This is a genomic window from Echinicola strongylocentroti (assembly GCF_003260975.1).
Taxonomy (GTDB): Bacteria; Bacteroidota; Bacteroidia; order Cytophagales; family Cyclobacteriaceae; genus Echinicola; species Echinicola strongylocentroti.
Map to the genome: position 1 here is coordinate 2,537,059 of NZ_CP030041.1, position 230,686 is coordinate 2,767,744.

Here is a 230,686-nt window from a genome sequence, read left to right on the forward strand (position 1 = left end):
CCTGGACAAGGCTTTTGCTGAAGATAATCAAGTGCTGATCGAGGAATTTGTCTCAGGAAGGGAATTCTCCATCGGCATGTACAAGGTGGATGATGATGTCATTGTCCTTCCCGCCACGGAAATAGTCAGCTCCAAGGAGTTTTTTGACTTTGAAGCCAAATATACCGCTGGGGTCACTGAAGAGATCACTCCTGGACGAATGAGCGAGGAGGAGGTAAACAGGGTAAAAGTCGTCGCCGAAAAAGTCTATCTAAAGCTCAACTGCAAAGGAGCCGTGAGAATGGATTATTTCTTAGAGCAAAATACCGGAAAAATCTTCTTTATCGAAATCAACACCGTACCCGGCCAAACTGAAACCAGCCTTATTTCGCAGCAGGTAAAGGCCATTGGCAAAACAGTCAAGGAATTCTATACCGAGATCATCGAGGAAATGTGGAAGTAGTAAGGGTGATGTAAAAAAAATCGGCACAAAAAAAGAAGTCTCTTGACTTCAATCTAAGCCGACAACTTCCGCAAAAGGAATGATGGCGGTCATCTTTTTCAACAACTTAATTTTTAAGTTAAAAACGTCATTGCGCGAACACAGCGCAATGACGTTTTTTATATGCATAAACCGGGTCAAATACCAAACTTCTTCTTCAAGGTATCGACATAATCCAGCTTCTCCCAAGTGAACAGCTCTACATCCAAGTTGATGGATGTGCCATCTGGGGAAATGAATGTTTTGTTTTTCACCTCATTGGTTCTGCCCATGTGGCCATAGGCGGCCGTTTCTTCATAGATAGGATTGCGAAGCTTCAGCCTTTGTTCGATAGCGTAAGGGCGCATATCGAAGATCTTTTGGATATTTTCGGCAATCTCCCCATCCTTCATGTCCACCTTGCCAGTGCCGTAAGTATTGATATAAATACCCATTGGCTCGGCTACACCGATGGCGTAGGAGACTTGTACCAGCACTTCATCGGCAATTCCTGCCGCAACCATATTTTTGGCGATATGTCGTGTGGCGTAAGCAGCAGAACGATCCACTTTTGAGGGATCTTTCCCGGAAAATGCCCCTCCGCCGTGGGCTCCTTTGCCACCGTAGGTATCCACGATGATCTTACGACCCGTCAGCCCAGCATCTCCATGCGGCCCACCAATCACAAACTTCCCTGTAGGATTGATATGATAGGTAATGTCATCGGTAAAGAGCGACTGTATTTCCGGGATCAGCTGAGCTTTTACCCTTGGAATCAAAATGCTGATCAAGTCCTCCTTGATTTTTTTCAGCATGGTAGGCTCATCGGCAAACTCATCATGCTGCGTCGAAATCACAATGGTCTTGATCCGCTGGGGGACGTTATCGTCACTGTATTCGATCGTTACCTGTGCTTTGGCATCTGGGCGGAGGTAAGAGATCTCCTCATTCTCCCTTCTCAGCTCGGCAAGCTCCTTCAGCAGCCTATGCGAAAGGTCCAGTGCCAAAGGCATATAATTCTGGGTCTCATTGGTGGCATAGCCGAACATCATCCCTTGGTCACCCGCACCTTGTTCTTCGGGACTTGTACGGTCCACGCCTTGGTTGATGTCCGGCGACTGGTCATGGATGGCCGAAAGCACCCCGCAAGAGCTTCCGTCAAACATGTACTCTCCCTTCACGTAGCCGATCCTGTTGATCACATCACGGGCGATTTTCTGGACGTCAAGGTAAGTATTGGACTTCACCTCTCCTGCCAAGACCACTTGCCCAGTGGTCACCAGCGTTTCACAAGCCACCTTGGACTGGGGATCAAACGCCAAAAAATTATCAATAAGCGCATCTGATATCTGATCAGCGATTTTGTCAGGATGTCCCTCAGAAACAGACTCTGAGGTAAATAAATAAGGCATATATCGAATTTTTAATTACAAGTAGTAATGGCGTGTAAAATTAAAGCATAAGCAGGAAATAAAAAACTTTTACTTTGGGATAAATGATATCAGGCCTATACGCTTGTTTAGCGGGTGTTTTTACAGATGCTCTTTTGCCACAAAGTCACGAAGCAACAATACCAACAGTTGTTCCGACAGCTGTGCAGCAGAACTATGAACAGTGGGTTTTTAAACTCAATACCACTTGCCCCGTTGGCCACAAAGGCTCAAAGGCACCAAGTTTCAAATATGACCCTTAGCCCCCATGACCTACTTAGAGGCTAAATTACAGACGGGTATTGCTTAAGGGAGTTGACATTATATAGATAAAAGGGGTTGCAAATCCCCAGTTGTTCCGACAGCTGGGCTGCGGAACTATCAACAGTGAGTTTTTAAACTCAATACCACATAACCCGTCGGCCACAAAGGCTCAAAGGCACCAAGTTTCCAGACTGCACTATTATCATGCTCCCTAAAAAAGGAAAGCCGAAAGGTGAGCACCCTTCCGGCTTTGTCTATTTTCAATCTTCTTCAATGACCTCCGCATTTTGATAATCTTCCTCTAGAAAGGAATATCTAGTGATTAAAACATCTCCAATTTTTTTATTATCATAACTCTGCAGATGAAGTAAGTTCCTATAAGACTCATCTGATGGTAAATATTTAATTTCCTTCAGGTCATCAAATTCAATTTTAATTGAATCAGCATATAAAATCAACCCCTCAGAACTACCAAACACCAGTTCAATTTCCTGAACCAAACTATCCCTTTTTGGAAGCTCAAAATTGTATACATCATTACCTTGATACATTTCAATTGAGATCAAGTGTTCAGTTAGATTATTAAAAATATACTGCTGAACTTGTCTTTTATCAACATCCTGCTTTATACAAGATAAAAACAGGTTACTTACTAACCCAATAATCAAAACTCGAATCCAAATAAATCTCCGTCTCATTTGTGTAATTGTTTTTAAGATTTTTTTTCCAAACTCCCCATGTAGAAGTGTTTTCCATGACATCTTCTATTTCTTTAATACTATATCCAGTCACTTGATCTCTGTACTCTTTGTAAGACTCATTCCATGAGGTCTTACTTGTCCAATAACAGTACGAAACACTCCACTTTTCTCCATCAATTAAATCAGGAACTAAACCTGTATATTGAAGTCTGCTGTATATAGGTTCGTAGTTTTTATATCTCAACCTAGCCAATTCCCGTTGCACACCTCGTGCCCAGCTTTCTTGTACCTTGTCTTCTGTAGCCAACCAATCGTTCTTTCTCAATTCCCAATGCGAAGCATGGGCAAGTTCGTGTAAGGTGGTCGCATATATACCTGAGCTTTCATTGGTGTTTTCCCATATCTTGATCCGGGAGCCTATTCCCAAAAATCGGCAATCCTTACAGTGCCGCCCATTGGCCTCATCGTTTCTATAATTATAAGCAGAAATCTTTACCTTGGGCTTCCAGAAGGAATTGGTCGGAGGGCTTTTTAGTCCTAAGCGATTTCCATAATAGTAATCATGGCTTGCCTGAAATATTAACGCATACAACCAATGATTTGATGTAGATGAAATATTTAAGTTCCACCCTCCTGTAATCTTGGGACCATTAACTTCGGCCAAATCACTGCCTGGCCCATTGTCACCATTTCTTATTTCAAAATCATATCGGTCCCACTTGAAGCTGTAATTGGCGTCACGTTTGAAGGTACCGTCACAGCTAAAGTATCCATTGCTGGCTGTATAGCCTTTATGGGTAGTAAACCATCTTCTTGCTCGGACTTCCACCCCGTGCACCCCAACATATCCTCCCAAATCTCCATCAAAAATGGCTATTCTGCCAGCAGGGTGCCACTTTTTTCGTTGTACTTCAGGATTACCAAACTTATCTTCCACTTCTAAATTACCTGTAAGCCGCAATGCCTCGTCGACTAGAGCATCTAGATATACATCAGGCAGCATTCTCTCGTTAGGCACATCATCGAGTTCCTCCGGAATAAACAACTCCTCGAGTACTTCAAACGCTACTCCCTTAGGAAGCGGTTTGTCCTTGGGAATGGCACAGTACTGATAGGTAGGCTGCCCTTCGGGAACCTCTGGATCATGGTAGTGGTCTCCGCCTTCGGGAATCTCATGATCCAGTGGATAGCTGTACAGGACCAGAGTAGAGTCACTGTTCAGGATATCCAGTTCGGTTTCGTCCTGAGGCCTGAACCTGATGTAAATATGGCTGGCATCGATGGTGACATCTTCTAGTTTACTGTTTGGGTTTGCAGCCCTCAGGCTTTGATAGGCCTTTTGCATATTGGTCACCGAATAAGGGTTTTCCAATTGTTCTCCCAGCTGGATCATCCCCTCACCACTGACTTCCTGGGTAGTCTGGTCTATGTGATGGGGGGGTAATTTCTTCCTGGCAGGAACTGAATGCCGCCAAGCTAATGGCCATGGCTGCGAGGAGGTTTTTGTTTTTCATCATTGTAAAAGTGCTTATGGTAAATATTTGGAATAAAAAGATGCATCTTTTACAAAAATAGCCTCCTCCGCTCATTTAACACAGTCCAATAAACACCTAAATACCAGTACTTTACCACTAAATAACTGAAATAATTACCTTTAGCCCTATTTTGCTTTAAGTACCCAAAAGCCTTCGGGTCCCAGTTGTTCCGACAGCTGGGCTGCGGAACTATCAACAGTGAGTTTTTAAACTCAATACCACTTGACCCGTTTGCCACAAAGGCTCGAAGGCACCAAGTTTCAAATATGACCCTTAGCCCCCATGGCCTACTTAGGCGCTATATTACAGACGGGTATTGTCTGAGGGATTGCAAATCCCTTTTATTTCCCCACTTTATAATGCTCTTTTGGCTGGTTTCTTAGGATTTTTACAGCTGATTCTGCGGTGATGTCCCGTTGTGGATTGGCCAGCATCTCGTAGCCTACCATAAATTTCTTCACGGTAGCAGAACGTAGCAGTGGCGGATAGAACACCATATGCAGGTCCCATTCTGGATGGTTTTGGCCGTCCGTCGGAGCTTGGTGGATTCCCGCCGAATAGGGAAAGGACACCTTAAACATATTGTCATACATAATCGCCAGCTGGCGATAAGCATCCGCCAAGGCTACCATCTGACCTTCATCCATGTCTGCCAGACTCGCGATATGCGTCTTAGGCGCAATCATCGCCTCAAAAGGCCATACCGCCCAAAATGGCACCAAGCCCACGAAATAATCGTTCTCAAATAGCATACGCTCGCCTTTCTTGAGTTCCTCGTGCACGTAATCGAGCACCATGCTACGTCCGTATTTTTGGTAATATTCACCAAACTTCACCTGCTTTTTGGCGGGCTCGACGGGAATGGATTCCTGCGCCCAGATCTGTCCATGGGGGTGGGGATTGGAGCAGCCCATCACAGATCCTTTGTTTTCGAAGACCTGGACATGGTTAATAAAGTCCTTGCTGCCCAGCCCCTCATACTCTGCCTTCCAGAGCTCCACCACCTTGGTGATGGCCTCCACATCCAGCTCGGGAATGGTCAGGTCATGTCGGGGCGAAAAGCAAATAACTTTGCAAATTCCCCGTTCACTTTTGGCCTTGAAAAATTCTCCTTCGGACAGCTCACCATTGGGAATGTCTTCTGTCAAAGCTCCAAAATCATTTTGGAACACAAATGCACCAGCATAATCAGGATTTTTCTCCCCATTTATACGGGTATTGCCGGGGCAGAGGTAACATGTTTCATCATAGGCGGGCTTTTGGGCCTCTGAAGTGTCTTCCTCCTGTCCCTGCCAAGGCCGCTTGCCGCGGTGTGGGGACACTTGGAGCCAATCACCGGTAAATGGATTATATCTTCTATGACTGTGGTCTTCAAAATTAAAATCAGACATAAGGGTTGAGTGTTGTAATGTTATGAGGTTTTGAATGTAAATGGGACACAATGATCACTTTGCTGAGTCAGCGGCTCAATTTTCAGGAGTGCTGGGACAGAGACACTGCACAAGGAGTAACTACACGGCATTCATCTTGATACTAGCGCCTTGCTACCTGACACTTTTCTTTCTGGCACTACCCAACGACTCTCGTACCATCCGTAACGTCCACTTCATAGATTTGGAGGGATTTGCCGAAGGCTTCTTCGTAGGCAGCGGCCACTTCTTTTTCGAACGTCTCCTTGGCACTCTTTTCCACCAAGTTAATGGTACAGCCACCAAAGCCACCGCCCATCATCCGGGCACCAGCCACCGCTTCACGGGATTTGGCAAAGTCCGCCAAAAAGTCCAACTCCTTACAGCTCACCTCGTACATCTGCGAAAGTCCGTCATGGGAGCCGTACATTTGCTGGCCAAAACCTTTGATATCACCTTTTTCCAGCAATTCACAGCCCTTGAGCAACCGCGCATTTTCTTCTATGACAAATTTACAGCGCCTATACACGACTTCACTGATTGTAGATTTGGTTTCTTCCAGCAGTTCCAAGGACACATCACGGAGGCTTTTTACCGTTTGGTTGGTTCGCTGCACGGCTGCCACACCTTCTTGGCATTCCTTCCTGCGGTCATTATAGGCAGAGTCGGCCAGGGAGTGCTTTACCTGTGTATCGCACAGAATGATCTGGTAATCGCCCAACTCGATTGGGAAATAGCTGTATTCGAGGGATCGGCAGTCCAATCGGATGGCATGGTCATCCTTGCCCATCATGGAAGCAAATTGGTCCATAATGCCGCATTGTACGCCTGCAAATTCGTGCTCCGCCTTTTGGGCATACTTCAGCATGTCCAAGCGCTCCAGTCCAAGATCGAACAATTCGGACAAAGCCAGACAAACACCGTTTTCCACGGCAGCGGAAGACGATAATCCCGCTCCTACGGGCACATCACCGCCAAAAACCAAGTCAAACCCTTCGATGGAGTAGCCGGCCTTCTGCAATTGGGCGACTACGCCCATGACATAATTGCCCCAGCCACCTTCCATCGGCTCAAAATCGTTGAGTCCAAAGGTCAGGGATTCCTGAAAATCGTTGGAAAACAAACGGCATTCTTCGCTGTCATTCTTTTGGACAGCGATGACGATTTCTTTGTTGATCGCTGCAGGAAGTACGAAGCCTTCATTATAATCGGTATGCTCTCCGATCAGGTTAATCCTCCCTGGAGACTTTACGACAATAGGCTTTTTGTCAAACAGTTCGACGAACGCTGACGTGATGATTTCTGGGTTCATGATAGTATGGTTACTTTACTTAATGACTGAAAATTTAAAAGAGGTATAGCTCTGAAACCGCTCTTCTGGACGAAGCACTACAGAAGGGAAATGGGGGTGGTTTGGCGAATCCGGGAAATGCTGTGTCTCAAGCGCTATCCCGCCATGCGTTGGATACGTCTTTCCCTTTCCCTGAAGTGTGCCGTCAAAATAATTGGCAGAATACAGCTGAACACCTGGTTCTGAGGTAGCTACTTCCATGCGAATTCCTGATGCTTCAGAAGTAAGCACGGCCGCAGGTTGATTTTTGTCAAAGACCAACGTTTGATCCAGTCCATTGGCGATCACTGTCTGCGGATGATCGGCTTCCACACCTTCCTTCACCTTTTTGGTTTGGAGAAAATCCAGCGGTGTGCCTTTGACAGATAGTATTTCGCCAGTAGGAATGCTGCCCTCTTTGACTGCTACATAAAATGGGGCATTAACTTGCAGGTCATGTTCCAAAATAGTGGACGAAAGGTCACCGGAGAGGTTAAAATAAGAGTGGTTGGTAAGGTTGACCACGGTGGTTTTGTCAGTCTTGGCACCATAGGTAAGCGTCAGTTCGTTTTCTTCCGAAAGCGTAAAGGCTACCGTTACGGTCAGCGTCCCAGGGTAATTTTCCTCCCCGTCGGGGCTGGTGTAGGTAAATTCCACTCCTCCTTCGATGGTGTTGGCCTCCCAGATTTTCTTATCAAATCCTTCTTGGCCGCCATGCAGGTGGTGTGCACCATTGGTGACAGCCACTTGGTACTGCTTTCCTTCCAGCTCAAATTGCCCATGATCGATGCGATTGCAGACTCTGCCGACCGTACAGCCCATAAAGGCTCCCGCCTTCTGGCTAGCTTCGCTCACATAATCCTCAAAACGGTCAAAGCCAAGCACTACATCGGTCATTTCCCCCTCCCTATCGGGAACGACCAAATGGGTGAGCGTAGCACCATAATTGGTCACACAGGCTTTTGCTCCATTGGAATTTTTCAGGGTAAACAAATGAATATCCCTGCCGGCGGTGGTTTGACCAAAAACGGTCTTTTCGACAGTAACGTTAGTGCGGTTGATGCTTTTTGTAGACAAGGGTAAAAGGTTTATTGACTGACAATTTTCATAAATGCAACAGCCAATTTAAGGGATTAAAAAATGTTATTCAGGGCATTTGGGGCTAAATTTTGAAAAAAACGTTCCCGAAAACGTTTCCAAACCCCTACTACTTTTCTGAGGACTTTCTAATGACCAATTCCGTATCCAAGACGATGTTCTGTGGCGCAAAACTATCTGGATCCATCAGCTGGTCCAAGAGATTATTGGCTGCCAGTCGCCCCATCTCATAGGCCGGTTGGTCCACGGTGGACAGTGCTGGCTCCAAGGCGTCTGACAGGGGCATATTGGTAAAACCCACCAGCGCAATGTCCTGTGGAATACGAATACCTCTTCCTTTTAAGAATTTCATCACATCTATGGCCACCGGGTCATTGATCGCAAAAATGGCATCCGGCGGTTCTGGCTGGTTGAGCAGCTCGCCCACCAGTGCCTGATTACTTGCTGTCGTCAGCGAGCTATTCTTAACCAAACTTGGCTCCGGGGCAAAGCCTTCTTCCTTCAATGCTTTTTCATACCCGGCCATGCGCTTTTGGCTGATGTACATGCCTTCTGGGCCTGAGATGAAAGCAATACGCTTACAGCCCTGCTCGATCAAGTGGCGCGTCACCTTGTACGCTCCCAAGGTATCATCCACCGTCACCGTGGACACTGGCAATCCTTCCAAAATGCGGTCAAAGAGCACAAAGGGTATTTCCCTGTCAATGAGGTTTTGCAGGTGTTCGTAGGAAACCGTCTCTCGGCTCAGGGAAATCAAAAGCCCATCTACCCGACTGGATACCAAGGTACGGATATCGGATTTTTCCTGCTCAAAATTCTCATTGGACTGACAGATCATTACATTGTAACCTCTGCGGTAGGCGGTGTCCTGCATACCGCTGATGTTGGAAGCAAAAAAATGAGAGGCCAGCTCAGGGACGACGATCCCCAAGGTCTTGGTTTTATTGACCCGTAAACTCTGGGCGACCACATTGGGCGAATAATTCAGCTTATCGGCCATGGCCAAGACCTTCTTTCGTGTCTCCAGTTTGATTTCCGGTGAATCCCGTAATGCCCTGGAAACAGTAGAAATGCTGATATTCAGCTTCAACGCAATGTCCCTGATCGTAACTTGTCCTTTTTTCATTTTATTCCCATTCACTTAAAAAATGAATATACAGTTTTTTGGGGAAAGAGTCTTAATCCAATGCCACAGTTAGCATTTTGGAGGCAGGAAGCCACCAAGTGGCCAAGGCACTAAGATGACCGTTAAACCCGGATTCTAAGACATCGAAAAAAGTAACTTAAAACAGCTAACTTATTTGGTAACCACATTAGGAACATTGGGCACAATTGGGGGGGTAAGCATCTAATCAGTCTGCTGTACCTTCAGTGCTTTTATTGGATCAATAGGATGCCACCAAGTCGCCAAGACGCTAGGTGTTTTCAGGAAATAATAGACCAAGTACACGACAATCCCAATTCATCCCTCTTTAATTCATCCCCCTTGGAGACTTCGAGACGTTGTGGCAAAAAAGTAAGCCCCCAAGGTCAATAACGATTACTTGAGCTTGGGGCATGCGGGTTGTAATCCTAGCTGGGCATAGTCTTACGCTGTCGGCTCGCCAATTGTCATTTTTCTTTCTTCTTGGCTCTTTGCTCCAAAACAATCCTACATAACCTCCTCTCCTAATGGAGGAAATCTCACGTCTCATATCTCACGTCTAGACACTTACGCTTATTCTTGGTATATCGTAAACAGTACAGTTTCCCCTACTGCTTTCAGAGTCCGGGGGTCGATGACATCCATATTGTCAGCATGCTTATGGTGGTAACGACCAAAGCCAAAGTCAGGGGAATAATCAATAATATCGATCATCGGGATTTTGGCCACCTCATTTACAGGAATGTGGTCATCCGTGATGGGATGGGATTTACGCATCTGGAAAAAGTCGCTATGTCCGATCGAATGGGCGTAGTTCCATACTTTATTGACGATGCCTTTGGCATATTGCATGGACACCCCTTCCTTGTAAAAGCGAGCTCCCTTGGCTCCCACCATGTCCAACAGAATGCCGTAATAGGCTGCATAGCCGGGTTCATGCGGTGTTTTGGCCCAATGCTGTGAACCTAGGCACCACCATTTGGCATCATTGGCACCGGCTTTGACCGATTCTGGCTTGCCATCGTCTTCGCCATCAAAAAGGATAAAGTCTATCCCTACTTCCGGCTGCTTGGAAGCTGAAGTGATCACACGGGCCATCTCCAGCAACACCCCTACGCCACTGGCACCGTCATTGGCCCCATCGATGGGCTCATTGATGCGCTCAGTATCCTTATCGGCCACCCTTCGCGTATCCCAATGGGCTCCCAAAAGGATCCTTTTCTTGGCATTCGGATTATAGGAGGCAATGATATTGGTCAGTTCCAGCTGCTTGCCATCATAGGCTTCTGCTGTAAATTCCTGCGTCTGCACGCTGAGACCAAAGGAAGCAAACTTCTCCTGCAGCCATTGGGAGGTGGCTATGTGGCCTTCTGTATTGGGCACTCGTGGACCAAAACCCACTTGCTTTTGGATAAAATGGTAAGCAGAATCAGCGTTAAAATCCGGAACCTCTGCCACAGGAACCGTAACGACAGGCTCCTGAACCGTTTCCTTTTTTGCTTCACCACAAGCTAACAGCAATAACCCGATAGCTAATGCCCATATTAAATTATTCTTCATAAGCCCAATCTACTTTTTCTTTCATGTCCTTGACCACTATGCCAATGGATTTGAGTGCGGCACGAATCTCATCGACTTTATCATAATCCTTGGCCAGCTTGGCCTCTTTGTACAGCTTCAGCAACAGCTCCAATAGCGCTTGCTGCTTGTCTGATTTTTCTTCCACCAGACCTAAAATATCCTCTACAAAAACGATGAAGGTCTGAATTAATTTCTCAAAAACTTCTTTTCCCAAGGCGGCTGCCTCAAGTTGTCCTGTAAAGATGCTGTTGATCTTTTTTAGCAAATTGAACAGCTGGCCTATGGCCTGGGCGGTGTTAAAGTCATCGTTCATGGCGCGATACGCATTTTCGATGCTTTTCTCCACTTGCTGCACTTGTTTCTCATCCAGCTCCATACCATCTGCTTCTTTGTACTGCAAGTCTTTGGCAATACGAAGGCCATTGATGATCTTTTTGTAACCTTTCTGGGCTGCTTTCAGGGCCTCGTTAGAAAAGTCAAGCGTGGACCTATAATGTGCCGTCAGGATAAAATAACGAATGGTCATAGGGCTGTAGGCCTGCTCTAGCAGGTCGTGCTTACCCTTGAAAAGCTCCTGTAGGGTAATAAAATTCCCCAAGGATTTACCCATCTTTTGGCCATTGATGGTGATCATGTTATTGTGCATCCAGTACTTCGCCGGATCATGGCCATGGCCGGCATTGCCCTGGGCGATCTCACACTCATGGTGGGGAAACATCAGGTCCATGCCACCGCCGTGGATATCAAACTGGTCACCGAGGTACTTCGAACTCATCGCTGTACACTCCAGGTGCCAGCCGGGAAAACCCACGCCCCAAGGAGAGTCCCACTTCATCAAGTGCTCGGGAGCGGCATTTTTCCAAAGTGCAAAATCAATCGGGTTGCGCTTTTCATCCTGCCCGTCCAGTTCTCGGCTTCCGCTCATCAGCTCTTCCACAACCCTTCCTGAAAGCTTCCCGTAAGGCTTTTCCTCGTTATATTTTACTACATCAAAGTACACCGAGCCATTCACCTCATAGCCAAATCCAGCATCGAGGATATCCTGTACCAACTTGATCTGCTCAGGAATGTGTCCTGTAGCCCTAGGCTCAATATTGGGCTTGAAGGTATTGAGCAGATCCATATCGCGATGGTAGGAATCGGTATAATGCTGGGCCACCTCCATGGGTTCCAGCTGCTCCAATTTGGCCTTTTTGGCAATCTTATCCTCGCCATCATCGGCATCACCCTGCAGGTGCCCCACATCAGTGATATTCCGCACATACCGCACCTTATATCCCTGATGCTTCAAGTACCTGTACACGGTGTCAAAGGTAATGGCCGGTCGGGCATGACCCAGGTGGGCATCCCCATACACCGTGGGGCCGCATACATACATCCCGACGAAGGGCGGTTTAAAAGGCTCAAAAAGTTCTTTGTCACGACTCAGCGTGTTATAAATCTTCAAATCTTTGGAAATCATAAAACAAATTTAATTAAACCGATAGGAAATCTGCAGGTATTTGGGCTACAAAACTATTCTTTAAAATTCAAAATCCATTTTATCAGAAGATAAAACTCCAGTACGTTTATAAAAATTCCATATATAGGTCCAAATATAATGTTTCTTCACAAAAGAATTAACGATATCAGACCTTCTGAAATGGCAAGACCATGGAGCATCCTACAAGAAACTATTAATTTCCTCTTTTAAGCATTTTACTACTGACGATAATTAACATCAATGCTTGACTTTTTATTTTTTCTTGGATGAAACGAAACAAAGAAAAATCAAGACGCAGCAATGCTTAATCTCACCACCCACACACCTGCTGTGTCAGGTCTATTCGTTTTAGGTTCCTCTAAAGTAGCACAAAAAGTAGTACTAATTTTAAATCAGGCAATTCGTAACAACGATCAGTTTAAGAGCTATTTAATCTAGCTATCCAGACCTTTTCTACTTGACCCTTACTATTTAAATTACGTAAAAATGGTAATTATCATATAATTCAGTCATATTATAACCTTATTTTATATAAAAATTATTGTTAAATTTATATTAAATAAATTTTCAATGTAATTTTTTTTAAAATGAGAAACTTAAATATTATAACGGCCCTGTTACTTTTATTCCTTGTCGGTTCATGTATCAGTGACTTAGACAACTCGAAAAGCAGGAGATTAATAGACACCCAATCCCAGGAACTCCTAAATTCCCAAAGGTGGTTTGAAAGCAATCGTCCCATGCTTGACCAACAATCGCAGGAAAACTCCAGGGTAATCCGACTATCAAAGACTCCGGATTGGGAATATGCTGTGGAGCATCAGCTTAATGATGGCAGGAATGTAATTGAAGTTTACCTGAATCAAGACCATGAAATACTGGCTTCGATGGAAGACAAAGAAGATGTCAATGCCTTCAACACCCTGCTGTTTTTCCCTGTTGGGGAAATGGAGTACGAGGTCTATATTTCCCGGCTGTATGAGTATGGAGGGGATAAGGTTTTTTCAGCGGAGGATCTTACGCGATATAACTTCATGTCGGTACCAGAAGCATTCTCTGGAACCAGAATGTTGTTTGACTGGGACGAAAAGCCTATTGGTGGATGGGAATATGCAAAAGGGAACACATCAAAAATCATCAAAAGGGTCGCAAAGAAACAACAGGATCACAAGAAGGCGAATGACTACCAACAATCGAGGTATGACAATCAAGATTCTGCTGAGGACTCAGGAACAAGCAGTGGCGGCGGGTCTATTAACTATAACTGCCAATACGAGATCATCCGCTGGTATCAGGTAAATCCTTATGGGGACGATTATTACCTAGGCTCAGACATGTATTTGGAATGCCGATTTACTGAAGAAAGCTCTGCGCCAGAAAAAACAAGTTCTAACGGAGGAGGATATGCGCTCCCCAGTAATGGCCATGGCCCTAACCCTCCACAGACCGATGAGGCATGTTATGATCCGCATCCGACGATCCCTGGAATGGTGGTGCCTTGTGTTCCTTATGAAGAAGACGATTATAAAATCATAAATAATCTTACGGGAAAGGCAGCCTGCATATACGATAAGCTAATAAATTTAAGAGGGGGCTTCAGAAATGCCATTCAAAAATTTGACGGGGATTTTCCTGTTGCTCATTTGAAATTTCAACTTGGAGATTTAGAAAAAGGTTTCGGAGTTACCATACCTCCACAAACTAGCGAGAAAGACCCTGTTTTTCATTCTGAAGATTATGTGATTACCATAAAACTAGACTCTGGTTCTGATAAAGAAGGGGTAAACCAACGCCCAAATTTAATGGTTGCTAAAACAATTGTACATGAAGTGATACATGCTGAAATGGTTCGGAAATTAATGTCATTGGCAGGAAAGCCAAATTTCAACTCTTTAACAAGAGAAAAGTTGGAAAACCTATTAAGACAGGGTGATTTCCCCTCAATGTATGAATATTATAAGAAATCCAGAAATTGGCAACATAATTTAATGGCAGACTATTTTCGAGGAACTATAGCTAATATTTTACAAGAATTTGATACAGGCATTGCTGTACCTAAAGGAGATAAACCAGACCAATTATATTTAGACCTAGCATGGGAAGGTCTACGGTATAATTCCGCTAAATCTTGGAATGAATTAGGAACCGTAGAGCAAAATAGAATTAAAAAAGTAATTTCTGATTATTTAAGTAACCATAAGGATGAAAAATGTAAATAGAGTAATTTTATCTTTTATTTTAATATTGTTAACTACTTCATTTAGAACAGAAAACCAAGATAGGGAGACAGTATATTTATTATTTGATGACTCTAGCTTGGATAGCTGTATCGCTGAAAATTATGAATTGGCTCCTAAAGTAAAGAAGTTCCGAAAAGTATTGGTCAAGGATCATTGGTATTTTTTTATTTGTGATGCTCAATTTGTTACAGACTCAAAAACTGATACGCTTTCATCAGCTGATTTCTCTAAATTAGAGTTAGTGAATTATGAATATTTGCTTTCGCAAAATGAGAGGCTAGATCAATTTACCTATCATACATTTGCCCATATTTACTTCATTGAAGAAGTTTGTGAGGGAAAATACCTAAGATATGAGATGCATTGGCCTGATCCTCGAATATCATCTATTTATGAATATTACTAGTGATTAAACAAACAACTCTTCGAATATCTTCCTCGGGATAGATTAATTGACTAAATATCCATCAGGTTTAGCTTTCCTACATCTGGTGGGTTTTATTTCACTGATATAAAAAACCACCTACTGCCATTATCGCTATTCCTCTCAGATCTACTCCTTCAATTTTTACCCGACCACTCCCAAAAGCCATTCATGACACCGCTTGGATGAAGTTTACATTGAAAATCTACAAGGTAAGATTGTCGATATTGAATGGATTAAGAACAACGAACGCACCAAAACCAGTAACCGGATAGTCTTGAATAACTTTGAAGACCTCTACTTTGTGCTAAAAAATGAAAATGGCTATGTATTAATAAAAGGTAGTAGGATACATAGCGCTCATTAACCGAGGTTTCTTATGGACAGAACCAAAAGGAAACTCCTAATTCAAGTGGCCATCTTTATCAAGTAGAAAATGTGACAAACGACCCATGAAAAACCTAAAACACCTAATTGCTATCAGCCTGACAGTCTCATTAATTTGCTCCCCTATCGTTCTGGCAGATGCCCAGAAAAATGAAGACGCTTGGTTTATATTGGATGACAGCTCCTCAGAATATATCATTATGACGAGTAAAGGCGAATTCAATATTGATGATTCATCAATAGACTTTGACCTATTATCCCTTTTGGATAAAAAAACCTATGTAGATTACCAAAATAAAGTCAAATCTAAAAAAAGCAAAGGAACCTATTTTTATGATCGTGAAAGTGGAAAAGACAATACTCAAATAGAAGTGCCCAGGATGGAATTCATGATCAAAGACTGTCAAATTGTATCATTACCTCCCGATAGTCTTAACCAGCTAGCACTAAAAGGTTACCAATGGATAAAAAGAAATGCATGGAAACAACAATCACCAAATGAAATATCACCATTCAGGAAATTGTTTTTCTTGTACAAATTACCAAGCGATGAGTATTTGAAATTAGAGGTAAAAATCTCCATATCAGGGCATTAGATAATAATCAGAGAAGTACTCCCATCCTGGAAGGCTCCTTTCCTCATGGAAAAACAGAGAAGGTTTTAATTTGGTTTATGGATAATCACTTTCTGACAAAAATCCCACCATCACATCCTCCCTCGAATTGACAAGGCAAGATATCAATGCTTATGGGGTAAATTGCTTTATTCAGGCCCTCCGAAAAATTTATTCTCAACAATCCTACTTTTTTTCCGAAAAAAAAATCATTACATTTGTATCGTATTTAGTCGTTTATAAGAGGGGACACATCGTCCCCTCTTTCATTATAGGTAAATGTAATATGAGTTTGAAACAGACTATCGAAGAGATCGTCACCAAGCATTTGCCCGATGATGCCCATTTTGTAGTGGATGTCCTTCTGAATGAAAAAGGTCCCAAACAAAAAATCAGTATCCTCATCGATGCTGATGAGGGCTTAAACATCGATACCTGTGCCACAGTCAGTCGGGCTGTGGGTGAAGAGCTTGAAGCCAAGGACATCATAGACAATGCCTATGTGCTGGAAGTTTCTTCACCAGGGCTGGATCATCCTCTGACAGGGAAAAGGCAGTATCAAAAGAACATTGGCCGGAACCTAAAAGTCACCATGGAAAGTGGAGACACACTGGAAGGCAAGCTTACCGCAATGGACCAATCGGAGATTACCTTGCTGGTAAAGCACAAAGAAAAAGGCAAGAAAGCTGTCGAGAAAGAAGAAAAGATCGCTTTTGAGCAAATAAAAAAATCAATTGTATTAGTCTCTTTTAAATAAAAAAAATGGATGCTAAAGTTCTTATAGATTCGTTTGCAGAATTTGCAAGATCTAAAAATGTGGATCGCCCTACCATGATCCGCATTCTGGAAGATGTGTTTAGAGCGATGATTCGTAAAAAATACGAAACGGACGAGAATTTTGATGTGATCATCAATGCCGACAAAGGAGACCTCGAAATCTGGAGAATCCGTGAGATCGTCGATGATAACTCTGAAGACATCTGGGACCATGATAAAATCAGCCATTCCGAGGCAAAGAAAATCGAGCCTGACTTCGAAATCGGCGAAGAGACATATGAGCGAATCGAGCTGGAAGACTTTGGCAGGAGAGCTGTCATGATGGCCAGACAGACATTGATTCAGAAAATCAAGGATTTGGAGAAAGATTTGCTGTTTCAGCAATATGAAGAGCTGGTCGGTGAGATCATCACTGCGGAAGTTTACCAGATCCTTGGCCGTGAAATGCTGCTAATGGACGGTGAAGGCAATGAACTGATCCTCCCCAAAGGCGAGCAAATCCCAAAAGACCGCTTCCGCAAAGGAGACACCATCCGCTCCATCGTCCACAAAGTGGAAATGGTCAATGGCAATCCACGGATCATTCTTTCAAGAACTTCTCCTATATTCTTGGAAAGATTATTCGAAAATGAAGTACCTGAAGTCTACGATGGACTGATCACGATCAAGAAAATCGTCCGCGAACCAGGTGAGCGTGCCAAAGTGGCTGTAGAATCCTATGATGACCGCATCGACCCTGTAGGTGCCTGTGTGGGCATGAAAGGAAGCCGTATCCACGCCGTAGTACGAGAATTACAAAATGAAAACATCGATGTAATCAATTACACCGACAACTTGGAACTATATGTATCCCGGGCACTTAGCCCAGCCAAAGTAAGTTCTATCCAGGCCAACGAAGAAGAAAAGCGACTTTCTGTCTTTTTAAAGCCTGATCAAGTATCTTTGGCAATTGGAAAAGGAGGATATAACATCCGACTTGCCAGCCGTCTGGTAGGATACGAAATCGATGTGTTCCGTGAACTATCGGATTATGAAGAGGAGGAAGATGTTGATTTGTCTGAATTTTCCGATGAAATTGAGGGTTGGATAATTGAGGAGTTGAAAAAGACGGGTCTGGACACCGCCAAGAGCGTATTGGCACTGACCAAAGAAGATCTGACCCGACGAACAGAACTTGAAGAAGAGACGATTGACGAAATCTTCAGAATTTTAAAACAAGAATTTGAACAGTAAAATATTTGCCGATATACAATTATAGTAAGCGGCAGTATATATTTACATCAAAAAAATAAGCAAGAGGTTTTAGCGTATGTCAGAAGAAAAAATGATGCGATTAGGCCAGGTAGCCAGAAAACTCAACGTGGGCATATCCACGATTGTTGAGTCGATGGCTAAGAAAGGCTTTGATGTAGAGAGCAACCCGAACTCCAAAATAAGCCAGGAGCAGTTCAGCATGCTGGCGAAGGAGTTTAAGTCCTCTGCACAAGACAAGGAGGAAGCATCCCACTTGTCCATAGGTAAGCGCCACAATGAGACGTTTACCATCAAGGCCGAATCTGAGTCTGTGCCTGAAGAAGCAAAAAAAGAAGAGCCGGCAAAGCCCGCTCCCAAAGAAGAAGCAGAACAACCAGAAGCACCTGAAAAGGAGGAAAAGATCACCTCTGAAGCAGAAAAGCTTCCGGGCATAAAAGTATTGGGCAAAATAGACCTTTCCAAAAAGGAACAGGACAAGAAAGAAGCGCCCAAAAAGGAGGAGGAGCCCAAGCCAAAAGAAGCAGCTCCCAAACAAGAAGAGAAAAAGCCTACTGAAGCTCCTAAGGCTGAGAAACCAGCTGAAAAGGCACCAGAAAAGCCTGTTGAAAAACCAAAAGATGAATCACCTAAGGCTGAGAAGCCTGAGCAGAAAGAAAACGCTAAACCTTCAAAGCCTGAAGCTGGGAAGCCACAGGAGAATGACGATGCATCTAAAGGACAAAAGCAACAAGCCAAAAAACCTGCCGCACCTTCTTCTGACAAGAAACCCCAACAAGCTCAAAAACCTGCTGAACAAAAAGAAATCCAAGACAAAAAAGTGGAAAAGGACGTTTCAGGATCTTTAATTTCTGCCAAAGCAGATGCCCTGAAAGGACTTACCGTGCTTGGAAAAATAGATCTTCCCAAGGACAGGCCAAAGAAAAAGGCCAAGCCAGTGGCTTCCTCGGATGAACGCAACAAAGACAAAAAGAAAAGACCGCGCAAGCGTATAGACAATAAGCCAGGTACAGGCGGACCACAAGGCAATAGAGGCGGTGGCCCACAAGGAGGACGAGGCGACAACCGAAACCAAGGCGGAAGAAAAAGACCTGGAGGCAATAACAGGCCAGGAGCCAAAGGAGGCAGCCGATTCCAAAAAGCGGAGCCTACCCAGAAGGAAATCCAAGACCAGATCAAACAAACTCTGGCCCGTCTACAGGGTGGTGGTAAATCAGGAGGCAAGAAAACCAGAAGAGACAAGCAGCGGGAGCGTGCCAAAGACCAACACTCAGAAGGTACAGAAGAAAGCAAAATACTTAAAGTAACTGAGTTTATCTCTGCCAATGACTTAGCTTCCTTGCTGGATGTCTCGGTCAATGAGATCATCTCTGTATGTATGTCACTGGGCATGTTCGTTTCGATCAACCAGCGTCTGGACGCAGAAGCCATCACCATTATTGCAGACGAATTTGGCTATGAGGTGGAGTTTACGAAAGCTGATGAAGAAGAGGAAGAGGTAGAAGTAGTGGACAGCCCAGAAGACCTCGAAGACAGGGCCCCGATCGTCACCATCATGGGACACGTCGATCATGGTAAAACGTCCTTGCTGGATTATATCAGAAGCTCAAAAGTAACCAGTGGAGAAGCTGGGGGCATCACCCAGCACATCGGCGCCTATGACGTAATGACGGATAATGGTGAAAAAATAGCCTTCTTGGATACACCAGGACACGAAGCCTTTACGGCCATGAGAGCACGTGGAGCCAAAATCACCGACGTGGCCATTATAGTCATTGCTGCAGATGACAACATCATGCCGCAGACCAAAGAAGCCATCAACCACGCCCAAGTAGCGGGCGTACCGATGATCTTTGCGATCAACAAAATCGATAAGCCTAACGCTAATCCTAACAAGATCAAGGAGGAGCTGGCCAATATGAACCTATTGGTAGAAGACTGGGGAGGTAAATACCAATCCCAAGAGATCTCTGCCAAGACAGGTCAAGGGGTAGATGAACTTCTGGAAAAAGTATTGCTAGAAGCTGAAATCCTAGAACTCAAAGCAAATCCGGCCCGTCATGCCACAGGCACGGTAGTGGAAGCTTCCTTGGACAAAGGCCGAGGATATGTCTCCACCGTAATGATCCAAAATGGCACCCTTAAGATCGGTGATATTATGCTTGCCGGCCAACATTATGGCAGGGTGAAAGCCATGTTTGACCACCTTGGTAAGAAGGTTCAAGAAGCCGAGCCTTCCACTCCCGTTCAAGTATTGGGACTCAGTGGGGCTCCCCAAGCAGGGGACATCCTCAAAGTTTACGAGACAGAACGTGAGGCCAGGGAAATCGCCAACTCCAGGGAGCAAATCAACCGTGAACAAAGTATGCGTACCAAAAAACACATTACTTTGGATGAAATCGGTAGACGTCTTGCCATTGGAAGCTTTAAAGAACTCAACATCATCATCAAAGGTGATGTGGACGGTTCCGTAGAAGCGCTTTCCGACTCATTACTGAAACTTTCCAAGGATGAAGTCAGTGTAAACATCATCCATAAAGGTGTCGGCCAGATCTCAGAATCTGATGTGCTATTGGCCTCTGCATCCGATGCGATCATTGTTGGTTTCCAGGTAAGACCTTCCACCAGTGCAAAACGTATCGCTGAGCAAGAGGAAATTGAAATCAGGCATTATTCCATCATCTATGATGCCATCAATCAAATCAAAGATGCCATCGAAGGTATGCTTGAGCCGGAATTTGAAGAAGTCATCACTGGTAATATCCAAGTAAGAGAAGTCTTCAAAATCTCCAAAGTAGGCACCGTAGCAGGTAGTTACGTGACCGATGGTTATGTTACCAGAAAAAACAAAATCAGGGTCATCAGGGACGGTATCGTTATCCATGACGGAGAAATCGATCAGCTCAAACGCTACAAAGACGATGTATCTGAGGTGAAAGCAGGTTATGAATGTGGTATATCCATCAAAGGATATAACGACATCAAACTTGACGATACCATCGAAGGATATGAAATGCAGGAAGTGAAGCGTAAAAAATAATTCAACTAATACACACACTTTAAGTCAAAGGACAGTTTTTTTAAACTGTCCTTTTTACATTTTCCCTCACCTGAATAGAACCAAATAGTTGAGGGAAGAGGCTAATGCATGTAAGTTGCTGAAAAACTATATACTTGTTGAAATCTGTATCAAAATCACCCAATAACCGTACAGTATGCTGAAGTCCTGAAGGCTATGCCAGGAAAAGATTCATATCCGCCTACGGGGATTTATCCAGCCAAAACAAGGAAGGGATTACCTAAACCAAAACATATGTTAATCGCACTGGTTTTACTCTTGAAAACGTTCTTTTATGCTTCCCTGGTGAGCATTGCTGTGGGATTCATAAGACCAGTTTTTGTACTTTGGTTCATGGATAAATGTAACCGAATGCGAGTTTTATCGTTCTATGGAATATTAGCACTCGTATTTTACGTTTTATACGAACTAGTCAATCACCTACTTCTCTAAAAATTAAAATTTATGGAATATAACCCTGTTAACTCCAGCTACCATGATAGACTAGAAGCATGGTCTATAATGGGTACCGAATGCGACATCACCTATATCAAAAATGGTAAAGAGACTTCCGTCCACTCCAAAGTGATCGGGGTCCTGAATGTAAAAGACGGAGAATATATTTTCGGTGAAAATGGTCTGGCCATTAGAATGGACAGTCTAGTAGCAATCAATGGCGTCTCTGCCAAAAAAGAAGCTGTAGGGAAGTGACCTTTTTGCTGACCAATCTACAAAACAGCACCTGCATCGCTCCTGAGATGGAGGACTACCTGCTAAAGCGCTTACACCAAAAAGCCTTCGGACTACCATCCTGAACCGTGCATGCTACTAAATAGTCTTCCCCTCCATCCTTTAGCCTGAATTTCTTCTTGATGATATCAGGTTTCATAGTATAGTTGCGGGTGATTACATTGACCTGACCAGAAGGAAAGAGCTTTCTGAGGGTCTTCTTGTCCATCTTTACTTCTTCTTGGATCTCAAAGATCCTCCCCAAAATACCTGTAGATTCTGCTAATTCGCTTGTAGTATATAGATGGGTATGTGGGTGGAGTTTTTTAAGCTGATAATGATTGCCAAATGATTTAAAAGCACCTGCCTTCAGGATAGCGGCAGAAGGAAGAACCAAGTAATTATCGGGCAAGCTGAAACTTGACTTCTCTACTTCTTCCTTTTCCAAACTGAAGGCAAAGGAAGCTTTCGCAGGCAAATCCCAAGCGGTAATATCTCTTGACCCCTTCTCACCACTTCTCCATATTAACAACAACTCCTTCACCTCGTTTTTAACCGCCACCACATGCACCTCACTTAGCGCAGGCAACTCACGTAATGCTTCCTTGATGTCCAACATAGGAGACGCCTTGACCATGATATTTTGGGCTTTTCGGGTCAATAGTTCCCAGTTTTCCACAATATCCGGTTCGCAATCGCTCAACTTATAGAGTTTTTGATTCCCTTCTCCACGCCGGGCAGGATCTAGATAGGCCCAATCCACTTGGCCATTGACAGAGGTCAAAAAATCAATTGCGTCCCCACAAACCACCTTATATTGACTGGAATGTTTGCCAAGTGCAGAAAAATTATGCCTAGCGATGCCCGCCAATTTTTCTTGCCTCTCCACATAGGTCACCTCTGCAAAACCCTCTCCGAGATAATAACTGTCCACTCCAAATCCACCAGTGAGATCAAGCAGTCTTTCTCCATCGACAAATCTTCGCTTGAAGATAGCTGTCTCCTCTGACGAGCATTGCTCCAAGGAAACGGTAGGGGGAAATATAACAGACGGGTTAGCTATCCACTGAGGGAGTTTTCGACGGGACTTCTGCCTGGCTGCTATCTGCACTGCAGCTTCTTTCACATCCAATGCCCCGGACACCTTATGCCTTAAAAGCAATTGTGCAGGATCTTCAGAAAGATGATCCTGCACAAATTGAAATAATTCGGGTGTATATAATTTGGATGCCTCCAAGTTTATACCAAGTTATTTTCCACCAAATATTTTGCGATCTGAACAGCATTGGTAGCGGCGCCCTTTCTCAGGTTATCCGCCACGATCCACATGTTTAGCGTATTTGGCTGGGACTCGTCCCTTCTCAGTCTACCGACAAACACCTCGTCTTTTTTATGGGCATTCATTGGCATCGGATACACGTTATTGGCTACATCATCTTGCACGACTACGCCAGGAGTAGCTGCCAGAAGCTCCTTCACTTCATCCAGCTCAAAATCTTCTTTAAACTCCACGTTCACCGCTTCGGAGTGGCCACCCATCACAGGGATCCTTACCGTAGTGGCGGTCACTTGGATGGAAGGATCTTCGAAAATTTTCTTGGTCTCATTGATCATTTTCATTTCCTCTTTGGTGTAGCCATTATCTTGAAACACATCGATATGCGGCAACACATTAAGGTCAATCTTATGAGGATATGCTTTTTCGCCTTCCTTTCCTGCACGTTCGTCTTGGAGTTGGTTCACTGCCTTGAGGCCACTACCCGTCACAGACTGGTAAGTGGAGACTACCACCCTCTTGATCCCGTAGCGATCCCGTAGCTTGGTCAGCGCCAAGACCATTTGAATAGTCGAGCAGTTCGGATTAGCGATGATCCTGTCGTCAATCTTCAGCGATTTAGCGTTGATCTCAGGAACCACCAGTTTCTTGGTAGGATCCATTCTCCAAGCAGAAGAATTATCCACCACGATAGTGCCTGCCTCAGCAAATTGCGGCGCCCACTCTTTGGACGTATCCCCACCTGCTGAGAAAATGGCAATGTCTGGCTTTTCGGAAACCGCTTGAGCCAAACCTATCACTGTGTATTCCTTATCCTTGAAGGTAATCTTTTTTCCTGCAGACCTCTCACTGGCCACCAACAGCAGTTCATCAAAAGGAAAATTGTGCTCTGCAAGCACTTCAAGAATCTCGGTGCCTACTAATCCTGTGGCTCCTACAACAGCTAATTTCATTGTTGAAAACTTTCTATTTATTGATTTTTATATTACTTTATTCTGTACATCAACCTTAAAATTTTGTAAACAAGGCTGTATTTGAAGGTTGTTTTCAGTAATCACATAAATTTTGCCAAAAACACTACTTTCAACGAATTCATTTTTGACAACCGCTCACAGTTTTCATTAGTTCCAATGCTTTTTTCTGTGCGCAGTCATTAACTACTTAACATCATGAAAACCTCTACTGTTTATTTGAGTTGCCTGTTGGCAATAGTCCTGCTTTTTGCAATAGCAGTCCCTTCCAACTCCAAGCATTTGCCCCGTTCCAAAACCCTAAGTGATGCATTGTTCAAGCACCAGTTTATTTTTGGTGCCGCAAGTTACGGAAAATCATTTACTAACGAAGTAGAAAATCCCAAAATATACCTTGACCACCCTACAAAACAACCAAACAGAGGGAAAATTCAGTCAAACAGAGCATTCTCGCCTTCTTTTTACCAAAAAAACAGTCGTTTGCGTTCACGAATCGAAAGCGAACTGACCACAACTGAAAGCCTAATCGAAAAAGCAAAGAATGACTCGATACCATTACAAATAGTCCGAGCAGCGTTACGATCCGAGTCTACTGTTGAAATCACTTTTTCAGAACCTGTAGACCCTGCCTATGCCATTGTCAGCTCACTTTATACTATCAACGGCGTTGCTCCGGAAGCAGTGGACTGGGGAAATGATGCCAGCAAAATCACCTTACACCTCCGAGCTCCTCTCACCAGTACCTCAATAGACATCAACTTCACTGACCTTCCTACGGCCAAAAAAGGGATCCCCTATTCCAATCATCAAACACTAAAACTACTACGAATGGCCGACATTGACTTCAAAGACCTGGTCATCAATGAGGTGATGGCCGCGCCAAAAAAAGACAATCCCCTTCCTTATGCTGAGTACGTTGAAATCATAAATGTATCCGACAATCCCGTGGAACTGGGAGGTTTTTATCTGAAAGATGCCAAAAAGGCCGTCAAGCTTCCCCCTTACACCATCCAGCCTGAAGAATACTTGGTTTTGGTGGATGAAGATGATGCTGCAGATTTTATGGGCTACGGAAAAGTACTGCCGCTATCGAGCTGGCCAGGATACACTAACAGCAGTGGAAAAGTCCTGATTTGCGATGAAAACAAAGTGGTCATTGACAGCCTATCTTACAGCAACGATAGCTACGGCAGCTCGTCCAAAGCCAACGAAGGATACAGCCTTGAAGTGACCAATCCCTTTCTTAGCTGCGACCAGTCGCTCTTCCTCCAAGCTTCCTCTTCACCAAAAAAGGGAACACCCGGCACCGAAAACGCTGTTTTCAACATCACCCCGGACATGATGGGGCCTAGGTTAACCGCCGTTACCGTACAAGACCCTACTAGCATTTTGGCTATTTTTAACGAACCACTGTCCCCCTCCGCGCTTTCTGCTGGATGGATCCTCAACAACAACCTGAATGTCCTTAACGTGAGTTTTGCACAGGGCTCTTCCAATGAAATACTTCTCACCCTTAACCAGGAACTAAAAGAGAAAACAGCTTACCAAATTGCGGTAAAAGACCTTTACGACTGCACAGGAAACACTGTTGACCGAGAATACAATTCGGCTTCTTTCCAACTTCCCTCCTCGGCTGCCAAGGGTGAGCTCATCCTGAACGAATTGTTATCCAATCCCCGCAGCGGCACCCCGAAATTCGTGGAGATCTACAACCACTCCAGCAAGTACATTGACCTGTCAGGTTGGAAACTGGCCAATATAGACGATGGCGTAATTGACAACCGAAAAGTTATTGCATCAACCCCAAAGATCATTGCTCCTTTTGACTATCTGGTGGTCACCACGGATATTGCCGAGCTGAATCAGCAGTATCCAAAAGGCATCACCGAAAAATGGGCAGAAATAAGTGCTCTCCCCAGCTACCCGATTAGTGGAGGGGCGGTCATTCTCCTGAGTCCAGATGAAGAGCTCGTCGAAAGACTGGACTATACAGATGATATGCAGCATCCATTGATCCAAAATCCTAAAGGAATCTCACTGGAACGGTCATCACCAGAACATGAGGGCAATGATCCGGAAAACTGGCACTCAGCAGCCGCCTCAGCCGGGTATGCGACCCCAGGGTATAAAAATTCCCAGCACTTAACCTTAGAGCAAAGTGGATTTGGCATTAACGTCCAACCCAAAGTATTCCTCCCTGAGGCAGCGGGAGAACAGCCTTTCACCACTATTTCGTACGAACTGGCAGACGCTGGATACTTGGGGACACTCAGGATCTTTGGGACAGACGGCCGTCTAGTGATGACCATTTGCCAAAATGAATTATGGGGCACCAAAGGCTTCTACACCTGGAACGGAACCAATACCACAGGCAGGAAAGTTCGACCGGGGTATTATATACTTCTTTCGGAGATCATCCATCCGGATGGCCAGGTTATGCACCAAAAACAGACCATTGTGGTAGGAAGTAAGCTAAGGTGATTTGAGAATAGGTGTACCCGCTATCTTGCACGTAAGCAAATATAATATAGGCTCATATTGTTTACTTTTCACCCGAAATTCTTCAAGACAGGCATATTTGATGATAAAGCAGGTAAAAAAACTATGTAAATAGCACCTCGGCCAAAGGTCAGCCAAGGCGCCAGTTTTGTTTAAACCCGGAATATGCATTAGCCTATCTGTTGCGACCTTAAACTGCTTCAAAATCAGCCGTTTCACTTTAGTTTTCGGCATAACCGTAGCGGTGCTACGCTAATGCCTCCAAACTAACTGATTTTCTTGCAATTTCAGCTCTCACTACGATTCCTAATGCATAATCCGGGTTAAATTCCTTCATCTTCATCGTCATAAATAAAGGTGTTGGGGTTTCCTTCTTCCTTGATATAGCCACGGTACATCCCTGCGGAATTAAAGGGCATAGCGATATTCCCCTTGCTGTCCACAGCGATCACTCCTCCACTGCCTTCCATTTCTACCAACTGCTGCATCACCACTTCATCTGCTGCATCCGATATGGATTTCCCGGCATAGCGCATAATAGAGGCAATTTCATGAGCCACCACATTTCGGATAAAAAATTCTCCATGACCGGTAGCAGAGACCGCACAAGTAGCATTATCGGCGTAAGTACCTGCCCCGATCACGGGAACGTCGCCCACTCTACCATACCGCTTATTGGTCATGCCTCCAGTGGAAGTCGCGGCAGCTACATTGCCATCTTTATCCACGGCCACAGCGCCAACGGTACCGTATTTTCTGTCATTGAAGTAGGGATCTTCGAGTTCCATCTGCCTAAGGGAAGAATGGTCCAGCTGTGTCTTTTCAGCATCGATGATGCGCATCAATTGCTTGTACCTTCGTTCGTCACGGAAGTATTCGGGATCTACTATTTCTAAACTTTGCTCTGTGGCAAATTGCTCAGCACCTTCTCCTACCATAAACACATGCGGGCTGTTCACCATGACCTCATAAGCTGCGGTAATGGGGTTTTTGACCGTCGTAATGCCTGCAACAGCCCCAGCGTTCCGTGTCGCCCCATCCATAATGGCAGCATCCATTTCATTTCGTCCATCGTGTGTAAAGACCGCTCCTTTCCCTGCATTGAACAGGGGGGAATCCTCCATTACCTTAATGGCTGCCATCACCGCCTGTAATGCAGGTTTGCCTGCATCCAGTTCTGCATAGCCTGCATTAAGTGCTTCACTCAGCTTCTCCCTGTAAGCCTTCTCACGTTCCGCAGACATATTTTCTCTTTTGATTGTCCCGGCACCACCATGGATCACCAAGGCTATTGGCTGCTCGCCAGTCTCCGCTGATGTGGATTTTATTGTTTGCTCGACCTTTTTCTCAGAACATGCAGACCACAACAAAAGAATTATTCCTAATAAACCGTAAATTTTTAACCTCTTCATAAAATTTTATTAAACCATTTTGATACAATTAATCGTATTAAGATAATAAAGATAGCGGTATTTCCTTATTAGGAATTTGAGCTGGAATTGAAATATGCTGGCGAATTTTTGATTTTAAAAAGTGCACCTTATTTTAGGGAACTTTTTGAAACCAAAAAAAGATATTTAGCTATCATCACTTAATGCCTGAAAACTATGAGTCAAGGAGAGAAAACATCATATTCCAAAGAAGAACTGAAAGAGTTTGAGGAATTGATCAACAACAAACTTGCTGCGGCAAGGAAAGAGCTAAACTCGTTAAAAGAGACGCTTAGCAAGAAAAATGACAGTGGGACGGACTTTACGGCCTCCACGTCAAAGCTACTAGAAGATGGTGCTGATACGCTAGAAAGAGAAAGTCTCAGTCAGCTTGCTGCTCGTCAGCAAAAATTCATTATTAACTTGGAAAAGGCATTGATCCGAATCAAAAACGGCACTTACGGTGTTTGCGTGGACACAGGAAAACTTATCGCCAAAGAAAGGTTAAAGGCGGTACCGCATACCATGCACTCAATCGAAGCCAAACTTTCCAAAAAATAACGCAAAGCATCGATAGAATCAGTGGAATTTCTACACAGACATATTGAAGCATTGATATTCTGTTCTCCATCTCCGTTGGGCATAGACGAGATTCGTAAATGCCTTTCGGAGATGTTTGAATCAGATGTGCCCAAAGAACACATCGAGCAAGCCATAGGTGATCTACAGGAAAAATACGACCAAGATGATTCTTCCTTTGCCTTGGAACACTTGGGCAATGGCTATCAATTCTTGACCAAACCAGCCTATCAAACCAGCATCTCGATCCTCCTCAAGCAGCAATCCACCAAGAGGCTGTCCACAGCCCAAATGGAAACGCTCTCCATCATTGCCTACAAGCAACCTGTCACCAAATCCGAAATGGAGCAAATCCGTGGCGTTAACTGTGATTATTCAGTCCAAAAACTCCTCGAAAAGGAACTAGTCACCATCAAAGGCAAATCCGACAGTATCGGAAGGCCGCTCCTATATGGAACAAGCGATAAGTTTATGGAGTACTTTGGTATCAACGGCATCAAAGACCTCCCCCAGCCAAAAGACTTCGGACAAGAAGAAAACCAGATCGGAAACGAACAGGAATAGGAATAAGCAACTTGGCATTAGGCAGATCCGCCACAGAGGGATCCTTCTCTTATGAGAGGCTCCATCTGACCATTGAACCCGGAATATGCATTAGCCTATCTACGCCACGGCGCACAGGTGTTGCGACCTTAAACTGCTTCAAAATCAGCCGTTTCACTTTAGTTTTCGGCATAACCGTAGCGGTGCTACGCTAATGCCTCCAAACTAACTGATTTTCTTGCAATTTCAGCTCTCACTACGATTCCTAACGCATATTCCGGGTTGAAAACATAAACAGGTGAAATATTTCGTTACTTCACCAATAATCCACCAATAAGTCCTTATCTTTGCAGCCCAATTCAGAAAGCGTGCAAATCGCTCATATTAAAGGATTTAGAAACTCTTATACAGCAGAGATGCTGCAATACTATGAAAAAGCACAACAGGAACAATAGGGACGACAAAAAGAAAACTGGAGACAGGCCCCACAAGTCCGAAAGATCATCAAGCCCACGCTCACAAGGCAAACCTAGAGGCTCAGAAAACAGGTTTAGAAATACCGAAAAAGGGAAAAAATTCGACCCGGATTTTTCTCCATTACAAAAGTACCGCCAAGACAAGCCCAGTGCCCATCAAGATAACGATGAAAGCACTCCGCAATATAAAACAGTATACAAAGGAAGAGGAAGAGACCAAAAACCGGTTTTTGGTAGCGAGAAAGTACACGATCAAGGGCATCGATCCAAGACAAATAAATTCAAACAAAACCGATTCATAAAAGGCAATAGGTTCGAAAAGGAAGAGAAACCCGAATACAACCTTAAAAAGGTAAAACCACAGCTTACCAAATCTGGGTCTAGCGAAATAAGACTGAACAAGTTCATTGCCAATGCAGGTATTTGCTCACGAAGGGACGCTGACAAACTCATCGAAAAAGGAGAAATAAAGGTCAATGGAGAAGTAGTTACCGAATTAGGGTATCGAGTACTTCTATCAGATAAAGTGGTGTACAAAGGCAAAAACATCAGCCCGGAAAAGCCTGTTTATGTGCTATTAAACAAGCCCAAGGACTTTATCACTACCACAGACGACCCCATGAACCGGAAAACCGTCATGCACTTGGTAGCATCTGCCTGTGAGGAAAGGATTTTCCCTGTGGGAAGACTTGACCGAAATACCACTGGGCTATTGCTATTTACCAATGATGGTGAATTGGCTGCCAAGCTTTCCCACCCATCCGAAAAGATCAAAAAGATATATCAAGTCACTTTGGACAGCCCTATCACCAAAGCGCATTTCGAAGAAATCATAGAAGGACTTACCCTGGAAGATGGTCCTGTCCATGTAGATGATATCCAAATCCTGTCCAAAGACCAAACCATCCTCGGACTGGAAATCCATTTAGGCAAAAACCGAATTGTGCGAAGAATTTTCGCCCATCTAGGCTATGATGTGGTAGCTTTGGACCGAGTAACTTATGCAGGCCTGACCAAAAAGGATCTTTCCAGAGGAAAGTGGAGGTTCTTAACAGAAAAAGAAGTAATCAACCTCAAGTTTTTGAAAAAATAAGGCATCGCATTTTCTGACAACTGGGAACTGTATCAATAAAAGGGCACCTTTCATTGATACAGTTTTTTTTGCCTTCAAAATAAGCTTAGGGAAATTTAGGATCACATTTTACTGCTGTTCCATTACATCAAAATTTTTCGTCTGATCGGGCTATGCCCCACGCTACTTTTTAAAAAACATTTTTGGCCAATTGAATAACAATTAAATTTTCTCAAAACAATTCATGTAACTATTCTAATGATAAACATAACTTTTAGAGCCTTTAAATAAGACAATATTACTTATTACCTTCACATCAGAACATTTAGCGATGTTCATTATTTATAGATGGGGAAGCCGAAAACCATTATTTTTAGAGTAGGCAATAATCTTTTAACCATAAAGAACCATGGATCTTATCACAAACTTACTTGATGTTGTTCTTGGCCTATTGTCTAGCCTTCTAGGAGGACTTTAATAGGACTCGCCACTTTGGACTTAGCTGAAAACCACTTCAGCATGAGTACATTGTGAGAACAAAGCTGTCTTCATTAAGGAGACAGCTTTATTTTTTTAGGAAAGTTTTTGTTAAATTATAGAACATTAACTTCAGCACTTATGAGAGCCATCTGGAATGACCAAGTAATCGCCGACTCGGACACCACCATCATGATCGAAAACAACCATTATTTCCCTCCTGCATCCATCAAAAAATCTTTTTTCACCCCATCAGAAACCACCTCTTCCTGCCCTTGGAAAGGGGAAGCGAGCTACTTTGATATCTCTGTAAATGGCGAAACCAACAAGGACGCCGCTTGGCACTATTACCAACCCAAAGAAGCAGCCATCCAAATCAAGGGTTACCTTGCCTTCTGGAAAGGCGTAAAGATAACGAGATAATCAAGATGAAGAACTACGACGCTGTCATCCTAGGAGCAGGACAATCAGGAATGCCCTTGGCAAAAAAAATCAGCAATATAGGCCTTTCTGTAGCCCTGATTGAGAAAAGGGTCATTGGCGGCACCTGCATCAACGACGGATGCTCCCCTACCAAAACCATGGTCAGCTCAGCGCGTGTAGCCCACCTCGTCTCCCGAGCTGCAGACTTTGGTGTCATCCTTCCCAGCTATCAAGTCGATCAGGAAATCGTCAAAAAACGAAAAGACCATATCGTGACGCTTTTCCGGGGCGGTGCTGAAAAAAGCCTCAGCAAAAATGAAAATATCGACATCCTCATGGGAACCGCCGCTTTTAAGGACAGCCACACCATCGAAATCACCTCCTCCACAGGAAGTACCGAAACAGTAAAAGGAAAAAAAATCTTCATCAACACTGGCTCTGAACCAAGAATTCCGGAAATCGATGGCTTGACCGGCACGCCATATCTCACCAGTACCACAGTCATGGAACTGGAAGAAACACCGGAACACCTCTTGATCATGGGAGGAGGCTATATAGGATTGGAGTTTGCCCAGATGTTTCGCAGGTTTGGCAGTAACGTCACCATCATCGATAGGGCTGGAAGGCTGGTCAGTAAGGAAGACGAAGATGTATGCAAAGAGATTTCTCAAATCTTTTCTGATGAAGGCATTGACACCCTCTTCAATTCTGAGGTAAGGAAGGTCACCTATCAGGACGGTTTTACCATTATCACCAAGACCCCAGAAGGAGAAAAATCCCTGAAAGGCTCACACCTGCTGGTGGCTACTGGAAGAATCCCTTCCTCTGCCCGTCTAGGCTTGGAAAACACCCAGATAAAGACGACCGACAAAGGATTCATCCGCACGGATGATTTTCTTAAAACAGCCGAAAACCACATCTATGCGTTAGGCGATGTAGCCGGAAGTGCCCCCTTTACTCATATCGCTTATCATGATGCGCATATTGCGTTTCAGCATGCTTACAAAGGAAATGGGATTTCGAAAAAGGAAAGGCTTGTCCCTTACTGTGTATTTATCGACCCGCAGCTTGCCCGAATAGGCCTTAACGAACAAGAAGCCAAGGACAAAGGCATCCCCTACAAAACAGGGAAATTCCTAATGAAACATGCCGGCCGGACACTTGAAGTGGATGAGACACGTGGCTTTTTTAAAGTGCTGGTGGATCCCAAGTCCAAAAAAATCCTTGGAGCCACCATCTTGAGTCTGGACGGAGGTGAGATCATGGCCATATTACAGATGGCCATGGTAGGAGGCGTCACCTATGACACGATTGCCACGCTGCCCATTGCGCATCCTACGCTGGCAGAGAGCTTGAACAATCTAATGGGGCAAATTGAATAAAAAAGGTCCTTGCCGGGAATATCTCCCCAGCAAGGACCTTTATCCAAATCAACCAAAAATCGCTTAAGGCATCGCTTGTGCCAGAGCTTGGCTTTCAAATTCACCTTCCAGCTCAATAACCATAAAATCGTCATCACCATCACCGGCAATCATCAGCACTACGTCACTCAAAATATCGTCCCCTTTGCTATAGATGATCACTTGACTGTCCTTCTCTGACATTTCCATCATGAGGTCATATTTTTCCTTCCGGAGGCCTTTTTGGAGGGCCTTAAAATCTGTCTTGGCAATTTGCTTTCCCACCGGAAGCTTGAAGAACTTCATCCTATCCACTGACTTGGCGATGGTAGCCATCCCATCTTCACCAAAGTCGAAATCAAGCCCATCAGCAAAATCCATAAAACTTCCCGCCAAATCCAAATGGAAAAACTCCTCGTCATCCTGGTATTTTTCCATGAGCGCATCCACACTTTTGCTCTGGGCACAAGCCATGCTGCCAATCCCCATAAACGCCATCACTATTAAAATCCGTTTCATTGTAGAGTTGTTTTAATGTTAGGTAATCTTCTATTTATCTTTTTTCTTTCCTGAATTATATTCATTCATCCCTGGCAAATCAGTGTTTTCTGCCAGCATATTGAGGTCCTGGTAAGTAAAATTACCCAGCATGCTCAATAACGTAAACTCACTTTTCGATCCAGAAATCATCAGCAGTTCCACCACCTTTCCGTTTTCCTCCCGAACCATAAATTTCAAACTACTTTCCTTGTCCTGAACATCCATGAGATCTTCGTATTTGTTTTGTGTCAGCGTCCCCATGGCTTCTTCGTACAGTCGTTTACCGTCCACTTTCTCTCCGCTCAAGATTCGGATCCCCTTGACTTTGCTGATCAGGTTGCCCATCTCTTGCGCATCTCCGTCCTCACCTTCGTCAGCAGCAGATTTCAGAAAACCGCCTGCCATCTGCATCATCTTTGGACTGATATAAACCCGGCTAAATTCATCGTTCTCCATGTACTTCGAGAAGAACTTCATAATGGCATCATCCTGCGCCTGTGCGACAGAAGCCATCATTACCAACACGAGTATGCTTATCCATTTTTTCATTTCTCCTCCTTGATTTCCTTGATATTAAATAATTCATCCGTAGCCCCTAGGTACCTGATGTCTTCTAATGGCTTCATCGAAGACGTCCCCTTTTCCATATTTTGCTGGATCAGGGACAGTGCCTCCACGACCTGGCGATAAGCCTCTTCCTCCTGCATCCTCTTTTGCTGCTCAAAGAAAAGCCATCCGAGCGCCAGAAAAACAGCAACGATCGCCGCCATCTTTTGCCAAGCCCACATACCTTTTCCTGCTCCTGGGGAGGCCTTGTGGGAAGGCTCATTTTGGGCCATTTCTTCTAATCCCAACACAAACATCCGCTCCTCCTCAAACGCTGTTGATTGCTTCAGCAGCTCCTTGAGGCGACCCTCCTCTTCCAAGGACGTCTCACCTTCGTAGTACTTGGCCAGCAATGCCCTGATTTCTTCTTCCATCATTTCGGTTGATTTGTTAAAAACGATTGCAGCTTTTTCCGCGCCCTGAACATATTCACCTTCACTTGCTCCATGGAGATTTCCATGTATTCGGCGATTTCTTCGTATGTCAGCCCTTCTACTTCCCTAAGCTGAAAAACTTCCTGCTGCTTTTCGGGAAGCTCCTTCAGAAACTTAAAGACGAGCCTTACCGTTGGAGAAACCTCTTCCACCTCATCGACTGCTATTTCCGGCAAGGAGTCTTCTGACTCCATCACTACCCACTTTTTCTTTTCCCTGAGCTTCTGCAAGCTTTGGTTCTTCACCACTCGCACCATCCACCCGGTGGGGTTGTCCATTTTTTGAAGCAGCTCTCGTTGTTGCCAAGCTTTCTCCAAAGCTTCTTGCACCGCATCCTCGGCCTCATCCCGGTTCTTTAGCCAGAGATAGGCCATGCGGTAAAGCTTGCTTCGCAAGGACCAGATATATGCTTCAAAAAAAGTCTTCATTTATGTAGGTAATGATCCCAAATAGTAAATGTTACAGGGATGAATGAAAATATTTTAAAAATTACCTAAAAAACCCTCAAACAGAAAACCACCAACTACTAGACAAAAGAATATTTTTTTACCACAAGCTCCCAAGGTCCCAGGGCAAACGCGTTTAGTGTTTTGAAGGAAAACAATTTTCGTATAGGCATAGCTATCATCCGTGCCGATGGAACTCCTTCGGGAGGTTGAGGAGAGCTTAAGCTCCTACGGATGAATCCGCAGGTTACTAAATTTATCGTGCCGCTGGCACTTTGCCCCGAGTTGTACATTGGAAACCGCAGTAGCCAATCTTGCCGAATGGCGGGATAGGCTGAAAGAATGATTAGTTGATTTGGATCGTACAAGCCGGCAGCTATCTGCTCATGTATAGTGGTTGGCTTGGTTGAGGTTAAACCCTGAATCAATGCCGTTTAGTTAAGGGCATTTCCTTCTTTTCATATACCTAAAAGTCCTTTTTTGATTGACTTTGGCTGGGGAAACCTGATCATCTTGGGGGATTTTATCCTTTTCCTTTTTTCCCCCGAAAGCCTTCGGGGCAGGCTATTGATGAAAAAAGAAAGAAAAAAATCTAGGCCGGTGGTATGCCTTTTAAAATGGAACATGGATTTACCCTGCGACCGAGATCCGTCACCCATTTTAATTTCCACCCGATGGCTACGACCTAAAAGTGAGTGGGTCTCGCTGTTCCACGACGCGAGCCAACTCCCTTTCTTAACGGCCTCCACCATCGGCTGGAAAACAGGCTTACCAAGGACCGTAATAAGGAAGCGATACCTTTTTTGGCTCAGGGGGGCTTATAGTTCTCGCTCAACTTGGTTATTTAAGAAATTATACCACTACATGGAATAATGATGATAATTTATCCATAAGAAACTTATTAATCGGATCCGCCTTGCAGGTATTGGGCGTTAAGAAATTAAAAAGCGGGTGGGCAAAAAGGCAGGCTTGTTTGACGAAATGCTGCCCAAGGAAAAAATATAGAACCCATATTTTCCAGATACACACTAATTAAACGGCATTAAACCCAGAATATGCGTTAGCAACTGAGCATCCTGTCTAATCCGCCTTTGGAGGAGGGTCATATAGAAGGTGCTGGTGACAACAAAAAAGATTACACACAAAAGCGTAAGTTCCGTAGGAACGGCAGATATAAATGCAAATAGGAACATTTTTTTTTAAAGGCGTTTGCCCTGCCCAAGCCCCTAAGCCTTTTATGAAATAGGTCCTCACAGAAGCCACGGGAATCTCAGAAAAGCGTTGTTTCATTCTGGGTTTTCTGTGCGTTCCGCGAGAAATAAAAACTACTGGCAAGAAGCGTATAATCAAAATGAAATAATAAGTACCAAGCGAACAACTCACGCCGACCAATCTTCCTTGTACCTTTGAGCCTTAGTGGCTAAACAAAAGAGCAGTCATATCAGCATGCTAAACCTTACATAAAAAAGAATCAGTGCAAACCTTATTACCTGTCGCGCCGTGGCGAATCTGCGCCATCAGCGTTCTATCTGAATCATCTCTCAGTCTTCTTGCCTCCATCCAGATAGGAGCATTTCCAAATTCAACCGCCTAAGATAGGCTGCATTCAAACAAAATAGATTAATTTTAAATTATGATTACAAATGGTATGCATGCGTACTTATTGGTTAATTTGTATAAAAGATGAACAAAACCGGCAATAGACCTATGAAGACAAACATAAAAACACTCGAAAAGGTAATCTCAGCAGAGGGCATAAAAAAAGCCTTGAATTGCTTCAAGGCTTGTGGTGATGAGTGGGCTCGAACCACCGACTCACGGATTTTCAGTCCGATGCTCTACCAACTGAGCTACATCACCGTTGTAAAGTGATGCAAAGGTAGGTAAATGTTCTTTTGATGCAAACCTATAGAACAAAAAAATTACAACAATTTTAAAGAAACAACTTTAATTTATTCACTATGAGTATTTTACCTCAGGTAATTTTTCTCGTGATTTTTGCCGCTGCAGGATATGTACTTTACAGGAGGATTTCCTTTCTGAAAAGAAATATCATGTTGGGCAAAAAGGAAGAAAGAAATGATCAGCCAGGAGAACGATGGAAGACCATGCTATTGGTCGCTTTTGGCCAGCAGAAGATGTTTAAACGATGGTTGCCCGCATTCCTGCACTTTCTCGTATATGCAGGGTTTATCATTATCAATTTGGAAGTAGCCGAATTTATCATAGATGGATTCACAGGCCAGCACCGCATTTTTGCTCCTTTCTTAGGTGGCTTTTACACGTTTGCCATGAATGCATTTGAGTTCTTGGCGGTCGGTGTCCTAGTAGCATGTGTGGTCTTTTTGATCAGGAGAAATATCACGAAAGTTCCTCGTCTGACCATGAAAGAACTTAAGGGATGGCCGGCCATGGACGCCAACCTGATCCTGATCATTGAAATCTGCCTGATGATGGCCATTCTTAAAATGAATGCGGCCGATCAGCTCTTGGCATCAAGAGGAGTGGGACATTACACCCAGTTGGGCACCCTCTTTTTCAGCAGCTTGCTGAAGCCGTTTTTTGAAGGATTCAGCACCTCCTTTCTTATTTTCACCGAAAGGGCAGCCTGGTGGTTCCACATTGTGGGAATATTGAGCTTTGCGATTTACGTCACCTATTCCAAGCACCTGCATATTTTCCTAGCATTCCCCAACACTTGGTACTCCAAGCTCCAGCCCAAAGGTGAAATGACCAATATGCCCGAGGTCACCAATGAAGTCAACATGATGCTGGGCATCCCCACAGAAGGCGCCCAGGAACCACCTGCAGAAATTGGCCGTTTTGGTGCCAAAGATGTAAATGACCTCAGTTGGATCAACGTTATGAACGCCTACTCCTGTACAGAGTGTGGCCGGTGTACTGCCGAATGCCCTGCCAATATCACAGGCAAAAAGCTCTCGCCACGTAAAATCATGATGGATGTCAGGGATAGGGCAGAAGAAGTCGGAAAAAGCCTAGACGCCGGTGGCAAAGGCCTGGAAGATGGCAAAAGTCTCTTGGGCGACTACACCACTGCGGAAGAGATCAATGCCTGCACCAGCTGCAATGCCTGTGTGGAAGCTTGCCCGGTAAACATCGACCCATTATCGATCATTCTGCAAATGCGACGCTACGTGGCGATGGAAGAAAGTGGCTCTCCTGCCCAATGGAATGCCATGTTCCAAAACATGGAAACCAGCTTCTCACCATGGAAATTTGCCCCTACCGACCGCTTCAACTGGGCGGAGTCTGTCAAGGATGAAGAAATAAAGTAAAAAGAACGAACCAAACGATATGTCAAATTACAAAGTACCCACCATGGCCGAAATGGCAGCCTCCGGAGAATCACCGGAAATCCTCTTTTGGGTGGGCTGCGCTGGGTCATTTGATGATCGGTACAAAGCCGTTACCCAGGCTTTCGTTAAGATCCTCAACAAAGTCGGTGTCAGTTTTGCCGTCTTGGGACCTGAAGAAACATGCACCGGAGACCCAGCAAGAAGAGCTGGAAATGAGTTCCTTTTCCAAATGCAGGCCGTGGCCAATATCCAAGTACTGAACGGCTACAATATCAAAAAAATGGTAACGGCCTGCCCACACTGCTTTAACACCATCAAAAACGAATACCCGGCACTCGGAGGAAAATACGAAGTCATCCACCACAGCCAATTCCTCCAATCACTTATCAACGACGGCAAAATCGTTATGAAAGGCGGCGGGGAATTCAAAGGTAAAAAAATCACTTTCCACGACTCCTGTTACCTCGGTAGGGCCAACAATGTCTATGAAGCCCCCAGGGAAATCATTAAGGCCTTGGACGTGGAATTGGTGGAGATGAAGCGGTGTCGCACCAAGGGACTTTGCTGCGGTGCCGGTGGTGCACAGATGTTCAAAGAACCCGAACCCGGCAAAAAAGACGTCAATGTGGAGCGCACCGAAGAAGCACTCGGGACTGGCGCATCTACCATCGCCGTAGGCTGTCCATTCTGCTTGACCATGATGGCCGATGGTGTCAAAAACAAAGAAAAAGAAAACGAGGTGAAGGTCGTTGACTTGGCCGAACTCATCGCAAAAGACCAGGGGCTGGAATAGAGAAGGGTCTTTGGTAGGTGGCAACTGGCATTTGGTATTTGATAGGTGGTATATTGAACCAAACCATCGGCGTCAAAACGAAGCATCATAGGATCGGGTGTGAAAAAAAACCGGGATTGTCAGCATCCTTCCCAGCCATTTTACGTTCTAGTTAAAGGACACTTTGCATCCAAGATGCTTTGTTTTATATTTAATAATTGAATAAAAAAGACTAAAAGCGATTATGTATTTGCCATTCGAAACAATGCCTGACACCGCTCGGGTATGGATATATCAAGCCAATAGGAAATTTTCCAATGAAGAAAAAGACCTTATCACTTCGCGAATGACGGCATTCTGCGATCAATGGAATACCCATGGCAACCGGATGCCCACTTCTTTTGATATAAAATACGACCAGTTTATCATCCTGTCCGTGGACGAATCCCAGCTCGGTGCCAGTGGATGCTCGATCGACAGTTCCGTTCGGACACTACGGGAGCTCGATGAAGTTTTGCAGGTAAACCTTCTGGACCAAGGCAAGGTTTCTTTTATAAACCAGGATGAAATCACCATTAGCAGCTTAGGCCAAATCAAAGAATACATCCAAGATGGCCAGCTCACCTCTAGCACTAAGGTCTTTAACACTACGGTGCAGCGTAAAGAAGATCTCAAAGACAAGTGGCTCATTCCCGCAAGTGACAGCTGGTTAAACAGATATTTCAATAACTAATTATTATAAAAGTTATATATTAGAGGATACACTTTCTGATGACAGCCTGACTTTATGATGAAAAATTGTTTTCTGAGTTCTCTTTTTATCTTCCTTTTTTTGGTAGGATGCACCAGTTTACAACAAAAAGGAGAAAACCAATTTGCTGCTGGTGAATACCAATTAGCGATTGGCACTTTTTCGAAGGTACTTACTGATAACCCAGATGACAGTGATGCCAACTACTTTGTTGCCGAAAGTTATCGGCTGTCCAACCGCATCGAAGACGCCCTTCCTTACTATGATAAGCTATTGGAAGAGGAAGGCTCTTTCGAAAATTACATGAAAAAAGCCAAGAGCTTACATGATCAGGGAGAATACGAAGAGGCCGCAGCAGCTTATCAGCAGGCCAAAGAACACACCACCAGTGACTCCCTGCTGGCTCTCGCCGATATGGGAGCTGAAAATATGGCCAAAATCGAAGAAATCACGGATTATTGGCCCTATCATGAGCTCCAGAACTATGAATTGCTCAACACATCAGGAATAGATTATGCCCCTGTGGTCAGCGAAGATTTCTTGTATTTCACCAGTTCGCGACGTGCCAGCGGAATGTATCCCGCCACTGGCCAAGGCTATACCAAGCTCTTTCGGGCAAGGGCCAACGGAGTAAAAGTGGATGTCCAAAACGTGCAGCCACTTCCAGAATTCCAGAACGAAGAAAACCTCAACCAAGGGGCCATCACCATCAGCCCAGACGGCAACACCATCATCTACGCACGTGGCAATAGCCTAAGCAAAAAAGACCTTCCCGAGGTCAATTTGTTCATCAGCTATTTCAGGGGAGCGGGCTTTACTGACCCGATCTGGATGCCTGTAAATGAAGATGAAACCTACTGGAACTCCACACCTGCCTTCAGTATCGATGGCGAAGAACTTTATTTTGCCTCAAACAGGCCTGGAGGCTACGGGGGCATCGATCTCTATAAAGCCACCAAGCTGGCCAATGGGGATTTTGGCAATGCCAAAAACCTAGGTCCCGAGATCAACACACCGGGCAATGAGATGTTCCCACGTCCGATGGGGGAGCAACTTTATTTTGCTTCGGATGGGCATCCGGGATTTGGCAAGCTGGATCTTTTTGTGGCTGAGGCCAAAGATGGAAATACCAATATCACCAACCTTGGCAAGAACATCAATTCTATCAGTGATGACTTCGGTATTTTCTTTACCAATTTTCCCAAAGAGGGATTTCTCACCTCCAACCGAGAAGGAGGAGTAGGTGACGATGACATTTACTATTTCCAAGACAACACACCCAAGCCAAAAGTGGTCAATGTTTTCTTGAATGTAAACACCCTGCAAAAAACAGCACAAGGCGAAACAGTGCTTCCTAGTGCCAGAGTAGCCCTCTATGACAGCACCAAACAGACAGTAGGTGGAGACTTCTCCAATGAACAAGGCAGGCTAAGGTTTAAACTAGAGCCGAATGCGGATTTCACTTTGATCGCCTCCAAAAACGGGTATTTCACCAAAAGCATTCCCTACAGCACTGTCGGCAAAACTCCCGCTCAAGAAGACCTCATCCAAGATGTCACCAATGTCACCCTGGACACCACCATTGTGCTGGATAAGCTGGAACTGGAGAAAGCCATCGTATTGGAAAATATCTACTACGACTTGGACAAAGCCGACATCCGTCCAGACGCTGCTGTGGAGCTGGACAAACTGGTCAAAATACTTCAGGACAATCCTGAAATCAAAATCGAGCTCAGCTCTCATACAGACAGCCGTGCCAGTGACGAATACAACCGGGATCTTTCCCAACGCAGGGCGCAGTCTGCCGTAGACTATATCATTTCACAGGGCATTGCTGAAGACAGGCTAGTGGCCAAAGGCTATGGTGAAGACCAACCTGTCATCGAAAACGCCCAAACAGAAGAGGAGCACCAGCGCAACCGACGCACCGAATTTAAGGTCATCGAGATCGAGGAATAAGAAGGGCGAAGTTTGAAAGTTAAGATATTGGAAGGTTTTTCGGTTTTGTAAGAAAACACGCCTACCTAAGTTCCCCTCCGTGACGGAGAGGAATATGTACTTCCCTGATTAGTGTTGACCGGATTAATATTAGTTTTCATTATCAAATATGGTAATCGCTAGTCATTTACTAAAATCCTATTGTGTTTCTCTTTGCTCCAAAATAACTCCACCTAACCTCCCCGCCGTGGCGGGGAGGACTGTCTCAATACAATGTACATTTGTCTCAAGTCTCAAGTCTCACTTCTCATATCTCAAGTTCAAGACTCAAGTCTCACTACTCAAGACTTAATACTTTCAAACATATATTTTCCCAATCCTTGCCAAAATCCTTAACTTTACGGCAACATTAACCAAGTCACTATTCTGATGGACGAAAGATACATGCAACGGGGCGTATCCGCCTCAAAGGAGGATGTGCATAACGCCATATCCAATTTGGATAAAGGACTGTACCCTAAGGCATTCTGCAAAATCGTAGAAGACACCCTCGGCAATGACCCCAATTTCTGCAATGTCATGCATGCTGATGGTGCCGGCACCAAATCTTCCCTGGCGTATCTTTATTGGAAAGAAACCGGTGACTTGAGCGTCTGGAAGGGCATTGCCCAAGATGCCATCATCATGAATACTGACGACCTGCTCTGTGTGGGTGCGGTCAATAATATCCTCGTCTCCTCCACCATCGGAAGGAACAAAAACCTGATCCCGGGAGAAGTGATTTCTGCCATCATCAACGGCACCGAAGAAGTCCTCCAAATGCTCCGTGACAATGGCGTAAATGCAGTCCTCACCGGTGGTGAAACAGCCGATGTGGGCGACTTGGTGAGGACAGTCATCGTGGACAGTACAGTCACCTGTCGCATGCGCAGGGATGAAGTCATCTCCAATGACAATATCAAACCAGGAGATGTCGTCGTCGGATTAGCATCCTATGGGCAGGCCAAATACGAAAACAGCTATAATGGAGGTATGGGCAGCAACGGCCTCACCTCAGCCCGTCATGATGTCTTCAATAAAGTCCTAAAGACCAAATACCCCGAGAGTTTTGATCCATCTGTACCGGATGATTTGATTTATACAGGAAAGTATAATCTGACCGATCCAGCACCTGGAACTCCCGTAAATATGGGCAAGCTGGTACTTTCCCCTACACGGACCTATGCCCCGATCATGGTAGAGGCCCTCAAATACCTCCGGCCACAAATCCACGGCCTGGTACACTGCAGCGGAGGAGCGCAGACCAAAGTACTCCACTTCGTGGACAACGTACATGTGGTGAAGGACAACCTCTTCGAAACACCGCCATTGTTCAAGGTCATCCAAGAAGAAAGTGGTACGGACTGGAAAGAAATGTACAAGGTCTTCAACATGGGGCACCGCATGGAAGTTTATTTGGAAGAAAAATATGCCGAAGAAATCATTGATATCGCGGAATTCCACGGTGTGGATGCACAGATCATTGGTCGCGTAGAGCCTTATGATGGCAAAAAAGTCACCATCAAAAGTGAACATGGTACATTTGAGTATTGATTTACAATATTTTTTTTCCTTGCTCAAATCCTTAAATTAGTACAACTTATCATTTAAAAAGTTGATCATGAGTCTTTCAGAAGAAAAAGAATGGATAAAAAAAGAGGTGGATAATATTCAAGACGAAAGCATCATTGCAGCTATCAGAAACATTATTGACGTGACCTTAAAGAAAGAAGATCTATTTTCTACCCTACCAGAGGAAGAAATAATTGCAAGGGCAAAAAAATCAGAGGAAGAAATAAATAATAATGAAACCATTGCTCTGGAAACGCTGACAAAGGCCAGTAAAAAATGGTAAAGTGAAAGTAGTATTTACAAAATCTGCCAGTGAAAGGCTAAGGAAAATCCATTCCTACTACAAACACAGGGTAAATCAAAGAACAGCCAATAAGATTATAACCCAAATATTAAAATCGGCAAAAAGTTTACATTCAAATCCGGGGAAAGGTTCGATCGAAGAAATATTGGAACCCTTAGGACAGGGACATAGAAAAATCATCGAAGGAAATTATAAAATAATTTATCGAGTAGTCACTTCAGCGGTAGTCATAACCGATATTTTTGATATAAGACGAAATCCAGGTAAGATGAAGCCTTAAATGATGAAAAAAACAATTATGATACTGGCCTGGATAACAGGCCTTTTACTTTTATTGGCAGTGGCTCTGCTCACTACGGTAAACTGGGATGAGCCAAAGGATCAAGATTATTACGAAAGCTCATTAAAAGCTGTTCAAAACCTCCAACCAACCGAGTCATCTGGCCAAGCATGGATGGCCGGATGGGCACAGGTCAATGTAACCCCAAAAGAGCCTGTAGACCTGGTAGGCTATAAGCCTCGTGGTGCCTACGAATTTGTCCAAGACAGCAGCTTTGTCAAAGCATTGGTCGTAGGAAGCGGAAACCAGCAAGTAGCCTTCTTAAATTATGAGCTGCTGATTGTTCATCCTGCTTTGGCCAAGGCGGTGGAAACCGCAATCAGCAAAGCCAATATCCCTGTCGATTTGGTGTACTTTACAGGCACTCACACCCACAGTGGCATGGGAGGATATATGCCAGGAATTATGGGCAAGGTTGCCTTTGGGGGTTATGACGAAAACGTGGTCAGTATGTTGGCAGAAAAATCTGCCCAAGCGATAAAAAAAGCCCTGTCAACGCAGGAATCAGTTACGGTTGCTTACCAAAAATACAGCGCCCCGCAGTTTGTGGGTAATCGGTTTATCCCCGACGGCCCCATTGATCCATTTATCCGTCAGCTGGTCTTCACCAAAATAGATGGCACCAAAGGCACCTTCTTTACTTACACGGCCCACGCCACCTGCCTCAACAGCAAATTCATGGGGCTTTCTGGCGATTACCCCTATTACCTGACCCAAGACATGCTGAACGATTATGCGTTTTCGATGTTTGCAGCCGGGACAGTAGGTAGTCACCAGCCTTTGGCACCTGGAAGGGCTCCCGAGGACATCAAAGTCTATGCCCAGCAATTGGACAGTCTGATGGAACAGCCTGCGGTCTTCAAAGATACTGTCAAAGGCAACACCCTTCGGCTGGGCACACTGAAACCCCAGCTCCCAGAAGCTACCTATCGAATAGCGGACAATATCCGCCTCCGCCCATGGGTATTCAATGGCCTCTTCGGGGATACCAATGCGCACTTTGATGCAGTGCAGATAGGAAACACCTTGATGATATCCTCAAGTGGAGAAATCTCCGGAATGTTTTATAAAAAATGGGAAGCGCTCGCCAAACAAAAAGACCTAAACCTTATCATCACGTCCTTTAACGGCGGCTACATGGGCTATATCGTCCCCGATCAATACTATGATCGCGGCTATTTTGAGGCCAGGGATATGAATTGGTTTGGACCGTATAGTGGCTCATATTATGACATGATCATCACGAACCTTATTCTTGCTGCGGAATGATTTCGAGCACTCCTTCTGGTTTTTTAAACTTAAATGTAGGCATCTTGGCAGGATAGTCCTCTGGAAGCACTTTTCTTTTCAGCTTATAGTCCTTATCCATAGGAAGCTGATAGATCGGGAAGTTATGGCCAAAATCGTCCACATGATCATGCAGGTTAAAGTCTTTAGCAGGATATGAGATGCTACCAAAGCCCATATCTTCAATTGCAGCCCTCAAACTGTCCGCATTAAGTGGCTTTACATGTAAGCTAAAACGATCGAAAATAGACTTACCAGTGTCAAATTCTTCCTGAGCGTACAAATTTCCCCCAACGATAAACAGTACACTAGCGATAACAATACATTTAATATTCATCATGTAAAAGTTTAGTATGCTGTAATTTACAAATCATTACGGCATTTGTAAATGGATAAGATGGGGTGACAGGGCGAACGCATTTAAAAAGTATCCCAGTTTGAATATATCTGCCGTTCCTATGGAATTTAGCTTCATATGCTTACCTAACTTTTCCTAAAACAAACGGCCTTTATCCAGCCACCTTTATACTTTTCTTCCTCTCGAAGTGTCCAACCATGTTTTTTAAAAAACTGATAATACGCTGGCAGATCATTCCGAGGATTATCAGTAATTAACCTAAAAAAATGGATCATCAGCCATTGAAGCCACTGCATAGAGGATTGGTCAAAGAAATCTACCAAAATCCAATGGGCTGACGACTTCGTCCGCTGGTTGATCGCCAAAAACAAGCCATCAATCTCCTCATCAGACAGGATGTCCAGCAGGTATTGGGTGATCACCCAATCAAAATGTTGGGTCGGTAACCGACTAAAATCTGTTTGATGCAAAAAGACCACACGATCCACTTGATTTGGTGTCAGCTGGTTTTTGGCCTTCTGCATCATTTTTTGGGAAGCTTCCACAAAAAAGATTTTCCCTTGGTGGCCGACCCTATTGGCCAGCATCGGGAGATTATCACCAGTACCACCTCCAATGTACAGTACCTGCTCCCCCGTCTCCACCATGTCCAAAAACGCATATTTACTTTCCCTGTGGGCTTTTCCCAGTACAGCCATCGCCAGTCGGTCATAAAAAAACGCCACCTTGTCGTACAGGTTCTTTTTCATGCCTAAAGTTAAGGGAAAGGGTGGGAAAGTTAGAAGGTTTGAATGTTGAAAGGTTATTCCTCCATCTAGATAATCATGAAAGAAATAGAACCTGTCTTACGAAGGCTCCTTTCACAAGTGCCCACCATACTACATTCTGTCAACCTTGATAGTTGACCATTCTGGATCGGCCGTAAGGGATATTCGAGAATTATTTCATGAAAATCAGTATAATCCGTGGACAACTCTCTAATAGTTAGTATAATTGGTACGATAGTGGATGTAACATCCAATCCTATTCACTTTTAACCCAAATACCGTATGAAAAATTTACTCCAGTCCTTTTCGAGCATCAAGTCACTGATCAAGAACATAGATTTTGCCAAGCTCAACCAGCTTTCCCAGAAGGTAGACCTTAATGAAATGGTAGGTATCGTTTCGCAAATGAGCGAGTCGGACCTTGCCAAGATGATGAAAATGATGAAAGGTGGTGGCAAAAAAAGGGAGCTTCCGCCGGTAAATGGAGATTTTTATGAATTGGAAAAAACCTTGGCACCCCACGAGCAAGAGATCGTGGCCAAGGTCCGTGACTTTATGGAAAAAGAGGTTCGGCCGATCGCCAATGAATACTGGAACAAGGGCCATTTCCCCATGCACATCATCCCTAAGATGGCCGAACTGGGCATTGCAGGATTAACGTATAAGGGCTACGGCTGTCCGGGGCATTCCGCTTTACTTGAAGGGTTCCTTGCCATGGAGATGGCACGAGTGGACACCTCCATCTCCACCTTCTTTGGCGTACAATCCGGCCTGGCCATGGGTTCTATCTACGTCTGTGGCTCAGAAGAGCAAAAGCAGGAATGGCTCCCAAAAATGCAAAAAATGGACGTTATCGGTGCCTTTGGATTGACGGAGCCAAAAGTAGGCTCAGGAGTGGCCGGTGGCTTGACCACCACCTGCAAGCGAGAAGGGGACGAATGGGTCATCAATGGCCAGAAAAAATGGATCGGCAATGCCACCTTCTCGGATATCACCGTCATCTGGGCCAGGGACTTGGACGATCAACAGGTCAAGGGCTTCATTGTCCGAAAGGACAACCCGGGTTTTCACCCAGAGAAAATCGAAAATAAAATGGCGCTGAGAACAGTCCAAAATGCCCTCATCACCATGAAAGACTGCCGCGTTCCGGAAAGTGACCGTCTCCAAAACGCCAATTCCTTCAAAGACACTTCCGAAATTCTCCGCCTTACCAGAGCGGGTGTCGCATGGCAAGCCGTGGGCTGTGGACGAGGGGCTTACGAGGCAGCTCTTCGCTATACCAACGAACGAAAGCAGTTTGGAAGGCCCATTGCCGGGTTTCAGCTGGTGCAGGACTTACTGGTAACCATGCTGGGGGACCTTACCGCCATGCAGACCATGGTCTACCGCCTATCCAAAATGCAGGACGCCGGAGAGCTCAAAGACGAACATGCCTCACTGGCAAAGGTGTTCTGCACCCTTCGCATGCGAACTATCGTGGACCACTCCCGTGAGCTGTTTGGCGGCAATGGCATCCTCTTGGAATACGACATCGCCCGCTTTGTAGCTGATGCTGAAGCCATCTATTCCTACGAAGGCACCAAAGAGATCAATTCCCTCATCGTAGGCCGTGCGATTACAGGGCACAGTGCATTTGTATAGTGATCAATGGACCGTGAAGGGGCCAAGGAAAAATGCAAAGTTTGGGAATGTCAGTCAGTTGCTAGGCAACCAAAAAGAGCACAAAAGGAAGCAAATAGGAGGCATCGATCTGACGCCGAACGGCTTCTTTACTGCGTTTACCTCTGAGAAACGCACTTACGTGGATCAAAAACATGATCGCCAGAATGATCAGGTAGATATAGTAAAAGGAACCTAGCACAAAAAACATTCCCACTAAATATACCAGTTCTACCCACATCAGACCTGTCAAAAGGCTATGGGTCATGGGAACTCCCAAAACGCTGACAATGGACCCCATTTCATCCCTGCTATCGCTGTCATAATCCATGTAAGCCAGCAAAAGTAGGTTGAACCAAGCCATTAAAAAATACCCAAAGGCAAAATACCAAAACACCCTCGGTATGCCCTCGTTGGTAAAACGGATCATCGGCACTAGGGTAATGCCGGCCGTGTAGAAGGCTGCCGTGGTAATCTCTTTCAGGATGGACACCTTCTTGCCGAAGAATTTCATGAAAACGATATTTCCGATGATCACCGTCCCCAGCAGCATCCCAAAAGTCATTAAATGTGAGAACTTGATAAAGTCAAAGGCCAATATCACCGCAGTGATCACCACCAATACCAACCAAATCAACAGGGTATTAAAATTCACCTGGTGAAACAAGTGCCTGGCAGAACTGGCTCTTCCTTGGATATTACGTGCATCCATCAGATGGTCAAAGGTATAAATGCCCCAGACAGCCAGCGCCATCAACACATACACCACTGGTGTAAAACTAAGCTCCAGCAAGTGCTGAAAAAAATAGAGTCCTGCACAGGCTCCGAGTACCACGTCCAGCGAAAGCCATTGTATATAATTGTAATATTTCTTGAGTCCCTGTGTCTTCACAAACATAAATATACAACTCAAGGAATAGTTTTCGAATGATTCCCTATATTTAACACCATTGATTTTAAATTAACACCAAAAAAACCACTAAAATGAAAAAAATCCTTCTTAGCTCCCTATTGCTTTTCAGTATGTTGATCAGTGCCTCGGCCCAATCCCCGGTTAAGGTCGCCTGTGTCGGCAATAGCATCACGCAAGGCCCCGGTAGGGACCACCCCGATAGCTGGCCGCTGCTGATGCAAAATGTGCTGGGAGATGAATACCTCGTGAAAAATTTTGGTGTGAGTGGCAGAACACTCCTTAAAAACGGTGATCACCCCTACTGGGACGAACCGCAGTTTCAAGAAGTCCTTGATTTTGGTGCTGACATCTTGGTCATCAAACTGGGCACCAACGATTCCAAGCCCCAAAACTGGAAGCACAAAGAGGAGTTTGTCCAGGATTATATTGATATGATCACTATTTTCAGGGAAACCATGCCGGATGATGGTGAAGTGTATGTCTGCATTCCTGTGCCGGTATTCAAAGATAATTTTGGCATTACCGAAAGTGTGATGGTAGATGAAATGCGCCCCATGCTAAAGGAAATCGCCAAAGCTACCAACTCCAAAATGATCAACCTCTACAAACCGCTCAAAAAACACGGTGACCTCTTTGCCGACGGCGTCCACCCCAACAAAGAAGGCAACCAGCTGATGGCCGAAGCTGTCGCCAAAAAGATCAAGTAATTGGAGATTGGAAGTTTTTATCTCTCTCAGGGTCGCTAGTGTACATCTTCATACTCTAGCGATCCTGAGAGAAATTCACCAAAAAATAGCTGCTTTTACATATTCTTTTGCCCCAGTTTTTCAACCTTACCCAACCATCTTTCTCTAAACTTATCCTTTGAAAGTCTTATGGGGCCAATGCAGGTGATCCTTACCTTCTTCACTCCTATGAACTTCAATGTCCCCCGTTTCATGGCAATATGGCTGGGACTTCCGTTGATCAACCGGTAATACCAAGGTGGTTGGTCCACTGTACAAATGATTCTTGCTGTTTTGCCCGTAAGGCACTTGTCCCACAGTAAGGAACCCTTTCTTTTCTCAAAGGCAAAACCCGGCAACAGGACACGGTCCAAGAACCCTTTCATCATAGCAGGCACAGATCCCCACCATACAGGATACACCCAAACCAAGTGTTCGGCCCATTTCAACTTCTCCTGCGCATCCAATAAGTCTGGTTCAAGTTCCGTCCGCTTTCGATATCCAAATTGCAAGATGGGATTGAAATCCAAATCCCTGATGTGGATTTCCTTTACGTCGGCACCTGATTTTTCAGCACCTATCTTATAGGCCTCTGACAATCCAAAACTGTAACTCTCCCTGTCAGGATGTCCGTTGATGATCAGTATTTTTTTCATAGGGTTTAAAAAATAGTTTTCAATTTCCTTTCCATTTTCACTTCTTTTTTTTTCAAAAGTCGTTTAAATGGAAGTCCCATCATTTGATATAGATCAAATTCGGACTTTTGGGCTCCGTATTCTGCTCAAAGTCTCCAAGGTAATTCCCAGGTAAGAAGCGATATGGGTTAGGGGAATTCTATTGGTGATGTCAGGATGAATGGCCAAAAGGTGCCGATACCTTTCTTCCGCTCTGCTAAACTGAATGGTATCCAATCGCTCACAGAGCCCCAGCATGGTCTCCGTGACCACTTTACCGATCAACCGCTCAAAATCATGGTACTTTTCAGAAAGACTGTCCACAGTATCTTTTGAAAACTCCAATACGGTGGAATCTTCGACAAACTCCACGTAATGAGGGCTTGGTTTATCGCTAAAAAAACTGACCACGGAGGCCATAAATTGATTTTCAAAGGTGAACCAGTCAGATATGTCCTTCCCGTTTTTCAGATAATAGGCCCTCGAACACCCTTTTACGATCAGGTAACCCTTTTTGGAATATTGCCCTTCACGCACGACCACCTCTCCTTTTTTGAAGAACTTGACCTCTGTCCTCGCAATAAATTCCCGCTGACAATCAAGGGATAAGGGAGAATAGACTGCTCCCACCTTGTTCAAAATGCTTTCTACGTTCATTTTAAATATGCTTATGCCTACTTATCAATAACTTTGTGCACCCGAGAAGCCGTGTCTTTACTAGACAGCGTCAATCGAACAATACTATCTGTTAGTGCGGTCAAATCATGAGGGATATTACTATCCAAGGTTAGAATATCGCCTTTCTTCAGGGAATTGGTTTCTCCTTCAACTCCAAAGTCGATTTCCCCTTCTATTATATGAACAATTATTGGAAATGGAGCTTTGTGTTCTTTCATACTCTGCCCACGTTTTAAAACAATCCTAATCTCCTTAGAAAAAGAAGTTTCTAAGATGACCTTAGTGACAATTTTATCGTCATTATATTCTATCTGATCACTAAACGATGATTTTTTCATTATTGTTTTTTACGTGGAGCTAACACCCAAATTCAACTACCAAGTGTTTGATAGGTTAGTTGTAAATGTATCATTTTTTTGGATGACTAGGCAAAAATGTAGCTATAGAACTGTCAAACTTCATTTGACATGAAACAATCCCGGCTTGTGTATTTCCCAAAAAATGAAAAAGGCTCCATTTACTGTGGAGCCTTTTCTATATAACCTTTTTAGCTACATGACACTAAATACTAGCTTCCTCATAATCTTCTGTAGGAATGCAACTGCAGACCAAGTTTCTGTCACCGTAAGCAGAATCGATCCTTCTGACGGTTGGCCAGAACTTGCTGTTTTTTACGTAGTCCAGTGGATATACTGCTTTCTCTCTGCTGTAAGGCAGGTCCCAGTCATCACTCATCACCATACCGGCCGTATGTGGTGCATTTTTCAGTACATTGTTTTCAGGGTCAGCTTTACCTTCCTCGATCTCGCGGATTTCGCCACGGATGGAGATCAGTGCGTCACAGAACCTATCCAGTTCGGCCTTACTTTCTGATTCGGTCGGCTCGATCATCATGGTACCCGCCACAGGGAAAGAAACGGTCGGTGAATGGAAGCCATAGTCGATCAATCGCTTGGCAATGTCTTCTACCTCTACACCTACTGCTTTAAACTCCCTAAAATCCACTATCATCTCGTGAGCCGCTCTTCCTTGGGCACCTGTGTAAAGTGTCGGGAAAAATTCACCAAGTCGCGCTTTGATATAGTTGGCGTTAAGGATGGCCGTTTGGGTGGCATGCTTCAGGCCTTCCCTGCCCATCATGGCGATGTAAGCATAGGAAATTGGCAAGATGCTGGCACTACCGAAAGGCGCAGCCGAAATCGCAGAAATAGGCTGTTGGCCTCCTGTCTTCACCAACGGGCTACTCGGCAAAAACTCCTCCAAGTGCTTGGCCACACAGATCGGCCCCATACCTGGACCACCGCCACCGTGAGGGATGCAGAAGGTTTTGTGGAGATTGAGGTGGCACACATCGGCACCGATGACACCTGGGCTGGTGAGCCCTACCTGCGCATTCATATTGGCTCCGTCCATATACACCTGACCGCCATTCTCATGAACGATCTGGCACATTTCGCGAATGGCCTCTTCAAATACCCCGTGGGTGGATGGATAGGTCACTAGGAAGGACGACAGGTTATCTTTATGCTTTTCCGCTTTTTCTTTCAGGTCGCCAAGGTCTATATTTCCCTTGTCATCACACTTGACGATCACCACTTTCATCCCGGCCATTACGGCAGAGGCGGGGTTGGTACCGTGGGCAGATGAAGGGATCAAAGCAATATTCCGGTGGCTTTCGCCCCTGCTTTCGTGATAAGCGCGTATCACCATCAATCCGGCAAATTCCCCCTGTGCTCCTGAGTTGGGCTGAAGGGAAGTTTCGGCAAAACCGGTAATCTCTGACAGCCAATTTCTCAGATCCTGGAACAACGCATAGTAGCCTGCTGCCTGGTCTTGTGGCACAAATGGATGCAGCTGACCAAACTCTGGCCAAGTAACCGGAATCATCTCAGCGGTCGCATTTAGCTTCATTGTACATGAGCCCAGCGAGATCATGGAATGCACCAGTGACAGGTCCCTGTTTTCCAACCGCTTGATATAACGCAACATCTCGTGCTCTGAGTGGAACGCATTGAAGATCATATGGCCCATATAGTCGGAGGTCCTTTTCAGGCCATCGGCTACCTCAAAACTGAGGTGGGCTACCATGGACCCCAAGTCCACCACATCGGCACTTGAGTGTGTCGTCCGGGCAAATACCTCAATGATCTCCTGAACATCCTCTACCGTCTTGGCTTCATCAAATGCCAAATAAACATACCCTGGCTCGTAGCGGAAGTTCATTTCATGCGACAGCGCAAAAGCCTTGATCTTGGACTGCTTCACATCGTCCACTTTGATCTTAAGGGTGTCGAAGTAGTTTTCATTTTCTTGCTCAAAACCCAACTTGGCCAACCCCTGAGCGGTCAGCTTGGCCAATCCGTGAATTTTTAAGGCAATGTCTTTTAGTCCTTTTGGTCCGTGATACACGGCGTACATTCCTGCCATCACGGCCAGTAGCACCTGTGCGGTACAGATATTGGAGGTGGCTCTTTCACGCTTGATGTGTTGTTCCCTTGTCTGCAGGGCCATTCTGTACGCCTTGTTGCCATCCCTATCAACCGAAATACCGATGATTCGGCCAGGCACCTGACGTTTATAAGTATCTTTGGTGGCAAAATAAGCGGCATGAGGCCCTCCATATCCCATAGGCACACCAAATCGCTGGGTGGTACCGACGACCACGTCAGCTCCCATTTCCCCCGGAGGGGTAAGCAGCGTAAGGGCAAGTAAGTCGGCCGAGAAAGCAGTCGTAACACTGTTTTCCTTGGCTGTTTCTATCAAAGCTTTATAATTGATGGCTTCCCCGTCAGCATTTGGGTACTGAAGCAGTACACCGTAAAGCTCCGGGTCTTCCAAGTTCAGTTTATGCAATGGCCCCTCCACCAAGGTCACGCCAATCGGAAGTGCCCTGGTTTTAAGGATTTCTTTGGTTTGGATAAACACCTTCTCGTCCACAAAAAATTTCGTGGCTTTTTTCTTGTCCCTCGGCCGGGTAGCAAACAGCATGTTCATCGCTTCGGCAGCTGCTGTGCCCTCATCCAGTAGGGAGGCATTGGCCAGCTCCATGCCGGTAAGGTCCATCACCATGGTCTGGAAATTCACCAGTGCTTCCAATCTTCCCTGGGCGATTTCTGCCTGATAGGGCGTATAAGCCGTGTACCACCCTGGGTTTTCGAGTACATTTCTCAATATCACCCCGGGCGTAATGGTATCGTAATAGCCCAAACCGATAAATGACTTATAAATTTTGTTCTTGGCAGCCATCTTGCGGAAATCCTTCAGAAACGTCGCTTCTGACTTTGCCTCAGGCAGGTTGAGGGGATGATCCAGTTGAATGGCTTTGGGGATGGTTTGATCGATCAGCTCATCAATGCTGGCAGCACCGATTTTCGTGAGCATCTCCGACACGTCGTTGGTGGAGGGGCCGTTATGGCGATCTTCAAACTTCACGGTGGGGGTCAAATCAATTTTCATAGTCCAGATAATGCGTAATATACTTGGGTAATATTCCTCTTTTCTTATAGATGTGCAAAGGTATAAATTATTGACCGATAATGATTTTCTTTTCCAAATTTTCTACGGTCTGGAACTGGGGATTTTAACCAGCTCTAACCCGGTTTATGCATTAGGAATCGTAGTGAGAGCTGAAATTGCAAGAAAATCAGTTAGTTTGGAGGCATTAGCGTAGCACCGCTACGGTTATGCCGAAAACTAAAGTGAAATGGCTGATTTTGAAGCAGTTTAAGGTCGAAACAGATAGGCTAATGCATATTCCGGTTTAATACCATTTAGTTAGTGTTTATGTAGAATCACTGGTTCTTTTTGACTTACAGTGGATAGTAGTTTCAGCAGGGATGTTCGGGGTAGGTACTGGACAGGAGCAAAGCAAGTAGGCATGATCTCATCTGATTTTGAGAAGTTAGATGATCAAGTGTGATGCACCTACGGCACATTAAAGAGGACTGATGGCCGTATCTGTTACCAAGCTTTCATACCTATGGCATGATGTTCTTAAGCCAAGGCACATCAATAGGCAAACAGGTCTATCATCCCCTATTTCCTAGCCAAATGGATCAGCGGCTTGACACATTTAGAAAATAATAGCTAGCTTTAGGGGCAAATTTTACTTACAACTCAAATATAGGCATGAAGAGAAATTATATCTTGGCCACTGCCATGGGCCTAATGCTTTCCTGGCAAGCCACTGCCCAAGAGCAGTCACTGGCTGAAAAATACGCCGGTACCATCAGTGATGTAGATCTAGAGGAATACCTTTCCTACTTGGCATCAGATGAAATGGAAGGCAGGGAAACAGGTGAAAAAGGCCAGAAAATGGCTGCAGAATACCTGAGCGGATTTTATAATGAAATCGGTCTGGAAGGCCCTGTAGATGGCAAATACACCCAACCATTTTCCTTGGCCAGCGTTTCCTACGGAGACATCGAGCTCAAAGTGGGCAAGCAAAAACTGGTCAACAACGAAGACTTTGTGTTCATCGGTGACGGTGATATCAAAAAAGAAAAAACAGAACTGGTTTTCCTAGGCCTGGCCAATGAAGAAAACCTCGAAAAGGTGAACGTAGAAGGTAAATTCGTCGGGCTATGGGCCATCGGCCAACGTGCTGGTGGACTGATGGACCAAATCTGGGAAGCGGGCGCCACGGGCATCATCGTGGTCACCATGGAAGGCCAGTCCAACTTTGACCGCTTGGCCAACCGCTACAAATCTCTCAGCGGAAAAGGCCGACTGGGTTTTGAAAAACCTACAGAGCAAAAACCGGTGTTCTTGGTAAGCTCCGATAAAATGGCCAGCTTGTTCGAAAAGTCCGTTGAGGAACTTAAGCAAGCTGCCAAGGACGATCCTGCCAGCGTTTCTTCCCAAAAAGTACGCTACAAGATCGAAAAGAACAAAAAAATGGTAGGCACCGAAAATGTAATGGGCTACCTTGAAGGCACGGACAAAAAAGACGAAGTCCTCGTGATCTCTTCCCACTATGATCACATAGGCATCAATAGCAAAGGGGAAATCAACAATGGCGCAGATGATGATGGCTCCGGCACCGTTTCTGTCATGGAAATCGCCCAGGCATTTGCTACCGCCGCCAAGGAAGGCAACCGGCCAAGAAGATCGGTACTTTTCCTCAATGTCTCTGGTGAAGAAAAAGGGCTATTGGGTTCGGAGTATTATACCGACAACCCTGTATTCCCACTTGAAAACACCGTCAACGACCTGAACATCGACATGGTGGGTCGCGTGGACTACGAATATCAAGATGCCGAAAACCAAGATTACGTGTACGTGATCGGTTCTGATATGCTGGCCTCACAGCTGAAGACCATCATCGAATACAATAACATTACCCACACTGATTTGATCCTGGATTACCGTTATGATGCGGAAGATGATCCGAACAGGTTCTACTACCGTTCTGACCATTATAACTTCGCCAAGCACAACATCCCCGTTGCATTCTTCTTTAACGGTGTGCATGACGACTACCATCAGCCTACTGACACCGTGGACAAGATCGAATTTGGTCTCATGGAAAAAAGGGCCAAGCTGATCTTCTACGCCGCTTGGGACCTGGCCAACAGGGACAAAAGAACGCCCGTGGACGGCAGCAACGACCGAGGAGAACGATAATATAACCCAAGGATGAAAGCCAAAAACTAAAAGGCCTGATGCCAAAAGCAAAAATCCGCAGCACCTTAAATGCTGCGGATTTTCTTTTTTTTCCCCCATCACATAGCCCTCGTTTAGACCATACATAGTCCTCGTTTATAACGAGGCGCTGAGGAGCATGGCATTTGTAATGCCGGTAACGTATTGCATATATCTTCTGATCTGTAAATGATTCAGGGTATTTGGTGAAGAGGATTATAAATCCTCACCATTTGGGTTCGGGATTACAAATCCCGAACAGCAATGTTCTGCGGTTTTTTTTTGGGTTTTACTGCCCATCGTTTTACAACAGGCGACTGATGCGCAGGGTATTTGTAATGCCCGTAAAGAGTTTGCCCCATATTTTTTTTAAAGCCTCTCCATTCCCTCTAGGAGCTTCATGGAATCAGTAATTCAATGCTTACCAGTGCTGGTGCAGAGCCCCAGCACAATCCAAGAAATTATCCCTTAGCCCTAAGGAGGGAAATTATCAAACACTGGTCGACAAATCTCAAGACTCAAGACTCAAGTCTCACATCTCAAGACTCCTATCTCACACCTACCGTTTGCCGCCTTTTTTCTTCATCTGGTTACGGTTTTTCTTGGCTTTGCTGTTCTTGTTACCACGGACTTTTTTCTTGTCGGGATTATAGTGGGGATTACTGGTGGCGCGGGCTTTTTTCTCATGAAAGGCCCCTTTGAAGGTGGGGTCTGCTTTTTGTTTTTGCTTGTCGATCTCACGGTCATAGGCCTGTTTTTCTGCAAAAGGCGTCTCGGCGATCCGCACCTCCTTGGGTATCGGCTCTTCGGGAACGTCCATGCGGATGATTTCCTCGATCCGTCCAAAATGGTACTCTTCTGCCGGGTTGATAAAAGTAAACGCAGCACCTTCCTGTTCTGCTCGCCCGGTACGTCCCACGCGATGGACATAGTCCTCATAAATCAGCGGCACATCAAAATTCACCACATGGCTGACCATACTGATATCCAGTCCCCTGGCCGCTACATCCGTCGCCACGAGAATCCGTACATTTCCCGACTTAAAATCATCCACCGAATTGATCCGGGTGTTTTGGCCTTTGTTGGCGTGGATCACGCGGATTTCACCGTGTTTTCTACGCTCGAGGTATTGGTAGACGGCTTCAGCATTTTTGCGGGATTTGGTGAAGACAATCACCCGATTAATTTCCTGATTCTGAAGGAGGTGGTCCAGCAGGGTGATCTTGGTCTTCAGGTTGGGCACAAAATACTTGGTCTGCGACACCGTATCTGCCGTAGTGGCTTGCAGTGCTATTTCAATTCGCTCCGGAAACTCCAAAAACTCATGAGAAATATGCTCCACCCTTTCGGAGAAGGTCGCCGAAAAAAGCATGTTTTGCCGCTTTACCGGAATAACCTCCAAAATCGACCGGAGCTGCGGCATAAAACCCATGTCCATCATTTTATCCGCTTCGTCCATTATCATGGTCTTGATATTGCGGACAAAGATCTCTCCTTTACTATAGATATCCATAAACCGACCGGGAGTGGCGATGATAATGTCCACGCCCTCGCGGATTTTTTCGATCTGGGGTGTAGGCCCGATCCCCCCATAGAGGCAGACGTACCGCAGGTCCGTGTATTTCCCAAGCTCCAGGATAGCCTGTTCTATCTGAATCACCAGTTCTCGCGTCGGCGCCAATATTAATGCTCTTGCATGTTCACCTTGGGCGTATTTGGCTTTCATGAGTAGCGGAAGCACATAGGCAGCCGTCTTTCCGGTGCCTGTCTGGGCGATGCCCAAAATGTCCTGACCACCAAGTGCCAGCGGAATGGTCTTTTCCTGAATCGGCGTAGGCTTGGTATAGCCGGCTTCTTTCACTGCTTCCAAAAGCTGCTTATTCAGTTTAAAATTCTCGAAAGACTGCGGGCTATCAGACATGATTTATTAATTTTAGCTTCAAATTGATTTGGGATATTTTCTACTCCTGCAAACTCGAATAAAATAGTGTTATGAAGAAGCGTATTTTGATCACTGATGCAAATATAGTAAATGAAGGTAAGATAATCCGTGGAGATGTCTATATACAGGACGGATTGATCTTCTCTGCAGGTGGAAACCTAAAGGATTTTGAGAAAGAAGCAGATGTTACCATAGACGCAAAAGGAAAATATTTGCTTCCCGGGCTGATCGATGACCAAGTCCACTTCCGTGAGCCGGGCCTTACACACAAAGCCGAAATCTACACCGAAGCGAAAGCCGCCGTGGCAGGAGGGGTCACCACTTTTATGGAAATGCCCAACACCGTCCCACAAGCTACTACATTGGAGCTCTTGGAGGAAAAATACAACATCGCGGCTGAAAAGTCACTGGCCAATTACTCTTTCTACCTTGGCGCCACCAATGACAACTTGGATGAGCTGCTCAAAGCTGACCCAAGCACCATCTGCGGCATCAAGGTATTCCAAGGCTCTTCTACGGGCAATATGCTGGTGGACAATCAAGAGACGCTGGAAGGCATCTTCGAAAAATGCGAAATGCTCATCGCTACGCACAGTGAAAATGACGATATCATCAAAGCCAACCTTGAAAAATACAAAGCAGAATACGGCGATGACATCCCCGTAAAGTACCATCCTAAGATCCGCTCGGCAGAAGCCTGCTACGATGCCTCGAAGCGCGTCGTAGACCTGGCCAGAAAACATGGTACCAAACTCCACATCCTCCACATCAGCACCGCCAAGGAGGTAAGGCTCTTTGACAATACCCTCCCGCTAGAGGAAAAGCGGATCACCGCAGAAGCCTGTATTCACCATATGTGGTTCTCTGAGGAAGATTATGATAAAAAAGGCACCTTGATCAAATGGAACCCTGCCGTAAAAACAGCCGAAGACCGTGACGAGATCCTAAAAGGTGTGCTGGATGATCACATAGACGTTATTGCTACAGACCATGCTCCTCACACCTTGGAAGAAAAGGACAACCCTTATACCAAAGCTCCTTCAGGAGGCCCTTTGGTGCAGCACAGCTTGGTGGCACTACTGGAAATGTACCATCAGGGCAAAATCACCCTAGAGCAAATCGTCCAAAAAACCTGTCATAATGTCGCGATTTTGTTTGAAATTGACAAAAGAGGCTATATCCGCCCCGGATATCATGCCGATTTGGTACTAGTGGACTTGGATAACCCTTGGGAAGTTAAAAAAGAGAACATCCTTTCGAAATGCGGCTGGTCGCCGTTTGAAGGGCAGACTTTTCAGTCAAAAATCACACACACAATAGTTTCCGGACATATTGCGTACGAAAATGAGACATTCCACGAGGAGCAAAAAGGGCAACGGCTTAAATTTTCCAGAAAATAATCCCCATTAGCTATTGTTTGAAAAAAAACCGTGTATTACCTTTGCAGTCCGTTCAGGGAAAAGACCTGAATTGAACTTACTAATATGGTGGTTGTAGCTCAGCTGGTTAGAGCGCTGGTTTGTGGCACCAGAGGTCGCCGGTTCGAACCCGGTCTTCCACCCAAAACCCCTCATAATGAGGGGTTTTTCTTTTTATATAAGGAGCAAGGAACTAGTTCGGCATGCTATTTGTCGGAAGAATGTATCATCAAAAAATTGCAGTAATGTTCACATTATTCAAACAACGACCTACCTTCCCTAAGGTAAAACCAGTAAATTTGAAGGATATTCAAATGTATATGGCAAAATTCGAAGAGTCTTTGAAGAACTTCGATGAGGTACAAAAAGAAAACGTTAAATCAATTACCAGATAATAGTAAAAAGGTCATAATTTAGTGACCTTTATTTTTTCGCATTTTATTTTTCTTTTCGCAGTATTAAGGTATTTTTAGTAATTACACAAAAACCACTTTTAACTGCGTTAAATCAATGAGCTACATCCATTTTGATAAGACAGAATTAATTAACTTAAATTATTCTCTCGAAAAAGAAACCATCAGGTCCAACCGATCGGGATGCTATACCAGCACCACTATCATCGGATGTAACACAAGGAAATACCACGGGCTGCTAGTGGCACCACAACCACAAATAGATTCGCAGCTCCATGTCCTGCTATCCACCATTCACGAAACAGTCATCCAGCGAGGAGCCAGTTTTAACCTCGGCATCTGCAAATACCCCGGCAACTATTCGCCCAGAGGGCATAAATACTTGGAAGACTATAGCACTGAGCCCATCCCCAACCTAATATACAGGGTAGGCGGTGTAGTCCTACAAAAAGAAATGATCCTCGACACCACCGCAGACCGAATGATGATAAAATACACCCTATTGGATGCTCACTCGCCCACCACACTCCGGCTGAGTCCTTTTTTGGCCTTCAGGGGTTATCATGGTCTATCCAAGGCCAACACCTATGTCAATAAAAAATACAACAAAGTAAAAAACGGCCTTGAATTCAAACTGTACGAAGCCTACTCTCCATTATCCCTCCAAACCTCCAAAAAGAATGACTTTATAGCGGTTCCAGACTGGTACTACGACATCGAGTACATTAGGGAAAAAGAACGCGGTTACGACTTTCTGGAAGACCTTTACGTACCCGGCTATTTTGAATTCCCCATCGAAAAAGGGGAGTCCGTCATATTTGCCGCTGGCTTAGAGGAAGCAGATCCCGATTCTTTGGCAGAAGCCTTTGAACGAGAACTCAAGAGAAGGACACCAAGAGACAATTTCGAAAACTGCCTTAAAAATGCCGCTGGCCAATTCATCAGTCGGCGCGGTGATGAGACCAGGGTCATTGCCGGTTACCCTTGGTTTGGCTGGTGGGGAAGGGACACGTTGATCGCCGTTCCAGGCCTCACCCTTACACAAGGTGACGACACCACTTTTAAAGAGGTCATGCACACCATGTCAAAAGACATCAAAGGTGCCATGTTTCCCAATATTGGCAGCGGAGGACAGTTTAACATGAACACGCTGGATGCCCCACTCTGGTATTTTTGGGCGTGGCAGCAATACGAAAACTACACAGGAGATCGTAAAACTATCACCGACCAATACCTCCCCAAGCTGAAAGGCATTATCGACGGGCTCTTGGCCGGGAGTGATTTCAATATCAAGGTACTGGAAAACGGCCTGCTCTATGGCGGACAAGAAGGTATCGCCCTTACCTGGATGGATGCAGTCACCTCCGATGGCCCTGTTACTCCGCGGATCGGCTGCCCAGTTGAGATCAATGCACTTTGGTACAACGCACTTTGTTATTACCACGAACTTACAGGCGAAGATTTTGCAAGAGAGTTGGCAGAAAAGGTTAAAGCCGCCTTCGTTACCAATTTTTGGGACAAAGAGAAAGGCTACCTCGCTGATGTTGTCGACGGCAACCATAAAGATTGGTCCATCCGACCCAATATGGTATTCAGCACTTCACTTCCTTACAGCCCACTGGACGATCCCCAGAAAGCTGACGTACTGGAAGCCATCAAGCTCTACCTCCTCACTCCTAGAGGACTCAGGACACTGGCTCCCCGTAACCCCGCCTACAAAGGCTACTACCAAGGAAACCAGTACCAAAGAGACAATGCATATCACCAAGGGACGGTATGGCCATGGCTACTTGGGCATTTTGCAGAAGGCTACTTAAAAATACACGGCAAAGCGGGCAAAAACATGATCGAAAAGCTCCTTGAAGGCTTTGACGACACCATGACACAATATGGCATTGGCTCCATTGCGGAGATTTACGATGGCGACCCTCCACACAGGCCAAAAGGAGCTATTTCACAAGCTTGGAGTGTCGGAGAGCTTCTCCGGATCATGCATTTAGTTAATCAATATTAAACGTAATTTTTTATGAAGGTATTAATGTTTGGATGGGAATTTCCGCCGCACATCTCCGGTGGGTTGGGCACTGCCTGCTATGGACTTCTTAAAGGAATGGCACATTTTGACCACGAAGTGGTTTTTGTCGTGCCAAAGCTCTATGGAGATGAAGATCCACTGGCAGACTTTGTCAATGCCAGCGATGTCGAGATCGATTACAGGGAAAAGCGGTTTAAAGAAATTTGGAAAAACCTCACTTATTTAGAGGTCAGTTCCTTCTTAATACCATACCTAGGACCGGAAGAGTACGCCCGATTCACCGATAAGGCCCTCCATGACAGAACGGACGTGGATGAAAGCATTTTTGCCAATAAGTTCTCTTTTAGCGGTAAATACACCAAGGACCTGATCATGGAAGTATCGCGTTATGCGTTAGTGGGTGCCCAAATCGCCAAAAGCAAGGAGCATGACATCATCCATGCCCATGACTGGCTCTCTTTTCCTGCAGGTGTAGCCGCCAAAAAAATCAGCGGAAAGCCACTTGTTGTCCATGTACACGCCACAGAATTTGACCGATCAGGTGAGCATGTCAACCAGCGCGTATATGACATCGAGCGATCTGGCATGGAAATAGCAGACAAGATCATCGCTGTAAGCCATCTCACCAAGAAAACGATCATTACCCGCTATGGCATTCCTGAAGAAAAGGTCACCGTCATCCATAATGCTGTTCTGGACACCAGTATCATCACCAGCACAGCCACTAAGAAAGTCCCTGAAAAAATAGTTACTTTTCTAGGAAGAATAACCTTCCAAAAAGGCCCTGAATACTTTATAGAAGCAGCCAATAAGGTACTCAAAAAAGACGAAAATGTCCGCTTCGTAATGGCAGGATCAGGCGACCTGATGAACAGGATGATCGACCGCGTGGCTGAATTGCGGATAGCCACCAAATTCCATTTTACCGGTTTTCTAAAAGGCGGAGATGTAGATCAGATGTTTGCCATCAGCGATGTCTATGTGATGCCTTCCGTGTCGGAGCCGTTTGGCATCTCTCCCCTTGAAGCTGTCCGCTACAACACTCCCGTGATTATTTCCAAGCAATCGGGAGTAGCAGAAGTCCTTACCAATGCACTAAAAATAGATTTTTGGGACATTGACGCAATGGCAGATGCCATCTTTGCCCTGCTTCACTATGGAGGGATATCTACGATGTTCCAACAATGCGGAAGTGAAGAACTCAAAAAAATGAAGTGGGAGCACGTCGCTGAAAAGATCTTCGCCCTTTATGATAAAACTCTAACCGTAACACATTCATGAGAACCATTTGTTTTTATTTTCAGGTACACCAGCCGTATCGGCTAAAACCTTACCGATTCTTTGATATTGGCGAAGATCATCACTACTGGGATGACTTTGCCAATAAAAGCATCATGCGAAAAGTAGCCGAAAAATGCTATCTGCCCATGAATGCTTTACTGCTCGAATTGATCGAAAAGTACCAGGGTAAGTTCAAAGTCAGCTTCTCTCTTTCGGGAGTATTCATGGACCAAATGGAGGAATATGCTCCTGACGTCCTGGAGAGCTTCCAGAAACTCGTGGCCACTGGCCATGCAGAATTGCTGAACGAAACCTACGCCCATGCCCTTTCTGCCTTAAAAAGCAAAGAGGAATTTCATGACATGGTGCGCGCACAACAAGAGAAAGTCAAAAAACTCTTTAATGGCTATACCCCGAAAGTATTCCGTAACACCGAATTGATCTATTCGGACATCATCGGTGAAATGGTCGCAGAACTTGGCTATGAGGCGATTCTCACAGAAGGCGCCAAGCATATCCTAGGCTGGAAAAGCCCCAATTATGTCTACTGCAATGCCATCGAGCCAAAGTTAAAAGTGCTCCTCAAAAACTTCCGCTTAAGCGATGATATCGCCTTCCGTTTTGGGGAAAAAGCCTGGGCGGACTGGCCACTCACCACGGACAAATTCGTCAATTGGATCAATCAAATTCCCCAAGAAGAGGAGGTCATCAACCTGTTCATGGACTACGAGACCTTTGGTGAGCACCAATGGGCAGAAAGCGGCATTTTTGAGTTTATGCGCCATCTCCCTGACGCGGTATTGAACCAATCGAACTTCTCCTTCTCCACCCCATCAATGGTAGTGGAAGAAGCCTCACCTGTCGGCAAGATCCATGTGCCTGTCCCTATTTCTTGGGCGGATGAAGAACGGGATCTCACCGCTTGGCTGGGCAATGACCTTCAGGACGAAGCATTTGACCGCCTGTATGAGCTGGAACCGCTGGTCCGACAGTCGAAGGATCCACAAATCCAAAAAGACTGGAAATACCTCCAGACCAGTGACCACTTCTATTACATGTGTACCAAATTTTTCTCCGATGGAGATATTCACGCTTATTTCAGCCCTTACGATAGCCCCTATGAGGCATTCATCAACTTCATGAATGTCCTTAGCGATTTTATGCTGAGGCTGAAAAAAGAGCAGAACACACCCATTACAGAAAAATAAAAAAATCCCCGGCTCACTACCGGGGATTTTTATTAGCTTCAACTGCAACTGACTGCTTGATCAACATCAGCAGCGCCTTGTCCTAGATCATACTTCCACATCTTCTACATTCTTAAAGTAAACCTGTTTATCTGCATCCAAGTCTACCAAGACCGCTGCATCGTTTTTGATGTATCCGCTTAGGATCTGTTTGGACAATTCATTCAAAACCAATCGCTGCATGGTTCTCTTCAGTGGCCGTGCTCCGAATTGCGGGTCGAAACCTACCTCTCCAAGATAATCAAGCACCTCCTTGGTCGCATCGATTTCTATTCCCGAATCAGCCAATCGCTGCTGGATCTCCTTCCATTGAATATCCACGATCTTGCGGGTAACTTCCCTGTTCAATGGCTCAAACATAACGGTCTCATCGATCCTGTTCAAGAATTCTGGCCTAACTGACTTTTTCAACAACTCAAACACTTCCTTCTTGGTATCCTCCATCACCTGCTCTTTGTTCCAGTCATCGATGGAAGCAAACCGCTCTTGAATCAACTGCGAGCCGATGTTGGTCGTCAGGATAATAATCGTGTTTTTGAAATTGGCCACTCGACCTTTATTATCCGTCAACCTACCATCATCCAATACCTGCAAGAGGATGTTGAACACATCAGGGTGGGCTTTCTCTATCTCATCCAAGAGAATAACAGAATAAGGCTTCCTTCTCACCGCTTCTGTCAGCTGGCCACCTTCGTCATAGCCCACATAGCCTGGAGGTGCTCCCACCAGTCTACTTACCGCATGCCGCTCCTGATATTCGGACATATCGATCCGAACCATGGCATTATCGTCATTGAAAAGGTACTCTGCCAATGCCTTGGCCAATTCCGTCTTCCCCACACCGGTGGTTCCCATAAAGATGAAGGAACCTATGGGTCGCTTGGGATCCTGCAGGCCAGCCCGGCTCCTGCGTACCGCATCGGACAAAGCAGCAATCGCTTCTTCCTGACCAGCCACGCGCTTGCCAAGCTCATCTTCCAAGTGAAGCAACTTCTCTCGCTCACTCTCCAACATCCTGGAAACAGGAATCCCTGTCCACTTGGCCACTACGGCCGCAACATCTTCAGCATCCACTTCCTCTTTCAGCAAAGGCGAACCTTCCTGCATCTCCTGAAGTTGCTCCTTGAACGATTCCAGTTTCTGCTCACTTTCGCTGATCTTGCCGTAACGGATCTCCGCTACTTTTCCAAAATCCCCAGTGCGCTCGGCTTGCTCGGCTTCCAATTTAAACTTGTCGATATTTTCTTTCTCGCGCTGAATGCCCATAATGACCGCCTTTTCACTTTCCCATTTGGCCTTCACTGACTGGCGCGTCTCTGACAACTCGGCTATTTCCTTGCTCAACACCGACTCTTTGTCCTTGTTCTTCTCACGACGGATGGCTTCCCGCTCGATTTCCAACTGCATGATCCGCCTGTTCAGCTCGTCCAGCTCCTGAGGAAGGGAATCTATCTCCATCCTCAACTTGGCCGCAGCTTCGTCCATCAAGTCGATGGCTTTGTCAGGCAAGAAGCGATCTGAGATATACCGCTGGGACAATTCCACCGCTGAAATAACGGCATCATCCTTCACCCTCACCCCATGGTGCAACTCGTACTTGTCCTTGATACCACGTAAGATGGAAATGGCATCGGCAGCATCCGGCTCATCCACGATCACCGACTGGAACCTTCGTTCTAAGGCCTTGTCCTTCTCCACGTATTTTTGGTATTCCTTCAGCGTAGTGGCTCCTATGGCATGTAACTCACCCCTCGCAAGGGCCGGCTTCAGCAAGTTGGCCGCATCCATGGCTCCTTCGCCACCGCCACCTGCACCGATCAAGGTATGGATTTCATCGATGAACAGAATGATCTCTCCATCGGAATCAGTCACCTCTTTGATGACTGCTTTCAGCCTTTCTTCGAACTCACCTTTGTACTTGGCACCAGCTACCAGTAAGCCCATATCCAGGGAAATCAGGGTTTTGGACTTTAGGTTTTCTGGCACATCGCCGCTAACGATCCGCTGCGCCAAGCCTTCCACTATCGCAGTCTTACCAACACCTGGCTCACCCAGTAGGATGGGGTTGTTTTTGGTCCTTCGTGCCAAAATCTGTAGCACCCTCCTGATCTCTTCATCACGACCAATAACTGGATCAATTTTACCCTTCTTGGCCAATTCATTCAAGTTTTTGGAGTACTTTTCCAGAGACCTGTATTTTGCTTCTGCGTTTTGGTCAGTCACTTTACTGCCCTGTCTTAATTCTTTGATGGCTTCGATCAGCCCTTTTTCGGTTACACCTTGGTCTTTGAGCAACTGGGCCGACTTATCACCGCCAGAAAGAATTCCCAGTAGCAAATGCTCTACCGCCACAAACTCATCCCCAAATGTTTTCAGGTAACCTTTTGCTTTGGTCAATACTTGATTTCCTGCATTGGACAGGTACGGTTGCTGCCCACTGACTTTAGGGAATGACTGGATGATCTCGTCCAATTTCTGCGAAATCAACTTCCTGTTCACCCCAAGTTTTTTGAAAACAAAATCAACCACGCTCTCATCTTCCGCAAGGATCCCCTTTAGCACATGTGCCGGCTCAATGGCCTGCTGCTGCTCGGCCATACAAAGCTCTGCCGCTTTTTGAATGGCTTCCTGCGATTTGATCGTAAATTGTTTAAAATCCATTTTTATCTATTGCTTATTTTTTTCAAGATTATCTTTTGAGCTTCGTGCTCAGCATACATTTATCAAATCCAGCACCAATCCGTAAAAATCGAATTATTCGGAAAAAATGTCTGATAAAGCACAAAAAACACGTCTATTTAGGACTTTTTGACAGTAAAATTGCATCATCAAAAGATTCCTATCCCATCTTTTGTCACTCACTAAATTTACTTGCCCGCAACTTTCTCTTTTTTTTTGGCATTAAACCTGGAATATGCATTCGCCTACCTATTACGGTTTCTAATGCATAATTAAGGTTAAAAACGGAAGCCACTAAGCCACCAAGACACTAAGGTATATGTTGAAAAAACTGTTGTTCAGACAGCTGCGCAGCGGAACTAGGGGCCAATAGATTTTAACTCAACAGGACCCGCATGGCTTATTCCTTTGGAAGACAAATCGGCTCGCAGTGTTTATTTGTAAATCGAACTCGGGCTAATAAATGCCTTTGGCCTAACTTGAGTGCAGGTTGTCACCTGCACCTTCTATATGACCCTCCGTCAAAGGCGGATGAGGCAGGATACTCAGTTGCTAACGCATATTCGGGGTTCAATGCCGTTTAGTTAAGGCTATTTCCCTGTTTTCACATGCTAGGAGTTTCTTTTCTATTTGACTTTAACTGTATGGCTTTGGCCATTTTGGTGGATTGTATCCTTTTCCTTTTTTCCATTGATGAAAAAAGAAAGAAAAAAATCTAGGCCGGTGGTCTGCCCTTTAAAATGGGATATAGATTTCCCATGCGACGTGGATCAGTCACCCATTTTAATTTTCACCCAGTGGCTCCGGGCTAAAAGAGAGTGGATCTCGCTGTTCCACGACGCGAGCTAACTCCCTTTCTTAACAGCCTGCACCACCGGATGAAAAACAGGCATACCAAGGGCCGTCATATGGAAGCAACACCTTTTTGGGACTTATTAACTGAATCCGCCTTGCAGGTATTGGGCGTTAAGAAATTAAAAAGCGGGCGGGCAAAAAGGCAGGCTTGTTTGACGAAATTCTGGCCAAAAAGAATGTAGGCAGCTAAAAAGGAGGAGTTTGCCTGCATGAGGGAAGATTTTAATTTTAGGCCAATAGATGCACAGCGGCGGGGTTTTTTGGTTACTTTTTTGACCTGAAGCAAAAAAGTGACAAAGGTAAAGAGATGAAAACCATCTTGGAATTTAGCAAGAAAAATAACTGCCCAAGGAAAAAATATAGAACACATATTTCCAGATACACACTAAACTAAACGGCATTAATTCGGGGTTTAAACTCAACCAAATCAACTCATCATTCTTTCAGCCCATCCCGCCATTCGGTAAGATAGGCTACTGCGGTTTCCAATGTATAAATCGAGGCAAAGTGCCAGCGGCACGATAAATTTTGTAACCTGTGGATTCATCCGCAGAAGGTTAAGATCCTCTCATTTTCCAGAACGAGTGCCATCGGCACGGATGATAGCTATCCCTACACGAAAATTGTTCCCCTTCAAAACACTTAATGCGTTTGCCCTGACTTGACACATCGCCACTGTTTTACAATCCCATAAATTCCCTACCTTTGCATTATGAAAACGGGTGAGAAAAAAGATATCAGGAAATTGAGCTTGGAAGAACTCCAAGACTTCTTCCTATCTGAAGGGGACAAAAAGTTCAGGGCCAACCAAGTATACGATTGGCTGTGGAACAAGTCATTGAAGAATTTTGATGACATGACCAATATTTCCCTGTCCACCCGTGAAATGCTGAAGGCCCACTTCACCATCAACCACGTCAAGGTGGACCTGATGCAGCATTCCAATGATGGTACCATCAAAAATGCCGTCAAACTCTACGACAACAAAATCGTGGAGTCTGTGCTGATCCCTACTTCCAAGCGGATCACCGCCTGCGTTTCGTCACAGGTGGGCTGTAGCCTAGACTGTAATTTCTGTGCAACTGCCCGGCTAAAAAGAATGCGAAACCTGAACCCAGATGAAATCTATGATCAGGTCGTCGCCATCAAGGAAGAGGCAGAGAAATACTTCCAGCGTCCCCTGACCAATATTGTCTTTATGGGAATGGGAGAGCCTTTGCTAAACTACGCCAATGTCATCGACGCCATTGACAAGATCACCGCCCCAGAAGGACTTGGCATGGCTCCGAGAAGGATCACGCTTTCCACGGTAGGGATTCCTAAGATCATCAAAAAAATGGCCGACGATGAAGTAAAATTCAACCTCGCTCTCTCTCTCCACTCCGCTATCAACAGGACCAGAAGCCGCCTGATGCCCATCAATGACAAAAGTCCGGTCGAGGACCTGGCAGAAGCGTTAAAATACTGGTACCAGAAAACCCAACGCAAGGTCACTTATGAATACGTGATATGGGACGGCATCAACGACGATGAGGAACACGCCTTAGCTTTGGCAAAATTCTGCAAGCACATTCCTTCCAAGGTCAACATCATCCAGTACAATCCCATCGATGAAGGAGGGTTTCGGCAAGCTTCTCAAGAAGCGGTGGACATGTACGTACGCATCCTCGAAAGCCGAGGTATAGTCGCCAAAGTCAGAAAATCCCGGGGCCAGGACATCGATGCAGCATGCGGCCAACTCGCGAACAAAAACGAAGTCGCTGAAATATAATGTTTTAAATATTTAATTGTTAAAAAGTACAACTAAACTTTACCTTTCGTCGTTTGTCAAGGGTAAATAGCAATAAGGCTTTTCGGATATTTTGAGATCAGTGGTCGTTTGGCCTTATTTTTGGATGTCACAAATTAAACTTTTATATAACTATGAAAAAACTATTATTATTAGGACTGTTTGCGATGACAGTTACTTTCGCACAAGCCCAAAGTGAGGGAGACATCAGACTACAAATTGGTGGTGATTATGCATTTGACTTGGAGTCCTTTGGCCTCAACTTCGGGGGAGAATACCTTATAACCGACCAAATTTCAGCTGCTCCGAACTTTACGATTTACTTTCCAGAAGGAGGAAATGCCAGTACCCTGAACATCGACGCTCGGTATTATTTTACCAGGGACATCCTCCAATGGTATGGCCTTTTAGGTTTTACCAATAACTGGTACTCAGCAGAATTCATGGGGGTAAAGGCAACAAGCAGTACTGCTGGTGCCAATATCGGTGCCGGTGGTGTCCTGAAATTTACGGATAACCTGGCATTTAATCCTGAGTTAAAATACCAAGCCATGAACGGCGGCCAAGCGGTATTCCGTTTTGGCCTGGTTTATTTCTTGCCATAAACCAACTCAGCCCAAATGGTAAAATCAACGAGTTTATAAGTAAAAGGCTCCGGTCCTACAATCGGAGCCTTTTTTTTTCTTTATTCCTGTTTCCAATCATCAAGGGCGCCCTTTACGGAGCCGAACTTCAGCAACCTTTCCTTGGCCTGCTCTTCTTCCAATCCGGTGGCATCCATGATCATCCGCGTACCGCGCTCCACCAGTTTTTGGTTGGACAATTGCATATTGACCATTTTATTGCCCTTCACTTTTCCGAGCTTGATCATTACGGATGTAGAGATCATGTTAAGCACTAACTTCTGTGCCGTACCTGATTTCATACGAGTACTGCCCGTCACAAACTCCGGCCCCACTACCACTTCTATTGGACATTCTGCCTCTGCGGCCAAAGAAGAGCCTTCGTTACAGGTGATACAGCCGGTAAGCAGCCCTTGTTCCCTTGCGGTTTTTACACCACCAATGACATAAGGTGTCGTTCCAGATGCTGCTATGCCAATCACCGTATCCAATTCATGGATGCCATTGGCTTTTAAATCCTGCCAGGCTTGGTCAGGGTCATCCTCTGCCTTCTCCACAGATTTCCTAATCGCACTATCACCACCGGCTATCAACCCGATGACCATGTCATGTGACACCCCATAAGTGGGAGGACACTCGGAAGCATCCAAGATCCCCAGCCTACCGCTGGTACCGGCACCAATATAAAACAGTCGCCCGCCCTTGGCCATGCGCTCCACGATTTTTTCTATCAACACCTCTATTGCCGGTAAGGCCTTGTTCACTGCCAAAGGAACAGTTTGGTCTTCTTTGTTCATACTGGAAATGAGCTCGGCTACGCTCATTTCTTCCAAGTTATCGTAATGCGAGCTGCTTTCTGTTGTTTTCATAGGTTGTCTTTATGATATAGTGTCAATCCCGCAATGGGGCTTTCCAAAATTAAATGAACATGGATCTGCATATCAGCAGCGGCTTTTCTTAGTATGTCACTATTATAAAACGCCACCGACCCTACAAAACTTACCTTTTTCTGATCATAATTACTGTATCTGGTCACGTGCTTCTTAAAGAAGTCCTGAAACGCATTATAATATAGCAGGTAACAGTACGGATTGGATGTATGTTCTGTGATAAACCGGCAAAAACTGGCCATGTACCTCCCTGGAAAAGGTTTTCTATAAACATTGTCCTGTATCACCTGTGCGGTAAGCTGAAATCGATCAGCGGCTTCCTCTTTTAGCACAGCGGGCATTTCATCATGAATAAAATCTTGAAGGAATTTTTTACCGATAGAGGTGCCGCCTCCTTCATCTCCCAGGATAAACCCCGGTGAAGGCCTGGAGTCCGTGATCTTGTCACCATTATAATCGCAACTATTGGAGCCGGTACCGAGAATACAGGCGATACCTTCCTCATGGCCGCAGGTAGCTCTCGCGGCAGCCAATAGATCATGTTCTATTTTGATTTTGGCATTTCCAAAAAGGTTTCCCAAAGCTGTGGCCACTCCTTTTTTATTTTCGGGAGTGGAACAGCCTGCACCATAATAATAAATGGCCACTACCTCTTCCTTGAGCTTCAACAAAAATTCATCATTCAGCTCTGTGGCCATTTCTTCAGGTGTCTGGTAATAAGGATTAAAGCCCACACCCCTGAATTGGCTGACATTGCCGTCCTTGTCGATTCCTCGCCAGTCCGTTTTGCTCGATCCACTGTCTGCTATTAATATCATTGATCTATCAATTGCCCAATAGGCTCAAATTTGTCAAATACATTGGCTGTATGGGGAGCATCTACTAGTTCATCTGTCAGATCCTGTCCTGCCCAATGTTCATAATGTTTGCCATTTTTCCACAGCCGAGAACGGGATACATCGTAGATTTTCCCTTCAAATGCCACCCAAATCTCAGGTTTATCCTGACCATTTCTCAAAGCCAGCTGTTGTCTGGTGTAAGTCTTCATGCTCAGTATAACTTTAGCTGGGCATTGACCCACCTGTCAGGTACTTCACCTCTTTGGGCGGTTTGGTAATCCTGGTAGCTACAGGGAATGATGGTATCGCGCTCAAATTTCTCTTTACCCGTCTGGGGCACCTCCATCCACCATTTTGCACTCAGTTTACTTTTGTAGAAAACAATGGTAGATGGCTTGGAGTCGAGCGAAACGGTGTATTTTGTATAATCATTGCTCTTGAAGGACAGGCTGTCCTTACGATGATAAAACCCTTCAATAAAATACCACACCATGGTCGCCATCACGGAAGCCGTCTTAAACCTGCGATCATCATAAGAAGGCTGATACCCATAAAGTCCCAAAGAGCTGAGTTTCTCGTTCATTCCTGCAAACCAGCAAATCTGACAGGCCTCTTCCGCAGTAAGTCCAAAAGGCTGTGCATCACAAGCCCCTGGAGCATCAGCTGATTGTACAGCACAGATGTCAAAGCTCAGCAGGTCCGCATTACGGATGAGCGGCTCCACCTCTTTGAAATTACCCCTTAACTGCCCCAGCCTTACATGATCAAAATACAATTTTTCCATGACATTAACTAGGTCACGATCGGTCAAAAAACTCTGATAGGCCAGCTGGGTATAATTAAACAAGAAATTGGGCTGGTGAAGGATTATATCCTGGGAATGCACCTCAAATGGCTTACCCTCATCATCCATATCGATTTTGGCATCCACGGTAAGCATACTGACCAGTTTTTTCATTCCCTCATAAGAAAGGTATTGGCCCACATCCAAGTCATGTGTCCCCCCTACATAAATAGGAAGTACCTGTTGTTCCATCAATTCTTCTCCCACTGTCTTGATCCGGATATAGGTCTCCTTCAAGTCCACTCCATTTCGGAGATTGCCCAAATCGACTATTTTATAATGGGCCAAGCCACGCTTAAGCTGATAAAGCCGCTTTCGCACTTCATGAGCTGCTTGGTCAACAGACTCGCCATCATCAGTGCCACGTACTTCTTCCAGTCCAATAATAGCGATCTGTATTCCCTTTAAATCAGGAAAAAGCTCGCCATGGTAATTGATGTGTTTAAAGAAGGAATTGTGCGCATATTTTTGTTGCGTGATTGATTCTGGAACAGGGTCAAAGAATAGCTTAAAATCCATAAATGATAGTTTAATGCAACTGAGCAGTAAAATGATGATTGCCCAACAAAACGGATAGCGTCCAAATTTGGAAAAGCGGACTTCCCTTCAAAATTAAACAAAAAAGTCAAGGGGGGAATTAAAAAAGGCCCTGCATTTGCAGAGCCTTTTACTATTTAACCACCGAAGTCGTCAAATCTAATGTTTTCCTTGGGAACTCCCATGTCGTCCAACAGCTTCAATACTGCAGAGTTCATCAAAGGGGGACCACAAAGGTAATATTCTACCTCATCTGGCTCTGGATGTTCTTTCAGGTAGTTATCATATAATACTTGGTGGATAAAGCCCACATAACCGTCACCTTCCCTGTCTTCCAAATCCTTCTTGATCTTCCAGTTATCTTCAGGAAGTGGTTCAGAAAGGCCTATATGAAACCTGAAATTATCAAAATCTTTTTCGATATCCCTGAAATGAGGAACATAGAACAATTCTTTCTTGGATCTACCACCATACCAGTAAGACACCTTTCGACTGGTTTTCTCCGTATGGAAGAGATGGAATATATGTGACCTCAAAGGCGCCATACCTGCACCACCACCAATATAGATCATTTCTCTTTCGGTAGGGTTGATGTGGAATTCACCATAAGGTCCAGAAATTGTCACTTTGTCACCTGGCTTACGAGAGAATACGTAAGAAGAGCACACTCCTGGGTTAACATCCATCCATTTGTTATTGGCCCTGTCCCAAGGTGGGGTGGCAATACGAATGGTCAGCATGATGATGTTTCCTTCGGCAGGGTGATTGGCCATAGAGTAAGCACGGAAGAGCTCTTCATCGTTCTTCATCACCAAATCCCACAGGCCAAATTTATCCCAATCACTCTGGTAAACATCTTCAGGGTGCTCCAACTCAGGGTGAGGAGCAATATCAATGTCCTTAAAGTTAACAGTAATCTCGGGAACGTCGATCTGAATGTATCCGCCGGATTCGAAATCCAGGTTTTCTCCTTCTGGCAGTTTCACTTTAAATTCCTTGATAAAGGTAGAAACATTGTAGTTCGAGACCACTTCACATTCCCACTTCTTGATACCGAAGATCTCTTCAGGAATACGAATTCTCATATCCTCTTTCACCTTCACCTGACAGGAAAGTCTTACATTGCTTTGCTGCTCAGCTCTACTAAGGTGACCTACTTCGGTAGGTAATACCTCTCCTCCACCTTCTTCGACCGTACATTTGCACATGGCACATGTACCACCGCCACCGCAGGCCGAGGGAAGAAATATCTTCTGACCACCTAAGGTAGAAAGCAGCGTAGAACCCGCAGAAGCTACCACAGGGTTAGACTCATCTCCATTGATGATAATGTTTACATCTCCTGATGCGACCAGCTTAGACTGTGCAAACAGCAGAATAAAAACAAGTAGCAATATGATCAAAGTAAATGCTACAATTGACGTAATAATTACTGAACTCATTTAATAAGGCTTTTTCTAGTTCTCTTTCAGTATAAAATGCGCCTTTTTACGGGCACACAAATATATTTATTATTCCCTAAAATTGCCGACTGATTGCGTAAATTTTAAAGATAATAATCCACGTCCTATTATTTTTTCAACAATCTTAGCAAGGTAGACAACCTGGACTTCAGCTGTCTTCTATCCACAATAAAATCCAAAAAGCCATGCTCAAGCACAAATTCGGCACTCTGAAAGCCTTTTGGAAGGTCTTTTCCGATCGTCTCCCGGATTACACGTGGCCCAGCAAAGCCAATCAAAGCCCCAGGCTCGGCAATGTTAAAATCACCCAACATCGCATAAGATGCCGTCACTCCGCCTGTCGTCGGATCCGTAAGCATGGAGATGTAAGGGATCTTGGCCTCTGCCAATAGCGCCAACTTCGCTGAAGTCTTGGCCATTTGCATCAAGCTGAAGCCCGCCTCCATCATTCTGGCACCTCCTGACTTAGATATCATTAAAAACGGGATGTTGTTTTTCAGGGAATGGTCTATGGCCCGGGCGATTTTCTCACCTACCACAGAGCCCATTGACCCACCAATAAACCCAAAATCCATACAAGCCACGACGATATCCTGACCGTCCAGCTTTCCTACTGCTGACCTTACGGCATCTTTAAGGCCGGTTTTGCTAATGGTGGCCTCGATACGGGAAGTATATGGCTTGCTGTCCACAAAATCCAAGGGGTCGCCTGAGATCATATTTTCATCAAGCTCTTGAAATTGATTGTTGTCAAACAATATTTCAAAATACTCCTTTGAGCCTATTTTTACATGATAATCATCATCCGGACAAACATAAGCGTTGCTTTTCAACTCTCGGGTGTGAATGATATTTCCTTTTGGAGTTTTAAACCAGAGTCCATCTGGTGTATCTTTTTTCTCCTTTGTTGAGGTCTTTATACCTGCGTCTTTTCTCTTAAACCAAGCCATATGTTGAAGTTTTAAGGCTGAAAATATCTTTTCAGGACTACAAATTTATAGGTAATATCCGGTAAATAAAATGAAATGTAGCTTTCTCCTTAGTACGACCTGAATTAGGTACTTTTTACCTCATCTGTTTGGTGCAATAAAACACGTGCTTTTGGCAGGGAATCTGGGTATTTTTCCTGAATATAAGTAATCATTTGCTCCCTCACCATACAGCGCAAATCAAAAGCCGATGGGCTGTCCTTGGCACTCATCAGGCAGCGTAATTCTACTGTGGCTTCTTTCACATCAGTCACTTGGAGCACCTGTACTTTCCCGTCCCACAAGTCCGTACTACCCAAGATTTCCTTGAGTTTTGCCTTGAGATCAGCTACTGGTATCGTGTGGTCCACATACAGAAATACTGTTCCCCAAATGTCAGCAGTATTTCGCGTCCAATTCTGAAAGGGCTTCTCCAAGAAATAATTGATCGGCAACACCAACCTGCGCTGGTCCCAGATACAAACCACCACGTAAGTAAAATTAATCTCTTCGATTTTTCCCCATTCACCTTCCACAACGACCACATCATCTATCCGAATGGGCTGGGTAAAGGCAATCTGAAATCCTGCCAGAAAGTTGGCTATGGACTTTTGGGCTGCCAAACCAATGATGATACCGGCTACTCCGGCGGAAGTCAATAATCCTTGCCCTAACTTCTTGGCTTCATCAAAGTTCATCATAATGGCAGAAAATGCGATCAGCACGATAATGGCCACTAGAATTTTCTGTATAAAAGAAACTTGTGTATACAAACTCCTTTCGCGGAGGTTATCCAATTTGGCGTAAGAGTGGCTTTCCAAAAAAACATATTTAAGCAGCTTGGCAAAGGAAATCAAGATCCAGGCAAGGTTCACTATAAAAAGTATCTGGAACACCTTAAACTTACTGATGTAAGACCAGTCTTCTGGAGAAATATAGGGTTCCAAAATGGGAAACAGTACAAAAAACAACCCCCATTTAAGGGAATTACTGGTTTGGCTCATTGCTTTCTCTCCTGCCTTTGAAGTAGGCTTATAAAATAGCCTTACCAATGACTTAAACAACGTCCAAAACAACAGGTGGGTCCCCACTAATAGCCCTATACCAATCAATATAAAATATAGCTTGTCATTCATTGTTGATAGAGGTTTTGATCTGAAATGAATAGGCAAGGTTACTGGGCTTGGCATTAGCTGGCAGACTGGCCATACTGTTAATCAACCGTTTTCGACTTGTAGAAACTTCACAAGTCAAAATAGTTTAATTACATTTGTCAGTTAAAGGATATATCAAAAAGATAGACCGCAAACCGACACTGTCACGACATAATATACAGACTACCAACCATAAATCCAAAGTCTCTCATGACCTTAGCCTCACTATTGCTCATTGCCGCAGCCATCCTCATCGCAGCTTATTTCATTTACGGGAAGTTTGTTTTCAAGAAATTTGACATCCGGAACGACCGTGTCACTCCTTCTCATAAATACCAGGACGGTGTGGATTATGAACCAAGTCGGCCCATTGTAGTACTGGGGCATCATTTTGCTTCCATTGCTGGAGCAGGTCCTATCGTGGGGCCGATCATTGCAGTGACTTTTGGGTGGGTTCCTGCGGTAATTTGGATTTTGGTAGGGGGGATTTTCTTTGGAGCGGTACATGACTTGGGCAGCATGGTGGCTTCCTTAAGAACGGAAGGCAAGTCCATAGGGACCATCATTGACAACACCATTGGGCATAGAGGAAAGCAGCTTTTTATGCTATTCAGTTTTTCTACGCTTATCCTTGTTATTGCTGTTTTTGCGGACATTATTGCCAAAACATTCATCAATAATCCCGGTGTGGCCTCTGCATCCATTCTTTTTATTGCATTGGCGATAGTTTTTGGATTGGTCAATAAAATGGTTGCCCACAGAAAGAGTTTGTTCCTCATCACCTCCATTATTGGAGTGGCACTGATGTACTACTTCGTTTATTTAGGAATGCAACTCCCTTTTAAACTGGACTACCAGTTATGGTTGTATATTTTACTTGCCTATGCTTTCATCGCTTCGGTGACGCCAGTATCACTTCTATTGCAGCCAAGAGACTACCTTAACAGCTTTCTGCTCTATGGGCTGATCATTTTTGCAGTAGCCGGAGTGCTTTTTGCCAATCCTGACATCAAAATGGACAGCCAAGTACATGTTACTTCTGAAAACCTTGGCTATCTATTTCCTGTATTATTTGTCACTATTGCCTGCGGAGCTATCAGCGGTTTTCACTCGCTGGTGGCTTCAGGCACTACATCCAAACAAATAGATAAAGAAACGGATGCAAAGGTCGTTGGATTTGGCGGAATGCTCATCGAATCATTTTTGGCCATCATCGCAGTAGGTGCGGTAATCGTGCTCAGTCGGGATGAATATGCCAGCACTCTCGTCGCAAAAGGCCCCGTCACGATGTTCTCTGATGGACTGGGCGCCATGATAGGATCCCTAGGAATCCCCGAAGGATTGGCGGTTAGTTTTGTTGCTCTTACGGTATCAGCTTTTGCCTTGACTACCTTGGATACCTGTACCCGCCTAGCGCGGTTCACCTTTCAGGAATACTTTGAAGGAGTGGAAGGGCCTATCGGAAAAACGCTGTCTACCAATAGATACCTAAGCACCGGTATCGTAGTGATCTTATCGATATTGCTGATCAGCTCTGGCGGTTTCACTACACTTTGGCCTATCTTCGGCTCTGCCAACCAGCTTTTGGCAGCCCTAGCCTTGCTGGCTGTGGCCGTCTGGTTAATCAAAAAAAGGGTGAATGCTACCTTTGTCGTCATTCCCATGTTTTTCATGTTTACGGTAACCTTGACCTCTTTGGGAATTTTCGCTTGGAAAAACTTTATGGATCAGGCTTACGTTCTCTCTATCATAGCCGGAGGCTTGTTTGTACTCTCTATTGTACTGATCATTTTGGCCAAAAAAAGCTTGGCTACTTACTCCGCTCTCCCCCAAACCCAAAACTAGCCTATTTAGCATCAATCAGTTTGGCCTAGACTTTGCATTGCTAAATTATTGTTATTATTTTAAACGAAATAATATACATTTAAAATGCATTTTATTAGAGTTAAAGAGCAGCGTCAGCCAAAATACACATGGGTATTTATGTTGGCAATGGCGCTAATGGTCACATCCTGCTTTAAGGACAGTGAGGTAGATGAACGGGTACAAAGCATCAAAGCTGCCAAACGTGCCCCAGGCATTTCCGCACACGAGATCCTGTCTGCTGACACCTACAAGAGCATTAAGCTTGAAGTCCATTATATGGAGGGATACCCCCTCAGTTCGTCCACTGCTACCACACTGATGGACTGGCTAGGCAGCTTGGCCAATAAGCCCATGGGCATCCAACTTGTCACCAAGGCCATTCCTGCAATGGGCCAAGAAAAATACAGCGTACAGGATGTAAGGGACATCGAAGATGAAAACCGGACAGCCTATAATACGGGTGATGAACTGGGACTATATATTTTGGTCGTAGACGGGTATTTCGAAAAAGACACCGAAACGGAGGCAAGCTTAGGATTTGCTCACCGTAACACTTCCCTAGTACTGCTAGGCAAACGAATGGTCGAAAATTCCAACCGTTTTGGCAAACCAGACAAAGATAGGCTAGAAACCACTGTACTTGAACATGAGCTGGGGCATTTGCTAGGCTTGGTCAATCTCGGCACAGCTATGACCGAAGACCATGAAGACCACGAAAACTCCGGGCACTGCGACAATGAGGATTGTCTAATGTACTGGGCAGTAGAAACCAACAACATCTTTAACACGCTCAACCAACCTATCCCTACCCTCGATCAAAACTGCCTAAATGACCTCAAGGCTAATGGAGGTAAGTAATCCTGAAACTGCTTCAAATTCAGCGACTAGGCTGATGTTTTCGATGTTCTCCATGGGCATTGCTTATGGTGAAGGATGTTACGCCCTTTCGGCATTTTTATACTACTTGGCCTTTCCATTTTAGGAAAAATAAATCAGCGTCACTCTTAATCATCTGCGCCATCAGCGTTCTATCCAAACCTTCCCAAATCCCCCAACCTTTCCGCTTGACCCCGTTTTTCTTTATCTTGGTCATTTGCGCACATCAAAAAAGGAGCCCATTATGAGCTCCTTTTGATTATTTACTTTAGAAGTAAGACAAAGTCTTGACCAATCAATCTTTGACCTCTTCATAATCTACGTATTCACCGCCTTTGATATCCTTACTTCTTCTTTCATCGTAGGATTTTGGGACATAATCTACATGAATATCGCCATCATCATTCGCTCGCCTTTGAGCTTGCTCTTGTTCTTTCGTTGCCCTATTGACCTGCTGCGCAAAGCGTGCCAGTTTTGACCTTAGAAAATAACGAACCAGCTGCCCAAGCAACCATCCAACGCCAAGAATTATTAAAAGAAATTTAATCAAAACGATGAGTTTTTTTGTTGTCTATTATCTACTTAGATAAAGGTTTCTCTCTGAGTATATCTTCAGGAAGTAATCATCCATCAAATCATCAATGAAGTAAATCGCCTCCCCGGTAGATTTCATCTCAGGTCCCAACTCTTTATTCACGTTAGGGAATTTATGGAAAGAGAAAACCGGTTCCTTGATAGCATAACCTTTTTTGTATGGTTTAAATTCAAAGTCGGTCACTTTATTTTCACCCAACATCACTTTTACGGCATAATTCACATAAGGTTCTCTATAGGCCTTACAAATAAACGGCACCGTTCTGGAAGCCCTAGGATTAGCCTCGATGACATATACTTTATCATCTTTCACCGCAAACTGGATATTGATCAGTCCCTTGGTCTTCAGTGCCAATGCGATCTTCTCCGTAAACGTTTCGATCTGTCTCACCACCAAGTCACCCAGGTTATATGGAGGCAATACTGCATAGGAATCACCAGAGTGAATACCCGCCGGCTCTATGTGCTGCATGATACCGATGATATAGACATTCTCTCCATCACAGATGGCATCTGCTTCTGCTTCTATCGCCCCTTCGAGGAAGTGGTCAAGCAAAATTTCATTGTCAGGAATATCTTTCAACACCTCTACCACATGCTGCTCCAACTCTTTTTCATTGATCACGATCTTCATACCTTGACCACCCAAGACATAGGAAGGTCTTACCAAAAGTGGGAAACCGATCGTCTTACAGAGTTCCAGTGCCTCGTCCGTGTTATGGATAGTTCCAAACTCAGGGTAAGGGACATCATTCTCCTTCAGCAAGCTCGAAAATTCACCACGATCTTCTGCCAAGTCAAGTGCTTCGTAGCTTGTGCCCAAAATTTTGATTCCATATTTGTCGAGCTTCTCGGCCAGCTTAAGTGCCGTCTGCCCACCAAGCTGCACAATCACGCCTTCCGGTTTTTCGTGCAGGATGATTTCATAAATATGCTCCCAGAATACAGGCTCAAAATACAGCTTATCAGCAATATCAAAATCCGTAGAAACCGTCTCCGGGTTACAGTTGATCATGATGGTCTCGTAGCCGCATTCCTTGGCAGCCAACACACCATGGACACAAGAGTAATCAAATTCAATTCCCTGTCCTACGCGGTTTGGTCCAGAGCCCAGCACGATGATTTTCTTCCGATCAGAAACCTCGGATTCATTCTCTTCGCCAAACGAAGAATAGTAGTACGGCGTCTGCGCCTCAAATTCGGCAGCACAAGTATCTACCAGCTTGTACACCCGCTTGATGCCCATCTCTTCCCGTCTCTTATTGAAGACCTCACTTTCAAGGCACCCCAGCAAGTGCGCTATCTGGCGGTCCGCATAGCCTTTGTGTTTGGCCACCATCATTAAGTCTTTAGAAATGGTGTCCAGCGTGTATTTGGCAAGGGTGATGTCCAGATGAACAAGCTCCTCAATTTGTTTCAGGAACCATTTATCGATTTTGGACAGGTCTTGGATCGTCCTGAACGAAATGCCCAGCTTGAAGGCATCATAAATATGGAACAGTCTGTTCCAGCTGGGATGCTCCAGGCTATCAAGAATCTGCTCTTGGTTTTTCAGCTCTTTGCCATCCGCTCCAAGGCCGTTACGCTTGATTTCTAGGGATTGACAGGCTTTTTGGAGCGCCTCCTGGAAGTTTCGGCCAATACCCATTACTTCACCTACAGCTTTCATGGAAAGTCCAAGACGGCGGTCAGATCCTTTGAATTTATCGAAATTCCAACGAGGGATTTTTACAATTACATAGTCAATAGCCGGCTCAAAGAAGGCTGAAGTACTGCCTGTAATGGAGTTTTTCAGCTCATCCAGGTTATAGCCAATGGCAAGTTTGGCAGCCACTTTGGCGATCGGATATCCTGTTGCTTTAGAAGCCAATGCGGAGGAACGTGATACCCGAGGGTTGATCTCAATACCAATGATGGTCTGATTGTCAGGGCTCACAGAAAACTGCACGTTACAACCACCCGCAAAGTTCCCAATGCCATTCATCATCTTGATGGCCTGATTTCTCATTTCTTGGTACACCGTATCAGGCAGTGTCATGGCCGGTGCCACGGTGATGGAATCCCCCGTATGGACACCCATTGGATCAAAGTTCTCGATAGAACAGATCACCACCATATTTCCCTTACTGTCCCTCAAGACTTCCAGTTCGTATTCTTTCCATCCAAGGATACTCTGTTCGATCAGTACTTCGTGGGTCGGTGAAGCCTTAAGGCCACTCATCAGTGCATTTTCGAACTCATCTTCTTTTTCTACAAAGCCTCCACCGGTACCACCAAGGGTATAGGAAGGTCGGATCACCAATGGAAAACCAATATCTTGGGCAATTTCTTTGCCCTGAAGGAAGGAAGTAGCTGTTTTCCCTATACAAACGCCCACATTGAGCTTTTCCAGAAGTACTTTGAATTTTTCGCGGTTTTCGGCCGTCTCGATGGCATCGATATCCACACCGATCATCCTGACTTTGTACTTATCCCAGATGCCTGCTTTATCTGCTTCTATGGCCAAGTTCAGTGCTGTCTGCCCCCCCATAGTAGGAAGTACACAATCAATATCAGGATGCTCTTCTAGAATTTTTATAAGAGACTTTTTCTCCAATGGAAGCAGGTAAACATTGTCTGCAGTAACCGGGTCGGTCATGATTGTCGCCGGATTGGAATTGATCAGCGTGACGGTAATCCCTTCTTCTCGAAGAGACCTTGCCGCCTGAGAACCGGCATAATCGAACTCACAGGCTTGGCCAATTACAATCGGACCACTTCCAATAATCAGTACATGTTTAATGCTATTGTCTTTAGGCATGCTTAGAGAGGTTTGGAATAAGAATTTTACTTATGGCTAAATTGGTGCAAAATTAAGTAAATTATTCAAAGTAGCAGGAATTATATAGAAAAACATTCCTCTTATTGGTGATATTTTATAGTCATAGCCTCGCTCTACTCAAAATCAGTCAAATAACGGACTGCTCACCCTTCTACTAAATTGCCATTTCAGCACCCAGCAATGAAAACGTTAGTAATTAAACCCGGAATATGCATTAGCCTATCTGTTGCGACCTGAAACTGCTTCAAAATCAGCCGTTTCACTTTAGTTTTCGGCATAAACGTAGCGGTGCTACGCTAATGCCTCCAAACTAACTGATTTTCTTGCAATTTCAGCTCTCACTACGATTCCTAACGCATAATCCGGGTTAAACCCGAATTCCAAGACATCGAAAAAAGCACCTAACTTATTGGACAACCACATTTGGCACAGAGGTTAAAAAAAAGGCTGCCATTAAAAAAAATGACAGCCTTTTGAATTGACGCTAGGTGAATGTTTATTTCAACTTACCTTCTGTATCAATGTAATCACCGGTGATGCTGTGCCCACTGTTTTTGTACACATTGCCATATACCGTTACAGAAGAGTTCTCACCCAAAAACTCAAGCTTAGCGCCACTGTTTAGTGTCAGGTTTCCATAGATTACCAAACTGCCCTCTATGGTCATGGTATTGTTGATCTGCAGACCAGTGTCTTGACCGAATTGTCCTACCACCATAGACCCTCTCATGTTAAATGTTCCACCTGAATTGACGTTGGCCCATCCTTTTACAGAAAGAGAGCCGCAGAAGGTAAACTCATCGTTAACGTTCAGTCCGTCAGCTACTACCGATCCAGAATAGCCCTGTGGCTGTCCAGAATTGATGTTCATCCAAGTACTTCCTGTATAAGACGGTAAGTCTGTACATACATTATCGACGATATCTTCAGCAAGGTTAATCTTTACTATTTGAAGACCCTGGAGGCCAGAAGCTACAAATAGGTATTCATCGTTAGCTCTTACGTAGTTGGAAGAACCAAAGAGGTCCAACACACCGAGGGTGGAGATTTCCGCTCCAAATGCTGCAGCGCTTACTCCAGCTGAGCCATTGGCCATAAACAAGTGCTTCTCGTTAGTAGTTACAGCATTGGTAACGATCTCTTCAGTAACCAAGCCATCAGCTACAATAGGGATCTGGATTCTATTTTGCTCAGCACCATCTTCAAGACGGTAAATACCCGCTCCGTTAGCCCCTTCAGAGACTACGAGGTTTTCGCCGTGTACATCCATGGTTCTTTTAGCACCAGAATAGTCAGTCCCAAGGGAAATGGAATACCCCTTGGTCAGTGAGACTGGGTCAAGGGAGTTTACACCTTCTTCACCATCCAGCACAAAGAGCTTTCCTCCACCATATGCCACTGATCTCAAGTCGGGGAATGCCAGCTGGCTTACCACTGATGAGTTGGCCTTGTCAAATAACGTTACCATACCGTCTGTACCACTCACACTTACGACATTGGCATCAGTATGAGCTACATCGGTACTTACATATCCTTCTACAGAAGAAAACCGAAAATCTGAAGTAAAGCTACCGTTTGACGTAGAGACCGTAACCAAGTTGGCCGGACCATCTACACCATAATCGGCGTCTACATCCACAGCGGCAGCAATGTATAGCTGACCTTCTACAAAATCGACCGCATTCAAATCAGCATCGGTAAATATCGCTTGGCTCTTGATCACAGGGTTGTGCACGTCACTGATATCAAAAATATCAATGGCACCCAGATATTTTGCCCCTTTGGTATTGTAGGTCACATAGGCATAATCACCGTCAATGTCTACATGAGTAGCTTGCAAAATATTCCCATCATAGGTAGGAGCCTCCACTTTGGCTATCAGTTCCAACGGAAGCGAACCAGCAGGTATTTCTTCCGCGTTGATCCGGGCATTTACCGCCGCTTCAGAGGTAATCCCAACGACCCCAGTTTTATCTTTGCTGAACCGCTTGCTTAAGGATTCAGCATCATTGCTCACGAGGATGGAGTCATTTCCTGTTCCCGGAACATCATCTTCCCTGTCACAGGATGAAAACATCACAACGGTCAATAATACCATTGAAAGTAATCTAGTTCTCATATTAATGGCTTGTTTTTGTGTATAAATAGGTACTTTAAGCATATGATCGCAAAGATAATACTAAACTTAATTCCCTTGTACTATTTTTCAATTTTCACAATTACCTGAACAGCAGCCCGCTAGGCCACCCGTCCCAATAAGCAGCTAAAATCTACTCAATGACAAGATTAACGTCATATTTCATAAAGAGTTCATAAAAAATATTTTTTTACAAAAAAATCAATCACCCAATAATCAAACGGAAAAAGCTCCCTTGATTCATCCATAAAATAGAAAATTTTCCAAAATATGGAATACAAGCATATTAATACGCTACAAAAAATAGTGGATACCCAAAAAGAGACTGCCTCATAAACCGTCACTTTACCATAGGTACCGATGGGACAGCAGCCATACGACAATAAAGCGAACTTTTGAGACAGTCTCTTTATTTTACTTATTATAGAACTGAAGCGCTACCTATATTCATTATTACTTGGATCGGAATCCAACAACGCTGGATTGAGCACAAATTCCTCCGTAGGTATAGGCAATAATACATGGTGGGGTTGAATATTAGCCGCGGGATCCCAGACGCGATAAGCCGTATTTTTTACCACTTCTTCGAGCATGCCCCAACGAATCAAATCCATCCGTCTATGTCCTTCTCCGCCAAGCTCCCATCTTCTTTCGTCATAGATCGCCTGCCTAAAATCCTCTTTGGTCAGGCCTGACAATGGCATATCCGGTTCATAAGCTCTCTCCCTCACCTGATTGATCCATTGATATGCCAAGGCTGTCGGGCCGTTCAGCTCATTTTCTGCTTCTGCTGCCATCAGGTAAACATCCGCAATCCTAAAAATGATCTTATTGTCTCCATGGTTACCCTTGGTGAATTGACCTGATCGAGGTTCCACATTTTGGGCATATAGGGAAAGTTAAGCTCAAACCCCAAATACTCAGTAATGATATTGGAAGACCTTCTAAGGTCATTTTCTGGGAAGTCATTGACAAAACCGGGCAGTGGAATGGCAAGACCGTAGCCGGTAAATCCTTCTGCCCGCTCACCCAAGGCAGCACTCAGCTCACCTTGCTTCGTAGGATCTTTAGGCTCGTCCCTTATCCTTGGGGTGAAATGATCCACCCAATCATTGGATCGGACATCTTTGACAAAATCAATCTCCCAGATATTTTCGGCGTTATACTCATTATCAGGGGCAAAGATGGCAGCATAATCGTCCAATAAAACATGTGGCGAATTATTTATAATCTCTACGGCTTTGTCCCTGGCTTCTTGCCATTTCTGCTGGATCAAACAAATCTTCACCATCACAGTAGCTGCTGTCCATTTACTCGCCTTTCCCAAATCGTTGTCAGTATAGCTATCAGGAAGTAAATCCTGAGCAGTCTGTAGGTCACTGATGATTTCATCTCTGATCATATCGGCATCGGATCGTGGAAGGACCTGAATCTCGGCAATAGGGAGATTTTCCCGATAATAAGGCACATCACCCCATAGGTTTGTCAAGTGATAATAGGCATAGGCCCTTAAAAACAAGGTTTGCCCCTGAAAATAACCTCTTTCCTCTGCTGTCAGGGTTTCATTCATGTCCAGTTGTTCCAAAATGGTATTTGAATTGAGGATGACCGCATATAGGTCTTGCCAGGTCAATGGCGCTCCAGCCCCTTGGGATATAGCACTAATGTTACTTTCGCTCAACGTATAATGCTGAATCGGCTCCACCTGATCAAACACCCTATTGGGCCCTATCACATCGGCACCGTTTTCATAATACCTGTCCAAGCCAATCTTTCCGTGAAGGGAATTCTGCTTATAGATATTGTACAAACCCACTATCGCTAGGTCAAATTCAGCAGGTGTATTGAAGAAATTACCAGGCGAAACAATGTCCTTGGGTTTCTCCTCCAGAAAGCTATCACAGCCAGAGAGCACTCCTCCGGCCAATAGTACAATGATTAATAATCTGATTATATTTTTCATTTTCTTTAGATTAAATAGCTCCACATTTAATTAAAAATCGATTTTCGCACCTATGGCCACCGTTCTGGAAGTGGGATACTGTCCTTGGGAAAAACCCATGGACAGGTTATCACTACCCCTTCCGTACTGACTCGTTTCCGGGTCCTTTAATCGGAAGCTCGACAGTACGAACAGGTTGTTTCCATTAATGTACACTGTAAGCCCATTAAGTTTGCTTTGCTCAAGAGGCAGATTATAGGCTAGCCGAAAACTCTTCAGCCTAATATGCGACCCATCTTCTATCATCGCTGAGTTATTATAAACTTCAGAAAGCGAAGCAACAGACCCTGCCCTAGGAATATCCGAGGTAGGATTATCAGGGGTCCACCGATTAAGCGTCTCGGCGTATTTGGTGGTTTCGGACCTACCAAACAGTGCCGTCTGTGTCAAACTGTTAAACACTTCATTACCATAGGTTCCTTGGAAGAAAAAATCAAGATCAAACCGACCAATGGAAAATGTGTTACCAAAACCAAAGTAAAAATCAGGTTGAGGACTGCCCAACACCACAAAGTCTTCCTCTGTAATTTGATTATCTCCATTGGTATCCTCAAACCGAGGCCCACCTACATCATGATCACCTCCGAGTCCAGCGGCATCGATTTCTTCTTGGGATTTCCAAGTACCCAAGTACCGTACACCTGTATATACGGGGGTAGTTTCTCCTACAATTAACCTGGCACCTGTTCCTCCTTGCTGCGCTGGTGTGGCCAGATTAATAAAATCAACTCCCCCAAGATCTACCACTTGGTTGTTATTATGCGAAATGGAAAGATTGGTGGACCAAGTGAAGTTTTCTTTGCTGATATTGACACTATTGGCCATAATCTCAAAGCCCGTGTTCTTTACCTTTCCTATATTCTGTAGCTTACTCACAAAGCCTGTTTGACGAGGTAACTGAGCATTTAAAAGTAAATCTTTGGTATTCTTCTGATAAAAATCCAACTCAAAGGACAAGCGGCCATTTAAGAATCCCATCTCCAGCCCCACGTCCAGCTGCCGGGTCGTTTCCCATTTTAACGCTGGGTTTTCAGGCCTTCCCAAGACTACGCCTGGTTGCTCGATGCCATTAAAGGTAGTATTGGCAGCATTTAACACGGCCAAGGTACGATAAGAAGGAATCGCCTGGCTACCAGAGAGGCCATAACTGGTTCGGATTTTCAGATCGCTGAAGAGGTCTAGGTTCTGAATGAAAGGTTCTTCTGACACTCTCCAGGCAAAGGCCCCTGAAGGGAAAAACGCGTATTTGTTTTCTGGAGCAAACCGGGAAGACCCGTCCACCCTTCCCACAACAGTGAAGAGGTATTTGTCTTTAAAAGAATAATTGACTCGTCCTAGCCAAGAGACCAACTGAAAGGCATCATATCCTGAAGTCACCTCATTTCTGGTGGGGTCAGAGCCAAACCCAATGTTATTAAACCCTGTCACATCATTGGATAGACGGAATGCCCTGGACGTACTGGTTTCAATTGTTGTTTTTTGGATGGTAAAACCGGCTAGGGCCGTAAGCCTGTCCCCGTTAGCAAAGTCCTTGTAATAATTAACCGTATTTTCATTGATATACCCCATCCTCAGGCTGGTGTTTATCGCTGCATCTCCACCATTCTGTATGATAAGGTTATTGGGTAAAGCTCCTGGGTTGAATATGTTTTGTTTATAGTTATTGATCTCCGGACTCAAGGTAGTCTTAAAAATCAGGTTCTCCATTGGCCGCAATTCCAAGTAGATATTCCCAAGGATATTGGTGACAAAATCATGGTTCTGTCGCATTTGGATATCTGCTTCATAATTCCTGCTGATCCCATCCGTAATAGGATCAAGAGCGGTAAAATCCCCGTTTTCATCATAAATCGCCCGAGTAGGTGTAGTGGTCAGATAGAGTCCGGAGAAGTTGATCTTACTGTTCTCATTTTTTAGTCGGGAGATGTTCACCCGGAAACCCGCTTTTACCAACTCCGAAATTTCCTTGTCCATATTTACCCGGAAAATGTATTTTTTTATTCCTGTCGATCGGATCAACCCTTCCTGGTCAAAATAATTGGCAGAGATATAATAGTTCGTCTTTTGGTCATCAGCAGTTCCGGAGATCGACAGGTCTACATTTTGTACTGCTCCATTTTGGCTGACTTGATCTATCCAGTCCACGTTAGGGACAGATGACATATCGGGAAATGGAAGGGCAGACTGCCTGAATGCTGCATCCTCATTGGCGTAGGCCGCATGCTGAGGGCCATCCAGAAAATCTACTTGTGTCACCATAGACTGGACTCCGTAGTAGGCATTTACGGAGACCTTGGTTTTGGCGCCTGCACCGCTCTTTGTCGTGACCAAAATGACGCCATTGGCACCTCTAGTTCCGTAGATGGACACTGCCACAGCATCTTTAAGCACATCGATTGACTGGATATCATTAGTATTGATATTGCTCAGATTAAAATCCGTACCAACGATTACTCCATCAATCACCCATAGCGGTTCATTGTTTCCTTGGATAGAGTTTCCTCCTCTAATCCTGATAGTAGGCGCAGCGCCAGGATCTCCACTTATCTGAGAAACCTGCACGCCAGCAGCCCTGCCTTGTAATGTCTGATCCACCCGTGCAGCAGGCAGGTTTTCCAACTGGGCGCCCTCGACATTACTTACCGATCCCGTGAGGTCCTTTTTCCTGACCTGACCATAGCCAATCACCACCACCTCTTCTAAATGGGACATATCTTGACCCAAGGCTACTTCTAAAGTAGTCTGGCCATTGACAGGAATATTTTGGGTGGTATATCCCAAATAGCTAAAGCTTAGCGTGGCATCCGCAGGAACGGAGAGCTCAAACCGTCCGTCAATGTCGGTGGCGGTACCGTTTACATTGGAAGTGTTTTTTGTGGCCAACTCTACCACATTTACCCCAGGAACAGTTTCCTTGGATTCGACATCTATTACCGTGCCCGTGACGGTAATATTTTGTGCAAATGATGATGCTGCATAGAAAAGCAACAACACCGCAAAAAGGTACTTTTTGGTAAAATTACTCATAATGGTTATATAGTTTAGGTTAATTTTAATTGACTACAATTGGTAATTTCCCGATCCTCCAGCTGTCATATTTCAGCTTGAGTAAAGCTAACTTGCCGTCAAGGCAGCGTGAATATCCTCGCTATGTCCTTCGATTTTTTATGTACTGAAATGGTCGAAGAACGTAATTGAGCCTAATTTTATACCTCCATCAAAAAGTAGTTTTACCGATAGGAGGGACATGGCCTTTTTGCTCCTAATTAATGCTGCCATTATCATTTGCCCCCCTCTACATTTCAACCCGAAATATGCATCAGCCAGGTTCAAAACGAATCAATGGGCAACAGGAAACAATAGTAAAGAGGTAGTCAATGTTTCTTGGCTTTATAGTTATCTTTCAAAAAGGTAGTTAAACCCGGAATATTGGTCAGTCAACAAATCCACAAGGGTGTAAAACAAATATACCTATCTAGAAATCAACACTCTGCAAAAAACCAGATAGTATTAGGATGAGCCATAGGGTAATTACATGCGCTTAACAACAGGCCGATAATCCCCTCAGGCAAAAGCCAGCATTCTTACAATAAGTTAAAAAAAACTTTTATCAAGATCAATGGATTGGATTAATAAAAAAATAAAACTATGAAAGGGTTAGAAAGATTATTGAAAGAAATCTAAAACCAGTGAAAAAAAATAAAAAGTAGCCTTTCGGGCTACTTTTTATATAATTTAAAACTATATTCTTTAACTAAACGTGCAAAGCTCTATTTTCAGTTGCTGCCAAACAAGCCTCCTTAAAGGCTTCTGTGTATGTGGGATGCGCATGGGACATTCGGGCGATATCCTCTGCAGAAGCCCGGTATTCCATGGCCACTACCGCTTCAGCAATCATATCTGCAGTTCTTGGCCCTATCATGTGCACACCGAGTATTTCATCCGTTTCTGCGTCAGCCAATACCTTCACCAAACCATCCGTGTCCATGGATGCCCTAGCACGACCAGAGGCCATAAATGGAAACTTACCGGTTTTGTATTTGATACCTTTTTCTTTTAATTCCTCTTCAGAATATCCCACCGCAGCTACTTCCGGCCACGTATAGACGACGCCAGGAATTAGGTTGTAATTGATATGCGGCTTTTGTCCAGCGAGTTGCTCCACCACCAGCATCCCCTCTTCTTCAGCCTTATGGGCCAACATAGCGCCTTTTACGACATCACCGATGGCGTAGATATTATCAGCGGATGTTTTCAGGTGTTCATCTACTTCTACTTGACCCCGGTCATTCAGCTTCACGCCGGCAGCTTCAGTATTTAGCCCCTCAGTGTACGGCTTCCTACCAATGGATACCAATACGTAATCACCCTTCACTTCTACTTCTTCGCCCTTGCTGTTCTCTGCCGTGACGGTCACCTGCTTCGCAGTGCTTTTTACAGCAGTCACCTTGTGCTTCAGGTAAAACTCAAAGCCCAGTTTTTTAAGGGACTTTTGCAGCTCTTTGCCCATGGTCTTGTCCATGGAAGGAATCAGGGAGTCCATGAATTCCACTACGGATACTTTGGCTCCCATTCGGGCATATACAGATCCCAGTTCCATTCCGATCACCCCTCCACCAATCACGATCATGTGCTTCGGTATTTCTTTCATCTTCAAGGCCTCTGTAGAGGTAATGACACGCTTCTTATCAATCTCGATAAACGGCAACGAAGCGGGCTTTGAACCTGTGGCTATGATGACATTCTTTCCTGTAATCTCCTCGGATTTGCCATCGTCTTTGGTCACTTTCACGGTATTCTTATCCACAAAAGAACCTACTCCTTGATGTACATCGATTTTATTCTTTTTCATCAAGTACTGGATACCGTCCACGTTCTGCTTCACCACATCATCCTTGCGTGAAATCATCTGCTTCAGGTTTACCTTCAGGTCCTTCAGGTCAATACCATGGGTCTGAAAAGTATGGGCCGCATTGTGATAATGCTCCGTAGAGTCCAGCAATGCCTTGGAAGGAATACAGCCCACATTCAGGCAAGTACCTCCAAGAGTGGGGTATTTTTCGATAATGGCAGTTTTCATGCCGAGTTGCGCCCCTCTGATAGCGGCCACATAGCCTCCCGGCCCAGATCCGATTACGATTAAGTCGTATGTCATGTTTGTTGGTTTTGAACAAAGTACGAGGTACAATGTACCAAGTACGAAGAATGTGTTATTTTTTTAAACTCCGCTTAAGTCCAAAGATCATATTATGAATGGTCTCTAAATCCTTTGACACTTTCATAAAATCACTTTCCTCTATATAATTTAGTTTATTGGAAATTACTAATTGCGTGTCCAACTCAAAGGCTGAGCCCAGTGCAATACCCAGAAACTGATCAAATTCCTTATCGGAATTTCTACCAGCTCCTTCTGCTATATTTGAAGGAATAGAAACAACAGCTCTATTAATTTGACTTATCAACCCAAATTTTTCTTGTTTTGGCAGTCCCTCTGTTATTTTATAAACTTCAACAGCTAAATCAATCGCTTTTTTCCAAACCTGAAGTTCTTTGTACCTGTGCATAATAATTACGTTAAATTAATGATGATGAAATAAGGAAGTTAGCAAACCTATCTTATAATTTAACAATTATTTTCCACACGAAACATAGAACAAAATAGCAGTAAGTACTTCGTACACCGTACATAGTACTTTGTACTTATTTTAGACCCCAAGCAGCAATCTCGCTGGGTCTTCCAGCAATTGCTTCAGTCTCACTAGGAAGCTGACGGATTCACGGCCATCGATGATTCTGTGGTCGTAGGACAGGGCGATGTACATCATTGGAAGTATTTTTACCTCACCATTTACCGCCATTGGTCGTTCCACGATATTGTGCATCCCAAGGATGGCAGACTGTGGTTGGTTGATGATCGGTGTGGACATCATGGAGCCAAAGATACCGCCATTGGTGATGGTAAAGGTGCCACCTGTCATCTCTTCAATGGTCAGCTTACCGTCCCGGGCCTTGGTAGCCAATCGAACCACTTCTTTCTCCACTTGGTCAAAAGACAGGGACTCTGCATTCCTAATGACAGGAACTACCAAGCCTTTTGGTGCTGACACGGCGATGGAAACATCACAGAAATCATGATAGATGATCTCATTGCCATCGATCTGTGCATTGACTGCAGGCCATTCCTGAAGGGCCACACAAACGGCCTTGGTGAAGAACGACATAAACCCAAGGTTTACATTGTGCTTCTCCTTGAACATTTCCTTGTATTGTTTCCTTAGGTCCATGATCGGTTTCATGTTGACCTCATTGAAAGTGGTGAGCATGGCCGTTTCGTTTTTGGCCGCTACCAATCTCTTGGAAATGGTTTTTCGGAGAGAAGACATTTTCTCTCGCTTCATATTTCGTTCTCCCGCCACCTTAGGTGCTTCAGGAGCCGTTTCTTTTTTCTCGGATTTGGAAGGCTTGGAAGCCGCAGGCTTAGCAGCTTGCTTCTGGGCTTTTTCGGCATCTTCTTTGGTGATCCTGCCGTCTTTGCCTGTACCTTTTACCTCTTTGGCGTCGATACCTTTTTCTGCCAGGATTTTAGCCGCAGCTGGAGAAGCATGACCTTCTGCATAGCTGCCTGATCCACCGGAAGAGGTAGCTGACGTACTTTCTTCTTCTTTGGAGGAGTCATCAGCTTCAGGAGCATCGCCTTCCACTACTTCGATCTTACAGATCAGCCCACCTATCTCTAGGGTATCGCCTTCTTCTGCCACACGCTTCAAGATCCCTTGTGCCTCAGCTGGCAGTTCAAAGGTCGCTTTGTCGGAATCCACTTCGGCAATGATCTCATCCATCTCCACAAAATCGCCGTCTTCCTTTAACCAAGAAGCCAAGGTCACTTCCGTAATGGATTCTCCTACTGTGGGAACGACCATCTCCTTCACTTCACCTGTTTTGCCGGATTTATTTTCAGCAGGTTTTTTGGTTTCTTTACTGTCAGAAGATGTCTCTTTTTCTTCTTTTGCAGGAGCAGCATCGCCTTCAGAAGCGTTGGTGTCGATCTCACAGATCACCGCACCAATTTCAAGGGTATCGCCGGCCTCTGCCTTTACGGTCAGCACCCCGTCTGCCTCTGCTGTCAGTTCAAAAGTGGCCTTGTCAGATTCCAATTCGCAGATTACCTCGTCCATTTCGACGTACTCTCCGGTATTTTTAAACCACTGACCAATAGTTACCTCAGTAATGGATTCGCCCACAGCGGGGACTTTGATTTCTAAACTCATGGCTTTTTATTTTTCCCCCAAACTCGCTGGTTTAAGGTTAATTTCTAATTATCGATTTAAAATAATAAAATTAAACCCAAAAGCGGCACCATGCTTTCTAAAACATAGTGCCCTGGGGGATTATTTAATTCTTAAAGCTTGGTTGATAATATGCGTTTGTTCTTCTTGGTGCACTTTGAAGTAGCCTGTAGCAGGTGAAGCACTGGCTTTTCGTGCGATCACGTCCATTGGGAAGTCCCTGAACAGTGCACGCATCATATACGTCCAGTAGCCCATGTTTTCGGGCTCTTCCTGAACCCAGACCACTTCCTTGTTCTTGCTGTACGACTTGACCACATCGACGATTTGCTTCTCAGGAAGTGGGTGAAGCTGCTCCACACGAACGATGGCGACATCCTTCACTTTTTCTTTTTCCCTAGCTTCGATCAGGTCATAATAGATCTTTCCTGAACACAGCACCACTCTCGTCACGTCAGTTTTCTTGACCGTGGTATCATTCAGCACTTCCCTGAACCCACCTTTGGTAAATTCATCTACCGGAGAGACTACCTTAGGGTGCCTCAAAAGTGACTTAGGCGACATGACGATGCAAGGCTTTCTGAATTCCCAAGCTAGCTGCCTCCTCAAGAGATGGAAGAAGTTGGAAGGCTCGGTAATATTGGCCACGACCATGTTATATTCAGCAGAAAGCTGCAGGAATCGCTCTGGACGGGCATTGGAGTGCTCTGGCCCTTGGCCTTCATAGCCATGGGGCAACAGCATTACCAAACCGTTCATTTTTTGCCACTTGGACTCACCGGAACTGATAAACTGGTCGATCATGGTCTGTGCACCATTGCCAAAGTCCCCAAACTGAGCTTCCCAAATGGTCAATGCATCAGGATTGGCCATGGCGTAACCATACTCAAATCCAAGTACCGCATATTCCGACAACAGGGAATTATAAATGTGAAATTGTCCTTTATTGTCCTTCATCTCCTTGAGGGAATTGTAGGATTTATTGGTATTGGCATCATGAAGGACGGCATGACGATGGGAGAAAGTCCCCCTTCTACTATCCTGTCCGGTCAATCTTACCGTCTTGCCTTCCAGCAACAAAGAGCCATAAGCCAACAATTCCGCTGCCGCCCAGTTAAGCGACTTGGAGTTATAGAACATGTCCTTACGCTGCTTCATCTGTGCTTCGATCTGCTTGATCGGTTTGAAGCCTTTTGGCAATGAAGTAAGCGCCTCGGCCACCTTCTCAATGGAATCTTCCGAAATGAAGGTCTCAGGCGACTTGTCAAAATCAGCCGGCTCGGACTTTCTCAGCTCCTTCCACGCCTGCTCAAATGGAGACGACTTATAGGGCAAGGGCTTTTCCTTCACCATATTCAACCTGTCCTGGAGCAGCTGGCGAAACTCCTTGTCCATTTGCTTAGCAAGCTTGGCATCAACATCTCCTCTTTCCAGCAAATCTTTATTATATATTTCACGTGGATTAGGGTGTTTCGAAATAGTATTGTAGAGATTAGGCTGCGTAAACTTCGGCTCGTCGGACTCGTTATGGCCATGACGACGGTAACACACCATATCGATAAAGATATCTTGATTATATTTTTGTCTGAAATCCGCCGCCAAATTGGCCGCAAACACCACCGCTTCAGGATCGTCACCATTCACATGGATCACTGGCGCATCGATGATCTTGGCCACATCCGTACAGTAGATGGAGCTACGTGCATCGTCAAAGTCTGTGGTGAAGCCTACTTGGTTATTGATCACAAAGTGGATGGTACCGCCGGTATTATAGCCTTTCAGGTTGGCCATCTGCGTCACCTCATAGACAATCCCTTGCCCAGCCACCGCAGCATCACCGTGGATCAATATGGGCACGACTTTGTCCTTATTTCCTTCGTATTGATGGTCGATCTTGGCCCTTACGAAGCCTTCCACCACAGGATTTACTGCTTCAAGGTGAGAAGGGTTAGGCGCCAATTTCAAGTTGATTTTTTTCTCACTTGGCGTGGTGATCTCACTGGAGAAGCCCATGTGGTATTTCACATCACCATCCCCCATGGTAAGGTCAGGTTTGGCTGTCCCTTCAAATTCGGAGAAAATCTGCTCGTAAGTTTTGCCCATGACATTGGCCAGGACATTCAAGCGGCCACGGTGGGCCATGCCGATCATCACTTCTTCAGCACCCAAGTCTGCAGATTTATTGATCACTGCATCCAAAAATGGGATGGTACTTTCCCCTCCTTCAAGCGAAAAGCGCTTTTGTCCCAAATATTTGGTATGAAGAAAGTTTTCAAATACTACTGCTTCATTCAGTTTATATAGAATCCTCTTTTTCTCCTCATCTGGTGGGTCAAAAGCGAGGGCTTCCTTCTCGATCTTCTGCCTGAACCAATCCAACATTTCCGGATCCCGGATATACAGGTACTCAAAGCCCATCGTCCCTTCATATATTTTCTTTAGGGACTCCATAATCTTGCTTAGCTTGGCATCACCGATACCTATTTCGTTTCCAGCTTGAAACTCCGTATTTAGGTCCGCTTCGCTCAATCCGAAATCCTCAAGGTCAATCAGCGCTTTCCTGTCTCGTCTTTCTCTTACGGGATTGGTCTTGGAGCGAAGGTGTGCCCTAGAGCGATAGGCGTGGATCAATGCCCTCACTTTGATTTCCTTTGGCAATTGCTCCATGTCCATGATGGTGCCCTTTGTGGCCAGCGCCCCGTTTTTGGCTGCGCCATTGGATCCGCTCGAGCTTACTGCCCCTCCATTTTCGTCTTCTCCAAACTTGGTGATGGCAAAGTCAAATCCATCAAAAAATGTCTTCCAACTTGGGTCGATTGATTCTGGGTCTTTTTTGTAGTCCTCATATAGCTCATCGATATAGGCTACATGGGCATTGGAAATGTATGAATATTTGTCCATGATTTGTTTTGTTCGCTTTGCAAATATATATCATTATGCATTTTTAATAAAACTGCTTATTCGCATATACAAATAAGACTGATTTACAGCTATTTGAGTTTATTCGTGCAAAATTATAATTGCAAAACATGGATGTATTATAAATATAAATTTGGTTTTTGATCAATTTTAGAAGGAGGTTTGGAATTTGGCTTTTTAGCGTCCCTCATTTTCTGGGCAAAACTTTCGATTTTATAAAATTTACGCTCACTATTTAGTGTTATAGTAAAATTCAAGGGGATCTTCCACCCTAAACACAAAACCAGTTTCCCTGATTTTCTGAGAGCTTACCACTTTGTAATCTGGCAAGTCTTTATTGCGATAGCTTTTGGGAGGCTCAAAACCCATCTCTTGGGCATTCTTTTCATAAACACTCCGCTTTTCAGGATGCAATGGACAAACACCATTATAGGTCTCCTCCCAAAGCTCCTTATCGATCACATGAGCAATCAGCCTCACAGCATCTTCCTGATGGATATAATTCACCGGAATGTTACCAGCAACCTGCTCCTTTCCAGAAAAGTAGTGGCCCGGTATCCGGTCCATTCCCAACAAACCTCCAAAGCGAATCACCGTCAGCTCATAGTGTCTTTCTGCCCACAATACTTTCTCCGCTTCATACACGGCCGAATGCGCCGTACTATTAGGACACAATTTTGTCGATTCGGTCACTTCTCCATTGGTATTGGGATAGACAGAAGTAGAACTGGTATAGATCACTTTACCTATTCCTGCCTGCTGGATAAGTGTCTTGAGGTATTTTAGTTGCTCGGGATGAAAAGTATCCGGCATGGACCTGCGTTTGGGTGGAATATTAACCACCACCAGGTCAGCCTCAAAAAGTCGGTTAAAGCCTTCTCCAGATGGATGGGGATCAAGTCTAAACAGTACATTATCGATACCTTCTGCCATTAATTGCCGATGCTTTTCCGGCGAAGTAGTACTTCCCAAAATGTGGTGACCTTGCTGTGCCAAGGATCTTGCCAATGGCAGTCCCAGCCACCCAAGGCCGATGATGCTTATTTTCATGTCAAAATTGAAGGATATATAAATAGTTAAAGGCTATTCCATGTCAGGCATAGCTTCCTTTCGTAAATATAACGCATATCATACGCTAAAAGTTAAACCCTAATTCTAAGACACTGAAACAGAGCAACGTAATGTAGCTAACTTATTTGACAACCACATCTGGGACATAGGGCACAATAGGGGAAATCAATCATTCTCCACTAACTTTTTCAAAAATTCCGGTGTGCCGTATTCCTTTTGTCCATGGAGAGGCCAAGATGTATAAACCCGAGAAACATCAAGTCCCTTTTCTGTGATGAGCTTATACACTCCTTCTGCTCGCTTACTCCCTGAATACACGCGGCCATTTTCGTAGAAAAAAAGTAAATCGCCTGTCCATAGAAATTTCTTGTCTGGAAAATAAAACACCAAATGCTGATCCGTATGTCCGGTGTCCTCACCAATCTCATAGGCAGTCACAATTCCCGCATAACTCTTCTGACCAAGCAAAGGCACATAATCAAATAATAGATCGACCTTGTCGTCTACTCCTTCATCGAGTGAATAATGCGAAGTGTGAGCAAGTTTTTTAAAATAATCCGTATTTCCCGATGTGGTTATTACTGTAGCCCCTGATCCAGCATACGCTTTTAACCCACCAGCGTGATCGGGATGATGGTGTGTAAGGAACAAATACGTTATGTCCTGATCAGGGTACCTCTCTTTTATTTTACTTACCAACTGCTTGTTCAAAGCAATTCCTTGCGGGGCTTCAAATAGCCCCAAGCCATTGGGAAATTTAACCAAGAGCGATTTATTGTTTTGGGACTCATACTTGATCAGGTCAATTTGGTCGGATAATTTCTCAAAGACAATGACCTCTTCGTTAGTGGTAACGTCGGCCAAGGAATTGATAAAAGGTGCAGGCAGCCATTTAAGGGAAGCCGCACTAGTATCCGGTATGGAAATAAAAGCCAGCGAATCATATGTCACCTCTCTTTCTACCGATCCAAATTCATAGTCCACTCTTCTCTGAGGAATGTAAAATCCTCTTTGCTTCGTATATCCCTCATAAGAAGAAGTAAACAACGCGTCTCCATAAATAGGGCTATAAACCATTCGCTCAACTCGTTTTAATAAAAATGTTTCCGAATCTATTATCAAATTATAAACAAGACCGTCCTTCATCGTTACTGCGATTACATTATAAGCACCCGAAGCTTCAATCATTCTGAGTGACAATGCCTCCTTCTTTGCCAAATACAGGAACCAACTAGGATTGGATTTGGCCACTTCCACCAAACCACCAGAAGTCTTTGACTTGGTAAAAGTCTCGTCATAGTAGTCCCATGAATAGGCCGAATCCATTTTCGAAACCAAATCACGGTAATAGTTGTTGTCCCCTTTCGTCATTTTGGTATGCGAATAAGCAAGGTCAAGACTAGGGAAAAAACCAATCTTCTCCTGTATGGCATAATCAATCGTTTGTTCCGGGACAGCATAATGTCCCAAGTTATGAATCACTCCTGAAGTACTAATCTCCAACCCCTCTGGGCACTTTCCCAGTGAGTTTATGGCCCTATTAATAATTTGCACCGCTCTTTCATTGTTTGTCAAACTCTGCGCCATAAGCACCTGTGCCAGTACCAGGTGAATCAATAAAAATATAGTGAATTTCATCTTAATGGATTTTTTTGTGAAAATTGATCATATTGAAAAACATAAGGTTGATTGGTATAAATAAATTTCTCCGTCTCTTCTCCTCTCTTATTTTTTGAGCACAAAAAGCAGCTTCGAAACTCATGAAAAAACGCCCATCCAGCCTCCGTAAAAACACTTAAACCTCCCATTAATTCCAAGTCATGCTCAAACTTACGAAGGTAAAAACCTATCCTACCTATAGCCTCGTGTTTTAACCTATTGTCTAAAAGCTGAAATCGATCTAAAAAGACATCAAGGGATTTCAATTCTTCAATTGCTACCGCTTTTCCTGTTTTTTATTGTTAAAAAAACAATGATTTACAAACTCAATATATGGATACACACCTCCCACAGCAACTAATTTATTTTAAAAAAATACCAAAATATTAAAAACAACAAAACTTAATATATTTACTACTTGAAAAACGCAATAATCACCTGCGACTAAAAAAGCATCACATAGAACTGTTTATTCGTAATTACCTGAGCTCAACTTATTTTTAGTATAAAAAACGTCATTGTGGTCTGCCCAAGCAGGCCCTTTTTAGGAGAATGTGCATTGGAAAGGGTGTGGCAACCCCATCATACGGAGATTCCCACGCTTCCTCCTCCAAATCTCCCCTCTAAGCCCTGTTTGGTGTTGGCTCCAGACAAGCCTGCCCTTGACTTCAGACAGGCCTGCCTTGGCTCCAGATAGGCTCACAGTGCATGTTCCTACTGTACGGAAACGGCTTCGAAATCGAACTGAGTTTACCAAAAAAAATCGGGTCTATTAAAGTGAGTCAGGAATAAACATACCATTGAAGGCAATCTGCTGCAATAGGTCCCGCGTCAGCGACTACGGGACAACGACATAAAAAACCTTCTCTCCGAGGAAAGAAGGTCCTAAAATCATTTATCCTTTTTTGGCATGGTTCCTAAGATCACGTCCCAAAGCGGGGAGCTTACGCCAAAGGCCACATCGGGATCCTTGTAATGGTGGATGGCGTGATTTACCCAAAGTATTTTCAAGGCATTTTTAGGCGGCTGAAAGGCGTGCACAATATAATGCACTCCCAAATACGAAGCATACCCCATCAAGAAACCCGGAAGAAAAAACAAAGCATAATCTCCCATCAGGAATGTAAATACAAAGTAAAAGATGCAGGCATACAGTCCACTGATAAATGGCGGCATCGCCAAACGATCCTTGTCCTTCGGATAATCATGGTGGACACCATGGACCGAATATTGCAACTTATCCTTCATTGGGGTATCGGGCACCATATGAAAGAAATACTTATGCATCAAATACTCCACTAGTGTAAATACCAACAAACCTATCAAGGTTACCAATAGCCCTATTCCTACAGGAATTGTAGTGGTGGTAAGTCCATAAAATAAAGAAACTACACCAATCACAAGAAACATGACAATAGGAATACTAATATGTGTCCTGGACATTTTTTCCAGCACCGGATTCTGGAACATTTGTGCCGACCCATTATTATCCGGCTTCTCCAGTCTTCCAATTTTTTTCATCCTAACAATATATTTTATTTTCGCAAACTCACTCAAGAGGGTGATTTGCAATTATTTATCTACAACTACAAATAACACCTCAATAATTTCACCACAAATTTAACGGATTGAATCCAAAAGGAGTTATTCTTTTTGGGAAATAATGACCAAAATCACCTATTTTGAAAGTGAAAGGGTTTTATCGATGGTTTTTTTATAAAATTCCTCGTACCGGGGAAGAATATTGGACACATCGAATTCCTTGGCCCTGGCCAGTGCCCTTTTCTTAAAAGCGGGTAAATTTTCGTCTGAAAGTATATGCAACGCTTTTTCGGTCATTCCCTCAATATCTCCCACCTTGCATGCAAATCCCGTCACTCCATCAATATTCAGCTCAGGAATCCCACCAGCATCAGAGGACAACACGGGCACCTCGCAGGCCATGGCCTCCAAAGCTGCCAGCCCAAAACTTTCTTTCTCAGACGGAATCAGGAACAGGTCTGCTACCGAAAGAACTTCTTCCACGGCATCCAGTTTACCTAAAAACCGCGTATCCTCACAGGTGCCGAGTTCCCGACAGAGCCGTTCCATCTTGTCCCTTTCGGGACCGTCCCCCACCAACAACAATTTGGCAGGAACCACTTTCCGTACTTCGTAAAACACCCTAATGACGTCCTCTACCCGTTTTACCTTCCTGAAATTTGAAGTATGCACGAGCAACTTCTCGTCGTCAGGACAGATGGCTTTTTTGAAATGCTCCTTTCGTTGCTTTTTGAACCGGTCCAGATCGATAAAGTTCGGGATCACCTGGATGCCATTCTGGATATCAAAATGATCATAGGTCGCCCGCTTCAAATCTTCGGACACAGCAGTCACACCATCGGATTGGTTGATGCTGAAGGTCACGACGGGCTCATAGCTGGGGTCTTTGCCCACCAGTGTGATGTCCGTACCATGGAGTGTCGTCACCACAGGAATCTCAATTCTTTGGGTTTTCAGTATCTGCTTGGCCATATACGCTGCCGAAGCATGCGGAATGGCATAATGTACATGCAGTACGTCCAACTCCTCAAACTTCACCACATTAACCATTTTACTGGCCAAGGCCAGCTCGTATGGCGCATGCTCAAATAACGGATAACTCTTTATGTCTACTTCATGATAAAAAAGGTTTTCGCTCAAAAAATCCAACCGGGTAGGCTGCTTATAGGTAATAAAGTGAACTTCATGACCTTCCTTGGCAAGGGCTTTCCCTAGTTCCGTGGCCACAACGCCACTCCCACCAAACGTGGGATAACAGACAATTCCGATTTTCATGTTTTCAGGGTTAAAAAAACTATATTTTTTTAGAATTTAGAAGCTATAACCTTTCCAAGGGATTTTTTGTTCACCAGAAAGCACTTTTTATTCGCGAATAGCCTGATAAATAATATCGTGGATTTCCGTTCGCACATGCTCTCTCAACAGCGAATTATTACTGGCATTGGGATACACCCTATTGGACAGAAAGACGTAGATCAACTCCTCATCGGGATCTGCCCACACGGCTGTCCCCGTAAAACCTGTGTGCCCAAAGCTACTTTTGGAGGCCAATTTGCCTGCTGGCCCGCCTTCTCCCGGCTCGGGATCAGGCTTATCCCAGCCCCATCCTCTACGGCTTTGATTGGACTGTCTCTTGGTAAACTCTTTAACGGTTTTGGCATCCAATAGGTTTATCCCTCCATACTGTCCTTCCTGCAACATCATCTGCATCATCACCGCAAGGTCATGTGCTGTCCCAAACAGCCCCGCATGACCAGCCACACCACCGTACATGGCCGCTCCAGGATCATGAACAAACCCCCGAATAAGCTCATGCCTAAAGACCACGTCATTCTCCGTAGGAGCGATCCTGTCCACCTCGTACTTTTCCAAAGGCTGGTAGGTAAGTGTATAAAGCCCCAATGGATGGTAAAAATTCTGATCCAAAAAATCATTTATGGGCTGGTTAAGGATTCGCTCCACTACGCGCTGCATGATATACATGGTCAGGTCCGAATACTTATAGCCATATCCCTTGGAGGATTTTCTCCGGAGGGGAGATTCGACCGTCCATTTCCACACACTGTCGGGCAAGGCATCCATTGCATACATCTTGTCGGTCACCTGTATAGTATATCCGGCATTTTTTTGTGAATGATAAAACGAGGGATCCCACCTTCCTGATGAAATGGTCTTGGTGTAGTGTGGTATCCATGGCGTCAAGCCTGCCTCGTGCGCCATAATGTCCTTGAGCTTAAGATTGGCCTTGTTGGTACCTTTCAGTTCGGGAAGATAGCGTACTACTGGGTCATTCATGTCGAGCATCCCCCGGCTTGCTAAAAACATCACCGTCTGAGTAGTGGCCATCACCTTGGTGATCGATGCCAAGTCGTACACTGTCTCAGGAGTGACTGTCGCCGTCTTACTATAATCCAAATAGCCATAACCTCTCTCAAAGACCACTTTGCCATTCTTGGCCACTAGCACACTAGCTCCAGGAGTGGATTTACCCCGAATGGCCTGTCCGACCACATCATCGATGGCATTCAGCGTACGACTGTCCATTCCTTCATTTTCGGGCTGGCTATATCCTAAGCGGTCTTTGGACTGGGCGGGCACTGAAATCCCCGCAGGCAGGGCTGGGCTTACGGTCGCAGGCAAAGCTCCATCCACACCCCGGGCGCCAAAGATCACTTGTGGCGCCAGCTTTTCGGTATATTCATTTTCTTCATAGGCCACCAACACATTGGGCAGGCCGTCGAGGTATTTTGCCGCATAGGCATTTCCGAACAGAACGGTGATGACGTTGTACTTTTCGCTCAGGTTTTTGATAAAGTACATGTCCTCTTGCTTGATGCCAAAATTTCGTCTCGGGCTATTGCTTACGTCAGTAACGCCCACTACTATGGTATTGTACTCCTTGAGGTTTTGCTCGAGGGCACGGTAAGACTGGTTATTGCTATTTCTGGCGAGCCTGTAATGTTTAAACTTCCCAAATTTATCGAGGTATTGCTGGAAAGTCCCTCCACCGTCCCCCAGTGTGATAGAGGCCATCTTCAGCAGGTCTTGGTTGCGGATAGGCAAAAACCCTCCTTTGTTAGCTGTCATGGTCATCGCCCCGGCATAGAGTCGCTCCACCAGTGCGGAAGTTTCGTAGGTACTGAGTCGCTCCACGAGTTTTTCGGTATCGACATGCTGCGGCTTGTTCAAGCCTGCCCAATATTTGGCCTTAAGGATTTTTTTGACGCGGGTGTCTATTTGTTCCTTGGATATCCGGCCATCGGCTACCGCTTGTAGGATCAGCCGCTTGGACTTGGGGACATCCTCTGCATAGAGCAGCACGTCATTCCCGGCCAGGAGTGCGAGAAGGTCCACCTCTCCCGGCGCATGCAAATTACTCACTCCTCTCATGTTCAAGGCATCGGTAAACACCAATCCTTCAAAACCCATGTCCTTTTTGAGCAAGTCATTGACCACGGCAGGTGTTAGGGTAGTCGGTTTACCGGAAGTAGTGCCCAAGCTGGGAATATGCAGGTGGGCCACCATCACACTCATCAGGTTTTCTTTGATCAGCTGACGGTAAGGGTATAAGTCAACGTCTTGAATTTGCTCCTTTGAATTATTGATGACCGGCGTGGTATAGTGGGAGTCCGAATCGGTATCGCCATGGCCCGGAAAATGCTTGGCATTGGCCATCACCCCGTGGTCTTGGAGTCCCTTCATATAGGCAACGGCCTTTTTGGCCACCTTTTCCTTTTGCTCTCCAAATGCCCGGTAACCGATTACGGGGTTATTGGGATTGGAGTTGACGTCCACGACGGGGGCAAAATTGATGTGCATTCCCAGTTCCTTAAACTGACGGGCGATCTCCGTGCCCATATCATATATCAACTCATCATCTCTGATGGCCCCCAAGGTCATTTGTTTGGGAAACTTCAGCACACTGTCCAGCCGCATGCTGACGCCCCATTCGGCATCCATGGCGATCATCAGCGGTGTTTTGGCGATGGATTGGTAATAATTGGTCAAATGGGCTTGTCTTACAGGACCGCCCTGAAAGAAAATCAAACCTCCGAGCTGCTCCTCACGGATGAGCTTCGCTATTTTTTTCTTATGTGCCTCACCTTGATTGGAGTATGCTGCCACCATGAACAGCTGCCCCAAGCGCTCTTCGAATGTCAGCCTGTTAAAAACACTATCCACCCACTTTTTCTGCGCCACATAATCCCTGGTCCTAAGGGGATCACCATAATTATCGATCTCTTTGTTGTCAAACCCAAAAGATAGTTGAAAAAAGACCATCCCCCAATGAGCAGCAGGACGAACAGCACTCGCCAAACTTTTTGATTCATCCGATTGTTTAATTTTTATTGCTTAAAATTTAAAATAACTTTGTATAGATTACTGTAGACAGTTTCTTGCAAGTAATCTCTAAATTTACGAATATTCAAGCTTTTCCCTACCATAAATAGTGACAAGCAAAACCAACGTTACCATATTTAACGTTATGATAGTGTAAACGAATTCAATTATCAGCATGAAATTTCCATCCATATTTAGAACGGCCCATCCTATGCGCTTTGACATCAAGCCAAGGCACTATGATCCTGTGAAAGAAGAAATCGAACAACGCACTTCCAGGATCAAGCGACAGCTGGAGGCTGAAGGATTGCTTTCTAATGGAAAAGACCAAGATATTGAAGAAGCCTATCGAAGGGCCGAAGGTTCTTCTATTCGAGGAGCCTTTACCCAGGGAAGTCCTATCCGTAACAAGCCATCTGAACTCTTTTCCAGCGCAGGAATGCTGCGAATGATCATCCTGCTGGTCTTAGTGGGTACGATCACCGGTTACTTGTACTGGGGAATGGACGCACTGTACACACTCCTATACGTTGGAATCGGAATAGCCGTCGTGCTGTTCTTGTTTAGATTGAAAGGCAAAACAAATGAGTGATATTATCCAACTTCTGCCGGATGCTATCGCTAACCAGATTGCCGCCGGAGAAGTAGTACAGCGTCCCTCATCTGCACTAAAGGAACTCTTGGAAAATGCTATTGATGCAGGGGCGACAGATATACAAGTGGTCATCAAGGAGGCCGGCAAAATACTCATCCAGGTCATAGACAATGGCAAAGGGATGAGCCTTACCGATGCCCGAATGTGCTTTGAACGACATGCCACTTCCAAAATCAGAAGTTCAGAAGACCTCTTTGCCATCAGGACATTTGGCTTTCGGGGCGAAGCCATGGCTTCCATCGCTGCAGTCGCTCAGGTAGAGCTCAAGACCAGGGCAATGGGAGAGGAACTTGGTACCCTGATCTGCATCGAGGGCTCGGAAGTCAAAAAACAGGAGCCTGTCGTATGTCCAGAAGGCACCTCCATTTCCGTAAAAAATCTCTTCTTCAACGTACCTGCACGGAGAAATTTTCTCAAGTCCAATCCCGTGGAGATGAAACACATCGTAGAGGAGTTTCAGCGGGTAGCCTTGGCCAATCCTGAAGTGAGCTTTAGCTTAATGCACAATGACATGGAGCTGTTCAAGCTCAGTTCGGGCAAACTCAGCCAACGGATCGTGGGAATCTTTGGAAAAAACTACCAAAGTCAGCTGGTGGCTTGTGAAGAGGACACTCCCCATGTTACCATCAAGGGCTATGTAGGCAAACCCGAAAACGCCAAAAAATCACGCGGAGAGCAGTATTTCTTCGTAAACAACCGCTATATCAAAAGCAATTACCTCAATCATGCCGTAACCAATGCCTTCGATGGACTGATGGCATCCGATCAGCATCCTTTCTATGTACTGTTCTTGGAACTGGACCCTTCCCACATCGATATCAATGTCCACCCGACCAAAACAGAAATAAAGTTTGATGATGAGCGCACCATCTACTCGGTAGTCAGGGCTGGCGTAAAGCAAGCTTTGGGAGCACACAATGTCGTTCCCACGCTGGACTTTAGCTTGGATGTGAATTTTACCGAAAACTGGAAAAACGACGAGGTAAGAAAGGACGAAGTCAGCAGGGAAAACAGCTATAAAACCTACAGCACCCCTTCCTTCAAAAAACAGGATACTTCTGGCTGGGAACGCTTGTTTGAGGGAGAAAAAAACAGTGATGTTAGGGAATCAGCCATAAAAGAAACCTCCGATGATTCATCGGAGCTGCTTACCTTCTCCAGCCGTGCCAATGAAGAAGATGAGGGGAGTAGTTTTACTCCCGAACCACTCCCTTCTGCACACCCTGCCGAGGAGCGAAATACTGGCACGACATTTCAAGTAGAGCTGAATTATATCGTAGCGCAGCTGGGCACTGGACTATTGCTGATAGACCAGCAAGCCAGCCATGAACGCATCCTGTACGAGCGCTATATCAAGCAGCTGAAAAACACCGGTGGTGCCTCACAGCAATGCCTCTTTCCTCAAAGCCTGAGCCTGAGTCTGGCCGATTATACCTTGGCCATGGACCTTCACGAGGAGCTTAATAGCTTGGGATTTGTCATAGAGGAATTTGGAAAAAACACGCTATTGATCAAGGGTGTCCCTGCAGATGTACAGGTCAACAATGAAAAAGCCTTGTTTGAAGGGCTTTTAGAACAATTCAATCACTTTAAATCCGAACTGTCCTTGGACAACAAGGAAAACTTGGCGCGGTCTTTGGCAAAGAAATCGTCGATCAAGAAGGGCACCAAGCTCAAAAGCCAAGAAATGGAGACCTTGGTCGGGCAGTTATTTGCTTGCCAAAACCCAAATTATGGGCTTTCGGGGAACAAAACCTTTGTAAAACTTGATTTAAGTAAAATACGCAGTTTTTTTGAAAAATAATATATGTTTAGATCACTAACCCCCGTCGTCAAAAACCTATTGCTGATCAATGTGGGCATCTACGTAGTGGCCAGCTTTCTCATGCCGCAGCTGCAGGCATGGTTTGCACTATACTACATAGAGAGCAAATTTTTCATGCCATTTCAGTTTTTGACGTACATGTTTATGCATGCTGGTATATGGCACCTGATCAGCAATATGTTTGGACTATTTATCTTCGGTCCCTTGCTGGAGCAATTCCTTGGCCCCAAAAAGCTGCTCACCCTATGGATGGTCTGCGGCGTAGGTGCTGGTGTATTGTATTCAGGCTATACCGCCTTCCAGATGAACCAGCTGAACCAGAAAATCGAAACATTCTACAACAACCCCGACCCAGAGGTCTTTAACCAGTTTGTTTCAGACAACAGCTACATGTTCAAATCAAGCATTTATGATTTGATCGACAGATTTAGCCGTGATCCGAGCAATGAGTCTTATGTTCAGCAGGCAAAGGCCAACATGAACCAAGTAAGGGAGTATAAGTCAAATATCCCCATGGTAGGGGCTTCTGGTGCGCTGTTTGGTATCTTAGTGGCTTTTGGGATGCTGTTTCCCAATACGCAGCTGTTTTTGCTCTTCCCGCCCATGCCGATCAAGGCCAAGTACTTGGTGCTCTTTTATGGGCTCTACACCGTCTATAACATCATCGTCAATAACCCCACGGATAACGTGGCTCACTTTGCGCATTTTAGTGGTTTAATTATCGGCGCGATTTTGGTAACTTTCTGGAAAAAGAATAGAACTAGCTTTTACTGATCATGTACGGAGGATTCTGGTATTATTTAAAAAACGCTTTTAATCACAAGGACAACAGCCTTTACAAGTTATTGGCCATTAACATCCTTGTCTTTTTGGTATTCATGGTACTCAGGGTTTTTCTCACCATCAGTGGTGAAGAGGCACTCTACCAACACATCATAAGCTACTTTATGATGCCCGCTGAAGTGGGCAGGATCATCACACAGCCTTGGTCCATTCTCACGTACATGTTTATGCATGAAGGGATTTTCCATATCCTTTTCAATATGCTTTTCCTGTACTGGTTTGGGCTTCTGGTGCAAGAATACCTGGGCAGCAGGAAATTGGCCAACCTCTACATATTAGGTGGACTGGCGGGTGCTGTTCTCTACGTCATCATGTACAATGTAGCACCCTTCTTTATCGAACAAAGAGATGTCGCCCTGATGCTGGGAGCCAGTGCAGGAGTCTATGCCATTGTCGTAGGCGCGGCGACGCTTACCCCTGATACTACGTTTCACCTGATCCTTTTGGGACCTGTCAAGATAAAATACATTGCTATTTTCTATGTGGTCATTGCCTTTGCCAACAGTACTGGCGCCAATGCCGGTGGTGAATTGGCCCACTTGGGCGGTGCGGCCTTGGGTTATTTTTATATCACGATGCTCCGCAAAGGAACCGATTTGGGTGCTCCCGTGCAGGGAGTAGGTAAATTCTTCGAAAATATCCTCTCCGGACGACCCAATGTCAAGGTGTCCTACCGGAAGAAAAATGCACCCTACAAAAGTGAACCACTGCGTGACACTGAGACCAAAAACTCCAAGAAAGAAGGAACCACACAAGAGGAAATTGACAAAATCCTCGACAAAATAGCCGATAAAGGCTATGATAGTCTCAGCAAGGAAGAAAAAAGAAAGCTCTTTGAATACAGCAATAAGTAAAAAAGAGATGATAGCGCAAAGACAATCATGACTTCTCGATAGCGAACACAATTCAACGTAATGCAAGGGAGTGAAGCAATATTCGTTTCTTGATGCGAGACTGCTTTTGAAAACAATTTACACCTGAATAAAAGGACGTAAAAACTTGTTTATAAAGTTTGGCTACGTGCAAAACCCAAGAGACTACCCCTTTATAATATACAAGAATTTGAATTTAATAAAATAAAAAAACACTTATGAAATAAACTTTAAATCACTACATTATAGTCATAAATACCATTTTTAGATTATAATGAAAGGTCGAGCCCTCCATTTACTCCTAGTGATGTTTATAGTGGTTTTGTCCATGCACCGTACCGCTATCGCCCAACAATACACCTTTGTCCCGGACAATCCTGGGTGCAATGGCCAGTGGAATAATGGAAACTGCTGGGACATTACCATTATCGAGCCTTCTTGTGCCTCCCCTAATACCACCCCTCCTGGAGCAAGTACTTGCCAAACCGAAATCATCATCAATGACGACTTGTCACGCCCCAATTCACTCAACTTCCCCGGCAATACGGACATTTATATCAATAATGGTGCATCGCTCACTTTTGGTAATAATGTCACCATAAATGATGACAAAACAATGAACGTGATTTTTGAAGAGCCTTTATCCACAATAAATATCAATGGGACACTAACGGTCAATGACCAAGCCATTTTCTCCCTGACCGGAGATACCGACCGGCTACCTTCCGACCCCATTACCAACTTTGCCAATATTGGCGATGTGGAGATTGACGGGATAGGCATGATCGCCATTGATGCCAATGCCGGTATGGATATCGAAGGCAGCTTGGAAATTCATAATCCTTCCAATAATCCTGCAGTGTTTGGCTTGATTGATGTCGATGGTTTTTTCAGCACCACTTCCATCACCGTACGCGGCAACTCGCATTTGGTCTTTGAAGTAGCAGAAAACAGTACCGTCTATGCCTCAGAACCTGAAGGGACGCTGGAAATGAATGGCAATTCAAGCATGACATTTATCGGTGATTATAATGAACCTGGAGGCGATGAGGATGGAGAGAGCATCGTAGAAGTAGGTGGTAACATCGACACCAATGGCAGTGGTGCCCTGATCACTGCTGATGATGCCACCATATATACCTGTTATGAATTTCCAACTGGAATTTCCACAGAAGAGCTCCATGAAGGGCAGTTTTTTGAGGAAGAATGCTCGATCGTGCCCGTGATCTGGTTGGATTTCTATGCTGAATTTGATCCCATTACTGGCTATACAAAACTCGATTGGTCCACTGCCAAGGAATGGGAAAGCAGTCATTTTGAAATAGAGCGCATGCATGCTCCATCGGACTCTTTTCAGACAGTTGGGCAGCTTCCCGCCAAAGGATGGGCCGACCAGCCTTCCTCTTACACTTACTATGACAAAGTGGGTAGTTTTCCGACCAATAGGTTATACTATCGTATCAGACAGGTGGATTTTGATGAAACGCACACATTTACTAAAGTCATCTCACTTACTGTTCCCATCACTTCAAAAAACGAATGGACTGCCTACCCTAACCCCAGCACTGGCCAGCTTTTTCTTCTACGGCCAAAGCACCTTGCCGCTAGCAGCCATGAAATCAGCGTTCGGCTCTATTCCCCTACCACTTCCAATGAAATCGCCCACCTGAAACTGCCCTCCCAACAGATCATTCCCATCCATTCCTTATTGAGCAATGCACCACGGGGATTGCTGATTCTGGAGATCATTTGGGAGGATAAAATTGAGCATATCAAAATTCTCCATCAATGAATAGCGCTAGGATATAAATATCGGTTCTAGATGATTTACTGTGGATAACTTTTACATCTTCAGGCTCTACTGTTAATTATTGCCAATTTTAAGTTTAGTCTGCACGAGATTGGTTTTTTGAAAATTCTTTTCCCCTGAAAAGTTGATTAACTTTAGCTCGGTTTAAGGATTGTAGAACGAGTAAAGCAGCGCATGATTACCCCAAAGGAAGTACTGAAGAATTTTTATGGATACGATAATTTTCGCGGTCAGCAAGAGGCCATTATCCAGAGCATTTTAAAGAAGCAGGACACCATCGTCCTTATGCCCACTGGTGGTGGCAAATCCGTCTGCTATCAAATCCCAGCCATGGTCAATGAGGGCCTTACGCTGGTCATTTCACCACTGATTGCCTTGATGAAAGATCAAGTCGATGCGCTCAATGGCATAGGCATCGCTGCCGCCTATCTCAATTCTTCCCAGAGTGCCAGTGAACAACGTTTTGTCTCCGAAGAAATCAAGTCAGGCAAGTTGAAGCTACTCTATGTAGCGCCAGAAAGGCTCTTTGGTGGTGCTTTTCCGCTTACTGAAACCCTCAAAGCCACCCCAATGTCCCTAGTGGCCATTGATGAAGCACACTGTGTGTCCCAGTGGGGACATGATTTCAGACCTGACTACTTGATGATTGGCCGGCTGAGACAGGAACTGCCTGCTGTGCCCTTTATAGCACTTACTGCTACAGCAGACAAGCAGACCCGGGCAGACATCGCTGATAAACTGGGGCTAAAAAAACCAAAGTGGTTTATCTCCAGCTTTGACAGACCCAATATTACCTACCGCATTGTCCCCAAAAGAAATTCGTTTGACAAGCTATTGGAGTTTTTGGAATACCACCAGAAGAATTCGGGCATCATCTACTGCCTGTCCCGTAAAAACGTCGAAGACATGGCTGATCGGCTGCAAGCTGCCGGGCTTTCTGCCTTACCTTACCATGCGGGCCTTGACAGACAGACGCGCGCCAGCCACCAAGAAAAATTCATCAAAGATGAGGTCAAAATCATGGTGGCCACCATCGCCTTTGGTATGGGGATCGACAAGTCCAATGTGCGTTTTGTGGTCCACATGAACATGCCTCAAAATGTCGAGAGCTACTATCAGGAAACTGGGCGTGCAGGTCGTGACGGACTGCCCAGTGATGCCTTGCTCTTTTACAGCTATGCGGATGTGATGACCCTCCAGCGTATGATCGACACTCCTGACAATCCGGAATATTCGGAAGTCATGCTGGGCAAGCTGGACAAAATGAAAAACTTCTGCCAATCCAACACCTGTAGGAGAAAGTACCTCTTAGGCTACTTTGGTGAGGAGGAGCAAAAGGACTGCGGCAACTGTGACCGCTGCCTGAGCAAAGGCAACAAACAAGACATGACCATGCCATCCCAGATGCTACTGTCCGCCATCGTCCGGCTCAAAGAAAATTATGGACTTGGCTATTGCGTCCTGGTACTGCGAGGATCTAAATCTGCCAAGATCCAAGAAGAGCACAAATCGCTGTCAGTATATGGCGTCGGCAAGGACAAAACCGAAGATTTTTGGAAAAAACTTGGACAACACCTCCAACAAGAAGGGTACTTGGCAGAAGCTGGCACGCAGTTTCCTACGTTAAAGCTCACTACCACAGCTTGGGAAAAACTGAAAAACAGGGAAAAATTCCTTCTCAACATGGAGGAAGGTGCGCTGGAGCATCAAAAGAAAAGTACGCCTTATGAAGAAGAACTTTTTGAAGAGCTCAAACGCATCCGTTTCGGTCTTGCCCAGAAGGAAAATGTACCACCCTATGTGATTTTTTCTGATAATACCTTGGTAGAAATGGCCACTTATCTTCCGCAAGACCATGAGGCCTTTTTACAAATGTCAGGCGTAGGGCAACTTAAGGCTGAAAATTATGAAGGCCACTTTGTCCCCATAATCAACGCTTATGCTGAAGAACACCAGCTCAAATCCAAAAAGAAACTTACTGTCAATAAAAGCCCAACAAGCAACCGCTCTGGGGTTTCCAAAACGGAACTGGTCACGCTACAACACCTTAGGGATGGCTTGGATCTATTTGAAATAGCAAAAGAACGAGAGATGAGCCTGACCACCATCGAGGGGCATATTGCCAAATTGGTTAGGCTGAAAAAAATCAGCGCAGAAGCTTTTGTATCCAAGGACGACCTGCTAAACATACGGCTATTTTACAGAAGGCAAGAAGGACGGTTCCTAAAACCCATCAAAGAACATTTTGGTGATCGCTATTCTTACTTTCAGATAAAAGTCGCCATCGCTGAAGAGCAATAAGCATTATTGAGGTGCTTAACGCCTGGAACCAAATACGTTTAGTGAGTATGTATTTGGTTTCACTGGTTCTACATATTTTCATTGGTCAATTATTTTTCTTGCTGTACTTAGTTGGATCATTAAATCGATTACCCATCCGCCATTGGAGCGTAGAAACAGTGGAGAGAACCGTCGTTCCGACAGCTATGCTGCGGAACCATTAGTACCAAACCTTTTTTATTGGCTTTAGGGCATCATGCCGTAGGCATCGAAGCTTGGTAACAACCACGACCATCAGTCCTCAGTAATGTGCCGTAGGTACATCACATTTGAGCGATTAATTCTTAGCTGTTCTTAGCTGTTCGAGATTTGTAATCCCGAACCGAGATAATGGGGATTTGAAATCCCCTTAGCCAGTTATGAATAACGCAGACATCAATAAGAATATAGGTTTTCAGCAACTTACAGATGTTAGCCTAGCGGCTATGGTCTAGCTGCCAGACAGAACCGAAAACTAAAGTGAAGCGGCTGATTTTGTCAGCCGCGGCGGATCAGATCGCAATACCTCTGCGCCATGACGTAGATAGGCTAATGCATATTCCGGGTTTAAACCGGGTTTTTTAATACAACTTTGTTATCCTTGAACCTTTTTATTTGATCCCAAATTGAATGATCCTCAAAAGCAATAATTTGTCAAGTTATAACATTCCTTATCACCATAAGGTATCCCCAAAGCACCTAACAAACTATAGAACAACTTCTTATACACAAAAACCCTCCGTTCTTACCAACATCTCGAAACAATAAACAAAGGGCATAAAAACCAAAAAATACCCCAAACTGGGTATTTTTTGGGAAATCTTTATGGCCTACCTTTGGAGTAGGGTGATTAAGCAACTTTTTCCACTTTGTTTTAAGTGAATAACGAAATATCAAGAGGCCATTTTAATTCTTACTTTTTACGGCCTCTTATTTTTTTCCTCAAGCATAAAAAAAGCCGGCAAATTGCCGGCCATATATAAGTTTCTCTCAGTTCTTTTTAACCTGGTTTAAGGTTACTTTAGCCAAGCAAGGCTGATTTCATCTGGGGTTTTCATCCTGTCAGCTAGCCTCATATAGCGTCCAGCCAATCCAGAGAGGTACTCCTGCGCTTTTGCAGCTGGTCCTTCTAAGCCAGTCAAGGTTTCGATCTTCCATAATTTCACCAGATGATCGATAATTCTTGCATAATCCCATCCGGTATATACACCAATTTTTTGTGTAATAGCTGAAAACTGATCGAAAAGTGTGGGGTTGCTCCCTCCTTTGCCCATCAAAACCGCAGGCATGACAATCTGCTTCCTCATCATTTTTTCGAAAGCCAGCACTGCTCCATTTGGATCTATCTCAAAGATCCTGGACATAAAAGATTTATAGGCCTTTTCATGTCTCGCTTCATCGCCAGCGATCGTCTTACAGATTCTGGCCAAGGAGTCGTCTCCTGCCTTATGAGCTAACTTACCTGTATTGACGTGGCTCACCTTGGTGGCACGCTCTTGAAAAGAGGTATAGATGATGGCTTGGAAAGGATCCTTGTCAGATTTGGGATCGAAACCATTGTAAATGAGTCTATGGATAGTCTGTTCTACCTTTTTCATATCTGCCCTTCCAGACAGGTAAAGGTACTTGTTCAGCAGGTCACCATGACGGTTTTCTTCTGCCGTCCAGGCTTTGGACCATCTTACCCAACCACGCTCACTCAACAAGCTGCCTTCAGGATTAATGCCTTCCAGTAGGTTGAAATAAGTCTGGTAACTTGGCAGTGCCTCTTCGGTAATCATGTTCCCAATGAGGGATGTGATAATGGTATCAGGGATTCCTGCAGCGCGTTCCTGGAGTTTTTTAACCTCATCAAGCGCATCAGGCAAGGTCATATCCGGAAGAAAATCCGTTGGCTGCCAGCAATCGTCAGGGTCTAGCAATACAGTATCCACAGTTTCTCCCACCAACTCATCAAGCTGATTGATCACCTCGAGATTCTTCTCCAATTCGTAATTAATGGTTTCCGTACCTTTCATACTATGTTTCTTCTATTTGGGCGTTTGAAGAGTTGACCTGTTTCCTCGACGCATTTTCATTTATATTCACCACATTCAGGTCAATAATATTGAGCGTGGTATTAATGAAAACGTTTTTAAGGTTAAGATGTTTTCTTAAACGCCACAAGTTAGCTATTTAATAACAAGACGCATAAAAAAGAGAAAAAATTCTGTTTGCCGAGGGGAGTAAACTGCTTGGATGCACTGAAGAACTGGCTTGAAAAAAAAAATGCTACCCGCAATAGCAGGTAGCATTTTATCAACTTCTAAAGTATATAAAGGTATTAATTCACGTCCCAGAAAAGGGCTGTCTTGCCTTCATCACCTCCTATAGCTTCGGCAGCTTCAGCTCTATTTGCTCCGTTCAATGTCTGCTCGTTCACAGGATAGATCAGCCTCAAAGGAATGACAAGAGCACTGGCACCCTCTACTTGAGGAGGCTGCAAATTAGGCGCATCGAGTCTTCTCCACTCAAGCCACGCATCATAGCCTCTATTGTAAAGTGCGATCCACTTTTGCGTACCAATAACTTCTTTCCAATCACCGGAAGCGGAGCTATAGTCTACAGAAGACTGAGCCAAGTAAGCATTTGCATCAGCAGCAGTTCCTCCCCAGTAAGTGATGGAAGCAGTTACTGCATTGGTATAATGCTCTTCCGCAGTTCCGCTTACATTATAGCCTCTCTCGGCAGCTTCAGCCAACAAGAAACTGGTTTCGGCATAGTCCAACAATACTCCTTCTTGAGTAGGGTTCGCTATTTTTTCACTGACAGTAGAAAAATCAGAATAACTGTTGGCAAAGCCATATTCACCACCAATGAACTCTCCATCTACTTGACTGAAATACTGGATTCTCCTAGGATCATTACGATCGTTCATAGCATCTACAAGAGTACTTGCTGCTACGTAATCTTCCCTAGTGGAATACTGTCCTTTCACATTTGAGGATACTGGGTTATTGTTTGGCTCTGCTCCCATGTAAGGAAAAGCTGCATTATCTTCGTTACTTGTAAAGACATTTGTAGCAGCTTCCTCTACTAATGTCTGCGCTTGGGCAGCGTCAGAATCAGCAATGACCATTGCTAACTTAAGCTTCAAGGAATTACCAAATTTAAGCCATTTTGCCATATCTCCCTCGTAAAAGAGATCACCGTCATCAAAACCATCAGCATCTACGGTAATCATATCCAATGATTGATCCAAGCGGGAAAGAATGTCATTATAAATGGTCTGCGCATCATCGTACTTCGGCAAGGTAATATCAGGATTCAAGGCTTCAGTATAAGGTGCATTTCCGAAGGTATTCACTACTACAGACCAAGCGTAAACTTCCATGATACCAATCTGGGCCATTTGGTTGTTTTTGATGTCCTCAGCAAGAAGGTTGTCAGCTGACAGTACTCTTTTGGATTCCTGCAGATCCATCAAGGTATTTCTGTATAGCCTATCCCACATATTTTGGGGGATCAGCCTAGAAGTCATATTGTAACGAGGTTCGTCCAAGTATTGGGTTGATGTCCAATGCTGAGCATAAAACCTATAGTTATTGACATTCACATTCGGAGTCATTAACGCGTCCGAAAGTTCCTTAACGGCATTCGTGAATAATGTTACGGCCGGCACTGCTGTTGCATTTTTCTGATCCACATTGTAATCATCCAAACTATTGACGCAGGATGACACCAAAATCAGAAAACAAAATATCAATGTTATATTTATCTTTTTCATGTCCGTCGATTTAAAAATTTAATTTGATGTTGAAACCATAGTTTCTCATGGCAGGATAGGCTCCACTTTGATAGCCTCTGGCATTTCCTGAACCCAATCCCTCTTCAGGATCAGAGTACTCCATGTTTTTATGGATAATCCATAGGTTACGTCCTACCAACTGCAGGTCTATACCCTTGATCGCTCCCATTCTAGCAATAAGGGTTTGAGGCAATGAGTAAGACAATACCAGTTCACGAAGTTTTACATAACTACCATCATATACGTACATGGCGCGGGGAGCACCTGCATAGTTATTGGCAGCATAGCCAAACGGTGTCAAGCCATTGCCATCTTGGTTCTCCGCATAGATGTCATTCGGACTGCCATCTTCTTTTACACCGGGAAGCAAAACACCACCGCCGTCAGCTACTGGATCCCTTGAAGGATTACCTTGTGCATTTAGGCCTGCAGTTTCTGGATACAATCCGGTACCTTCACCATACCACTGATCCAAGGAGAAGATGTCTCCACCTTTTCTGATATCAATAAGGAAGGCAAGGGATACGCCCTTATAGGTAAGGGTATTATTGATACCACCCAACCAATCCGGATTGGGATCCCCTATGATTCTATCCGCCGCTCCTGTGGCCATGTAGTAACCATTTTCGTCTACGGTCCTTTGCTCGTTGGTATAGATAAAGTCCGTGCCTCTGATCACACCATATGGTTGGTCCACTGCTGCATTCACCGACACCCCACCTTGGAATGATTCGATCGGTATATTATCCACCTTGTTTTCGCCTTCACCATACAGGCTAATGACCTTGTTGCGGTTCAAGGTGAAGTTCAGGCTCATGTTCCACATAAAGTCATTGGTCTGGATAGGAGTGACATAAGCCGCTATTTCTATCCCTTTGTTCTCCATTTCACCAGCGTTTACATACCTTTCGGAGTACCCGGTTGCGGTAGTAGTAGCTACTGGAAGGATTTGATTAATCGTGCTGGACTTATACATCGTAAAGTCAAATCCAAACAAGCTGTTAAAGAAGTCCATTTCTACACCCGCCTCCCAGCTTCGCTGTCTTTCCGGCACCAGCTGATCGTTATTTCTCGTACTTGGAATAGAGAAAAGCGGTGTAGAGCCAAATGAGGTTGGCTTGGTATAAACATCATAAACACTCAAGGGAGGAGCATCGTTACCTACCTCTGCGTAGTTGATCCTTGCTTTGGCATGGGTCAACCATGGAGCGTTTTCGATCACTTCTGAAAACACGAAGTTAGCTCCAGCTGCAGGATAGAAATAAGAGTTATCGCCTTCCGGCAATGTAGTTGATTTATCCTGACGGGCAGAAAGCTCCAAGAAGAGCATATCTTTGTAGCCTAAGTTAGCATTGGCATATACACCATCCACACCTCTTCTTGTATATCGTTCCACTGGTGGCTCGATAGGGCTAGCAGAATTGGACAGTGAATACAGCCTTGGCACTACCAATCCACCATTAGTTTCGGCCCTGATATCACTTGTTTCTTCCCTACGGATATTACCACCCAAAAGGCCGTTCAATTTGAAGTCCTCGGAAAGTTGCTTGTTGAAATTCAAGATCAGGTCATAGTTGGATTCCCTATATGACCTATTATATCTAGCATATTCAGCCACCCCAGCACTACCTACAGCAATACGCTCTTCTTGCATATCAAAGGTAGTGTTCAGTGTGGCCCGGCCCATGATGCTCAACCAATCCGTCAACTCATAGTTGATCATGGCAAAACCGTAGAGGTTATCCCTGCTGTCATTAGAGTAATTTTCATAGGCCGACCAATAAGGGTTATCAGAATAGATCGGGCCAGTATTGGAAGAGTTCCAATTCCACGTCTCGTTTTGTTTATTTCTAAAGTATGCGGATTCTTGCTCTTTTAGGTCCACGTTGGTTTGCCACCACTGTCTGAACTGCTGGTTAGGATTTCGTCCATTATAGCCAGTACCATATCTACCAATACCATCAATTTTGGTATAGTTGGCAGACGCACTTACGGTGAGCTTTTCAGTGGCATCATAAGAACCTGAAAAATTCAGCATATTTTTGTCAATGCTACTATTGGGCAAGTTACCTTTAATATCGTTTCGGGTGTATCCCAAATTAAAGGTACTCTGCTCCCCACCACCACTTACAGCAATGCTTTGGTTTGAGTTTAGTCCCGTTTCATAGTACGTACTAGGGTCGTTTTGGGCGATAACCCAAGGCCTAGTCTGTCCGAAAAATGGAGAAGTTGGGTCTATTGCGTCCCATTGATAAACCTGTAGGTTTGGATCATAAGCAGGACCATAAGAGGCATCATCCTGAAACCTTACCACTGGCGCCACACCGTCACCAAAATCTTGGGAGTCACGGAATTCCTGAGCATAACCACCACCATATTGGTCTTGGTATCTAATAAAAGTGCTCTTATCCATAGAACTCCATATCACACCACTGTTGATAGAGATGTTCATGCTGTTCTTCTTCCCTTTTTTGGTAGTAATCATGACCACCCCGTTGGCAGCCCGTGATCCGTAAAGTGCGGTAGCAGCAGCACCTTTAAGCACGTTCACGGAAGCAATATTGTCAGGATTGATATCCGAAGCGGCATTACCATAATCGGTAGCCACCCCACCACCTGCTTGGGCATCGGCGTTATTGTTGGCGTTACTTACAGGGACGCCATCAATGACAAATAAGGCTTGGTTATTGCCGGAGATAGAAGAATATCCCCTGATCACCACGTTGGTGGCTCCACCCATGGTGTTGTTGGTCCGGACATCCAAACCAGCTACTTTACCAGAAAGAGTACTTACAAAATCCGCAGACCGGGCACGTGACACTTGGTCACCTTTAACCTCTTGGGCTGCGTAAGCTAGCTCGTTTCTGTTTCTTTCTACACCCAACGCTGTCACGACCACTTCCGATAATTCCTTGGCATCGGATGCCATCGCCACATCTATGACTGTTCTGTTATCAATGGGCACTTCCTGAGTGGTCATGCCAATAAAAGAGAAGATCAATACTTCTCCACCTGCAGGTACTTCTAATGAGTACTTACCATCCAAATCCGTGACGGCACCACGCGAGGTACCTTTCACTAGAATGCTTACGCCTGGGACTGGCTCTTCACTATCAGCTGAAGTAACCGTCCCCGTTACTGATGTAGTCTGTGCAAAAGAATATTGCAAAAACATACATAGCAAGAGGGCTAACTGTACACTTTTCTTCATATGCGGTTGATTTGATTTTGGCACAAAGTAGAAATCTCCATGCTAAAAAAAAACTTTATGATTTTTTAACATTTTGATAACGAACCCTTACACCATGTCAAACAATTGGTTTCCAGTAATTTAACATTTTTTAAATTAATTTAAAAAAATTGTCCTTTTCTAATAGGCTATATCATTAAATCAACCAATGGATAATTGTATGGAAATCGATTTCTTCAAAAATAAATACGCACATTTCCGATCCTTTACGCAAGAAAATTTTACCAAATTAATAAAAACCGATTTTATATTTTTAGGTTTCCAAATTATATTTTATCAAGCAACTTAATTCTTTTCGATGCTTTTTATTACACCTTACACAACTATATAATCAAAATAAAATACTGTTATAACAATTAATACGAAATCGTTGAATTTAGAAAGGGCTTGTTAATCCTTTTATGAAATCTTGGTATTTCCTGGTTCTCTATGGACCCAAAAACTTTATAAACGATACTAAAAACAAGAAAATCAACTCTCAAAATAGGTGTGTCCAGTAAAATCCAGTCGAATCAGGTTAAAGTTTTTGTAGCAATAATCCTAAAAACAGCCTTATAAAAGCGTCCCAAACCCTTCACTGACCTACATGCTTTCACTACCACTTTTCCGAGTATTTCTCACTGAAGAATAAAACGCGAAGCCTTAAGGTTGTAAAAAACGTAGACCCCGTTAATGGAATAAAAATTTAATAGAATGAAAAAGGCCGCCCGAAAAACGGACGGCCCCCAACTTCAACTCTCACTAGTTATATAAAGGTAATATTAATCTCAATTCACATCCCACCATAATTTGGTATCTAGGCCATCTTCCCCTTGCCTGGCAACAGCCTCGGAATAATTGGCCTCATTCAAATCGCGCTCCGTTGTCGGATAGGCTTGTCGAACGGGAATCTGCTCACTTTCATTCAGGGCATCAGGCGCTGGAGTCAATGCCGGATAATCCAACCTTCTCCATTCTGCCCATGATTCAAATCCTTGCAAAAACAAGGCTGCCCACTTTTGATTACCAATAGACATATAAGGGTTCGTACTATCATACATCACTTCTGGCTGGGCGATATATGCATCATAAGTAGCCTGATCAAATACGCCCCATTGTTCAAAGGAAGCCTGGATGGCCTCATAGTAAAGATCTTCGGCAGACTCGCCGATCCATCCACGCTCTGCTCCTTCTGCCAAAGAAAACAATAACTGGGCCCTGGTAATGATCGGCAAAGCAGCATCCTGCTGTCTTGTCACGCTCCCCAGGTAAGACACCTCATCATTGGTAACTTCACCGGCCACCGCATTACTGATTCCATAAGGCATCCCCTCGATAGTACCTGTTGCTGCGGCAGGATCCGCATACACTGATAACCTTGGATCTCCCAATGGCTTCATAAAGTCTACCATGGTACTGCTGATCACATGATCCACCCGAGTAAGGAATCTCGCATACCAAGGGTTTTGATTATTGGTAGCATTCAAATACGGATACATCAGATCTGCTTCCAACACACCAGCCTCGTAGGCGGCCACGAATTCGGCCTCCGCTTTGGCAGGATCCACATCACTGATACGCAATGCCAAAATCAAACGAAGGGAATTGGCAAATTGCTGCCAACGATCCATATCTCCTCCAAAAATAAAATCCCCTTCCACAGGCGTACCTCCGTCCATTTGGCCGACCGCCTCTGTCAATTCAGTAAACAGCGAATAATAGATTGCTTCTTGTGTGTCATAGGCAGGGGACAAGTCATCATCCCCTTGAAGTGCTTCTGAATAAGGAAGCTCTCCCCACCTGTCGGTCACAACTGCATAGAAGTATGCTTTCATGATTCTCGCCACAGCGATCTGGTTGGCATTGCTTCCTGCTGCCGTCATGTCTCCCTTGGTCGCCTCATCAGTATTCAGATCGATGATGCGTTGCAAGTCAAATAACGGCCCGGAATAGTATCCATTAAAATCAAAGTAGATCGTCTGGTACCTAGACCCTTCCGTATATTGTTTTTGCGAAATATGCTGAACATACAGCACGCTGGTCTCGTTTCCAATCACATCGGAAACGGAGCGTTCTGCATCTGTCAACAAACTAGAGGTCAATGGCGAAGACGGCCGATTAGGATCCACATTAATATCCCCAAAGTCCCCACAACCAGTTGAAACCATCATCAAGCCAACTGCCAATCCTGTATTTATCTTATTTATTAATCTTCTCATAGTTTCTGCAAATTAAAGTACGACACGAATGTTAAACCCATAAGACCTTACCCCTGGCAATAGGCCTGCCTCGAAATATGAATAACCATTGCCACCGGCAGCAAACTCAGACGGATCCAGTCCATCCACGTTGGAATGGATTAACCATAGGTTTTTGGCGATAAAAGCCACATTGGCAGAATGGATGGGCCACTTTGCCAGCAGTTTACTTGGCAAAGTGTAGCCCAACCTCACCTCTCTCAACTTCACATATGAAGCATCGTAAATGTACTCCTCGTGAACGCCGAACAGTCCTTTGTAGTGCTCTGATGGATCTACATAAATGGTCTGAACCCCTTCTCCTTCTACTACTCCTGTCACTGGAATACCTCCTCCTTGATCTACCGGATCACGTTTTGGATTACCCAAATCGTTCAGACCGGCAGTTTCTGCAGCTAGACCAGAATAAGGCAGGAACATTTTGGTCACCGAATAAAATTGTCCCCCTTTCTGAAAGTCCAAGAATGCCGTCAAGTCAAAGTTCTTGTAAGTAAATGTATTTCTGAATCCACCGGTAAAATCAGGCAATACCGTTCCCAGTTCCTGGTTTTGATTCTTCACGTAGCTGCCGTCATCATTGATCACAGGCAGGCCTGTCTCCTCATCATAGGTATATCCTGTACCGATCAGCGTACCCCAGGGCTCACCCACTTTGGCGTTTAGGGTCATCCCCCAATATGCGGACTGTAGCTGACGGTTTTCCTGATCCTGATATAGCTCGATGACCTCATTGGTATTTCTCGCAAAATTCAGGTTCATATCCCAAGTAAAATCTTGGTTGGTAACAGGTGTAGCCGTTAACATCACTTCTACCCCTTCACTACGGATATTTCCCGCATTTACCTTGGCCTCTGTAATCCCACTAGAACCAGGTACGGTCAAATCTATAATTTGATCTTTGTTGTCATTTCTATAATAGGTCACATCCAGTCCCAGTCTTCTCTGAAGAAACCTCAGGTCCACTCCCGCTTCGTAAGATGATGAAAGTGCCGGACGTAAGTTAGGGTTTGGATAGGTGTTTGGCACAGTCAATGCTGGCAATGACCCATATGGCGTACCCACATTATATACTTGGGCAATATCATAAGCTGATACATCAGAGCCCACCTGCGCATAACTCAACCTCAGCTTACCGAAGTTCAGGAAATTCGTGTTGCCCATCAGCTCAGTAAAGACAAAACTGGTAGAGATCGACGGATAGAAATAACTGTTATTGTTTTCCGGAAGTGCTGATGACCAATCATTCCTAGCTGTCAAATCAAGGAAAATGGTACTCATATAGCCTAGCGACAAGCTGCCGTATACACTTCGAACGGTTTTTTCACTATAGAAATTGGATACATCAGGACGGTCGATAGAAGCATCTATATTATAGAAGCCGGGTACCGACAGCCCTCCTTCGGTTTGCTCACCCATGGTGTCATAGAAGTTTCTTCTGATATTACCACCGGCATTGGCCACGACAGAGAAGCCGCCAAAATTCTTGTCATACTGAGCAAGGACCTCATAATTATCCTCTCTTCCGATTCGGGTACTCACATAGTATTCATCCAAATCCAAACCACCCGATGCCACTCGCTCTTCGATTTTTTGGTTAAAGAAATCTGTCCTGGCAAAACCAGACACGCTAAAGTTCTCTGTAAAGTCATACGTCAAACCAAAGTTACCGTATACACGGTCCCTCTTATCGTTTGGTGCATTTTCATAGGCTTCATAATATGGATTGTCCCAGTAGAGTGGACGGGTATTGCTCGGAGAGCGAATATTCCAAGTCCGGTAAGTACCATCTGGGTTTTTGTAATTTTCAAGCCTGTCCATATCCAGTTGCCGTTGAAACCACTGGTTAAAGGAGTTCACCGGATTTCTGCCCGTATAACCTGAAGCAGGCCGCCCCTGCCCTTGGGTACTGGTGAAGTTAAAGTTCAAGCTAGCTTTAAGCTTGTCTGTCAGCATCGTACTTCCGTTAAAGGAAACATTGTTTTTAAGCAATTCAGACCCAGGCATTACCCCTTTCTGATCGATATGGTTCAGCGACAGCCTGAACAACGTTTCCTCATCACCTCCTGACAGCGCAACGCCCGTATTCATGGTCACACCTGTCTCGAAAAAGTCCCTTACATTATTTTCATTTGGTAAAAGCGGACGTAACTCGCCAAAGCTCTCTCCCTCATACCAGCTGTCCCAATGTCTTACCATCTGACCTTCCATGCGCGGCCCCCAGCTTTCATCAGCGGCATAGTTTATCACTGGTTGACCATCAAATTCTGCCCAAGAAGCTGGATGGGTATCAGGGTTATACTCGAAAGAAGCCAACTCCTGGCTATAGCCCCCGGCATATTCATTTTGGTAATCCGGAAGGATATACACTTTTTCGAAAGTAGTACTGTGGTTGATCTCTACGCCGATACCTTTCCGTTCAGTACCTTTTTTGGTAGTAATGATGATCACTCCATTGGCAGCCCTATTCCCATAAAGTGCCGCTGCCGAAGGTCCTTTTAGGACAGAAATGGATTCGATATCATCTGGATTGATATCTGCGGCCAAGTTTCCGTAGTCCCTTCCCGAATAATCTTCATCGGGGGAAAAACTCCTATTCGAGATAGGGGTACCGTCCACCACAAAAAGCGGCGAACCACCGCTAAGGGAATTAATCCCTCTGAGACGGATGTTTTGAGAACCTCCAAGCGCAGCTCCGGAAGAACCGATCACCTGCACGCCGGCCACTTTACCGGCAAGAGAGCCTACCACGTTGGCCTCCCGAACACTGGACAGCTTATCTCCATCCACACTCTGAATAGCATATCCCAGTGAGCTCTCATCTCGTGACACGTTCAATGCCGTCACTACCACTTCATTCAGTGCTTTTACATCCGAAGTCATGACAACATCCACGACGCTGCGACCATCGATAGGCTCCTCTTCTGTAGCCATCCCAATAAATGAAAACACCAACACCTCCCCATCATCAGGAAGCTCCAAGGAATACTGACCATCCAAATTGGTCACCGCTCCTTTGGTGGTTCCTTTTACCAACACACTTACACCGGGTACTGGCTCCCCGTTTTCGGCCGAGGTAACCGTCCCTTTTACCGAAGATATCTGCGCAAAAGAAAATTGCGAAAATACCAACAGTAACGCGAACAATAGTACATTTTTTTTCATATGCGATACGTTTGATTTTGGAGTAAAGTAGATGCAGCATCCCAAAAAACAAACAGCAGCATTTTTCAACTAAAATTTTTATTGAAAAAAAATAGACTTAATAAACTGTATTTCAAGTAATTATTACCTAGAAAAATATTTTCAATTTTTTTAACTTTTTTTATACATCATATAATTATAGATACAGTAGTTAAATACTTAGTTTTTATAAAAAACAATAGCAGAACCTCTAACCAAGTTATATTTACAGAATTATAAATCCCTATTACACTTTTATACATTATATATTACTAAACAATGTATCGATACCGTACAGTTTAACTATAAAATTAGGAATACTTAAAAATGACTAAAATCATAAAATTTGATTTGAAATTTTATTTGTTATATTTATCATTATTCAAAATATTATCAATTTTTTTTAATAGGTATTTACAAAGACTTTATTTTTATTTATTTACATACTTTTGAAATTTTCAACTCTATTTTAAAACCTTATTTAAGGGTAAAAACATATATACTTAATATTTGATATAGTTTTTAAACCTATTTTTACAGTTTATACATTATTGAAATATTATTTACAAAGTATTTTATAGTATTATTAACTCAATAAATGGCCATTGATTATAAACTCGATAAAAAACAATAGATACTTTTTTATTACATTTAATATTTATATTATTTTATTTAACAACGTAAAAAATTAATTTTTACTATAAAAACACAGTATCAACCATTTATAGACAAAACAGAAAAGAAAAATTAGAATGTAACAATAGAAACCCTAAGCTATTCATGACCAAACCCATCTAAGGCATTAGAAAATCTATTCTATACGGCGGGTAAAAAATACAATAATCGATAACTAAGATTGAAGACATAAAAAAACCTCATCAAAACACACCTGATAGCGCGCTCCAATGAGGTTCTAGTATAAAATATGTGTTAAATTATATCAACTATATAATTATTTATAAAAATAAAAACTCAACATAGAAAATACAAAAATGCATCAACCACCTCAACATCATTAATACTCCAATCTATATGCCGCCACCTTATCCTTCATAAAGGTAGGTACAAACACTAGGTTCTCTTCTTCCAAGTATCCAATATCTGCGGTATTTGACTTGTCATTTTTGGTATCAAGGAGCTTGGTTTCATTGTCACCTTGGATGATCCATATTTCTCCCGCCCATCGGCTAGCCAAATAATTCCCATTGCCCAAAATAATAAGGCCGTCACCACCTGTCACTGTGCTGTTCAATACTTCATGCGTTCCATCAGCAGCATATTTTTTCAGTCCTGCGCCATCCAACCCATGCAACACACCGTCTTCATCTACGCGCAGACCATTGATATTTTCCTGCCCCTCTGCCAAAGTACTGATCTCACCATCTTCAAGCACATGGATCAATCCCTTTTCCATATCGGAGAAGTAAACCTTGTTACCATGTACATCTATGTCATTTAGGAAGCTTGCTCCCTCTACGACATAGGTATTTATTATTTCACCTTTTTCAATATCGATTTCTACAATATCATCGATATCTGTCACATAGAGCTTTCCATCCAAGATTCCCATGCCTTTTGGCCCGTCCATACCAGTCACCCATTCACGTTCCAATATTTCACCATCTTTCGAAATGATAGATATAAAACCTTCGCCGTCATGGTCGCGGGCATCACCATCAATATTTGCGACATAAATGGTTCCTGTCGAAGGATCCACCAAAACGGACTCACAGGTCGTCAACTCAGCAGGAGTTTCCCATACAAGGGTCAGGGAAGGCTCCACCACCTCCTCTTCCACCACGACCACCTCTTCCTGAGCCTGCTCTTTATTTTCACTACCTCCACATTGCCAATAAAGCATGGGAGCAACGGTCATAAGCAATAATACTCGATTGTGTTTTTTCATATCCAGTGTTTTTATGGTTAGTGTAAATACAAGAATCTTTTACTAAAATTAGTAAATTTTCATACCTTTTAATAAGTTTTGCCTTCTCCTATTATAAACAGATAGACGAATATTTGTTTAAACCCATTTTATACCGCTAATCATTATCTTTTCGGAACCTAACGGGTTTTGCTATACCTTATCTATAAAAATCATTTGTATGAAAAAATTATTTCTACCAAAAGTCAGCTCTTTACTGCTATTAGCAGCACTGAGCTGTAACGAAAAACCCACCCAAGTAGATTACACCACGCTTTCTGACGAAGCTAGACTGGAAGCAGCCAAAGAAATCGCCCATGAGACCATCATGGTGGATGGGCATGTCGACCTGCCCTACCGTATGAAAGTAGGAGGCTTCACGCTCCAACGTGAAATCCTGGATGTTTCTGAAAGAACAGACGGTGGAAACTTTGATTTCCCAAGGGCCAAGGAAGGCGGATTGGACGCTCCCTTTATGTCCATCTACCTGCCTGCCCGTTACCAACAAACCGGTGGTGCAAAAACCTTGGCCGATTCGCTCATCCTGATGACCAAGCGCCTGGCAGAGACATGGCCTGAGAAATTTGCCATGGCCAACAGCCCTGATGATATCGAAGCCAATTTCAAAGCGGGAAAAATCTCTCTCCCCATGGGCATGGAGAACGGCGCAGGTATCGAAGACGACATCAACAATGTAGCCTACTTTCATGAAAAAGGCATTCGCTACATCACGCTTACCCATGGTAAGGACAACCTCATAGGCGATTCCTCCTACGATACCAGCAGGACTCACGGCGGACTCACCACATTTGGTGAGCAGGTAGTGAAAGAAATGAACCGTGTCGGCATCATGGTGGACATCTCGCATGTCTCTGACGACACATTTTATGACGTCATGAAACTAACGGATGTACCCGTCATTGCCTCCCACAGCTCATGTAGAAAATACACCCCGGGATTTGAGCGGAACATGGATGATGAAATGATCAAGCTGCTCGGAAAGAAAAAAGGCGTCATCATGATCAACTTTGGCGGAAGCTTCATTGACGGAGACTATAATGAAAGAACTGCTGAAGTGCGCGAGCACATCGTCAACTGGCTGGCAAAAAACGAACTTAGCCGCTCGGACTCCGCAGCTCAAGTATACATCAAAAAGTACGTTGCTGAGCATAACGTCTTTCCGGACGTAACCCTCGTCGCAGATCATATTGATCATGTCGTAAAGATCGCAGGCATTGACCATGTAGGTCTGGGATCGGATTTTGATGGAGTAGGTGACTCCCTGCCCAATGGCCTTAAAGATGTCTCGATGTACCCTAACTTGATTGCTGAATTGCTCAAGAGGGGTTACAGCAAAGACGATGTCGAAAAAATCTGCTACAAAAATGTTTTCCGCGTGTGGCGAGCTGTAGAAACGGCTGCGGAAAACTCTTGATCCTTCTTGATCTTTTTAGTCAGTCGATGGTCCACAGACGACCGTCGACTGACTACTGATTATTACTGATTACCGCATCACCTACTATTCATCAAAAAGATACCAGCCATTGGGATCCACTACTATCTTTTCATCACTTTTAATCCTCACGGCATCTGAAGATAGCTCTACCACCTCTATACCATCGGAAGTTTTGATTTCTACGGGCAGGCTAAAATCGACATTGCTCAAACGAACATCATAGCGTCGTTTACGCTTCCGCTTCACCTTCAGCTTGGGCAACTTGGTAGAGTAAAGGTATATATCAAAAAAGCCCTCTAAGTCCTTCCCTGAATATTGCTCCGCAAAGTCCACAAAGTCTTTGGTGGTGACCTGATGAGTGTAGGTAAACCTATCTTCCTGTAAGAAGGCCTTCAGCATAGGAAAGAACACCTCGTCCCCCATCACAAACCGAAGCGAGTGCATTACAAAAGCACCCTTCGTATAAATATCAGGATGATAGGCCTCGGCACTGTTGATATTGTCCCCCTTTACCAATGGAGCCTCATTCTCAATTTGTTTTTTGGTGGCGGCAGCACGTTCAAGGTAGGCCTCCATGCCAGCATTTTTTTCATAATAGAGCAGGTCCCCGTAAGAGCAGATCCCTTCATGGATCCAAAAATCCTTCCAATCGCCCACAGACACCTTATTACCCCACCACTCATGCCCCAATTCATGGTGCAGCAGCCTGTCAAAGGCAGTATCCCCTACTTTGGTATATTGAAAGTTATTGCCGTAGGCATTGATGGTCTGATGCTCCATCCCTAGATAGGGCGTCTCTACCACGGCTATTTTGTCCTTCGGAAAAGGATAGGGACCAAAGTACTTCTCTTGGGTCTGGACGCTATTTTCCAATACTCTTAGCAAGCCTGGTGCATTTTCCTTATGTTCGGTGAGGACATAAACCTCCATCGGAACCTTACTTCCATCTGTGGAAGTATATGCTTTTGTCAATTCATGAAAACGCCCCATCGTAAAATTCACATTATAATTACTGATGGGATAGGATGTCGCCCATTGGTAATAGCTATACCCAGAGCTAGTGGCCTGATTCAATAAACGACCATTCGCTGCCACGAAATAAGGAAAAGGAACTTTAATATAAAGATCCACCCCATTGGATGCCTTGCTGGAGGGATGGTCCAGGCAGGGCATGAAAATCTTACCTCCCTCTCGCTGACAGGAAAGCCCCACCCAGTGATCACCATTGCTGTCTTCACTCCAGGTAAAACCTCCTGACCACGGTGGATTTTCAGCCACCGGTGGCCGACCTCTGTAGTAAATCTTCACCTGCTGCGAAAGGCTATCGGGATAAATATCCAAAATGTCATCATGATGTTCAAATCGCTGCACCCTCCCGTTGCTTTCCACCTTGACCACTTCATAATTGGAGATGAGATCTAGACGAAGCGTATCCAAAGTCCCTAGTGGACGATAAGTCATTTCCATCACGGCATTGATCCCCTTGATCTTAGGCAGGATCTCCAAGTCCAATGAATAATGGACTACTTCAAACTGTTCTTGCAGCGGATCCATCTCTCCTCCCCACGTCCAATCATCTTGTGCCAATGCATCACCTGCCAGGAGCAAAGAAACAACTGCTCCGGCCAGAAAACATTTTACACACTTTTCCCACCATTTGATTCCGAATAACTCTCTTTTCATTGTCGCTGAAGTCGCCTTAAAGTAAAACTTAAAAGTAGAACGTTATTTACACATTACAAAACACTTTTGTCATGGCTGACAACACCAATTTTCAGCACTACCCACCTATATTCCCTAATATATTACTTTTACGGATTTATTTTAAAGGAAACGCAATAATTAAACCAACATTAATCCAATTATCATTGGGAATACTGCTTATAAAGCTTATATTTATTGCGCTTGCAAGTCACAAAATTGCTTTTTGGCTTCTTTTTTTTTAATGGATAAAACATACTTAAGCATGTCTTTTTGTAAATCATTTCTCTTCTTTTTACTGACTTTTTGTACTTGGCTACTTATGGCTCATCCCCAGCTGAGCCATGCTGCGCCATTTAGACAGGACACTACGATTGAAAACCAACCTCGTTTTGGAATATTCAAAAAAGATCATGGGAAGCACAAGGCCACCATAGAAAACACCGTCGAATCCCACAAAGAAATGAACCGCGACACTTCGTGGGTAAAAGTAGGGGGAGCACTACGACTCAACACCATCTATGCCATCTACGAAGGACAGACATTCCCGTTAGGCACCAATTCCAGGAATGAATGGACCTGGGACACCTGGAGGATCAATGTCGATTCTTATTCGGATGGTTTGCAGTTTGCTTTCGAGTACCGTTTTTACCCGACTTTCAACACCCATTTTATAAAATACGGGTGGATCGGCTATCGTTTTTCAGAAAAATACAATCTCCAACTGGGCATTACCCAAGTCCCCTTTGGCTTGCTGACCTATGCCTCACATAGCTGGTGGTTTCAGATCCCTTATTATCTAGGCTTGGAAGATGACCACCAGATGGGGTTTAATCTGACCCATAACCGAGCAAACTGGACATTTAACCTCGCCTATTTCCCATTGTCCGAACCAAGGGGCACCAATGATCCTGCTTTTGGGGAGTATAGCACTGCGCGCTATTCTTACGACGTGGTCCCCATTGACGGCAACAGCAACATCGAACGCAACCAACTGAACCTAAGGGCCAATTACCACTTGGATGACTGGAAACTAGGAGGGTCATTCCAGGTGATGGAGATTTATAACCAACAAACCACCCACAGTGGTAACCAGCTGGCGGCTGCACTCCATGCCGAATGGTCAAATGTACCATGGAATTTTAAAACTGAAATCATCTATTATGGTTATAACAATGTCCAAGATGATGACGGCAGGTTGCTGAACAGCGTCCAGATGGGGGCTTATGGATTTGGCACCTATGATGTGGCAAGCGAGGCAATGGTATATGTCATTGGTTTGGCGCATGACTTCCCTGTGGACTGGGGGCCTATTTCGAATGTCCAAGTATATAACGACTACAGCTTGATCCAAAAATTTGGGGAGATGCCCATCAACGGTGTGCTCACTCCCTTCCAAAAAACACAACAAAATGTCTTGGGAGCCTTGATTACCGCTGGCAAGATCTATACTTACGTGGACGCCGCCATGGGCTATAATCACTCCTGGATCAGTGATGCATTTGGCGGAAACTCCATGGGACCGGGCCGAGGCATTGATTATCAGGCACCTGTATCGGACGACAACCCGATCGACCCTGACCCTGGCTGGAACACCCGAATCAACATTAATATAGGTTACTATTTCTAAACACCTTTTCTATGCTAAAAAAATATTTTGATGTACACGCGCCTGTTTTTTGGCCCGCCTCTATACTGATCATTGTCTTCATTACCGTGACATTGGTCGTAGGAGAGCCAATGGAAAAAGCATTTGATGCGGTGAAGTTTTTTATCACGGACAAAACGGGGTGGCTATTTATCATCGCCATCAATATTTTCATTGTGTTCTGCTTCTACCTGGCCTTTAGTAAATACGGCAACATACGACTTGGCGGCAAAGATGCAGAAACGGAGTTTTCCACCTCCGCTTGGTTCGCTATGCTCTTCAGTGCCGGGATGGGTATTGGCTTATTGTTTTGGGGGGTGGCAGAGCCAGTTTCCCATTACGCCAAGCCTCCTTATGGGGAGCCCTTTAGCATTGCCTCAGCCCAACGGGGCATGAACCTTACTTTTCTGCACTGGGGATTTCACGCTTGGGCCATCTATGCGGTCGTGGCCCTTTCACTGGCCTTCTTTACCTTTAACAGAAAACTTCCATTGACCATCCGCTCGATCTTTTACCCCATTTTGGGTGATCGCATCCACGGGTGGATCGGAGATGTCATCGATGTCATGGCGGTACTGGCGACTTTATTTGGCTTGGCCACTTCCTTGGGCTTTGGGGTGAGACAGATTAATGGTGGTCTAAATTATCTCTTCGGAATAGATATTTCAGTGACCGTTCAGGTCTTGCTGATCTGTGGTATCACACTCATGGCTACGGCCTCGGTATTTTCAGGCTTGGACAAAGGTGTGCGCTTCCTTAGTGAGTGGAACGTCCGAATTGCCGCCGCCCTGTTGATTTTCGTACTCATAGCCGGGCCCACCGTGTATATTATGAGAGGTTTTGTCCAGAATCTTGGAAATTACCTAAACCAATTTATCGCTGTATCCACTTGGACGGAAGCCTATCGTGACAATGAATGGCAAGGAACCTGGACCATATTTTACTGGGCTTGGTGGGTTTCCTGGTCCCCTTTTGTGGGCATGTTTATCGCCCGTATCTCCAAAGGAAGGACCATCAGGGAGTTTATTTTAGGCGTACTTTTGGTGCCTGCCTTATTGACGTTCTTCTGGCTTACCGCCATGGGAGGAAGTGCCATCTTTATGGACATGCAAAATGAAACACACGACTTTGCCAGTGCCATCATCAAGGATGAATCCACCGCCTTATTTGTATTTCTACATGAATTTCCGTTCAGCACACTTGGTTCTGGCATCGGAGTGTTATTGGTCATGAGCTTCTTTGTCACTTCTTCTGATTCCGGTTCATTAGTGATCGATAGCATCACGGCGGGAGGAAAACTAGATGCTCCGGTAGGACAGCGCATCTTTTGGGCACTTACAGAAGGGGCTGTGGCAGCCGTTTTGCTGATCGGCGGCGGGCTGACAGCGCTCCAGACGGCCACTATTACTACGGGGCTGCCGTTTTTGATCGTTCTTCTTATTATGTGCTATAGCCTCTTTAGGGGATTACAGAAAGAACACGCTCGAAAAGAAGCCCTCAAACAGGATATCAACAGGAAAAATTACGAGAAGAACCTCACCGAAATCATCAAAAAGAACCTCCCTAAAGACACGCCAAAATGAAAAACTTAAAAAACATAGCACTATGTGTCGACCTGACCGATATGGACAGCTTACTATTGAACTACATCAAAAAGCTGGATGATGCCTTTGAGTTCAATAGCCTGACTGTCCTCCACCTTATCGAACTGGAGGAGTTTTCGGATAACATCCAGTCGCTCCTGCCAAACTTGGGAAAAAGCATCATTCAAGTGCTCGAATCTGAAATCCAGGAAAAGGTAGACAGTGTATTTGACAGCAACCCAAATATCAACATTCATGTACACAGTGGTGGCAATGTAGAGGATTTTGCAAATTATATTGACAGCCAAAAATTCGACCTGCTGCTAATGGGCAAAAAAAGCAGCCACTTCGGCGCCGGTATCCTTAGCGGCAGGGTGGCCCGATTGACGTCATGTGACACCTTATTCCTTCCAGAGATCGCTGTCCCCTCTTTTGACAACATCTCCTTGGCATTGGACTTTAGTTCGTATTCTGAAAAACTTCTTCAGCTAGGGACCAATTTATCCAAAAAAGTCCATGGCAAACTTCACCCAATTCATGTCATTAAGGTTGGGATTCAATATTTTCCCTACATCAAAAATTACAATAAGATCAGTGAGGAGCTGGAGAAAGAAGCCTTAAAATCCTATAAAAAACTACAAAAACAGTATGGACTGTCCAGTCCCCTGACCATTATCAAGGACAATGAACAACACATCAGCCGGCTAATTTATAATAATGCCGTGCTTACTTCAGCAAACCTGATCCTTGTGGGAAACAAAGGAAAAAAAGATGAAGGAGACCTTCTGATCGGCAGTGTAGCAGAACAACTGATCGCCTATGACAAAAATCTCCCTGTATGGATAGTCAAATAAAAAAGCCCCTTAATCGGGGCTTTTCTTAATCTTCTTCAAGGGTATTATAGCTATCTACTTGCTCCATCACCCAGTCCTTGTATTTTTGGACGCGATAATCCAACCATTTCTGCTTGTAATTATTGGACTCTTCAATCAGGAAAGTAAACCTTTCCATGGCCTTGCTCTTGGTCAGTGCATCATATAAGTCCTCCTGAAAGGATCTATTATCCACAAACCGTTCGGTAAATTGCTCCATAATCAATGACTCCTGAGCAGGCTCCATTTTAATGAACTCCGCGTAATTCATTGGGTCCGCATCAACCTCATCCAACAAGTCCTCTTCCTCAGTGGTCAAATTCTCATTAAAATTCTCTTCTTCATCAGGGAGATGGTGAATGATTTTTTTATCTTCCTGATAATAGCAAACCTTGCCTTTCAATAAATAATTGGCAATCGTGTCAATCTCTTTTTCTGTTAGTTTAAGCATTGGTTTATGTATGTGAAACTAAATTTGTTAGAAAAATAATTAATGGTGCATAAAAATCAAATTAGGATCAGCTTCATTTAGGATTAATTTTGACCCTCGCTCCTAACATTCACAACAAAGTTTGGAGAAAATCGCCTGACAACAGCCCTGAAGGCACAAAAAAGAATATTTTAGCTGCTTTTTTTACTTTAAAAAAAGATTTCTTTTTCTCGCTTAATTTACCCAGTGCTTACCTTGCCCACGCGGTCCACGATCTTGTGGACAATCTGGTCCAACTCAACACATGAAGCCTCTATTTCTTCCAAAAACTTGGCGTCCACCTCTTCATCCACCCCAAATCCTTTGACACATTCCACCAAGCCCATCAACCGTGACAACGGCGCCCTAAACTCATGGGACTGCATCCATGTGATCGCGCTCAGCTCTTGGTTTTGACGCTCTATTTTCTCGATATAGGACTTGATTTTAGTCAGGTCCTGCATGGTACCTACCATTCTTGTGGCTACGCCCTTTTCATTATAGATCACAAAGCCTTTGTCAAAAACATGGGCATAACTTCCATCATTTTTTTGGTACCTGTATTCCACTTCCCACCGGCTCTTCTTTTTGGACAGGACATGTTGCTCCATTCCTTTCAGCACACGCTCCCGGTCATCTGAATGGATACGGTCTACCCAATGCTCTATTGAACTGGTTCCACTGGCCAACTTATACCCAAACAACCCTTCATAATTTTCATTCCAATAGATACTTTTGCTTTCAAAAGACCATTCCCAAACAGCTTCATCCGAGGCTTTTGCCACAAAATCATACCGCATATCTATCATTTTTATCACATGATTGGCCTGTTGGAGCGCCGTAATATCATTAAAAATAATCAAGGTGCCACGCTTCCCCCTACTATAATAAAATGTACTCGCCCTAAACAACACCTGCAATTGCTTTCCGTCTTTGGCCATCAATTGGGCACTACCACTTTCCCTGTCTTTATTAGCGAGTTGGCTATTTACATTCTTCAGGAAATTTTGGTACTTGGCTTCAGAGTCAAAAAAAACAGGCAAACTACCAAAATCTCCTTTATGCTTGTCCACATCAAAGAGCTCACATGCGCTCGGGTTAAGATAGATGATCTTATTTTCAGGAGAAAGCACCATCATACCATTCTCGATTTGCTTCACGATCTTCCCTGCCGCAATGTACGAGGAGACATCAAACAGCTTGTATTTTCTCAATGCAATCACCGCAGCCACCGAAAAACTGGTCAGTGTAGTGGAAGTCACAGGAATATCCGTTAGTCCCTGTGAAGAAAAGTAAAATTGCGTCACCACTCCCTGTATCACTGGCAATACAGCCCCCAAAAACAATACTAATATCTGCCTCTTCATGATCGGAGAATGACGTTTGTCAAAAGCAGAATAGAGCAGCACTGCCAAGCCCATCATCGCCAGTAAAGCCACCCAACCACGGCTGTGTAAATCATAAGACCCCGGACGTACTCCAGTAATGTACCCCCAGTTTTCGTCATAACTAAGGATCACTTCGTCCAAATTAGCCAAATAAACCACATACAACACTGCCGAGATGCCATAGATAGCAATGAGAAAAAAACGGCTCTTGATAAAAGGTTGATCAGTATAATAGCTCACAAAATGCAGGATTACCGCTCCAATAAACATCCATCCGAAATCCAACGAGCGAGAGATGTGACATGCCATATCATAATCGATATTAAGCCGCATCAAAGTATCCTGTAGTTGCCACACAACCAATGACACTACAAACAGCAGAAAAATATTGGTTTCTCTATTACTGGGATAGATCCAAAATATATAACCAAAGATCGCCACATTGAACAATGCGGGGATCAGTGAAATGGCAATATAAAACAGGTTTATATCTTCAAACATACAAAGTAGGGCAAGTGAGTAGTTAAGTGTGTCGTTAATCTTGCCGGGCAAATCCCCTACAACAAATCAAACGCACAATCATACCTTAAATATACTTTTTTGCGTATTACATACACAATTATTCCTCACAAACGTTCAAAAAATCAAGAAATATTTCAGTAAAATAGATGAATAAACCTATAACCTAATCACAGTACGTATTATATGCTTGTTTTACCAGCAGATTAGGTGTCAAGCTGTATATCCGGGGAATTTTCGACACCCTTCCTTAAACCCGGTTTAAATGCCGTTTAGTTAAGGGCATTTCCTCCTTTTCATATACCTAAAAGTCTTTTTTTTGATTGACTTTGGCTGGGGAAACCTGATCATCTTGGTGGATTTTATCCTTTTCCTTTTTTCCATTGATGAAAAAAGAAAGAAAAAAATCTAGGCCGGTGGTATGCCTTTTAAAATGGAACATGGATTTACCCTGCGACCGAGATCCGTCACCCATTTTAATTTCCACCCGATGGCTACGACCTAAAAGTGAGTGGGTCTCGCTGTTCCACGACGCGAGCCAACTCACTTTCTTAACGGCCTCCACCATCGGCTGGAAAACAGGCATACCAAGGGCCGTAATTAAGGAAGCGATACCTTTTTTGGCTCAGGAGGACTTATAGTTCTCGCTCAACTTGGTTACTTAAGAAAATATACCACTACATGGAATAATGATGATAATTTATCCATAAGAAACTTATTAATCGGATCCGCCTTGCAGGTATTGGGCGTTAAGAAATTAAAAAGCGGGTGGGCAAAAAGGCAGGCTTGTTTGACGAAATACTAGCCAAAAAGAATGTTGGCTGCTAGAAAAGGAGGAGTTTGCCTGCATGAGGGAAGGTTTTAATTTTAGGCCAATAGATGCACAGCGGCGGGGTTTTTTGGTTACTTTTTTGACCTGAAGCAAAAAAGTAACAAAGGTAAAGGGATGAAAAACACCTAGGAATTTAGCTAGAAAAATAACTGCCCAAGGAAAAAATATAGAACCCATATTTTCCAGATACACACTAACTAAACGGCATTGAACCCGGTTTATGCATTAGGAATCGTGATGAGGTTTGAAACTACAAGAAAATCAGGCTGTTTGGAGATTGAGGCATAGCACCGCTATGGTGAAATCGAAAACAGCAGCGAAGCGACTGATTTTGAAGTAGGTTCATACCGCAATAGATAGGCTAATGCATATTCCGGGTTTAAGAAAAAAATCAGCGCAAATCATACTCATCTGCGCCAGCAGTGTTTTATTAGTGCTCCCCCTACTTTTCAGCTTGATTCCACATTGGGTATGACAAAAAAACCATCCGCTATAAAACGGATGGTTTTTTGATTAATAAACCCCTAATTAAAATTATAATTATAGCCTAAAACTAATAGAATTTTCTGATAATACCGTCCTGTACCATCTTGTATATTAGTTTTTTGGAGTATAACGACTATTTCTCTAAGCTGACCTGCCAGTTCCAGGCATCCCTCAATGCTTCCTCCAATCCAAACTGCGGTGTCCAACCAAGGACTTTGGAAACCTTATCGGTATTTGCCCACACTTTTTCTATGTCTCCCGATCTTCTTGGGCCTATTTCATAATTCAGTGTTTTTCCACTTACTTTTTCAAACACCTTGACCACTTCCATGACCGAGTTACCGTTTCCTGTGCCCACATTGAACAAGTCGAAAAAGGTATCCTGCTGGTTTTCCAAGTATTGAATAGATTTCACATGGGCATCAGCCAGATCCATCACATGGATATAATCCCTGATACAAGTTCCGTCAGGAGTGTCATAATCATCTCCAAAGACGGTGATTTTTTCACGGATGCCGGCCCCTGTCTGAGTGACAAAAGGCACCAAATTAGCAGGGACCCCCAAAGGCAGCTCGCCGATAAGCGAAGAAGGATGGGCTCCAATAGGATTAAAGTAGCGAAGCGCCACTACTCTGGCTGCAGCCCCACTTTTTACATGATCCGTTAAAATGTCCTCGCATATCTTCTTGGTATTTCCGTATGGGCTCTCAGCGTCTTTTCTGGGAGTGGACTCCTTGACAGGAAGCTCGTCAGGCTGACCGTACACGGTACAGGAAGAAGAAAAAACAATGTCCTTGACACCAAATGTCTTCATGGTCTCCAACAGGACAATCAATGAATTGATGTTATTGCTGTAATAGGTCAGTGGAATTTGGGTGCTTTCTCCTACTGCCTTGGAAGCTGCAAAGTGAATGACCCCTTTAAGACTGTTTTCCTTGAAGACACCATGCATAAACTCACGGTCATTGCAGTCCCCTTCATAGTGCTTAACTTTTTTTCCTAAGATTTTTTCAAGTCCAGCAAGCACATCTTGGTTGGAGTTTGAAAAATTGTCAACGATAATAGGTTCATAACCGGCGTTAACGAGCGCTACTGCGGTGTGCGAACCGATGTACCCCGCTCCACCTGTAATTAAGATTTGCTGCATGAAATTATAGTTATTTTACTAGGGTTAATAGCATATCAAGTGATGTGAAGACAAATATAAATTAATCCATTCAGGCATGAAATTTTTGGCCCTTTTTAATGGGTAAAAACTAAATTTTACACAGGAAGTTAATATCTTACAAAAGGTAAAGACAGCCGGATACTACCAATGTTGATTTTTTCGGCTTCGCCAATGTGAAGAATACAACCCAAATAACAAAAGTAACTACATGATGAATTTTGAAATGAATGAGAACCAATCCATGATCGCTCAAATGATCAGGGATTTTGGCGCAAAGGAGATTACTCCACACCGAAAAAAATGGGATGATGAGCAAATCTTTCCCCTGCCACTTTTCAAGCAACTTGGAGAATTAGGGCTAATGGGAGTACTGATTCCTTCACAATATGGAGGCAGTGGTTTTGGCTATTTTGAGTACGTGACAGCAATTCTGGAGCTGTCCAAGCTCGATCCGGGCATCGGACTATCCATGGCCGCCCACAATTCCCTATGCTCAGGACACATTCTGCTATTTGGCAGTGAGGAGCAAAAACAAAAATACCTGCCCAAATTAGCCACTTGTGAACACTTGGGTGCCTGGGGCCTTACCGAGCCCAATACGGGGTCTGATGCAGCCAATATGAAAACAACCGCTGTAGAAGAAGGGGATCACTTTATCCTGAACGGCGCCAAAAACTTCATCACCCACGGGGTATCAGGAGATATAGCAGTGGTAATCGCCAGAACAGGGGATGTAGGGGACAAGCACGGCATGACGGCATTTATTCTGGAAAAAGGCATGGAGGGTTTTCGGGGTGGCCGTAAGGAGGACAAGCTGGGCATGAGGAGTTCAGAGACGACGGAACTGATTTTTGAAGATTGCCGGGTCCACAAAAGCCAAGTTCTAGGCAAGGTAGGAGGGGGATTTGTCCAATCCATGAAAGTCCTGGATGGGGGAAGAATCTCTATTGCCGCTCTTTCACTGGGCATTGCCGAAGGCGCATTAGAGGCATCCATCAACTACTCCAAGGAGAGACACCAGTTCAACAAACCCATTAGCTCCTATCAGGGCATTTCTTTCAAATTAGCTGACATGGCCACTAAGCTAGAGGCCGCCAAGTTACTTACATTCAAAGCCGCAGACTTAAAAAACCGAGGTGAACGCGTCACTTTAGCCAGTGCAAAAGCTAAATACTATGCATCGGAAATAGCCGTAGAGCTATCCAATGAAGCGGTGCAGATCTTTGGAGGATATGGATTTACCAAAGATTATCCTGTAGAAAAATATTACCGTGACGCCAAACTATGCACCATAGGGGAAGGCACCTCGGAAATACAGAAACTGGTGATCTCAAGGGAAATATTAAAATAACCACACAGCCATCAGCATCCTCAAAGATCGGCAACAACAAAAAGTCCCTACCGTCCCCAAGGCATAGACACCACATCGAAAAGCACTTCTATTCATCAATTCTCTAAATGCCGTTTTCCCAAAAGTCAGGCTGCTGGACAGTGTAGGCTTAGTTTGATAAAGTTTAGGAGAAGGTAGGTTTTGCCAAAACATCTTTCTACATTTGCAGCCGAAAGGAGGTGTTATATATGATCGTAGTAAACGTAAAAGAGAACGAATCTATCGAAAAAGCGCTGAAGCGTTTTAAGAAGAAATTTGACAGAACCGGAGCAATCCGTGAACTGAGATCTCGTCAGCATTTTGAGAAGCCTTCTGTGAAGAGAAGAACTGAAGTGATCAAAGCTGCTTATAAGCAACATCTGAGAGACGAAGAAGGTAAGTAATTTATTTTCCTTCCTAAAAATAATTGAGCATATTGGTGTATAATTACGCCGATATGCTCTTTTCTTTTATAAACTATCTCGAACATGAAAAACGGGCCAGCGCCCATACCGTGCTAGCCTACGAGAAGGACCTTGAACAATTCAAGGAATTTTTAAACCTGTCCTTCAGCACCGAAGACATCGCCCTTGTCGGGCATGCCGAAATACGGGCTTGGATCGTAGACTTGGTGGAGCAAGGCCTCTCCGCCACCACTGTCAACAGAAAAATGGCCACATTACGCTCATTCTATAAGTTTCTGCTCCGATCAGGCGAAATCACCAAGGACCCCACCTATAAGCTACGGGCATTAAAAACCCCGAAAAAGCTCCCCGAATTTGTCCAAGAGTCCACCATGGACCAATTGCTGAACGACATCGAATACGAACCGGACTTCGAAGGACAGCGGGACAAGATGGTAATGGAATTTTTGTATTTGACTGGCGTCCGTCTGTCCGAATTGATTGGTTTGACCTGGCAAGACATCAACCTACACGACCAAACCGTCAAAGTATCCGGAAAGAGGAAGAAACAACGAATAATACCGCTAACAAACACCTTATCAAAGAATATTATTTCATATAAAAAAGTATTTGAAGAAACATTTTCAAATGTAAACGAGAGTGATTATTTTATCGTTACAATAAGTAGAAAGCAAGCATACCCTATGAAAATTTACCGGATAGTGAGGAAATATTTAGACCTTTTTGCGCAGACGTCCAAGCGTAGCCCTCACCTTCTGAGACACACTTTTGCGACGCACTTGCTCAACAAAGGAGCTGACCTCAATGCGGTAAAAGATCTGTTGGGTCATGCCAATCTCGCTGCCACACAGGTATACACACACAATTCGATGGAGAAACTTAAGGCTGTGTTTGACCAAGCACATCCTAAAGCTTAAATAAAAGTTTAACTTTTAAAATGTTAATACTATGAAATTACAAATGCATTCAATCCATTTCGACGCTGATCAAAAGCTGATTGATTTTATCCAGAAAAAAGCTGACAAACTGGATACGTTTTATGATCACATTATAGATGGTGAGGTATTTATGAGGCTCGACAAAAATGAGAACAATAAGAACAAGATAGTTGAAATCAAATTGAATGTACCAAGCAAGCAACTGTTTGCAAAACATCAAACGGATAGTTTTGAAGGAGCTGCTGATGAGGCCATCGAAGGTCTCCGGAGACAAATCAAAAAATTCAAAGAGAAGTTAGTACTCGCACGACAATGACAATATAACCCAATTCCAAATAATGCAATGACAAACCCGCTCAAGTGAGCGGGTTTTGTTTTTTTAACGTAGCCATCATGTTCACTTAACGCATTTGTTATGAGAAGCTTTTACCTTTGGAACAGTAACATAAAGCAATGAAAAAGAAATCAATACCAGAAGTTTACCTGTTCTTTTATTTTTTGACTTTTATTATTGGCGGGATTGTTTTATTAAATGTGCCCAAAGGGGATTACGAACTTTTTATTAATCGGCATCACTTTTTGTTAGCCGATTTATTTTTTTCTTTTATCACCCATATTGGCGATGGCTTAGTGTTCTTAGTGATATTTCCGGTACTATTGATGTATCGCTATGCTCACGCACTTTTATGTGTTTTTAATGCCGCCATCCACATGCTACTTAGTGTGATCTTAAAGAGGCTCGTCTTCGTACACTCCCCAAGGCCAGCAGAATACTTCAAGGAGATTGACCTGGTCCAAGTGGCAGGGGTACAGATGCACCATTGGCATGCTTTCCCCTCTGGCCATACGGCCACAGCATTTGCGGTGACTGCCATGTTGGCGATGCTATACCCTAAGAGACACCGGCTACAATTCACTTTTTTGCTTATTGCGGTATTGATAGCCTTTAGCAGGGTATATCTTATGCAGCATTTTATCGCAGATGTATTGGCGGGCTCTGTCTTGGGTGTAGGTTCTGCTATGACCTCTAGAGCCATTGTCCGCCATTACTTCCGTGGCAAAACTTACAAAAGAGGCCTCTTACGCAAGAAAAAAGTACCCCTTGCAGATCTCAAACCCGGCTATCAGCCTGTCCGAATCAAAATAAAACCATGGAAATGGCCTTTTTGACCCAGACTCCATGAGCCCGAAAAAAAGCAGCTAACTTATTTGACTGGCACATTAGGCCCATGGGGCAGAAAAATGGCAAAGCATATATTGCTTACCATCATGAAATGTCAACAACGCCAACACGCCCAGTAATCTCAGCAAAAATCCATAGCGCCAAATTTTAAAGATAAATACTATTTTTTTAGCAGGTTTTTGGCAGATTTGTAATCTTAATGGGTCCCGCTGCCTTTTTTTGGCTTAGACCGACAAACCGATCACCAAATGAAAGACTCCAAACAGCTCAGAATATATTTGCTCATCATTTTGGCAATTGTTTCATTTTTTAAAATCCTCTTCACGGCCACCACCCCCCTAAGCCTTTTCTCTGAGGAAACGCAATATTGGTTATGGTCTCAAAATCTCGACTGGAACTATTACTCCAAGCCACTAATGATCGCCGTGTACAATTTTATCGTTACGGGTATCCTTGGCAATACAGATGTGGCCGTACGGCTCAGTGCAGTATTGTTTTCTGCGGGCACAGCTTGGGTGATTTTTGAGCTTGGCCAACGCATGTACCGTGATCCACGAATTGGTTTTGGGGCAGCATTAATGCTTGTGGTGATGCCTTATTTTCATTTGGCTTCATTTTTCCATACCACCGACTCCTCCTTATTGTTTTTCTGGGCATTGAGTTTTTATTGGCTCTATCGGGCCACTACCTCACAGAAAAATAGCCATTGGGTGTATGCAGGACTGGCCAGCGCCATGGGCATGCTCTCCAAAAACACCATGGTACTGGCAATCCCACTGATATTTGTCTACCTGCTCCTAGTCGATCCCAAACAGCTCAAGCAAAAAGGCTTCTATATTTATTGTCTGGTATTTTCTCTTTCTTTTCTCCCTATTCTAATTTGGAACTTTCAGCATGACTTTGTCACCTTCCGGCATGTAGGCACGTTGGGGGGAGTAGAAGGGGAAAGTAAGCCTTTTGATTTTGGCGAATCCCTCAAATATATTTCCGAATATGTCGGGGGACAATTGGCCATTATTTCGGCATTTTTTATTCCGTTCTTGATCATGGCCTTTCGTAGGCTTATAAAGTACAAAGAAAAAAAGATGCTTTTTAACCTTCTTCCTGCCACCTTGGTATGGATACTGTTCTTCCTGATTTCTATCACCAAAAGAGTGGAGGTCAACTGGCCGGCATTTGCCTATGTCACTTTGCCCTTGGCCATGGCTTATGCACTGACCGTCGTAAGCCAAAATTGGAGAAAGTACGCAGTATATGCCACTGCGATTTCCGGCATTCTACTGGTACTGATCATGAAACCGGAACCATTGGATGCCATTGGATTCAGGAAAGTCCTTCGTCCCGACAAGGATCCACTGGCTCGCTTGGCAGGCTATCGTGAAATGGGCCAACGAGTGGATGAACTAGTGGACTCCCTTCAGCTACAGAAGCATTTTATCTTCAGTGATAGCTACCATTTGGCTTCAGAAATGGCCTTTTATGTCTCCGGAAACCCTCAGACCTACACCATCAACCTAGGAAGAAGAAAAAACCAGTTTGACCTGTGGCCGGGTATTGGACAATTTGAAAACAAAGGCTATGACGGCATTTTCGTACAGTGGAATACAGCCGATCGACCGGAGGTGATAGATGGTTTTGATGAACGAATCCTGAAAGAAACCCATTATGGAATCCACAGAGGTGACACCGTCCGGGTTTTTAGCATCGAAATCTATAAAAACCTACGACACATTGATGAAGTAAAAACGGATAGTTATTAGACCTGTGCAAATATCGACTTTATCGAACATTCACCTCCGCCACCTCCTCATTAGGGTTTTCGACTTTCTGTCGCTCTGCGACACTGAGCTGAAGGTCAGCGACCGCCTTGCCCATGGAAGGACGATCAAGGATAAAAACGATCAGAACCACTACAGCCGTTCCTAAAAACAGGTAATTGGCAGTGATAAAATATGCCACAATGGACAGCATCGCGGGCATTTCCAATAGGGCATACTTGATCACCAAGCTGCTCAGGTAGCCGCCAAGCTTGGCTTTTAGTTCAGCAGTTCCCATGAGCTTGGCCAGCTGCTTCCTGAACAGGAGATTACTTCCAGCAATTCCCGCAAAGACCAAAACCGGAGCAAGATAAGTAAACAGGGAATTCAACTCCTCATTGCTTACGGTGCTTCTGTCCGTAAAAAAGAATGCAGCAGTAAAAAAAGCAATCTGAGCCACCAAAAGCACCCCATGAAGCATCGTCAGGTTCTTAAAATAAGCTTTTGAGGTTTGTGGCTGGGTCTTCATGGGGGCAGTTTTTTAAAGGTTATTGTTTCGTAATGAATCGCTGAGGAAATTTCTATATGGACCAAGGTCAAAATACAAACCTTCGAGCCCAATGTCATTTGCCGCTAACTCCAAATAATCATAGTGCCCAATGGACCGACGCTCTTCACCTGACCGGAGCCCTAATGCGTGTAGCAACACGGTAATGTGATTGGGGTGGATAACATAGAAAGCATTCTCACTTGAAGATCCATCTCCAGAACTCATCAATGTCTCACAAACCATTTCTATTTTGAAGAGTACTTTTGCGTACCGTGCCGAGTCCTGAAGGATTTCCAAGGCATAGAGCTGGTAATTCATAACATTGAGCTCAAATGGATCTTGCCGGAGGACTTCATTTCCATAAGCAATGATATTTCTCAGGTCACTCTTATCATGATCCTGTTTTTGAAGAATGAGCTCTAGACTGTCCATTTTGGCAAAACCACTATCCAAAGAATAAGAAGGATGAAACACAAAACCGTAATAAAGATGGCGTGTTTCGGCAATGGTAAGGGTGGTGTCACCATCTTCAAATCTACCCAATAACCGTGGATAGTACATTGGCGAACTGCTGTCCTTGACCGCAACTTCTATGGTTTCGTAGTTTGGCTTTTCGAATTCCCAATACTGGGCATTAGCAACCTGTGAGCAGAGGAAAGCAAGGCAAAAAATCGTTAACTTTTTCATACCAACCTCATTTGATTTTTGTAATTAAGCCCTTGAATACTAACCCCTATTACTTGAGAATTCAATAAACTAATCAATCAGCACAAAGTCAATATATTTCGCTTATGAAATCGTTAATAATGAATTTTAAGCAGGTGATTTCTCAGGGAAATTGCTTTTAACCCAATGAAGTTATTTAATTCAGGCAAAAAGAGTCAGACCGAGCGGAGTCGAGGCCCAACGTCTAGCCTTCGACTCCACTCAGGCTGACATCTCTTTACTAATACTTTAATAGCGATTTCCTTGGGTGATTTCTATCAAGCAACTTCCCTACAAAAAGGTCTTTGTCTATCGATGCATCTTTATTAAACCCGAATTCTAAGACTTTGAAGAAATATCATAAAGCAGCTAACTTATTTGACAGGCACATAGGGCACATAGGACACAACAGGGAAAATTCCGTAATCAATTTACCCGAAGCAAGGCCTTGGGGAATATGTCCAAAATCATTTTCCTCACCCAAACTAAAACCCTAATTCAACTCAGTTTATGCATTAGAAACCCGACTACCAATCCACCTCAGGAGGAGCGTGTAGATGGGCTAAAGGACAATGTAAAGTATACTACATACACCCAGTACTATGGCCACCAAACCCATGAGTCGGCGCTGAACAATCACTGCCGCTATACAAATCGCTGCGGCCAAAAAAAACAACGCCATCAACTGCCCCACTTTTGCCCGATATGCTTGGCTGGAAACCTCATCCCCATACGCATAAAACGAGGCATCATGGGGAATCCCAGAACTTACCAGCCACTCGGAGCAAAAATAAAGTGCCACCACCAGCGTAATGGAAGCCAGTCCCAATAGCACTGGGATAATAGCGTGTTGGTATAATCGATCAACCTCCTTTTTCATACCACAGAGTCAGATGTATTAGAGAATTTACGATGGGGCTTCAAACACTTCCACAATGCCCTGACCACTAAATATAGGAAAAACCCATAAACTCCTGTACTTACCAATAAGGAAGGAACCGCAATTCCAAAATTGGTACTCAGAATAGCCACAACAACGATAAACGCAGCCATTCCTCCTCCCCAGCGTATCAGCAGAGGTTTCAGTGGTACGTAGTCGGGCTTCCGAGACCGTTTTTTCTTGGTTCTTTCCAGATAAATTATAAACCCACTTAGGGAAAGAAAGGCAGAGCTCAATGCCAATATGCAATAAAGCAGCTTTAACGGTAATCCTCCAAAATCCCCAAAGTGAAATGATTCTTGGACATAATAGAGCTTTTCCCCAAAACCCTGCTCACTTATATTGTATTTACGCTGGACATTAAAGTCCCTTTTATCCAAAAAAAGCTTGTTGGATCTTCTTTCATAGGCTTGACCTTGGACGTTTCCAAGAACCTGTATTATGCCTTCGCCGTTAGTGGTCGGCCGGATATTCCAAACCTTCAGTGCCGGAAATTCCCGCATTGTAGTTGCTAATACGGCCTCATAATCCAGTGCATAGTTGGTATCTTCTTCAGGAGTAAATGGCTTCTCACTACGTACAAACCCATTGGGCTGATCCATGTCAATAGCTTGCATCAGATACACCTGCAGCCCCAGCCAAGCTCCAGTAATGGCAATCACCAGATTAAAGGCCAAAGCTCCAATACCGATAAATTTATGTAGATCAGCCTGAGTAATTCGAAGGTTTTTTCTCCTGATCTTCCCAAAGGATTGCTTCTTGGTAAATTTTCCGTAGATGAGCAGCCCCGTAATGGTAGATATGACCAGTGCAATCCCTGCTAATCCCACCAACTGTCTCCCGTATTGGGCCTCATAAAGCCGCACGTGTACATTCCTAAGGAAATAGCTGAAACTTTTAAAATAATTCCGCTCTCCCAGCACTTCGCCCGTATACGGATTGACAAAGACCTCCCAAAACGTCGGTTGCATGGGGTCTGGGTCTCTTGGTCTCAGGCGAATATTCCACGTGTCAAGGTAAGCCTTGGGAAGTTCGATCTCAAACAGCTCATGGTCAGGATGGCTAGCGAGGACTTCCTCCACCGCTGTGGTGAGTGAAACCTGAGCTGACTGAGGTGTTACCTTGGTCAAGTGGGGATTCAGCAGTCGGTCCACCTCTGGCCTAAAGAGCGCAGCTGCTCCCGTAATGCTGAGAAAGGCGATCACCACTCCTACATACAGGCCTACCCAATTGTGAATCTTCCAAAGTAACTTATTATCCATACAGCGAAATAAAGAGGCTGTCTTACCTATGTATTAAAACGTATAAGAAACGGTGGTCATGACATTTCGTGGAGCTCCCGGGAATGCCCTGATATAATCGTATCCACCTACCCAATGGGTCTTATCAAAGATATTATTAATATTCATCTGGATCTGGAATTTGTCGATCTTGTAATAAACAGCAGCATTTACCAGCTCGTACCCTGGAAACACCGGAGGCTCCTCGGTAGATCCTAATGAGCCAAATCGCTCCGTCACGAAGTTGCCCCCCAGACCAAAGCCTAGGCCTTTAAGGCTACCTTCGCCAATGATGTATTTTGTCCATAGGTTCCCAGCATGCTTTGGAGCATTTGGCTTTTGGCGGCCAACGAGATTTTCATCATCACTTTCTTCCACAGTGGCTTCATTGTAGGCGTAATTGACCACTACACTCCAGTTGTCCGTGATCTTACCTGCCAGGTCAATTTCCACTCCTTTGGACAAGTCTTTTCCAGTCTGCACCAACAGGTCTGGATTACCAGGCTCATTGGCATTGTAGAGTGCTCCTTTTTCGGTAAGATAGTACAGGGCCACTGTAGCACTAAGCCTTCCGTCAAACCAATCACTTTTTGCACCAATTTCTTTGAGCTCACTCGTCAGCGGATCAAAAGGCCCACCAGCTTCTGGACTGTTGATGACGGTGGCCGTTTGGGGCTGGTACCCTTGCACAAAAGTACCGTAAAGATTGACCCTTGGACTTAGCGAATATACCAAACCCACCCTAGGAATAAGCGCATTTTGTCTTACGTTTTCTTCATCTGTAGTTTCATAGTTCAGCACATCCGTATAGTAATCCTGTCTCAGGCCAAGGAGCACCTTAAGCTTCCCTATTTTCATTTGCTCCTGTATATAAACGCCATGGGAGTGGAGACTGGATTGAGGAAAACTGTTGGTCGTGTAAATATATTTACTAATGTCCTGAAGCTGGTTACCATAAGGATCGGTCAGGTCAAAATGAGGAACTACAGGTATCGGATTACCTTCTGCATCTAACGCATAAAGATCCTTATTGTCAGCATTATAGGAATTGATGGATCCTGTTCGGTCTGCGGTAAGGTAGCCTCTGGCTTGAAGCTGTGAGCCGCCTGGATGCAGCGTCTGCTGGAAGTAATCATACCCTACTAGCAGTTTATGGTCCACATCACCGGTGCTGAAATCATAGTTAAAATAGTTGCTGAAATTATTATTGCTCCAGCTTCGTTGGCGAATGCCCATCCGCATTTCTACCTTCTCTATGTCGAGACTTCCGTCACCATTGTTTGCAAACTTATTATTGCCACGGTGCTCCTGAAGGTCTTCACTGTAGTCTGAGCGCATGAAGACAGAATTAAAGCTCAAACCATCGGTAATTTGATGGGTAAGGGAAATGGTGATATTGAGGCTTTCTTCCTTGAGGTAGTCGTTGACCGCATTGATAGACTTGCTGATGGGCACAGAGAAGAGGTCACCGTTGCCAAATACCGCTTGGCCTCGATCCAGCATTCCATCGGATTTCTGATAGACCACATCAAAATTCACCATGGTGTTTTCTGATGGCAAAAAGGAAAATGATGGTGCTACTACCAAGTTCTTGGCATATTGGAGATCTCGAAAACTTCCTGAATTCTCATAGCCAAGGTTTAAGCGATAGAGAAGGCTTTCATCCTCGGTCATTGGCCCAGTGAAGTCGCCTAGCATACGGAAAGTGTTAAAGCTTCCTACAGTGGAACTGATGGATTGGCGTTTCTCTTTTAGTGGTTTTTTGGTCACCCTATTGATCGTGCCACCTGCTGAAGCATTGCCAAAAAGTGCAGACGCAGGTCCTTTGATCACCTCCACCCGCTCGATGTGGGGAATCAATTGCTGCTTCCAGAAGCTGGTAAACGCACGCATGCCATTCACCAAATTACCGGAAATATCCTGACCCTTGATCCGGTGCCCACGGATCGTGATGTCATTATAAAAAGTAAATTGATTGACGCCACTGACATTTTTGACCACGTCATTTACGGTATACGCTCCTTGGTCCAGCGCGAGTTCTTTGGTCACATAGCCAATGGACTGCGGCACATCCCTGAGAGGTGTAGAGGACTTCGTCCCAATGAACGAGTTGGTGTTTTTATAACTGCTCTCCGCTCGGCCAATGATCTCCACTGTCTGCAGCTGAAGCTCGTCTTCTTCTACTGAAATATCCAAGGTTACTGTCTGGCCTTCCTTGATGACGACTTGTCTCGACACGGGGGAATACGTAAATGAGCTGAATTTTACGGTATGTTCACCTGTAGGAACATTCTCCAAAACGTACGCTCCTTTTCTATCCGTAAGGATCCCCTTACCCGTTCCTTCGATGAGCACATTGACATATTGCGCACGCTCACCGTTTTGGTCTGTGACGGTGCCTTTTAGTTTCCCCGTTTGGGCAGTAGCTAGGGTGCTTAAGCTTAGGAGAAACAGAAAAAGTAAACTGTTTTTCATATCACTAGTTTTTATTTAGACTTATTATTGATTGAAAAACAAAAGTATTACTTATTTCGAAAACGGACTACTATGCCAGCAATTAATTTAGATTAATTCTAATCGATGAAGGATTCGTGTTTTAACCCGAGCTCGATCCAAAAAGCAGTGAAATAGGGTCGCTAGCGCCATAGCGAACGCAACGATAGGGGAGTGAAGCAATCTTTCCATTGACAACGACATTGCTTCGTCATGCTTCTCTACTTGGCGGCAGACCATAGCTGTCAGGATAAGGTCTGTAAGTTGCTGAAAACTATATTCTTATTGGCTTTTGCTTATTTATAAATGGCCTAGGAGGATTTACCCCCATTATCTCGGTTCGAGATTACAAACCTCGAAGAGCTAAGTTTGTCTCCGGCTAATTGATTACTACATTTTTCCTATTGTGCCCTATGTGTCTAATGTGGTTGTCCACTACTAATAAGTTAGCTACTTTTTTCGATGTCTTGGAATTCGAATTTAAATCGAACTGAGGTTTTTAGCCAACTAATAAGATGACTACGGAAGCAAAAAAAAAGGCATCCGCCGTAACGGATGCCTCTACAAAATCATTAAGATGAACGCGATTAATCAAAGATATACCTGATGCCAATCTGTCCTCTCCATCTGCTAAGGAAGTCACTTACAAAGTAAGGATTGCCTTCACTTAGTCCGGAGCCATCATAGCTGTAAGTAGGCACATAACCTCCATCTTCATAACCCTCAAAATTGATCAAGGAGAAGGAGTTATTGCTTACGCTATATTGTCTGCCCCACTCTTTGCTGATCAGGTTACCGAGGTTAAACACATCAAAGGAAAGTTGTAATCTGTGATTGGTCTCACCGACAGTGGCCAGTTTGAATTCATGCATAAAGCGCAAATCCACTTGGTTGGTCCAAGGTAGTTTATCACCATTTCGCTCTACATACTGTCCTCTTCTGGAGCTAAGGTACTCGTTACCTTCGATAAAGGCATTCAGCCTATTCCACTGAGAAGCTTGCTCTGACGCTGATCCTACAAAATTGATTTCATCAGCACTGGCCGGTACGTAGATCAAGTCATTTCCATTTGTATCATCGTTATTGATATCACCATCATACACATATGAAAGCGGCACACCTGACTGACCATTGTAGAAAAGCCCGATGCTAGTAGAAGAACCATTTTTATAATTGATCTTATAGTTTACGGAGGCTACTACCCTGGACCGGATATTATTGTCCGAAAAGCCCAGCTCGGTATTGTTACCGCCATTGACAGTTTCCACATATCTCCAGTTAGAATACGCCTGACTGGAAGTACCACCATTAACATCCTTAGACTCCCCATAGGTATAGGCAGCACTCATGGACAAACCGCCTTCAAAGTTCTTCTGCAATTGAGCGGTTAAATTATAGGCATAACCTTTATTGGTATTGGTCAGCAACAGAACATCATTAAACCCTCCATTCATATATTCAGAATCGAAAATCACCCGATCATCCGGGCCTCCTTGTAATGTACCTGCCTCTTGCTTATTCAGATTTCTGTAATCAATATTTTTTAGGTTTTTGGAATAAATGGCTTCAAAAGTAGCAATCAATCCACCTGGGAACTGGTGATCAACTGCACCATTTACCCTGAATATTTGGGGAAACTTGAAATCTTTATCTGTTACATTAATTTCTGATGAGGTAAGATCCTGCCCCAAATCGGCAGCGTCCGGCTGGCCATAAGGATCCGGAACAAAGGTAAAATCTTCATTCCCCTCAAACCTACCAATGCTTCCTTCATTCCTTGACAAGTTAACCCGGCCAAATTCATTACCTGTATTGGTGTATTGATTAGACAACCAAACAAATGGCACACGACCGGTAAACAGTCCTATACCACCTCGCACTTGAGTGGTGCCTTCACCATTGACATCCCAGTTGACTCCAACCCGTGGAGAAATCATAAGCTGAGCTCCGGGCATTTGGTCAGTAGCTACGCCATATTCAGCAAATTCTTCATTAAACTGTTCGTTGACGGAAGGCTTTTCTGAGAATGTTGGGATATCCAACCTTAGGCCGGCGGTAAGCTTCAGGTCTCTGGTAGCTTGGTACTCATCCTGTGCGTAGAAACCCAGTTGGAAGGCATTGAACTCTGCACCTTGCTGGGGATTATCTGTTCTGGAGTAAGAATAGTCATAGCTTCTTGGCAACACTTCTCCGGGGGTACCTACCGTTTCGAAATCCTCAATGCTGAAGTAAGAATAAGCTCCGAAGTTTTGACGGATAAATAAATTGTAGGTGCTGTAGAACTCATTGTGTGTACCAAAAGTCAGGGTATGTCTTCCTTTAAATAAAGTCAGGTTATCCGTGATGGTCAGTACATCCTGATCTAGCTGGTTAGCAGTAGAAAATGGCTCCGAACCTAGGTTAATGCTTCTACCGCCACTTAACCTTACATTGATCGCAGGAAAAGGATCTCCTAAATAATCCCTATCATCACGTACCGAGGTATAACCGATACGCAATTCGTTGGAGATATTACTTTGGAAATTACTGGTCAACTCCAGTACGGTACTATTGGTCGTAGACGGGAAAAATTCTCCGTTGTTATAAAAATTTGCGGAGTTGGGACTTCTGGATCCATCAATATTCTCCCCATACACATAAGAGTGACGCAGCGTCAATTTATTGTTTTGGTTGATATTCCAGTCCAAGCGTGCAAATACTTTCTCTGAGCTAGTAACATTACTATACGCTCCATACGGGCCTGGATCATATCCTAATCTCTCCGCTACAGAAGCCACACGCTCCATTTCGTCTACGGAAATATTGGAGCTGCCAGAACCTGGCTGATAAAGCAAAGGCTGTGTTCTATTGGTCACTTCCCCGTTGACGAAGAAGAACAATTTATCTTTTACCACTGGGCCTCCCAGTCTAAAGCCGGTTTGATAATCGGTATAACTATCTAGCTTGATACGCTCTTCATCTGGACTCTTACCCACTAAGTTTTGATTATTGCTATAGTAATAAACAGAACCTTCGTAGTTATTGTTACCTGATCGGGTAATGGCATTGATACCACCACCGGTAAATCCACCCTGACGCACGTCATAAGGTGCAATCACCACCTGAACCTGCTCGATCGCATCCAAGGAAATGGGCTGCACGCCCGTCTGGCCACCATTGGTTCCTGATGCAGATAGACCAAAAACGTCATTGTTTACCGTACCATCTATGGCAAATTGATTGTATCGGTTGTTTTGGCCGGCGAAGGAAGTCCCCGACCCAGCGGTAGATGCTTGAGGTGTCAATCGGGTAAAATCCGAAATGGATCGGGAAATAGAAGGCAAAGAGTTAATTTGCTCATTGCTGATATTTGTGGCAGCTCCCGTCCGCTCATCGTTGATCACAGGACTGCGAGTGGCCAGCACTTCCACTCCTTCTATTTCAAGCCCCTCTTCCTGTAACACCACATCCAGTCCATAAGCTTGCCCCAATTGCAGGTTAATATTTTCAACCACGGCTTTCTCGAAACCGATATAGCTGATTTCTACCGTGTAAGGCCCGCCTACACGCATCCCTTGGATGGTAAATCTGCCATCTACACGGGTTGAGGCACCATATTTGGTTCCTGACGGCGTGTGGGTAGCTACCACATTGGCCCCAGGCAACGTTTCTCCATTTGGATCTTCCACCACTCCGCTCATACTGGCAGTGGTAATCCCTTGGCCATACAACGAACTTACTCCAGCCAGAAGTAGTGTCATTGCGAATAGACTCTTTAGTAATAGTTGCTTCATAATCTGATTTTGTGATTGATAAAAACTGATTTGTTTAAATTGGTTTTCCAATACAAATGTATAGGACTTTACAGGGTTTTTATTTTAGTTATTGTTAAGTTTCTCCTTCCTACAATCGATTTTCTTAACATTAAATTCGCACTGGCCTAAAATTTTATTCTAAATATAAGAACTAAAAAAAGTAATTCCGAAAAATTAACGCATATCCACATCAAAAATACAGAATTTATTCTTTTCACATTCTTGCCTTGCATACACTTACTTTTGTTACAAATAAAATCTAATTTGTGCAAAACACTTTCTCAGATTGCTAATTTTTAAGCACAAATAGTTTTTGCCACTAATTATTTTTTTATGACTATCCGCAATGACACCAGTAATCACAGGGAAATTAAATAGGTGCTCACAGAAAACATGGAAACCTCAGAAGAGCCTTATTTCATTCTAGGTGTTCTGTGCGTTCCGTGAGAAATAAATCCTGCTGGCAAGAAAGAGTATAATCAAATATTTTTTTCAAGTTTTTGGTCAAAATTGCCTAATTTTCTGACGATCATAAAAAAATCAAGTTTTCACCCAACACCATCTCCACCAAAATCACGTTTATGATGTTAGCTCTTGCATTCTTTCCTTTTCTGGAATATTATGTATATCCGCAATGACACCAGTAATCACAGAAATAGTAAATAGGTTCTCACAGAAAACATGGAAATTTCAGAAAAGCCTTCTTTCATTCTGGGTGTTCTGTGAGAAATAAAACTACCAAAAAACCATGAAGCAAAAAGGAATAGCATGGCTATACCTCTATTTATTCGCAGGTGTAAGCGACATGATAATGATCGTAGAAGGTCATCAGGATTATCGTTTCTTTACCAAGCCACTGATCATGCTGGCACTGGCGGTCTATTTTCTCACCACCACTGCGGTGATCAAAAACAGTTTGCTGAGAAAGTGTGTAGGAGCGGCATTACTGTTTTCGTTGGCAGGAGACGTACTTTTACTATTTCCTTCCCTGTTTCTGTACGGTCTCGGGGCTTTTCTGATTGCCTTGATCGGCTATACCATTGCCTTTAAGCTCACCCAAAACCATCAGATCAATCTCCGCAATATCAATTTCCTGAAAACATTTTTCTATAACCTGCCCATTTACATTTTTGCTGCCTTGCTGTATTTTCTGGTCAATGATCACTTGGGACAAATGAAAGTACCTGTGGTGCTGTATATCCTGGCCATGGTCTTGATGGTATCCATCGCCAGAGAGCGTTTCAAGCGCACCAATATGCTCAGCTTTATTCAGGTATTTGTAGGGGCATCGCTCTTTATGGTTTCTGATAGCATTCTTGCTTTGGATCTTTTCTTTAGCCCCATCGCCAGTGCTGATATCCTGATCATGGGAACGTACATTTTGGCCCAATTGCTCATCGTGATGGGCATCAGAAGCCATTTGGTGCACAGCCCTACGGCAAAGCAGTAAAGTTGGTCCACGATCTACAGTCGACCGTGGAATGTGGGCTTTGCCCTAAAAAAACAACGCCGCAGAATCGCCAAGAAAATCAACTCGGCGGCTCCGCGGCCCTGCGTGAAACTTATCTAATAAAATGAATCTTACTTCTTCAATGCCAGTTGAATGCTCAATTCCTTCAGTTGCTCATCAGCAATGGCACTTGGAGAGTCGATCATCACATCCCTTCCTGAATTGTTTTTAGGGAAGGCGATATAATCCCTGATCGAATCACTTCCTCCGAAGATGGCACATAACCTGTCAAATCCAAAAGCAATGCCTCCATGCGGTGGAGCACCGTACTCAAATGCCTCCATCAAGAAGCCAAACTGAGCCTGTGCCTCTTCATCGGTAAAACCCAGGTGCTTGAACATGGTCTTTTGGGTATCACGATCATGGATCCTGATGGATCCACCGCCGATTTCCACCCCATTGATCACGAGATCATAAGCATTGGCACGTACGGCTCCCGGGTCTTCTTCCAACAATGGAATATCTTCTTGCTTAGGAGAAGTAAAAGGGTGGTGCATCGCATGAAAACGAGCAGACTCCTCATCCCACTCCAGCAGCGGGAAGTCCAATACCCAAAGTGGCTTGAACACGTTCTTGTCCCTTAGTCCAAGATCACTTCCCATTTTCAGCCTCAGCTCAGAAAGCTGCTTCCTAGTGGCACTTTGATCACCTGACAGGACAAGGATCAAATCACCTGGCTGGGCATTCATCTTGTCCGCCCAAGCCTTGAGGTCTTCTTGGCTGTAGAACTTATCCACGGAAGATTTGAAGCTTCCATCCTCATTGCATTTTACATATACCAGGCCTTTGGCTCCGATTTGCGGTCTTTTCACCCACTCGGTCAGCGCATCCACTTGCTTTCTGGTATAGCTGGCCGCTCCAGGCGCAGCGATGCCCACTACCAATTCCGCCTCATCAAATATCTTAAAACCTTTATTTTGGGCTACATCATTAAGCTCCACGAACTTCATGTCAAAACGCAGATCAGGCTTGTCATTGCCGTAATATTTCATGGCATCGGCAAAGGTCATCCTTTCCACCTCACCAAGCTCTACCTTTTTTACGGTCGAAAAGAGGTGCTTCACTAGTCCTTCGAAGGTCGTCAGGATATCTTCCTGCTCCACAAAGGACATTTCACAGTCTATCTGCGTAAATTCCGGCTGACGATCGGCCCTAAGGTCCTCATCACGGAAGCATTTTACAATCTGGAAATACCGGTCAAAACCACTCACCATCAACAGCTGCTTGAATGTCTGCGGTGACTGTGGCAATGCATAAAATTCACCTTCATTGATCCTGCTGGGGACCAAAAAGTCCCTGGCACCTTCTGGAGTAGACTTGATCAGTACGGGGGTCTCCACTTCCATAAAGTCCAGTCCGTCCATAAATTTTCGCGTTTCCTGCATCATGCGGTGCCTCAGCTGAAGTTTTTCCCGCACGACCCTTCTTCTCAAGTCCAAGTAGCGGTACTTCATCCGAAGGTCCTCACCACCATCCGTTTCATCTTCGATGACAAACGGCGGTACCTTGGCGGCATTCAGCACGTCGAGTGAAGTCGTCTTCACCTCAATATCTCCTGTCGGGATCTTATTGTTTTTGGAAGTCCTTTCGATCACCTCACCTTCGGCTTGGATAACGAATTCTCTGCCCAGAGAGGCGGCTTTCTCAAGAAGTGCCTGTTCACTGGATCCTTCTTCAAAAATCAGTTGGGTAACACCGTACCTGTCCCGTAGATCCACCCAGACCAAGCCCCCTTTGTTTCGTACCCGTTGTACCCAGCCGGAAAGGGTGACTTTCTCGCCCACATTTCCTATGCGCAATTCCCCGCAAGTATGTGTTCTTAGCATATTTTTAATTTTTTATTCGATATCAGACGCCAAAGATAATAATTCGATTCACAGTTTACTATTATGACAAAAAGTATCCTAGCTTTTTTCAGCCTATTTGTAATTCAAACCTATAAATATCGTCTTCTAAGACACAATTCGATCGTACTTTTATCGTTACTATCTTAATATTTATTAAAAAGACACAATATACGGCAAAAAACAACCAAACCTCTTGCTATTTGACCAAAATTTAAATTTATTACAAGATCATTTTAATTACCAAAAATCAACATTAGGGAATGAAGAAATCATTGATCGCAGCAGCCGGAATCGTGCTGCTGACGGCAGCGGGTTATGGCTTGTACGAGACCAAGCTAAAACCTCAACGTGAAGTTGTAGATGCAGAAGTAACCGCAATAGCAACTGAAGTGAAGGAAGCGGTTAAGGAAGAGAATTTACTTTATGGAATTAATGTAAATGACCTGGATGTAGTAGAGGGAAAAGTAGCTAGAAACCAAACCCTTTCCACTATTTTAGCTCCATTTGATGTTCCTTACCAGATCATCGATCAAATTGCCAAGAAATCCAAGGACATCTTTGACGTCCGAAAAATCGCTTTTGACAAAAAATACACCGTACTGACCTCCAAGGACAGTACTTCAACCGCTGAGTTTTTTATTTACGAACCCAATGCAGCAGAATTTGTTGTTTACAAACTTGATGGCAACGATATATATAAAGAAGCGAAGCCGGTAGAGCTTCGTAAACGAGAAGTGGCCGGCACCATTTCTTCGTCATTATATGTCAATATGACCGAGCAGGGCATCACTCCTGACCTTATCGATGAATTTGCAGACCTTTACGGTTGGAGCGTGGATTTTCAGCGTCTTCAAAAAGGCGATAAATACAAGGTGGTCTACAACGAAAAAGTTGTGGATGGCCAAGTGGTAGGTATTGAACCTATTCAGGTAGCTTATTTTGAGCATATGGGCGAACCGTATCATGCCATTCCGTTTGAGCAAAACGGTCAAATCTCCTTCTTTGACTTGGAAGGCAATAGTTTCAAAAAGGCTTTTTTGAGGGATCCAGTAAAATTTACACGGATAAGCTCCCGATATAGCCCAAGAAGATATCATCCCGTACAAAAACGCTACAAAGCCCACTTAGGGACCGATTATGCAGCTCCCAGAGGCACTGAAATACGGGCTGTCGGAGACGGAACCATCATCGCCGCCAGCTATACCGGCGGAAATGGCAACTATGTCAAAGTAAAGCACAATGGCACTTACACCACCCAATACCTTCACATGTCCAAAATCGCATCAGGCATACGCAACGGTGTACGGGTTAAGCAAGGTCAGGTCATTGGGTATGTCGGAAGTACTGGACTGGCTACGGGCCCTCACCTGTGCTTCAGGTTTTGGAAACATGGCAAGCAAGTGGACTGGCTAAATGAAGATATCCCACCATCCGACCCGATCTTAGAAGATAACAAAATGGCTTTCGAAAGAGTCAAAGCTGAAAAGATGGACCAACTGGCAGCCATTCCTTATCAGGAAAACCCCGAAGATAAGCTGATCACACAAGCTACTGAATAAAATATGCTTCCTAAAAAAGCTTAAGGAGGCTGTCCATTGTGAATGGGCGGCCTCTTTTTATTTTATGGATATTGAATCCCAATATCCTGTTGAGCTAAAATTAAAAGGATCAAGCGGAAAAGCAGCCTAACACTGCCGTAGGTACTGGACACGGGCAAAGAAAGTAAATATCGATTGCCTAATCAGCCGAAATAGGCTTTCAAAAAAAACAATTATTCATATCTACTATGACACCAGTATTCACAGAAATAGTAAATAAGTTCTCATAGAAAACATGGAAATCTCAGAAAAGCCTTGTTTCATTCAGGGAGTTCTGTGCGTTCCGTGAGAAATAAAATTTACCAGCAAGAAAGCGTATAATCAAAAAATTAATTGATCAAATATGATGCACCTACGGCATGATGCACTTTGCACACATAAAAGAGGAAAATCAGGACAAAAAAGATAATCACCACAAGTCTCCTCGATCTGCAGGATCACCGTACTACCAGCAACGGCAACGCTCGGCTACAATATTTTCATTTGACCGCCATTCTCCCAGCACCTCATTAACTATTCATAACGGATTATAAAAAGTGACAATTCATTAGTGGGCAATCTATGCCATAGAATCGCAGGAATTTTCTATCATTGTATTTAAAATCTTTATATTTGCCACATGGATAAAAAAGTTTTATTAATGATTTTGGATGGTTGGGGCTTAGCTACCAACCCTGAAGTTTCTGCGATTGACAAGGCAAACACGCCATTTATCGACAGTCTTTTTGAAAAATATCCACACTCCAAATTAGATGCATCTGGCTTGGCGGTGGGTTTACCAGATGGTCAGATGGGCAACTCAGAAGTAGGGCACATGAATATCGGTGCCGGGAGGGTTGTCTACCAAGATTTGGTAAAAATCAACAAAGCTGTCGAAGAGGGGGATCTCAAAGACAATCCAATTTTAAAGAAAGCTTTTGCCACAGCAAAAGAACACCAGAAAAAGGTACACTTTATTGGCTTAGTATCCGATGGCGGCGTACATGCCCACATCAAACACCTTAAGGGACTCTGTGATGCAGCCAAAGCCAATGGTGTAGAGGAGCCGTTTATCCATGCCTTTACAGATGGACGAGACACTGACCCCAAAAGCGGCCTCGGATTTCTGGAAGACCTCCAAGACCACTGCAACCAATCCGTAGGCAAGGTCGCCTCCGTAATTGGACGCTATTATGCCATGGACCGTGACAAGCGTTGGGAAAGGGTGAAATTGGCCTATGACGCCATGGTATTGGGAGAAGGAGAAAAGTCCAAGAATATTCTGGCATCCATCAAAAAATCCTATTCGAATGGTGTAACAGATGAATTCATCCGTCCAATAGTACAGGTAGACGAAAATGGAAAAGCCATAGCTGCCATCGAGGAAGGGGACGTCGTGATCTGTTTCAATTTCCGCACGGACAGGGGACGTGAGATCACGCAGGTGCTGACCCAGCAGGATTTTGAGGATTACAAAATGAACAAGCTGGACTTGCACTATGTGACTTTCACCAACTATGACGAAACCTTCAAAGGTGTTTCTGTGATTTTTGAAAAGGACAATCTCCAAAACACGCTTGGTGAGGTGCTTGCCGCCAATGGCAAAAAACAGATCAGGATCGCCGAAACCGAAAAATACCCGCACGTAACGTTCTTCTTCAGCGGCGGACGTGAGTCGGAATTTGAGGGAGAATCCCGCATTCTCTGCAGCTCTCCAAAGGTAGCTACTTATGACCTTCAGCCGGAAATGAGCGCTTACGAAATCTCCAAGAAGATCAATGTAGAGCTGGACAAAAAGGAACCGGATTTTGTTTGTCTAAATTTTGCCAATGCCGATATGGTCGGTCATACTGGCGTTTTTGAAGCAGCTGTCAAAGCCTGTGAAGCAGTGGATGAATGTGCTAATACTGTCATCTCCACCGCATTGAAAAATGATTACTCGATCATTGTCATCGCCGATCACGGCAATAGCGACAAAATGCTCAACGAAGATGGCTCTCCAAATACAGCCCATACCACGAACTTAGTTCCATGTATTATGGTTGACAAGAAAGACCAGCTGGAAGTAAATGACGGTAAGTTGGGTGACCTTGCGCCTACCATTCTCAAAATGATGGGCGTAGACATCCCAGCTGAAATGACTGGTGATGTATTGCTAAAATAAACGATCTTTTGAAAAACCTATTTTCATTAATGTTGCTTCTAGGGCTGCTTTTTTCCTGCGATAATGGAGAAAAGCAGCCCTTGGCAAATCCGACCCAGATAGATAAGTATTTTCCGCTAAAGGATTTTGTGATCAACCAGCTCGATAAACTGAACAATCATCAAGTCCAAAAAGTCACCGTGATCAATGGTGAAGAAGAAACTACCGAAGTCACCCTTACTAAAGAACAATGGCGGAAAGAGCTCGATGCTTTCATCCAAGCGGACATTAACAAAGCAGCTAATTCGACCGCCTATGAAGAGCAGAAAAATGGCAAAGAGAAAGTCTACCGCCTAAAACCTGAAGCCAAAGGAAACATCAAAGAGATAAAAGTCACTTACCTGTCACCGGACAGTAATAAGGTGATGGAGGTGACCTTTGTGGCCAAATCAGAGAACTTCTTTTATGAATCCAGCACAACGGGCACACTTCATTTCAACGAATCCACTGGGCTTATTTCCACTTATTCGGTAGCCGGCACACAAAAAGTATGGTTCCTATCTCCTAATGAGATCCGGGTTCAAGGGAAGGTGACGGAGTAGGATAAAACGAAGTAACCCAAAAAGGCTACAGCTGTGAGGACAGTTGTTCCGACGGCAATCCTGCGGAACCACTAGCCATGAGTTATTAACCCGAATTATGTATTAACCTCAGTTCGATTATGAAACCGTTTCCGTACAGTGGTCGGAACATGCACTGCGAGGCTTAGAGGGAGGTTTGAGTGGGTGGAAGCCGTGGCAGCTCGCCGCGGCGAGTTGCCACACCCTTTTCCAACCCACATCCTTCTAAAAAGGGTTCGCAATGACGCTTTTAATACTAAAATTAAGTCGAGCTCAGGTTATTAGTCTATCTATTGCGACCTGATCCGCCGCGGCAGACAAAATCATCCGCTTTGCTTTACTTATCCCAGTTCAGTACCTGCGGCACTGTAGGGGTGCTTTATCCACCTACTATTACCAAGCTAATGCTCCTAGCGGAGCATCCCCCTTGACGCTCACTATTCTGGATTTGATCAGAAAATCGATGGCTTTGTGTGGCGAATGCAGGGACAGCGGAGTGAAAAATGCCATACCGGATCTTTTGTAATGGACGGTGCGTAGGAAAGGAGAAGGGGCGAAAGCCGCGGCAGTTATCCGCGGCTTTCGCCCCTCAAATCTCCCTCTGAGTCCTGTTTGACTCCAGACAAGATCGCAGTGCATATTCCGACCACTGTATGGAGACAGTTTTTTCTATTTCATGATAGAACCCAGGTCATTACTATCAGTTGTTCTTCGTGGTATCCGTTTTGGATTTTGACCTGCCAAACAATCCTTTCAAAGCATCCTTCACTTCATCTGCTGCTTTGTTTTGCGCTTCTTCCACCTTCTTGTCCAATTCTTGTTTGGCACTGTCTTGAGCGGCCTCAGCTTTGACTTTCATCTCTTGTTTGGCACTGTCCTCATGCGCTTTGAACTGCTCTTGGACTTGCTCTTGGAGCTTTGCACCTTCTGACGAAGCGCGGGATTTCAATGCATTGGTAAGCATCGTCTCCATGCTCTCTCCACCTGCCAAACTCACTTTTGGCGAAGAATACGTTCCTCCCAAATTAATGGCAATAGGAATTTTGGTGTCGCCGGTAGCCTCTGTACCAGCAATACTTGCCAACAGATTATTGGCCTGGCTCCCCAGCTTTCCGGCCGGCACTTGCATATTGATCAGGTAATTCACACTACCATCAAAACCGGTGCTGCCCTGTATATTCGCTTCGTAGTCCCAGAGTTTCACATCAAATGGCTGCACCTCCAGCATTCCATCCTTTATTTCTGCTTTGAGGTTGATGTCTTTAAGATTAATGGTACTGCCATCTTTGAGTTTGGTAAGCGAGGTAATTCCGCTCACAATCTTACTATTTTCTAAAGCTGCCTCTGCCACCTTGATCAGGCCACTGCCATCCAGCGAGGACAGCACAGGCATCATGTCCTGCCCCAAGTTTCCTGACAAGGAAAAGTTAGTCGTAAAATCCCCATTTAGGTTTTGGGCAATAGGAGCAAAAGCCTTCACCGTATTGAAACTTTTAAAGGCCTGCTGAATGCTCATCGCGCTGATAGCAAAGTCCATATTGAACTTAGGATCCTTAATATCCTGGGTGTTATATGCACCATTTAGGGTAAGTTGACCACCTAGGGTCTTCATTCCGGCATCCTTGAAAGTCAGGATGCCATTTTTTAAGGTCATTGTTCCTTTGGCATCACTGAATACCAAATCATCGTAAAGCACTTCATCTGCCTGAACACTCATCGCAAAGTCAATATTCCTGGGCAATTCGATAAGCTGAAGTTCCGTAGTATCTTCCGTTGTGGTTTCGCTTTCGGTCATCCATTCATTGATATTGAACTTGGTGGAGCTGATATTAAGCTTGCCTGAAAGCACCTCATTTTCTTCAAACACATAGGCAATATAGTTGGCCAAGCTTCCATTTGCTTTCACGGGGCTTTCCCCAAGCCTTGCGTCAAAATTAGTTAAGTTGATCGCTTGCGGACTAAAGTCACCTTTGGCTTCATGTATGCGTACGCCTTGGGGAAGGTCTTTATCGGTGTAGTAAAAATCCGTAAGGGTTACCTGTCCCCTGGTGTCCAAGCGATTATAGCGCTCCGCCTCTACATCGGCATAGCTCCCCTTTGTGTCTATATCAGCCCTTACCTTTCCGTCCATGATCACTTCTTCCATCGGGAAGATCTTGCTGATCTTACCTAAGTCCACCGACCCGTGAATAGAACCATCCCAGTTAAGCTTATCCAAGTCCCGAATGGCCATGTTGCCATTTACTTCTTCTCCTTCCAGCTGAAAGCCAAACTTGGACATGTCCACCAAGAAGTCATTCATTTGGCCGCTATTGTTAACGATAACGGTATGTACGTTGAGTTCTTCGATGGGCGCAGGGTACTCCTCACTTTTCACGTAGCCATTGGTAAGGGTCATCTTGGCATCGATCGCCGGGATGATTTTTGCGACACTGTCGTAGCGGCCTTTTGCGGCGGCATCCACATCCAATATCCCTCTCAGCTCCATCCCTTCTATCGGAAAGATAGACGTGAGCTCTTCCAGATCCAGCTTTCCTTTCAATGCCCCGTCGATATCATAGGTCACCAAATTCTCTAACAATAGCCTTCCCGAAACAGGATTAGAACCAAAGTTAAGGTTAAATGCAGGGATATTGACTTGCGTATTGTCCAAGTTATTGGTCTCATTTTTTACGGACATGTCCACATTGATATTGCTGACAGGTTTTGGCAGATCGGGATATTGGAACATCCCATCCGTTACCTTCAGACCTATATCAAAAGCAGGAAACTGAGTCTCACTATAAGTGCCTTTAAAATAACCGCCAAAATCCATTGTTCCTGATGTATTGATACCATCAAATGACTCGGTATATATTCCCGGGACCAAGGACAATACGCTCTTAAACGTATTCTCTTTTCCTTCAAAAGTCAGGTCAAAGTCGATATCTTCCGAAGGCATCGCCAGAAAGCCGTCCACTCCAAACATGAAGTCATTGACACCAAACATCCCTTCACCAAACGTAAATTTCATTTGGTTCATATCCACTTGAATTTCCGTATCAGCAGTAAAAACCTTGTTTGTCAAGTAATTCACTTCTTCAAAATCCATTCGAGCGATAGTGGTTTGGATCTGGCCATTGAGGCCGTATACTTCAGTGGTAAAATCTCCGTTACCTTCCAAGTCAAAATCCTCCAATGCCAAAAGGAATTGCATCTGCCGATCGTCATAGACAAAATTGACATCCTCTATTTCCATCAGGTCAATGCCCAGCTTGAAGTTAGATGGCTCTTCAGGGGCTGTAGGCTCACCGGAATCCTTGGCAATATCGTAGTTGGCCGTACCATCTTCCAGTACTTTCACATAGATACTCCCCCTTTCAGGTGCAATCCTGTCAGCTCTGGATAGTCTCCAAAAATCACCGACATAAGATTAAAGTCGATTTGGAAGTTATTAATATGCGCCAAGGTATCACCTTCAAAGGGAGCATTACCGTGCACACCAAATTCATTTACGGTCGCAGAAATATTGGGAAACCGCTTCAGTACGCTCAACCCAATTTGATCCACATCATAATAAACCTGGGCATCTACAGCATTGGCAATTTCCTGGTCTATTCTTGCCACGATCTTATCCTTAAAGATAAACGGTATGGCGATGAGTGCCACCAGCAAAAAAGCAACAACGGAAAATATGATAATCAGGGTCTTTTTCATAGTATGTCAAAATTAGTGATACATAACACTTGCCTTGAACTAAAAATCATCTAACTGGCAAGATCATACACAAAGTTATCAAAATTGATGCCTCAATAAAAAAAGGGGACATGTGAATGTCCCCAAATTTCATAATTATTAGTTTTTTTATCCTTATTAAACGGACATCAGCTTAAAATGATAGTCTACGTTCTCATTTTTGAAGTGACAAATTTGATTTCGCAAATGGTAAAAAGCTTCCAAAAGCGGGGCATTATTCAACCCTCCTGCATCAATAGCCTTAAAACCAATAAGTTCTATTAGCTTTTTCACCCTGTATTTATCAAAATCATTATCTCCACAGAAATAAGTCTCTTTGACAAGTTCCAGCGGATCTGATTTTGGATAGTCAAGCCCTAAATTATTAAACCCTTTTAATACCCTCTTATAATCTGCCTTTTCTTGAATATAGCGGGTGTTGCAACCAAAATTCGGATTGTATTTTCCGTTGGTACAATCCAGCACAAGTTTATCTTCTGTCTCTAACCGCGAAAGGCACTGGCATACCAATGGAAGAAATTCATTCTCACAACAAACCATAATGACATCAGCTTTTTCCATCGCTTCGCAATAGCCAAAAACCTTGTCCTTTTGCATTTTTAGAATCTTCCATTCTATTTGCCTGGCTTCAAACTCTTCTCTTACTCCAAATACTACATCCAAGCCTCTGGAAATATATTTATTTCCTAAAGTCACTGACAATTTTGTTCCTCCAATAATTCCTAACGTCATGCTTACGTGGTCTTCAATAATCCTGTATCCTATTAACGAAAAAGGTGTGGGTTTCTTTCCTAGGTGATTGGAAAGATTTTGGGTGATTTATGCAACTAGTAATAGCCACTTGCAGAATCAATTGAAAACTATAAAAAAAAATGTAGCAGACCAAACATTTTACTGTATAATTATCTGTAAATAAGTCTGATACATTTTCAATCAGGCAAAAAACCAAAAACTAGCTTCAAAAGATAGTTTTAAGTTGCCTTCACCAGTATTTTCTCACCATCTCCAGCAATTCTCCGTGGGTTTTTTCGTTGCTCCCCACCAATTCTCTACCAAAGATATAATTATCTCCACCTTTAAAATCACTCACCTTTCCACCGGCCTCCTGTAGTATGATCACCCCTCCGGCCACATCGTAGGAGTTGAGGTTATATTCAAAGTATCCATCCATTCGGCCTGCCGCCACATAGCAAAGGTCCACTGCAGCACTGCCCATTCTTCTGATACCGTGCGAATGCTGAATGATATCTTTCAGTAATGCCAAGTATTTATCTACCTCATCAAAGGCACTATAAGGGAAGCCTGTCGCTATCAAGCTGCCTGCCATGTCTTTTGTAGGGCTTACATTTATAGCCGTGTCGTTACAGAAAGCGCCTCCTCCTTTCGTGGCGTAAAAGCACTCATTATTGTTCACCTCATATACTACACCTAAAATGATCTCTTCTTCTTTCATAAGTGCTATACTCACCGAAAACACGGGTACCCCATGAACAAAGTTGGTGGTACCATCCAAGGGATCTACTATCCAGTTGTATAGTTCGCCCTCTTTATTGATAGTGCCTTCCTCTGTGATAAAACCAGCTTCAGGCAGTATGGCCTGTAGCCCGCTCACTACTATTTTTTCGGCTTCCTTGTCCACATAAGACACCAAATCATTGAAGCCCTTATGTTCTACTTTTTTAAGATCAAAACGCTGTCTTTCTTTTCTGATAAAAGCGCCTGCCTCTTTGGCAATGGCAATGGTGTTGTCTAAAAGTTCGTTTAATTCCATGGGTTAATTTTTTCCTGCTACAGTGATGACTATTTCTCCTTTTATGGTATTCTCTTGATAATATGTTATTAACTCTTCCAAACTGCCCCGTATATTCTCCTCGTACATTTTGGTAAGCTCACGTGAGACGCAGGCGAGCCTATCTCCCCCGAAGGTTTCCTTAAACTGAAGAAGGGTCTTCAAAAGACGGTGAGGGGACTCATAAAAGATCATGGTACGGGCTTCTTCCATCAAATTCTCAAGGCGCGTCTTTCGACCTTTTTTATGGGGCAGGAAGCCTTCAAATACAAATCGGTCATTAGGCAAGGCAGAATTGACCAGAGCGGGCACAAAGGCCGTGGCTCCGGGGAGGCAATTTACCTCAAGCCCTGCTTCCCTAGCGGCCCTGACAAGTAAAAAACCAGGATCGGATATGGCAGGTGTCCCAGCATCACTGACAAGCGCAAACTGTTCACCAGCTTCCATTCTTCCTACCAGTCTCTCCACGGTTTTGTGTTCGTTGAAAATATGGTAGCTCTGTAGGGGGCGCTGGATCTCAAGGTGCTTCAACAGCTTCCCAGTGGTACGGGTATCTTCCGCCAAGATCACATCTACCTGTTTTAATACTTCAATAGCCCTTAGGGTAATGTCCTTGAGATTGCCGATCGGTGTAGGTACCAAAAACAAGTGGGGCTTCTTATCCTCTGTCATTAGATCAGTTCATCGATGGCTGAAGCCAGTTTTTTGTCTTTTTCAGTGACTGCATTCCCCTCATCATGTGTGGTAAGCGCTATACTCACTTTATTGTACACATTGCTCCAGTTAGGGTGATGGCCTTGGGATTCTGCTAGGAAGGCCACTCTCGTCATAAAAGCAAAGGCCTCTTGAAAATCCGAAAATTCAAATTCTCTTACTAATTGGTTGTTTTTTTCTTCCCACATAACATCTTTATTCTTATAGCGAAATAATTCCTTCGATCTTGGAAGCACGGTCGTACACCGCCATGATCGCCTCACTGTCCCTCATCATGGCCTTGATAGTGGCGCTCACGTACGTTCCCTTTGCTGACTCCTTAAAGACCACCTCGTGCTTCGGCAACAACTCCTTCACTTGGTCTTCTTTGCCTTTGGGCACTATAAACTTAAACATATATAATGCCGGAAAGGTGGTCTGCTCATCTAGCTTTTCTTTAAAAGCCGCCTTGTTAAACTCTTTCTTCATCATATGGTGAATTTACCTTTTTAACACGATAGATAAAAAATAAAATCCATAAACAAGAAAATCCCACCCTCAATAGAGAATGGGATTTATATTTATTTTGACTTCTTCTTAGAAGAACTTGTATCTATAATCTTTCACCTCGGCCAATTCCTCAGCGGCCATCATGATCATGTAGGCAGTTCGTTGCTGTCCGTTGGCCTGTAGTTGGTTTTGGTACATCGTATAGTCAGCGACTTCTCCTGCTGGAGTTTTGCTGTTCAATTTGGCTACGATGACGCCGATATCTTCTTTGATAGGCGCTGTGATTTGTCCGTTTTCCAAGCCAAACACAGCTCCTATGGCTTTTGGCGCAAAACCTACTCCTGGAATAGTATTCTCACTAAGCTTCAAACTAGGAGCTGTTCCGATAGAAGCTTCATTAGAGAACACCGCTTTCATATCTTCCAAGGTACTTTTTCCTGAAAGCTTCTCTTTTATTATTTGAAATTTCTTTTCTCTTAGAACTTCATCCCTTACTACTCCCCTAACTTGATCCAAGGTCACATCTCCTTCTTCAGTTTTACCTTTCAGAGTGGCTACGACATAGGCGTTTTCAAGCTCAAACACAGAAGACACACCGCCTACAGAGGCATCATTAAAAGCCCATCTAACCACCTCTCGCGCACCAGTAAGGTTATTGACAGTTCTTGCATTGGCAGCAAGGCCATCGGCCTCCATGACACGATAACCATCAGCTTCTGCATTGGATTTGAATTCTTCGGCATTACCTGTGCCTGACGCAAACATGTCTGCGTTCCTGAAGACTTCATTACGTGTGGCATCACTTGGGATAAGCTCACGCTCCAGAATGGCCAACTTGACGGTCTCGGTTTTAGGCAACTCGGTCACATTGATAATATGGTAGCCATATTCGGTCTCTACCAAGTCACCCAAAAGACCGGTTTCATCTCTGTCAAATACTGCTTCGGCAAATGGCTCTACAAAATCCTCTTTTGCAAACCAGCCAAGGTCACCGCCTCTTTGGGCAGTTCCATCCTGACCATACTGCTGCGCTGCTGCGAAGAAGTTTCCACCTTCTTCCAATTCCGCCAAAACTTGCTCGGCCTGTGCTTTAGCTCCGGCTTTAGCAGCATCATCCATCCCTTGGGTACTGAATAGAATATGACTTGCCCTCATACGTGGAGTACCTTCAGATTTGCCAGAAAGCTTATAAGTCACATACGTACTTCTGCTCGTAATGAACGGGCCATAAACCTCGCCTACTTGCGGATCATCTACGTTAGAAGAAAAATCCGCCGGCAAGCTCTCTCCGGGGAGAAAGGTTCTGTAGGGATTACTGATTTCTGAGTTTCTCAACACAAAAACAGAATCGTTGTCAGTGGCTCGAAGCTCTTCTGTCAATTGGCTGATCTCATCGATCACAGCGGCAGAATCTGCTCCACTAGGATGGAGGTCAAAGGATACATAAGATATATCTCTCGTATTCTGTGCTTCGAACTCCTCTCTGTGTTCAGAAAGGTAACTTTCCAGATCAGCATCTGTAATGGTCACTTCCGAATCGGATACAGCATAATAAGGGACAAACAAATGCCCAATATCAGCAATGGTATTTTGCGTCTTGTACTGTTCTTCACCCTGAGCCTTGGTGGCATAAGAGGAAGAAGCCAGCAGATTGTCATATTTGATCCTCAACCGGGAATCAGCAAAAGTCTGTTCTTGTTGGGCCCAAAACGCTCGCTGCTGGGGCGAAGCGGATTCGAGTGATTGCAGGAAAGAAATCAGTTGCTGTCTATCAAACTGCCCTGTTTCGGGATTGGTAAGTTGTTGACGAAGCTCGCCTACGATGTTCTTGCCCTGTACCATATCAACCAACTCCGCATCGGAAATGGTCATTCCCAGTTCTTCGTATTGCTCAGAAAACACACGCTTCACCACCATGGCTTGCCAAGCTTGCTCACGAATGCTGTACATCTCATTTTCTGTTGGGTTTCTCCCTGAGTTCTGCACATAGTTTTGCTTGAAGCGCTCCACTTGGCCAATATACTCTTCATAGGAAATCTCTTCCCCATTGATCTCTCCCACAACGGTATCTCTACCACCCAAGAGCATTGAATTGGGGCCTAATAAATCTCCCCCTACAAGGAAAAGTATCAACCCTACCGCAATCACACCGATCGCCAGACCTGTTCTCTGTCTAATTTCTTTTATTAAAGCCATTCTTCTAGTTTTTGAAGTGTCGCAAAATAATTACATCTGGAGGTAAATTCAAAATATTATCGCCTCCAATAATTACTTCTTAACTTCTCTTAGGTATTTATTTTAAGTTTCACTGTATCAATTCGGTGTTCCTGCTTGGAAACCACCGTAAATGTAAATGGTCCGTACACCGCAGACTCTCCTTTTTTCGGAATATTTTCTGTCACCGAAAGGATAAAACCCGACAATGTATCATAATCCCCTTCTGGCAAATTCCAGTCGTATTTTTCATTGAGGTAATCGATCTCATGACGGGCACTTAACAGAAATTCATCATCGGACAACTCTTGCTCTATCAGGTCGTCGCTGTCATATTCGTCTTCGATTTCACCAAAGATCTCCTCTATAATGTCCTCCATGCTCACAATGCCACTGGTCCCTCCAAACTCATCCACTACTAGCGCCAAGCTCTTCCGTTCCGAAATAAACTGAACCAACAGCTCATGTACCAAAGCCGTTTCTGGCACAATAATGATCTGTGTTAGGATATCATTGATGTTCTTGGGCTTCTTGAAGAGCGCTAAGTGATGGCAGTAACCGATCACATCATCGATATTTTCCTTATAGACGATGATCTTGGAGTGTCCGCTCTCCATAAAGGTGGCCTTGAGCTCCTCAATGCTGTCTTCTACATCCACGGCCACAATATCGGTCCTGGGCACCATACAATCCCTGGCCTTTACTTTTTTAAACTCTACGGCATTATCAAAAATCTTGGTATCAATGTCCGTCCCTTCCTCGCCCTCTGTCTCCAAGTTATTCTGGATAAAGCTGTTGAGGTCTGTGATTTTGAACACTGGCCGGTCCTCACTGTAATCGAGCCCCAAGATCCTAGTGATAAAAAAACGCGACATCCCTACCACAAGCCACACAATGGGGTACAAAGCATAGTAGATAATGACAAATGGAACAGCAAAGAAGCTCAATAAATTGTTCGGATTGAGCATAAAGATACTCTTTGGAATAAACTCAGCAGTAATCAGCACAATCAATGTGGACAATACCGTCTGGATGATCATTACGGTGGCCTGATTGTTTAAACCACTAAGCCCATCTGGCAAAAACTGCAAATAATGGCCAATCGTGGGTTCAAGCAAATAGGCCATAAAAATACCATATACGACTAATGAAACCGTATTTCCCAATAAAGTAGTCCCTATGAATTGTCCGGGATTCTTCATGAATCCTGCCAATAGCTTACCCGTGAAATCTCCCTGCTTGTTCTGCAGCTCTATATGCAGCTTATTGGCCGACACAAAAGCAATTTCCAAACCAGAAAACAGGGCCGAAAACATTAGCGTAATCAAGACATAGACCAAATACTGATATTCCATTATCTTCGTTTTTTCTTATTGTCACCCTGCCGTTCTGTATCATCAGCTTGTTCGGCCCATTTGGTTTTTAGGTATTTATACCAAAACAACAACGTCACGGCAAACATGAACACAGGATATGAAGTGGTGATGCCCTGAGTCATGGTAAGATGTGTGCCTATAATTACTAATGCCGCTGACAGTGACAGCAACACAATTCCTTTCAGTTTCATAGTTTTAATTCTCCTCTCCCTGTAATGGCAGCCTAGTGTCCTTCACACTATAGAAAGTATATTTACTAAACGACTGATCTGATTCTAATCCAGTACCTTTAAGCAAAGTACCATCGGCCTTTTCAATGGTAAAAAACTTTTCCGTAAAAATAGTCTCCTTTCGCTCATTCCAAAACAGCTCTTCGGTATTGAGTTTTTCCCCTTTTTCTATATTGTGGACACGGACATCCCCTACTCCTCGATACAGCTTGGTTTTATTGTCATAATATGCTTTATCTGCCCGAATAGTAGAAGTCAGTTTCCCTTCTTTATCAAAAAAATGAATCTGGATTCCATCCGGGAACTCCATGTCCTGGTCATTAAAGACCAACTGCTTTCCTGCATTGAGTTTTATCCGCACGACAGCAGAATCACTCCTGAACACCTCCATATCAGTGGTGATCCTCATTGGTCCATTATAATCTTCCAGTTGGCTAAGATCCACGCTTTCCCGACAGGAAAATCCTGCCCAAGCCATCACAAACACAACGAAAAGATTCCTAATCATGCAACAAATTTATTAATTAAATCGAGTTATTCCTTATCCCTAAACGGGTAATAAAAAAGGCGGTTGTAAAAACCGCCTTTTCGCATTTGGCTATTGCCTATAATTTAGTGTGCTTTTTCTTAATCTCTGGTTCTTAAGGTCACTGACTGACCTACCCAACATCCAGTGTTGATGGACTGTCCTTCTTGATAACCTTCTGTAAACAGTTCCTCTTTAGATGGGAATCTTGCTTTTGCATTGGCCATTCCTGAATTGTTTCCTGCTTTGGCAAATGCTTCATAAGCTGCGATAAATACAGAATAATCTTTCACACGGCTCTGACCGCCTCTACAATCATTTGAAGAACCCATGTACAGACTACCGATGAAGTTCCATACATCAGCCGTCTTCTCGCTATCAAATTCGAGAACCTTTAAAGCTGATTGACGGGCAGTAGACTTTTTACCTTGCTGCGCTTGGGCTTTGGCAAGGTCGTAATACACCTCTGCACGCTGCGAGTCGTTATCAGCAAGATCCAGCGCCTTTGTAAACATTTCCTCTGCAGTGCTATAATCTTTACTTTGCATGGCTCGCATACCCCTTACTTGGGAAGTAGAGAATGTCGGACTATCGTTATCAACAATTTCCAATGCTTTGGTAAATGCTTCTGAAGAAGTACACTTGTATTGTACAGAGTATTGGAATACTCGCTTTGCCAAGGCAATATCGTCAGGATTAGCTTCCATTTGCGGAGCAAGTTTGTTTTGGATAAAATCACAATCGATAATTTCCATGTTTACAAGGATCTTGTCCAAAGTTGATTTTTGTCCTGAGACATCAGCGCCTTCCGCTTCTGCCTTATCCAATCTGGCATAGAGACCGTCATAGATCTCCAACACTTCTTGGTCGGTATACGCTTGGTTATAAGCATAATTTCTATACACCAAGTCGAAGTACGCAGGTACCAATCCGGCCGTGTTGATTTCGCCGTTCAGCTCAATATCCTTGGCAAAATAATCAGCAGCTATCCCTACTTTTTCTTTGTCACCTCTATAGTAGTTATAGGCATAATATGCTTGGTTTTCGATCCAGTTGGCTGTGTTATCGTACTTCTCGCCCCTTAGTTCATATACCGTCATTACGGAATCCTGATATACTTCCTTTTGGGCTTCATCAGATGTTTCTTTTGATGCGCCATCGTATACGGTAACCCCATTGATATAAATGGCTTCGTTCAGATCAGGAGCGTTGACCAATAGCCAGTGGAGCGGCTTGGTCGCCTGAATGAACTGATCAGCTTTCATGTAATCGTTGTAGGCAGCGTTATACTCCCTAGCTTTTGCTTCCATTTGGGGGTCAGATGGCCAGTTCCAACCTTCTTGGGCCTGTGCCATACCCACCAATACAAAAGACAATAACCCTAATAATGCAAATTTACCTTTCATACTCGTTTTGTTTATTCAAATACTTTTTTGTAGAACCAACTGTTGTCGTTGATGGAAAAGCCCAAAGAGAATTTTACATAATCCTCTTGTACCAGTCCACCTTCTGTTGTACCTCTCTGTCCTAGCTTTACTGCAAAATTTAACAGAGATAAGCTGTTCATCGGAACAGAAGCTCCAAAATTGATGCCAATATCATTGACTTTATTGTCACCTATAAGATAAGGTGTCTGCTCAAATTCAATCCCTGCACGAAATGTACTCCGCATAAAAACACTCTCGATAGAGTAAATATCCGGAATAAATTGCCCCCCTAAAGCTATTCTAAAGGATTTTCCAAGATCATCATTTCTTCCTAAAAAGGACTCATACTGTGTAAAATCCTGATGCTGAGCTTCAAGCCCAATCACAAATTTATTAATTTTTTCGAAAGATGCGCCATAACCTAACTTATTAGGTAAATAAATATTTCCTTTTTCATTATCGAAGATTACCTGGCCTTCCGAATCCAAGTTACTAGCATCGTCAAGATCTGTGACATTTGCATAAGCTTTTCCATTAAGCTCACCAAAAACCTGATAAATGGCACCAAAATTTAACCTACTGCGGTCCCCAGTGCGTAAAGCATAGTGGGCTCCACCTTTCAATCCAAAATCGTGAATGGTCATCCGATCGTAATATTGTGTTTGCGCTCCAGCAAGTACACCATCATCATCCAATAAGGTGATCTGCTGACGCTTGATCGTCGAACCAAACAAATAAGATCCTTGTATTCCTAAATTAAAATTTTTGAACAGCTCAAAACCCGTATTTACATAAACCTCACTGATGCCTCCACGACCTCTCATTCGGCTGATGGAAGACAAATCGGAATTGACCACTGGTGATTCTACTAAGTGCTCATAATCTACCGTACTGACTTGGTCTAGCCCTAGACCGATGGTCCACTTGCGGGGCTTTACGGGGAAAGACAATGTCACATAACTAAGACCTCCACCATCTAAGGTAGACTCACTGTCTTGAGTACTCGCATTATAGCGCTTGTAGTTAAAGGCCGCCTGAAAGTTAAATACATTGTTCTTTACTGACATGGCGGGGTTTACCTGATTGACAGACCAAGCGTCACCATAGCTGATGCCCAGCCCTCCCATCGCTTGGTTTTGGGTAAGGCCTGAGTTGTTCATGTCACCCGCCCCTATGGAGCTGTATGTGGAAGAACCAACCTGTCCTTTTACCTGATTAGATATAAAAATGGCACAAAATACGCCAAGTAGTTGCAGTCTAGTTTGTATTGACATTGTAATTTAATATTCTATTCAATCCATGCAGGACCAAATTGGGGATTACAAATATGTAGTCTTTTGTTAAGCTTTCAAAGAATTTCGCATCGCCACCGCAAATAAACACCTTTAAATCTTCGTATTGCCTGCGGTATTCGCTTATAGCTCCTTCCAGCTCAAAGCGGATTCCATGATAAACACCGCTTTCCATTCCTTCTTGGGTGCTTTTGCCCGTGAGAATCGGGAATGAGCGTTCCGGATCATGGATCACTAAGGGAAGACGCGCCGTTTGCGCATGCATGGCCTGAAATCTCATTTGGACGCCTGGAGAGATCGCACCACCCCAATAGCAGGGCTGACCGTCTATAAAATCGTACGTGATGCAAGTACCCAAGTCTATGCTCAGGACGGAACAGCCTTCAGCCATGGTGTGCGCACCAATTGCCGCAGCTATCCTGTCCAGCCCCAGCGTGTGCGGGGTCTCATAGCCATTGGCTACAGGCATGGGGGTGCTTCGGTCCAGAAATAGAAATGAAAATGGAAGCATCACCTCAAGTTCTTTTTTCGCCCATCTCACTGAGCTCACCAGCACTTGGTCGATTCCCCATCCCTCTATGCTGACCAACAGCTCGTCCAAATACTCTTCCACGACATCCTCCACAAGCTTCTCGCCGTCAAACAGCGCTGCCTTGATTCGCGTATTACCGATATCGATGACCAAATTTTTCAATCTGTACGCTTTGAAAGTCTCGCTACATTTTCACATTAAATGGGTGCTATTTTCAAAATTAACAGTATCCCAAATTTCGGCCCTAAAATACGGAATTTAAAAAGGAGGTTTGAAATACGCCCATTAAAATTATCTTTAACCTTTCGTTTTTAACAAACTTTAACCCTTATGAAATCTTCTGACACTTATAAGGCAATCGGATTGATGTCTGGCACATCTGGTGATGGACTGGATATTGCCCATTGCACTTTTCGGCGGACCGCTACCTGGAGCTTTGTTATAGACAAGGCATCCACGGTGCCATTTCCCGTTGATCTGGGCAGACGGTTAGGTGGCTCACACCTGCTGTCCGGCGAGGAGCTTGCTTTGCTGGACGTAGATTTTGGCTCGTGGATGGGGAAATGCGTAAGGCAATTCTGCCAAGAAAACAAACTGACACCAGATTTGGTAGCCTCCCATGGCCACACCGTTTTTCACCAGCCCCATAAGGGAATGACCTTACAGATAGGTTCGGGCTGGACGTTGTCACAAGAAAGCAACTGTACCGTCATCAATGATTTCAGAAGTTTGGATGTTTCCTTGGGAGGACAAGGAGCCCCTTTAGCCCCCGTCGGCGACCATTTCCTATTTCCCGCGTATGATTTTTGCCTTAACCTCGGAGGGATCTCCAACGTCTCCATGATGCATAATGGTAAAAGGGCGGCATTTGACGTATCTCCTTTTAACCTGCTACTGAATGAGCTTGCCCGCAAAAAAGGTTTACCTTATGACCGAGGGGGTAAAATGGCTTCTGCTGGCACAGTCAATACCACTTTTTTGAACCAACTTAATTCGGTCGGCTTTTACCAAAAAGAAGGGGCCAAGTCACTAGGGAGAGAAGAAATGGAAAGTGTATTCCTTCCATTGTTGAACCAGCAGGAGGACACTATCGAAAACTTACTGGCCACCTTAATAACACACTATACTGAGCAAATCTCCAAAGTCATCCACCACCATCCCACCATCCAGACCAACAAGCTTTTGGTGACTGGAGGAGGGGCTTATAATGATTACTTCATCAAGCAACTACAGCAACGTCTGGGCACTATGACAGAAGTAGTGGTACCGGCTCCCTCCATTGTCGAATTTAAGGAAGCTGTGATCTTTGCCTTTCTTGGGGTCCTAAAAATGAACAATGAAATCAACACATTCGGGTCGGTGACAGGCGCTAATCGGGACAGCAGCGGGGGAGTACTCTATAAACCGCAAGGCCCCGCCTTTTAGGTTGCCCTCTGACTTGCTAGTCAACACCAATGCTATACCCAATCTGTCGTGTTTTTTTTTCGCTTATACTATATTTTCAATACTTTTTGACTAAATTATAGGCATTAATTTGCAGAAATTTACCATTTGGTATCCCATACTATAAGCCTAATATAAAACCATGAAAAGAAGTATTTTTCACCAAATCGCCCATTGTAAGAAAAAATTCAAACCTGAAGCAGGTATTTTTGTAGAAAAACAATAATCAGCACTGCAAAAAATAGCCTAAAATCTATTTTTTTATATTTTTGTTCAACCCAATAACCCATACCGTATGAATGAATTGCTAAAGCGATGTGAGGGCATGAAGCCAGGGATTGTTTTTGAGTGGAACGATAGCGAACCTGAGGATGTGAGCAGGGCCGTTTTGAACGCATTGAAAAAAATCTGTGACCTCCATTCTCAAAAAACGGGCATTGCCAAAAAGTCTTTTGAGATAGCGTTAAGACAATTGGTATAAAGAAAGTCAAAAAACTACTGATCAGGAATAATGATTAACATAAAATTAATTTATTCCGGCCATACGAATTTATTTTGGTGGGTTTGGTTCAAATTCTGTAGTTTAGGGGTGCGTATTCCTTCAACTGCTTTTATTCCCATAGGGGAAAGGATCAAAAAAACCTAAGACGAATTAATCTAATTCCATTTTAATGAAGAATGTTATAATTGCTTTTGGGATTATCTTGGGAACGGTATTCTTTACCGGCTCAGCCAGTGTCATGGCCCAGGATAACCACCAAACTACCCAAGTATCAACGCAACAGGAGGAACACGGAGAAGATCAAGGCCATCAATCTGACACTGAGCATGGTGATGCCCATGGAGAGGATGAAGCAGGTCATGCTCATGCACCTGTTTGGTTAGTCATTCCTTTTGTAGTCCTGCTATTGATGATCGCCACAGGCCCGTTGTTCTATGAGAATTTTTGGCACCACAACTACCCCAAAGTCGCTGTTGTATTGGCTGCCCTGGTGGTCCTGTATTATATCTTTGCGATGCACAATACCCACGCACCGGTACATGCGCTCGCAGAATACCTTCAGTTCATTGCTTTGCTGGCCTCGCTTTATATTGCGTCGGGCGGTATAATGATCTCTATCGACAAGCAATCTACTCCGCTAGCCAATGTAACACTCCTATTGATAGGGTCGGTGATCGCTAACTTTATAGGCACCACTGGAGCTTCGATGCTCCTCATTAGGCCTTTCATTCGGCTCAATAAAAACAACATAAAAGCCTACCATATCATTTTCTTCATCTTTATGGTGAGTAATGTGGGAGGATCACTCACGCCTATCGGTGACCCCCCATTGTTTTTGGGATTTCTGAAAGGAGTGCCCTTCTTCTGGACACTGCAACATAATTGGCCGGCTTGGATCATTGCCTTGGTTATTCTCGCAACGGCTTTCTATTTTATAGACAAAAAGCTTGGGCGGGCAGCGAATGACGAGGAAATCGAAGAAACCCCTTCCTACACCAATAAGATTTCACTGATCGGTTCCAGAAATTTTCTTTGGTTATTGGTAGTGATCATCTCCGTATTTCTGGATCCCAACGTCCTTGACTGGGTACCTGCCATCGTTTATGACGGCACCAAATTCTCCTTTATCAGAGAAACCATCATGTTTTCGGTAGCCTTTTTCTCCTATAAGTTTGCAGATAAAAGGGCCATAAAGGGCAATGAATTTAACTTCGAACCTATCAGGGAAGTAGCCTTTATATTCATAGGGATTTTTGGCACCATGATGCCAGCGCTAGAGCTGGTAGGCAACTTTGCCAAATCCCCCGCTGGCGCGGAACTGATCACCCACAATAGCCTCTACTGGGGAACAGGCTTGCTTTCGGGATTCTTGGATAACGCCCCCACTTACCTCAACTTCCTTGCAGCGGCAATGGCCTCCAGGGGAGCTACTATTTCCAATGTAGACATGGTAAGACAGTTTGCCATGGACGGTTACCATGATTCAGCTTTTCAGCTAATGGCGATCTCCATTGCCTCTGTGTTCTTCGGCGCCATGACCTATATTGGTAACGGACCTAACTTTATGGTAAAGTCAATTGCGGAGCAATCAGGTATCAAAATGCCTTCTTTCTTTGGCTACATCATTCGGTTTTCAATACCGATTCTCTTACCGGTACTGATCATCACTTGGCTGATTTTCTTTGCTTTCGTATAAATGAATAAAAACCACCAATCAATAAATGAAAAAAGCTTGGCCATTGATGGACCAAGCTTTTTTTAGGATAAAGCGGTAGTTGTGTGAATTGATAAGCGCCAGGAAGATGGTGGCTGCTACAACAAGGAGATAATTTTTGATGTTTACCCCTTAAAGACCTGTCCATGGCACACAAAAAGTAAGGAGGCCTTTCGAGCCTCCTTACCGTGGGTTATTGTTAATTGTAAAATGGGTACTATTTTTTAATCTTCTTTGAAACGATCCACGATGTACAGAAATAGGTTAAAGGACAATGTGGACATTTCTTTATCTTTTTTGGTCTCCTTTTCACCACCTGCTTTATAAATTGGATTTTCCTTTCTCTCTTTGACAGAAGTTTGTGCTGGTTGGGTAGAGGTCACCCTTTCAGGCTTGTATTCCTCAAATGACTCTTCTTCGAATTCACTACCCTGTGACTGTCCTTCATGCTCTACATGTCGGTCGCAGTCCCTAATTTCCTGCGCACTAACCTCCACGGAATAACACACCATAAAACCTATCCCTAAAAGGACTACTTTGCAGTAATTAGATAGAATTTGGTTAGTTTTGAACATCGTAAAATATAATTTTAACAATATAAAATTATTCCTAGAGAATTCGAGGTTTCCAAATATACAAATTATTGAATAATATGCAAACGATTCAGTTTTCTGATTTTCAAAAGGTTGAAATAAGAATAGGCACCATTGTCAGTGCTGAAATTTTCAAAGAGGCCAAAAAACCAGCTTATAAACTTCAGGTCGACCTCGGAAAATTGGGGATAAAAAAATCCTCCGCCCAAATCACCGAATATTACAAGGCAGAAGATTTGCCGGGTAAACAGGTCATTTGTATCTGTAATTTTCCTCCCAAACAAATCGCCAACATAATGTCCGAAGTGTTAGTGACTGGGTTTCATGATGAAAACGGTCATGTTTCCCTCGCCACCACTGACCTGAAGGTTCCCGATGGCACTAAATTATCCTAAAAATCTACACCTTCCATTTGTCAATACCCTCCAAGACGTTTTTTTAATATGGTAAAAAGCCTCACGTTTCAGCAATTGACCCTTATCACCCAAGGCCAAACCGTCCTGCAAGACAGAGAAGACCAGCCTGTCAGGTACATCAGTACAGATTCCAGAAAGATCATTCATGGCCAGCAGACGCTGTTTATTGCCTTAAAGGGATTTAAGGTTGATGGCCATGATTATCTAAAAGATGCCTACGAAAAAGGGGTGCGGCTCTTTATTGTACAAAAACCGCTACTGCTCAATCAATTTCCGGGGATTGCGGTCTTGCAGGTAAATGACGGTCTGAAGGCATTACAGGCCATTGCCAAATGGAATCGAAAGCAATTTGGGGGTACTGTCATAGGCATTACTGGCAGTAATGGCAAAACGATCATAAAGGAATGGCTCGGGCAGGTGCTGGCGAGTAAATTTGCGCTTGCAAAAAGCCCCAAAAGCTATAACAGCCAGACGGGAGTGCCGCTCTCGATATTTGGAATCGAAGAGTATCATAAAGCTGCCATTATCGAAGCTGGTATATCACAAGTGGGCGAAATGGCAAGACTCGAACGTATCATCCAACCGGATATCGGCATTCTGACCAATATCGGCACTGCACATGCGGAAGGTTTTTCCAGCCAAGAGCAAAAACTAAAGGAAAAAATAAAGCTTTTCAATGATGCCCAACTGATCATTTACAGAAAGGACCACCCACTCATCCACCGCATTTTACAAGAGCATTTTGCTCCCTCAAGGCTGGTAGCGTGGTCCGAATACGCTGGTGCTGACTATACACTGTCCATCAAAAAAAACAACAATGGAAGCAAAATCACATTGATCAAGCCTGACCTGGGCATTTTCACCTTCCACAGTCCCTTCACGGACGAAGCATCATTAGAAAATCTGCGACATACAATGGTGGCCAGCTTGGTACTGGGGCTGCCTGAACCGGAAATCCAGCAGGTCATTCCTGGGCTAAACACTGTGGAAATGCGGCTTACGCTCAAGTCAGGAATCCACCAATGCCTCCTTATCGATGACACCTACAATAATGACTTGGCTGGACTCGATATAGCACTGGAGTTCATGAATACCCAACGGCCCAAAAAGAGAAAAATACTGATGCTCTCCGACCTATTGCAGGCAGGAAAAAAAGAAGATGTCTACAATAATGTCAGGGCACTGGTCAGGCATTACCAAGTGGACATGTTGCTGGGCGTGGGACAGGAAATCAGCCAGTTGGAAGAAAATCCACCATGCGAGAGCCATTTTTATCAGGACACCGATCAGCTTTTGGAAGCTTTGGGCACGCTATCATTTCAGGATGACCTGATCTTGATCAAGGGAGCGAGGATGTACCGGTTTGAGCAAATTGTGGATGCGCTGCAAGAGCGCCTTCACGGTACTGTACTAGAGATTAACCTGAATGCACTCAGAAGAAATTTTACTTTCTACAAAAGTCAATTGAAGCCATCTACCAAGGTAATGATCATGGTAAAGGCTTTTGCCTATGGAGGTGGAGCCACCGAAATAGCCCACCACCTACAACAGCTCAATGCGGACTACTTAGCTGTAGCCTATACAGATGAAGGTGTCAGCTTACGTCAAGAACAGATTAACCTGCCGATCATGGTGCTCAATCCTGCACCAGAATCTTTTGGCAACCTCGTAAAGTACCAGCTCGAACCGGTGGTATATAGCCTGAGCTTCTTTAGGCAACTGGGAGCCTATTGCCATTCCAATCATACCAGCCTAAAAATCCACCTTGACCTGGACACGGGAATGCACAGATTAGGGTTTGGAGAAACCGACTTGGAAGCCTTAAGGGAAATGATCACAGCCTACCCGTCCTTGAAAGTGGCCAGTATGTACACTCATCTGGCCGGTGCTGATGAAGCCGACCACGAAGAATACACCAAGCGCCAACTGTCCCTATTCGAAGCCATGTGCAAGACGGTCAAAGGTTTTCTGGGCTATTCCCCTTTGGTACATGCGCTAAACTCAGCGGGCATTGTCCGCTATCCGGATTTTCAAATGGACATGGTAAGGCTGGGAATAGGCCTGTATGGCGTAGAAGTCAACGGCCTCCACCAAGAAGCACTCCAGCCGGTAAGTGTGCTGAAGACTACCATCTCACAACTCAAATCGCTCAAGAAAGGTGAAACGGTAGGTTATGGCCGGAAAGGAGTGATGGCCAGTGATGGCCAGATCGCCACTATTGCCATCGGATATGCAGATGGCTACGACAGAAGATTCAGCAACGGTAAAGGCCAAGTGCTTATCCATGGAAAAAAAGCCGCCGTGATCGGGAATGTATGTATGGACATGACCATGATAGAGGTCACCGGAATGGATGTCCACGAAGGGGATGAAGTCATCATCTATGGAGAAGGATTGTCCCTGAAAGAACAGGCTACTGCCATTGGCACTATTCCCTATGAGCTACTGACCAACATCAGCAGTAGGGTAAAGCGGGTTTATTTTATGGATTGACCTTTACAAAACAGCCCTTTTACCAGGCTGCTTGATTCATGATTGACCATAGATTTCAACGAGGATGTTGACTATTCTTTCTGCAGTGTGGCCATCCCATTGTGGAATCCCCTGGTATTGTTTCCATTCGCCCGACAGGATTTTTTCCAAATAGGGCTTAAGCTTGCTAGGGTCAGTGCCCACAAGTTCATTGGTACCTAGCTCAATGGTTTCGGGCCTTTCGGTATTGTCCCTGAGTGTCAGGCAAGGAACGTTCATGACAGAAGCCTCTTCGGTGATCCCACCAGAGTCAGTAATGACCCCTTTGGCATGCTTGACGAGGTAATTGAACTCCAAGTAAGAAAGTGGCTCCAGATAATGGAGGTTTGGATGCTGTACGCCGATATTTTTTAGGATCTTCGCCGTCCTGGGATGAACAGGAAAAAGCACAGGCATTCCTCCAGTACCTTCCAAAATCGCCTCCATTGTCGCTTTCAATTTAGCTTCCTCATCTACATTGGCAGGTCGATGAAGTGTCAGCACAAAATAAGCATTGGCCTGAAGGCCGTTGAAAACTTCTCCGGATGGTCGTTTGAATTTTGGCTGTTGGCTGAGCAACGTGTCGATCATGGTGTTGCCGACAAAATGGATACGATGACCTTCCACACCAGCTTTTTTGAGGTTTTCATTGGCCAGAGCAGAGGTAGTAAAAAAGTGATCAGTAATGCTATCAGTAACCATTCTATTGATTTCCTCAGGCATACTAAGGTCACCGGAGCGGATACCGCCTTCTACGTGGACTACTGGTACCAGCAGCTTTTTGGCAGTGATGCTACAGGCAAGGGTAGAAGTCACATCTCCCACTACCAATACCACATCAGGGCGATTGGCCACCAGCTCTTTTTCAAAACCTACCATAATGGCAGCCGTCTGTTCGGCTTGGCTACCTCCTCCTGCACCCAAGTTGACATCCGGATCCGGGATGTCCAACTGTTCAAAAAAGTCACCGGACATCTTGCGATCATAGTGCTGACCAGTATGGACCAACCTATATTGGATGGAATGGCCGGATTTTTGCCAACCTTGGATCGCATGTATGATCGGTGCTATCTTCATGAAGTTTGGCCTGGCCCCGGCGATCAATGTGATTTGAAGCATTTTGATGGCTTTTTATAATAATGGAACGTGATGGTCACAGCTAATCTCTGCGAATATACACATTCTAGGGCTGGTTGTTTATAGAATAATGGCCCTATTTGCATGGTTTTCGGGGCAATACAAGATTTACTAAAGTCGGGATCACCGACTTTCTTTTAATTTCCCTTATATTTGTGTGCTCGAAAAAAAATCGGGCAAATGCCTGTCCTTCAATGGATAAAAACAGTAAACGAATAATTAATTAAATCCGGATCTATTACTCCATGCAGTTTATTACCCCCAAGTTTGCATTACTATTTTTTCTGCTCATTTCCCTGACTGTACTCCTAAGTTCTTGCCAAGAAGATGAACTGATGGGAGAGGTGTTGGTTTACGAAAATGATTTTTCGGCACCGGCCAACCTATCGGGAATAGAAAACGGGAAACTAATGGTCTTCCAGGAAGACACCGTGTTGGGCAACTATAATAACGAAGAAGTCACCATTGCCGTAACAGGAATGCCTAGCCACAATACCGTGCGCGTGGTAATTGAACTTTTGGTTCACGATAGCTGGGACGGGAACAATACCGGGGCAAGTGGTCCAGATTATTGGTTTCTGAATGTAGATGGCGCACAGCTCCTCAACACTACTTTCTCCAACTCCCCCTGCACCCCTTCCTATTGTATTTACCAGTCCTACCCCAACCAATATGGACGACTAAACGACCCTAAAACAGGCGCTGACGAGACAGACCTGCCCGGATTGTGCCAGTATGCTGACACTCCCGGATGGACCACAAAATACACCATCAGTAAACTCATTGCCCACACAGGCCCTGCTATATCCATCACCTGTGGAGATCAATTATTGCAGGAAAATGCTCCTTCGGCCATCTGTGATGAGAGCTGGTCTCTATCAAAAATCGAAGTAAGCGCCCTTTCAGTCAAGTAAATGTTACGATCAACAGATATTATCATGCCATTTCGTTTCAAATCCCTTTTATTGCTATTGCTGTTCATGTTGCCACTAGCGGCAATGGCCCAAACGGCCAACTTGAATGCTCCATTTCTGGAAGATTACCTGAGGAGACAGCAATTGATCGGAAAATTCAACAAGAATTTTTCCTTTAACCTTCGCCCACTCACTCCAACAGTAGACGATCTAGAAGGAGAGTTTGGTGACAAAGGGAGCGTCTATACCAAGCTATACGGTTATAATGACGAACAAGTGTTTGACGATGGCAAAGGGATCGTAAAGCCCCTTCCCATATTCGTAAACGCACAATTCAACTCCAACTATTCCTTTGGGATCAACGATGGGGCCATGATTCCAAACAGGGGCTTGCAGGTTTTGCTGAGCGGAGGTGTATATATCGAATATGGAGGACTAAGTGTACAGCTGCAGCCGGAACTGATCAGTGCCCAAAACAAGGATTTTGAAGGCTTCCCTACTGACCACTGGGGAAGTACCTGGCGCCATTATTATGAGTGGCTGAATACAAGCGATATTCCTGAGCGGTTTGGCAATGGGGCATACACCAAATTCTTACCGGGACAATCCAGTATTAAATACACCTACCGTGACTTTTCAGTGGGTATCTCCACAGAGAGCCTTTGGTGGGGACCGGGAAAGAGGAACTCCCTGCTCATGAGCAATAATGCACCTGGTTTTTTACACGCTACGCTGGAGACCAAGCGCCCCGTGAAAACAGCCATTGGCTATTTTGAAGGACAGTTGATCGCAGGCAAACTCCAAAACTCAGGTTATCTGCCTCCCAAATCAGGCTACTATAACCAGCATAGCCCCCTTCATATTTCCAAAAGGGATGAGGACTGGCGCTACCTATCAGGCATTTCGGTGAGCTACCAGCCCAAGTGGGTGCCTGGTCTGAGTGTAGGCTACAGCAGTGTATCCCAAATGTACCATAATGATATGGATAGCTTTGGTGATTACCTGCCGATCTTCAATGGTGAAAAGGGCCCAAAAAACGTCGAAAACCCAGACCGTGATCAGCGTAACCAGCTGAGTTCAGGGTATTTTCGATGGATGAGCCATGATGGATTATTTGAATTTTATGGCGAATACGGATCCAATGGCAATAGTCGCCAGCTTAGGGATTTTCTGACCAATCCCGACCTGAACAGGGCATTTACCTTTGGTTTCAGTAACCTCATCCCGCTGCGAAAAGAAAACGCTTTTATCCAAATCAGCTCCGAAATGACCCAAACCGGCCAAACGGTTCGGGAAGCAATCGTTTCTTATAATTCATGGTACACCCACCCTTATGTAAGGCACGGATATACGCACATGGGCCAGGTTTTGGGAGCAGGTAATGGCCCTGGCAGTAATGTCATCTTTGTGGAAGCCAGTTATGTACAGGACTTCAAAAAAATAGGTGTTACGATGGAGCGAATCGTTTATAATAACGATTTTTACTATGAACGCTTTGAAATAATCAAAGATTGGCGGCGCAAGTACATTGACTTGGTTCCATCATTGATCGCCAACTGGAGGTTTAACGACATCTTACTTTCAGGAAAGCTACAATATGTCAATACCCTGAATTACAAATGGTACCTTGAAAACGACCCCAACAAGTATTTCACAGCGGGCTGGGACAGGACCAATTTTGTTGGCCAAGTAAGTTTGATGTATTTGTTCGACTAAACTAAAACACTGCAAGGGTCAAATCACCTCATTCAATCCAAAATAGAAGGCTGTCTGGTCGCCAAAACCAAAGTCAATGCGGATGTTGATCCCTTCATCCATGAACTTATAGCGAAACCCAAATCCAGCGCCATAATGGAACCTGTCAAAGCCATATTGGGATAGCTTCTCCGCCACTTGGCCGGTACTCCCAAAAAACACTAGCCCGAGGCTTCTATAAATGGGCATGCGTAGTTCTGCTTGATATACCATGGCAAGTTGGTCACGGTACCTTCCTTCAAAATACCCCCTCATTCGCTTGCTTCCGCCCAAGAGTGAGGTTTGCTGAAAAGGTGCTACTCCATCCACAAAACTCCAATATCCCTGAACGGCCAGCACCTTGTTTTTCCATACAGGAATGTATTTGCGAAGATCCACCTCATAGCGGTTATACGTGTAGTCACTGCCAAAAAAATCATGATAAGTTATCCATGAAACCTGATGAAAAGACCCCTTGTCCGGCTGGAAAATATCATTTCTCGAATCATAGTTGATTTTAAGCCCTATGCCAGCGACTTGTGGACTGTTGCTACCGGGGATCGTCCCACCGGCGAGCAGCCCTCCCTCTTCTTTTTTATAAACTTCTTCTGTTCTATATTCCATCCATGGCCCCACATACACATTGGGTAGAATTTTCCGCATATAGTTAAGCCGAAGATAAAAATAGCGGCTAGAATAGTCTTCCATATTGTCTGCAGGTAAATCATTCCCTATGCCATAAAATTCAAAGGGATAATTGGCCAATTCCAAACTGGCATTGAAAAAGTCCCTATTGTCGTTTTTCCACAAATCAATGTCCATTTCCAGAATGGCCTGCTTCTTCAAGGTGTAAATAAAAGTAATGGGCATGGAAGAAGGCCGGAGACGTTCAGAGGCACCGACTTGGGGCTTAAACACCTTGATGGCGCCAAGACCCAATCCCAAACTGGTTTCAGGCGAATAAGTAACCACCGGGATAAATGACCAAGTGTCGGTGCTCATCCAATCCAATACATCGTCCGCAGTATTTAGCAACTGGTCATGGAAAGGTTCCTTGGCGACCGAATCCATGGCTATGCTGTCCACCTGCCCTTGGGCCAATGGGGACCATAAGCAAAATAGCAAACTCACCAAAAACGGAACAGGGGATATTTTATGCGTCAGCATGGTAGCAGTCAACAGAACAGGTTAAATAATGGGTAAAAGTACTCCAAAACCACGAGATCCGAGAAAGAATACCGGAAATTCTTCCCCTTTCCTATTTCATGCGCCAGAGACGCCACCATGGTGTGCCCGGTGAATCGTGGTGCTCATAATGATAGCCAAAAAAATAACAGCTCAAGAATGCCCAGAGGTGGTTTTTGACCTGTGAACCTGACTTATGCCGATTAGGGTGCTCGCCACGATGAGGCAAGTATGTACCAAAATAAAAAAGCTGAAATGTAGAGAGGATAGCTGGCACCATCCAAAACAAAACCAAATTGGGCAACGGGAAGAAAACCTGCAGCCCCCAAAATGCCAAACCCATTAACACCAGTTGGAGAGGAGACAGGTAAGTTGAAATAAAACTCCAGTACCATTTCCAGAAATGATCAGACTGATGGTAATCCGGGTCCTGCCCAGTGGCCACATAGCGGTGGTGTTCATGATGCTTGGGAAGTAACTTGTCATAGAAGTTAAAAGAAAACAATATAGCCGAAACCCAGCCTAGGGCCCTGTTCCAGAAAGCTTTTCGGGAGACACTTCCGTGCATAGCATCGTGAGCAGTGATAAAAAGCCCTGTGTACAAGTGCATTTGTACCAAAATGGCCAAATAAACCATCGGATTGGCATAATCAAATTGCCAATGCAGCAACACAGCAAGCGAAGTCAGCCATAGAGCAATGATGAGCAAGGCGATCACGCTTCCTGCTGGATCAATGGACCGGTTGGGAAGTTTGGATGGACTCATTTTTCTCTAAAATTAGGTAAAAGGTAATTAAACTCGGAATATGCATTAGCTTATCTATTGCGACCTGGTCCGCCGCGCGGACAAAATCAGCCGGTATGCTTTAGTTTTCGGTTTTATCTGGCAGCATGACAGAGTAACCGTCCGCTGCAGTGGACGCTCGCACCTCCAAACTAACCGATTTCATTGTACTTTCTGCTCCCATAACGATTCCTAATGCATAAACCGGGTTAAAATATTCAGTACCGTAGCAACTTTCCCTGCACTTCTTCCATTAGCCACATTGGGGTAGAGGTAGCCCCGCAAATCCCCACTGCATCTCCGCGATCAAATAACTCGGAAGTGATTTGATCGGGATGTGAAACAAAAAAGGTACTTGGATTCTGTTGTTTGCACACTTCATAAAGGGCCCTGCCATTACTGGATTTGCTACCGCTCACAAACACGATCTTGTCGTATTTCGAGGCAAAAATCCTAAGTTCTTTGTCCCTGTTGGATACCTGACGGCAAATGGTGTCATTGGTTTGTACTTCGATACCTTTTTCCCGAAGTATGTTATTGATTTCATAAAATCGGTCGGTACTTTTGGTGGTTTGGCTGAAGAGGGTAATCTTCGAAGGCATTTTTTCAAAATCAAGTTCGGAGACATTCTGAAACACCACCGCTTCATTTCCTGTTTGTCCTAGCAGTCCTTCCACTTCTGCATGTCCGTGTTTGCCATAAATATAAATGGGCTCACTCCTATCAAAGGCATTTTTAATTCGGTTTTGAAGCTTCAGGACCACCGGGCAGCTCGCATCTACAAGTGTGAGGTCATTTTCAATGGCCAGCTTATAGGTTGCAGGTGGTTCTCCATGGGCTCGGATGAGCACTTTTTCATGGTGAAGGGTTTTTAGATCAGCGTGATTGATGATTTTAAGCCCTTTCTTGACCAAGCGCTTTACCTCTTCATCATTATGAACGATATCCCCTAAACAGTAAAGGTGCCCTTCTTGATCCAGCATGTCTTCTGCCATTTCGATAGCATACACCACTCCAAAGCAAAACCCAGAATTATGATCGATATATACGGACAAATCCAACATATCCTATTAACCAACTGAAGCGCTGATTGTTTTTCTTTGACGAAAAAATTGATAAAGCGATACATTCATGAGCATGAGGCCCATCGAATAGACAAAGTCTTCGATCGGGATAGTGAAAATGCGAATGGACAAGTTTTCCATATTATTATACATCACCACAGGTTCAGGGGTAAATGCACCTGTCAAGGCACCATTCACCACCAAAAAAGGGATCAGGTGTACTAAATAAAAAAGGTAAAACCTACCTAAGATAGCTGACCGAAACACTATATAATGTACGGCCAACAAACCAGCCACAAAGGCAAAATTGACTGCTGTGTACCACTTTTGCCAATTCATGGCCGACAAGCCAAATAAAAATACCATCAGCAAAAAAGTGATCGGCTTGGCATAAGGAACCCCTGTATCATCATCAAGGTAATATTGGAGTACCTCATAAATGAAGATACAGGAAAAAGGCACGGTGATAAAAAACAGGTATTCCTCCAAGGGCAAATTTCCCAAATAAATTCCTGAAAGGTAGCGGTCATTAAAGCCCCAGACGCTCATATCCGTAAACCAGTGATCCCAAACTAAAAACACCACAGCGGTGATGGCCATTGAAGGGAATAAAAATGGCCATTTTTTATAATAACACACCTTCCGCTCAAAAGACCAAAGCACCGGAAACAGCACAGTGGCGATATTAATGGCCAAATACAGATAGCGCTCCATACGATCAATTATTCAAACCCCAGTTTATTGCCGAAGTACATTCCCATGAGCAGTGACAGTTTTTTAATGTTCGGTATCCTCACCCTTTTGGCCGTGATGGTGGACGGGCTGAGCCGTTTTATCTTGCCAAAGAGGTTCAGGTAATACAAATAAGCAATTTTTACTCCTAGCTTGGCGCCAGATGGCAATTGTTTAATCCCTTTGTATGCTTCATCAAAGTCCTGCTGGATATCTTGTTCAATGGCCATTTTGGTCCGTTGATCAAAGGTAAGATAATCTACCCCGGGAAAATATACCCGGCCCCTTTCTTCATAGTCGCTTTTAATATCCCGGAGGAAGTTTACTTTTTGGAATGCCGATCCCAATTTACATGCAGGTGCTTTCAGCTTTTCGTAGGCCCTCTTGTCTCCATTACAAAATACCTTTAGACACATCAGACCGACCACTTCGGCAGATCCATAGATGTATTCCTTGTACTTGGCATCACTGTAAGTACTAACATCCAAGTCCATTGCCATGCTGTCCAAAAACGCATCGATCAGGTCCAAGGTGATGTCATATTCATGAACCACCATTTGGAATGCATGCAAAACGGGATTCAGTGAAAACTGGAGATCCATGGCCTCGTAGGTATCCTTCCTGAACTTATCAAGTAGGTATTTTTTATCCTGATGATGAAAGGTATCCACGATCTCATCAGCAAAGCGCACAAAACCATAAATACCATAAATGGGTTGATGCAGGGCTGCATCCATGGTTCGAATACCCAAACTAAAAGAAGTACTATAGCGCTGGGTAATCAGCTTACTGCATTCCTTCGTGGTTTGATGATATAATTTAAGTGCATCCATAAGTCAGTGTTGAAGTGATGTAGATAGGTACTCCTTGGTTACTTCTCCGGCCACTACCTGCCCAGAAATCAGGGATGGTGGTACACCAGGCCCCGGCACTGTCAGTTGTCCCGTATAAAAAAGGTTGCTCAGCTTCTTATTGCGTAATCTAGGCTTGAGCATGGCGGTTTGCCCCAATGTATTGGCCAAACCATAAGCATTTCCCTTGAAGGCATTGTAATCTTTAATAAAGTCCTGATGGGCATACGAGCGCCGATAGCATACCTTGCCACGGATATCTTGACCTGTATATTTCTCCAAACGATCCATGACCAGGTCAAAATATGCCTCGCGTCTTTTGTTCGTATCCTCTAAGCCTGGAGCCAATGGGATTAGGATAAATAAATTTTCTTTGCCCTCTGGCGCTACCGAGGAATCAGTTTTGGAAGGACAGCATACATAAAACAGGGGTTTTTCAGGCCAGTCAGGCTGATCATAAATGGCCTTGGCATGAGGAGCCAATGGCTCATCAAAGAACAAATTATGATGGCTTAGGCCATTTACTTTACCTTCTACCCCAAGGTAAAAGATGAGAGTGGATGGCGCCAATGTCCGTTTTTCCCAATAATCAGAAGAGTAATTGCGGGATCCATGAGGCAAAAGCATGGTCTCCACATGATGATAATCTGCTCCTGCCACCACCACGTCGGCAGAGATTGTACGCCCATCCTGTAATGTTACTCCAGTTGCTTTTCCATTATCTGTATTGATATGGGATACCGCTGCATTGAACTTAAACTGTACGCCTTGCTCTTCGGCAAGACTTACCATAGCCTTAATGATCTCATGCATGCCGCCCATGGGGTACCAAGTCCCGAGCACCAGGTCGGCATAATTCATCATACTGTACAGCGCCGGGATTTTCTCGGCAGTCTGCCCTAGAAATAACACCGGAAACTCCATGATTCGAATCAATTTTTCATTGCTGAAAAAACTGCGTACATGCTTTTTCATGGATTGAAACAAGTCCAATTTGATGAGGTCACTAAAGACACCAGGTTGGACAAATTCCCAAATAGACTGACACGGCTTATATACCCAATCTTGGATACCTACTTGATATTTTCGGGCCGCCTGTTGTAAAAACTGATCCAGTCGGGCTCCTGCACCAGGTTCGAGTGATTCAAAAAGTGCCCGAAGCGCCGACGGATCGGCTGGCATCAATAGTTCTTCTTCTGGCCCAAAGATGACTTTATAGGAAGGATCCAACCGAACCAAGTCATAATAGTCACTAGGTTGCTTACCAAACTTGGCAAAATAGTTTTCGAAAATATCAGGCATCCAATACCAACTTGGCCCCATATCAAAGGTGAAGCCTTCAGCTGTAAATTTCCTTGCCCTACCACCTGCACTGTCGTTTTTTTCCAAAACAGTAACATGAAAACCTTGATGTGCAAGGGTAGTGGCAGCCGCAATCCCTGCAAATCCAGCCCCTATAACAATGACCTCTTTTCTTTCCATGTTAATTGGTCTTATAAACTTTTAAATCGCCCTTTAACGTTTTCCTCGCTAGGTGGATCCTGTTTTTGACCGTACCAATGGGCAAATTCAGTTCATCGGCTATTTCTTGGTACTTAAAGCCTTTAAAATACATCATGAACGGTACCTTATAAGCTGAGTTAAGCGCTCCTATACATTTATAAATATCATCAAGGGCAAATTTGCTATGCGCCTTGTTTTCAATGGAAAAATCTCCCGAATTGATATAGTGAAGATTGTCTGTGGTGTCCACAAAGGTTCCCCGCCTCAACATCCGTTGATACCTGGTAAAAAAGGTGTTTTTCATGATCGTATATAGCCAAGCACGCAGGTTGGTCCCATCCGAAAACTTATCCCGGTTCGTATATGCCTTTAGCATCGTCTCCTGAACCAAATCATTGGCATCATCCATGTCTTTGGTCAGTCGCATAGCAAAGGGTCTCAAGGACTTGGAATGCTCGTTTAGCGAATAGCTGAATTCTACATTAGTCATAACACCGATTTTTTTGTTTAATCAAAACTATTAATTATTAAACAAAATAACAATTATTGTTTAATCTTTTATTATTTTAATTAAACAAAAAAGATAATTATCGATACAAAAATCTACGCTAAGGGAAAAAGAAACTGAACTAGAGAGAGGCTAATCATTAAACACGGTATATGCAGTTTCAGCTCGTAATACCTGTGCGTGGTGTAGATAGGCTAATGCATATTCAGGGTTCAATGCCTACTTCTAGCCATACCAAATTCCACAATATAAAAGCCTCCTGAGGTGAGATGGAATCAATGCCGCTTAGTTAAAAAATAGGACACTATATGGAATAACGATGGTAATCTATCCCGAAAAAACCAATAGGGAATAAATTTCAAGAAAGTGTGTCGAAATTTATTCCCCCAGAAATATTGCTTGATCCCTGATATCAATGTTATTCACAAATAGCCTAGGGAGATTACAAATCCCCCTTATTCCGGTTCGGGATTTCAAATCCCGAACAGCTAAGTTTATGTATTTATGGCAACAGGTGTCCCCATAACAGCTTAGACCAACGGCTATGGGCTGCTAGACAGGTTTGAAAGAAACTTGCTGTCCTTCTCCTCATCTAAACCGTATGGCATTCGGATCAAATCAGGTATTCGGAGGTGATGGCAAGAAAAGCCGCAAACAGGCTGACCAGCAACCTGGTAAGGTGAAACTTGTGATGAGGGCTGCTTTCAAAGAAAATGGTGGTAGAAATATGCAAAAAGCCACCAGCGACCAAGCCAAAAAGCACATCCATCACTTCCGCCGCTAGCAACTGGTGCGAAAAGGCTACGCTGGAGATGAGCATACCCAGCGGAGATGCCAAAGCGAAAATAACCAGTAAAAACAGCACCGTGCTTCGCTTCAAACTATTGGAGAGTACTGCCACCAAGGCAAAAGCAGCAGGAGCCTTGTGCATGATAATCCCAAAAAGCAAGGTCTCCGTGCCATGATGATGGCCGCTAAGAGAGGGCTGTTGGCTCAGCAGTGTACCTTCTAGCAAAGCATGCAAAGACAGCCCTATCATCACCATCCAAACGGTATTTTTGCCATGATGCTGGTCATGAATGTGACCGTGCTCAATTCCAGATGACAAAAACTCCAATACTTGCTGGAGCAAAAAGCCAATCAAAACGTAAAGTCCCATATAATACGCCGAGTCAGGGTTAGCAAATAACTCTGGCAGTATGTGCAAGACAGTAATCGAGAAAAGGTAAGAACCGGCAAAGACCAAGATCAGCTTAAAGTTTTTTTCCTTCCAGCTGGGCATGACCACCGCCAAGAGTCCTGACAGTAATGCTGATAAAAAAAGTACCAGGATTTTTATGACCATGCTTATTCTTTTTCGCCTTTTATATAAGAAACATACGGTTTCAGTTTATCACTCACGAATGTATGCACCCCCAAGCTATCACTATAAATCAGGAAGGCATCAATATTGTCCTGTGAATCCTGAAGATCGATGGCTTTTTCAGTGCCCATTACCATCATCGCTGTAGCAATAGCATCTGCCGTCATGCAGTCCTCCGCCAGCACAGTAGCACTGAGCAAGGTATGATTGACAGGGTTACCGGTTTTGGGGTTAATGGTGTGTGAATACCTTACGCTGTCCTTGTAGTAAAAATTGCGGTAATTACCAGAGGTAGCCATCCCCTTGTTATCAAGCCCTATAATGCTGAAAATATCCCTTGAACTTACGTCCTCACTTGGCTGATTCACTCCCACCTTCCACAATTCTCCATTTTCATTGGTGCCACGGGCCACCAATTCACCGCCGATTTCCACTAACATATCCTCAATACCTTGGTCTTCCAAGTAGCCGGCCACTACATCCACACCATACCCTTTGGCGATAGCACTGAAGTCCAAGTATACTTCCGGCTGGGTTTTCCACACTTTTTCGGTGTCAAAATTGATTTTCTCAAAACCTACAAATCTCAAAAGTTGAAACACATCTACACTGTCCTTAAGCTGTGCACCATCAGGGCCAAAGCCCCACGCATTGACCAAGGGTCCTACAGTAGGATCAAATGCTCCATCTGTCCGTTTATATACGTCATAACTCGTCTTCAGGATGGTGGGAAGATAAACCGACTCAAACGCCAAGGTATCTCCTTGGTTAAACCTGCTCAGCTCGGAACTGGGGATGTAGGTGGACAATGACGCATTAAACACTTCCAGCAGTGAATCGACAGAAGGTTTAAAGTCCCTGCTGAGCTCATCCATGTACACAATTCTATAGCTAGTGCCCATGGTTTTGCCGGTGATGGTGGTCTTTCCGTCTTTTTCTGGCTCAGGTGGCGGTGGCGCTTGTTGGTTTTGTCTGTAGAGATAAACTAAGAACACCACCAATAGCAGAATGATGGAGTAGATGATGTTTTTTCTGGCGTTTTTGTGCATGTACGGACGGTGTATTTTCCGCAAAGTTACGCTATATTTTAATATGGAAAAAGCGTAGTTTGATTGCCGGAATAATGACGTACCGTTTCCTTGGCCAAAACAGCTACTCCTTTTCCAAAAACAGTTTTTCACGGGATGCCCGAAAAGATATTGGCTATCCTTCTTACCTGTCATCTTCAACCCGGAATATGCATTAGCCTATCTACGCCACGGCGCACAGGTATTGCGGTATGAACCTACTTCAAAATCAGTCGCTTCGCTGCTGTTTTCGATTTCACCATAGCGGTGCTATGCCTCAATCTCCAAACAGCCTGATTTTCTTGCAGTTTCAAACCTCATCACGATTCCTAATGCATAAACCGGGTTCAAAGCTTGGAACATTTCCTATATTTGTAACTCAGGAATGCAGCAATATGAGAGAAGATTATCTAAATGGCGATGATGAGCACATGAACCAGACGGACAAGGACTTTGAAAAAGCCTTACGCCCGCTGAGCTTTGATGACTTTACAGGCCAACAAAAAATACTGGACAATGTCCAGGTCTTTGTAAAGGCAGCCAAAAAAAGAGGCGAACCTTTGGATCATGTACTTTTACATGGCCCTCCTGGTCTGGGCAAAACCACCCTAAGCCATATTATTGCCAACGAACTCGAATCAAGTTTGAAGATCACCTCAGGACCGGTCTTGGACAAGCCGTCTGATCTTGCAGGCCTCCTGACCAACCTCGAAGAGGGAGATGTGCTTTTTATAGATGAGATCCACCGCCTCAATGCGGTAGTAGAGGAGTACCTTTATTCTGCCATGGAGGATTTCAGAATTGATATCATGCTGGACTCTGGCCCCAATGCACGGTCTGTTCAGATCACCCTGAACCCCTTTACCCTCATCGGTGCCACTACCAGGTCAGGCCTGCTCACTTCTCCGCTCCGTGCCCGATTCGGCATCAATGCTCGATTGGAGTATTACGATGCCAAACTTCTGACTACCATAGTCACACGGTCAGCTAACATCCTCAAGACGCCTATAGATGAAATAGCGGCATTTGAGATAGCCCGAAGGAGCCGTGGCACACCGAGGATCGCCAATACCCTACTGAGGAGGACCCGGGATTTTGCCGATATCAAGGGTGATGGTACCATCACCTTGGAGATCGCAAAAATAGCTTTGGATGCCTTGGACGTGGATGAAAACGGTCTTGATGAAATGGACAATCGGATTCTTACCACTATCATCGAAAAGTTTAAGGGGGGACCAGTGGGTATCTCCACTATTGCCACCGCCTGTAGTGAAGAAGGAGAGACCATTGAAGAGGTCTACGAGCCGTTTTTGATTCAGGAAGGTTATTTAAAAAGGACCTCCAGAGGACGAATCGCCACGGAACTGGCCTATAAACACCTGAATATCCGACCTCATTTTGGTGGCCAAAGTGGCCAACTTTTTGAAGGTTAATCCCTAAGTTGCCCGTTTGAAGAAATGGGCCAAATGAAGTCAAGGTAATCTCAGCTATGATGCAGGAGGACAACAACGCAGCAACGATCAAGCAACTTGCCCAGGAGTTGGGGTTTGAATTTTGCGGCATTGCGGAAGCAGGGTTCTTGGAAGAGGAAGCCCCAAGACTGGAGGCTTGGCTCAACCGAAACTATCATGGTGAGATGGCTTACATGGCCAACCACTTTGACAAAAGGCTCGATCCTACCAAGCTCGTCGATGGAGCCAAAACCGTGGTGAGCTTGGTGTATAATTATTACCCTGAAAAAAAGCTCCCTGAGGGAGATAAAGAGCTCAAAATTGCCAAATATGCCTACGGCAAGGATTACCATTTTGTGATCAAAGACAAGCTTAAGTCCTTTTTGAACCGTCTAAAAGAAGAAATTGGCGATGTGGGAGGAAGGGCTTTTGTAGATTCTGCGCCAGTGATGGAACGACAATGGGCCCAAAAATCCGGCCTGGGATGGCAAGGAAAAAACAGCCTCCTGCTCAATCGCAAAATGGGCAGTTTTTTCTTTTTGGCAGAGCTCATCATTGACCTCAAAGCCACTCCCGACAACCCGGTGACCAAGGATTATTGCGGTAGCTGTACCCGCTGCATAGATGCATGTCCTACGGACGCCATCGTCCAGCCAGGGGTGGTAGATGGAAGCCGATGTATTTCCTATTTCACCATTGAGCTAAAGGAGGAGTTGCCCACTTCGATGAAAGGCAAATTTGAAAACTGGATGTTTGGTTGCGATATCTGTCAGGATGTCTGCCCGTGGAACCGCTTTTCGCAGCCTCACCAAGAACCAGAATTCCTGCCCCATCCGGAGCTTGAAGAAATGACCCGGCGGGACTGGGAGGAGATCACCCAAGAAACTTTCAGTAAGGTATTCCAAAAATCAGCGGTCAAAAGAACCAAGCTAAAAGGCCTCCAACGAAACATCCGCTTTCTTAATGATGACAACACATAAGCAGGGTTTACCGGATCAAGCGCTATTTCTGGGGGAATGTATCCAAAAACATTGCCCTCACGCAAGCTGAAAGCCTAGTTCAACCCGGAATATGCATTAGCCTATCTGTTGCGATTCCTAACGCATAATCAGGGTTCAATGCCGTTTAGTTAAGGGTATGTCCTCCTTTTCATGTACCTAAAAGTCCTTTTTTTGATTGGCTTTGGCTGGGGAAACCTGATCATCTTGGTGGATTTTATCCTTTTCCTTTTTTCCATTGATGAAAAAAGAAAGAAAAAAATCTAGGCCGGTGGTATGCCTTTTAAAATGGAACATGGATTTACCCTGCGACCGAGATCCGTCACCCATTTTAATTTCCACCCGATGGCTACGACCTAAAAGTGAGTGGGTCTCGCTGTTCCACGACGCGAGCCAACTCCCTTTCTTAACGGCCTCCACCATCGGCTGGAAAACAGGCATACCAAGGGCCGTAATAAGGAAGCGATACCTTTTTTGGATCAGGGGGGCTTATAGTTCTCGCTCAACTTGGTTACTTAAGAAAATATACCACTACATGGAATAATGATGATAATTTATCCATAAGAAACTTATTAATCGGATCCGCCTTGCAGGTATTGGGCGTTAAGAAATTAAATAGCGGGTGGGCAAAAAGGCAGGCTTGTTTGACGAAATGCTGCCCTAAAAGAATGTTGGCAGCTAAAAAGGAGGAGTTTGCCTGCATGAGGGCAGGTTTTAATTTTAGGCCAATAGATGCACAGCGGCGGGGTTTTTTGGTTACTTTTTTGACCTGAAGCAAAAAAGTAACAAAGGTAAAGGGATGAAAAACACCTAGGAATTTAGCTAGAAAAATAGCTGCCCAAGGGAAAAATATAGAACCCATATTTTCCAGATTCACACTAACTAAACGGCATTGATTCCGGGTTCAACACCTGCATCTTACCAAACCAACTTCCACGATATAAAAGCCTATCTATTGCGATCTGAAATTGCTTCAAAATCAATGAATCAATTGGCGTCAATAATGTCCTGTGAGATGATCTTATAAATCTCTGCTATTTGATCATTATAGTTCAGGAACTGGTGATGCATGTCCAACACATTCAGGTCCCCTCGAACTGCGGGGCCCGTTTGGGCGGCTTTGGCACCTATTTCCAGGGTTTTACTGATTTGTTCTATAATAAGCGGCTGCAACATATCAAAGTCCAATCCCTGTCTTCGCATCACTTCTTCCGCTATTCTGATCATGTGATTGGTAAAATTACTTGCAAACACCGCTGCTATATGCAGGGCCTTCCGATCCTTGGACTTCACCACATAACAATTGGGGGAGAGGCTCTTGGCGAGTTTTTTGAGGCATAGAAGTGTGGCCTGATCGTCTGACTCCAATAGAAAGGGCACTTCGTCCATTTCTATCTGCCGAGACTTGCTAAAACTCTGCAAAGGATAAAATATCCCTGTATAGCTGGCCGAACTGTAATTTAGCACATCCAAGGGCATGCTGCCAGAGGTGTGCACAAGGATGCTGTTTTCCGGCAAAATAATGGCATCGGCAATCTGGCTGATGGCCGCATCGGCAACGGCTATGATATAGACCCTTGCTTGGCTTTCAGAAAAATCAAGGTCCGTTTTGACTTCGGCAGTATAAAGCTGATTGACAATTTTTTCGGCTCTATGAAAGTCCCTACTATAAATCTCCGTGACGGTATGACCTGCATTTTCCAGCGCTGGCGCCAAATGCCAAGCGACATTGCCGGTACCAATCACTGCTATTTTGTATTTTCCCATAGGGCTCAACGTTGTTTTTGTTGGTTCCTAAATTACAGGTTTAACCCGGATTATGCGTTAGGAATCGTAGTGAGAGCTGAAAGTGCAAGAAAATCAGTTAGTTTGGAGGTATTAGCGTAGCACCGCTACGGTTATGCCGAAAACTAAAGTGAAATGGCTGATTTTGAAGCAGTTTCAGGTCGCAACAGATAGGCTAATGCATATTCCGGGTTTAACCCAAACCATAAAAAAGCCCGCTCCTTAATTTGGAAGCGGGCGGCTAATATTTATTTACTCGAGACCCTTGTCCCGCATTTTTACGAATTCATCATAGCGCCTGTAAATCGCTACTGCAAACCCCATCAACATGACGATGGTACCCATCCATAGCACATTGATATAGGGTTTTACGAGTGCTTTCATCACCACATAATCTTTCTGATGACTATTCACCGTAAAAATAAACTGGTTACTTTCAGGGCTGATATTATCCACTTGGACTTTGATGCCCAAGTCATGGTTGGTCACCGGTATTCTTCCTACTTGATTTCCCCGGATCAGGAAAATGGGCTCTAGACGGATTTGTCTGTCATGGTCCTGAACGACCAAGTTCGCTTTTACGGCGACATCACCTTCTTTTAGCTCCACCCCATCTACATTTTCCACGACTTCTCCACCTTCAAAAGTGGTCACATAATCACCTAAGTGAAACTGCTCTCCCGGAGTAGCTTTGTACTCTTTGTCCTCGCCCCACTCAGGGTCGTCATAACTATTGATAGCAGAAATGTGTGTATAAAGATCCTTGTTCAGGTAATGTTTGGAATCAGGTGAAGAGATCAACCCCATAGTGGGATTGGGCTGTGACATCGGAAACAGCGTAAACTGCAGCTGCTGATCTTGATAATACTCGATTTCGAAATAGCTGTTTTCTTCCAAAACAATATCTACTTCATCACCTTTTTTGTGGTAAGTTTCCTCATCTATGACAATATCTTCTAAGGCGATCGCTTTGTTCTGTTGTCCCGTCATTTCGAGCTTACGCACACTGACATAGCCGGGCACTCCCTCCAGTTTCTTGTGTCTTCCACGATAGACCACTTCATAATCTTTCATCTGAAGTGGCTGGTTGACCCAGAGGAGGACATTTTCCTTGTTCAGCTCATCTTCCCAATCCCGCTTATAGGTAAGGCCAGACATGTTAATACTGACCGTATCCGAATAACCGGAAGAAAACATGATACCGATGAGCATCAATCCTATCCCGATATGGGCCAGTGACCCACCGGCCAGTTTGAAGGTGGATTTGCGAAGTAGCTTGGTAAGAATGGTGGCATTGGCCACCACAGTAAAGGTACCCGCCATGACGATGATCATATAGGTAATGTTCCATACTTGTGCCAAGCTGATGATAATAGCAGACAACAACAAGGAAATAATATAAGGTGTCACCAAGGCACTTTTTAAGGCCGCCTTGTCCATCTTTTTCCACCAGAAGAATTGTCCCACGGCGGTAAGCAAGGCCACGACTACCCCAAACCAAAGTTGGAATTTAGTGTAAAACTCAACCTGATCTGCCGGAGGTGCCATATTGGAGATCCCTCCAAAAGCCTCTATGATGGCATTATAAACTGGAATGGAAGTCGGCAGGATTACCTGAAAGGCCATCAGACTCAAGACCGTGGCACCAATAAATATCCAAAACTCCCGAGAGTAAACAGAAGCTTCCCTTTCAGAACTTGGAATGTCTTTCCAGGCCCTGACAGAAAAGAAAATCGCTACAAACAGGAAAAAGAACAGGTAAATCAGCAATTGGCCCGAAAGGCCCAAATCCGTAAAGGAGTGTACGGAAGTGTCTCCCAACACACCACTTCTCACCAAGAATGTAGCATAAAGCACTAAAATAAACTGCGTAATTACTAAAACGATGGAAGTCTTCAGGGCGGTGCTACTTTTCTTAAAGGTGATCATGGTGTGGATAGATGCCACAATGATCAGCCAAGGGACATAGGAGGCATTTTCCACTGGATCCCAGTTCCAATAGCCCCCAAAGTTCAAGGTGACATAAGCCCAATAAGCCCCCATGATGATGCCCATACCCAAAATGGAAGCGGAGAAAATAGTCCAAGGAAGTGCTGGCCTGATCCATTCTTTGTAGCGCCCTGTCCACAGCCCTGCCATCAAGTACGCAAAAGGCACAAGTGTAGAAGCATAGCCCAAGAAAAGTGTCGGAGGATGGATCACCATCCAGATATTTTGCAAGAGCGGGTTAAGACCAGTGCCATCTTCGGGAACGAAATCAGGGTTCATTTGGAAAATGGGCGCATTGGCCACATCCCTCAAGAGAATAAAAGGGGAACTACCGATCTTCAAATCACCAATCACCACACCTAGGATCATGGAGACCAAGAACGCTTGCACCAACGAAAACACCACCATAACAGGGCCTTCCCACGACTTGTTGGTGTGAATCAAGAACAAGCCCAACAGGACATCCCAAAATATCCAAAGGATAAAACTCCCTTCTTGCCCTTCCCAGAAACTGGAAATCATATAATGCACCGGCAGTGCTTCGGAGGAGTGAGAATAGGCGTAGAAATATTCGAAACGGTGATTATAAATTATATTAAAAAGGATCACGCCAATGGATACGGCGGATACCGCATGGATATAAAAGAAAATTCTGCTGAATTTTCTCCAAGAGGCCTTTTCCGTTTCGGGTACTATGGTGTATTGATAATAGGACCAAGCGGTGATGATCGCACTAACAAAAGCCAAGATCACCATGAAATGGCCCAGGTTACCAATAAAGGTATTAATCATAATTTTTTACATAAATCAGGTTGAGCAATGGGACAGGTCAGTTATTTCTTGGACGCGGTAACCTCTCTAAATTCGTTGTCCTGGTATTTTGATGGGCACTTCATCAGGATCTTGTCGGCAACAAACATCTGATCGGTCTTATACGCACCGATAACCACGACTTGTTCCGATCTGGTAAAATCAGCGGGAACAGGTTCGTTATAATACACTTGCTGTTCGGTACCGTCATTATCTACCATGGTAAAGGTAAAGGAGGTTTTGTCCTCGCCTACTTCCAGTCCAGTGACGGTGCCACGGCTGTCCTTTTTTAAGTGGCCGACCACATGGATAGGGTCTTCATCTCCATTACTGGCCATTTCCTTTGCAGTAGAGAAGCTTTCGTAAGAGCTGGCATCTCCTATAGAGGAAATAATGATGACGATCGCCACCGCGATAATTCCAAGACCGATGATATGTCCTTTTTTCATGAGTTGTTTACGTTAATCAGCGGATGGTATTCCGCAGATGGATGTACTTAGAAACCTTACGCAAATCCCAAGGGGAGGTTTGCTCAGTTTCTAAATTCTTTTTCAAGTCGGGACAGTTTTTTGTCTGTACCTATAAGGTAAACCAAAATTCCTCCCATAACAATTCCAATTACGCCCACTAGCACGTAGATTTTTCCATTGGACCGCATCTCGTCGGCCATGTCTACACTATAGTTTTCGTAATCTTCGGTATTGATTTCTTTCTTTTCCTGCCCCATCACCTGTAGGCTGATAAACAGCAGGAAAACCACTAGCCACTTTTGCATTTGCTATTGATTGATAAGTTTATCTTCTATTATTCTTTCCAGTCGCTTGGCCCTGATGCGGAGGCTTGCCAACCACACTCCCAGCAAAGTCCAAGCGATGATCGCCGGGTAGAAGACCATTCGGAGATTGCTGTCAAGGTCATAGGCATTAAAGCCCGGGTTACCACCATTTCCTGGATGAAGGCTGTCCGTAAGCCGCGGCAACACAAAAATCAACGGGATAAATGCAGCAAACGCAAAAATATTATAAACAGCGCCGATCCTGGCACGTTGGTGGACATCCACTAGGGAGTTTCTAAGGATGAGGTAGGCAAAATAAATGAGCAAACCAATGGCTGCTGCATTCTGCTTGGGATCACCACTCCAATAATCTCCCCAAGTAAACTTGGCCCATAGCATGCCGGTTATGATCCCTAACACACCGAACAGGATCGCTGCATTGGTAAATTCTATAGCGATGTCATCGTCTTGCAGGTTTCCTGACCTTAAATACTTCACACTATAAATGACCGCCACCACCAACATAATGATCATGCCAAACCACATGGTCACATGAAAATGAAGGGCCCGGATGGTTTCATTGAGAATGGGTAATCTAGGTGCTTCGAAGAGAAGGCCGGCGATGATCGTGTAAGCTAAGAGAATGACCGCCAATACTTTCCACCAATTTGCTCGCATGGTTATTACTTTGCTATTGTGGTGCAAAAGTAAGGTATAACTTCTTCATTTTCGACCTTTTCATCAAAAAGTTGACCGGCGGCGATTGTTTAGGCATCCTAAGGGATAAATTTTCTCCCTTCGCATACCCCTCGGTCCCCTAAAAGGGGAGGAGCCCGCGCTCGGTGTACGGTAAACTGTAAGCGGTAACCAGCGGCCGATTCAATGGTGAGTTGACGTTAGACAGTGGGCAGTCTTCCAATAAAAAACGCCAAGCCCTCTTAATAGAATGTAGAGTTCTTGGCGCTTTAGGTTTTAGCAGGATAAAACTGCGTTTATTTTATGCGTTCCAATTGGCTGAAGAAGAAGCTTCCTTCGATTTCGGCGTTTTCATCAGAGTCAGATCCGTGGACGGCGTTGGCTTCGATAGACTTGGCAAACAATTTTCTGATGGTTCCATCTGCTGCCTCAGCAGGGTTTGTGGCCCCGATAAGGGTTCTGAAGTCAGCTACAGCATTGTCTTTTTCGAGGATGGCAGCGATGATCGGACCAGAAGACATGTAATTGCACAGGTCATTGTAAAAAGGACGCTCTTTGTGCACGGCATAAAATTTACCTGCCAGCGCAGCGGAGAGTTGCGTAGCCTTCAAGGCCACTACCCTGAATCCAGCTTCTTCGATCATTTTTAGGATAGCACCTGAGTTGCCTTCAGCAAATGCGTCTGGCTTGATCATGGTGAAAGTTCTGTTACTTGCCATTTTGTTTGTTTTTGAAAATGATGGTTTATATTTGGCTGCAAAATTAGCGTTTTTACTGGAAACTCAGAATATTTACAATTATTTGTAGGTTATCTTATTCACTATAAGACGCTTATATAAATTTGGGATTTTTAAAAAATTATATAGACCTTTGCGTCTTGTGTACTGTAAAAAGTGCTACTAAAATATTGTAGATGCTAGATTTAGAGTCATTTCAAAAACTGCTGTCCTCACCGAAGAAGATCGTCATCACCACCCATCACAAGCCTGATGCCGACGCTTTGGGATCTTCATTGGGGATGTCAAATTACCTCAAGAAGAAAGGGCACGACGTGACGGTGATCACCCCTTCAGATTATCCTTCTTTCCTGTATTGGATGAAAGGAAACGATGATGTGGTGAACTTCGAGAGGGAAGGCTGTCAAAAAGAGGCCATTGAGTTGATCAATGCGGCTGAGATTATTATGTGCTTGGATTTTTCCTGTTTGAGCCGGATCAATGAACTAGGTAAGCTGGTCAAAGAAGCAGATGCCACTAAGGTGAACATTGATCATCACCAAGATCCTGAGGATTTTGCCGATTTCAGGTACTGGAGCACGGACGCTGCGGCTACCTGTGAGTTGGTTTATGATCTTATCGTGAAGATGGATGAAAAAGACCTTATAGACAGCGATATCGCTGATTGCTTGTATTCCGGGATCATGACCGATACAGGCGGGTTTAAGCACCCCAACACCACGAAGCACGTGCATATGGTCACAGCGGAGCTGATCGGTCTAGGTGCTGACAATTCCAAAATCTCCCGCTTGATATATGACACCAATTCTGTCAATCGCCTAAAATTTATCGGATTTGCGCTAAGCAGACGGCTGGTCATCCATACGGATCTGCATACGGCCTATTTTTGGATCAGCAAGCGCGACCTGAAAAAATACGATTCGCGGACAGGAGACACAGAAGGGCTGGTGAATTATGCACTTTCCTTGGACGGCATCAAAATCGCTGCTATGTTTACCGAGCGAAAAGACGGTGTGAAAATCTCCTTCCGATCGATCGAAAACGTGGCGGTAAATAAATTTGCTGCCAAGTATTTTGAAGGTGGAGGACATAGAAACGCCGCTGGGGGAAAATCCATGGACTCTCTCAAAGACACCATCGAAAGATTCGAGAAATTAATAAAAGAAAATCAAGAACGATTATTAAATCAACTAGAATTAGTCAATGAAACCGACAAGGTTTAATTAATCAATAAGTTAAAATAAATGATTAATTAAAATCTTCAAGGTTCCATGTGGCCATTGAAAACAATCAAACATCACATGAAAAACATTAAAAGTTTGATGTTGTCAGCCGGTATGGTGGCAGCATGCTTGGGGGTAATCTCTTGCCAAAAAACCAAAACTACCGAAGACGGTACCGAGTACACGTACATCGAGGAGGGTAGCGAAAAACCAGAAAACGGCCAGTTTATCATCTATGAATTTACTGCCAAAAACAGCAAGGACTCCATATTTATCTCCAGCATTGAGAATGGCGCACCCGCCTACATGATGCACAATGACTCCGTCAAGCGCTACGACACCACTAAGGTAAGACCAGGTATCGATGAGATCTTCTCCAGTATCCGCAAGGGTGACAGCATACAGTTTACAGCTGCTGCGAGCAAGATTTTTGGGGAAATGAACACTCCTCCTTTCTTAACGGCCGATGAAAATGTGACCCTTAATATTGGTGTTACCGATATTTTGGATGAATCCGAGATGCAAGACTTCATGACCAAGGTGCAGGAGAAGCAGCAAGCTAAAATGGCCGAAGAAGCCGAAGCACAGCTTGCCGAGGACATCAAGAAGATCCAAGATTACATGGCAGAAAACAATATCAATGCTACCAAAACTGAATCAGGATTATTCTATGTCATCGAAGAAGAAGGTAATGGAGAGACCGTGGAAGAAGGCAATACAGCTGTGGTAAATTATACCGGTTATGTCCTTGAAGATGAAACGATCTTTGACACCAGCCTAGAGCACATAGCCAAAGAAAACGACATTTTCAGTGAAGGAAGACCTTATGAGCCATTTGAAGTGATGGTGGGCAAAGGACGTGTGATCCCCGGATGGGACGAAGGACTTCAACTGCTAAAAGGCGGAAGTAAGGCCAAGTTATTGATTCCTTCTACTTTGGCTTACGGACCTCGTCAGGCTGGTGAAGTGATCAAGCCAAACTCTGTTTTAGTATTTGACGTAGAAATAGTAGAAGTGCAGAAATAATTGAATGAAAATCCTTAAGCAACTATTCATAACAGCCCTCATTGTGGGGCTGTTTGCTTCCTGTATCAAGGATCAGGAAAGCCCACAGGAGGTTTATCAAAAAGATCTCAAGAAGATTGAAGATTACCTGGCTACCACCGATTTCCAGGCCAAAAAAACGGAACAAGACCCAGACAGAGGGATAGTCATGCAATGGGACTCCCTTTCTTATTCAGGGATAAAATCGGAAGAAGGGGACACCCTACTTGTGAACTATACGGGAATGTTACTTGACGAAACGGTATTTGACACCAATATCGAGGCCGTTGCCAGAGAAAACGGAATGTATTCCTCAGAAAGGGACTATGTTCCATTAGAGGTTTACAGCAACAATTATATCCAAGGGTTTTTATATGCACTTTCCGAAATGGAAAAAGGCGATAGGGCCAGAGTCATCATGCCATCTATATGGGGCTATGGAAATGTAGACAAAGGAATAATCCCCCCCAATTCCGTGTTGATATTTGATCTCGAACTCAAGGATATCATCAAAAGCGAAGAAGACATAACGACCGAAGAGTGATATGAAAAAGTTAGTGATTGGCCTAATGGCTGCGATAGTAGGAATAGCCGCATTTTCATGTGAGCCGAACAATCCATATGATTTTGGTCCTCAGTATGATTTTGAAGGCAATATGGAAACCGATAGCCTCAAGATCGCCGCCTACTTGGATACAGCTCAGATCGACAGCCTTTACCGGATACATGACCCAAGTGGCACAGTGATCATCGTCCAAGAAGAAGGCAATGCTTCTAGGCCTAATTATGGCAATGTCATTTATACCAATTATGTCGGAAAATTGATGGAGGACGGGACGGTGTTCGATACCAATATTGAATCTGAAGCCATAGAAAATGATCTGCATGAAGAGGGTGATGAGTATGGTCCTTATGATTTTCAGTTAGTAGCACCTGGACAGCAATCCGAAGTTATTTTAGGCTGGCAATATGGGTTTAGCCATTTAAGAAGTGGCTCAAAAGCCGTGTTGGTTATTCCTTCACCACTTGCTTATCAGGATCAAGAAAAGGGACTAATTCCAGCCAACTCGATTTTAATCTATAATGTGGAATTCTTGGGGATGGATTAAACCCGGTTCTGAGAAAAGATATCATAACTAGAAACACCTCAGCTTTTGCTGAGGTGTTTTTTTCATGAGAGAAGAGTACTTCTTAGAGCTAAGAACCTCAATTCGATTATAAAACCGTTTCCGTAGAGTGGTCGGAAGGAAGCCAAAGGCGTGCTTGTCTGGAGCCAAACAAGGCTTAGGGGGAGATTTGAGGAGCGGAGGGTGTGCCTGGGCAGACAGGTTCGCGATGACGTAACATAACCGTCATCGCGAGGAGGAACGACGAAGCCATCTCTCCTCTAAAAACGAGATTGCTTCATTCCGCTATCGCTCCATTTGCAATGACCGTTTTAATACTAAAAATAAGTCGAGCTCAGGTTTTTAGGACGTCCTCTTTCAGGAGATAAAATTGACTTTCTGTATAACATTATTATTCTTCCAATATCCGCTTTACCCGTTCCTTCAGTATAGGAAGCACTTCCTCCCCAAACCACGGGTTTTTGGCCTGCCAGATATTGTTTCGGGGTGAGGGATGAGGCAGTGGCAAATATTCAGGGAGGTACTCGTGGAAATTTTTTACCGTCTCGGTCAGTGTTTTTCGTGAACGGTTTTCCAAATAATATGCTTGTGCATAACTCCCTACCAACATGGTCAGCCTTACTTCCTCCATCATCTCCATTAGCCGACGGTGCCACAGTGGTGCGCATTCTGGCCGCGGGGGAAGATCGCCTGATTTACCTCTTCCCGGATAGCAAAACCCCATAGGCACCAAGGCGATTTTATTAGGATCATAAAAGATAGCCCTGTCTACATCCATCCATTTGCGAAGGTTGTCGCCACTTTTGTCATTCCAAGGAATGCTAGATTCATGGACGATTTTGCCCGGTGCCTGGCCGATGATGACAATCTTGCTTTGTGGGCTCCCTGTAACGATGGGATTAGCCCCCAAAGGCAGAGATTCCTTACATAGATCACAGGACCTTATCTCTTTTAGTAATTGCTGCATGGGCATTATTCATTTGCCTTACAAGGTACCTAGCTCATTTAATATTTTAAACCCGGACTCCAAGACATTGAAAAAAAGTGACGTAAAACCGCTAACTTATCCCCCCCATATTCGATGAATAAAAAGCCTGATGAAGATAAATCGAACTAACGCTATCACGCAAAAATACTGATGCTTTCCTCTTCAAAATAGGTTTCGACTATCTCTTCCTGAGAAGGAAATGCCTGATAGCCGACCAAATTCTGGAACATCATCCGAAGACTCTTACCGAATGTTCTCTCTGCGGCTCGGTAATTATTTCCTTTTTTAGCCTGGGGCACACCGGGTATTAATTGCTTGGCATTGGAAATTTTCTCTAGGTACTGGTCCAGTGTTTTGGCAAGTAGTTCGGAAGTCTTGATGTCGATGGATGTTTCATCATCGCCTGGCAAAAGGGCAGGAAAAACCCTTGCTATGATATTGCCAGTATCCACTCCTGGGCTAATATGATGAATGGTACCTCCTATATTTCGGTAATCTCGATTGTGCATGGCCCAAAAAAGGGTATCGTTTCCCCTGTATTCGGGCGCTATCCCGTAGTGAATATTAATTGCAGCCAAGCGGGGTATTCGTAATATCTCATTGCTGAGCAAGGGTGCTCGACAAGTAATCAACAAGTCTGGTGACAGGCGTCTGAGAAACTCCGCCCCTTCAGGAGAATTTAGCTCTTTGGCGTCGTAAGGAACACGATTAAGAATGCTTGGACTATCTTGACGATACTCTCCCAACCTACTTTTTAAGGCTTGATAACGAATCCTTCCCAATACCCGATTGGCCAAGCTATAAAATCCCCTTTTCTTTTTTGGTCTTACTCCCGTAAATTTTGGCTGTATGACCACAGCTCTTGGCTGGAATTTCAATATACTGTTCACAACAATCATTTCCCTAGCCTTGCATTCACTAATGATGACTATTTTCATATACTTGCTTTAGTAATAGTGTCACTCCTAAACCTCCTAATTTAGGTTTAGGGCAACTATGCGGTTTCATAAAATGAATTACAATATAAGTTAATTTTACAACTATTAAAAAGTATTTTAAATACATTAAACATCTCTTTATATATAAACATGTTTTAACTAAAAATGTTTCATTTCGTTGAAGTTAGATTCCAAAACAGCTTATTCACTTACCCCGGTTTCATTCTCGTTTAGTTAAGGGCATTTCCCCTTTTTGATTCACTTTAGCCTCGGAACATTGATTGTTCTGGAGGACCTTATCCTATTTATACTATATGCCTGATCCCCAGTAGATTTAACCCGGAATATGCATTAGCCTATCTGTTGCGACCTTAAACTGCTTCAAAATCAGCCGTTTCACTTTAGTTTTCGGCATTACCGTAGCGGTGCTACGCTAATGCCTCCAAACTAACTGATTTTCTTGCAATTTCAGCCCTCACTACGATCCCTAACGCATAATCCGGGGTTAATTTCTCACGGAACGCACAGAATGAAATAAGGCTTTTCTGAGATTTCATTGGTTTCTGTGAGAACCAGTTTGCTATCTCTGTGGTTACTGGTGTCATTGCGGCTACTGCCCTATATGTCTAATATGGTTGTCAAATAAGTTAGCTACTTTGCGTTACTTTCTCAACGTCTTAGAATCCGGGTTAAAACAATGATTAAGGAGGAACAGGAACTGTCATTTTGGCACGAAAAGGGAATTGGAACACCACTTGATAACAAGGAATTAGTTTAACAACAGCAAACAATTAAAAACATCAATAATTATGCAGGAGAAAGGTACCATCTCGATCCATACCGAGAATATTTTCCCGATCATCAAGAAGTTTCTTTATTCAGACAACGAGATTTTTCTGAGAGAATTGGTTTCCAATGCCGTGGATGCTACCCAAAAGGTCAAGCGTTTGGCTACATTGGGTCAGTACACTGGTGACTTGGGAGATTTGACCGTGGAGGTGAGTTTTGACAAGGAGAAAAAAACCATCACCATTACTGATAAGGGCCTTGGCATGACCGCTGAGGAGATCAAAAAGTACATCAATCAGATCGCTTTTTCAGGTGCTACTGAATTTGTGGAGAAATTCAAGGATGCCAAAGATGCCAATGAGATCATCGGTAAATTTGGTCTTGGATTTTACTCTGCCTTTATGGTGGCCCACCGAGTGGATATCCATTCCCTCTCGTATCAAGAAGGAGCCGAGCCTGCCAAATGGACATGTGATGGCAGTACTTCCTTCGAAATCTCCGAAGGTGACCGAACAGAGCGTGGAACCGAAATCGTCCTCCACATTAACGAGGACTCCGAGGAGTTTTTGGATAAGTATAAACTTCAGGAAATTCTGGACAAGTACTGTAAATTCCTGCCAGTCCCGATCAAGTTTGAGACCAAAACAGAAAGTATCGAAGATGGCAAGGATGATGAAGGAAATCCAACATACAAATCCGTAGAAGTAGACAATATCATCAATACCACTGAGCCGCTATGGACCAAGTCGCCCAGTGAGCTGAAGGATGAAGATTATCTGGCCTTCTACAAGGAGCTGTACCCGATGAGCGAAGATCCACTTTTCTGGATCCATCTGAACGTGGATTATCCATTTAACCTGACAGGAGTATTGTATTTCCCGAAGGTAAAAAACGAGTTTGAACTACAACGGAACAAAATCAAGCTATTCTCCAGACAGGTATTCATTACCGATGAGGTGAAGGACATCGTACCGGAATTCCTTATGTTGCTGCACGGTGTGATCGACTCTCCGGATATTCCCCTGAATGTATCACGAAGCTTCTTGCAAGCAGATGGTAATGTGAAAAAGATCAACAGCTATATCACCAAAAAAGTAGCCGACAAGCTAGGTGAGTTGTTCAAAAAAGACAGAAAGTCCTACGAAGACAAGTGGAATGACATTGGTCTATTCGTGAAGTACGGCATGGTAAGCGAGGATAAGTTTTATGACAAAGCCAAGGATTTTGCCTTGCTCAAAAATACCAAGGATGAATATTTCACCATCCCTGAATACCAGGAAAAGGTAAAAGCTGCACAGACCGACAAGGACGAACAGACCATCTTCTTGTACAGCACTGATCCTGAAAAACAAAATACCTTCATCGAGTCTGCCAATAAGAAGGAATATGATGTGCTTTCACTGGACTCTCCGATCGACAGCCATTTTATCAATAACTTAGAGCAGAAGCTAGAAAAAACTTCCCTGAAGCGTGTAGATGCCGATGTAGTGGATAAGCTCATCAAGAAAGAGGACAGCACAACCACTGTACTGACAGAAGAGCAAAGCAAGCAGGTAAAGGAAATCTTCGAAAAGGCCATTGCCAGCCAAAGCTACACAGTGGAAGTGGAAGGCCTCAGTCCAGAGGAACTCCCTGTGACGATCACCATGGAGGAGTTTATGCGTAGGATGAAGGACATGGCACAGACTGGTGGGGGCATGGGCTTCTATGGAGCGATGCCTGATAATTATAAAGTAGCCATCAACGGCAACCACAAGATCATCGACAAGATACTCAAAGCAGAAGGAGAGGACGAAAAGGGCCGACTTGCCAAGCAAGCATTTGACCTGGCCAAACTTTCCCAAGGGATGCTTTCAGGAAAGGACTTGACCGAGTTCGTAAAAAGAAGTGTGGAGATGATCTAAGTTATTTCTTCACGAATTGTATTGGCAAATCTCCAAGGGTGTTAAACTCTTGGAGATTTGTTGTTTATAGGGGAGGCGATATTTTACTACACTACAGTAAAAAGAACTTATATTTGGTTAAAATAAACTTTTTCGAAATAATAAATATTTTTATCAATAAAAAGACTTAATATAATTTTGATACCACTGAGTAAATTTTATATTTTTAGAGTCTGTCTCTACATGGTATTAAGCGTCAATAAGACAGTTTATTAGACTTTTCTATAGTAATTATCATTAACCCATTTATTATGACCAAGTTTTACAAGCGATGGTGCTTGATGACGATTTTGTTATTGAGTACAGGATTATCAGCGTTTGCCCAGCGAACGATTACAGGTAAGATTACGGATGACACAAAAGAAGGATTGCCGGGGGCCACTATCTTAGTGAAGGGCACTTCTAACGGCACCGTGACAGATCTTGACGGCACGTACTCCATCGATGTTCCTAGCAACGAGAGCGTCCTAGTATTTTCCTTTGTAGGATATGAATCCAAAGAGGAAAAGGTAGGCACGAGAAGTATTATCGATGTGAGGTTGGGAGCATCTTTAAGCAGTCTGGATGAAGTCGTGGTAACAGGCTACAGCTCCCAGTCAAAAAAAGACATTACCGGTGCGGTATCGTCGGTGGATTCGGAGGAGTTACAGAAAGTGCCAGCGACTACTTTTGCGCAGCAACTTCAAGGTCGCGCATCTGGTGTTAACATCGTCAACGATGCCACACCGGGCGGCAATGCTACGGTAAGGATTCGGGGCTTCGGTACCATCGGCAACAATGACCCGCTGTATGTCATCGATGGAGTACCTACCCAAAACCAGGGCAATTTAAACCCCAATGATATCGAGTCGATACAAATTCTGAAAGATGCTTCCGCAGCTTCTATCTACGGATCCAGAGCGGCCAACGGCGTAGTGATCATCACCACCAAGCGGGGCAAAGTGGGTAAACCAACTATTTCTGTCAGTGCCTACTATGGAACACAGTCAGCCGCTAACAGCCCTGATGTTCTCAATGCAGAGGAGCTTGGCCGTTACTTGTACTTAACCAATACCTACGCAGGCAGAACCACAGACCATGGCCAATATACTTATGGTGCCAATGGAGAAGTAATGCTACCAGATTATGTATTCCCCAGTGGTGCCATGGAGGGTGATCCGGCGACCAATCCAGACCTATACGCATTGGAGCCTGGCAATATCTACCCCATCACCCGTGCAGGCGACACAGACTGGTGGAAGGAATCTACCGGAAAAGCCCCCATCCAGAGCTATCAGGTAAGCGCTGCTGGAGGGACCGAAAATGGTCGGTATGCATTATCCCTTAATTACTTTAACCAAGAAGGTATCGTCAATAACGTTGGCTATGAAAGGTACAGTCTCCGGGCAAACACCGAATTCAAAGCCCTGAACAACAAGCTGACCATTGGAGAAAATCTATCTACCTCATTTGACATTCGCAAGGGTGGATTTTCCAATGACGACGAGCAGAACGCAGTTTCCAGCTCATATAAAAACCACCCACTTCTTCCCGTATATGATATCATGGGAGAATTTGCAGGAAGCCGGGGACGGAATTTGGGCAATAATTATAATCCAGTGGCCATTCTGGCCAGGCAAAAAGACAACAGGCACTTTAGGATACGAGGGTTTGGCAATGTATATGCCTCGTATGATATTACCGATGACCTGATTTTTAAGACCAGCTATGGATTTGATGGCAATATGAGGAGAAGTAGAATCCTTGGAAGACCCCAGCCTGAATATGTGGAAGGAAACTTCATCAATAGTTCAGAGGCTCAAAATCAATATTCCCTCCAAACGGTCTGGACCAACACGTTAAGTTGGTCGCACGAGTTTGGCGATGCGCACAAAGTGGACGCATACATAGGCACAGAAGCCATACGCGAATTTGGCGAGAGCTTCACTGCCAGGAGGGAGAAGTTTCCCTTCCTATCCACTCCAGTGCTCAGTTACCTTGACTTGGGAGATGCCTCCACGGCAAAGAACTCGGGAGGCGTGGATGTAGATTATAGCCTATTTTCCACTTTTGGGCAGTTCAACTATTCTTATGAGGGTAAATACCTTGTACAGTTTATCCTAAGGAATGATGCATCATCGAGATTTTTACAATCCTCAAGGTCAGCAGTTTTCCCAGCGTTTAGTTTGGGATGGAGATTATCAGATGAATTATTCATCAAAAACGCCCTGCCTTTTATTTCTGATATGAAGTTGAGGTACGGCTGGGGCAAGACCGGTAATCAGCTGATCGGAGACTATAATGCCTACACCACTTATAAGACCAATATCTTTAATGCTGGTTACCCGATTGATGGCTCCACCTCTACCCCTACAGTGGGTTTTGATGTACTGCAGTTCGGCAACAGAAATGCCAAATGGGAAGCTACGACCTCCAATAACCTAGGACTTGACGTGGAAATGCTCGCTGGCAAGATCTTTTTCGAGTTTGACCTATGGAACAGGAAGACCACAGATATGCTTTTCCAAGTACCCGTTAGCTATGGTCATGGAGATGCCGTCGCACCTTATTTCAATGTCGGACAGATGACCAACAAAGGCATGGATATTAGCTTGGGCTATAATAATACCGCCCATGGACGGGATTTTAGGTACAGCATATCAGGTAACTACTCCATGTACCGCAATAATGTGGACCAGCTTGATGAGGGAGAAAATGCCGTATTGTTTGGCAGATCCACTCGGGTACCATCGCTCACGATCAGCCGTGCAGGCATTCCACTTTCTTCATTTTACGGGTATAATGTGGTAGGTATTTTCCAAACACAGGAAGAAGCAGACTCTTGGCCTGCGTATGGAGAATACAATGCTCCTGGCAAGTTTAAAGTCCAGGATGTAAATGAGGATGGTGTCATCACGGATGCCGATCGTACCATCATTGGCAACCCACACCCTGACTTCAATTATGGCATCAATATCAGCCTAGGATACAAAAACTGGGACTTGGACATCTTCGGAAATGGATCAGTGGGAAATGATATTTACAATTACGTCAGGTACTTCACGGACTTCAACACTTTTCAAGGAAACCGTTCAAAGAGAGCATTGTACGAGGCATGGCAGCCAAGTAACCCAGAAGCTCCCCGCAGCCAATGGGTAGCGGCCGATCCCAGCGCCCAAACGCCTATTATGGACGCCAATGACCAAGTAAGTAGTCGGCCTTCCAGCTATTTCATTGAAGATGGCTCTTATTTCAGGCTGAGAAACATACAATTGACCTATCACTTGCCTGATCAGGGTCTAAAAGCAATTGGCTTAGGCAGTGCTTCGGTGTACCTGCAGGGACAAAACCTCCTGACCATCACCAAATACTCTGGCTTGAATCCTGAGATCCAAGTGGGGACTGATAATGACGCCACCTTGGGTTTTGATGGCGGATATATGCCGGTTTCCAAAAGTCTGATTTTAGGTTTGAACATATCATTTTAATTGAAGAATCATGAAAAGAACAGTTATAAATATAAAGCACGTATTGATGATGTTGGCAGCAGCCGTTATCAGTCTATCCTGCAGCGATGAGTTTTTGGAACGGTCGCCCCAAGGAAGCATAAGTGAGGAGGAGCTGGCCTCACCAGATGGTGTAGAAGGCCTATTGATCGGAGCATATAAGATGACTACCGGATATGGTCTAGAAGGTCAAAGCTCCTGGAACGGAGCGGTGGACAACTGGGTCTATGGTGGAGTTACTTCCGATGACGCCTATAAAGGCACCGATGCAGGAGATCAACCAGAGCAATCCTTTCTGGAAAGATATGATTTCCAGCCCACCAACAATCACCTGAAAAATAAATGGCGGGCACTTTACAAAGGGATCGCCCGAACCAATGACGTACTGAATACCCTCAAAAATGTAGAATCAGGTATCTCGGATGCACGTCGCCAGCAAATCGTGGCAGAAGCGAGGTTTTTGCGTGGTTTCTTTCATTTTGAAGCCAGAAAGATGTGGAGAAAAGTCCCCTATATCTCCGATGAGGTATTTGACATCAATGACCTAGAGAGCTCCAAAGTACCCAATGACAAAGAGATCTGGCCAGATATCGAAGAAGATCTAAAAGCAGCTATGGATGTCCTTCCTGATCAACAAACAGAAGTAGGAAGAGCCACTAAATGGGCAGCCATGGCGTTCCTTGCCAAAGCCTACATGTACCAAGGATGGGATAATGCAACAGGGACAGCCAATACCGATAAACTACAACAAGCCAAAGCGCTATTGGAGGAAATTGTGGCCTCTGGAAGATTTCAGCTCATGGAGAAATTTGAGGAGAATTTTATGGTGGGAACCAGAAACAATGTGGAATCAATTTTTGAAATCCAATACAATATTTCCGGTGCCAACCAACAGGCCTCCAATGAGACCACCACGCTCAACTACCCCTATACAGATCCTTGGGGATGCTGTGGCTTTTATCAGCCTTCCCAGAATTTGGTAAATGCCTACAAAACAGATGCAAACGGTCTTCCACTGTTGGACACCTTCAATGAAGAAGACGTGACCAATGACCAAGGAATCGCTTGGAATGCTGATTTTACCCCTTATCAAGGCCCCTTGGATCCGCGACTGGACCATACCGTCGGCAGGAGAGGGATCTTGCACAAGGGCTTCAAAATCCACGGAAGCGACTTTATCCGGGATCAAAACTATGCAGGGCCCTATTCGCCCAAAAAGCACTTGGCCGAACCAGCTTTTTTTGGAATAGGAGCCAACCCAAGATTGTCTGCCAATAATTACAGGATCATGCGTTACAGCATGATATTGCTCTGGTTGGCAGAATGTGAAGTGGAAATAGGGAGCTTGGAAAGGGCCAGGGAACTGGTCAATATGATCCGCGAAAGGGCTGCCAACCCAAACGGCTTCGTTCCAAAAGCCATCCAAGGCGCTGAACGAAACGAATTCACCATTGTAGAAGGAGAACCGGCAGCCAATTATGTCATCAACATGTATGATGTTCCTTGGACAGATAAGGCCTCGGCCAGAAAGGCGGTAAGGATGGAAGCCCGGCTGGAATTTGCAATGGAAGGACACCGTTTCTTTGACCTGCAACGCTGGGGAATATCCGCACAGGTACTGAACGAATACTTAGAGGAAGAAAGAACAAAACGTACCTACCTAAAGGATGCCTCTTTCACCAAAGGAAAAAATGAGTATTATCCGATTCCACTGGAAGCAATCGAAAGGTCCTATTTAAAGGGCACACCGACACTTGCCCAGGATCCTGCTTATTAAAATCAATGCCCCCTGGGATGAAGAAAACCAAAGGGCATAACATCCCTTACGATAATGCCCCTTGTACCCTGACGGATCACATAAAGCTAAAAAAAATCCCCGATTTCATTTTTTGGGGATTTTTTTTCTTTCACTTTTTCTGCCAAAAACCCTTCTATTTTGCTTATCAGCGGCATAATTTTGTAAGAAACCAATGACACTGGCCATTACGTTTAGGAAAAAACCTACACAAACCGAGTGATTTCAGGAATTATTTTATTTTTGTAAGATGTTATCCAAGAAAACCAAATATGCCTTTCATGCGTTGACCTATCTAGGAAAGCACAAAGATGGGGGCTCTGTATTGATTCAAGACATTGCCGCAGAACACGGTATCTCACACAAATTTCTCGAAAACATCCTGCTGGAACTGAAGAAAGCAGGCTTTTTGGGAAGTAAAAAAGGCAAAGGAGGAGGGTATTACCTGATCAAGGAACCAAAGGACATTCCATTGTCCAGAATTATCAGGTTATTGGATGGCCCTATCGCCTTATTGCCATGTGTGAGTTTGAACTACTACGAAGGGTGTGAAGAGTGTAAAGATCAAGAAAAATGTGGACTCAATAAAGTGATGATTCAAGTGAGAGACGAGACGCTTAACATACTGGAAAACAAAACCTTATCTGACATATTGGATAAAGAATGAAAAAATTTTCCTATAAACCCTACTTTTTTTATAGGTTTTATATACTTTTGTCTTTCAACAAATTATAAAACCTATGATTTTTGATCAGTCTATCAAAAAATGGTTTGTAGATGATAAGGGGAAAGACTCCAATGTAAAGAGCGTGCTCAAGTCTATATCTTGGAGAATAGTGGGGACGATAGATACAATGGTGATCTCCTACCTCATCACTGGACAAATAAAAACAGCCTTGTCCATAGGTTCTATAGAAGTGGTCAGCAAAATGGTGTTGTACTATTTCCATGAGAGAGCTTGGGCAAAAGTATCAGATAATCAATAATTGCTATGAAGAAGAACCTTTTGAAAGATTTGTCGACACGTCTGGAAAACCTCTCCATTGCAGAGGCACTGTCCCAGCTGTGCGAGTTGTTTCCGGGAAAGGTTGTGTTTTCCACGTCACTGGGTCAGGAAGACCAAGTGATCACGGAAATCATTGCAAAAAACAATCTTCCGGTAAAAATTTTTACTTTAGACACAGGAAGGTTATTTTACGAGACGTATGATCTGTTGTCACGAACAGAGAGTAGATATAAGATTAAAATAAAGCCTTATTATCCCACTACCAGCTCTGTGGAGAAACTGGTAGGAGATATAGGCATTAATGGATTTTATGAATCTCCCGAAAACCGTAAGAGTTGCTGCTACGTCCGTAAGGTCGAGCCGCTCAAGCGGGCACTTGCGGGAAACAGCATCTGGATTACCGGCCTCCGCGCTGAGCAGAGCAATAATCGCAATTCCATGCAAAAACTGGAATGGGATCAAGGTAACCAGATCATGAAATTCAACCCTTTGCTGAACTGGACGATGGAAGAAATGCACCAGTATATCAGCGACCACAAAATCCCATATAACCCCCTTCATGACAAAGGATTTGTCAGCATTGGCTGCGCTCCTTGTACCCGGGCCATTGAGCCTGGTGAAGACCCACGCGCCGGCAGGTGGTGGTGGGAAGCTTCCCAAAAAGAATGCGGATTGCACATAAAATAGAAGTTTAGCTTGGAGCTTTAGGCAGGAAAAACCATCGCCAAGAGCTTCGGATAAAAACAATAATAGCACATGAAAAATACGTTTGTCCCTAATCCGAAAGAAGCCGAATCCATTCACATCATCCGTGAAGTGGCTGCCCAATTCGAAAAACCAGTGTTGATGTTTTCCGGAGGGAAAGATTCGATCACGTTGGTGAGATTAGCCCAAAAAGCTTTTTATCCTGCCAAAATCCCTTTCCCTTTGTTACATGTGGACACTGGACACAATTTTCCAGAGACCATCGAATTCCGTGACAAGTTAGTAGAAGAACTGGGGCTTGAGCTGATCGTGGCCAATGTACAGGACACCATCGACCAAGGAAAAGTACAAGAAGAAAAAGGACGTTATTCCAGTAGAAATTCCTTGCAGACCACCACATTACTGGATGCCATCGAAGCGCATAAGTTCGATGCCTGTATCGGCGGTGCCCGAAGGGACGAGGAAAAAGCCCGCGCTAAGGAGCGCGTGTTCTCTGTGCGAGATGATTTTGGACAGTGGGACGAGAAGAACCAACGCCCGGAGCTCTTTGACATGCTGAACGGAAAGATCCATCATGGCCAGAATGTAAGAGCATTTCCTATTTCCAATTGGACTGAGCTGGACGTATGGGAATACATTAAGACCGAAAATATCAAGATACCTTCCATCTATTTTGCCCATAAGCGAGAGACCTTTGTGCGGGATGGGATGATCTGGACGGCTTCCGAGCATGTCTATAGAGAAGAGCATGAAGAAGTAAAAGAACGCATGGTAAGGTTCAGGACTGTAGGAGATATGACCTGTACCGCAGCAGTACTTTCAGAAGCAGAGTCACTGGAAGAAGTGGTGGACGAAATCAAGGCAAGTACAATTTCCGAGCGTGGAGCAAGGATCGATGACAAGCGCTCCGAGGCGGCTATGGAAAACCGTAAAAAGGTGGGGTACTTTTAGTACAAGCCACTAAGCTGCAAAAAGTACCGAGAAAAGAACAAAGAGACAAGATTTAAGTTGGTAGGGACCATGGATCCCTATCTGCCGATATTGGGGATTTGTAATCCCCCAAAAAAAACAACTGAAAATGAGCACTGAAAACAGAAAACTGATCAATATTGCGACGGCAGGAAGTGTGGATGATGGCAAAAGTACGCTTATCGGAAGATTACTGTATGATACCAAGTCGCTGACCACTGATAAGTTGGAGGCCATTGAGCGCAACAGCAAGCAGAAAGGCTTTGATTACCTGGATTTTTCATTGGCTACGGATGGCTTGGTGGCCGAAAGGGAACAAGGGATCACCATTGATGTGGCCCACATCTATTTTAACACAGAAAAAACCAATTATATCATCGCTGACACTCCGGGTCACGTGGAATATACCCGAAACATGGTAACGGGTGCCTCCACATCCTCAGCGGCCATCATCTTGATAGACGCCAGAAAAGGAGTGATCGAGCAGACCTACCGTCACTTTTTTATCAATAACCTCCTTCGTGTAGGCCATGTAGTCGTTGCCATCAACAAAATGGATCTGGTAGATTATGACCAACAGGTTTTTGAAGATATCAAAAAAGATTTTGAGGCACTGATTGAGAAAAGTGACTATTCTGAGGATCAAGTGAAGTTTATTCCTGTAAGTGCCCTTCACGGGGACAATATAGCAGGTAGCTCAGAAATAATGAACTGGTACCAAGGGCCTTCACTATTGGATTACCTGGAAGCCCTTGAGATCGACGAGCATGAAGACAACAGTGCAGCCCGTTTTCCCGTGCAATATGTAGTAAGGCCTAAGACAGAAGCTTATCATGATTTCCGTGGTTTTGCCGGAAAGCTCTATGGCGGCAACCTGTCTGTAGGAGATGAAGTGACGGTATTGCCCTCCTTCACTACCAGCAAAGTAAAGTCCATCCATTTCTTTGATCAGGAGTTTGAAGAAGCTACTCCGGGTAGTTCGGTAACCATCACCTTGGAAGACGAAGTAGATGTGAGCCGTGGTGACATGTTGGTAAAATCCGACGAACTACCAAAGTCCGAAAAGCAGCTGTCAGCTACCATCTGTCAGGTAAACAGCAAACCACTTAGATTAGGTACTAAATACATCCTTCAGCATGGTGTAAACCAGGTGTTGGCCAAAGTAGATAGCATAGAGGGCTTGGTACACACAGACTTCTCCGGAACAGAGGAGACAGAGCAGTTGAAGTTAAATGATATCGGTAAAGTGAACTTCCGGCTGAGCAAGCCTATTCACTTTGACCCTTATGGTGACAGCAAGTCAAACGGAAGCTTTATCCTTATCGATGAAGCTTCGTACGACACCACTAGTGTAGGGTTCATTCAGTAGTTTCTTTTCCCTGGCAAAGCGGGGAAAAGGCATTTCACCCAAAAAGAACAAAACAACCACTATGCAAAGCTTTAGAACAGAAATCGAAAATCCCACTGTGGAAAAGGATATTATCGAACTTGAAAAGAAGATTTCTCTTTTTAAGGACGGTAAAATAGATGAGGAAAAATTCAGAAGCCTACGGTTGGCCAGAGGTGTATACGGCCAGCGCCAGCCGGGTGTGCAGATGATCAGGATCAAATTGCCCTATGGCAAAGTAACCAGCAAACAGCTGCACAGGATCTGTAAGGTTTCCGATGAATATTCCACGGGGAGACTACATATCACCACCCGTCAGGATATCCAGATCCACTATGTAAGCTTGGACAGAACACCTGAGCTATGGGCGGAGCTGGAGAAAGATGATGTTACCCTTCGGGAAGCATGTGGTAATACCGTAAGAAACGTCACGGCTTCTGAGACTGCCGGAACAGATCCCAAAGAGCCTTTTGACGTCACCCCTTATGCAGATGCGACCTTCAAGTACATGCTGAGAAACCCGATCTGTCAAGAGATGGGCAGGAAGTTTAAGATGGCTTTTTCATCCAGCGAAGAAGACACCGCCCTGACCTATTTACATGATCTGGGATTTATCCCGCAAGTAAAAACCGTGGATGGTGAGGAAGTTCGAGGATTTAAAGTCCTCCTTGGCGGAGGCCTTGGCTCCCAACCACGACACGCTGATGTCATCGAAGAGTTTTTGGAGACCGATAAGCTGATTCCGTTCATTGAAGGCGTAGTAAGGATCTTTGACCGTCATGGTGAGCGTGCCAAACGGATGAAGGCCCGTATGAAGTTCTTGATCAAAGATATCGGCGTAGAGGAGTTTATGAAATTGGTAAACGAGGAACAAAAAGCACTGCAGTTTCAGTCTTATCCGATTGATTATAAAAGCTACGAAGCCAAGCAGACGCTTCCAAATCCCCAACTTCCTTCCGTAGAAGCCCCGACAAGCGAAGCTTATGAGCGCTGGTTAAAAACCAACGTCCTTCCCCAAAAACAAGAAGGGTACGTTTCGATCGGCATAAAAGTACACTTAGGTGATTTCTATACTGACAAGGCCCGGAAACTGGCCGATCTTGTAAGTCAATATGCCAATGATGAAATCCGTCTAACCTTGCGTCAAAACATCCTTATCCGGGATGTCAAAGAGGAAGCACTGCCGTTCTTCTATAAGGAACTCGAGAAACTGGACTTTGTGGCCCATGGCTACAACACCTTGGGTGACCTGACAGCTTGTCCAGGTACTGATACATGTAATCTTGGCATTGCGAGCAGTACAGGTGCCGCACATGTACTGGAAGAAGTGATCTTCAAAGAATACCCGCAGTACCTTTTCAACAGGGACTTGACCATAAAAATCTCAGGATGTATGAATGCCTGTGGCCAGCACAATATGGCTTCTATAGGTTTTCAGGGCATGTCCATCAAGGTGGGCAAATCCGTTATTCCAGCATTGCAGGTACTTCTTGGTGGTGCCACGTTAGGCCAAGGCCAAGGGCGGTTTGCTGATAAAGTCATCAAGATCCCAAGCAAAAGAGCGCCTCAAGCCCTACGCTTGATCCTTGACGACTATGAGAAAAACGCAGAAAAGAACGAAGTCTTCGTAGAATATTATGACCGTCAGGGACAGATGTACTTCTACGAATTCTTAAAACCACTGACCAGCACGGATGATGTGGTGGACAGTGATTATATCGACTGGGGCAATGAAAACCCTTATGTCAAAGCTGTAGGGGTAGGTGAATGTGCCGGTGTAGTTATCGACCTGGTGGCTACCTTGTTACTGGAAGCCCGTGAAAAACTCGCCAATGCAGAAGACAGCTTCAATGACAAAAAATGGTCAGACAGCATCTACCATACCTATGCCACCTTGGTAAATACAGCAAAGGCTATCTTGGTATCTGAAGGTAAGAAGACCAATTCTTATGCAGATATTGTGAAGCAATTTGACGAAACATTCGTAGATTCAGGAAAAATCACGCTTGATGGTAGCTTTGCGGATACCGTATATGAAATCCAGCAAAATGAGCCTACTGAGGCTTTTGCAAAAGCTTATTATGAAAAAGCTGAAAAAGTATACCATGCCATCAGCGATTACAGAGCGAAGGAGGTAGAAGCATGATATCACCCATCACACCGAAACTGACCTTGGTCGGTGCTGGTCCAGGTGATCCCGAACTGATCACCCTCAAAGGGATTTTGGCACTGGGCAAGGCGGATGTGATACTTTATGATGCGTTAGTGGACCAAGCACTGCTGAAGCATGCCACAGAAAATGCCATTAAGATATTTGTTGGCAAACGACATGGGTACAAACAGCACCCCCAGCAAGACACCAACAAGTTGATCGTAGAATATGCGATGAAACATGGCCATGTGGTGCGACTAAAGGGCGGAGACCCGTTTGTCTTTGGCCGTGGTGCAGAAGAAATCGACTATGTGCAGCAATTTGGAATTGAGACAGAGGTAATTCCGGGCATCACATCAAGCATTTCTGTACCTGCTAACCAAGGAATTCCAGTGACCAAAAGAGGCGTTTCCGAAAGTTTCTGGGTGATTACAGGCACTACTTCATCGGGACAACTGTCCCGTGATGTGCAGCTAGCGACCCAATCCACCGCAACGGTCGTCATCCTGATGGGCACCAGAAAACTTCCGGAGATCGTAGCGGCATTTGGTCAGGCGGGACGAGAAAACACCCCCATTGCCCTGATCCAAAGCGGCACCACAGCAGAGGAAAAAGTGGTAGCAGGTCATATTCATGATATCGAACATAAAGTGCAGACATCTGGTATAGGAGCACCCGCAGTAATCATTATTGGTGACGTGGTGCGCGAAAGCCCAAAATTAATGGATGTCTATAGAGCAGCTATCAGCGTATAGTTATACCCAAAATAATTGATTAGCATTGGAAATTTCACCCATTTCCGATGCTACTTTAACCACTAACCATAACCATTATGAATGAACTTTACCCAGTGTTTCTAAAAGTAGCACAACTGGATACCTTGATCGTAGGAGGAGGCAATGTAGGAATGGAAAAGTTATCTTTTTTGCTCAAATCCAGCCCAAAAGCCAAAGTAACTGTTCTTGCAAAAAACATCTCAGATGAGATCAAGGCAGTAGCTGCCAAAACGGAAAACCTACAGCTCATCGAAGCTGCTTATGATAAAAAGTACCTAGAAGGTCGACATATCGTCATTGGAGCCACTGACGATAAAAACGTAAACAAGCAGATCCAACAAGAAGCCAAAGCCAAGCATCTGTTGGTAAATATCGCTGATACACCAGAGCTATGTGATTTTTACTTGGGAGGTATCGTCACCAAAGGCAATGTAAAAATCGCCATCAGCACCAATGGCAAATCCCCCACTACCGCAAAAAGACTTCGCCAGTTTCTAGAAGAAGTCATCCCTGATGACATCAATGAAATGGTGGAAAATATCCATGAATATCGAGATACGCTAAAAGGCGATTTTGAATACAAAGTGGAAGCCCTGAACAAGCTGACCAAAGAACTCTTGGTGAAGTAAGTATCAGGTACTGGGGACTGGAATATCTTTTACTTATTGCCATTGCCCCATTTACCTTCCTGCATTAGCCAACAGAACGGTTTGACTATTTCCCAACCCAATAGTTGGACCAAAAACAATATATATGCGGTTGATTTAATTTTGAAAAGAACAGATAGACTCTATCTGTTTTTTTTATTTCATAACCTTTTTATTACGTTTAATTGAAGTTATTTTTTGTTTCGTTTAACTTTTTGGTAATAGTTATATTTTGATTTTGATAGGGTGATACCGTTGGCATCTCCCAATTGGTTAGACTTTTCTTATACACGATAGACTTTTGTGGCAGCACTGCTTAAAGGCTATTCTTTGATATTAATTTTCACTTAACTATTCTTCTTTTTAATTAAAAATTTCATAATCGGGTCTTTCTAAATGAAACACGCATTAGGAATAGTTTTGCGGTAAATTAAGGCAATAGCAGACCTTAAACGCAACATAATTCATTGAATTTCAATCATCTACCACCTATAACTTATATTTCTTTATGAAACAGGCTTTTACTATTTTACTATTACTGTTTTCGCTTCCTTTCTTGGCAATAGGGCAAGATCAGGTCACCGGACAGATAACGGATGCTTCAGGAATGGGGCTTCCGGGAGTTACTGTCATGATCAAAGGCACCACCAAAGGTACAATTGCTGATTTTGACGGCAATTACGCCATTGAAGCGGCCACTGATGCTGTTTTGCAATTTAGTTTTATTGGCTTTAGTACGCAGGAAATCCCTGTAAACAGCCAATCCAAAATCGATGTTACCCTTACTGAGGACGAAAAGAGCCTTGATGAAGTCGTCGTAACGGCCATTGGGATCAAGCAGCAAAAGAAAAAACTTGGCTACGCAACCCAAGAGGTCAATACAGAGAGACTGGATCAGGCCAATACAATGAACATAGGCAATGCGCTATCAGGTCAGGTAGCCGGCCTGACCGTCACCAATCCCACGGGGATGTTCCAGTCGCCATCGTTTAGTCTTCGAGGAAAAAATCCCCTGATCGTCTTGGACGGGGTGCCCGTGGAGACCGATTTCTTCGACCTTTCTCCTGATGATATCGAGAGCATCAACGTCCTCAAAGGTGGTGCTGCTTCCGCACTGTATGGTGCCAGAGGTAAAAACGGCGCCATCCTGATCACCCGGAAAAATGCTTCCAAAGTAGGCCTTACCGTCACGGCCTCGACCAGCAATATGGTGACGGCAGGATTTACGGTATTTCCAGAAACTCAGACAGAATACG

At 44.3% G+C, this 230,686-nt stretch carries 178 protein-coding genes and 2 tRNA genes (2 of these 180 running past the window's edge); 79 read left to right on the forward strand and 101 right to left on the reverse strand.

Features of this window, described 5'->3' with window-relative positions; all coding sequences use genetic code 11:
* Nucleotides 1-442 carry the 3' portion of a D-alanine--D-alanine ligase gene (locus tag DN752_RS09800; RefSeq protein WP_112783771.1) on the forward strand. It extends 545 nt beyond the left edge of the window, so 442 of the gene's 987 nt are visible here — the last part of the coding sequence; the start codon falls outside the window, past its left edge; it ends in the stop codon at nt 440-442.
* A gap of 176 nt (nt 443-618) precedes the next feature.
* Here the strand turns inward: DN752_RS09800 and metK are convergent, their stop codons facing one another.
* The 9 genes from metK to cysS form a co-directional block, all read right to left on the reverse strand.
* On the reverse strand, nt 619-1,872 hold the full coding sequence (gene metK / locus DN752_RS09805) for a methionine adenosyltransferase (protein WP_112783772.1): 1,254 nt from the start codon (nt 1,870-1,872) through the stop codon (nt 619-621).
* A 542-nt stretch (nt 1,873-2,414) separates the two neighbouring features.
* The gene (locus DN752_RS09815) at nt 2,415-2,852 is read right to left on the reverse strand and encodes a hypothetical protein (RefSeq protein ID WP_162633184.1); all 438 of its coding nucleotides are present in this window, start codon (nt 2,850-2,852) and stop codon (nt 2,415-2,417) included.
* Nucleotides 2,800-4,248 (reverse strand): hypothetical protein, encoded by a 1,449-nt coding sequence (locus DN752_RS09820; RefSeq protein WP_112783775.1) that lies wholly within the window; start codon nt 4,246-4,248, stop codon nt 2,800-2,802. The genes DN752_RS09815 and DN752_RS09820 overlap by 53 nt, the downstream gene beginning before the upstream one ends.
* A 483-nt stretch (nt 4,249-4,731) precedes the next feature.
* Nucleotides 4,732-5,781 carry a UDP-glucose--hexose-1-phosphate uridylyltransferase gene (locus tag DN752_RS09830; protein ID WP_112783777.1) on the reverse strand — a complete coding sequence of 350 codons (1,050 nt, stop codon included), beginning with the start codon at nt 5,779-5,781 and terminating at the stop codon, nt 4,732-4,734.
* 178 nt (nt 5,782-5,959) lie between these two features.
* Nucleotides 5,960-7,111, reverse strand: coding sequence for a galactokinase (locus DN752_RS09835; RefSeq protein WP_112783778.1), 1,152 nt, complete (start codon nt 7,109-7,111; stop codon nt 5,960-5,962).
* Nucleotides 7,112-7,126: 15 nt separating this feature from the next.
* Entirely contained in the window at nt 7,127-8,206 is a 1,080-nt protein-coding gene (locus DN752_RS09840) for an aldose epimerase family protein (protein WP_112783779.1), read from the reverse strand.
* Nucleotides 8,207-8,336: 130 nt separating this feature from the next.
* Nucleotides 8,337-9,353 carry a LacI family DNA-binding transcriptional regulator gene (locus DN752_RS09845; RefSeq protein WP_112783780.1) on the reverse strand — a complete coding sequence of 339 codons (1,017 nt, stop codon included), beginning with the start codon at nt 9,351-9,353 and terminating at the stop codon, nt 8,337-8,339.
* Nucleotides 9,354-9,944: 591 nt separating this feature from the next.
* Nucleotides 9,945-10,931, reverse strand: coding sequence for a M28 family peptidase (locus DN752_RS09850; protein WP_112783781.1), 987 nt, complete (start codon nt 10,929-10,931; stop codon nt 9,945-9,947).
* Complete coding sequence (cysS, locus tag DN752_RS09855; protein WP_112783782.1) at nt 10,921-12,414, reverse strand: cysteine--tRNA ligase; 1,494 nt, start codon at nt 12,412-12,414, stop codon at nt 10,921-10,923. The genes DN752_RS09850 and cysS overlap by 11 nt, the downstream gene beginning before the upstream one ends.
* Before the next feature lie 908 nt (nt 12,415-13,322).
* Here cysS and DN752_RS09860 point away from each other — a divergent pair.
* The 7 genes from DN752_RS09860 to DN752_RS09900 all read left to right on the forward strand — a co-directional run bounded on the left by DN752_RS09860 (nt 13,323) and on the right by DN752_RS09900 (nt 21,897).
* Nucleotides 13,323-14,654, forward strand: a complete 1,332-nt coding sequence (locus tag DN752_RS09860) for a hypothetical protein (RefSeq protein ID WP_211324195.1) — start codon at nt 13,323-13,325, stop codon at nt 14,652-14,654.
* The gene (locus DN752_RS09865; protein WP_112783784.1) at nt 14,638-15,081 is read left to right on the forward strand and encodes a hypothetical protein; all 444 of its coding nucleotides are present in this window, start codon (nt 14,638-14,640) and stop codon (nt 15,079-15,081) included. The genes DN752_RS09860 and DN752_RS09865 overlap by 17 nt, the downstream gene beginning before the upstream one ends.
* 470 nt (nt 15,082-15,551) lie before the next feature.
* Nucleotides 15,552-16,082 carry a hypothetical protein gene (locus DN752_RS09875; RefSeq protein ID WP_112783786.1) on the forward strand — a complete coding sequence of 177 codons (531 nt, stop codon included), beginning with the start codon at nt 15,552-15,554 and terminating at the stop codon, nt 16,080-16,082.
* 304 nt (nt 16,083-16,386) lie between these two features.
* A complete protein-coding gene (locus tag DN752_RS09880; protein WP_112786492.1) occupies nt 16,387-16,857 on the forward strand; it encodes a ribosome maturation factor RimP in 471 nt (156 codons plus the stop codon).
* A gap of 5 nt (nt 16,858-16,862) precedes the next feature.
* Nucleotides 16,863-18,110 (forward strand): transcription termination factor NusA, encoded by a 1,248-nt coding sequence (gene nusA / locus DN752_RS09885; protein WP_112783787.1) that lies wholly within the window; start codon nt 16,863-16,865, stop codon nt 18,108-18,110.
* A 76-nt stretch (nt 18,111-18,186) separates the two neighbouring features.
* Entirely contained in the window at nt 18,187-21,168 is a 2,982-nt protein-coding gene (infB, locus tag DN752_RS09890) for a translation initiation factor IF-2 (protein ID WP_112783788.1), read from the forward strand.
* 483 nt (nt 21,169-21,651) lie between these two features.
* Nucleotides 21,652-21,897, forward strand: a complete 246-nt coding sequence (locus DN752_RS09900; RefSeq protein WP_112783789.1) for a hypothetical protein — start codon at nt 21,652-21,654, stop codon at nt 21,895-21,897.
* Nucleotides 21,898-21,952: 55 nt separating this feature from the next.
* Here the strand turns inward: DN752_RS09900 and DN752_RS09905 are convergent, their stop codons facing one another.
* Both DN752_RS09905 and DN752_RS09910 read right to left on the reverse strand, forming a co-directional pair.
* A complete protein-coding gene (locus tag DN752_RS09905) occupies nt 21,953-23,152 on the reverse strand; it encodes a THUMP-like domain-containing protein (protein ID WP_112783790.1) in 1,200 nt (399 codons plus the stop codon).
* A gap of 2 nt (nt 23,153-23,154) precedes the next feature.
* A complete protein-coding gene (locus DN752_RS09910) occupies nt 23,155-24,144 on the reverse strand; it encodes an aspartate-semialdehyde dehydrogenase (protein ID WP_112783791.1) in 990 nt (329 codons plus the stop codon).
* A 216-nt stretch (nt 24,145-24,360) separates the two neighbouring features.
* Between DN752_RS09910 and DN752_RS09915 the strand changes: the two genes are divergently transcribed.
* The gene (locus DN752_RS09915) at nt 24,361-26,643 is read left to right on the forward strand and encodes a lamin tail domain-containing protein (protein ID WP_112783792.1); all 2,283 of its coding nucleotides are present in this window, start codon (nt 24,361-24,363) and stop codon (nt 26,641-26,643) included.
* A 341-nt stretch (nt 26,644-26,984) separates the two neighbouring features.
* Here DN752_RS09915 and DN752_RS09925 read toward each other — a convergent pair whose 3' ends face one another.
* Nucleotides 26,985-28,073 carry an isoaspartyl peptidase/L-asparaginase family protein gene (locus tag DN752_RS09925; protein WP_112783794.1) on the reverse strand — a complete coding sequence of 363 codons (1,089 nt, stop codon included), beginning with the start codon at nt 28,071-28,073 and terminating at the stop codon, nt 26,985-26,987.
* 195 nt (nt 28,074-28,268) lie between these two features.
* Here DN752_RS09925 and DN752_RS09930 point away from each other — a divergent pair, with 195 nt between their 5' ends.
* From DN752_RS09930 to DN752_RS09950, 5 genes are all read left to right on the forward strand, one after another.
* Complete coding sequence (locus DN752_RS09930; protein ID WP_112783795.1) at nt 28,269-28,652, forward strand: TraR/DksA family transcriptional regulator; 384 nt, start codon at nt 28,269-28,271, stop codon at nt 28,650-28,652.
* A 21-nt stretch (nt 28,653-28,673) separates the two neighbouring features.
* Nucleotides 28,674-29,234: an SMC-Scp complex subunit ScpB gene (gene scpB / locus DN752_RS09935; RefSeq protein ID WP_112783796.1), complete on the forward strand. Its 561-nt coding sequence runs from the start codon at nt 28,674-28,676 to the stop codon at nt 29,232-29,234.
* A gap of 408 nt (nt 29,235-29,642) precedes the next feature.
* The gene (locus DN752_RS09940) at nt 29,643-30,782 is read left to right on the forward strand and encodes a pseudouridine synthase (RefSeq protein ID WP_112783797.1); all 1,140 of its coding nucleotides are present in this window, start codon (nt 29,643-29,645) and stop codon (nt 30,780-30,782) included.
* A gap of 597 nt (nt 30,783-31,379) precedes the next feature.
* Nucleotides 31,380-31,661: a DUF427 domain-containing protein gene (locus DN752_RS09945; RefSeq protein WP_112783798.1), complete on the forward strand. Its 282-nt coding sequence runs from the start codon at nt 31,380-31,382 to the stop codon at nt 31,659-31,661.
* Between the two features lie 5 nt (nt 31,662-31,666).
* Nucleotides 31,667-33,043 (forward strand): mercuric reductase, encoded by a 1,377-nt coding sequence (locus DN752_RS09950; RefSeq protein WP_112783799.1) that lies wholly within the window; start codon nt 31,667-31,669, stop codon nt 33,041-33,043.
* 63 nt (nt 33,044-33,106) lie between these two features.
* On the opposite strand, the gene DN752_RS09955 is transcribed toward DN752_RS09950, so the two are convergent.
* From DN752_RS09955 to DN752_RS09980, 5 genes are all read right to left on the reverse strand, one after another.
* The gene (locus tag DN752_RS09955) at nt 33,107-33,580 is read right to left on the reverse strand and encodes a DUF4252 domain-containing protein (RefSeq protein WP_112783800.1); all 474 of its coding nucleotides are present in this window, start codon (nt 33,578-33,580) and stop codon (nt 33,107-33,109) included.
* Between the two features lie 30 nt (nt 33,581-33,610).
* Nucleotides 33,611-34,150, reverse strand: a complete 540-nt coding sequence (locus DN752_RS09960) for a DUF4252 domain-containing protein (RefSeq protein WP_112783801.1) — start codon at nt 34,148-34,150, stop codon at nt 33,611-33,613.
* Complete coding sequence (locus DN752_RS09965; protein ID WP_112783802.1) at nt 34,147-34,584, reverse strand: hypothetical protein; 438 nt, start codon at nt 34,582-34,584, stop codon at nt 34,147-34,149. Before DN752_RS09965 ends, DN752_RS09960 begins: the two co-directional genes overlap by 4 nt.
* Nucleotides 34,581-35,069 (reverse strand): RNA polymerase sigma factor, encoded by a 489-nt coding sequence (locus DN752_RS09970; RefSeq protein WP_112783803.1) that lies wholly within the window; start codon nt 35,067-35,069, stop codon nt 34,581-34,583. Before DN752_RS09970 ends, DN752_RS09965 begins: the two co-directional genes overlap by 4 nt.
* A gap of 1,805 nt (nt 35,070-36,874) precedes the next feature.
* A tRNA-Phe gene (locus DN752_RS09980) sits at nt 36,875-36,947 on the reverse strand.
* Nucleotides 36,948-37,048: 101 nt separating this feature from the next.
* Between DN752_RS09980 and DN752_RS09985 the strand changes: the two genes are divergently transcribed.
* From DN752_RS09985 to DN752_RS10020, 8 genes are all read left to right on the forward strand, one after another.
* Nucleotides 37,049-38,383, forward strand: coding sequence for a 4Fe-4S dicluster domain-containing protein (locus DN752_RS09985; RefSeq protein ID WP_112783805.1), 1,335 nt, complete (start codon nt 37,049-37,051; stop codon nt 38,381-38,383).
* A gap of 19 nt (nt 38,384-38,402) precedes the next feature.
* Nucleotides 38,403-39,197: a (Fe-S)-binding protein gene (locus DN752_RS09990; protein ID WP_112783806.1), complete on the forward strand. Its 795-nt coding sequence runs from the start codon at nt 38,403-38,405 to the stop codon at nt 39,195-39,197.
* Nucleotides 39,198-39,441: 244 nt separating this feature from the next.
* The gene (locus tag DN752_RS09995; protein ID WP_317048526.1) at nt 39,442-39,909 is read left to right on the forward strand and encodes a hypothetical protein; all 468 of its coding nucleotides are present in this window, start codon (nt 39,442-39,444) and stop codon (nt 39,907-39,909) included.
* A 54-nt stretch (nt 39,910-39,963) separates the two neighbouring features.
* Entirely contained in the window at nt 39,964-41,886 is a 1,923-nt protein-coding gene (locus DN752_RS10000; RefSeq protein WP_211324197.1) for an OmpA family protein, read from the forward strand.
* Nucleotides 41,887-42,294: 408 nt separating this feature from the next.
* Nucleotides 42,295-43,458, forward strand: a complete 1,164-nt coding sequence (locus DN752_RS10005) for an AIR synthase related protein (protein ID WP_112783809.1) — start codon at nt 42,295-42,297, stop codon at nt 43,456-43,458.
* A 67-nt stretch (nt 43,459-43,525) separates the two neighbouring features.
* A complete protein-coding gene (locus DN752_RS10010) occupies nt 43,526-43,759 on the forward strand; it encodes a hypothetical protein (RefSeq protein WP_112783810.1) in 234 nt (77 codons plus the stop codon).
* A gap of 1 nt (nt 43,760) precedes the next feature.
* Nucleotides 43,761-44,060: a type II toxin-antitoxin system RelE/ParE family toxin gene (locus tag DN752_RS10015; protein WP_112783811.1), complete on the forward strand. Its 300-nt coding sequence runs from the start codon at nt 43,761-43,763 to the stop codon at nt 44,058-44,060.
* On the forward strand, nt 44,061-45,389 hold the full coding sequence (locus tag DN752_RS10020; RefSeq protein ID WP_245949499.1) for a neutral/alkaline non-lysosomal ceramidase N-terminal domain-containing protein: 1,329 nt from the start codon (nt 44,061-44,063) through the stop codon (nt 45,387-45,389).
* Here the strand turns inward: DN752_RS10020 and DN752_RS10025 are convergent.
* Nucleotides 45,370-45,747, reverse strand: coding sequence for a hypothetical protein (locus DN752_RS10025; RefSeq protein WP_112783812.1), 378 nt, complete (start codon nt 45,745-45,747; stop codon nt 45,370-45,372). The genes DN752_RS10020 and DN752_RS10025 overlap by 20 nt on opposite strands.
* Before the next feature lie 143 nt (nt 45,748-45,890).
* A complete protein-coding gene (locus tag DN752_RS10030; protein WP_112783813.1) occupies nt 45,891-46,514 on the reverse strand; it encodes a class I SAM-dependent methyltransferase in 624 nt (207 codons plus the stop codon).
* A 300-nt stretch (nt 46,515-46,814) separates the two neighbouring features.
* Between DN752_RS10030 and DN752_RS10035 the strand changes: the two genes are divergently transcribed.
* Entirely contained in the window at nt 46,815-48,173 is a 1,359-nt protein-coding gene (locus tag DN752_RS10035; protein ID WP_112783814.1) for an acyl-CoA dehydrogenase family protein, read from the forward strand.
* A 61-nt stretch (nt 48,174-48,234) separates the two neighbouring features.
* Here the strand turns inward: DN752_RS10035 and DN752_RS10040 are convergent, their stop codons facing one another.
* Nucleotides 48,235-49,104 carry a hypothetical protein gene (locus DN752_RS10040; RefSeq protein WP_245949500.1) on the reverse strand — a complete coding sequence of 290 codons (870 nt, stop codon included), beginning with the start codon at nt 49,102-49,104 and terminating at the stop codon, nt 48,235-48,237.
* Nucleotides 49,105-49,175: 71 nt separating this feature from the next.
* On the opposite strand from DN752_RS10040, the gene DN752_RS10045 reads away from it, so the two are divergent.
* Nucleotides 49,176-49,811: a GDSL-type esterase/lipase family protein gene (locus DN752_RS10045; protein ID WP_112783816.1), complete on the forward strand. Its 636-nt coding sequence runs from the start codon at nt 49,176-49,178 to the stop codon at nt 49,809-49,811.
* Between the two features lie 95 nt (nt 49,812-49,906).
* Here DN752_RS10045 and DN752_RS10050 read toward each other — a convergent pair whose 3' ends face one another.
* The 4 genes from DN752_RS10050 to gcvP form a co-directional block, all read right to left on the reverse strand.
* On the reverse strand, nt 49,907-50,485 hold the full coding sequence (locus tag DN752_RS10050) for an NAD(P)H-dependent oxidoreductase (protein ID WP_112783817.1): 579 nt from the start codon (nt 50,483-50,485) through the stop codon (nt 49,907-49,909).
* 93 nt (nt 50,486-50,578) lie between these two features.
* Nucleotides 50,579-51,160, reverse strand: a complete 582-nt coding sequence (locus DN752_RS10055) for a Crp/Fnr family transcriptional regulator (protein ID WP_112783818.1) — start codon at nt 51,158-51,160, stop codon at nt 50,579-50,581.
* Nucleotides 51,161-51,177: 17 nt separating this feature from the next.
* Nucleotides 51,178-51,519, reverse strand: a complete 342-nt coding sequence (locus DN752_RS10060; protein ID WP_112783819.1) for a cupin domain-containing protein — start codon at nt 51,517-51,519, stop codon at nt 51,178-51,180.
* A 223-nt stretch (nt 51,520-51,742) separates the two neighbouring features.
* Nucleotides 51,743-54,637 (reverse strand): aminomethyl-transferring glycine dehydrogenase, encoded by a 2,895-nt coding sequence (gcvP, locus tag DN752_RS10065; RefSeq protein WP_112783820.1) that lies wholly within the window; start codon nt 54,635-54,637, stop codon nt 51,743-51,745.
* Between the two features lie 672 nt (nt 54,638-55,309).
* Here gcvP and DN752_RS10070 point away from each other — a divergent pair.
* On the forward strand, nt 55,310-56,806 hold the full coding sequence (locus tag DN752_RS10070) for a M28 family peptidase (RefSeq protein ID WP_112783821.1): 1,497 nt from the start codon (nt 55,310-55,312) through the stop codon (nt 56,804-56,806).
* A gap of 577 nt (nt 56,807-57,383) precedes the next feature.
* Here DN752_RS10070 and DN752_RS10075 read toward each other — a convergent pair.
* Nucleotides 57,384-58,745 carry a DEAD/DEAH box helicase gene (locus DN752_RS10075; RefSeq protein ID WP_112783822.1) on the reverse strand — a complete coding sequence of 454 codons (1,362 nt, stop codon included), beginning with the start codon at nt 58,743-58,745 and terminating at the stop codon, nt 57,384-57,386.
* A 71-nt stretch (nt 58,746-58,816) separates the two neighbouring features.
* Here DN752_RS10075 and DN752_RS10080 point away from each other — a divergent pair, with 71 nt between their 5' ends.
* From DN752_RS10080 to DN752_RS10105, 5 genes are all read left to right on the forward strand, one after another.
* Nucleotides 58,817-60,166: a dihydroorotase gene (locus DN752_RS10080; RefSeq protein ID WP_112783823.1), complete on the forward strand. Its 1,350-nt coding sequence runs from the start codon at nt 58,817-58,819 to the stop codon at nt 60,164-60,166.
* Between the two features lie 86 nt (nt 60,167-60,252).
* Nucleotides 60,253-60,328 (forward strand) — tRNA-His (locus DN752_RS10085).
* Nucleotides 60,329-60,694: 366 nt separating this feature from the next.
* A complete protein-coding gene (locus tag DN752_RS10095; RefSeq protein ID WP_112783825.1) occupies nt 60,695-62,611 on the forward strand; it encodes an amylo-alpha-1,6-glucosidase in 1,917 nt (638 codons plus the stop codon).
* 12 nt (nt 62,612-62,623) lie between these two features.
* Entirely contained in the window at nt 62,624-63,913 is a 1,290-nt protein-coding gene (locus DN752_RS10100) for a glycosyltransferase family 4 protein (protein WP_112783826.1), read from the forward strand.
* Nucleotides 63,910-65,121, forward strand: coding sequence for a glycoside hydrolase family 57 protein (locus DN752_RS10105; protein WP_112783827.1), 1,212 nt, complete (start codon nt 63,910-63,912; stop codon nt 65,119-65,121). The genes DN752_RS10100 and DN752_RS10105 overlap by 4 nt, the downstream gene beginning before the upstream one ends.
* An 87-nt stretch (nt 65,122-65,208) precedes the next feature.
* Here DN752_RS10105 and clpB read toward each other — a convergent pair whose 3' ends face one another.
* Nucleotides 65,209-67,821: an ATP-dependent chaperone ClpB gene (gene clpB / locus DN752_RS10110; protein ID WP_112783828.1), complete on the reverse strand. Its 2,613-nt coding sequence runs from the start codon at nt 67,819-67,821 to the stop codon at nt 65,209-65,211.
* 1,585 nt (nt 67,822-69,406) lie between these two features.
* On the opposite strand from clpB, the gene rlmN reads away from it, so the two are divergent.
* Together rlmN and DN752_RS10125 are read left to right on the forward strand one after the other, a co-directional pair.
* Nucleotides 69,407-70,465 (forward strand): 23S rRNA (adenine(2503)-C(2))-methyltransferase RlmN, encoded by a 1,059-nt coding sequence (rlmN, locus tag DN752_RS10120; RefSeq protein ID WP_112783830.1) that lies wholly within the window; start codon nt 69,407-69,409, stop codon nt 70,463-70,465.
* Between the two features lie 152 nt (nt 70,466-70,617).
* Entirely contained in the window at nt 70,618-71,088 is a 471-nt protein-coding gene (locus tag DN752_RS10125; RefSeq protein ID WP_112783831.1) for a porin family protein, read from the forward strand.
* A gap of 80 nt (nt 71,089-71,168) precedes the next feature.
* On the opposite strand, the gene murQ is transcribed toward DN752_RS10125, so the two are convergent.
* From murQ to DN752_RS10160, 7 genes are all read right to left on the reverse strand, one after another.
* A complete protein-coding gene (gene murQ, locus DN752_RS10130) occupies nt 71,169-71,975 on the reverse strand; it encodes an N-acetylmuramic acid 6-phosphate etherase (protein ID WP_112783832.1) in 807 nt (268 codons plus the stop codon).
* The gene (locus tag DN752_RS10135; RefSeq protein ID WP_112783833.1) at nt 71,972-72,814 is read right to left on the reverse strand and encodes an N-acetylglucosamine kinase; all 843 of its coding nucleotides are present in this window, start codon (nt 72,812-72,814) and stop codon (nt 71,972-71,974) included. The genes murQ and DN752_RS10135 overlap by 4 nt, the downstream gene beginning before the upstream one ends.
* On the reverse strand, nt 72,811-73,044 hold the full coding sequence (locus DN752_RS10140; RefSeq protein WP_112783834.1) for a cytochrome b5 domain-containing protein: 234 nt from the start codon (nt 73,042-73,044) through the stop codon (nt 72,811-72,813). The genes DN752_RS10135 and DN752_RS10140 overlap by 4 nt, the downstream gene beginning before the upstream one ends.
* A gap of 2 nt (nt 73,045-73,046) precedes the next feature.
* Nucleotides 73,047-74,198, reverse strand: coding sequence for a formimidoylglutamase (locus DN752_RS10145; protein ID WP_112783835.1), 1,152 nt, complete (start codon nt 74,196-74,198; stop codon nt 73,047-73,049).
* Between the two features lie 155 nt (nt 74,199-74,353).
* Nucleotides 74,354-75,658 (reverse strand): NADH:ubiquinone reductase (Na(+)-transporting) subunit F, encoded by a 1,305-nt coding sequence (gene nqrF / locus DN752_RS10150; RefSeq protein WP_112783836.1) that lies wholly within the window; start codon nt 75,656-75,658, stop codon nt 74,354-74,356.
* A 128-nt stretch (nt 75,659-75,786) separates the two neighbouring features.
* Entirely contained in the window at nt 75,787-76,629 is an 843-nt protein-coding gene (gene accD, locus DN752_RS10155; RefSeq protein WP_112783837.1) for an acetyl-CoA carboxylase, carboxyltransferase subunit beta, read from the reverse strand.
* A gap of 104 nt (nt 76,630-76,733) precedes the next feature.
* A complete protein-coding gene (locus tag DN752_RS10160; RefSeq protein ID WP_112783838.1) occupies nt 76,734-77,783 on the reverse strand; it encodes a mechanosensitive ion channel family protein in 1,050 nt (349 codons plus the stop codon).
* Between the two features lie 228 nt (nt 77,784-78,011).
* Between DN752_RS10160 and DN752_RS10165 the strand changes: the two genes are divergently transcribed.
* Nucleotides 78,012-79,646: a carbon starvation CstA family protein gene (locus DN752_RS10165; protein WP_112783839.1), complete on the forward strand. Its 1,635-nt coding sequence runs from the start codon at nt 78,012-78,014 to the stop codon at nt 79,644-79,646.
* An 84-nt stretch (nt 79,647-79,730) separates the two neighbouring features.
* Nucleotides 79,731-80,525, forward strand: a complete 795-nt coding sequence (locus DN752_RS10170) for a zinc metalloprotease (RefSeq protein WP_112783840.1) — start codon at nt 79,731-79,733, stop codon at nt 80,523-80,525.
* A 313-nt stretch (nt 80,526-80,838) separates the two neighbouring features.
* On the opposite strand, the gene DN752_RS10175 is transcribed toward DN752_RS10170, so the two are convergent.
* The 15 genes from DN752_RS10175 to DN752_RS10245 form a co-directional block, all read right to left on the reverse strand.
* Entirely contained in the window at nt 80,839-81,093 is a 255-nt protein-coding gene (locus tag DN752_RS10175) for a DUF4834 family protein (RefSeq protein WP_112783841.1), read from the reverse strand.
* A gap of 24 nt (nt 81,094-81,117) precedes the next feature.
* Nucleotides 81,118-83,937, reverse strand: a complete 2,820-nt coding sequence (gene carB / locus DN752_RS10180; protein WP_112783842.1) for a carbamoyl-phosphate synthase large subunit — start codon at nt 83,935-83,937, stop codon at nt 81,118-81,120.
* A 517-nt stretch (nt 83,938-84,454) separates the two neighbouring features.
* Nucleotides 84,455-86,077 (reverse strand): LVIVD repeat-containing protein, encoded by a 1,623-nt coding sequence (locus DN752_RS10185; RefSeq protein WP_112786495.1) that lies wholly within the window; start codon nt 86,075-86,077, stop codon nt 84,455-84,457.
* A 455-nt stretch (nt 86,078-86,532) separates the two neighbouring features.
* Nucleotides 86,533-86,973, reverse strand: a complete 441-nt coding sequence (locus DN752_RS24750; protein WP_211324199.1) for a RagB/SusD family nutrient uptake outer membrane protein — start codon at nt 86,971-86,973, stop codon at nt 86,533-86,535.
* Nucleotides 86,892-88,058, reverse strand: coding sequence for a RagB/SusD family nutrient uptake outer membrane protein (locus tag DN752_RS10190; RefSeq protein ID WP_211324201.1), 1,167 nt, complete (start codon nt 88,056-88,058; stop codon nt 86,892-86,894). The genes DN752_RS24750 and DN752_RS10190 overlap by 82 nt, the downstream gene beginning before the upstream one ends.
* Before the next feature lie 30 nt (nt 88,059-88,088).
* Nucleotides 88,089-91,124, reverse strand: coding sequence for a SusC/RagA family TonB-linked outer membrane protein (locus DN752_RS10195; RefSeq protein ID WP_112783843.1), 3,036 nt, complete (start codon nt 91,122-91,124; stop codon nt 88,089-88,091).
* A 727-nt stretch (nt 91,125-91,851) separates the two neighbouring features.
* Nucleotides 91,852-93,252, reverse strand: coding sequence for a dihydrolipoyl dehydrogenase (gene lpdA, locus DN752_RS10200; protein ID WP_112783844.1), 1,401 nt, complete (start codon nt 93,250-93,252; stop codon nt 91,852-91,854).
* A gap of 55 nt (nt 93,253-93,307) precedes the next feature.
* Nucleotides 93,308-93,661 (reverse strand): four helix bundle protein, encoded by a 354-nt coding sequence (locus tag DN752_RS10205; RefSeq protein WP_112783845.1) that lies wholly within the window; start codon nt 93,659-93,661, stop codon nt 93,308-93,310.
* 141 nt (nt 93,662-93,802) lie between these two features.
* On the reverse strand, nt 93,803-95,365 hold the full coding sequence (odhB, locus tag DN752_RS10210; protein WP_112783846.1) for a 2-oxoglutarate dehydrogenase complex dihydrolipoyllysine-residue succinyltransferase: 1,563 nt from the start codon (nt 95,363-95,365) through the stop codon (nt 93,803-93,805).
* A gap of 120 nt (nt 95,366-95,485) precedes the next feature.
* Nucleotides 95,486-98,284 carry a 2-oxoglutarate dehydrogenase E1 component gene (locus DN752_RS10215; RefSeq protein WP_112783847.1) on the reverse strand — a complete coding sequence of 933 codons (2,799 nt, stop codon included), beginning with the start codon at nt 98,282-98,284 and terminating at the stop codon, nt 95,486-95,488.
* A 249-nt stretch (nt 98,285-98,533) separates the two neighbouring features.
* A complete protein-coding gene (locus tag DN752_RS10220) occupies nt 98,534-99,352 on the reverse strand; it encodes an SDR family oxidoreductase (protein WP_112783848.1) in 819 nt (272 codons plus the stop codon).
* Nucleotides 99,353-99,538: 186 nt separating this feature from the next.
* Entirely contained in the window at nt 99,539-101,011 is a 1,473-nt protein-coding gene (locus DN752_RS10225; protein WP_112783849.1) for an MBL fold metallo-hydrolase, read from the reverse strand.
* Between the two features lie 912 nt (nt 101,012-101,923).
* On the reverse strand, nt 101,924-102,553 hold the full coding sequence (locus tag DN752_RS10235; RefSeq protein ID WP_112783851.1) for a sterol desaturase family protein: 630 nt from the start codon (nt 102,551-102,553) through the stop codon (nt 101,924-101,926).
* A 156-nt stretch (nt 102,554-102,709) separates the two neighbouring features.
* Nucleotides 102,710-103,849, reverse strand: coding sequence for an N-acetyl-alpha-D-glucosaminyl L-malate synthase BshA (gene bshA / locus DN752_RS10240; RefSeq protein WP_112783852.1), 1,140 nt, complete (start codon nt 103,847-103,849; stop codon nt 102,710-102,712).
* 87 nt (nt 103,850-103,936) lie between these two features.
* On the reverse strand, nt 103,937-106,891 hold the full coding sequence (locus DN752_RS10245) for a glycoside hydrolase family 3 N-terminal domain-containing protein (protein ID WP_317048527.1): 2,955 nt from the start codon (nt 106,889-106,891) through the stop codon (nt 103,937-103,939).
* 199 nt (nt 106,892-107,090) lie between these two features.
* Here DN752_RS10245 and DN752_RS10250 point away from each other — a divergent pair, with 199 nt between their 5' ends.
* The 6 genes from DN752_RS10250 (at nt 107,091) to recQ (ending at nt 115,221) form a co-directional block, all read left to right on the forward strand.
* The gene (locus DN752_RS10250) at nt 107,091-107,507 is read left to right on the forward strand and encodes a hypothetical protein (RefSeq protein ID WP_112783854.1); all 417 of its coding nucleotides are present in this window, start codon (nt 107,091-107,093) and stop codon (nt 107,505-107,507) included.
* Entirely contained in the window at nt 107,500-109,374 is a 1,875-nt protein-coding gene (gene mutL / locus DN752_RS10255; RefSeq protein WP_112783855.1) for a DNA mismatch repair endonuclease MutL, read from the forward strand. Before DN752_RS10250 ends, mutL begins: the two co-directional genes overlap by 8 nt.
* Before the next feature lie 3 nt (nt 109,375-109,377).
* Nucleotides 109,378-110,169, forward strand: coding sequence for a rhomboid family intramembrane serine protease (locus tag DN752_RS10260; protein ID WP_112783856.1), 792 nt, complete (start codon nt 109,378-109,380; stop codon nt 110,167-110,169).
* Between the two features lie 2 nt (nt 110,170-110,171).
* A complete protein-coding gene (locus DN752_RS10265; protein WP_112783857.1) occupies nt 110,172-111,092 on the forward strand; it encodes a rhomboid family protein in 921 nt (306 codons plus the stop codon).
* A gap of 292 nt (nt 111,093-111,384) precedes the next feature.
* Nucleotides 111,385-112,902: a hypothetical protein gene (locus DN752_RS10270; RefSeq protein WP_162633186.1), complete on the forward strand. Its 1,518-nt coding sequence runs from the start codon at nt 111,385-111,387 to the stop codon at nt 112,900-112,902.
* A gap of 192 nt (nt 112,903-113,094) precedes the next feature.
* On the forward strand, nt 113,095-115,221 hold the full coding sequence (gene recQ / locus DN752_RS10275) for a DNA helicase RecQ (RefSeq protein ID WP_112783859.1): 2,127 nt from the start codon (nt 113,095-113,097) through the stop codon (nt 115,219-115,221).
* Nucleotides 115,222-116,255: 1,034 nt separating this feature from the next.
* Here recQ and DN752_RS10280 read toward each other — a convergent pair.
* From DN752_RS10280 to DN752_RS10305, 6 genes are all read right to left on the reverse strand, one after another.
* Nucleotides 116,256-117,257, reverse strand: a complete 1,002-nt coding sequence (locus DN752_RS10280; protein WP_112783860.1) for an acyl-ACP desaturase — start codon at nt 117,255-117,257, stop codon at nt 116,256-116,258.
* Nucleotides 117,258-117,562: 305 nt separating this feature from the next.
* The gene (locus DN752_RS10285; protein WP_112783861.1) at nt 117,563-119,005 is read right to left on the reverse strand and encodes a SusD/RagB family nutrient-binding outer membrane lipoprotein; all 1,443 of its coding nucleotides are present in this window, start codon (nt 119,003-119,005) and stop codon (nt 117,563-117,565) included.
* A gap of 10 nt (nt 119,006-119,015) precedes the next feature.
* A complete protein-coding gene (locus DN752_RS10290) occupies nt 119,016-122,237 on the reverse strand; it encodes a SusC/RagA family TonB-linked outer membrane protein (RefSeq protein WP_112783862.1) in 3,222 nt (1,073 codons plus the stop codon).
* 806 nt (nt 122,238-123,043) lie between these two features.
* On the reverse strand, nt 123,044-124,474 hold the full coding sequence (locus DN752_RS10295) for a SusD/RagB family nutrient-binding outer membrane lipoprotein (protein WP_112783863.1): 1,431 nt from the start codon (nt 124,472-124,474) through the stop codon (nt 123,044-123,046).
* Between the two features lie 12 nt (nt 124,475-124,486).
* On the reverse strand, nt 124,487-127,675 hold the full coding sequence (locus tag DN752_RS10300) for a SusC/RagA family TonB-linked outer membrane protein (protein ID WP_112783864.1): 3,189 nt from the start codon (nt 127,673-127,675) through the stop codon (nt 124,487-124,489).
* Between the two features lie 1,033 nt (nt 127,676-128,708).
* Complete coding sequence (locus DN752_RS10305) at nt 128,709-129,599, reverse strand: SMP-30/gluconolactonase/LRE family protein (RefSeq protein WP_112783865.1); 891 nt, start codon at nt 129,597-129,599, stop codon at nt 128,709-128,711.
* Between the two features lie 199 nt (nt 129,600-129,798).
* Between DN752_RS10305 and DN752_RS10310 the strand changes: the two genes are divergently transcribed.
* The gene (locus DN752_RS10310) at nt 129,799-131,052 is read left to right on the forward strand and encodes a dipeptidase (RefSeq protein WP_112783866.1); all 1,254 of its coding nucleotides are present in this window, start codon (nt 129,799-129,801) and stop codon (nt 131,050-131,052) included.
* An 84-nt stretch (nt 131,053-131,136) separates the two neighbouring features.
* Here DN752_RS10310 and DN752_RS10315 read toward each other — a convergent pair whose 3' ends face one another.
* Complete coding sequence (locus DN752_RS10315) at nt 131,137-132,756, reverse strand: M1 family metallopeptidase (RefSeq protein ID WP_112783867.1); 1,620 nt, start codon at nt 132,754-132,756, stop codon at nt 131,137-131,139.
* Between the two features lie 283 nt (nt 132,757-133,039).
* On the opposite strand from DN752_RS10315, the gene DN752_RS10325 reads away from it, so the two are divergent.
* Genes DN752_RS10325 through DN752_RS10335 form a run of 3 tightly spaced genes read left to right on the forward strand, consistent with a single transcriptional unit; the run spans nt 133,040 to nt 136,859 of the window.
* Nucleotides 133,040-134,404 carry a hypothetical protein gene (locus DN752_RS10325; protein WP_112786496.1) on the forward strand — a complete coding sequence of 455 codons (1,365 nt, stop codon included), beginning with the start codon at nt 133,040-133,042 and terminating at the stop codon, nt 134,402-134,404.
* A gap of 11 nt (nt 134,405-134,415) precedes the next feature.
* On the forward strand, nt 134,416-136,005 hold the full coding sequence (locus DN752_RS10330; protein WP_112783869.1) for a BCCT family transporter: 1,590 nt from the start codon (nt 134,416-134,418) through the stop codon (nt 136,003-136,005).
* Nucleotides 136,002-136,859, forward strand: coding sequence for a universal stress protein (locus DN752_RS10335; RefSeq protein ID WP_112783870.1), 858 nt, complete (start codon nt 136,002-136,004; stop codon nt 136,857-136,859). The genes DN752_RS10330 and DN752_RS10335 overlap by 4 nt, the downstream gene beginning before the upstream one ends.
* Nucleotides 136,860-136,884: 25 nt before the next feature.
* Here the strand turns inward: DN752_RS10335 and DN752_RS10340 are convergent, their stop codons facing one another.
* The 4 genes from DN752_RS10340 to galE all read right to left on the reverse strand — a co-directional run bounded on the left by DN752_RS10340 (nt 136,885) and on the right by galE (nt 141,718).
* Nucleotides 136,885-137,328, reverse strand: coding sequence for a UPF0158 family protein (locus DN752_RS10340; RefSeq protein WP_112783871.1), 444 nt, complete (start codon nt 137,326-137,328; stop codon nt 136,885-136,887).
* 218 nt (nt 137,329-137,546) lie between these two features.
* Nucleotides 137,547-139,235: a PAS domain-containing protein gene (locus DN752_RS10345; RefSeq protein WP_112783872.1), complete on the reverse strand. Its 1,689-nt coding sequence runs from the start codon at nt 139,233-139,235 to the stop codon at nt 137,547-137,549.
* A 322-nt stretch (nt 139,236-139,557) separates the two neighbouring features.
* The gene (locus DN752_RS24460; protein ID WP_162633081.1) at nt 139,558-139,839 is read right to left on the reverse strand and encodes a hypothetical protein; all 282 of its coding nucleotides are present in this window, start codon (nt 139,837-139,839) and stop codon (nt 139,558-139,560) included.
* An 865-nt stretch (nt 139,840-140,704) separates the two neighbouring features.
* Nucleotides 140,705-141,718: a UDP-glucose 4-epimerase GalE gene (galE, locus tag DN752_RS10350; protein ID WP_112783873.1), complete on the reverse strand. Its 1,014-nt coding sequence runs from the start codon at nt 141,716-141,718 to the stop codon at nt 140,705-140,707.
* Between the two features lie 232 nt (nt 141,719-141,950).
* Here galE and DN752_RS10355 point away from each other — a divergent pair, with 232 nt between their 5' ends.
* From DN752_RS10355 to DN752_RS10380, 6 genes are all read left to right on the forward strand, one after another.
* On the forward strand, nt 141,951-143,090 hold the full coding sequence (locus DN752_RS10355; protein WP_112783874.1) for an acyl-CoA dehydrogenase family protein: 1,140 nt from the start codon (nt 141,951-141,953) through the stop codon (nt 143,088-143,090).
* A gap of 227 nt (nt 143,091-143,317) precedes the next feature.
* On the forward strand, nt 143,318-143,512 hold the full coding sequence (rpsU, locus tag DN752_RS10360) for a 30S ribosomal protein S21 (protein WP_112783875.1): 195 nt from the start codon (nt 143,318-143,320) through the stop codon (nt 143,510-143,512).
* Between the two features lie 53 nt (nt 143,513-143,565).
* Nucleotides 143,566-144,450 (forward strand): tyrosine-type recombinase/integrase, encoded by an 885-nt coding sequence (locus tag DN752_RS10365; RefSeq protein WP_112786497.1) that lies wholly within the window; start codon nt 143,566-143,568, stop codon nt 144,448-144,450.
* Between the two features lie 31 nt (nt 144,451-144,481).
* Nucleotides 144,482-144,787 carry a ribosome hibernation-promoting factor, HPF/YfiA family gene (gene hpf, locus DN752_RS10370; RefSeq protein ID WP_112783876.1) on the forward strand — a complete coding sequence of 102 codons (306 nt, stop codon included), beginning with the start codon at nt 144,482-144,484 and terminating at the stop codon, nt 144,785-144,787.
* Between the two features lie 137 nt (nt 144,788-144,924).
* On the forward strand, nt 144,925-145,641 hold the full coding sequence (locus DN752_RS10375; RefSeq protein WP_112783877.1) for a phosphatase PAP2 family protein: 717 nt from the start codon (nt 144,925-144,927) through the stop codon (nt 145,639-145,641).
* A 261-nt stretch (nt 145,642-145,902) separates the two neighbouring features.
* Nucleotides 145,903-147,414: an ArnT family glycosyltransferase gene (locus DN752_RS10380; RefSeq protein WP_112783878.1), complete on the forward strand. Its 1,512-nt coding sequence runs from the start codon at nt 145,903-145,905 to the stop codon at nt 147,412-147,414.
* A gap of 19 nt (nt 147,415-147,433) precedes the next feature.
* On the opposite strand, the gene DN752_RS10385 is transcribed toward DN752_RS10380, so the two are convergent.
* The 6 genes from DN752_RS10385 to DN752_RS10410 form a co-directional block, all read right to left on the reverse strand.
* Nucleotides 147,434-147,940, reverse strand: a complete 507-nt coding sequence (locus DN752_RS10385) for a hypothetical protein (protein ID WP_112783879.1) — start codon at nt 147,938-147,940, stop codon at nt 147,434-147,436.
* Nucleotides 147,941-147,952: 12 nt separating this feature from the next.
* Complete coding sequence (locus tag DN752_RS10390; protein ID WP_112783880.1) at nt 147,953-148,648, reverse strand: DUF4919 domain-containing protein; 696 nt, start codon at nt 148,646-148,648, stop codon at nt 147,953-147,955.
* 580 nt (nt 148,649-149,228) lie between these two features.
* Nucleotides 149,229-149,546, reverse strand: a complete 318-nt coding sequence (locus DN752_RS10395; protein WP_112783881.1) for a hypothetical protein — start codon at nt 149,544-149,546, stop codon at nt 149,229-149,231.
* Nucleotides 149,543-150,868, reverse strand: a complete 1,326-nt coding sequence (locus tag DN752_RS10400; RefSeq protein ID WP_112783882.1) for a PepSY-associated TM helix domain-containing protein — start codon at nt 150,866-150,868, stop codon at nt 149,543-149,545. Before DN752_RS10400 ends, DN752_RS10395 begins: the two co-directional genes overlap by 4 nt.
* A 33-nt stretch (nt 150,869-150,901) precedes the next feature.
* On the reverse strand, nt 150,902-153,361 hold the full coding sequence (locus DN752_RS10405; RefSeq protein ID WP_112783883.1) for a TonB-dependent receptor: 2,460 nt from the start codon (nt 153,359-153,361) through the stop codon (nt 150,902-150,904).
* Nucleotides 153,362-153,966: 605 nt separating this feature from the next.
* Nucleotides 153,967-157,152 carry a TonB-dependent receptor gene (locus DN752_RS10410; protein WP_162633187.1) on the reverse strand — a complete coding sequence of 1,062 codons (3,186 nt, stop codon included), beginning with the start codon at nt 157,150-157,152 and terminating at the stop codon, nt 153,967-153,969.
* 769 nt (nt 157,153-157,921) lie between these two features.
* Between DN752_RS10410 and DN752_RS10415 the strand changes: the two genes are divergently transcribed.
* Nucleotides 157,922-158,623, forward strand: coding sequence for a lysoplasmalogenase (locus DN752_RS10415; RefSeq protein ID WP_112783885.1), 702 nt, complete (start codon nt 157,922-157,924; stop codon nt 158,621-158,623).
* 131 nt (nt 158,624-158,754) lie between these two features.
* Here the strand turns inward: DN752_RS10415 and aspS are convergent, their stop codons facing one another.
* On the reverse strand, nt 158,755-160,509 hold the full coding sequence (gene aspS / locus DN752_RS10420; protein ID WP_112783886.1) for an aspartate--tRNA ligase: 1,755 nt from the start codon (nt 160,507-160,509) through the stop codon (nt 158,755-158,757).
* A gap of 281 nt (nt 160,510-160,790) precedes the next feature.
* Between aspS and DN752_RS10425 the strand changes: the two genes are divergently transcribed.
* From DN752_RS10425 to DN752_RS10435, 3 genes are all read left to right on the forward strand, one after another.
* Nucleotides 160,791-162,089, forward strand: coding sequence for a M23 family metallopeptidase (locus DN752_RS10425; protein ID WP_112783887.1), 1,299 nt, complete (start codon nt 160,791-160,793; stop codon nt 162,087-162,089).
* A gap of 658 nt (nt 162,090-162,747) precedes the next feature.
* Entirely contained in the window at nt 162,748-164,271 is a 1,524-nt protein-coding gene (gpmI, locus tag DN752_RS10430; RefSeq protein ID WP_112783888.1) for a 2,3-bisphosphoglycerate-independent phosphoglycerate mutase, read from the forward strand.
* 8 nt (nt 164,272-164,279) lie between these two features.
* Nucleotides 164,280-164,852, forward strand: coding sequence for a hypothetical protein (locus DN752_RS10435; RefSeq protein WP_245949502.1), 573 nt, complete (start codon nt 164,280-164,282; stop codon nt 164,850-164,852).
* A gap of 718 nt (nt 164,853-165,570) precedes the next feature.
* Here the strand turns inward: DN752_RS10435 and DN752_RS10440 are convergent.
* The 14 genes from DN752_RS10440 to DN752_RS10500 form a co-directional block, all read right to left on the reverse strand.
* Complete coding sequence (locus tag DN752_RS10440) at nt 165,571-168,213, reverse strand: AsmA-like C-terminal region-containing protein (RefSeq protein WP_317048528.1); 2,643 nt, start codon at nt 168,211-168,213, stop codon at nt 165,571-165,573.
* Nucleotides 168,210-168,566 carry an AsmA family protein gene (locus tag DN752_RS25245; protein WP_317048529.1) on the reverse strand — a complete coding sequence of 119 codons (357 nt, stop codon included), beginning with the start codon at nt 168,564-168,566 and terminating at the stop codon, nt 168,210-168,212. The genes DN752_RS10440 and DN752_RS25245 overlap by 4 nt, the downstream gene beginning before the upstream one ends.
* 156 nt (nt 168,567-168,722) lie before the next feature.
* On the reverse strand, nt 168,723-169,337 hold the full coding sequence (locus DN752_RS10445) for an NADPH-dependent F420 reductase (protein ID WP_112783890.1): 615 nt from the start codon (nt 169,335-169,337) through the stop codon (nt 168,723-168,725).
* Nucleotides 169,338-169,587: 250 nt separating this feature from the next.
* Complete coding sequence (locus DN752_RS10450) at nt 169,588-170,376, reverse strand: inositol monophosphatase family protein (protein ID WP_112783891.1); 789 nt, start codon at nt 170,374-170,376, stop codon at nt 169,588-169,590.
* A gap of 3 nt (nt 170,377-170,379) precedes the next feature.
* The gene (gene rsmI / locus DN752_RS10455) at nt 170,380-171,066 is read right to left on the reverse strand and encodes a 16S rRNA (cytidine(1402)-2'-O)-methyltransferase (protein ID WP_112783892.1); all 687 of its coding nucleotides are present in this window, start codon (nt 171,064-171,066) and stop codon (nt 170,380-170,382) included.
* Nucleotides 171,066-171,296 carry a 4a-hydroxytetrahydrobiopterin dehydratase gene (locus tag DN752_RS10460; protein WP_112783893.1) on the reverse strand — a complete coding sequence of 77 codons (231 nt, stop codon included), beginning with the start codon at nt 171,294-171,296 and terminating at the stop codon, nt 171,066-171,068. Before DN752_RS10460 ends, rsmI begins: the two co-directional genes overlap by 1 nt.
* 13 nt (nt 171,297-171,309) lie before the next feature.
* Complete coding sequence (locus DN752_RS10465; protein WP_112783894.1) at nt 171,310-171,579, reverse strand: DUF493 family protein; 270 nt, start codon at nt 171,577-171,579, stop codon at nt 171,310-171,312.
* 105 nt (nt 171,580-171,684) lie between these two features.
* Nucleotides 171,685-173,793, reverse strand: a complete 2,109-nt coding sequence (locus tag DN752_RS10470) for a SurA N-terminal domain-containing protein (RefSeq protein WP_112783895.1) — start codon at nt 173,791-173,793, stop codon at nt 171,685-171,687.
* A gap of 89 nt (nt 173,794-173,882) precedes the next feature.
* Complete coding sequence (locus DN752_RS10475) at nt 173,883-175,166, reverse strand: hemolysin family protein (RefSeq protein WP_112783896.1); 1,284 nt, start codon at nt 175,164-175,166, stop codon at nt 173,883-173,885.
* On the reverse strand, nt 175,166-175,378 hold the full coding sequence (locus tag DN752_RS10480; RefSeq protein ID WP_112783897.1) for a hypothetical protein: 213 nt from the start codon (nt 175,376-175,378) through the stop codon (nt 175,166-175,168). Before DN752_RS10480 ends, DN752_RS10475 begins: the two co-directional genes overlap by 1 nt.
* 4 nt (nt 175,379-175,382) lie before the next feature.
* Nucleotides 175,383-175,925 carry an LPS export ABC transporter periplasmic protein LptC gene (lptC, locus tag DN752_RS10485; protein WP_112783898.1) on the reverse strand — a complete coding sequence of 181 codons (543 nt, stop codon included), beginning with the start codon at nt 175,923-175,925 and terminating at the stop codon, nt 175,383-175,385.
* Between the two features lie 119 nt (nt 175,926-176,044).
* Nucleotides 176,045-177,349 (reverse strand): tetratricopeptide repeat protein, encoded by a 1,305-nt coding sequence (locus tag DN752_RS10490; RefSeq protein WP_112783899.1) that lies wholly within the window; start codon nt 177,347-177,349, stop codon nt 176,045-176,047.
* Between the two features lie 11 nt (nt 177,350-177,360).
* Nucleotides 177,361-178,644 (reverse strand): hypothetical protein, encoded by a 1,284-nt coding sequence (locus tag DN752_RS10495; protein ID WP_112783900.1) that lies wholly within the window; start codon nt 178,642-178,644, stop codon nt 177,361-177,363.
* Nucleotides 178,628-179,356 (reverse strand): type III pantothenate kinase, encoded by a 729-nt coding sequence (locus tag DN752_RS10500; protein ID WP_112783901.1) that lies wholly within the window; start codon nt 179,354-179,356, stop codon nt 178,628-178,630. The genes DN752_RS10495 and DN752_RS10500 overlap by 17 nt, the downstream gene beginning before the upstream one ends.
* Nucleotides 179,357-179,524: 168 nt before the next feature.
* Here DN752_RS10500 and DN752_RS10505 point away from each other — a divergent pair, with 168 nt between their 5' ends.
* The 3 genes from DN752_RS10505 to DN752_RS10515 all read left to right on the forward strand — a co-directional run bounded on the left by DN752_RS10505 (nt 179,525) and on the right by DN752_RS10515 (nt 182,835).
* A complete protein-coding gene (locus DN752_RS10505) occupies nt 179,525-180,619 on the forward strand; it encodes an anhydro-N-acetylmuramic acid kinase (protein WP_112783902.1) in 1,095 nt (364 codons plus the stop codon).
* A gap of 313 nt (nt 180,620-180,932) precedes the next feature.
* Nucleotides 180,933-181,118, forward strand: a complete 186-nt coding sequence (locus DN752_RS10510; RefSeq protein WP_112783903.1) for a hypothetical protein — start codon at nt 180,933-180,935, stop codon at nt 181,116-181,118.
* Between the two features lie 190 nt (nt 181,119-181,308).
* The gene (locus DN752_RS10515) at nt 181,309-182,835 is read left to right on the forward strand and encodes a sodium:proton antiporter (protein ID WP_112783904.1); all 1,527 of its coding nucleotides are present in this window, start codon (nt 181,309-181,311) and stop codon (nt 182,833-182,835) included.
* Between the two features lie 242 nt (nt 182,836-183,077).
* On the opposite strand, the gene DN752_RS10520 is transcribed toward DN752_RS10515, so the two are convergent.
* On the reverse strand, nt 183,078-183,428 hold the full coding sequence (locus DN752_RS10520) for a hypothetical protein (protein WP_162633051.1): 351 nt from the start codon (nt 183,426-183,428) through the stop codon (nt 183,078-183,080).
* A gap of 77 nt (nt 183,429-183,505) precedes the next feature.
* Between DN752_RS10520 and DN752_RS10525 the strand changes: the two genes are divergently transcribed.
* Together DN752_RS10525 and DN752_RS10530 are read left to right on the forward strand one after the other, a co-directional pair.
* Nucleotides 183,506-183,841 carry a tRNA-binding protein gene (locus DN752_RS10525; RefSeq protein WP_112783906.1) on the forward strand — a complete coding sequence of 112 codons (336 nt, stop codon included), beginning with the start codon at nt 183,506-183,508 and terminating at the stop codon, nt 183,839-183,841.
* A 48-nt stretch (nt 183,842-183,889) separates the two neighbouring features.
* Complete coding sequence (locus tag DN752_RS10530; protein ID WP_112783907.1) at nt 183,890-186,355, forward strand: bifunctional UDP-N-acetylmuramoyl-tripeptide:D-alanyl-D-alanine ligase/alanine racemase; 2,466 nt, start codon at nt 183,890-183,892, stop codon at nt 186,353-186,355.
* 36 nt (nt 186,356-186,391) lie between these two features.
* Here DN752_RS10530 and wecB read toward each other — a convergent pair whose 3' ends face one another.
* Nucleotides 186,392-187,492 carry a non-hydrolyzing UDP-N-acetylglucosamine 2-epimerase gene (gene wecB, locus DN752_RS10535; protein ID WP_112783908.1) on the reverse strand — a complete coding sequence of 367 codons (1,101 nt, stop codon included), beginning with the start codon at nt 187,490-187,492 and terminating at the stop codon, nt 186,392-186,394.
* A gap of 263 nt (nt 187,493-187,755) precedes the next feature.
* Here wecB and DN752_RS10540 point away from each other — a divergent pair, with 263 nt between their 5' ends.
* Together DN752_RS10540 and DN752_RS10545 are read left to right on the forward strand one after the other, a co-directional pair.
* Entirely contained in the window at nt 187,756-188,424 is a 669-nt protein-coding gene (locus tag DN752_RS10540; RefSeq protein WP_112783909.1) for a hypothetical protein, read from the forward strand.
* A 24-nt stretch (nt 188,425-188,448) separates the two neighbouring features.
* Complete coding sequence (locus tag DN752_RS10545; RefSeq protein WP_112783910.1) at nt 188,449-190,140, forward strand: capsule assembly Wzi family protein; 1,692 nt, start codon at nt 188,449-188,451, stop codon at nt 190,138-190,140.
* Nucleotides 190,141-190,158: 18 nt separating this feature from the next.
* Here DN752_RS10545 and DN752_RS10550 read toward each other — a convergent pair whose 3' ends face one another.
* From DN752_RS10550 to DN752_RS10590, 9 genes are all read right to left on the reverse strand, one after another.
* On the reverse strand, nt 190,159-191,337 hold the full coding sequence (locus tag DN752_RS10550) for a BamA/TamA family outer membrane protein (RefSeq protein ID WP_245949503.1): 1,179 nt from the start codon (nt 191,335-191,337) through the stop codon (nt 190,159-190,161).
* Between the two features lie 79 nt (nt 191,338-191,416).
* Nucleotides 191,417-192,109, reverse strand: a complete 693-nt coding sequence (locus DN752_RS10555; protein ID WP_112783911.1) for a fatty acid desaturase — start codon at nt 192,107-192,109, stop codon at nt 191,417-191,419.
* Nucleotides 192,110-192,345: 236 nt separating this feature from the next.
* Nucleotides 192,346-193,191, reverse strand: a complete 846-nt coding sequence (locus DN752_RS10560) for a 4-hydroxy-3-methylbut-2-enyl diphosphate reductase (protein ID WP_211324202.1) — start codon at nt 193,189-193,191, stop codon at nt 192,346-192,348.
* Nucleotides 193,192-193,197: 6 nt separating this feature from the next.
* Nucleotides 193,198-193,905 (reverse strand): lycopene cyclase domain-containing protein, encoded by a 708-nt coding sequence (locus DN752_RS10565; protein ID WP_112783912.1) that lies wholly within the window; start codon nt 193,903-193,905, stop codon nt 193,198-193,200.
* An 8-nt stretch (nt 193,906-193,913) separates the two neighbouring features.
* Entirely contained in the window at nt 193,914-194,756 is an 843-nt protein-coding gene (locus tag DN752_RS10570; protein WP_112783913.1) for a phytoene/squalene synthase family protein, read from the reverse strand.
* Between the two features lie 3 nt (nt 194,757-194,759).
* A complete protein-coding gene (locus DN752_RS10575; RefSeq protein ID WP_112783914.1) occupies nt 194,760-196,256 on the reverse strand; it encodes a phytoene desaturase family protein in 1,497 nt (498 codons plus the stop codon).
* Between the two features lies 1 nt (nt 196,257).
* On the reverse strand, nt 196,258-196,767 hold the full coding sequence (locus tag DN752_RS10580; protein WP_112783915.1) for an RNA polymerase sigma factor: 510 nt from the start codon (nt 196,765-196,767) through the stop codon (nt 196,258-196,260).
* A 631-nt stretch (nt 196,768-197,398) separates the two neighbouring features.
* Nucleotides 197,399-198,130, reverse strand: a complete 732-nt coding sequence (locus DN752_RS10585; RefSeq protein ID WP_112783916.1) for a ZIP family metal transporter — start codon at nt 198,128-198,130, stop codon at nt 197,399-197,401.
* A 2-nt stretch (nt 198,131-198,132) separates the two neighbouring features.
* Complete coding sequence (locus tag DN752_RS10590; RefSeq protein ID WP_112783917.1) at nt 198,133-199,197, reverse strand: FAD:protein FMN transferase; 1,065 nt, start codon at nt 199,195-199,197, stop codon at nt 198,133-198,135.
* Nucleotides 199,198-199,610: 413 nt separating this feature from the next.
* Between DN752_RS10590 and ruvB the strand changes: the two genes are divergently transcribed.
* Nucleotides 199,611-200,648 (forward strand): Holliday junction branch migration DNA helicase RuvB, encoded by a 1,038-nt coding sequence (gene ruvB, locus DN752_RS10595; protein WP_112783918.1) that lies wholly within the window; start codon nt 199,611-199,613, stop codon nt 200,646-200,648.
* A gap of 56 nt (nt 200,649-200,704) precedes the next feature.
* A complete protein-coding gene (gene queG / locus DN752_RS10600) occupies nt 200,705-201,646 on the forward strand; it encodes a tRNA epoxyqueuosine(34) reductase QueG (RefSeq protein WP_112783919.1) in 942 nt (313 codons plus the stop codon).
* A 177-nt stretch (nt 201,647-201,823) separates the two neighbouring features.
* On the opposite strand, the gene DN752_RS24465 is transcribed toward queG, so the two are convergent.
* From DN752_RS24465 to DN752_RS10635, 8 genes are all read right to left on the reverse strand, one after another.
* Nucleotides 201,824-202,105, reverse strand: coding sequence for a hypothetical protein (locus DN752_RS24465; RefSeq protein WP_162633188.1), 282 nt, complete (start codon nt 202,103-202,105; stop codon nt 201,824-201,826).
* 70 nt (nt 202,106-202,175) lie between these two features.
* A complete protein-coding gene (locus DN752_RS10605) occupies nt 202,176-202,526 on the reverse strand; it encodes a hypothetical protein (protein ID WP_112783920.1) in 351 nt (116 codons plus the stop codon).
* A 125-nt stretch (nt 202,527-202,651) separates the two neighbouring features.
* A complete protein-coding gene (locus DN752_RS10610) occupies nt 202,652-203,431 on the reverse strand; it encodes a Rossmann-like and DUF2520 domain-containing protein (protein WP_112783921.1) in 780 nt (259 codons plus the stop codon).
* Between the two features lie 270 nt (nt 203,432-203,701).
* Nucleotides 203,702-206,230, reverse strand: a complete 2,529-nt coding sequence (ccsA, locus tag DN752_RS10615) for a cytochrome c biogenesis protein CcsA (RefSeq protein WP_112783922.1) — start codon at nt 206,228-206,230, stop codon at nt 203,702-203,704.
* Between the two features lie 41 nt (nt 206,231-206,271).
* Nucleotides 206,272-206,697, reverse strand: coding sequence for a cytochrome c maturation protein CcmE domain-containing protein (locus tag DN752_RS10620; protein WP_112783923.1), 426 nt, complete (start codon nt 206,695-206,697; stop codon nt 206,272-206,274).
* Between the two features lie 83 nt (nt 206,698-206,780).
* On the reverse strand, nt 206,781-207,023 hold the full coding sequence (locus DN752_RS10625) for a CcmD family protein (RefSeq protein WP_211324203.1): 243 nt from the start codon (nt 207,021-207,023) through the stop codon (nt 206,781-206,783).
* A gap of 3 nt (nt 207,024-207,026) precedes the next feature.
* A complete protein-coding gene (locus DN752_RS10630) occupies nt 207,027-207,728 on the reverse strand; it encodes a cytochrome c biogenesis protein (protein ID WP_262511698.1) in 702 nt (233 codons plus the stop codon).
* 287 nt (nt 207,729-208,015) lie between these two features.
* Nucleotides 208,016-208,438 carry a nucleoside-diphosphate kinase gene (locus tag DN752_RS10635; RefSeq protein WP_112783925.1) on the reverse strand — a complete coding sequence of 141 codons (423 nt, stop codon included), beginning with the start codon at nt 208,436-208,438 and terminating at the stop codon, nt 208,016-208,018.
* A gap of 194 nt (nt 208,439-208,632) precedes the next feature.
* Between DN752_RS10635 and DN752_RS10640 the strand changes: the two genes are divergently transcribed.
* From DN752_RS10640 to DN752_RS10655, 4 genes are all read left to right on the forward strand, one after another.
* Complete coding sequence (locus DN752_RS10640) at nt 208,633-209,679, forward strand: DHH family phosphoesterase (RefSeq protein WP_112783926.1); 1,047 nt, start codon at nt 208,633-208,635, stop codon at nt 209,677-209,679.
* A gap of 78 nt (nt 209,680-209,757) precedes the next feature.
* Nucleotides 209,758-210,705, forward strand: a complete 948-nt coding sequence (locus DN752_RS10645; RefSeq protein ID WP_112783927.1) for an FKBP-type peptidyl-prolyl cis-trans isomerase — start codon at nt 209,758-209,760, stop codon at nt 210,703-210,705.
* 4 nt (nt 210,706-210,709) lie between these two features.
* Nucleotides 210,710-211,267, forward strand: a complete 558-nt coding sequence (locus DN752_RS10650) for an FKBP-type peptidyl-prolyl cis-trans isomerase (protein WP_112783928.1) — start codon at nt 210,710-210,712, stop codon at nt 211,265-211,267.
* A 1-nt stretch (nt 211,268) separates the two neighbouring features.
* The gene (locus DN752_RS10655) at nt 211,269-211,832 is read left to right on the forward strand and encodes an FKBP-type peptidyl-prolyl cis-trans isomerase (protein ID WP_112783929.1); all 564 of its coding nucleotides are present in this window, start codon (nt 211,269-211,271) and stop codon (nt 211,830-211,832) included.
* A 409-nt stretch (nt 211,833-212,241) separates the two neighbouring features.
* Here the strand turns inward: DN752_RS10655 and DN752_RS10660 are convergent, their stop codons facing one another.
* Entirely contained in the window at nt 212,242-212,817 is a 576-nt protein-coding gene (locus DN752_RS10660; RefSeq protein ID WP_112786501.1) for a uracil-DNA glycosylase family protein, read from the reverse strand.
* A gap of 155 nt (nt 212,818-212,972) precedes the next feature.
* Nucleotides 212,973-213,776: a formyltransferase family protein gene (locus DN752_RS10665; protein WP_112783930.1), complete on the reverse strand. Its 804-nt coding sequence runs from the start codon at nt 213,774-213,776 to the stop codon at nt 212,973-212,975.
* Between the two features lie 809 nt (nt 213,777-214,585).
* Here DN752_RS10665 and htpG point away from each other — a divergent pair.
* The 12 genes from htpG to DN752_RS10725 form a co-directional block, all read left to right on the forward strand.
* Nucleotides 214,586-216,469, forward strand: a complete 1,884-nt coding sequence (htpG, locus tag DN752_RS10670) for a molecular chaperone HtpG (RefSeq protein WP_112783931.1) — start codon at nt 214,586-214,588, stop codon at nt 216,467-216,469.
* Nucleotides 216,470-216,759: 290 nt separating this feature from the next.
* Nucleotides 216,760-219,975 carry a SusC/RagA family TonB-linked outer membrane protein gene (locus tag DN752_RS10675; RefSeq protein ID WP_112783932.1) on the forward strand — a complete coding sequence of 1,072 codons (3,216 nt, stop codon included), beginning with the start codon at nt 216,760-216,762 and terminating at the stop codon, nt 219,973-219,975.
* Nucleotides 219,976-219,985: 10 nt separating this feature from the next.
* Nucleotides 219,986-221,770, forward strand: a complete 1,785-nt coding sequence (locus tag DN752_RS10680) for a RagB/SusD family nutrient uptake outer membrane protein (RefSeq protein ID WP_112783933.1) — start codon at nt 219,986-219,988, stop codon at nt 221,768-221,770.
* Nucleotides 221,771-222,038: 268 nt separating this feature from the next.
* The gene (locus DN752_RS10685; RefSeq protein ID WP_112783934.1) at nt 222,039-222,455 is read left to right on the forward strand and encodes an RrF2 family transcriptional regulator; all 417 of its coding nucleotides are present in this window, start codon (nt 222,039-222,041) and stop codon (nt 222,453-222,455) included.
* 73 nt (nt 222,456-222,528) lie between these two features.
* Nucleotides 222,529-222,774 carry a DUF2061 domain-containing protein gene (locus DN752_RS10690; protein WP_112783935.1) on the forward strand — a complete coding sequence of 82 codons (246 nt, stop codon included), beginning with the start codon at nt 222,529-222,531 and terminating at the stop codon, nt 222,772-222,774.
* Nucleotides 222,775-222,779: 5 nt separating this feature from the next.
* The gene (locus DN752_RS10695; RefSeq protein ID WP_211324204.1) at nt 222,780-223,481 is read left to right on the forward strand and encodes a phosphoadenylyl-sulfate reductase; all 702 of its coding nucleotides are present in this window, start codon (nt 222,780-222,782) and stop codon (nt 223,479-223,481) included.
* A 69-nt stretch (nt 223,482-223,550) separates the two neighbouring features.
* On the forward strand, nt 223,551-224,450 hold the full coding sequence (cysD, locus tag DN752_RS10700) for a sulfate adenylyltransferase subunit CysD (protein WP_112783937.1): 900 nt from the start codon (nt 223,551-223,553) through the stop codon (nt 224,448-224,450).
* A 127-nt stretch (nt 224,451-224,577) separates the two neighbouring features.
* Nucleotides 224,578-225,837, forward strand: a complete 1,260-nt coding sequence (locus DN752_RS10705; RefSeq protein ID WP_112783938.1) for a sulfate adenylyltransferase subunit 1 — start codon at nt 224,578-224,580, stop codon at nt 225,835-225,837.
* Nucleotides 225,838-225,898: 61 nt separating this feature from the next.
* Nucleotides 225,899-228,001 carry a HEPN domain-containing protein gene (locus tag DN752_RS10710; protein ID WP_112783939.1) on the forward strand — a complete coding sequence of 701 codons (2,103 nt, stop codon included), beginning with the start codon at nt 225,899-225,901 and terminating at the stop codon, nt 227,999-228,001.
* Nucleotides 227,998-228,762, forward strand: coding sequence for a uroporphyrinogen-III C-methyltransferase (cobA, locus tag DN752_RS10715; protein ID WP_112783940.1), 765 nt, complete (start codon nt 227,998-228,000; stop codon nt 228,760-228,762). The genes DN752_RS10710 and cobA overlap by 4 nt, the downstream gene beginning before the upstream one ends.
* A gap of 77 nt (nt 228,763-228,839) precedes the next feature.
* Nucleotides 228,840-229,412, forward strand: a complete 573-nt coding sequence (locus DN752_RS10720; RefSeq protein ID WP_112783941.1) for a precorrin-2 dehydrogenase/sirohydrochlorin ferrochelatase family protein — start codon at nt 228,840-228,842, stop codon at nt 229,410-229,412.
* Nucleotides 229,413-229,938: 526 nt separating this feature from the next.
* Nucleotides 229,939-230,686, forward strand: partial view of a SusC/RagA family TonB-linked outer membrane protein gene (locus DN752_RS10725; RefSeq protein WP_112783942.1) — the 5' end (the start) only. 2,432 nt of this gene lie beyond the right edge of the window; only the first 748 of its 3,180 coding nucleotides appear in the window; it begins with the start codon at nt 229,939-229,941; its stop codon lies beyond the right edge, outside the window.

What these genes read in the sequence shown, in the direction of transcription:
- cysS (WP_112783782.1), bottom strand. Translation starts at nt 12,414, where the DNA reads ATGATTTCCAAAGATTTGAAGATTTATAACACGCTGAGTCGTGACAAA.
- htpG (WP_112783931.1), top strand. Translation starts at nt 214,586, where the DNA reads ATGCAGGAGAAAGGTACCATCTCGATCCATACCGAGAATATTTTCCCG.
- DN752_RS10555 (WP_112783911.1), bottom strand. Translation starts at nt 192,109, where the DNA reads ATGAGTCCATCCAAACTTCCCAACCGGTCCATTGATCCAGCAGGAAGC.
- DN752_RS10140 (WP_112783834.1), bottom strand. Translation starts at nt 73,044, where the DNA reads ATGAAGACTTACACCAGACAACAGCTGGCTTTGAGAAATGGTCAGGAT.
- DN752_RS10330 (WP_112783869.1), top strand. Translation starts at nt 134,416, where the DNA reads ATGCTAAAAAAATATTTTGATGTACACGCGCCTGTTTTTTGGCCCGCC.
- DN752_RS10205 (WP_112783845.1), bottom strand. Translation starts at nt 93,661, where the DNA reads ATGCACAGGTACAAAGAACTTCAGGTTTGGAAAAAAGCGATTGATTTA.
- DN752_RS10010 (WP_112783810.1), top strand. Translation starts at nt 43,526, where the DNA reads ATGAGTCTTTCAGAAGAAAAAGAATGGATAAAAAAAGAGGTGGATAAT.
- DN752_RS10025 (WP_112783812.1), bottom strand. Translation starts at nt 45,747, where the DNA reads ATGATGAATATTAAATGTATTGTTATCGCTAGTGTACTGTTTATCGTT.
- DN752_RS09965 (WP_112783802.1), bottom strand. Translation starts at nt 34,584, where the DNA reads ATGATGGAAGAAGAAATCAGGGCATTGCTGGCCAAGTACTACGAAGGT.
- DN752_RS10425 (WP_112783887.1), top strand. Translation starts at nt 160,791, where the DNA reads ATGAAGAAATCATTGATCGCAGCAGCCGGAATCGTGCTGCTGACGGCA.
- DN752_RS10250 (WP_112783854.1), top strand. Translation starts at nt 107,091, where the DNA reads ATGAAATTTCCATCCATATTTAGAACGGCCCATCCTATGCGCTTTGAC.
- DN752_RS10050 (WP_112783817.1), bottom strand. Translation starts at nt 50,485, where the DNA reads ATGAAAAAAATACTGATCATCAACGGACATCCTGACAGGGAGAGTTAC.
- DN752_RS10260 (WP_112783856.1), top strand. Translation starts at nt 109,378, where the DNA reads ATGTTTAGATCACTAACCCCCGTCGTCAAAAACCTATTGCTGATCAAT.
- rlmN (WP_112783830.1), top strand. Translation starts at nt 69,407, where the DNA reads ATGAAAACGGGTGAGAAAAAAGATATCAGGAAATTGAGCTTGGAAGAA.
- DN752_RS10415 (WP_112783885.1), top strand. Translation starts at nt 157,922, where the DNA reads ATGAAGCAAAAAGGAATAGCATGGCTATACCTCTATTTATTCGCAGGT.
- DN752_RS10070 (WP_112783821.1), top strand. Translation starts at nt 55,310, where the DNA reads ATGAAGAGAAATTATATCTTGGCCACTGCCATGGGCCTAATGCTTTCC.
- DN752_RS10575 (WP_112783914.1), bottom strand. Translation starts at nt 196,256, where the DNA reads ATGGAAAGAAAAGAGGTCATTGTTATAGGGGCTGGATTTGCAGGGATT.
- DN752_RS10355 (WP_112783874.1), top strand. Translation starts at nt 141,951, where the DNA reads ATGAATTTTGAAATGAATGAGAACCAATCCATGATCGCTCAAATGATC.
- DN752_RS10470 (WP_112783895.1), bottom strand. Translation starts at nt 173,793, where the DNA reads ATGGCTTTAATAAAAGAAATTAGACAGAGAACAGGTCTGGCGATCGGT.
- DN752_RS09875 (WP_112783786.1), top strand. Translation starts at nt 15,552, where the DNA reads ATGAAAAACCTAAAACACCTAATTGCTATCAGCCTGACAGTCTCATTA.
- DN752_RS10540 (WP_112783909.1), top strand. Translation starts at nt 187,756, where the DNA reads ATGCAGTTTATTACCCCCAAGTTTGCATTACTATTTTTTCTGCTCATT.
- aspS (WP_112783886.1), bottom strand. Translation starts at nt 160,509, where the DNA reads ATGCTAAGAACACATACTTGCGGGGAATTGCGCATAGGAAATGTGGGC.
- DN752_RS10270 (WP_162633186.1), top strand. Translation starts at nt 111,385, where the DNA reads ATGAAAGGTCGAGCCCTCCATTTACTCCTAGTGATGTTTATAGTGGTT.
- lptC (WP_112783898.1), bottom strand. Translation starts at nt 175,925, where the DNA reads ATGATTAGGAATCTTTTCGTTGTGTTTGTGATGGCTTGGGCAGGATTT.
- DN752_RS10585 (WP_112783916.1), bottom strand. Translation starts at nt 198,130, where the DNA reads ATGGTCATAAAAATCCTGGTACTTTTTTTATCAGCATTACTGTCAGGA.
- DN752_RS09960 (WP_112783801.1), bottom strand. Translation starts at nt 34,150, where the DNA reads ATGAAAAAATGGATAAGCATACTCGTGTTGGTAATGATGGCTTCTGTC.
- ccsA (WP_112783922.1), bottom strand. Translation starts at nt 206,230, where the DNA reads ATGATTAATACCTTTATTGGTAACCTGGGCCATTTCATGGTGATCTTG.
- hpf (WP_112783876.1), top strand. Translation starts at nt 144,482, where the DNA reads ATGAAATTACAAATGCATTCAATCCATTTCGACGCTGATCAAAAGCTG.
- DN752_RS10285 (WP_112783861.1), bottom strand. Translation starts at nt 119,005, where the DNA reads ATGAAAAAGATAAATATAACATTGATATTTTGTTTTCTGATTTTGGTG.
- DN752_RS10310 (WP_112783866.1), top strand. Translation starts at nt 129,799, where the DNA reads ATGAAAAAATTATTTCTACCAAAAGTCAGCTCTTTACTGCTATTAGCA.
- DN752_RS09955 (WP_112783800.1), bottom strand. Translation starts at nt 33,580, where the DNA reads ATGAAACGGATTTTAATAGTGATGGCGTTTATGGGGATTGGCAGCATG.
- DN752_RS10525 (WP_112783906.1), top strand. Translation starts at nt 183,506, where the DNA reads ATGCAAACGATTCAGTTTTCTGATTTTCAAAAGGTTGAAATAAGAATA.
- DN752_RS10490 (WP_112783899.1), bottom strand. Translation starts at nt 177,349, where the DNA reads ATGAAAGGTAAATTTGCATTATTAGGGTTATTGTCTTTTGTATTGGTG.
- DN752_RS10095 (WP_112783825.1), top strand. Translation starts at nt 60,695, where the DNA reads ATGAGCTACATCCATTTTGATAAGACAGAATTAATTAACTTAAATTAT.
- DN752_RS10660 (WP_112786501.1), bottom strand. Translation starts at nt 212,817, where the DNA reads ATGCAGCAATTACTAAAAGAGATAAGGTCCTGTGATCTATGTAAGGAA.
- DN752_RS10405 (WP_112783883.1), bottom strand. Translation starts at nt 153,361, where the DNA reads ATGAAAAACAGTTTACTTTTTCTGTTTCTCCTAAGCTTAAGCACCCTA.
- DN752_RS10385 (WP_112783879.1), bottom strand. Translation starts at nt 147,940, where the DNA reads ATGAAGACCCAGCCACAAACCTCAAAAGCTTATTTTAAGAACCTGACG.
- DN752_RS10520 (WP_162633051.1), bottom strand. Translation starts at nt 183,428, where the DNA reads ATGTTCAAAACTAACCAAATTCTATCTAATTACTGCAAAGTAGTCCTT.
- DN752_RS10165 (WP_112783839.1), top strand. Translation starts at nt 78,012, where the DNA reads ATGACCTTAGCCTCACTATTGCTCATTGCCGCAGCCATCCTCATCGCA.
- DN752_RS09940 (WP_112783797.1), top strand. Translation starts at nt 29,643, where the DNA reads ATGAAAAAGCACAACAGGAACAATAGGGACGACAAAAAGAAAACTGGA.
- DN752_RS10530 (WP_112783907.1), top strand. Translation starts at nt 183,890, where the DNA reads ATGGTAAAAAGCCTCACGTTTCAGCAATTGACCCTTATCACCCAAGGC.
- wecB (WP_112783908.1), bottom strand. Translation starts at nt 187,492, where the DNA reads ATGCTTCAAATCACATTGATCGCCGGGGCCAGGCCAAACTTCATGAAG.
- DN752_RS10570 (WP_112783913.1), bottom strand. Translation starts at nt 194,756, where the DNA reads ATGGATGCACTTAAATTATATCATCAAACCACGAAGGAATGCAGTAAG.
- DN752_RS10510 (WP_112783903.1), top strand. Translation starts at nt 180,933, where the DNA reads ATGAATGAATTGCTAAAGCGATGTGAGGGCATGAAGCCAGGGATTGTT.
- DN752_RS09845 (WP_112783780.1), bottom strand. Translation starts at nt 9,353, where the DNA reads ATGAAAAAAGGACAAGTTACGATCAGGGACATTGCGTTGAAGCTGAAT.
- DN752_RS10675 (WP_112783932.1), top strand. Translation starts at nt 216,760, where the DNA reads ATGACCAAGTTTTACAAGCGATGGTGCTTGATGACGATTTTGTTATTG.
- galE (WP_112783873.1), bottom strand. Translation starts at nt 141,718, where the DNA reads ATGCAGCAAATCTTAATTACAGGTGGAGCGGGGTACATCGGTTCGCAC.
- DN752_RS10365 (WP_112786497.1), top strand. Translation starts at nt 143,566, where the DNA reads ATGCTCTTTTCTTTTATAAACTATCTCGAACATGAAAAACGGGCCAGC.
- DN752_RS09850 (WP_112783781.1), bottom strand. Translation starts at nt 10,931, where the DNA reads ATGAAGAATAATTTAATATGGGCATTAGCTATCGGGTTATTGCTGTTA.
- DN752_RS09815 (WP_162633184.1), bottom strand. Translation starts at nt 2,852, where the DNA reads ATGAGACGGAGATTTATTTGGATTCGAGTTTTGATTATTGGGTTAGTA.
- DN752_RS10460 (WP_112783893.1), bottom strand. Translation starts at nt 171,296, where the DNA reads ATGTGGGAAGAAAAAAACAACCAATTAGTAAGAGAATTTGAATTTTCG.
- DN752_RS10400 (WP_112783882.1), bottom strand. Translation starts at nt 150,868, where the DNA reads ATGGATAATAAGTTACTTTGGAAGATTCACAATTGGGTAGGCCTGTAT.
- nqrF (WP_112783836.1), bottom strand. Translation starts at nt 75,658, where the DNA reads ATGAGTTCAGTAATTATTACGTCAATTGTAGCATTTACTTTGATCATA.
- lpdA (WP_112783844.1), bottom strand. Translation starts at nt 93,252, where the DNA reads ATGACATACGACTTAATCGTAATCGGATCTGGGCCGGGAGGCTATGTG.
- DN752_RS10325 (WP_112786496.1), top strand. Translation starts at nt 133,040, where the DNA reads ATGTCTTTTTGTAAATCATTTCTCTTCTTTTTACTGACTTTTTGTACT.
- DN752_RS24460 (WP_162633081.1), bottom strand. Translation starts at nt 139,839, where the DNA reads ATGCCTGTTTTCCAGCCGATGGTGGAGGCCGTTAAGAAAGTGAGTTGG.
- DN752_RS10035 (WP_112783814.1), top strand. Translation starts at nt 46,815, where the DNA reads ATGAAAAATTTACTCCAGTCCTTTTCGAGCATCAAGTCACTGATCAAG.
- DN752_RS09970 (WP_112783803.1), bottom strand. Translation starts at nt 35,069, where the DNA reads ATGAAGACTTTTTTTGAAGCATATATCTGGTCCTTGCGAAGCAAGCTT.
- DN752_RS10690 (WP_112783935.1), top strand. Translation starts at nt 222,529, where the DNA reads ATGATTTTTGATCAGTCTATCAAAAAATGGTTTGTAGATGATAAGGGG.
- DN752_RS09900 (WP_112783789.1), top strand. Translation starts at nt 21,652, where the DNA reads ATGGAATATAACCCTGTTAACTCCAGCTACCATGATAGACTAGAAGCA.
- DN752_RS10560 (WP_211324202.1), bottom strand. Translation starts at nt 193,191, where the DNA reads ATGTTGGATTTGTCCGTATATATCGATCATAATTCTGGGTTTTGCTTT.
- DN752_RS09910 (WP_112783791.1), bottom strand. Translation starts at nt 24,144, where the DNA reads ATGAAATTAGCTGTTGTAGGAGCCACAGGATTAGTAGGCACCGAGATT.
- DN752_RS10170 (WP_112783840.1), top strand. Translation starts at nt 79,731, where the DNA reads ATGCATTTTATTAGAGTTAAAGAGCAGCGTCAGCCAAAATACACATGG.
- DN752_RS10185 (WP_112786495.1), bottom strand. Translation starts at nt 86,077, where the DNA reads ATGAGAACTAGATTACTTTCAATGGTATTATTGACCGTTGTGATGTTT.
- murQ (WP_112783832.1), bottom strand. Translation starts at nt 71,975, where the DNA reads ATGAAAACAACAGAAAGCAGCTCGCATTACGATAACTTGGAAGAAATG.
- DN752_RS09915 (WP_112783792.1), top strand. Translation starts at nt 24,361, where the DNA reads ATGAAAACCTCTACTGTTTATTTGAGTTGCCTGTTGGCAATAGTCCTG.
- DN752_RS10290 (WP_112783862.1), bottom strand. Translation starts at nt 122,237, where the DNA reads ATGAAGAAAAGTGTACAGTTAGCCCTCTTGCTATGTATGTTTTTGCAA.
- DN752_RS10345 (WP_112783872.1), bottom strand. Translation starts at nt 139,235, where the DNA reads ATGTTTGAAGATATAAACCTGTTTTATATTGCCATTTCACTGATCCCC.
- DN752_RS10375 (WP_112783877.1), top strand. Translation starts at nt 144,925, where the DNA reads ATGAAAAAGAAATCAATACCAGAAGTTTACCTGTTCTTTTATTTTTTG.
- DN752_RS10680 (WP_112783933.1), top strand. Translation starts at nt 219,986, where the DNA reads ATGAAAAGAACAGTTATAAATATAAAGCACGTATTGATGATGTTGGCA.
- odhB (WP_112783846.1), bottom strand. Translation starts at nt 95,365, where the DNA reads ATGAGTTTAGAAATCAAAGTCCCCGCTGTGGGCGAATCCATTACTGAG.
- DN752_RS10655 (WP_112783929.1), top strand. Translation starts at nt 211,269, where the DNA reads ATGAAAAAGTTAGTGATTGGCCTAATGGCTGCGATAGTAGGAATAGCC.
- DN752_RS10045 (WP_112783816.1), top strand. Translation starts at nt 49,176, where the DNA reads ATGAAAAAAATCCTTCTTAGCTCCCTATTGCTTTTCAGTATGTTGATC.
- DN752_RS10300 (WP_112783864.1), bottom strand. Translation starts at nt 127,675, where the DNA reads ATGAAAAAAAATGTACTATTGTTCGCGTTACTGTTGGTATTTTCGCAA.
- DN752_RS10480 (WP_112783897.1), bottom strand. Translation starts at nt 175,378, where the DNA reads ATGAAACTGAAAGGAATTGTGTTGCTGTCACTGTCAGCGGCATTAGTA.
- ruvB (WP_112783918.1), top strand. Translation starts at nt 199,611, where the DNA reads ATGAGAGAAGATTATCTAAATGGCGATGATGAGCACATGAACCAGACG.
- DN752_RS10695 (WP_211324204.1), top strand. Translation starts at nt 222,780, where the DNA reads ATGAAGAAGAACCTTTTGAAAGATTTGTCGACACGTCTGGAAAACCTC.
- DN752_RS10215 (WP_112783847.1), bottom strand. Translation starts at nt 98,284, where the DNA reads ATGGACAAATATTCATACATTTCCAATGCCCATGTAGCCTATATCGAT.
- DN752_RS10220 (WP_112783848.1), bottom strand. Translation starts at nt 99,352, where the DNA reads ATGAAAATAAGCATCATCGGCCTTGGGTGGCTGGGACTGCCATTGGCA.
- DN752_RS09820 (WP_112783775.1), bottom strand. Translation starts at nt 4,248, where the DNA reads ATGATCCAGCTGGGAGAACAATTGGAAAACCCTTATTCGGTGACCAAT.
- DN752_RS09835 (WP_112783778.1), bottom strand. Translation starts at nt 7,111, where the DNA reads ATGAACCCAGAAATCATCACGTCAGCGTTCGTCGAACTGTTTGACAAA.
- DN752_RS10590 (WP_112783917.1), bottom strand. Translation starts at nt 199,197, where the DNA reads ATGCACAAAAACGCCAGAAAAAACATCATCTACTCCATCATTCTGCTA.
- DN752_RS09865 (WP_112783784.1), top strand. Translation starts at nt 14,638, where the DNA reads ATGAAAAATGTAAATAGAGTAATTTTATCTTTTATTTTAATATTGTTA.
- DN752_RS09945 (WP_112783798.1), top strand. Translation starts at nt 31,380, where the DNA reads ATGAGAGCCATCTGGAATGACCAAGTAATCGCCGACTCGGACACCACC.
- cysD (WP_112783937.1), top strand. Translation starts at nt 223,551, where the DNA reads ATGAAAAATACGTTTGTCCCTAATCCGAAAGAAGCCGAATCCATTCAC.
- queG (WP_112783919.1), top strand. Translation starts at nt 200,705, where the DNA reads ATGATGCAGGAGGACAACAACGCAGCAACGATCAAGCAACTTGCCCAG.
- DN752_RS10640 (WP_112783926.1), top strand. Translation starts at nt 208,633, where the DNA reads ATGCTAGATTTAGAGTCATTTCAAAAACTGCTGTCCTCACCGAAGAAG.
- DN752_RS10030 (WP_112783813.1), bottom strand. Translation starts at nt 46,514, where the DNA reads ATGAAAAAGAACCTGTACGACAAGGTGGCGTTTTTTTATGACCGACTG.
- DN752_RS10380 (WP_112783878.1), top strand. Translation starts at nt 145,903, where the DNA reads ATGAAAGACTCCAAACAGCTCAGAATATATTTGCTCATCATTTTGGCA.
- DN752_RS10005 (WP_112783809.1), top strand. Translation starts at nt 42,295, where the DNA reads ATGGACGAAAGATACATGCAACGGGGCGTATCCGCCTCAAAGGAGGAT.
- DN752_RS10545 (WP_112783910.1), top strand. Translation starts at nt 188,449, where the DNA reads ATGCCATTTCGTTTCAAATCCCTTTTATTGCTATTGCTGTTCATGTTG.
- recQ (WP_112783859.1), top strand. Translation starts at nt 113,095, where the DNA reads ATGATTACCCCAAAGGAAGTACTGAAGAATTTTTATGGATACGATAAT.
- DN752_RS10465 (WP_112783894.1), bottom strand. Translation starts at nt 171,579, where the DNA reads ATGATGAAGAAAGAGTTTAACAAGGCGGCTTTTAAAGAAAAGCTAGAT.
- rsmI (WP_112783892.1), bottom strand. Translation starts at nt 171,066, where the DNA reads ATGACAGAGGATAAGAAGCCCCACTTGTTTTTGGTACCTACACCGATC.
- DN752_RS10625 (WP_211324203.1), bottom strand. Translation starts at nt 207,023, where the DNA reads ATGCAAAAGTGGCTAGTGGTTTTCCTGCTGTTTATCAGCCTACAGGTG.
- DN752_RS24465 (WP_162633188.1), bottom strand. Translation starts at nt 202,105, where the DNA reads ATGCCTGTTTTCCAGCCGATGGTGGAGGCCGTTAAGAAAGGGAGTTGG.
- DN752_RS10580 (WP_112783915.1), bottom strand. Translation starts at nt 196,767, where the DNA reads ATGACTAATGTAGAATTCAGCTATTCGCTAAACGAGCATTCCAAGTCC.
- DN752_RS10280 (WP_112783860.1), bottom strand. Translation starts at nt 117,257, where the DNA reads ATGAAAGGTACGGAAACCATTAATTACGAATTGGAGAAGAATCTCGAG.
- DN752_RS10635 (WP_112783925.1), bottom strand. Translation starts at nt 208,438, where the DNA reads ATGGCAAGTAACAGAACTTTCACCATGATCAAGCCAGACGCATTTGCT.
- DN752_RS10685 (WP_112783934.1), top strand. Translation starts at nt 222,039, where the DNA reads ATGTTATCCAAGAAAACCAAATATGCCTTTCATGCGTTGACCTATCTA.
- DN752_RS10410 (WP_162633187.1), bottom strand. Translation starts at nt 157,152, where the DNA reads ATGAAGCAACTATTACTAAAGAGTCTATTCGCAATGACACTACTTCTG.
- DN752_RS09990 (WP_112783806.1), top strand. Translation starts at nt 38,403, where the DNA reads ATGTCAAATTACAAAGTACCCACCATGGCCGAAATGGCAGCCTCCGGA.
- metK (WP_112783772.1), bottom strand. Translation starts at nt 1,872, where the DNA reads ATGCCTTATTTATTTACCTCAGAGTCTGTTTCTGAGGGACATCCTGAC.
- DN752_RS10650 (WP_112783928.1), top strand. Translation starts at nt 210,710, where the DNA reads ATGAAAATCCTTAAGCAACTATTCATAACAGCCCTCATTGTGGGGCTG.
- DN752_RS10395 (WP_112783881.1), bottom strand. Translation starts at nt 149,546, where the DNA reads ATGAAAAAGGAGGTTGATCGATTATACCAACACGCTATTATCCCAGTG.
- accD (WP_112783837.1), bottom strand. Translation starts at nt 76,629, where the DNA reads ATGGCTTGGTTTAAGAGAAAAGACGCAGGTATAAAGACCTCAACAAAG.
- clpB (WP_112783828.1), bottom strand. Translation starts at nt 67,821, where the DNA reads ATGGATTTTAAACAATTTACGATCAAATCGCAGGAAGCCATTCAAAAA.
- DN752_RS10100 (WP_112783826.1), top strand. Translation starts at nt 62,624, where the DNA reads ATGAAGGTATTAATGTTTGGATGGGAATTTCCGCCGCACATCTCCGGT.
- DN752_RS10710 (WP_112783939.1), top strand. Translation starts at nt 225,899, where the DNA reads ATGCAAAGCTTTAGAACAGAAATCGAAAATCCCACTGTGGAAAAGGAT.
- DN752_RS10620 (WP_112783923.1), bottom strand. Translation starts at nt 206,697, where the DNA reads ATGAAAAAAGGACATATCATCGGTCTTGGAATTATCGCGGTGGCGATC.
- nusA (WP_112783787.1), top strand. Translation starts at nt 16,863, where the DNA reads ATGGATGCTAAAGTTCTTATAGATTCGTTTGCAGAATTTGCAAGATCT.
- DN752_RS10515 (WP_112783904.1), top strand. Translation starts at nt 181,309, where the DNA reads ATGAAGAATGTTATAATTGCTTTTGGGATTATCTTGGGAACGGTATTC.
- DN752_RS10190 (WP_211324201.1), bottom strand. Translation starts at nt 88,058, where the DNA reads ATGAAAAATATAATCAGATTATTAATCATTGTACTATTGGCCGGAGGA.
- DN752_RS10145 (WP_112783835.1), bottom strand. Translation starts at nt 74,198, where the DNA reads ATGGATTTTAAGCTATTCTTTGACCCTGTTCCAGAATCAATCACGCAA.
- DN752_RS10475 (WP_112783896.1), bottom strand. Translation starts at nt 175,166, where the DNA reads ATGGAATATCAGTATTTGGTCTATGTCTTGATTACGCTAATGTTTTCG.
- DN752_RS10305 (WP_112783865.1), bottom strand. Translation starts at nt 129,599, where the DNA reads ATGAAAAAACACAATCGAGTATTATTGCTTATGACCGTTGCTCCCATG.
- DN752_RS10495 (WP_112783900.1), bottom strand. Translation starts at nt 178,644, where the DNA reads ATGTCAATACAAACTAGACTGCAACTACTTGGCGTATTTTGTGCCATT.
- DN752_RS10315 (WP_112783867.1), bottom strand. Translation starts at nt 132,756, where the DNA reads ATGAAAAGAGAGTTATTCGGAATCAAATGGTGGGAAAAGTGTGTAAAA.
- DN752_RS10075 (WP_112783822.1), bottom strand. Translation starts at nt 58,745, where the DNA reads ATGTCTGATAGCCCGCAGTCTTTCGAGAATTTTAAACTGAATAAGCAG.
- DN752_RS10605 (WP_112783920.1), bottom strand. Translation starts at nt 202,526, where the DNA reads ATGGGTTCTATATTTTTCCCTTGGGCAGCTATTTTTCTAGCTAAATTC.
- rpsU (WP_112783875.1), top strand. Translation starts at nt 143,318, where the DNA reads ATGATCGTAGTAAACGTAAAAGAGAACGAATCTATCGAAAAAGCGCTG.
- DN752_RS09995 (WP_317048526.1), top strand. Translation starts at nt 39,442, where the DNA reads ATGCCTGACACCGCTCGGGTATGGATATATCAAGCCAATAGGAAATTT.
- DN752_RS10020 (WP_245949499.1), top strand. Translation starts at nt 44,061, where the DNA reads ATGATGAAAAAAACAATTATGATACTGGCCTGGATAACAGGCCTTTTA.
- DN752_RS10610 (WP_112783921.1), bottom strand. Translation starts at nt 203,431, where the DNA reads ATGGGAAAATACAAAATAGCAGTGATTGGTACCGGCAATGTCGCTTGG.
- DN752_RS09830 (WP_112783777.1), bottom strand. Translation starts at nt 5,781, where the DNA reads ATGTCTGATTTTAATTTTGAAGACCACAGTCATAGAAGATATAATCCA.
- DN752_RS10335 (WP_112783870.1), top strand. Translation starts at nt 136,002, where the DNA reads ATGAAAAACTTAAAAAACATAGCACTATGTGTCGACCTGACCGATATG.
- DN752_RS10135 (WP_112783833.1), bottom strand. Translation starts at nt 72,814, where the DNA reads ATGATATTAATAGCAGACAGTGGATCGAGCAAAACGGACTGGCGAGGA.
- DN752_RS10665 (WP_112783930.1), bottom strand. Translation starts at nt 213,776, where the DNA reads ATGAAAATAGTCATCATTAGTGAATGCAAGGCTAGGGAAATGATTGTT.
- DN752_RS10295 (WP_112783863.1), bottom strand. Translation starts at nt 124,474, where the DNA reads ATGAGAAGATTAATAAATAAGATAAATACAGGATTGGCAGTTGGCTTG.
- DN752_RS09860 (WP_211324195.1), top strand. Translation starts at nt 13,323, where the DNA reads ATGGAAGACAAAGAAGATGTCAATGCCTTCAACACCCTGCTGTTTTTC.
- DN752_RS10125 (WP_112783831.1), top strand. Translation starts at nt 70,618, where the DNA reads ATGAAAAAACTATTATTATTAGGACTGTTTGCGATGACAGTTACTTTC.
- bshA (WP_112783852.1), bottom strand. Translation starts at nt 103,849, where the DNA reads ATGAAAATCGGAATTGTCTGTTATCCCACGTTTGGTGGGAGTGGCGTT.
- DN752_RS10105 (WP_112783827.1), top strand. Translation starts at nt 63,910, where the DNA reads ATGAGAACCATTTGTTTTTATTTTCAGGTACACCAGCCGTATCGGCTA.
- DN752_RS10080 (WP_112783823.1), top strand. Translation starts at nt 58,817, where the DNA reads ATGAAGAAGCGTATTTTGATCACTGATGCAAATATAGTAAATGAAGGT.
- DN752_RS10705 (WP_112783938.1), top strand. Translation starts at nt 224,578, where the DNA reads ATGAGCACTGAAAACAGAAAACTGATCAATATTGCGACGGCAGGAAGT.
- DN752_RS10000 (WP_211324197.1), top strand. Translation starts at nt 39,964, where the DNA reads ATGATGAAAAATTGTTTTCTGAGTTCTCTTTTTATCTTCCTTTTTTTG.
- DN752_RS09950 (WP_112783799.1), top strand. Translation starts at nt 31,667, where the DNA reads ATGAAGAACTACGACGCTGTCATCCTAGGAGCAGGACAATCAGGAATG.
- DN752_RS09880 (WP_112786492.1), top strand. Translation starts at nt 16,387, where the DNA reads ATGAGTTTGAAACAGACTATCGAAGAGATCGTCACCAAGCATTTGCCC.
- DN752_RS10645 (WP_112783927.1), top strand. Translation starts at nt 209,758, where the DNA reads ATGAAAAACATTAAAAGTTTGATGTTGTCAGCCGGTATGGTGGCAGCA.
- DN752_RS10445 (WP_112783890.1), bottom strand. Translation starts at nt 169,337, where the DNA reads ATGACGTTAGGAATTATTGGAGGAACAAAATTGTCAGTGACTTTAGGA.
- DN752_RS10235 (WP_112783851.1), bottom strand. Translation starts at nt 102,553, where the DNA reads ATGAAAAAAATTGGAAGACTGGAGAAGCCGGATAATAATGGGTCGGCA.
- DN752_RS10450 (WP_112783891.1), bottom strand. Translation starts at nt 170,376, where the DNA reads ATGGAATTAAACGAACTTTTAGACAACACCATTGCCATTGCCAAAGAG.
- mutL (WP_112783855.1), top strand. Translation starts at nt 107,500, where the DNA reads ATGAGTGATATTATCCAACTTCTGCCGGATGCTATCGCTAACCAGATT.
- DN752_RS09985 (WP_112783805.1), top strand. Translation starts at nt 37,049, where the DNA reads ATGAGTATTTTACCTCAGGTAATTTTTCTCGTGATTTTTGCCGCTGCA.
- DN752_RS10565 (WP_112783912.1), bottom strand. Translation starts at nt 193,905, where the DNA reads ATGGAGCGCTATCTGTATTTGGCCATTAATATCGCCACTGTGCTGTTT.
- DN752_RS25245 (WP_317048529.1), bottom strand. Translation starts at nt 168,566, where the DNA reads ATGAAAAAGACCCTGATTATCATATTTTCCGTTGTTGCTTTTTTGCTG.
- cobA (WP_112783940.1), top strand. Translation starts at nt 227,998, where the DNA reads ATGATATCACCCATCACACCGAAACTGACCTTGGTCGGTGCTGGTCCA.
- DN752_RS10225 (WP_112783849.1), bottom strand. Translation starts at nt 101,011, where the DNA reads ATGAAATTCACTATATTTTTATTGATTCACCTGGTACTGGCACAGGTG.
- carB (WP_112783842.1), bottom strand. Translation starts at nt 83,937, where the DNA reads ATGCCTAAAGACAATAGCATTAAACATGTACTGATTATTGGAAGTGGT.
- DN752_RS10340 (WP_112783871.1), bottom strand. Translation starts at nt 137,328, where the DNA reads ATGCTTAAACTAACAGAAAAAGAGATTGACACGATTGCCAATTATTTA.
- DN752_RS10195 (WP_112783843.1), bottom strand. Translation starts at nt 91,124, where the DNA reads ATGAGTAATTTTACCAAAAAGTACCTTTTTGCGGTGTTGTTGCTTTTC.
- DN752_RS10505 (WP_112783902.1), top strand. Translation starts at nt 179,525, where the DNA reads ATGAAATCTTCTGACACTTATAAGGCAATCGGATTGATGTCTGGCACA.
- DN752_RS10060 (WP_112783819.1), bottom strand. Translation starts at nt 51,519, where the DNA reads ATGAAAAAATCATCGTTTAGTGATCAGATAGAATATAATGACGATAAA.
- DN752_RS10055 (WP_112783818.1), bottom strand. Translation starts at nt 51,160, where the DNA reads ATGAACGTAGAAAGCATTTTGAACAAGGTGGGAGCAGTCTATTCTCCC.
- infB (WP_112783788.1), top strand. Translation starts at nt 18,187, where the DNA reads ATGTCAGAAGAAAAAATGATGCGATTAGGCCAGGTAGCCAGAAAACTC.
- DN752_RS10160 (WP_112783838.1), bottom strand. Translation starts at nt 77,783, where the DNA reads ATGAATGACAAGCTATATTTTATATTGATTGGTATAGGGCTATTAGTG.
- gcvP (WP_112783820.1), bottom strand. Translation starts at nt 54,637, where the DNA reads ATGAAAATTGATTTGACCCCCACCGTGAAGTTTGAAGATCGCCATAAC.
- DN752_RS09930 (WP_112783795.1), top strand. Translation starts at nt 28,269, where the DNA reads ATGAGTCAAGGAGAGAAAACATCATATTCCAAAGAAGAACTGAAAGAG.
- DN752_RS10390 (WP_112783880.1), bottom strand. Translation starts at nt 148,648, where the DNA reads ATGAAAAAGTTAACGATTTTTTGCCTTGCTTTCCTCTGCTCACAGGTT.
- gpmI (WP_112783888.1), top strand. Translation starts at nt 162,748, where the DNA reads ATGGATAAAAAAGTTTTATTAATGATTTTGGATGGTTGGGGCTTAGCT.
- DN752_RS10265 (WP_112783857.1), top strand. Translation starts at nt 110,172, where the DNA reads ATGTACGGAGGATTCTGGTATTATTTAAAAAACGCTTTTAATCACAAG.
- DN752_RS10720 (WP_112783941.1), top strand. Translation starts at nt 228,840, where the DNA reads ATGAATGAACTTTACCCAGTGTTTCTAAAAGTAGCACAACTGGATACC.
- DN752_RS09925 (WP_112783794.1), bottom strand. Translation starts at nt 28,073, where the DNA reads ATGAAGAGGTTAAAAATTTACGGTTTATTAGGAATAATTCTTTTGTTG.